Annotated in this window: 237 protein-coding genes, 2 tRNA genes and 1 pseudogene (2 of these 240 only partly in view); 86 read left to right on the top strand and 154 right to left on the bottom strand. The window is 70.0% G+C overall.

The genetic code is table 11. From position 1 onward, the window contains the following. Together QNI14_RS02230 and QNI14_RS02225 are read right to left on the bottom strand one after the other, a co-directional pair. Positions 1 to 28, bottom strand: the 5' portion of a protein-coding gene (locus tag QNI14_RS02230) for a shikimate 5-dehydrogenase (protein WP_283714557.1). It extends 788 nt beyond the left edge of the window; the window shows 28 of its 816 coding nt (coding positions 1-28); its start codon is at positions 26 to 28; the stop codon falls past the left edge of the window. A 148-nt stretch (positions 29 to 176) separates the two neighbouring features. After that, positions 177 to 1265 carry a LacI family DNA-binding transcriptional regulator gene (locus QNI14_RS02225; RefSeq protein WP_283714556.1) on the bottom strand — a complete coding sequence of 363 codons (1089 nt, stop codon included), beginning with the start codon at positions 1263 to 1265 and terminating at the stop codon, positions 177 to 179. A gap of 118 nt (positions 1266 to 1383) precedes the next feature. Here QNI14_RS02225 and QNI14_RS02220 point away from each other — a divergent pair, with 118 nt between their 5' ends. Beyond that, a complete protein-coding gene (locus QNI14_RS02220; RefSeq protein WP_283714555.1) occupies positions 1384 to 2886 on the top strand; it encodes a GMC oxidoreductase in 1503 nt (500 codons plus the stop codon). 26 nt (positions 2887 to 2912) lie between these two features. After that, positions 2913 to 3788, top strand: coding sequence for a shikimate dehydrogenase (gene aroE / locus QNI14_RS02215; protein WP_283714554.1), 876 nt, complete (start codon positions 2913 to 2915; stop codon positions 3786 to 3788). A 718-nt stretch (positions 3789 to 4506) separates the two neighbouring features. On the opposite strand, the gene QNI14_RS02210 is transcribed toward aroE, so the two are convergent. Then, positions 4507 to 4740, bottom strand: coding sequence for a DUF3263 domain-containing protein (locus QNI14_RS02210; RefSeq protein ID WP_283714553.1), 234 nt, complete (start codon positions 4738 to 4740; stop codon positions 4507 to 4509). Positions 4741 to 5057: 317 nt separating this feature from the next. On the opposite strand from QNI14_RS02210, the gene QNI14_RS02205 reads away from it, so the two are divergent. Continuing rightward, on the top strand, positions 5058 to 5444 hold the full coding sequence (locus QNI14_RS02205; RefSeq protein WP_283714552.1) for a hypothetical protein: 387 nt from the start codon (positions 5058 to 5060) through the stop codon (positions 5442 to 5444). Positions 5445 to 5633: 189 nt separating this feature from the next. Here the strand turns inward: QNI14_RS02205 and QNI14_RS02200 are convergent, their stop codons facing one another. Further along, the gene (locus QNI14_RS02200) at positions 5634 to 6233 is read right to left on the bottom strand and encodes a hypothetical protein (protein WP_283714551.1); all 600 of its coding nucleotides are present in this window, start codon (positions 6231 to 6233) and stop codon (positions 5634 to 5636) included. Between the two features lie 74 nt (positions 6234 to 6307). On the opposite strand from QNI14_RS02200, the gene QNI14_RS02195 reads away from it, so the two are divergent. Continuing rightward, entirely contained in the window at positions 6308 to 6616 is a 309-nt protein-coding gene (locus tag QNI14_RS02195; protein ID WP_283714550.1) for a hypothetical protein, read from the top strand. A 50-nt stretch (positions 6617 to 6666) separates the two neighbouring features. Here QNI14_RS02195 and QNI14_RS02190 read toward each other — a convergent pair whose 3' ends face one another. From QNI14_RS02190 to QNI14_RS02180, 3 genes are all read right to left on the bottom strand, one after another. Further along, entirely contained in the window at positions 6667 to 7569 is a 903-nt protein-coding gene (locus QNI14_RS02190) for a DNA adenine methylase (RefSeq protein WP_283714549.1), read from the bottom strand. After that, positions 7566 to 8921: a ParB/Srx family N-terminal domain-containing protein gene (locus QNI14_RS02185; RefSeq protein WP_283714548.1), complete on the bottom strand. Its 1356-nt coding sequence runs from the start codon at positions 8919 to 8921 to the stop codon at positions 7566 to 7568. Before QNI14_RS02185 ends, QNI14_RS02190 begins: the two co-directional genes overlap by 4 nt. A 103-nt stretch (positions 8922 to 9024) precedes the next feature. Continuing rightward, positions 9025 to 9963, bottom strand: coding sequence for a tyrosine-type recombinase/integrase (locus QNI14_RS02180; protein ID WP_283714547.1), 939 nt, complete (start codon positions 9961 to 9963; stop codon positions 9025 to 9027). 206 nt (positions 9964 to 10169) lie between these two features. On the opposite strand from QNI14_RS02180, the gene QNI14_RS02175 reads away from it, so the two are divergent. Then, entirely contained in the window at positions 10170 to 11090 is a 921-nt protein-coding gene (locus QNI14_RS02175; protein WP_283714546.1) for an SGNH/GDSL hydrolase family protein, read from the top strand. A 577-nt stretch (positions 11091 to 11667) separates the two neighbouring features. Here the strand turns inward: QNI14_RS02175 and QNI14_RS02170 are convergent. From QNI14_RS02170 to QNI14_RS02130, 9 genes are read right to left on the bottom strand one after another with little or no spacing between them, the layout of a single operon-like run. After that, positions 11668 to 13134, bottom strand: a complete 1467-nt coding sequence (locus tag QNI14_RS02170; RefSeq protein WP_283714545.1) for an SGNH/GDSL hydrolase family protein — start codon at positions 13132 to 13134, stop codon at positions 11668 to 11670. Next, the gene (locus QNI14_RS02165) at positions 13131 to 13772 is read right to left on the bottom strand and encodes a hypothetical protein (RefSeq protein WP_283714544.1); all 642 of its coding nucleotides are present in this window, start codon (positions 13770 to 13772) and stop codon (positions 13131 to 13133) included. The genes QNI14_RS02170 and QNI14_RS02165 overlap by 4 nt, the downstream gene beginning before the upstream one ends. A gap of 12 nt (positions 13773 to 13784) precedes the next feature. After that, a complete protein-coding gene (locus tag QNI14_RS02160; RefSeq protein ID WP_283714543.1) occupies positions 13785 to 14456 on the bottom strand; it encodes a hypothetical protein in 672 nt (223 codons plus the stop codon). Continuing rightward, the gene (locus tag QNI14_RS02155) at positions 14453 to 15892 is read right to left on the bottom strand and encodes an SGNH/GDSL hydrolase family protein (protein ID WP_283714542.1); all 1440 of its coding nucleotides are present in this window, start codon (positions 15890 to 15892) and stop codon (positions 14453 to 14455) included. The genes QNI14_RS02160 and QNI14_RS02155 overlap by 4 nt, the downstream gene beginning before the upstream one ends. Further along, positions 15892 to 16353, bottom strand: coding sequence for a hypothetical protein (locus QNI14_RS02150; protein WP_283714541.1), 462 nt, complete (start codon positions 16351 to 16353; stop codon positions 15892 to 15894). Before QNI14_RS02150 ends, QNI14_RS02155 begins: the two co-directional genes overlap by 1 nt. A gap of 3 nt (positions 16354 to 16356) precedes the next feature. Next, on the bottom strand, positions 16357 to 16659 hold the full coding sequence (locus QNI14_RS02145) for a hypothetical protein (protein WP_283714540.1): 303 nt from the start codon (positions 16657 to 16659) through the stop codon (positions 16357 to 16359). A gap of 13 nt (positions 16660 to 16672) precedes the next feature. Continuing rightward, positions 16673 to 17041 (bottom strand): hypothetical protein, encoded by a 369-nt coding sequence (locus tag QNI14_RS02140; RefSeq protein ID WP_283714539.1) that lies wholly within the window; start codon positions 17039 to 17041, stop codon positions 16673 to 16675. Beyond that, positions 17038 to 17508: a hypothetical protein gene (locus QNI14_RS02135; protein ID WP_283714538.1), complete on the bottom strand. Its 471-nt coding sequence runs from the start codon at positions 17506 to 17508 to the stop codon at positions 17038 to 17040. The genes QNI14_RS02140 and QNI14_RS02135 overlap by 4 nt, the downstream gene beginning before the upstream one ends. Beyond that, positions 17505 to 18335 (bottom strand): M23 family metallopeptidase, encoded by an 831-nt coding sequence (locus QNI14_RS02130; RefSeq protein WP_283714537.1) that lies wholly within the window; start codon positions 18333 to 18335, stop codon positions 17505 to 17507. The genes QNI14_RS02135 and QNI14_RS02130 overlap by 4 nt, the downstream gene beginning before the upstream one ends. Positions 18336 to 18393: 58 nt before the next feature. Between QNI14_RS02130 and QNI14_RS02125 the strand changes: the two genes are divergently transcribed. Both QNI14_RS02125 and QNI14_RS02120 read left to right on the top strand, forming a co-directional pair. Continuing rightward, the gene (locus QNI14_RS02125; protein WP_283714536.1) at positions 18394 to 18582 is read left to right on the top strand and encodes a hypothetical protein; all 189 of its coding nucleotides are present in this window, start codon (positions 18394 to 18396) and stop codon (positions 18580 to 18582) included. Further along, positions 18579 to 18971, top strand: a complete 393-nt coding sequence (locus tag QNI14_RS02120) for a DUF732 domain-containing protein (RefSeq protein ID WP_283714535.1) — start codon at positions 18579 to 18581, stop codon at positions 18969 to 18971. The genes QNI14_RS02125 and QNI14_RS02120 overlap by 4 nt, the downstream gene beginning before the upstream one ends. Here the strand turns inward: QNI14_RS02120 and QNI14_RS02115 are convergent. The 36 genes from QNI14_RS02115 to QNI14_RS01940 all read right to left on the bottom strand — a co-directional run bounded on the left by QNI14_RS02115 (position 18968) and on the right by QNI14_RS01940 (position 43934). Then, complete coding sequence (locus tag QNI14_RS02115; RefSeq protein ID WP_283714534.1) at positions 18968 to 19630, bottom strand: hypothetical protein; 663 nt, start codon at positions 19628 to 19630, stop codon at positions 18968 to 18970. The genes QNI14_RS02120 and QNI14_RS02115 overlap by 4 nt on opposite strands. 1 nt (position 19631) lies before the next feature. Further along, positions 19632 to 20705, bottom strand: a complete 1074-nt coding sequence (locus QNI14_RS02110) for a hypothetical protein (RefSeq protein ID WP_283714533.1) — start codon at positions 20703 to 20705, stop codon at positions 19632 to 19634. Between the two features lie 8 nt (positions 20706 to 20713). Beyond that, the gene (locus tag QNI14_RS02105) at positions 20714 to 21505 is read right to left on the bottom strand and encodes a hypothetical protein (protein ID WP_283714532.1); all 792 of its coding nucleotides are present in this window, start codon (positions 21503 to 21505) and stop codon (positions 20714 to 20716) included. A gap of 12 nt (positions 21506 to 21517) precedes the next feature. After that, positions 21518 to 24199, bottom strand: coding sequence for a phage tail tape measure protein (locus QNI14_RS02100; protein WP_283714531.1), 2682 nt, complete (start codon positions 24197 to 24199; stop codon positions 21518 to 21520). A gap of 3 nt (positions 24200 to 24202) precedes the next feature. Further along, positions 24203 to 24346, bottom strand: coding sequence for a hypothetical protein (locus QNI14_RS02095; RefSeq protein ID WP_283714530.1), 144 nt, complete (start codon positions 24344 to 24346; stop codon positions 24203 to 24205). Positions 24347 to 24528: 182 nt separating this feature from the next. Continuing rightward, complete coding sequence (locus QNI14_RS02090; RefSeq protein WP_283714529.1) at positions 24529 to 24939, bottom strand: DUF7426 family protein; 411 nt, start codon at positions 24937 to 24939, stop codon at positions 24529 to 24531. Next, a complete protein-coding gene (locus tag QNI14_RS02085; RefSeq protein WP_283714528.1) occupies positions 24936 to 25694 on the bottom strand; it encodes a phage tail tube protein in 759 nt (252 codons plus the stop codon). The genes QNI14_RS02090 and QNI14_RS02085 overlap by 4 nt, the downstream gene beginning before the upstream one ends. Next, positions 25691 to 26113 carry a phage tail terminator protein gene (locus QNI14_RS02080; RefSeq protein ID WP_283714527.1) on the bottom strand — a complete coding sequence of 141 codons (423 nt, stop codon included), beginning with the start codon at positions 26111 to 26113 and terminating at the stop codon, positions 25691 to 25693. The genes QNI14_RS02085 and QNI14_RS02080 overlap by 4 nt, the downstream gene beginning before the upstream one ends. Next, complete coding sequence (locus QNI14_RS02075; protein ID WP_283714526.1) at positions 26106 to 26426, bottom strand: hypothetical protein; 321 nt, start codon at positions 26424 to 26426, stop codon at positions 26106 to 26108. Before QNI14_RS02075 ends, QNI14_RS02080 begins: the two co-directional genes overlap by 8 nt. A gap of 10 nt (positions 26427 to 26436) precedes the next feature. Next, positions 26437 to 26763, bottom strand: coding sequence for a hypothetical protein (locus QNI14_RS02070; protein WP_283714525.1), 327 nt, complete (start codon positions 26761 to 26763; stop codon positions 26437 to 26439). Further along, positions 26760 to 27128, bottom strand: a complete 369-nt coding sequence (locus QNI14_RS02065; RefSeq protein WP_283714524.1) for a hypothetical protein — start codon at positions 27126 to 27128, stop codon at positions 26760 to 26762. Before QNI14_RS02065 ends, QNI14_RS02070 begins: the two co-directional genes overlap by 4 nt. 33 nt (positions 27129 to 27161) lie before the next feature. Beyond that, positions 27162 to 27416 carry a hypothetical protein gene (locus QNI14_RS02060; protein WP_283714523.1) on the bottom strand — a complete coding sequence of 85 codons (255 nt, stop codon included), beginning with the start codon at positions 27414 to 27416 and terminating at the stop codon, positions 27162 to 27164. After that, a complete protein-coding gene (locus tag QNI14_RS02055) occupies positions 27416 to 28339 on the bottom strand; it encodes a phage major capsid protein (protein ID WP_283714522.1) in 924 nt (307 codons plus the stop codon). Before QNI14_RS02055 ends, QNI14_RS02060 begins: the two co-directional genes overlap by 1 nt. 10 nt (positions 28340 to 28349) lie before the next feature. Then, the gene (locus QNI14_RS02050; protein WP_283714521.1) at positions 28350 to 28712 is read right to left on the bottom strand and encodes a capsid cement protein; all 363 of its coding nucleotides are present in this window, start codon (positions 28710 to 28712) and stop codon (positions 28350 to 28352) included. A gap of 1 nt (position 28713) precedes the next feature. Further along, positions 28714 to 29988: a head maturation protease, ClpP-related gene (locus tag QNI14_RS02045; RefSeq protein ID WP_283714520.1), complete on the bottom strand. Its 1275-nt coding sequence runs from the start codon at positions 29986 to 29988 to the stop codon at positions 28714 to 28716. Continuing rightward, positions 29985 to 31274, bottom strand: coding sequence for a phage portal protein family protein (locus tag QNI14_RS02040; RefSeq protein WP_283714519.1), 1290 nt, complete (start codon positions 31272 to 31274; stop codon positions 29985 to 29987). The genes QNI14_RS02045 and QNI14_RS02040 overlap by 4 nt, the downstream gene beginning before the upstream one ends. A gap of 13 nt (positions 31275 to 31287) precedes the next feature. After that, complete coding sequence (locus QNI14_RS02035; RefSeq protein ID WP_283714518.1) at positions 31288 to 33132, bottom strand: terminase large subunit domain-containing protein; 1845 nt, start codon at positions 33130 to 33132, stop codon at positions 31288 to 31290. Then, positions 33071 to 33694 carry a P27 family phage terminase small subunit gene (locus QNI14_RS02030; RefSeq protein WP_283714517.1) on the bottom strand — a complete coding sequence of 208 codons (624 nt, stop codon included), beginning with the start codon at positions 33692 to 33694 and terminating at the stop codon, positions 33071 to 33073. Before QNI14_RS02030 ends, QNI14_RS02035 begins: the two co-directional genes overlap by 62 nt. After that, positions 33657 to 34088 (bottom strand): hypothetical protein, encoded by a 432-nt coding sequence (locus QNI14_RS02025; protein ID WP_283714516.1) that lies wholly within the window; start codon positions 34086 to 34088, stop codon positions 33657 to 33659. Before QNI14_RS02025 ends, QNI14_RS02030 begins: the two co-directional genes overlap by 38 nt. Before the next feature lie 4 nt (positions 34089 to 34092). Beyond that, on the bottom strand, positions 34093 to 34458 hold the full coding sequence (locus QNI14_RS02020) for a hypothetical protein (protein WP_283714515.1): 366 nt from the start codon (positions 34456 to 34458) through the stop codon (positions 34093 to 34095). 251 nt (positions 34459 to 34709) lie between these two features. Then, the gene (locus QNI14_RS02015) at positions 34710 to 35000 is read right to left on the bottom strand and encodes a hypothetical protein (RefSeq protein WP_283714514.1); all 291 of its coding nucleotides are present in this window, start codon (positions 34998 to 35000) and stop codon (positions 34710 to 34712) included. A 448-nt stretch (positions 35001 to 35448) separates the two neighbouring features. Further along, a complete protein-coding gene (locus QNI14_RS02010; protein ID WP_283714513.1) occupies positions 35449 to 35655 on the bottom strand; it encodes a helix-turn-helix domain-containing protein in 207 nt (68 codons plus the stop codon). Then, positions 35652 to 36269 (bottom strand): hypothetical protein, encoded by a 618-nt coding sequence (locus tag QNI14_RS02005; protein ID WP_283714512.1) that lies wholly within the window; start codon positions 36267 to 36269, stop codon positions 35652 to 35654. Before QNI14_RS02005 ends, QNI14_RS02010 begins: the two co-directional genes overlap by 4 nt. A gap of 157 nt (positions 36270 to 36426) precedes the next feature. Next, positions 36427 to 37059 (bottom strand): hypothetical protein, encoded by a 633-nt coding sequence (locus QNI14_RS02000; RefSeq protein WP_283714511.1) that lies wholly within the window; start codon positions 37057 to 37059, stop codon positions 36427 to 36429. Between the two features lie 609 nt (positions 37060 to 37668). Next, positions 37669 to 37953, bottom strand: a complete 285-nt coding sequence (locus tag QNI14_RS01995; protein WP_283714510.1) for a hypothetical protein — start codon at positions 37951 to 37953, stop codon at positions 37669 to 37671. Further along, positions 37950 to 38090, bottom strand: a complete 141-nt coding sequence (locus QNI14_RS01990) for a hypothetical protein (protein ID WP_283714509.1) — start codon at positions 38088 to 38090, stop codon at positions 37950 to 37952. The genes QNI14_RS01995 and QNI14_RS01990 overlap by 4 nt, the downstream gene beginning before the upstream one ends. Further along, entirely contained in the window at positions 38087 to 38215 is a 129-nt protein-coding gene (locus tag QNI14_RS01985) for a hypothetical protein (RefSeq protein WP_283714508.1), read from the bottom strand. The genes QNI14_RS01990 and QNI14_RS01985 overlap by 4 nt, the downstream gene beginning before the upstream one ends. Next, complete coding sequence (locus tag QNI14_RS01980; protein ID WP_283714507.1) at positions 38212 to 38925, bottom strand: MazG-like family protein; 714 nt, start codon at positions 38923 to 38925, stop codon at positions 38212 to 38214. Before QNI14_RS01980 ends, QNI14_RS01985 begins: the two co-directional genes overlap by 4 nt. Continuing rightward, positions 38922 to 40199 carry an Lsr2 family DNA-binding protein gene (locus QNI14_RS01975; RefSeq protein ID WP_283714506.1) on the bottom strand — a complete coding sequence of 426 codons (1278 nt, stop codon included), beginning with the start codon at positions 40197 to 40199 and terminating at the stop codon, positions 38922 to 38924. The genes QNI14_RS01980 and QNI14_RS01975 overlap by 4 nt, the downstream gene beginning before the upstream one ends. After that, positions 40196 to 41683 carry a ParB/RepB/Spo0J family partition protein gene (locus QNI14_RS01970; protein WP_283714505.1) on the bottom strand — a complete coding sequence of 496 codons (1488 nt, stop codon included), beginning with the start codon at positions 41681 to 41683 and terminating at the stop codon, positions 40196 to 40198. The genes QNI14_RS01975 and QNI14_RS01970 overlap by 4 nt, the downstream gene beginning before the upstream one ends. Before the next feature lie 31 nt (positions 41684 to 41714). Then, on the bottom strand, positions 41715 to 41981 hold the full coding sequence (locus tag QNI14_RS01965) for a hypothetical protein (protein ID WP_283714504.1): 267 nt from the start codon (positions 41979 to 41981) through the stop codon (positions 41715 to 41717). Next, positions 41981 to 42556, bottom strand: a complete 576-nt coding sequence (locus QNI14_RS01960; protein WP_283714503.1) for a hypothetical protein — start codon at positions 42554 to 42556, stop codon at positions 41981 to 41983. Before QNI14_RS01960 ends, QNI14_RS01965 begins: the two co-directional genes overlap by 1 nt. Next, a complete protein-coding gene (locus tag QNI14_RS01955) occupies positions 42553 to 42729 on the bottom strand; it encodes a hypothetical protein (protein WP_283714502.1) in 177 nt (58 codons plus the stop codon). The genes QNI14_RS01960 and QNI14_RS01955 overlap by 4 nt, the downstream gene beginning before the upstream one ends. A 16-nt stretch (positions 42730 to 42745) precedes the next feature. Beyond that, positions 42746 to 43435 carry a phage antirepressor KilAC domain-containing protein gene (locus QNI14_RS01950; protein WP_283714501.1) on the bottom strand — a complete coding sequence of 230 codons (690 nt, stop codon included), beginning with the start codon at positions 43433 to 43435 and terminating at the stop codon, positions 42746 to 42748. Further along, positions 43432 to 43731 carry a hypothetical protein gene (locus tag QNI14_RS01945; RefSeq protein ID WP_283714500.1) on the bottom strand — a complete coding sequence of 100 codons (300 nt, stop codon included), beginning with the start codon at positions 43729 to 43731 and terminating at the stop codon, positions 43432 to 43434. Before QNI14_RS01945 ends, QNI14_RS01950 begins: the two co-directional genes overlap by 4 nt. Beyond that, positions 43728 to 43934: a hypothetical protein gene (locus QNI14_RS01940; RefSeq protein ID WP_283714499.1), complete on the bottom strand. Its 207-nt coding sequence runs from the start codon at positions 43932 to 43934 to the stop codon at positions 43728 to 43730. The genes QNI14_RS01945 and QNI14_RS01940 overlap by 4 nt, the downstream gene beginning before the upstream one ends. Before the next feature lie 40 nt (positions 43935 to 43974). On the opposite strand from QNI14_RS01940, the gene QNI14_RS01935 reads away from it, so the two are divergent. Beyond that, on the top strand, positions 43975 to 44496 hold the full coding sequence (locus tag QNI14_RS01935) for a hypothetical protein (RefSeq protein ID WP_283714498.1): 522 nt from the start codon (positions 43975 to 43977) through the stop codon (positions 44494 to 44496). A 117-nt stretch (positions 44497 to 44613) separates the two neighbouring features. Here the strand turns inward: QNI14_RS01935 and QNI14_RS01930 are convergent, their stop codons facing one another. The 4 genes from QNI14_RS01930 to QNI14_RS01915 are packed head-to-tail and all read right to left on the bottom strand — an operon-like array spanning position 44614 to position 45858. After that, positions 44614 to 44862 carry a hypothetical protein gene (locus tag QNI14_RS01930; protein ID WP_283714497.1) on the bottom strand — a complete coding sequence of 83 codons (249 nt, stop codon included), beginning with the start codon at positions 44860 to 44862 and terminating at the stop codon, positions 44614 to 44616. Continuing rightward, a complete protein-coding gene (locus QNI14_RS01925) occupies positions 44859 to 45113 on the bottom strand; it encodes a helix-turn-helix transcriptional regulator (protein WP_283714496.1) in 255 nt (84 codons plus the stop codon). Before QNI14_RS01925 ends, QNI14_RS01930 begins: the two co-directional genes overlap by 4 nt. Next, positions 45110 to 45571 carry a hypothetical protein gene (locus QNI14_RS01920; RefSeq protein WP_283714495.1) on the bottom strand — a complete coding sequence of 154 codons (462 nt, stop codon included), beginning with the start codon at positions 45569 to 45571 and terminating at the stop codon, positions 45110 to 45112. Before QNI14_RS01920 ends, QNI14_RS01925 begins: the two co-directional genes overlap by 4 nt. Before the next feature lie 11 nt (positions 45572 to 45582). Continuing rightward, the gene (locus tag QNI14_RS01915; protein WP_283714494.1) at positions 45583 to 45858 is read right to left on the bottom strand and encodes a hypothetical protein; all 276 of its coding nucleotides are present in this window, start codon (positions 45856 to 45858) and stop codon (positions 45583 to 45585) included. A 143-nt stretch (positions 45859 to 46001) separates the two neighbouring features. Here QNI14_RS01915 and QNI14_RS01910 point away from each other — a divergent pair, with 143 nt between their 5' ends. From QNI14_RS01910 to QNI14_RS01900, 3 genes are read left to right on the top strand one after another with little or no spacing between them, the layout of a single operon-like run. Further along, entirely contained in the window at positions 46002 to 46454 is a 453-nt protein-coding gene (locus QNI14_RS01910) for a hypothetical protein (RefSeq protein ID WP_283714493.1), read from the top strand. A gap of 34 nt (positions 46455 to 46488) precedes the next feature. After that, positions 46489 to 46911, top strand: coding sequence for an ImmA/IrrE family metallo-endopeptidase (locus QNI14_RS01905; protein WP_283714492.1), 423 nt, complete (start codon positions 46489 to 46491; stop codon positions 46909 to 46911). Between the two features lie 30 nt (positions 46912 to 46941). Further along, positions 46942 to 48033 (top strand): site-specific integrase, encoded by a 1092-nt coding sequence (locus QNI14_RS01900; RefSeq protein ID WP_283714491.1) that lies wholly within the window; start codon positions 46942 to 46944, stop codon positions 48031 to 48033. Positions 48034 to 48146: 113 nt separating this feature from the next. Here QNI14_RS01900 and nrdF read toward each other — a convergent pair whose 3' ends face one another. Genes nrdF through nrdH form a run of 4 tightly spaced genes read right to left on the bottom strand, consistent with a single transcriptional unit; the run spans position 48147 to position 51965 of the window. Continuing rightward, complete coding sequence (nrdF, locus tag QNI14_RS01895; RefSeq protein ID WP_283714490.1) at positions 48147 to 49124, bottom strand: class 1b ribonucleoside-diphosphate reductase subunit beta; 978 nt, start codon at positions 49122 to 49124, stop codon at positions 48147 to 48149. A 28-nt stretch (positions 49125 to 49152) separates the two neighbouring features. Next, positions 49153 to 51285: a class 1b ribonucleoside-diphosphate reductase subunit alpha gene (gene nrdE / locus QNI14_RS01890; RefSeq protein ID WP_283714489.1), complete on the bottom strand. Its 2133-nt coding sequence runs from the start codon at positions 51283 to 51285 to the stop codon at positions 49153 to 49155. 5 nt (positions 51286 to 51290) lie between these two features. After that, positions 51291 to 51728 (bottom strand): class Ib ribonucleoside-diphosphate reductase assembly flavoprotein NrdI, encoded by a 438-nt coding sequence (nrdI, locus tag QNI14_RS01885; protein WP_283714488.1) that lies wholly within the window; start codon positions 51726 to 51728, stop codon positions 51291 to 51293. A gap of 3 nt (positions 51729 to 51731) precedes the next feature. Further along, entirely contained in the window at positions 51732 to 51965 is a 234-nt protein-coding gene (gene nrdH / locus QNI14_RS01880; RefSeq protein ID WP_283714487.1) for a glutaredoxin-like protein NrdH, read from the bottom strand. A gap of 406 nt (positions 51966 to 52371) precedes the next feature. Between nrdH and QNI14_RS01875 the strand changes: the two genes are divergently transcribed. The 9 genes from QNI14_RS01875 (at position 52372) to QNI14_RS01835 (ending at position 59571) form a co-directional block, all read left to right on the top strand. Beyond that, positions 52372 to 53577, top strand: a complete 1206-nt coding sequence (locus QNI14_RS01875) for an MFS transporter (RefSeq protein WP_283714486.1) — start codon at positions 52372 to 52374, stop codon at positions 53575 to 53577. Positions 53578 to 53632: 55 nt separating this feature from the next. Beyond that, entirely contained in the window at positions 53633 to 54040 is a 408-nt protein-coding gene (locus QNI14_RS01870; RefSeq protein WP_283714485.1) for a DUF4260 family protein, read from the top strand. Then, complete coding sequence (locus QNI14_RS01865) at positions 54037 to 54591, top strand: TetR/AcrR family transcriptional regulator (RefSeq protein ID WP_283714484.1); 555 nt, start codon at positions 54037 to 54039, stop codon at positions 54589 to 54591. The genes QNI14_RS01870 and QNI14_RS01865 overlap by 4 nt, the downstream gene beginning before the upstream one ends. A gap of 9 nt (positions 54592 to 54600) precedes the next feature. After that, complete coding sequence (locus tag QNI14_RS01860; RefSeq protein WP_283714483.1) at positions 54601 to 55365, top strand: alpha/beta fold hydrolase; 765 nt, start codon at positions 54601 to 54603, stop codon at positions 55363 to 55365. Beyond that, positions 55362 to 56519 carry an acyl-CoA dehydrogenase family protein gene (locus QNI14_RS01855; RefSeq protein WP_283714482.1) on the top strand — a complete coding sequence of 386 codons (1158 nt, stop codon included), beginning with the start codon at positions 55362 to 55364 and terminating at the stop codon, positions 56517 to 56519. The genes QNI14_RS01860 and QNI14_RS01855 overlap by 4 nt, the downstream gene beginning before the upstream one ends. Before the next feature lie 63 nt (positions 56520 to 56582). Next, positions 56583 to 57854, top strand: coding sequence for a DUF445 domain-containing protein (locus QNI14_RS01850; protein ID WP_283714481.1), 1272 nt, complete (start codon positions 56583 to 56585; stop codon positions 57852 to 57854). Between the two features lie 27 nt (positions 57855 to 57881). Next, positions 57882 to 58229: a gamma-glutamylcyclotransferase family protein gene (locus QNI14_RS01845; protein ID WP_283714480.1), complete on the top strand. Its 348-nt coding sequence runs from the start codon at positions 57882 to 57884 to the stop codon at positions 58227 to 58229. After that, positions 58229 to 59104 (top strand): agmatinase family protein, encoded by an 876-nt coding sequence (locus QNI14_RS01840; protein ID WP_283714479.1) that lies wholly within the window; start codon positions 58229 to 58231, stop codon positions 59102 to 59104. Before QNI14_RS01845 ends, QNI14_RS01840 begins: the two co-directional genes overlap by 1 nt. Beyond that, on the top strand, positions 59101 to 59571 hold the full coding sequence (locus QNI14_RS01835; protein WP_283714478.1) for a SixA phosphatase family protein: 471 nt from the start codon (positions 59101 to 59103) through the stop codon (positions 59569 to 59571). The genes QNI14_RS01840 and QNI14_RS01835 overlap by 4 nt, the downstream gene beginning before the upstream one ends. A gap of 2 nt (positions 59572 to 59573) precedes the next feature. Here the strand turns inward: QNI14_RS01835 and hutI are convergent, their stop codons facing one another. Genes hutI through hutH form a run of 3 tightly spaced genes read right to left on the bottom strand, consistent with a single transcriptional unit; the run spans position 59574 to position 64026 of the window. Beyond that, positions 59574 to 60839, bottom strand: a complete 1266-nt coding sequence (hutI, locus tag QNI14_RS01830) for an imidazolonepropionase (protein ID WP_283714477.1) — start codon at positions 60837 to 60839, stop codon at positions 59574 to 59576. Continuing rightward, the gene (gene hutU / locus QNI14_RS01825; RefSeq protein ID WP_283714476.1) at positions 60839 to 62488 is read right to left on the bottom strand and encodes a urocanate hydratase; all 1650 of its coding nucleotides are present in this window, start codon (positions 62486 to 62488) and stop codon (positions 60839 to 60841) included. The genes hutI and hutU overlap by 1 nt, the downstream gene beginning before the upstream one ends. Next, positions 62485 to 64026, bottom strand: a complete 1542-nt coding sequence (hutH, locus tag QNI14_RS01820; protein ID WP_283714475.1) for a histidine ammonia-lyase — start codon at positions 64024 to 64026, stop codon at positions 62485 to 62487. The genes hutU and hutH overlap by 4 nt, the downstream gene beginning before the upstream one ends. Positions 64027 to 64165: 139 nt before the next feature. Here hutH and QNI14_RS01815 point away from each other — a divergent pair, with 139 nt between their 5' ends. Continuing rightward, complete coding sequence (locus QNI14_RS01815; RefSeq protein WP_283714859.1) at positions 64166 to 64942, top strand: IclR family transcriptional regulator; 777 nt, start codon at positions 64166 to 64168, stop codon at positions 64940 to 64942. A 376-nt stretch (positions 64943 to 65318) separates the two neighbouring features. Here QNI14_RS01815 and QNI14_RS01810 read toward each other — a convergent pair whose 3' ends face one another. Together QNI14_RS01810 and QNI14_RS01805 are read right to left on the bottom strand one after the other, a co-directional pair. Beyond that, entirely contained in the window at positions 65319 to 65795 is a 477-nt protein-coding gene (locus QNI14_RS01810; protein WP_283714474.1) for a YbaK/EbsC family protein, read from the bottom strand. Beyond that, entirely contained in the window at positions 65792 to 66595 is an 804-nt protein-coding gene (locus tag QNI14_RS01805) for a methyltransferase domain-containing protein (RefSeq protein ID WP_283714473.1), read from the bottom strand. Before QNI14_RS01805 ends, QNI14_RS01810 begins: the two co-directional genes overlap by 4 nt. A gap of 109 nt (positions 66596 to 66704) precedes the next feature. Between QNI14_RS01805 and QNI14_RS01800 the strand changes: the two genes are divergently transcribed. Further along, positions 66705 to 67778 carry a Glu/Leu/Phe/Val dehydrogenase family protein gene (locus QNI14_RS01800; RefSeq protein ID WP_283714472.1) on the top strand — a complete coding sequence of 358 codons (1074 nt, stop codon included), beginning with the start codon at positions 66705 to 66707 and terminating at the stop codon, positions 67776 to 67778. 88 nt (positions 67779 to 67866) lie between these two features. Here the strand turns inward: QNI14_RS01800 and QNI14_RS01795 are convergent, their stop codons facing one another. Next, positions 67867 to 69255 carry a hypothetical protein gene (locus QNI14_RS01795; protein ID WP_283714471.1) on the bottom strand — a complete coding sequence of 463 codons (1389 nt, stop codon included), beginning with the start codon at positions 69253 to 69255 and terminating at the stop codon, positions 67867 to 67869. After that, positions 69252 to 69614: a PadR family transcriptional regulator gene (locus tag QNI14_RS01790; RefSeq protein ID WP_283714470.1), complete on the bottom strand. Its 363-nt coding sequence runs from the start codon at positions 69612 to 69614 to the stop codon at positions 69252 to 69254. The genes QNI14_RS01795 and QNI14_RS01790 overlap by 4 nt, the downstream gene beginning before the upstream one ends. Before the next feature lie 106 nt (positions 69615 to 69720). Between QNI14_RS01790 and QNI14_RS01785 the strand changes: the two genes are divergently transcribed. Genes QNI14_RS01785 through QNI14_RS01760 form a run of 6 tightly spaced genes read left to right on the top strand, consistent with a single transcriptional unit; the run spans position 69721 to position 76583 of the window. Then, complete coding sequence (locus QNI14_RS01785; RefSeq protein ID WP_283714469.1) at positions 69721 to 70488, top strand: SDR family NAD(P)-dependent oxidoreductase; 768 nt, start codon at positions 69721 to 69723, stop codon at positions 70486 to 70488. An 8-nt stretch (positions 70489 to 70496) separates the two neighbouring features. Continuing rightward, positions 70497 to 71114, top strand: coding sequence for a TetR/AcrR family transcriptional regulator (locus QNI14_RS01780; RefSeq protein WP_283714468.1), 618 nt, complete (start codon positions 70497 to 70499; stop codon positions 71112 to 71114). Beyond that, positions 71104 to 71880 (top strand): hypothetical protein, encoded by a 777-nt coding sequence (locus QNI14_RS01775; protein WP_283714467.1) that lies wholly within the window; start codon positions 71104 to 71106, stop codon positions 71878 to 71880. Before QNI14_RS01780 ends, QNI14_RS01775 begins: the two co-directional genes overlap by 11 nt. An 8-nt stretch (positions 71881 to 71888) precedes the next feature. Beyond that, entirely contained in the window at positions 71889 to 73151 is a 1263-nt protein-coding gene (locus tag QNI14_RS01770) for an aminotransferase class III-fold pyridoxal phosphate-dependent enzyme (protein ID WP_283714466.1), read from the top strand. A 1-nt stretch (position 73152) separates the two neighbouring features. After that, a complete protein-coding gene (locus QNI14_RS01765) occupies positions 73153 to 74280 on the top strand; it encodes an MFS transporter (RefSeq protein ID WP_283714465.1) in 1128 nt (375 codons plus the stop codon). After that, entirely contained in the window at positions 74259 to 76583 is a 2325-nt protein-coding gene (locus tag QNI14_RS01760; RefSeq protein ID WP_283714464.1) for a glycoside hydrolase family 3 protein, read from the top strand. Before QNI14_RS01765 ends, QNI14_RS01760 begins: the two co-directional genes overlap by 22 nt. Here the strand turns inward: QNI14_RS01760 and QNI14_RS01755 are convergent. Then, positions 76580 to 77203: a TetR/AcrR family transcriptional regulator gene (locus QNI14_RS01755; protein ID WP_283714463.1), complete on the bottom strand. Its 624-nt coding sequence runs from the start codon at positions 77201 to 77203 to the stop codon at positions 76580 to 76582. The two genes, QNI14_RS01760 and QNI14_RS01755, sit on opposite strands and share 4 nt — an antisense overlap. 54 nt (positions 77204 to 77257) lie before the next feature. Here QNI14_RS01755 and QNI14_RS01750 point away from each other — a divergent pair, with 54 nt between their 5' ends. The 3 genes from QNI14_RS01750 to QNI14_RS01740 are packed head-to-tail and all read left to right on the top strand — an operon-like array spanning position 77258 to position 80327. Then, positions 77258 to 77932 carry a class II aldolase/adducin family protein gene (locus tag QNI14_RS01750; RefSeq protein ID WP_283714462.1) on the top strand — a complete coding sequence of 225 codons (675 nt, stop codon included), beginning with the start codon at positions 77258 to 77260 and terminating at the stop codon, positions 77930 to 77932. Then, positions 77929 to 78759, top strand: a complete 831-nt coding sequence (locus QNI14_RS01745) for an aminoglycoside phosphotransferase family protein (RefSeq protein WP_283714461.1) — start codon at positions 77929 to 77931, stop codon at positions 78757 to 78759. The genes QNI14_RS01750 and QNI14_RS01745 overlap by 4 nt, the downstream gene beginning before the upstream one ends. Beyond that, positions 78756 to 80327 carry a glycerol-3-phosphate dehydrogenase/oxidase gene (locus QNI14_RS01740; protein WP_283714460.1) on the top strand — a complete coding sequence of 524 codons (1572 nt, stop codon included), beginning with the start codon at positions 78756 to 78758 and terminating at the stop codon, positions 80325 to 80327. Before QNI14_RS01745 ends, QNI14_RS01740 begins: the two co-directional genes overlap by 4 nt. 49 nt (positions 80328 to 80376) lie before the next feature. Here the strand turns inward: QNI14_RS01740 and QNI14_RS01735 are convergent. The 4 genes from QNI14_RS01735 to galU form a co-directional block, all read right to left on the bottom strand. Further along, positions 80377 to 80449, bottom strand: a tRNA-Ala gene (locus QNI14_RS01735). Between the two features lie 51 nt (positions 80450 to 80500). Then, a complete protein-coding gene (locus QNI14_RS01730) occupies positions 80501 to 81529 on the bottom strand; it encodes a large exoprotein (protein ID WP_283714459.1) in 1029 nt (342 codons plus the stop codon). A gap of 54 nt (positions 81530 to 81583) precedes the next feature. Continuing rightward, positions 81584 to 82207, bottom strand: a complete 624-nt coding sequence (locus QNI14_RS01725) for a GNAT family N-acetyltransferase (RefSeq protein ID WP_283714458.1) — start codon at positions 82205 to 82207, stop codon at positions 81584 to 81586. A gap of 22 nt (positions 82208 to 82229) precedes the next feature. After that, positions 82230 to 83105: a UTP--glucose-1-phosphate uridylyltransferase GalU gene (galU, locus tag QNI14_RS01720; RefSeq protein WP_283714457.1), complete on the bottom strand. Its 876-nt coding sequence runs from the start codon at positions 83103 to 83105 to the stop codon at positions 82230 to 82232. Between the two features lie 57 nt (positions 83106 to 83162). Between galU and QNI14_RS01715 the strand changes: the two genes are divergently transcribed. The 3 genes from QNI14_RS01715 to mscL are packed head-to-tail and all read left to right on the top strand — an operon-like array spanning position 83163 to position 84535. Next, positions 83163 to 83750 (top strand): 5-formyltetrahydrofolate cyclo-ligase, encoded by a 588-nt coding sequence (locus QNI14_RS01715; RefSeq protein WP_283714456.1) that lies wholly within the window; start codon positions 83163 to 83165, stop codon positions 83748 to 83750. A gap of 24 nt (positions 83751 to 83774) precedes the next feature. Then, on the top strand, positions 83775 to 84056 hold the full coding sequence (locus QNI14_RS01710) for an FmdB family zinc ribbon protein (RefSeq protein ID WP_283714455.1): 282 nt from the start codon (positions 83775 to 83777) through the stop codon (positions 84054 to 84056). Between the two features lie 35 nt (positions 84057 to 84091). Continuing rightward, positions 84092 to 84535 (top strand): large conductance mechanosensitive channel protein MscL, encoded by a 444-nt coding sequence (gene mscL / locus QNI14_RS01705; RefSeq protein ID WP_283714454.1) that lies wholly within the window; start codon positions 84092 to 84094, stop codon positions 84533 to 84535. 6 nt (positions 84536 to 84541) lie between these two features. Here mscL and QNI14_RS01700 read toward each other — a convergent pair whose 3' ends face one another. Both QNI14_RS01700 and QNI14_RS01695 read right to left on the bottom strand, forming a co-directional pair. After that, positions 84542 to 84727: a hypothetical protein gene (locus tag QNI14_RS01700; protein ID WP_283714453.1), complete on the bottom strand. Its 186-nt coding sequence runs from the start codon at positions 84725 to 84727 to the stop codon at positions 84542 to 84544. Further along, positions 84717 to 88409: an AAA family ATPase gene (locus QNI14_RS01695; protein ID WP_430539225.1), complete on the bottom strand. Its 3693-nt coding sequence runs from the start codon at positions 88407 to 88409 to the stop codon at positions 84717 to 84719. Before QNI14_RS01695 ends, QNI14_RS01700 begins: the two co-directional genes overlap by 11 nt. 199 nt (positions 88410 to 88608) lie before the next feature. On the opposite strand from QNI14_RS01695, the gene QNI14_RS01690 reads away from it, so the two are divergent. After that, entirely contained in the window at positions 88609 to 89118 is a 510-nt protein-coding gene (locus QNI14_RS01690; protein ID WP_283714452.1) for a methylated-DNA--[protein]-cysteine S-methyltransferase, read from the top strand. Positions 89119 to 89163: 45 nt separating this feature from the next. Here QNI14_RS01690 and QNI14_RS01685 read toward each other — a convergent pair whose 3' ends face one another. Both QNI14_RS01685 and QNI14_RS01680 read right to left on the bottom strand, forming a co-directional pair. Continuing rightward, on the bottom strand, positions 89164 to 90783 hold the full coding sequence (locus tag QNI14_RS01685; RefSeq protein ID WP_283714451.1) for a solute symporter family protein: 1620 nt from the start codon (positions 90781 to 90783) through the stop codon (positions 89164 to 89166). Then, the gene (locus QNI14_RS01680) at positions 90780 to 91127 is read right to left on the bottom strand and encodes a DUF485 domain-containing protein (RefSeq protein WP_283714450.1); all 348 of its coding nucleotides are present in this window, start codon (positions 91125 to 91127) and stop codon (positions 90780 to 90782) included. The genes QNI14_RS01685 and QNI14_RS01680 overlap by 4 nt, the downstream gene beginning before the upstream one ends. 134 nt (positions 91128 to 91261) lie before the next feature. On the opposite strand from QNI14_RS01680, the gene QNI14_RS01675 reads away from it, so the two are divergent. Further along, on the top strand, positions 91262 to 92101 hold the full coding sequence (locus QNI14_RS01675) for a LuxR C-terminal-related transcriptional regulator (RefSeq protein WP_283714449.1): 840 nt from the start codon (positions 91262 to 91264) through the stop codon (positions 92099 to 92101). A gap of 28 nt (positions 92102 to 92129) precedes the next feature. Further along, the gene (locus tag QNI14_RS01670; RefSeq protein ID WP_283714448.1) at positions 92130 to 92486 is read left to right on the top strand and encodes a histone-like nucleoid-structuring protein Lsr2; all 357 of its coding nucleotides are present in this window, start codon (positions 92130 to 92132) and stop codon (positions 92484 to 92486) included. Between the two features lie 20 nt (positions 92487 to 92506). On the opposite strand, the gene QNI14_RS01665 is transcribed toward QNI14_RS01670, so the two are convergent. After that, positions 92507 to 93208 carry a LysE/ArgO family amino acid transporter gene (locus tag QNI14_RS01665; protein WP_283714447.1) on the bottom strand — a complete coding sequence of 234 codons (702 nt, stop codon included), beginning with the start codon at positions 93206 to 93208 and terminating at the stop codon, positions 92507 to 92509. Positions 93209 to 93293: 85 nt separating this feature from the next. Here QNI14_RS01665 and QNI14_RS01660 point away from each other — a divergent pair, with 85 nt between their 5' ends. Next, positions 93294 to 94175 (top strand): LysR family transcriptional regulator ArgP, encoded by an 882-nt coding sequence (locus tag QNI14_RS01660; protein ID WP_283714446.1) that lies wholly within the window; start codon positions 93294 to 93296, stop codon positions 94173 to 94175. Between the two features lie 6 nt (positions 94176 to 94181). On the opposite strand, the gene QNI14_RS01655 is transcribed toward QNI14_RS01660, so the two are convergent. The 7 genes from QNI14_RS01655 to QNI14_RS01625 all read right to left on the bottom strand — a co-directional run bounded on the left by QNI14_RS01655 (position 94182) and on the right by QNI14_RS01625 (position 101518). Further along, entirely contained in the window at positions 94182 to 94523 is a 342-nt protein-coding gene (locus tag QNI14_RS01655) for a YciI family protein (RefSeq protein WP_283714445.1), read from the bottom strand. Between the two features lie 4 nt (positions 94524 to 94527). Then, on the bottom strand, positions 94528 to 95214 hold the full coding sequence (locus QNI14_RS01650) for a sirohydrochlorin chelatase (RefSeq protein WP_283714444.1): 687 nt from the start codon (positions 95212 to 95214) through the stop codon (positions 94528 to 94530). Then, positions 95211 to 96362, bottom strand: a complete 1152-nt coding sequence (locus QNI14_RS01645; protein ID WP_283714443.1) for a uroporphyrinogen-III synthase — start codon at positions 96360 to 96362, stop codon at positions 95211 to 95213. The genes QNI14_RS01650 and QNI14_RS01645 overlap by 4 nt, the downstream gene beginning before the upstream one ends. Beyond that, positions 96359 to 97588: a uroporphyrinogen-III C-methyltransferase gene (cobA, locus tag QNI14_RS01640; RefSeq protein ID WP_283714442.1), complete on the bottom strand. Its 1230-nt coding sequence runs from the start codon at positions 97586 to 97588 to the stop codon at positions 96359 to 96361. The genes QNI14_RS01645 and cobA overlap by 4 nt, the downstream gene beginning before the upstream one ends. Further along, positions 97585 to 97965 (bottom strand): nitrite reductase small subunit NirD, encoded by a 381-nt coding sequence (gene nirD / locus QNI14_RS01635; protein ID WP_283714441.1) that lies wholly within the window; start codon positions 97963 to 97965, stop codon positions 97585 to 97587. The genes cobA and nirD overlap by 4 nt, the downstream gene beginning before the upstream one ends. Further along, positions 97962 to 100538 (bottom strand): nitrite reductase large subunit NirB, encoded by a 2577-nt coding sequence (nirB, locus tag QNI14_RS01630; protein ID WP_283714440.1) that lies wholly within the window; start codon positions 100536 to 100538, stop codon positions 97962 to 97964. The genes nirD and nirB overlap by 4 nt, the downstream gene beginning before the upstream one ends. A gap of 74 nt (positions 100539 to 100612) precedes the next feature. Next, entirely contained in the window at positions 100613 to 101518 is a 906-nt protein-coding gene (locus QNI14_RS01625) for a formate/nitrite transporter family protein (RefSeq protein ID WP_283714439.1), read from the bottom strand. A 248-nt stretch (positions 101519 to 101766) separates the two neighbouring features. Here QNI14_RS01625 and QNI14_RS01620 point away from each other — a divergent pair, with 248 nt between their 5' ends. Continuing rightward, positions 101767 to 102069 carry a hypothetical protein gene (locus QNI14_RS01620; RefSeq protein ID WP_283714438.1) on the top strand — a complete coding sequence of 101 codons (303 nt, stop codon included), beginning with the start codon at positions 101767 to 101769 and terminating at the stop codon, positions 102067 to 102069. Here the strand turns inward: QNI14_RS01620 and QNI14_RS01615 are convergent. Next, positions 102066 to 102899, bottom strand: a complete 834-nt coding sequence (locus QNI14_RS01615; RefSeq protein ID WP_283714437.1) for a hypothetical protein — start codon at positions 102897 to 102899, stop codon at positions 102066 to 102068. The two genes, QNI14_RS01620 and QNI14_RS01615, sit on opposite strands and share 4 nt — an antisense overlap. Positions 102900 to 102906: 7 nt before the next feature. Beyond that, complete coding sequence (locus tag QNI14_RS01610) at positions 102907 to 104700, bottom strand: ParA family protein (protein WP_283714436.1); 1794 nt, start codon at positions 104698 to 104700, stop codon at positions 102907 to 102909. A gap of 155 nt (positions 104701 to 104855) precedes the next feature. Between QNI14_RS01610 and QNI14_RS01605 the strand changes: the two genes are divergently transcribed. Beyond that, entirely contained in the window at positions 104856 to 106208 is a 1353-nt protein-coding gene (locus QNI14_RS01605) for a hypothetical protein (protein WP_283714435.1), read from the top strand. 401 nt (positions 106209 to 106609) lie between these two features. Here QNI14_RS01605 and QNI14_RS01600 read toward each other — a convergent pair whose 3' ends face one another. Next, positions 106610 to 107155: a hypothetical protein gene (locus QNI14_RS01600; protein ID WP_283714434.1), complete on the bottom strand. Its 546-nt coding sequence runs from the start codon at positions 107153 to 107155 to the stop codon at positions 106610 to 106612. Then, positions 107152 to 107835 carry a hypothetical protein gene (locus QNI14_RS01595; protein ID WP_283714433.1) on the bottom strand — a complete coding sequence of 228 codons (684 nt, stop codon included), beginning with the start codon at positions 107833 to 107835 and terminating at the stop codon, positions 107152 to 107154. The genes QNI14_RS01600 and QNI14_RS01595 overlap by 4 nt, the downstream gene beginning before the upstream one ends. A gap of 101 nt (positions 107836 to 107936) precedes the next feature. Between QNI14_RS01595 and QNI14_RS01590 the strand changes: the two genes are divergently transcribed. Together QNI14_RS01590 and QNI14_RS01585 are read left to right on the top strand one after the other, a co-directional pair. Then, positions 107937 to 109664, top strand: coding sequence for an ABC transporter ATP-binding protein (locus tag QNI14_RS01590; protein ID WP_283714432.1), 1728 nt, complete (start codon positions 107937 to 107939; stop codon positions 109662 to 109664). Beyond that, on the top strand, positions 109661 to 111697 hold the full coding sequence (locus tag QNI14_RS01585) for an ABC transporter ATP-binding protein (RefSeq protein WP_283714431.1): 2037 nt from the start codon (positions 109661 to 109663) through the stop codon (positions 111695 to 111697). The genes QNI14_RS01590 and QNI14_RS01585 overlap by 4 nt, the downstream gene beginning before the upstream one ends. Here QNI14_RS01585 and QNI14_RS01580 read toward each other — a convergent pair whose 3' ends face one another. The 3 genes from QNI14_RS01580 to QNI14_RS01570 are packed head-to-tail and all read right to left on the bottom strand — an operon-like array spanning position 111698 to position 113375. Beyond that, on the bottom strand, positions 111698 to 112663 hold the full coding sequence (locus QNI14_RS01580) for an NAD(P)-dependent alcohol dehydrogenase (RefSeq protein ID WP_283714430.1): 966 nt from the start codon (positions 112661 to 112663) through the stop codon (positions 111698 to 111700). It abuts the gene before it with no gap. Next, positions 112660 to 112896, bottom strand: a complete 237-nt coding sequence (locus QNI14_RS01575) for a helix-turn-helix transcriptional regulator (protein ID WP_283714429.1) — start codon at positions 112894 to 112896, stop codon at positions 112660 to 112662. Before QNI14_RS01575 ends, QNI14_RS01580 begins: the two co-directional genes overlap by 4 nt. Then, on the bottom strand, positions 112896 to 113375 hold the full coding sequence (locus QNI14_RS01570) for a hypothetical protein (protein WP_283714428.1): 480 nt from the start codon (positions 113373 to 113375) through the stop codon (positions 112896 to 112898). The genes QNI14_RS01575 and QNI14_RS01570 overlap by 1 nt, the downstream gene beginning before the upstream one ends. Before the next feature lie 79 nt (positions 113376 to 113454). On the opposite strand from QNI14_RS01570, the gene QNI14_RS01565 reads away from it, so the two are divergent. Then, a complete protein-coding gene (locus QNI14_RS01565) occupies positions 113455 to 113748 on the top strand; it encodes a rhodanese-like domain-containing protein (RefSeq protein ID WP_283714427.1) in 294 nt (97 codons plus the stop codon). Between the two features lie 8 nt (positions 113749 to 113756). On the opposite strand, the gene QNI14_RS01560 is transcribed toward QNI14_RS01565, so the two are convergent. Continuing rightward, positions 113757 to 114446, bottom strand: coding sequence for an aspartate/glutamate racemase family protein (locus tag QNI14_RS01560; protein WP_283714426.1), 690 nt, complete (start codon positions 114444 to 114446; stop codon positions 113757 to 113759). A gap of 81 nt (positions 114447 to 114527) precedes the next feature. Here QNI14_RS01560 and QNI14_RS01555 point away from each other — a divergent pair, with 81 nt between their 5' ends. Then, entirely contained in the window at positions 114528 to 115496 is a 969-nt protein-coding gene (locus tag QNI14_RS01555) for a LysR family transcriptional regulator (RefSeq protein WP_283714425.1), read from the top strand. A 3-nt stretch (positions 115497 to 115499) separates the two neighbouring features. On the opposite strand, the pseudogene QNI14_RS01550 reads toward QNI14_RS01555, so the two are convergent. Continuing rightward, positions 115500 to 116111: pseudogene (locus QNI14_RS01550) on the bottom strand (aldo/keto reductase); the annotation flags it as partial. A gap of 11 nt (positions 116112 to 116122) precedes the next feature. Here QNI14_RS01550 and QNI14_RS01545 point away from each other — a divergent pair. Beyond that, positions 116123 to 116326, top strand: coding sequence for a TetR family transcriptional regulator C-terminal domain-containing protein (locus QNI14_RS01545; protein WP_283714424.1), 204 nt, complete (start codon positions 116123 to 116125; stop codon positions 116324 to 116326). Here QNI14_RS01545 and QNI14_RS01540 read toward each other — a convergent pair. Both QNI14_RS01540 and QNI14_RS01535 read right to left on the bottom strand, forming a co-directional pair. After that, positions 116323 to 117141 carry an SDR family NAD(P)-dependent oxidoreductase gene (locus QNI14_RS01540; protein WP_283714423.1) on the bottom strand — a complete coding sequence of 273 codons (819 nt, stop codon included), beginning with the start codon at positions 117139 to 117141 and terminating at the stop codon, positions 116323 to 116325. The two genes, QNI14_RS01545 and QNI14_RS01540, sit on opposite strands and share 4 nt — an antisense overlap. Next, positions 117138 to 118088: an alpha/beta fold hydrolase gene (locus tag QNI14_RS01535; protein WP_283714422.1), complete on the bottom strand. Its 951-nt coding sequence runs from the start codon at positions 118086 to 118088 to the stop codon at positions 117138 to 117140. Before QNI14_RS01535 ends, QNI14_RS01540 begins: the two co-directional genes overlap by 4 nt. A gap of 131 nt (positions 118089 to 118219) precedes the next feature. Between QNI14_RS01535 and QNI14_RS01530 the strand changes: the two genes are divergently transcribed. Further along, a complete protein-coding gene (locus QNI14_RS01530) occupies positions 118220 to 119206 on the top strand; it encodes an aldo/keto reductase (protein ID WP_283714421.1) in 987 nt (328 codons plus the stop codon). Positions 119207 to 119215: 9 nt separating this feature from the next. Here the strand turns inward: QNI14_RS01530 and QNI14_RS01525 are convergent, their stop codons facing one another. From QNI14_RS01525 to QNI14_RS01515, 3 genes are all read right to left on the bottom strand, one after another. Then, positions 119216 to 120544 (bottom strand): HNH endonuclease, encoded by a 1329-nt coding sequence (locus QNI14_RS01525; protein WP_283714420.1) that lies wholly within the window; start codon positions 120542 to 120544, stop codon positions 119216 to 119218. Between the two features lie 78 nt (positions 120545 to 120622). Next, positions 120623 to 121036 carry a hypothetical protein gene (locus QNI14_RS01520; RefSeq protein WP_283714419.1) on the bottom strand — a complete coding sequence of 138 codons (414 nt, stop codon included), beginning with the start codon at positions 121034 to 121036 and terminating at the stop codon, positions 120623 to 120625. Between the two features lie 79 nt (positions 121037 to 121115). After that, positions 121116 to 121907, bottom strand: a complete 792-nt coding sequence (locus tag QNI14_RS01515) for an MOSC domain-containing protein (protein ID WP_283714418.1) — start codon at positions 121905 to 121907, stop codon at positions 121116 to 121118. Positions 121908 to 122001: 94 nt separating this feature from the next. Here QNI14_RS01515 and QNI14_RS01510 point away from each other — a divergent pair. Both QNI14_RS01510 and QNI14_RS01505 read left to right on the top strand, forming a co-directional pair. Further along, positions 122002 to 122075: transfer RNA gene (locus QNI14_RS01510), tRNA-Arg, on the top strand. Between the two features lie 29 nt (positions 122076 to 122104). Further along, a complete protein-coding gene (locus QNI14_RS01505) occupies positions 122105 to 122911 on the top strand; it encodes an endo alpha-1,4 polygalactosaminidase (RefSeq protein ID WP_283714417.1) in 807 nt (268 codons plus the stop codon). Between the two features lie 3 nt (positions 122912 to 122914). On the opposite strand, the gene QNI14_RS01500 is transcribed toward QNI14_RS01505, so the two are convergent. Beyond that, positions 122915 to 123412 (bottom strand): hypothetical protein, encoded by a 498-nt coding sequence (locus QNI14_RS01500; RefSeq protein ID WP_283714416.1) that lies wholly within the window; start codon positions 123410 to 123412, stop codon positions 122915 to 122917. A gap of 88 nt (positions 123413 to 123500) precedes the next feature. On the opposite strand from QNI14_RS01500, the gene QNI14_RS01495 reads away from it, so the two are divergent. Further along, positions 123501 to 124079, top strand: a complete 579-nt coding sequence (locus QNI14_RS01495) for a TetR/AcrR family transcriptional regulator (protein ID WP_283714415.1) — start codon at positions 123501 to 123503, stop codon at positions 124077 to 124079. Next, complete coding sequence (locus tag QNI14_RS01490; RefSeq protein ID WP_283714414.1) at positions 124076 to 125215, top strand: SGNH/GDSL hydrolase family protein; 1140 nt, start codon at positions 124076 to 124078, stop codon at positions 125213 to 125215. Before QNI14_RS01495 ends, QNI14_RS01490 begins: the two co-directional genes overlap by 4 nt. Here the strand turns inward: QNI14_RS01490 and QNI14_RS01485 are convergent. Continuing rightward, positions 125200 to 126084, bottom strand: a complete 885-nt coding sequence (locus QNI14_RS01485; RefSeq protein ID WP_283714413.1) for a TolB family protein — start codon at positions 126082 to 126084, stop codon at positions 125200 to 125202. The two genes, QNI14_RS01490 and QNI14_RS01485, sit on opposite strands and share 16 nt — an antisense overlap. A 139-nt stretch (positions 126085 to 126223) precedes the next feature. Here QNI14_RS01485 and QNI14_RS01480 point away from each other — a divergent pair, with 139 nt between their 5' ends. Further along, positions 126224 to 126505: a HesB/IscA family protein gene (locus QNI14_RS01480; protein WP_283714412.1), complete on the top strand. Its 282-nt coding sequence runs from the start codon at positions 126224 to 126226 to the stop codon at positions 126503 to 126505. A gap of 62 nt (positions 126506 to 126567) precedes the next feature. On the opposite strand, the gene QNI14_RS01475 is transcribed toward QNI14_RS01480, so the two are convergent. The 4 genes from QNI14_RS01475 to QNI14_RS01460 are packed head-to-tail and all read right to left on the bottom strand — an operon-like array spanning position 126568 to position 133100. Beyond that, positions 126568 to 127371, bottom strand: a complete 804-nt coding sequence (locus tag QNI14_RS01475; RefSeq protein WP_283714411.1) for an alpha/beta fold hydrolase — start codon at positions 127369 to 127371, stop codon at positions 126568 to 126570. Between the two features lie 28 nt (positions 127372 to 127399). Continuing rightward, positions 127400 to 130861: an error-prone DNA polymerase gene (locus QNI14_RS01470; RefSeq protein WP_283714410.1), complete on the bottom strand. Its 3462-nt coding sequence runs from the start codon at positions 130859 to 130861 to the stop codon at positions 127400 to 127402. Beyond that, positions 130861 to 132462, bottom strand: coding sequence for a DNA polymerase Y family protein (locus QNI14_RS01465; protein ID WP_283714409.1), 1602 nt, complete (start codon positions 132460 to 132462; stop codon positions 130861 to 130863). The genes QNI14_RS01470 and QNI14_RS01465 overlap by 1 nt, the downstream gene beginning before the upstream one ends. After that, positions 132462 to 133100, bottom strand: a complete 639-nt coding sequence (locus tag QNI14_RS01460) for a hypothetical protein (protein ID WP_283714856.1) — start codon at positions 133098 to 133100, stop codon at positions 132462 to 132464. Before QNI14_RS01460 ends, QNI14_RS01465 begins: the two co-directional genes overlap by 1 nt. A gap of 285 nt (positions 133101 to 133385) precedes the next feature. Between QNI14_RS01460 and QNI14_RS01455 the strand changes: the two genes are divergently transcribed. Then, positions 133386 to 134729, top strand: coding sequence for an amidohydrolase family protein (locus QNI14_RS01455; RefSeq protein ID WP_283714408.1), 1344 nt, complete (start codon positions 133386 to 133388; stop codon positions 134727 to 134729). 49 nt (positions 134730 to 134778) lie between these two features. On the opposite strand, the gene QNI14_RS01450 is transcribed toward QNI14_RS01455, so the two are convergent. Next, positions 134779 to 135780, bottom strand: coding sequence for a PDR/VanB family oxidoreductase (locus QNI14_RS01450; RefSeq protein ID WP_283714407.1), 1002 nt, complete (start codon positions 135778 to 135780; stop codon positions 134779 to 134781). Positions 135781 to 135976: 196 nt separating this feature from the next. Here QNI14_RS01450 and QNI14_RS01445 point away from each other — a divergent pair, with 196 nt between their 5' ends. From QNI14_RS01445 to QNI14_RS01430, 4 genes are all read left to right on the top strand, one after another. Further along, positions 135977 to 137269, top strand: coding sequence for an amidohydrolase family protein (locus QNI14_RS01445; RefSeq protein ID WP_283714406.1), 1293 nt, complete (start codon positions 135977 to 135979; stop codon positions 137267 to 137269). Beyond that, complete coding sequence (locus tag QNI14_RS01440) at positions 137266 to 138057, top strand: ABC transporter ATP-binding protein (protein WP_283714405.1); 792 nt, start codon at positions 137266 to 137268, stop codon at positions 138055 to 138057. The genes QNI14_RS01445 and QNI14_RS01440 overlap by 4 nt, the downstream gene beginning before the upstream one ends. Further along, on the top strand, positions 138054 to 138971 hold the full coding sequence (locus QNI14_RS01435; RefSeq protein ID WP_283714404.1) for an ABC transporter permease: 918 nt from the start codon (positions 138054 to 138056) through the stop codon (positions 138969 to 138971). The genes QNI14_RS01440 and QNI14_RS01435 overlap by 4 nt, the downstream gene beginning before the upstream one ends. Positions 138972 to 139056: 85 nt before the next feature. Beyond that, a complete protein-coding gene (locus QNI14_RS01430; protein ID WP_283714403.1) occupies positions 139057 to 140262 on the top strand; it encodes a hypothetical protein in 1206 nt (401 codons plus the stop codon). 56 nt (positions 140263 to 140318) lie between these two features. Here QNI14_RS01430 and QNI14_RS01425 read toward each other — a convergent pair whose 3' ends face one another. Further along, complete coding sequence (locus QNI14_RS01425; RefSeq protein ID WP_283714402.1) at positions 140319 to 140927, bottom strand: cyclodeaminase/cyclohydrolase family protein; 609 nt, start codon at positions 140925 to 140927, stop codon at positions 140319 to 140321. A gap of 153 nt (positions 140928 to 141080) precedes the next feature. Between QNI14_RS01425 and QNI14_RS01420 the strand changes: the two genes are divergently transcribed. Both QNI14_RS01420 and QNI14_RS01415 read left to right on the top strand, forming a co-directional pair. Beyond that, positions 141081 to 142217 carry a methylenetetrahydrofolate reductase C-terminal domain-containing protein gene (locus QNI14_RS01420; RefSeq protein ID WP_283714401.1) on the top strand — a complete coding sequence of 379 codons (1137 nt, stop codon included), beginning with the start codon at positions 141081 to 141083 and terminating at the stop codon, positions 142215 to 142217. Further along, positions 142214 to 143284, top strand: a complete 1071-nt coding sequence (locus tag QNI14_RS01415; RefSeq protein WP_283714400.1) for a methylenetetrahydrofolate reductase C-terminal domain-containing protein — start codon at positions 142214 to 142216, stop codon at positions 143282 to 143284. The genes QNI14_RS01420 and QNI14_RS01415 overlap by 4 nt, the downstream gene beginning before the upstream one ends. An 8-nt stretch (positions 143285 to 143292) precedes the next feature. Here the strand turns inward: QNI14_RS01415 and QNI14_RS01410 are convergent, their stop codons facing one another. After that, positions 143293 to 143931, bottom strand: coding sequence for a helix-turn-helix domain-containing protein (locus QNI14_RS01410; protein ID WP_283714399.1), 639 nt, complete (start codon positions 143929 to 143931; stop codon positions 143293 to 143295). Between the two features lie 34 nt (positions 143932 to 143965). On the opposite strand from QNI14_RS01410, the gene QNI14_RS01405 reads away from it, so the two are divergent. The 3 genes from QNI14_RS01405 to QNI14_RS01395 are packed head-to-tail and all read left to right on the top strand — an operon-like array spanning position 143966 to position 146789. After that, complete coding sequence (locus QNI14_RS01405) at positions 143966 to 145339, top strand: FAD-binding oxidoreductase (RefSeq protein WP_283714398.1); 1374 nt, start codon at positions 143966 to 143968, stop codon at positions 145337 to 145339. Further along, on the top strand, positions 145336 to 146136 hold the full coding sequence (locus tag QNI14_RS01400; protein WP_283714397.1) for a creatininase family protein: 801 nt from the start codon (positions 145336 to 145338) through the stop codon (positions 146134 to 146136). The genes QNI14_RS01405 and QNI14_RS01400 overlap by 4 nt, the downstream gene beginning before the upstream one ends. Next, positions 146133 to 146789, top strand: coding sequence for a pyridoxamine 5'-phosphate oxidase family protein (locus tag QNI14_RS01395; RefSeq protein ID WP_121059505.1), 657 nt, complete (start codon positions 146133 to 146135; stop codon positions 146787 to 146789). The genes QNI14_RS01400 and QNI14_RS01395 overlap by 4 nt, the downstream gene beginning before the upstream one ends. A gap of 22 nt (positions 146790 to 146811) precedes the next feature. On the opposite strand, the gene QNI14_RS01390 is transcribed toward QNI14_RS01395, so the two are convergent. The 3 genes from QNI14_RS01390 to QNI14_RS01380 form a co-directional block, all read right to left on the bottom strand. Further along, the gene (locus QNI14_RS01390; RefSeq protein WP_283714396.1) at positions 146812 to 147309 is read right to left on the bottom strand and encodes an HNH endonuclease; all 498 of its coding nucleotides are present in this window, start codon (positions 147307 to 147309) and stop codon (positions 146812 to 146814) included. A gap of 305 nt (positions 147310 to 147614) precedes the next feature. Next, positions 147615 to 148463, bottom strand: coding sequence for a M23 family metallopeptidase (locus QNI14_RS01385; RefSeq protein WP_283714395.1), 849 nt, complete (start codon positions 148461 to 148463; stop codon positions 147615 to 147617). 235 nt (positions 148464 to 148698) lie between these two features. Beyond that, complete coding sequence (locus QNI14_RS01380; RefSeq protein WP_283714394.1) at positions 148699 to 149403, bottom strand: iron-dependent transcriptional repressor DtxR; 705 nt, start codon at positions 149401 to 149403, stop codon at positions 148699 to 148701. A 143-nt stretch (positions 149404 to 149546) separates the two neighbouring features. Here QNI14_RS01380 and serC point away from each other — a divergent pair, with 143 nt between their 5' ends. Then, positions 149547 to 150665, top strand: a complete 1119-nt coding sequence (gene serC, locus QNI14_RS01375; protein ID WP_283714393.1) for a phosphoserine transaminase — start codon at positions 149547 to 149549, stop codon at positions 150663 to 150665. Positions 150666 to 150732: 67 nt separating this feature from the next. Here the strand turns inward: serC and QNI14_RS01370 are convergent, their stop codons facing one another. Together QNI14_RS01370 and QNI14_RS01365 are read right to left on the bottom strand one after the other, a co-directional pair. Further along, on the bottom strand, positions 150733 to 151494 hold the full coding sequence (locus QNI14_RS01370; RefSeq protein WP_430539223.1) for a DUF3027 domain-containing protein: 762 nt from the start codon (positions 151492 to 151494) through the stop codon (positions 150733 to 150735). Then, a complete protein-coding gene (locus tag QNI14_RS01365; RefSeq protein WP_283714392.1) occupies positions 151478 to 151861 on the bottom strand; it encodes a cold-shock protein in 384 nt (127 codons plus the stop codon). The genes QNI14_RS01370 and QNI14_RS01365 overlap by 17 nt, the downstream gene beginning before the upstream one ends. 104 nt (positions 151862 to 151965) lie before the next feature. Between QNI14_RS01365 and QNI14_RS01360 the strand changes: the two genes are divergently transcribed. From QNI14_RS01360 to QNI14_RS01350, 3 genes are read left to right on the top strand one after another with little or no spacing between them, the layout of a single operon-like run. Then, the gene (locus tag QNI14_RS01360; RefSeq protein WP_283714391.1) at positions 151966 to 152244 is read left to right on the top strand and encodes a multidrug ABC transporter ATPase; all 279 of its coding nucleotides are present in this window, start codon (positions 151966 to 151968) and stop codon (positions 152242 to 152244) included. 1 nt (position 152245) lies between these two features. Continuing rightward, a complete protein-coding gene (locus tag QNI14_RS01355) occupies positions 152246 to 153940 on the top strand; it encodes a helicase-associated domain-containing protein (protein ID WP_283714390.1) in 1695 nt (564 codons plus the stop codon). Positions 153941 to 153980: 40 nt separating this feature from the next. Then, a complete protein-coding gene (locus QNI14_RS01350; protein WP_283714389.1) occupies positions 153981 to 155624 on the top strand; it encodes a DNA repair helicase XPB in 1644 nt (547 codons plus the stop codon). Between the two features lie 6 nt (positions 155625 to 155630). Here QNI14_RS01350 and QNI14_RS01345 read toward each other — a convergent pair whose 3' ends face one another. After that, the gene (locus QNI14_RS01345; protein WP_283714388.1) at positions 155631 to 156878 is read right to left on the bottom strand and encodes a CPBP family intramembrane glutamic endopeptidase; all 1248 of its coding nucleotides are present in this window, start codon (positions 156876 to 156878) and stop codon (positions 155631 to 155633) included. Positions 156879 to 156977: 99 nt separating this feature from the next. On the opposite strand from QNI14_RS01345, the gene QNI14_RS01340 reads away from it, so the two are divergent. The 3 genes from QNI14_RS01340 to QNI14_RS01330 all read left to right on the top strand — a co-directional run bounded on the left by QNI14_RS01340 (position 156978) and on the right by QNI14_RS01330 (position 159814). Further along, positions 156978 to 157670: a response regulator transcription factor gene (locus QNI14_RS01340; RefSeq protein WP_283714387.1), complete on the top strand. Its 693-nt coding sequence runs from the start codon at positions 156978 to 156980 to the stop codon at positions 157668 to 157670. A 144-nt stretch (positions 157671 to 157814) separates the two neighbouring features. Continuing rightward, on the top strand, positions 157815 to 159410 hold the full coding sequence (locus tag QNI14_RS01335) for a sensor histidine kinase (RefSeq protein WP_283714854.1): 1596 nt from the start codon (positions 157815 to 157817) through the stop codon (positions 159408 to 159410). 116 nt (positions 159411 to 159526) lie between these two features. Further along, positions 159527 to 159814, top strand: a complete 288-nt coding sequence (locus QNI14_RS01330) for a WXG100 family type VII secretion target (protein ID WP_283714386.1) — start codon at positions 159527 to 159529, stop codon at positions 159812 to 159814. A gap of 73 nt (positions 159815 to 159887) precedes the next feature. Here the strand turns inward: QNI14_RS01330 and groL are convergent, their stop codons facing one another. From groL to QNI14_RS01305, 5 genes are all read right to left on the bottom strand, one after another. Beyond that, positions 159888 to 161507, bottom strand: a complete 1620-nt coding sequence (gene groL, locus QNI14_RS01325; RefSeq protein WP_283714385.1) for a chaperonin GroEL — start codon at positions 161505 to 161507, stop codon at positions 159888 to 159890. 120 nt (positions 161508 to 161627) lie between these two features. Next, positions 161628 to 162473: a DUF3048 domain-containing protein gene (locus QNI14_RS01320; protein ID WP_283714384.1), complete on the bottom strand. Its 846-nt coding sequence runs from the start codon at positions 162471 to 162473 to the stop codon at positions 161628 to 161630. Between the two features lie 252 nt (positions 162474 to 162725). Beyond that, the gene (locus QNI14_RS01315) at positions 162726 to 162929 is read right to left on the bottom strand and encodes a cold-shock protein (RefSeq protein ID WP_283714383.1); all 204 of its coding nucleotides are present in this window, start codon (positions 162927 to 162929) and stop codon (positions 162726 to 162728) included. Positions 162930 to 163061: 132 nt separating this feature from the next. Beyond that, positions 163062 to 163685, bottom strand: a complete 624-nt coding sequence (locus QNI14_RS01310; protein WP_283714382.1) for a LytR C-terminal domain-containing protein — start codon at positions 163683 to 163685, stop codon at positions 163062 to 163064. A 9-nt stretch (positions 163686 to 163694) separates the two neighbouring features. Beyond that, a complete protein-coding gene (locus tag QNI14_RS01305; protein ID WP_283714381.1) occupies positions 163695 to 163982 on the bottom strand; it encodes a DUF3263 domain-containing protein in 288 nt (95 codons plus the stop codon). An 88-nt stretch (positions 163983 to 164070) separates the two neighbouring features. On the opposite strand from QNI14_RS01305, the gene msrB reads away from it, so the two are divergent. Further along, positions 164071 to 164475, top strand: coding sequence for a peptide-methionine (R)-S-oxide reductase MsrB (gene msrB, locus QNI14_RS01300; protein WP_283714380.1), 405 nt, complete (start codon positions 164071 to 164073; stop codon positions 164473 to 164475). Between the two features lie 4 nt (positions 164476 to 164479). On the opposite strand, the gene QNI14_RS01295 is transcribed toward msrB, so the two are convergent. The 3 genes from QNI14_RS01295 to QNI14_RS01285 all read right to left on the bottom strand — a co-directional run bounded on the left by QNI14_RS01295 (position 164480) and on the right by QNI14_RS01285 (position 168717). Next, positions 164480 to 165427 (bottom strand): DMT family transporter, encoded by a 948-nt coding sequence (locus QNI14_RS01295; protein ID WP_283714379.1) that lies wholly within the window; start codon positions 165425 to 165427, stop codon positions 164480 to 164482. Further along, complete coding sequence (locus QNI14_RS01290; RefSeq protein WP_283714378.1) at positions 165420 to 166448, bottom strand: 6-phosphofructokinase; 1029 nt, start codon at positions 166446 to 166448, stop codon at positions 165420 to 165422. Before QNI14_RS01290 ends, QNI14_RS01295 begins: the two co-directional genes overlap by 8 nt. 112 nt (positions 166449 to 166560) lie before the next feature. Then, complete coding sequence (locus QNI14_RS01285; protein WP_283714377.1) at positions 166561 to 168717, bottom strand: DEAD/DEAH box helicase; 2157 nt, start codon at positions 168715 to 168717, stop codon at positions 166561 to 166563. A 236-nt stretch (positions 168718 to 168953) separates the two neighbouring features. Here QNI14_RS01285 and deoC point away from each other — a divergent pair, with 236 nt between their 5' ends. Then, a complete protein-coding gene (deoC, locus tag QNI14_RS01280; RefSeq protein ID WP_283714376.1) occupies positions 168954 to 169664 on the top strand; it encodes a deoxyribose-phosphate aldolase in 711 nt (236 codons plus the stop codon). Positions 169665 to 169680: 16 nt separating this feature from the next. On the opposite strand, the gene QNI14_RS01275 is transcribed toward deoC, so the two are convergent. Genes QNI14_RS01275 through truB form a run of 4 tightly spaced genes read right to left on the bottom strand, consistent with a single transcriptional unit; the run spans position 169681 to position 172396 of the window. Then, complete coding sequence (locus tag QNI14_RS01275) at positions 169681 to 170646, bottom strand: bifunctional riboflavin kinase/FAD synthetase (protein WP_283714375.1); 966 nt, start codon at positions 170644 to 170646, stop codon at positions 169681 to 169683. Then, positions 170643 to 171113, bottom strand: a complete 471-nt coding sequence (locus QNI14_RS01270) for a hypothetical protein (protein ID WP_283714374.1) — start codon at positions 171111 to 171113, stop codon at positions 170643 to 170645. Before QNI14_RS01270 ends, QNI14_RS01275 begins: the two co-directional genes overlap by 4 nt. 24 nt (positions 171114 to 171137) lie before the next feature. Further along, positions 171138 to 171506: a hypothetical protein gene (locus tag QNI14_RS01265; RefSeq protein ID WP_283714373.1), complete on the bottom strand. Its 369-nt coding sequence runs from the start codon at positions 171504 to 171506 to the stop codon at positions 171138 to 171140. Further along, positions 171503 to 172396 carry a tRNA pseudouridine(55) synthase TruB gene (gene truB, locus QNI14_RS01260; protein WP_283714372.1) on the bottom strand — a complete coding sequence of 298 codons (894 nt, stop codon included), beginning with the start codon at positions 172394 to 172396 and terminating at the stop codon, positions 171503 to 171505. Before truB ends, QNI14_RS01265 begins: the two co-directional genes overlap by 4 nt. Before the next feature lie 196 nt (positions 172397 to 172592). On the opposite strand from truB, the gene QNI14_RS01255 reads away from it, so the two are divergent. Further along, positions 172593 to 173459 carry an HhH-GPD family protein gene (locus QNI14_RS01255; protein ID WP_283714371.1) on the top strand — a complete coding sequence of 289 codons (867 nt, stop codon included), beginning with the start codon at positions 172593 to 172595 and terminating at the stop codon, positions 173457 to 173459. Here the strand turns inward: QNI14_RS01255 and rbfA are convergent, their stop codons facing one another. The 4 genes from rbfA to nusA form a co-directional block, all read right to left on the bottom strand. After that, entirely contained in the window at positions 173460 to 173894 is a 435-nt protein-coding gene (rbfA, locus tag QNI14_RS01250) for a 30S ribosome-binding factor RbfA (RefSeq protein ID WP_283714370.1), read from the bottom strand. Positions 173895 to 174032: 138 nt separating this feature from the next. Next, complete coding sequence (gene infB / locus QNI14_RS01245) at positions 174033 to 176780, bottom strand: translation initiation factor IF-2 (protein WP_283714369.1); 2748 nt, start codon at positions 176778 to 176780, stop codon at positions 174033 to 174035. 94 nt (positions 176781 to 176874) lie between these two features. Then, positions 176875 to 177141 carry a YlxR family protein gene (locus QNI14_RS01240; RefSeq protein WP_283714368.1) on the bottom strand — a complete coding sequence of 89 codons (267 nt, stop codon included), beginning with the start codon at positions 177139 to 177141 and terminating at the stop codon, positions 176875 to 176877. 9 nt (positions 177142 to 177150) lie between these two features. Continuing rightward, complete coding sequence (nusA, locus tag QNI14_RS01235; RefSeq protein WP_283714367.1) at positions 177151 to 178140, bottom strand: transcription termination factor NusA; 990 nt, start codon at positions 178138 to 178140, stop codon at positions 177151 to 177153. A 121-nt stretch (positions 178141 to 178261) separates the two neighbouring features. On the opposite strand from nusA, the gene QNI14_RS01230 reads away from it, so the two are divergent. After that, positions 178262 to 179062: a DUF1206 domain-containing protein gene (locus QNI14_RS01230; protein ID WP_283714366.1), complete on the top strand. Its 801-nt coding sequence runs from the start codon at positions 178262 to 178264 to the stop codon at positions 179060 to 179062. A gap of 6 nt (positions 179063 to 179068) precedes the next feature. Here QNI14_RS01230 and QNI14_RS01225 read toward each other — a convergent pair whose 3' ends face one another. From QNI14_RS01225 to QNI14_RS01215, 3 genes are all read right to left on the bottom strand, one after another. Continuing rightward, the gene (locus QNI14_RS01225) at positions 179069 to 179878 is read right to left on the bottom strand and encodes a hypothetical protein (protein WP_283714365.1); all 810 of its coding nucleotides are present in this window, start codon (positions 179876 to 179878) and stop codon (positions 179069 to 179071) included. A 4-nt stretch (positions 179879 to 179882) separates the two neighbouring features. Further along, a complete protein-coding gene (locus tag QNI14_RS01220) occupies positions 179883 to 180962 on the bottom strand; it encodes an LOG family protein (protein ID WP_283714364.1) in 1080 nt (359 codons plus the stop codon). 94 nt (positions 180963 to 181056) lie between these two features. Further along, the gene (locus QNI14_RS01215; protein WP_283714363.1) at positions 181057 to 182853 is read right to left on the bottom strand and encodes a proline--tRNA ligase; all 1797 of its coding nucleotides are present in this window, start codon (positions 182851 to 182853) and stop codon (positions 181057 to 181059) included. Positions 182854 to 182915: 62 nt separating this feature from the next. Between QNI14_RS01215 and pcp the strand changes: the two genes are divergently transcribed. The 4 genes from pcp to QNI14_RS01195 are packed head-to-tail and all read left to right on the top strand — an operon-like array spanning position 182916 to position 186753. Further along, on the top strand, positions 182916 to 183551 hold the full coding sequence (gene pcp, locus QNI14_RS01210) for a pyroglutamyl-peptidase I (RefSeq protein ID WP_283714362.1): 636 nt from the start codon (positions 182916 to 182918) through the stop codon (positions 183549 to 183551). Positions 183552 to 183586: 35 nt separating this feature from the next. After that, a complete protein-coding gene (locus tag QNI14_RS01205) occupies positions 183587 to 185026 on the top strand; it encodes an RNB domain-containing ribonuclease (RefSeq protein WP_283714361.1) in 1440 nt (479 codons plus the stop codon). 45 nt (positions 185027 to 185071) lie between these two features. Then, complete coding sequence (locus QNI14_RS01200) at positions 185072 to 185737, top strand: GntR family transcriptional regulator (protein ID WP_283714360.1); 666 nt, start codon at positions 185072 to 185074, stop codon at positions 185735 to 185737. Next, the gene (locus tag QNI14_RS01195; protein ID WP_283714359.1) at positions 185734 to 186753 is read left to right on the top strand and encodes a 1-aminocyclopropane-1-carboxylate deaminase; all 1020 of its coding nucleotides are present in this window, start codon (positions 185734 to 185736) and stop codon (positions 186751 to 186753) included. The genes QNI14_RS01200 and QNI14_RS01195 overlap by 4 nt, the downstream gene beginning before the upstream one ends. 22 nt (positions 186754 to 186775) lie before the next feature. Here the strand turns inward: QNI14_RS01195 and ispG are convergent, their stop codons facing one another. Then, positions 186776 to 187927, bottom strand: coding sequence for a flavodoxin-dependent (E)-4-hydroxy-3-methylbut-2-enyl-diphosphate synthase (ispG, locus tag QNI14_RS01190; protein WP_283714358.1), 1152 nt, complete (start codon positions 187925 to 187927; stop codon positions 186776 to 186778). A gap of 219 nt (positions 187928 to 188146) precedes the next feature. Here ispG and QNI14_RS01185 point away from each other — a divergent pair, with 219 nt between their 5' ends. After that, positions 188147 to 190069, top strand: coding sequence for a chorismate-binding protein (locus QNI14_RS01185; RefSeq protein ID WP_283714357.1), 1923 nt, complete (start codon positions 188147 to 188149; stop codon positions 190067 to 190069). Between the two features lie 13 nt (positions 190070 to 190082). On the opposite strand, the gene QNI14_RS01180 is transcribed toward QNI14_RS01185, so the two are convergent. Continuing rightward, positions 190083 to 191384, bottom strand: a complete 1302-nt coding sequence (locus QNI14_RS01180) for a M50 family metallopeptidase (RefSeq protein WP_283714356.1) — start codon at positions 191382 to 191384, stop codon at positions 190083 to 190085. Between the two features lie 63 nt (positions 191385 to 191447). Here QNI14_RS01180 and QNI14_RS01175 point away from each other — a divergent pair, with 63 nt between their 5' ends. The 3 genes from QNI14_RS01175 to QNI14_RS01165 all read left to right on the top strand — a co-directional run bounded on the left by QNI14_RS01175 (position 191448) and on the right by QNI14_RS01165 (position 194425). Then, complete coding sequence (locus QNI14_RS01175; protein WP_283714355.1) at positions 191448 to 192023, top strand: hypothetical protein; 576 nt, start codon at positions 191448 to 191450, stop codon at positions 192021 to 192023. 106 nt (positions 192024 to 192129) lie between these two features. Beyond that, on the top strand, positions 192130 to 192804 hold the full coding sequence (locus tag QNI14_RS01170) for a DUF1775 domain-containing protein (RefSeq protein WP_283714354.1): 675 nt from the start codon (positions 192130 to 192132) through the stop codon (positions 192802 to 192804). A gap of 40 nt (positions 192805 to 192844) precedes the next feature. Continuing rightward, the gene (locus QNI14_RS01165; RefSeq protein WP_283714353.1) at positions 192845 to 194425 is read left to right on the top strand and encodes a Mur ligase family protein; all 1581 of its coding nucleotides are present in this window, start codon (positions 192845 to 192847) and stop codon (positions 194423 to 194425) included. Between the two features lie 3 nt (positions 194426 to 194428). Here the strand turns inward: QNI14_RS01165 and dxr are convergent, their stop codons facing one another. Beyond that, positions 194429 to 195511, bottom strand: coding sequence for a 1-deoxy-D-xylulose-5-phosphate reductoisomerase (gene dxr / locus QNI14_RS01160; protein ID WP_283714352.1), 1083 nt, complete (start codon positions 195509 to 195511; stop codon positions 194429 to 194431). 33 nt (positions 195512 to 195544) lie between these two features. Then, entirely contained in the window at positions 195545 to 196495 is a 951-nt protein-coding gene (locus tag QNI14_RS01155) for an FKBP-type peptidyl-prolyl cis-trans isomerase (protein WP_283714351.1), read from the bottom strand. A gap of 122 nt (positions 196496 to 196617) precedes the next feature. Between QNI14_RS01155 and QNI14_RS01150 the strand changes: the two genes are divergently transcribed. Next, positions 196618 to 197409, top strand: a complete 792-nt coding sequence (locus QNI14_RS01150) for a lysophospholipid acyltransferase family protein (RefSeq protein ID WP_283714350.1) — start codon at positions 196618 to 196620, stop codon at positions 197407 to 197409. A 12-nt stretch (positions 197410 to 197421) separates the two neighbouring features. On the opposite strand, the gene QNI14_RS01145 is transcribed toward QNI14_RS01150, so the two are convergent. Further along, positions 197422 to 197898, bottom strand: a complete 477-nt coding sequence (locus tag QNI14_RS01145) for an OsmC family protein (RefSeq protein ID WP_283714349.1) — start codon at positions 197896 to 197898, stop codon at positions 197422 to 197424. Positions 197899 to 197938: 40 nt separating this feature from the next. Here QNI14_RS01145 and QNI14_RS01140 point away from each other — a divergent pair, with 40 nt between their 5' ends. Continuing rightward, positions 197939 to 198928 (top strand): asparaginase, encoded by a 990-nt coding sequence (locus tag QNI14_RS01140; protein ID WP_283714348.1) that lies wholly within the window; start codon positions 197939 to 197941, stop codon positions 198926 to 198928. Positions 198929 to 198938: 10 nt separating this feature from the next. On the opposite strand, the gene QNI14_RS01135 is transcribed toward QNI14_RS01140, so the two are convergent. Both QNI14_RS01135 and QNI14_RS01130 read right to left on the bottom strand, forming a co-directional pair. After that, entirely contained in the window at positions 198939 to 201677 is a 2739-nt protein-coding gene (locus tag QNI14_RS01135) for an FtsK/SpoIIIE domain-containing protein (RefSeq protein WP_283714347.1), read from the bottom strand. A gap of 33 nt (positions 201678 to 201710) precedes the next feature. After that, positions 201711 to 202529, bottom strand: a complete 819-nt coding sequence (locus QNI14_RS01130) for a PP2C family protein-serine/threonine phosphatase (protein WP_283714346.1) — start codon at positions 202527 to 202529, stop codon at positions 201711 to 201713. A gap of 211 nt (positions 202530 to 202740) precedes the next feature. On the opposite strand from QNI14_RS01130, the gene QNI14_RS01125 reads away from it, so the two are divergent. Next, a complete protein-coding gene (locus QNI14_RS01125) occupies positions 202741 to 203268 on the top strand; it encodes a DUF4870 domain-containing protein (protein WP_283714345.1) in 528 nt (175 codons plus the stop codon). A gap of 65 nt (positions 203269 to 203333) precedes the next feature. On the opposite strand, the gene QNI14_RS01120 is transcribed toward QNI14_RS01125, so the two are convergent. The 13 genes from QNI14_RS01120 to prmC all read right to left on the bottom strand — a co-directional run bounded on the left by QNI14_RS01120 (position 203334) and on the right by prmC (position 214401). Next, complete coding sequence (locus QNI14_RS01120) at positions 203334 to 204083, bottom strand: YaaA family protein (RefSeq protein ID WP_283714344.1); 750 nt, start codon at positions 204081 to 204083, stop codon at positions 203334 to 203336. A gap of 61 nt (positions 204084 to 204144) precedes the next feature. After that, positions 204145 to 204405: a F0F1 ATP synthase subunit epsilon gene (locus tag QNI14_RS01115; protein ID WP_283714343.1), complete on the bottom strand. Its 261-nt coding sequence runs from the start codon at positions 204403 to 204405 to the stop codon at positions 204145 to 204147. 1 nt (position 204406) lies between these two features. Continuing rightward, positions 204407 to 205855 (bottom strand): F0F1 ATP synthase subunit beta, encoded by a 1449-nt coding sequence (gene atpD, locus QNI14_RS01110; protein WP_283714342.1) that lies wholly within the window; start codon positions 205853 to 205855, stop codon positions 204407 to 204409. A gap of 38 nt (positions 205856 to 205893) precedes the next feature. Then, complete coding sequence (locus QNI14_RS01105; RefSeq protein WP_283714341.1) at positions 205894 to 206790, bottom strand: F0F1 ATP synthase subunit gamma; 897 nt, start codon at positions 206788 to 206790, stop codon at positions 205894 to 205896. 24 nt (positions 206791 to 206814) lie between these two features. Then, positions 206815 to 208455 (bottom strand): F0F1 ATP synthase subunit alpha, encoded by a 1641-nt coding sequence (gene atpA, locus QNI14_RS01100; protein ID WP_283714340.1) that lies wholly within the window; start codon positions 208453 to 208455, stop codon positions 206815 to 206817. A 71-nt stretch (positions 208456 to 208526) separates the two neighbouring features. Beyond that, positions 208527 to 209315 (bottom strand): F0F1 ATP synthase subunit delta, encoded by a 789-nt coding sequence (locus QNI14_RS01095; protein ID WP_283714339.1) that lies wholly within the window; start codon positions 209313 to 209315, stop codon positions 208527 to 208529. Beyond that, positions 209315 to 209869 (bottom strand): F0F1 ATP synthase subunit B, encoded by a 555-nt coding sequence (locus tag QNI14_RS01090; RefSeq protein ID WP_283714338.1) that lies wholly within the window; start codon positions 209867 to 209869, stop codon positions 209315 to 209317. The genes QNI14_RS01095 and QNI14_RS01090 overlap by 1 nt, the downstream gene beginning before the upstream one ends. A gap of 28 nt (positions 209870 to 209897) precedes the next feature. Further along, a complete protein-coding gene (gene atpE / locus QNI14_RS01085; RefSeq protein ID WP_064001481.1) occupies positions 209898 to 210131 on the bottom strand; it encodes an ATP synthase F0 subunit C in 234 nt (77 codons plus the stop codon). Between the two features lie 46 nt (positions 210132 to 210177). Continuing rightward, positions 210178 to 211005, bottom strand: a complete 828-nt coding sequence (gene atpB / locus QNI14_RS01080; RefSeq protein WP_283714337.1) for a F0F1 ATP synthase subunit A — start codon at positions 211003 to 211005, stop codon at positions 210178 to 210180. 94 nt (positions 211006 to 211099) lie between these two features. After that, a complete protein-coding gene (locus QNI14_RS01075; RefSeq protein WP_283714336.1) occupies positions 211100 to 211600 on the bottom strand; it encodes a Cg1360 family ATP-synthase-associated protein in 501 nt (166 codons plus the stop codon). Then, positions 211597 to 212757: an MraY family glycosyltransferase gene (locus QNI14_RS01070; protein WP_283714335.1), complete on the bottom strand. Its 1161-nt coding sequence runs from the start codon at positions 212755 to 212757 to the stop codon at positions 211597 to 211599. The genes QNI14_RS01075 and QNI14_RS01070 overlap by 4 nt, the downstream gene beginning before the upstream one ends. Next, positions 212754 to 213440 carry an L-threonylcarbamoyladenylate synthase gene (locus tag QNI14_RS01065; protein ID WP_283714334.1) on the bottom strand — a complete coding sequence of 229 codons (687 nt, stop codon included), beginning with the start codon at positions 213438 to 213440 and terminating at the stop codon, positions 212754 to 212756. Before QNI14_RS01065 ends, QNI14_RS01070 begins: the two co-directional genes overlap by 4 nt. Before the next feature lie 70 nt (positions 213441 to 213510). Then, positions 213511 to 214401 (bottom strand): peptide chain release factor N(5)-glutamine methyltransferase, encoded by an 891-nt coding sequence (prmC, locus tag QNI14_RS01060; protein ID WP_283714853.1) that lies wholly within the window; start codon positions 214399 to 214401, stop codon positions 213511 to 213513. A 130-nt stretch (positions 214402 to 214531) separates the two neighbouring features. Between prmC and cysK (QNI14_RS01055) the strand changes: the two genes are divergently transcribed. Genes cysK (QNI14_RS01055) through epsC form a run of 3 tightly spaced genes read left to right on the top strand, consistent with a single transcriptional unit; the run spans position 214532 to position 217022 of the window. Continuing rightward, positions 214532 to 215467, top strand: a complete 936-nt coding sequence (cysK, locus tag QNI14_RS01055) for a cysteine synthase A (protein WP_283714333.1) — start codon at positions 214532 to 214534, stop codon at positions 215465 to 215467. Positions 215468 to 215499: 32 nt separating this feature from the next. Next, positions 215500 to 216447, top strand: coding sequence for a cysteine synthase A (gene cysK, locus QNI14_RS01050; RefSeq protein ID WP_283714332.1), 948 nt, complete (start codon positions 215500 to 215502; stop codon positions 216445 to 216447). Positions 216448 to 216458: 11 nt separating this feature from the next. Continuing rightward, positions 216459 to 217022 carry a serine O-acetyltransferase EpsC gene (epsC, locus tag QNI14_RS01045; protein ID WP_283714852.1) on the top strand — a complete coding sequence of 188 codons (564 nt, stop codon included), beginning with the start codon at positions 216459 to 216461 and terminating at the stop codon, positions 217020 to 217022. A 109-nt stretch (positions 217023 to 217131) separates the two neighbouring features. Here the strand turns inward: epsC and prfA are convergent, their stop codons facing one another. Further along, positions 217132 to 218205, bottom strand: a complete 1074-nt coding sequence (gene prfA / locus QNI14_RS01040) for a peptide chain release factor 1 (protein ID WP_283714331.1) — start codon at positions 218203 to 218205, stop codon at positions 217132 to 217134. 12 nt (positions 218206 to 218217) lie between these two features. Beyond that, positions 218218 to 218301, bottom strand: partial view of a transcription termination factor Rho gene (gene rho / locus QNI14_RS01035; RefSeq protein WP_283714330.1) — the end only. Its footprint extends 1815 nt past the window's final position; only the last 84 of its 1899 coding nucleotides appear in the window; the start codon falls outside the window, past its right edge; its stop codon occupies positions 218218 to 218220.

The following is a 218301-nucleotide window of genomic DNA, read 5'->3' as shown; positions in this document are numbered from 1 at the left end:
GCGACATGTCTTTGTTGAGGATCGGCATAGAGCGATTCCATCACGAGACGGCTCGAAGGGAGAGGAAACCGCCGTAGCCGTTGAATCCGAGAGCGGTACCCCGGCGCGCTTCCAGTGGGTACCGGACTCGCGGCGCGTGGCGCCATACGGTTCTGCTCCGCAGACAGCGTCGGCTGTCAGGAAGCTATCCGCCGTGGCGGCGCAGTTGTCGAGCGGACGTGCAGTGTTGTGGGGAGGGTGCGGGTCTGTGCGGGTGCACGCTTGCGGCCTGCGAGTCGCTCTTCGATCCGCGACATGAGCAGCCGGCCGGCGACGGCGCCCTTGGCCTGCAGCGGCTGCTCGATCGTGGTGAGGCCTGCCGCTTCGGCGCGTTCGATGTCATCGACGCCCACGATGCTGAGCTGACGGGGCACGTCGATTCCGAGTTCGGCGGCGCGTGCAAGTGCACCGAGCGCGAGTTCGTCCGAGAGGCAGAACACGGCGGTGAGTTCGGGGTGCCGAGACATGAGGGCTTGCAGGCCGGTGGCGCCTGCCCGCTCGCTTGAGATCGTGCGCTCCTCGATGGGGATGGCTGCTGCATGCCCGCCGTGCGGGGCGAGGGCCGCACGTAACCCCGTGATGCGTTCGCGGAGGACGGCATAGGCAGGTTCCTCGTCCGCTGGCCAGGGGCCGTTGCGGCGGGTGCGACTGAGCCTTGGGGCCAACACGCCCACCGACCGGTGCCCGAGGCGAGCGAGGTGCTCGCCAGCCACCCGCCCCACGCCGTGGTCGTCGATGCCCACCCAGTCCCACCCAGGATCGGCGTGAGGCTGGTCCACGACGACCATCGGAACCCGCCGGGCTCTTCCCGCCGTCAGAAGTGGCTCGCCGTCGGCGACAGAGTAGATGATGAGCCCGTCGATGGCCACGGCCCCCAGCGGCGGGTTCGTGGTTGCCGTGGATGCGAGCATGACAAGGCTTCGGCCGGACTCCTGGCACGACTGTGCGACGCCGGCGAGGAACCCTACTGCGGCGTGATCCTCGAAGGCGAACGGTAGCTCGTCGGTGAGCACCAGGCCGATGGCGTCCGCACGACCCCGGCGCAGCTGGCGCGCGGCCGGATCGGGGCCGGCGTATCCCTTTCGTTCGGCCTCCGCGTGGATGCGTGCGAGGGTGCCGGCGCTCACCCGTTCGGGACGGTTGAACGCGTTCGACACGGTCGCCGTCGACAGGCCGAGCGTGCGGGCGATCGAGAGCAGTGAGGCCTCCGAAGCCTGTCTCGGCATAAGCATCTCCTTCCCAGCATATTTAACCATTCACACGAAGAGATGGGCAGGATCGCTTGCTGTGTCAAGGCTGCGTGGTCAACGATTGCTTCGTTACACATTCAGCGAAGGAGCGGGTTTGAGGATCGTCGCGGATTGCGTCGTGATCGGGTCGGGCATGGGCGGTGGGGTCACCGCGCTCGCGCTGGCACGTCGCGGAGTGGATGTGCTGCTCGTCGAGCGGGGTGAGCGCATCCGGCGCGAGCCGGAGAACTGGTCTCCTGACGCCGTTTTCCGTCGCCGCCGGTACAAGCCGTCTGAGGAGTGGCTCGACGGCAGCGGCCGCCCGTACAAGCCCGGAGTGCACTACGTCGTCGGCGGCAGCACGAAGGTGTACGGCGCGAGCCTGCCGCGGTTCCGTGAGCGGGACTTCGAGGCGACCGAGCACACGGACGGGCTCTCGCCCGCGTGGCCGTTCAAGTACGCGGACCTCGAGCCGTACTACGCTCAGGCCGAGGAGTTGTTGCGAGTCCACGGGACCTCGGGCGAGGACCCGACCGAGCCATGGCGCAGCTCCGCGTTTCCCTTTCCAGCCCTGGAGCACGAGCCGTACATCGCCGACCTCGCGGACAGACTGCGGGGCCTGGGAGTGTCGCCCGCCGCCAACGCGATGGGCGTTGACCTCCGGCCTGGTGGACTGTGCATCCGATGCAGCACCTGCGACGGATTCCCCTGCCTGCTCGGCGCAAAGAGCGACGCAGAAACGTGCGCCGTCGACCCCGCCTTGGCCACAGGGAACCTGCGTCTCCTGACCGGTGTGCGCATCGATCGGCTGGAGACCGGCCCATCCGGCAGCACTGTCGTCGCGGCGGTGGGGACCGGTCCCGACGGTGAGGTGCGGATCGCGGCATCCCGTTTCGTCGTGTCCGCCGGCGCGGTCAACTCCGCCGCTCTGCTGCTCCGGTCCGCCGACGACAAGAGCCCCGCAGGTCTCGCGAACGGCTCGGGTCAGGTGGGCCGGAACTACATGATGCACAACAACGCACACATCGCCGCGTTCGACGCCACCCGCCGCAACGACGTCGTCTTTCAGAAGACTCTGTCCGTCAACGACTGGTACCACGGCGCCGGCGACGGCGAGCCGGCCGGGGTCATGCAGCTGGTCGGCAAGGTGACCGGCTCCATGATGAAGCTCGAGGTCCCATTCGCCCCAACCGGGGCGCTGGACGAGTTCGCCAAGCGCAGCGTCGAGTGGCTGGTCATGGCCGAAGATCTACCCGCCGCCGGGAACCGGGTGACCATCGACACCGCAGGCCGGATCGTCACCCATCGCCGCGCGCTCGGAATCGACAATCACCGCCGACTCATGCGGAAGGCGAAGCGTCTCCTACGCCGCGCCGGGTACCAGGTCATCGGAACGCAATGGTTCGGGATTGAGATGAACAGCCATATGTGCGGGACGACCGTGGCCGGCCACGATCCCGCGCGGTCAGTCGTGGACGGCTGGTGCCGCGCGCACGACGCCGACAATCTGTGGATCATCGACGCCGGGTTCTTCCCCTCGAGCGCGGCGATGAACCCCGCCCTCACGATCGCCGCGCAGGCCCTGCGCGTCGTCGCCGAGACCGAGATCGCCGCATGAGCACGCCGCGAGACAAGGAGACCGCGATGCCTCAGCCCACCCCTCTCAGACCGACACTTACCGGATCCTTCTCCACACCCGCCGGGGGCAACCCGACCGGCGCGATGGTCGAGGCTGCGTATGCCCACCACGGCGTCCTCGCCCGCTTCGTGAACTGCGACGTACCACCCGAACAACTCGAAGCCGCCGTGCGCGGCGCCGTCGCGATGGGATGGATCGGGTTCAACCTGTCGCTGCCGCACAAGCAGGCCGTGATCCCCTTGCTCGACGGGCTCGCCCCATCGGCGACCCTGATCGGCGCGGTCAACTGCGTCGTGGCCGGAGCGGACGGGCTTGTCGGACACAACACCGACGGCGCGGGCTTCGTCGCGGCGCTGCGCGAGATGAGAGAGCCCCGGGGACGACACGTCGTAGTCTTCGGCGCCGGCGGAGCGGCACGGGCGATCTGCGTCGAGCTGGCACTGGCAGGGGTGGCATCCCTGCGCATCGTCAACCGCCGCACCGAACGCGCCGAGGAGATCGCACGGATCGTGCGCGAGAACACCGCGACCGATGCCACCGCACGGGAATGGACCGGCCCCTATACCGTGGATACCGACGCCGACGTCGTGGTCAATGCCACCTCCGTCGGACTTGCCCCCGACAGCTCGGCCAGGGTCAATGTCGTAGCGGCCTCACTGCAGTCCGGGATGCTGGTATGCGACGTCATCCCCAACCCACCCGACACGCCGTTCCTCCGCGAAGCACGGGAACGAGGCACCGAAACCCTCGATGGGCGCGCCATGCTCGTCAACCAGGCTGCGATCAACATCGGCCTGTGGACGGGCCTGGCCCCGGACCGGGAGGTCATGCACGCCGCCCTCGACGCCGCCATCGCGGACTGGCGGCATCCCACGTCGTGATCAAACGCGGACAGGTGGGGACCGGGGCCGACGAGTCGCCGAGTTCCCCTCACCGGCATCCTCTTCGGCACCTACCCGCTGCTGCAGTACCCCGGGGCCGGGCACTCGGAGCTGTTCACCATGGCGATTGACGGAACGGATCAGCGCGCACTCACCGCCTTCGGTGCGGACGGCCCGCGTGCGACGCAGCCACGCTGGACACAGCACGGGACGGCGATCATCTACACGCGCACCGATCAAACCGGACACCCCAGACACCTCTACGCGATGGCAGCCGACGGCACGCACGACGGACCCGTGGCATCAGAAGAGGATGTCTACACCCATCCCGTGCTACAGCCCGGACATGGAGTTCTCACGCCGATGGGATGACGGACGTGCCCTCCGCCCACGCGTCGATAGTCGGTCTCGGCGATCTGCACCGTCCAGACCGCGGTCACGAGAGAGGCCCGAATCCGCAGAGTCTTGCGGTTCCGGGCCTCTCACCGGCCGTTTCGGGCCGGAGTCAGAAACTCGAGACTAGAAGTCCCAGTCGTCGTCCTCGGTGGCCACGGCCTTGCCGATGACGTAGGACGAGCCCGAGCCGCTGAAGAAGTCGTGGTTCTCAACCCGGCCGCACAGCCTCGGAGTCACCCCTGAAATTCCGCGCTTTTCGTATCCGTTCACACCCGATTGACGCCCTAGGAATCCGGGAAACTGTAGTCAAAATGTAGTCACGTCACGATGCCAGACGAGCCCGACGTCGCCCTTCCGTCTGGTCCTGCCGGCGGCGGAGCCGGTGCACGAGGACGGGGTCGTGCTTCACGGCGTCGAGGGTGTCGATGAACCGTCCGAGGCGCTGGTAGTAGCGTGCAGGCGTCATGCCGAGCTCGGTCCGGATCGTCTCTTCCTTCACACCGGTGTGGCGCTCGTGGGTGGCTTCGAAGGTGAGGAGCTCGAGGTCGGTGGGCATCCCGTGAGTCTGCCCGCGGGGTCCGACATCGACCTGCGGCTGCCGGTTCCGCTACTGTCTCGCTCATGGGGTTGATGGATGAAGGTGGGGAACTGGCGCGAACTTTGGCCGCGAAGGCGGCGGCGAGGGCCGAAGAAGAAGCACGCCGGAAGGAAGCGAGCCACCTACCGCGCGTCGCGGAGTGGAGCATCGAGCTCGCTGAAGCGCTGGAAGGGCGGGGCATTCAGAAGACGCCGATCTACCTCCAAGGCCCTGAGTCTGAGGTAACGGACCTTTCGCCTCGAGGGTTCGACCACGTCTACGATCACGTGCGCACCATGCGTCTCGAACTCATCGACTTCATGTGGCCGCTTCGCGGCTGGCACCACGTGGGCGAGCGGGGGTGGCGCTCCATTAATGTGCTCCTACAGCCCAACGGTGCGCTATGGGACGGAGAGCAGCTCCAGTACGTCTACGACGTCAGATCGCACCCGAAGGTCGGATGGGGTGCGTACTTCCGCTCAGCTTTCAGCGCGCTCCCCGACGTCCCTGCCGGGCAGGCTGACCCGTTCTTCATCACGAAGGACCGCCTCGTCAACCGGAACGTGGACGCACTGCGCGAGAACGTCGGATTGCCGATCGCCACCGCGATTCAGGACGGAGAGCCTCGCCGCGAGCTCACATGGATCATCGGTCAGAGGCTGCCGCAGCTCATCGACGACTGACAGGCAGGTGCACTCAACCTCCGCGGATGCCAGGTAGATCATCCCCGCCAGGATGCTCCACCCAGGGGACGTCGATGCGTGTCCCGTCCCACCCGCACTCGTAGCCGCCGTCGACCTCACGCATGACCGTGCCGCACGACGGGCAGGACGGCTGCGCGGCGTCGTCGAACTCGTCAGGAGGGATCGGGGTCACCTGCCGAACCACCGCCGCCGTCGGACCGGGTGGGTCGGTGGTTCCGAAGCCTCAAGAGCGGGTGAGGGTGTGGCCGAGGCTGGTGAGACACGCTCAGCTTTCTCGAGCTCGACGAGGAGATTCACGACCTGTGACCGAAGGTAGGAGCCGAAGTCGTGAGCGACGGGGTCCTCGTCGGGTACGGTCCAGTGGAGCACCGCGCCGTCTGCGGTGAAGGACCAGTCTTTAGACCCTGCTGGCGTGGGGCCGAAGTAGAGGGTCTCGTTGACCTTGCCCACAAGATTCTGGACGCGACGCCGACCGCCGCGAGAGTTTCCGTCGATCGCGACATGGAGGTCGCCCTCGACGCTGAGGAAGAACGCCGGAGCATAGCCACGACCCGTTGGGAGAAGAGGCCACCCGGTCACCCCGGATACCTGCTCTGTTGGCGTGCCACGCGCGATGAGCTCGTCCCGCGTTTCCGTGAGGAGAGGCGAGACGTGCTGAGCAAAGAGAAGGCGGCGCTGCTCCATGCCCGAAACCGCCTCGATCCTGCGGGCGTTCTCGCTACCCACGCGCCGTGCAACATCGTCATCAAGCTCATCCCACATCCCCATGCGCCGAGCGTAGCGGTGACTCGGTGTCGGCGTATCCTGGCAGTCTTTCGGCCGGAGGAAGGGGACACCGGCCGATGGGATCGAACAGGCGCTACGCGGACGCCGTCGACCGGCGCATGGACGAACGCATCCTGCAGGGCATCGCCTGCAAGGGGGCGCTGCAGTCGCTCACGGTCGCCGAGCTGCGCCTCGACGATCGCCCGCTCACGGTGGACCCGCGGCCTCGTCGGAAGGTGAAGGCGTGGGTCCGGTTCGGTGAAACCCCGGTCCGGGTCGACGCGGTCGCCGCGCGGTGGACGCCGGACGCCGTCGGGATCGTGTTCACCATCGACGACGTGCAGCACCGGTGCTGGGTGTGGGTCGGCGCGATCGATGAAACCTAAGAACGCATCGACATCGCCTGAGCGTAGGTGGAGTCTCGTCCCCCCGGCGCTCAGGCAAGCGCGCGACGTTTTGCGATGTCTACCTCTCGGCTGGTCACGCCGCCGGGCAGAAGTTCCGGGATCACAAGGTCCTCGGAGAAGAACATGATCTCGGCCCCCTTGGAGCGCTTCGCAGCTGCCGAGTACGTGAGGCCGTACCGGATCGCGGCGGCGTCCGGGTATAGAGCAGTGATCTCCGGGCGCGCGTCGTAGGAGACGATCCAGGGGTGCGCGAGCGCTGAAACCGCTGTCGCGATCTCGGCGTGGTCAGCGGCGTCGTAGAAGTTGTCGTACAGCCCCTCGCCCTTTTCGAAGTAAGGCGGGTCGAGGTACAGGAAAGCGGCATCGACGTCCGGATCGTTCCATCGCTTCACGTACTCAACGGCATCCTCATTGCTGAGAGTAACGCGCCCCCGGTGCCGACCCAGCTTCCGGATCCGGTCGATGAGAGCGGGCTTGTTGTAGCGAGCGTCAATCTTCCAGGGGCCGGACTGGTCGGATCCACCGATCGCACCCCCTCCGATGATGCCTGAGCGGTTAGTGCGATTCAGGAAGAAGGTGGCGAAGCCGAGCTCGATCCCACTGGCCGTCGATGAGTTGAGAATCACACGTTGTTCGTGCCACACGTCCATCGTCACAGGAGTGTTCTCGATCAGAGCGCAGAGCTCGTCGGTTCGCGTGAGTGCGCTGGACCAGAACGCGTGGATCCCGGGGTTCAGATCGTTGATGAATGCACGATCGGCGTAACCCTCATACAACAACGTGAGCGCCACTGACGCCCCGCCCGCGTATGGCTCGACATAGTCGCTGCCTACGAGTTCGTTGTCGATCATGAGCATCTTGACGAAGTTCGCGATCTTCCCCTTTCCGCCCGGGTACCGTAGCGGCGACGGGTATCGAGACAGTTGAGTCATTTCCAGATCGCTTCCAAGAATGGCTGCAGCTCGTCCCAGGAGAGCCTGAGCTCGCTCGGCTTGGGGAAGGAGTAGCTGTTGTGCACGTACTGATTCAGGGTAGTCAGTCCGGCAGCGAGCCCGTGCGTTGAGTTCGCGATCTGATCGACCGTTTTGTGCAGTTGAGGGGGTATGGCAGACGCCGCCAGGAGATGCGCGTTCGCTTCCTTCAGTCGCTTGGCGAGAGGCAGATTTCGCCGAACCTCCTCGGTCATCAGCGCGTGCCGCACGATGTAGTCATCGACCGACAGCTCGACGAACACTCGGAAGAGGACCGAGCCCGCGTTGGGGGCTTGGTCAGCGTTCAACGTAACGAGCTCGTTGTAGATGCTGTTCAAACGCTGGGGGGTCGGGTTGATCTTTGCGTCACTGGCGGCCACTGAGGTCCGGGCAGGCTTGGCCTTGACGGTCTTCTTCGGCTTCGACTTCGGTGCGACCGGGGTCGTCTTCCCTTTCGGCAGGTCTGAGAGCCGGGATGCTGCCTTCAGCTTCGTTGCCGGGTCTGGTAGTTCTGCCGATGTGAAGCTCTTGAGGTACTCCTCGCGCTGCTTCTGGTCATAGAGGTCGGGCACACGCTTGCGTCGGGTGCGGAGATCATCGACGATCTTCCGAAGCCCTCTGGCGACCTGCTCGACTGGGTAATGAGAGACAAGCTCACCATCCACGACGTCGAGCCCGAGCTTGGCGCGGGTGTCGCTGGACTTGAGTAGACGCTGCAAAGTTGTGGAGATACGTGTCTTGAGCTCACTCGGCCCGTCGAGCTCGTCGATGAACTCGAGGACCTGACCCGAGTAGGACCGCGAGCCGACCGCGCCGTGTCGAGCTAGGAACCGGTCCTTCTCGTCGGAGTCCCACTCGACGAGACCAGCGCCTTCTTGCGCACCTCCATGTCGGCTGATCACGAAGGCGATCGCATCAGCCTCCTCGGCGGGCTCGTAGAGCGCGCACCCAACTTCCTCGATGGGTTTGGCCATAAACCTGGCAGACAGGCTCAGAAGCTTCTTGAAGTCACCGGTCGATAGGGCGGACTGGACAATCGTCGGTGTCTCCAACGCTTTCAGCGCGAGCGTTCGGCGATTACCCTCCAGCACGACATAGCTCTGCTTCTTGTCGCCGGTGGCCACGACAGTGAAGGGCTGAGCGATGTCCAACCCGCGATCTACGATGCTCTCGGCGAGGCGAACGAGACGGCGCCCCTGCTGCTGGGCCAGGGCGTGAATAGTTGCCTGTTGACTCGACTGCTCCTCGCCGAGGCGAGCGTTCTTCTGATCGAGCAGCAGGTCACTGACAGGAATTGGGCTCAAGCGTGGCATCGATTCAGTCCCCCCGGATTTGCTGATGCGTTTGGTCGAGACCCTACAAGACGAAGCGACCCCAGCGCCGCTCCGTGAGGAGGGACACCGGGGGCGTCGTCGTTCAGCCGGCGATCGCGAACATCGCACCGACCTGGTGGTTGGCGTGCTTCGCGAGGTTCTCACGGGTGTGGTCGTAGCCCATCGTCGTGCGAGGGTCGGCGTGGCGGAGTGCGCGCTGCATCTGTTCGAGCGTCACGTTGCCGTGCGCGAGTCCGTTCGTCGCGTACGTGTGGCGGAGGGCGTGCGGGGTGATCCGCTTCGGGAGCCCGGCGGCGCGGAGCGCGTTCGTGAGGACCGTCTGCACCGCAGCACGTGAGAGCGGCGTGCCGCCCCACTCGTACTCGCACTCGGGCTGCAGCAGCAGGTGCCCGGTCGCGCGGCCGCCGGCGGCGCGCTCCATCCGCTGCAGCGCCTCGGGTGGGATCGGCATCGTGAACGGCTTGTCGCCCTTCCCCACGCCCCGCAACACTCGCATCCCGTTTACGACGTCGCGGAAGTCCTCGACCTGCACGGCGAGGGCCTCGGAGACGCGGAGGCCCATCGTCATCATCATGTGGATCACCGCGGCCGCGGCGGGGTGCTGCTCGTCGACGGCGCGGAGGACGAGCATCGCCTCGACGAGGGTGAGGTACTTCGTGCGGGCGCCGTCGCGCCACGACTTCGGGAGCTTGATGTGCGCTGCCGGCGACCGGCGGATTCTCTCGTCAATCTCGGCGAGTTTGTAGAAGCCGCGCACGATGGTGAGGCGCTGCGAGACCGTCGCGGGCGAGTTGCCGCGAACCTCTTCGAGGTGCCGGCCGTACGCCTCCACGTCCATGCGCGTGACGTCGCGGAGCGGTTCGAGGCCCTCCTCGGCGCACCAGTCGAAGAAGAGGCGCAGGGCGAGGTCGTAGAGCTCGCGGGTGCGTCCCGTGTAGCGGATGAGGAACCCGCGGGCGGCGAGGCGGGTCTCGGCGGAGATCTCCACCGGGCGGGCAGGGGTCAGCGGTACAGTGCTCATGGTCGTTCCAGCTCTCTTCTGGTTCGGCTTAGCCCTCGTCGAGTTGCAGCTCGGCGGGGGCGCTCCCATCTTCGGGAGCCTTGAGCGTACGACGCACCAACGACAAAAGCACCCCCTCCCCAGCCGTGAGATGGCTGAGAAGGGGGTGCTTCATCGTTCCGAGATAACCGGGCTAGACGTGCGATTGCCGGTAACACGGTGCCCATATGATCGAGCGCATGGGGAAACGCCGCCGCCGCCGGTACGGCGGACCGAATCAAGGAGCGCGCCTGACCGCGCTTATTGCGGTAGCTGTTGTCGGGGTTCTCGTCGTCGTCCTGGCCGCGATGGCGCTGAACCGTGAAACCGACGTTCCGACCGCCGCTGGCTACACACCGAAGCCTCAACCCACGCCTGTCGATCGCAGCTGGCCTACGGCGGTGTTCATCGGCGACTCCTACACGGTCGGGGCCGGCGGGGCTAAGGGGGGCTTCGTGAAGACGGTGGCCCGATCTCAGAAGTGGGCCGCGGTCAATCTGGGGCGAGGTGGCACCGGCTACACGGACAACCCCACGCAGACCCAGGAGAACGCGAAGAACGCTTGTGGCCGCGACTACTGCGAGTCCTTCCGCGAAATCATCCCTCTAGCGCTCAAAGAATCACCCGACATCGTCGTTGTCAGCGGAGGACGAGTGAACTCCAAGACAACCCCGGCGACCGTCGACAGCGCAGTGCAGGATGTCTTCGCGTCGATTCGTGAGGCGTTACCTAACGCACGCATCATCGCCATCTCGCCTTTGTGGGACAGCCGCGAACCGCCCGAAGGGCTGCAGGCCGTCGCGCGTAGCGTCAAGGAGCACGTCGAGGCGGTCGGCGGCGAGTACCTCGACGTCGGTCAACCCTTGGGCGGGCACCCCGAGATGGTCGCCGCCGACCTCGTCCATCCGAATGACGACGGCTACAGCGCGATCGCGAGCGCTGTAGTCGCCGCCCTCGGGGGCCGAGGATTAAGCCGGCAGCATCGCCCAGGCCGCCTTCATGGCGGCGATATGCGCCGTCCGCTCGCTCTCGGTGAGCACCTTTGGCCAGACGTTGACCTCCGCGATGTCGGCCGTTCCGGACTGGGCGCTGCCAGATCCGATCTGTAGCGCGCTCGCGTAACTGGAGTTGATCGCGCCGATGGTTCCCGCGTCCGCCGTGATCGTGCTGTTGATGGCGAGGCGCGAGGCGGTCGCGGTCGGGTCGAGCAGCATGAACGCGACGACGTAATCGTCGATGTACGTGCGCGTGACCTGGCCGGTCGCAGTGTCGCCTGCGTTGCGGGCGGAGAGCGAGAAGGTGCCGTCCGTGGCTCTGGCTAGCCGGTAGCCGCCGCCCTGCGCCATGATGAACGACGGGCGCGTCGCCTTCGTGACCACGGCGACCGTGGTCGGCTGACCAAGCGTGACCGAACCAGAGAGTGAGCGGTCGGTGGACGGACCCCACCGAAGCACCTTCTCACCGGACACTTCTGCGATCGTCGGCGACACGGTGTTCGCGCCAGCGACGAGATCAAGCGACCCGATCAGGTCGGGAACGGCCGTCACGGTGTCACCGATGGTCGCGCCGTAGCCGGGCACATAGCGGTGCGTTGCCCCGGCGACGCCGTTGTCGTGCACCGGGTCGGGGATCACGGGGCCGGTTCCGGGGCCGGTGCTCGGGATGAGGATGCGAAGTCCGGGCATGTCAGATTCCTCTCGCGGTGCGGACGAGTTCGATGAAGCGGTTCGCGGCGGCGTACCCGGCCGCGTTCGGGTGAAGACCGTCACCGGTGAACGATGTTGGCGTAAGTGCATTGTCGATGTCGGCGATGTCCTGGCTCGTCTTCGTCACGCCAGCGGCGGTGAACGCCGCATCCGATTGGAGCCACGCATTCCAGTCCGCCCAGTCCTGCGGCGCGAGATCTCGGAGTGCGTTGTTCAGGATGACGAGGTTCGCCTTCCCGTCTGCTGTGGCGTCCGCACGCGGTACAACAGGCAGAAGGATGACCTTCCCTCCGTCGCGCTTCGCGCGGTCGATCATCTTCGAGTAGCGGGCCAGGATCTTCTCCAGTGGCTGCCGAAAGGCGTCGGCGCTCGACGGCCCGAGATCGTTGCGGGGGCCGAGCAAGATCGTCAGGGCACGGGAGGGGCGGTCGCGCGGCACCATCGGCGTGCCGGGAGCGCACGGGATCGCGCCCGTTCCGTTCTGCTGGGCGAGCGTGTATGTCGTGCTGCCGCTCACCGTCACTCCCGTCAGCGTGCACAGCGCGCCGCCGATCACGACGGTTCGGGTGCGGGTGCTGTCGTTCACGGTGAGCAGCGGGTTCAGGGCGGTGCCGTCCGGCTCTGTGATCGAGGTGACAACGACGGTGCCTGACGCGGGAATGCTGTTGCCCGTCACGGTCACGTAGGCGGGCACTCCGCCCTGTCGTGCTGCGATGGCCGGGGATCGCTGCCCTCCGATGCCCTCGAATGACACCGTGCGCGCCGTTGCCGCGCTCAATCCGGCTGCGTACGCACCCCAGTTCTCTGCCACGGAGTCGCCGACCACCTGGCTGGCGAGCGTCTCGGCGGGAGCTTCGCCGAGATCCGGGTAGAACGAGCCATCCGCGCGTTGCCCGAACGCGACCTCGCCGTCTCGGTACGCGAACGCCCACCGCCAGCCGGTGCTCAGGTCGAGAGTCGAGAACGAAACGATCGGGGTCTCCGGGTCATCCTCGACGGCGAACTCGACAGCATCGGCTTCGATCCACTCTGACCGGACCAGGCCAGCGTCGGACTGCGCGAGGTCGGCGGCTGCTTGGGCAACAGTGGGGTCATCAGCAATCACGGCCGCGACCTGACCAGGCACCCGCTCGTCGACGATCTGCTCTGTCGTGGCCTCTAGTGCAGGCGGCGTGAGGTGCGCCGGGGTCTGCGATTCCGACAGCTTCCCGTCCTCGTCGAGCTGCGCGGTCCCGCCCGGCTCGCCCGGTGCGACGGATGCCGCGGCCTCGACCGCTTCGGTGCGTGCCTGCTCGGCTTCGCCCTTCGCGGTGTTCACATCGGTGACCGCCTGCTCGACCGTGCCGACGGCGTCGAGGACGGCCTGCGGGGTGTACTTGTCGGGGAACCGGCGGGTGTCAGGGTCGAGCAGCGGGACGCCACCAGACACAGGGGTCGGGTCGCTCATGCGATACCTCCAATGGGCAGGTCGATCGAGGTGCCGTCCGCGTTGAGCATGAAGGCGGGGAACGTGAGGATGAGGGCGTCGGGGTCGTCGGGGTCGATGGTCGCGGTGAGGGTGCGGGTACGGATCTCCGTCAGCGCGTCGGTCGCCTCGGTGGCGGCATCCGTCGCGGTGCCCGCAGCGGCCGTCGCGGTTCCCGCCGCCCCGACTGCGTCGGCCTTCGCCTTGAGCGTGTCCTGGTAGACCCGCTCGTTCACCACGAACTCGACGTCCGGGGCCGGGGTGAGGGGCACCACCGTTGACAAGTCGAGGGGGTGGTCGGCGTCGTGCTCGGCGGTGACGACCGCGGTGAACGCGTGCTTGTGGATGAACTTGATGCCGTCGATCTTCGGCGTCACCCGGTAGTGACCCGCCACAACCCGCACCGGCCCAGCAGGGTCACCCTCACGGACGAGCTCGCCGTTGACGAGGCGGAGTTCTTCGCCGGCGTCAGCGACCGTGCGGGACGGGTTCGACACCGGACGCACCGGGCGGACCGGGACGATCAGCACCGTCCCCGACGCGGGCACCTCGGCCTCGCCGTCCCCGCCGATCGCGCGGACGAACGACCACGTCACGTAGCCGTACAGCAGATCAGCCATACCCGCCCCCGATCAGTCGGTGATGACGCGCTCGACGAAGAACTTCGTCAGCGCGAACGTGGACCCGGTGCCGGGCTCGAAGCCGACGAACCCGCCCGACGGGTGCGCGGCATCCGAGATCTCCTCGACGTCGTAGTCGTTCACAAACAAGGTGAGCGTCGAGCCGATCGCGCGGATCGAGACACGGTCCCCGAGCTGCACCGCGTGCGACGCGCCGAGGGTGGTGTTGGTGCCGGATCGGCGCACGAGCTGCACCCGCAGGACACCGCCCGTGCGGGTCAGCTGCAGGCGGTACCCGTTGCGGGTGCCGGACGCGCCGGCGGCGAGGTTGCCGCGCACGTCGAGGTACACGGACGACCCGTCGGCGGGGCCGGCGAGGATCGTGAACCCGGCCTCCACGTCCTCGTTCGCGACCGCGATCGTCGCGCGCCCGGACCCAGCTTCCGCGCCCTTGACCATCGCGCCGCCGGCGACGGCGATCGCGTTGGCGACGTTCGCGACCCACTGCAGGTCCGCCGCGCCGCCCCACCCGGCGTCGAGGACGCGACCGTTGATGTCGGCCGCGTTCGACCCGGTGAACAGGTCCGACGCGAGCGGTTCGACCACGGCGGGTGCGAGAGGGCGTGCGCCGGGGTTGTCGAGCGGGAGCGCGGAGTCGATGAGGGTCCAGTCGGCGGTGCTCATGAGGCGAACCTTTCAGAGAGGGTCGAGTAGCGGCGGAGGTGACGGCCCATGAACCGGGCCTGCAGGCGGTGGCCGAGCGCGTTCAGGTGCACCGACGTCGGCGAGGAACGGAACGACGGCGGCACACGCCCCGCAGCCACCGCGGCGTTGTCGTCGCTGGTGGGAGTGAACCCGGGCTGGAACATCACCGCGTCCGCGAGCGCCTGTGTGGAGGCGAGGTACTTGCGGACGGGGATGAAGCGGACGCCGAGCTGGGCGTGCAGCCACTCCTCCATCTCGTCGATGTAGTCGTAGATGATCCCGGCCGCTGCGGGGTTCCCCGTGTACTGAGAGCTGGTGCCCTCGGTGAGGCCCCGGTCGAGGAGCCCCCACGAGAACACCTCGCCCGCCTGTGCGGTGAAGTACTCGAGGTACCGGTCCTTCACGTCCTGGATGACGGTGGTGCCCGCGACGATCCCGGGTTCGTCGTTCACGCCGGCGGAGATGAGGCGGATGCCTCGGCGGAACGGTTTCCCGATCGTGACTTGCACCTCGACCGTGGTCGCGGCGACCGCGCCGGAGAGTCCGGTCGGGGTGAACGCGACCGTGGTCTGCCCGGTGCGGGTGATGGTGCCGGGAATGATCCCACCACCGGGCACGTATACGTCCACGCTTGCGGGGGCGGGCACGTCGTTCCCGGTTCCGTAGTACGGGGACGCGTCGAGCGTGAGGGTGACGCTGCCGGTCGCGGGGATGCTGCCACCGGTGACCGTGGCGGTCGCGATGAACGTGCCCGCCATCGCACCGATGTCGGCGGCACGGTTCCCCGAGACGCCGTGGTTCGTGACCGGGATGCCGAGGTCCGTCTGCAGCCAGGTTGTCCACCGCTCCTCGACCTGGTTTGCCAGGTCGGCGCCCTGCGTTGTCGAGTCACCGTCGCCGAGGATCTCCGCGAGGACCGTGTCCGTCCCGCCGCCGACGAGCTGCCCGTCCCAGTACTTCAGGAGACCGTCCGCACGGTCGATGTACATCAGCACCCGACCGCCCGCAGCCCACAGGTGCGTCCACGGGTAACGTGCGCCAGCACGCCGCGACGCACCCACCGAGCCGACGTCGGAGATCCGCTTCCCGAACGCCCGAGCCGTGTCGGTGTCGAGCATGCCGTCCGAACGGCGCCACGCCGCCAGCACACGGCGACGGGCAGCGAGGATCAGCGCCTTCCCATTGCGGGGCGACACAGGGTACGCGCCGACGAGGAGATCCTTCTCGTCGATCTGGTCGTCGACAGCGGCGGATGCCGCAGCGATCACCGTCGGGTTGGACGAGATGATCCCGGCTGCGACGGGCGTGATGACCTCGACGACCGCTTCGCGGGAGTGCGAGCTCTCCTCGCGGATGTTGTCCGCGGTGGTCTCGTCGGCGGCGCCGTCGAACTCCGCAACCTTCTTCAGGACCATCAGGTCAGCGCCCCTTCCGGCATCCAAACCTCAAGCTTCTTGCCCGAGGTGTCGATGTAGATCACGTTGTCCAGCCACGCCGGCGGCGGACCGTAGCCGCGGAGGATGACGCCCGACAGCTCCGGCCGCTCGAGGAGCTCACCGACAGAACCACCCGCGGCTGGGACGCGGAGCTTCCCCGGGACCTCCGCGCGCCCCGCGATGCGCTCCCCCAGGACCGGGTGCGTGTCGAACCACTCGATCCGGATCCGGTACCACGCGTCGCCGAGGACGTTCGTGGTCTGCGCGAGGTTCGCCGAGATCTCACCCTCAGCATCAGGCGTCTCAGATACCGCGCGCTCCGGGTAGAGCCGGTCGGGCCCCACGAACGACCCGGACGGCACGAACCAGATCAGTAGCTGCGCCGACGCGGGGATCGTCGTGCCGAGGATCGTGCGGACGTTCGCCGTGACGACCGGCATGCGTCAGCCCTTGAGTTCGGAGCGCGGCACCGAGCCGAGCCCGAAGCGCGCGAGGAACGCGTTCACCCCAGGCACCGCCATCACGCGGGCGACGAGACCCATCGCGACCGCGGTGACCGCGACGACGCCGTTGAGGATCAGGAACACGACCGGCGACACGGTGATGCTGGTCTGCTCGGTGAGGTAGCCGGCGACGGCCGCGGCGACGCCGTTGGCGAGCGGGATCAGGACTACGAGGGCCTGCACGATCGTGCGGAGCACGCGCTGCGTCTTGTGCCAGATCGGGGGGACGGTGACTTCGTTCATGGTGACCTCCGGGTCAAGTTGTGGGATTCTGCGGGCGCCGCAGCCACGTCGGCGGGATGGTGTCTTCGATCAAGGCGATGTCGGAAGGGTCGAGATCGGGGCCGTGGTCGGAGGGCCACTGACGGGCGATCGCACGGAGAATGCGCGCGAACGCGGACGACTTGAGTCGGTCCTTCTCGGTGAGTTCCCGCACCGTCGTCTTCAGCGTCTCGATCTCGGTCCACGCGCCCTCGAGCTGTTTCGCCACGCGGGCGTCGATCCGCGCATCGAGCGCGGTCTTCGCGTCTGCCCGGGTCTTCCCCCGTGTGGCGATCACGGTCAGGACGGTTCCGGCGAACACGAGGATGATTCCGACGAGGCCGATCATCTCCTGGGGCGTCATGCCGCGCCCTCCTCGGGGTCGCTCTCACCGCGGCGTTCCTTGATCTCCTCACCGAGGAGAGTCAGACGGAACAGCGGCAGTGGGATGCCGAGCGCGATGACAAACGCGACGAAGCCGGCGGCCGGGTCGGGATTTGTTCGGAAGACGGCCACAGCGAACGCGTAAGCGCCGAGGAGCGCCATCAGCGTGACCTTGCCCCCGATCTCAACCTTCCACAGTCCGGGGAACGCCACCCCGAGGAAGCACACGGTCGCGACTGCGGCGAGCAAGATGCCCATCACGTCGATGACCTGTTCCTCGAGCAGCGAGTGCAAGAGCGGGGACCCGAACGCCGCCGCCCACAGCCCCGCGCCCACCGCTATGCCGTCGTAGATGGGCAGCCACACTCGTTTGAGGGAGCGGTACTTGAACTCGTCGGGCGGGATCGCGTCAGGATGCCAGATCGACGCACGCCACAGACGCTTCACGACGCGAGCCGCTTCGCGAGTTCCTTCGCGACCGCCGCCGGGAGGCTCGCCTTCAGCTCGTCAGCGAGCTCATCGAGCTGCTCCCCGGTCGGCGCCGCCCCGAGCTCGAGCGCGCCGACACGGCGCTGCACGGCGAGGAGGACGGCGTACATCTTCCCGTGATGCCAACTCCCGGTCTTCCCGATCCGGACGGACTCCCAGACACCGTTGAGCATGCCGCCGAACGACCGTTTACTGGCGTTGTTCTTCGAACCCCAGACGGCGTCGCCCGCTTCGGCCTTCACTCCGGCCGCCACAGCGTCCGCGATGAACTTCTTGTCGGCGTCGTTCAGTGGCATGTCGTCCTCCTCGTTGGAGCCCGCGCTCGCGGGCGTGCCTGGCAGGTGCTTCTTGCGGTAGATGTCGGGGTCGACGCGGACGCCGTTGATCCATAGCTCCTCGTGGAGGTGGACCTGCCCGCCCGTCTCGCCGGTCGCGCCCATCTGGCCGATGTAGTCGCCGGCCTCCACGGTCTGGCCGACCTTCACGGCGATCGACCCGGTGAGCAGGTGATTCAGCGCGGCGACGATCTTCACGCCCGTCGCAGGCACCGTGATCTCGACGCGGTTGCCCCAGCCTCTGTTGTTCCCGCCGGAGGAGTAGATCCGTGTGACCTTGCCTCCGGCCGGGGCAACGACGCGGCGCGACCGAGTGACATCGCTCACCCGCCACTTCCAGTCCTTCCCCTGGTGAGGGCGGGACGGGCTGTACGGGTAGGTCGTCGTGTTCCCGAACTCGAGGCCGGGGTCAGTGCTCGCGAACGGTGCCGGGGAGATCAGCAGGGTCATCGAATCTCCTCAGATTGGGTGTATCGCGAGATACAGGCGGTGGTGTATCGTCCGATACATGACGGAGCGAGACGAGCTGGACGTGATCGCGAAGCGCCTGCAGCGCGCACGAGCGAACGTCGACGCCGTCACCGCAGAAGCTCGCGAAGCAGCACTGCGTGCGCTCGCGGCGGGGACCTCCGAAGTCCTTGTGTCGCAGAAGCTCGGCGTCACACGGATGACGGTTCGACGATGGGTGGGGAAATGATGAAGCGTTCAGCAGCCGTTCTGGGGACGGTGCTCCTGGCCGTGATGCTCGCGGGATGCGCGGGACCGGTCGAAGGTACGGCTCCCGAGGGCGACGTCGAGATCAGCGCGGAAGCGACCGAGGGGCTTGTCGCCGAGACGCCCGAGGTTGAGACCGGCGAGCAGGCCTTCCTCGACGAGGTGCGCGCCAACCTGCGCCCCGAAAACGTGATCCCCAACGCGACTGACGAGCAGCTGCTCGATGCTGGCGAGCAGGCTTGCGAAGCGATCGCGAATGGCGCGGACACCTCGACCTTGTCGCTGATCGATGGTGAGTCGACCGACGTGTCGGGCTACTACCCCGACAGCGCGACGATCATCGTCGCCGCTCGTCAGGCGCTCTGCGACTAGGGGATCACCTTCCGGAGCACGTTGCTCGCATCCCAGAACGCGGCTCCCAGGAACGACCCGCCTGGCGCATCCCCGATTGGTGTGGTCGGGAGATTCGTGAAACGGGCGGGCCCGTCGACAATCACCTCGCCATCGCGCGTCGCGACCTTCACGCCGGGCGCGGAGAGCGATGCCTCGACGCCGTTCACGATGACGCGGAACGAGCCGAGCTCAAGGATCGCGCCGAACTCACCCTCCGCCGTGAGCGTCGCGCCGCCGACGGTGATGCGCGCCTGACCACCGACGGACTCGATGACGATCGGGGATGCCCCGCCGATGGTGATCTTGTTCTCTTCGATCGTGACGTTCGCCGCGTTCAGGGCGCCGTCCTGGATCGTGATGCTGCCGCCGGCGCGGACGATCATGCTGCCGAACAGGTCGATGAGGTTCTGCACCTCGAGGATGCCGAGACCCGCGATCCGGACGCGGCCGATCACGTCGAGCAGGCCGACGATCAGCTCCGATCCAAAGACTCGGAGCCCCTCGTCCGACATGATGTCGAAGTTGCCCTCGGTGACCGTGGAGTACCCGATGGGCGCCTGCGTGAGGAGCTGGTGGACGAGGTCCTTGAGCTCAGCGAGCCTCTCCCAGACGAGGTCGTAACGAGGATCGTTCGCCACGTCAGGCCTCCACAGTCTCGATGGTGTACGTCTCCCCCATGCCGCCAGAGAACCCCACGACACGAACGCTCGAGGTGGTGTCCTCCCAGAGCTGGTCTTCGGAGTGGATATTGATGATCGAACCGACCCGGAGGTCGGCCGGACTGAGAAGGCTCGCCTTGACCGTGAGCGGCCGGCGAGTCATGGTGCGGAGCGCGTTGAGGCGTCCGCGCGCCTGCGCGGAAAGACGGCCGACGTCCGGCTCGGTCTTGTTCCAGAAGATCGTGTCGCGGGCGAGACCGGCCGATACCGGATTCGCTGCCGACCCGACCCGCATGCCTTCGTCGGAACCCTTGCCCGGCAGGTGAACGCCGGTTGCGGTGGCTTTGCCATGCATCCCGAACCCTGCGTCGTCCGCGGCGGACTCGTCGGCGTCCAGGAACACGTCGAACGTCGGTCCGGTGAGCGTCCCGACGCGCTGAACGCGGGTGAGCTTCCCAGCCTGCAGCATCGGGCGGAGGTCCATCTGAGGACCGTCGTCGCGCACGGTGAGGTCCTTGATGATCGCCGCGGCGGTCTGGAACTGGTGGAACTTCCACCGCTTCGAGAACGACCCCGAACCGACGGCCGGGAGCTGAACCGGGATCGGCCATGCCGCCGAGATCGGATCGAGGTACGCGCGCTGCAGCACCTCGACGACCGCACCCGCGATCGAGACACCCGAGACCGCGAACTCGCCGCTCGGGACGTAACCGCCGCCGCCTGTCGACGGACCGACGCCGTGCATCCAGCGACGGTCGAGGATCGTCGGGATCCACGAGTGCGTCACCGTGACGATGTGCCGGCGCCGATCGTACGTCGGAGCGTCGGTGATGAAGCCCTCAGCGATCGGGACCCCGTCCCACAGGAACAGCAGGATCCGGTCGTACCAGCGGGTCAGGAGGTCACGCCACTGGGAGCGCGAGTACTTGTCGTGCAGGATGATCCCCGCGCGCCGCTCCCCGCCGTCCCCGTGCCCCCACGAGGATCCGGGTGCGAGCTCCACTTCGGCGAGGCGGTCACCGGACTGCGTCTCACGAACCTCAGCAGTGAGCACGGCGCCTCCTAGATGTACGTGTCGAACTCCACGGCGGAGATCTGCCCGGACCCAGAGACCGGGTCGAGGGTGATTGTGCGGAGATGGCCGGCGGGGATGGCGATGCGTTCGGCCTTGCTGACCGCGCCGGGCTGCGCGACGCCGTTGCGGAGCAGGATCCGGTCGCGCATGTCGACGGTGTGCGTCTGCCCTGGTGCGAGCGCCTGCTCGACGACGTACTCGAAGCCGGCGGCGGTGAGCTGGTACCCGCCGGGCATGTTCCCAGTGATCGTGATGATGGGGAGGGTGTGGAAGTTGCCACGGTTCTCGAGGGTGATCGCGGATGCCGGTCCGATAAGTCCGCGAGACGCGCCGTACACACGCTGCGATGGTGCGCGGAACCGGATCGTGAAGTCGGCGAACCCGGTTGACCCGCGCCGTCGTGCGGGCGCGTTCGTGCCGCGCCGGACGAGGGTACTGAATCGCTCACCGAACTCGAGCCAGTCGAACGGCCCCACATCGTTCCGCTCGGCGAGCGCGCCGGACAGTGCGATGAGGAGTCGTCCGAGTTCCCACATCGTGCGGCCGTAGGCGAAACCGGTGAGGGTGATGATTCGGGGGCCGGTGCGGTCGTTGGGGAGGTCAAGTTCCCCGTCGCTGTACCGGCCCCCAGACGCGAGCTGCTCGTAGCTGGTCGAACCGCCGAGGATCAGTCCCTCGACGCCGGTCACGTAGTAGCCCGGCTGGTGGTCGAAGTCGCGGCCAACGAAAGTGAGGCCGGCGACGTCGGCAACGAACGAGCTATCCGGGGGGACGAGCATCGGCGTGACCTCCTACAGTGCGGACCCGTAGGTCTGCTCGAAGTACTCCCGGATGAGCGAGATGATCTCCTGCGCGGAGATCCCCGGTGGCAGCTGGAACACGTTCCGGATGTCGGTGCGCCCACCCGGTGCCTGCGGTGCCGCGACGGTCATGCCGCCATCCGCCATCATCTGGAACCCGGGCATCCGCCGGATCGTCTCCGCGAGGAGCGCGATGGAGCGTGCGGAACCGTCGAGCGGGATGAACGCCTCGGGAACGTCGCCGCGGTCGCCGACGACCCGCCAGGAGCTCGGCGGGACCATCTGCGCTACAGGGTCCATCCCGCGAAGCCCGCCCTGGGCCATGAACTCGACGATCGCGCCGTTGGCGAACGTGCCGCCACCTTTCCGCGACCGGTTGCTGTCCCCGCCGCTGGAGGTGGGGAACGCGTCCGCGATCGTGCTGGCCGCCTTGATCGCGTCGAGCGCGGCACGCAACGCGGTGATCTTCGCCCACGCGGCATCCGTGTCGACGTCGACCTCAGTCGTCACGATGCCGGGGAGCTCCGCGTACTTCTCGACGAGCCGCGCCGCTTCCTCCTTGGTGAGACCGGCCTGCACCGCCTGGTCGTACAGCGCGGTCGTGGCATCCGAGATCCGCGATCGCATCGCATCCGTCGACTCGCCGGCAGCGAGCGCCGCGTCGTACTCCTCGCGGAGTGCTCGTGCCGCGTCGCGGACCTGCTCGTTGACGGTGCCCTGTTCGGAGCCGATGCGTTCGATGTTCTCGGCGAGGCGGAGTGATGCGTCGTTGAGGAACGCGTCCGCGACGAGCGGGTCCGCGAACTCGCGGAGTCGGTCGCGGGCTTCGGCGATCTTGTCGGAGACCTTGTCGGTGGAGCTGTCGACGTCGCGGAACGCGTTGGCGACGTCGAGGAGCCCGTCGGCAGCGTCGCCCTGCTGCATCCAGCGTGCGACTTCGGAGAAGCCCTGGATGATGTCGGCAAGCGGGCCGGACACGAACACGCCGAACCCGTCGGACATGGTCTCCGCGGAGTCCAGTGCGCCGGCGGCGAGGTCGACGAAGAACTGCAGCAGCGGGCCGCGGTTCGCGGACACCCAGTCAGCGAAGTCACCGATGGGCTCGGCGAGCGCGGTGGCGAGTGCGCCTTGGATGCCGGCGGCGGCGACGTCGATGTTGCGCTGGGCCTGCTCGATCTTGGTCTGGTCATTGCTGGCCAGGGTGTCAAACATGCGCTGCGCGGATCCGGTGACACCGTCGAGCTGCTTGACCGCGGTGGTCAGGTCCATCGCGAACAGGGCGTCGCCGAGGTCCTCAGCCTTGGTGCCGAAGAGCTCGACGGCGGCCGCGTTGCGGACCACGGGGTCCTCGGTCTCGCGGAGCTTGTCAAGGACGAGCTGCAGCCCCTCACGGGCGGAGTCACCGCCCCGTGCGATGCGGGCGGTCATGTCCTCGGCGTCCAGGCCGAGCCGCTTGTAGCCGTTCGCGGATGCCTCGGAGGCGTCCGTCGCGCGGATCTGGAACTCCTTGAGCGCGTCGGCGGCGACGTCGCTGTTGCGGGCGCCGGCGGCGAGGCTCTGGTTCAGGAGGCCGAGCATCTGCGGCCCGTCGAGGCCGAGCTTGCGGAGCACGGACGGGTATTCGGTGAAGGTGTCGAGGAGGTCTTCGCCACGGTTCACACCGTTGCGGGCGCCGGCGGCGATGATGTCGAACGCGTCCTGCGCGGAGCGCGCCATGTCGGTGCGGAGCAGCGTGGTGACGGCGGTCGCGACGGGGCGGACGTCCTCTTCGAGGATGTCGGCGATGCCGGCGAGTCCCTGGATCGTGGCCTGCGCGTCGCGGGTCGTGGCGTCCCGGTCGATGATCCCGAACTGCACGCCGATGCGGGCGGTGTTCATGTTCGCTTCGATCGACTCGCCGAACACGTTCGTGTACGCCTCGCCGGCGGCGCGGCCGATCCGACCCGCCTGGTCCGGGCTGAGACCGGTGAGCGCCTCAAGGCGGTCGCTGCGCCCCTCGACGGCGAGGCCAGCTTCCACGGCGCCGCTGATCGCCTTGCCGATCGCGACACCGGCGAGCACGATGCCACCCGCGATCGGGATCGCGGCGAGCGCGGAGACGAGGGTCTGCTCGACCTCTCCCCCGACGACCTGCCCGACCTTCTCCCCCGCGCCGCGGGTCGCGGAGTCCAGGCCCTGCGAGAGCGACCGACCACCCTGCGTGCCGGCGTCCTCGGTCTCCCGGCGGAACAGCGACACGAACCGCTTCAGGGCGGACTCCGCCGGGGTCGGGTCGACGTCCACCTCGACCTGCTCGCGTGCGGCGGTCAGGCCGGAGAGGTGGCGCTCGAGCTTCTGCAGCGCCGCCTCGGCGCGCTTCACGTCGGCGCCGACGTCGAGACCACCGAGCGCCCGGACCTGCAGGTTCTCGAGCCGCGCCTTCGTGCGCTCGATGCCCTTCTCGGCGCGGGTGATGTCCGCGTCGAGCTGCAGCTTCGCGGCCTGCGAAACGAGCTTCTTCGCAGCACCCTCGACTCGGTCCATCGACGCGAGCGCACCCTTGGCGTCCGCGTCGACCTTGAACGGGTTCTTCTCGATCCGCTCGCCGGTGCCCTTGATGGTGCGCTCGGCCTTGGCGACCTGGTCGGTGTTGGCGGTGACGAGGACCTCGACCTCAGCGGCGCGAAGAGCCATCGGTCACCTCCGGGTCAGGACCGCCCTCAGCCGTGTCGGGCTGTCGAGGAGCGAGAAGATCATGGTGCGGATGCCCGGCCAGGGTCGGGCGAGGATCGCGGGGTCCCACAGATCGACGCCGTACTCCTTGGCCAGGTCGGCCTCCACGAGCCGCCAGTGCGTGAGGAGATCGAGGATCGAGACGTTGAGCGTCTCCCCCTGCTCCTTCGGTGCCGAGGTCGCAGCGGCTGGCGCGGCGGGGCGGAGGTCTGCGGGGATCCGGTAGTCCGGATACCACCCGTCAGCGTCGGGGGTGCCGATGCCGTACGGTGCGTAGTCCTCCGCCGTCGTCAGGCTTTTGGGGCCTCCCCCTCACCCGCCTCAGCCGCGCCGCTCCCGAGGTCGCGGATGCCCCAGAGCAGCTGGGCGAGCGCTCCCGCGTAGTCGGCCCCGCGCGCCCAGTAGAACGTCGCGTAGTACGACAGCCGGTCGATCGTCTCGACGGGCACTTCGTCGGCCGCCATCTGCTCGAAGACCTTATCGCCGAGGGCCGGGTGGGACGTGCCGATCGCGTCGAGAATCTCGTCGAGCTCGGCGGGCAGAGGCCCAGGGGTGAGCCCGAGGTTGACCTCTGCCCGCGCGGCCGCGGCGAAGATCATCTTCGCCCGCTCGACGCTGGGCGGCTGGACCGTGTAGGCCTGGTCGCCCAGCGTCAGAACGAGCGGTGGGATGACCCACGCCGTGAAGTCGACCGTGCTCACGCGCCGCGCGTGTAGACCAGCGCGGTCGAGGGACCGGCCGGGGTCGTCACGATCACGGGCACCGCGCCGGCGTCACCGGTGGGCAGGGTCGCGATGATCGTCGACGCGTTCACGACGACGAACTCCGGGACGGGGTCGCCGTCGACCGTGACCGCCGTCGCGCCGAGGAACCCGGCGCCGGTGATGGTGACCATCTCGCCGTCACCCGCGGTCGGCGGGGTCACGGACGAGAGGACCGGGATCGTCTCGCCCCACCCGGTGAACGGGTTCGCGATCGGCTCGAACGATCCCTTGCCGGTGAGGGTGACCGAGTAGACCTCGTTCTCCGCGTTGCCGGTGTTCTGACGGGACGCCTCGACCCGTACGTACGCGCGGCCGGCGTCGTTCGGGTTCGGGGTGCCGTTCTCGGGCTTGTGGTACCAGCGGACGTCGAGGATCGCGCCCTCGCCCTTGGCCTTCGCCGCGGCGAGAATCTTCTCGAGCTCGGGCAGGTAGAGCCCGGTGCTGAGGAGACGGTTGCCCTGGACAGTGAACGCGGTCGCGAAGCCGCGGCCGGAGACGTCCTCGTTGGGGCTGCCGAGGTCGTCGTAGGTGGCGACGTCGGTCGTGACGGGCGGGTACGTCGGCGCCCAGCCGGAGATCCGGCGGATCGGCTGCCAGACGGGCGCGCCGTAGGTGCCGAGGTTGACGTCGAGGCCGTGCTCGAAGCTCTTGCCGAGCGTCGCGCCGGCGGGGAGCGAAACGGGGTTGGTCATGAGAATGCCTCCAGGTTGTCGAGGATGACGGTGAAGTTGTCGGTGCGCTCCTGACGACCGTTGCCGTCGTCGCCGAGCAGGGAGAAGGAGGGATCGGTGATCGAGCTGATCCCGTTCCGCCGGACGATGCCGGTGAGGAATGTGCGAGCGGTCGACGCGATCTGGTCGGCGTCGTTCTTGCTGCCGCGGCGGCCTCGGGTGCGCAGTTGCGCACGGCGTCCGCGGACGGTGTTCTCGTTGTCGCTGCTGATGCCGTAGACCCGGACGCCGATCGCTCGATCAGCCTCGGGCGGGATCGCGCCGTAGAAGATCTCGACCGAGCCGGGCGGGATCACCGCGTCAGGGTCGGTCTCCCACACGAACGTGGGCACCAGGCCGAGAAGCTCACAGAGCCGGTCGGTCAGCTGGTCATCATTCACGGAGCGCCTCCGCGATGCCCGCGGCGATCATCGCCTCGACGTCGACCTGCAGCGCGGCCGTCTCGAGGAACTTCGCCTGCCCGCCGTCGGCGTGCTCGTAGTCGAGGTTCTCGTGCTGCCACAGCGCGTGCGGCGCCGTGTAGGACGCCTGCCCGGTGAGATCGTCCATGCGGATGCCGCCCGACTTCACGAGGTCCTCGTCGTCCTTCGGTGCGAGGTCGTTCGACCGCTTCAGGATCTCCCGCACCGCCTTGCGGACACCGTCGCGAGCACCCTGCTCCGCGGCCGACAGGATCGGCACGTGCATCTTCATGAGCGCCCCCTCACTCGAGGTAGAGGATCTGATGCGACGGGAGCGGCGGAGGGTTCTCCTCGCGCGCGACCCGCAGCACGGTCGCCTCCCGCTGCGCCGGCGTCCCCGGCCACACGGTGACGAGCGACTTGTGCGGCGCAAGGACGTCGAGCCCCACGGTCACGCGACTCGACGAGACGACCTCGGATCCCTCTGGCGTGCGGATGAGCTCCGCCTCGTCCCGCACCTCGGCGGCGACCGTCTTCGCGGCCGCGTGGTTCTCGCCGTGCCCGCGGGTGTTGCGGTACGCGCGGATGCTCACCTTGTGCGGGAAGAAGACCGCATCGAACCAGCTCACGAGTAGCGCCCCTCGGGCCACAGCCCCGCGATCGGCGAGGTCGCAGGGAACGACCCGCGCGGCTGGGCGCCGCCGTTTGTCACGGCACCGCAGATCGCACGGAGGCTCGCCTCGGCGTCCCCCTCGAAGGCGGACGCGATCGCGGCGAGCGTGATCGCCGTCCCGTTCCGACTCAGCGACCGCATCCGGGACTGACCCGTCGCGGGAAGCTCCGCGACCACGCCGCGGAGGATCGCGATCGCGTCCCGCCCCGGCTCTGTGTCCGGGTCGAGTGAGTCGAGACAGGGAGCGATGAGCCGAGCACGAGAGAGGACCCTTCGGCCCAGCTCCTCGTCCTCGGAGATCTCAGCGAATGTGATCGCCATCATCGCCCCCTGTCTCGTCGGTGTTGCGGTGCGTCAGGACGCCGGCGGCGTCTGCTGAGCGGGCGTACCCGCAGCTGCCTGAGCAGCGGCGGCCGCGGCCTGGTCCGGCTGGTCCTCGACCTTCACGGTCTCGATGAGGCCGAGCCCCTTGAGGCGCTTGACCTCGTCGTTGGTGACCGAGTCGGGCAGGAAGCGGCCTCGGCGGAAGTACGCCTCACCGCCCTGCGCGCCCGGCACCTTCGCGACGATCATCACGGCGGTGACGCGGTGGCGGTTCTTCGCAGCCATCAGAGCCCCGTTCCCGTGATCGTGACGCCCGCGGTGGCGTCGGTCACGATGGGAACCGTGACGCGGCGGGACCGCAGCAGGTAGCTGTCGGTCTTCTCCTCGCGGATGGACTTGGTCTCGACGCCCGGGAGGGACTTCGAGTAACCGGGACCACCGAGGTCCTCGTCGGCCATGCCGCCGAGCTCGTCGCTGTTCACCAGCAGCGGTGCCGTGGTGGGCACGTGCGGCGAGCGCAGCCAGATGAGGTCGAGGACGGTCGGCCACGCGCCGGTGATGAGCGGGTTGGCGGCCTCGCGCGGGAGGAGGCCCGCCTTGAGGAACTGCGCCATGACCTTCGCGTAGGCGGTGGGTGTGAGGACGATCGTGTCGAGGGTGTGACCCTCGCCCGATTCCTCGGCCTGCGCCTTGGCGAGCTCGACCGACAGCACGATGTTCGCGACGTCCGCGGTCCACTGACCGGGCGACGTGACCGTCGCGGTGATCTTCGATGCGATCACGCCGAGGGAGGCGGAGTCGACGAACTTCACCATGCGGTTGACGAGCTGCAGGAGCGCGCGGTTGACGACGTCGATGCCGCGGCGCTTGATCGACTCGTCGGTGACCGGGGAGTCGCGGCCCCACTTGTCGACCTTCGCGGCGGCGAGGTCGCCGGCGGTGACCTGCGAGCGCGGGTACTCGCCGCCGGGCTGGATCGACTCGGGGTCGTCCGGCGCGAACAGCGGGTCACCGTTCTCGTAGAGCACGGATCCGCCGATGCTGCGGAAGCGGCCCTTGAGCAGCGCGTCGGAGATGAAGCGCTGTGCGGCGAGGGTGCGGACGCGTCGAGCGATCGCGGACTGGGAGCGGAGCAGCTGGTGGATCTGCTCGGTGCTGAGGTCCTCGGTGTTGTCGATCGCGGGCACCGGGTAGGTGAGGGAACTCATCTCGATGTCCTTACTGGTCGAGCGCGACCTGGACCAGCTGGTCCGCCGCGGTGGAGGTGGTCAGGGTGATGCCGATGCCGTTCTCGCCGGCGCCGACGGCCTGGATCTTGCCGGCCGCGGCCGCCTTGATCCGGGTGCCGACCGCGATCGCGGCGGAGGCGACGAGGTTCTGGATGCCGCCGCGCAGCACGAGGACGTCTTCGCCGTCCTTCGTGTCGCGTGCCGCGGCTCCGACGACCTTGACGCTATTCGCGGCGGCGTGGGCGACCTCGCGGTTTCCGGTCACCTCGACGAGGCGGCCTCCGGTGATCTCGTCGCTGGCGGTGAAGGTGACCTTCGCGCCGGGCTCGAAGAGGTGGATGTGGTCGGCCATGTCAGGCCTCCTTCGTGTCGTCGTTGCCCCACGCCTTCGCGTAGAGCGCGTCGTCGGCGCTGTTGACGGTGTCGGAGAAGCCGAGCTCCACGACCGGCAGCGCGGTGTTCTTCGGGAGGCTGTTGAGCGCCTCCGTGGTGCCCGTCTCGTTGGTCTCGAGCAGGGCCGCCCAGGTCGCACGCGATGCCGCGGTGATGCGGCCCTCGGCGAGTGCCTGATCGAGGACGCGGGTGCGGCGTTCCTCGGTCTGGGTCGCGAGCGCCTGGGCGCCCTGCGATGCCTGGTTCTGGATCTGCTCCAGCACGGTGGAGTCGATCAGCTGGGTGCCGGCGGGGATGCTCGGCGGGGTGGTGACGGCTGCGCGGACCGAGAGCTCCTCGACGGCGGCGAGCAGCTGCTCGTCGGTCGAGTCGGCGGGGATGCCGAGCCGCTCGCGGATGTCAGCCAGGGGGGTGTCGCTCATGTCGAGCGTCTCCTTCCGGTTGGGGGTACCCGGCTCGGTCGATACCGGGGGCATGGTGGCCGCGGTGCGCGCGGCGAACAGCATGGGGCGCGTCGGGGTGGCGTCCTCGACGGGGACGGTGACGATGACGAGGTCGTCGTCTTCGTCCTCGTCGTCCGCGCCGACGGTCTGGGTCTCGCCGGCGTTCGGGATGGTGGCGACACGATCCGCGAGGCCCTGCGTGACCGCCTTCTCGGCGGTGTACCAGGTCTCGTCTGCGAGCAGCTGCGCCCAGTCGGTGGCGGCCGCCTTCTCCCCTGCCTTCGCCGCGTAGATCTCGATGATCGAGTCCTGGATGCCGTCGAGGATCTGCGCGTCCTTCCGCAGCTCCTCGGCGTTCCCGTAGGTGAAGACCAGCGGCGAGTGGATCATCATCTGCGTGCCCGGCGACATCACCGTGTCGTCACAGCCCGCGGCGATGAACGACGCCGCAGAGGCGGCGAGCGCATCGACGACCGCTGTGACGTTGGCCTTGTGGGCTCGGAGCATATTGAGGATCGTCATCGCCTCGAACACCTCGCCTCCGGGCGAGTTGATGCGGAGAATGATGCGGTCGACGGTGTCGGGGAGCGCGTCGAGCACTTCGCCCATGTCCTTCGCGGAGATCCCCCACCAACCGCCCCAGCTGTCGATCGGTCCGTACATGCGGATGGTGGCGACCGTGCTGCCGTCCGCAGCGGGCGGTGAGGTGACGGCGTTGAAGAAGTCCCGCTTGGACTGGGGCGGCGTCGCCGCGCCCCAGTACCGGTTCGGTGCCTTGACGTTGATGGTCATGCGTCCTCCCTCGAGGTCGTCTCGGAGCGCCGGGGCAGCTCACGTCTGGTCGCGGTGTCTTTCACCGGGAGGTTGTACGACGCGCGCACGTCGGCCTCGAGCGCTTCGTCCGGCTCGATCGCGCCGCTGTCGAGGAGCTGCTTGATCGACTCTGCGACCGCGGGGTGCTTCGCGCCGATCTTGGCCGGCACGATCCGGGGTGCCGGCATCGTCGGGCCCCAGTTCGCGTCGACGAGGTCCTCGATGACGTGGGCCTGCGTGATCGCTGCGATGTGCTGCGCGACCGCGTTGAGCGAATTGGTGAAGAAGTCCGCGAACGTCGAGCCCAGCGCCCACGAGCCGGTCTCGGTCCCGAGGTTCAGGAAGTGCGCGAGCACGGCGCGCGCGATCTGCTCGTCGTGGTACCGGATCGGCTTGTCCATGTCGGGGACGGTTCCCTCGACACCCTTGAACGTGAACTTCGCACCGTTGGGGATGGAGACGCCGGACTCGATGCCCGACTTCGCCTGCTTCGCGACGGTCAGGCCTGACGTGCGCTCCGCCTCGAGCCAGGCTCGCGCCTCGTCGGGCGTCATCGACACACCGGAGGGCAGCGGAGCGCCCTCGTACAGCGGCATGCCGAGGCCGTTCCGCTCCCCGGCGATGACCTGCACGCGCAGGTACCGGTCCTTCAGTAGCCAGTTCTTGTACGCGTTGCGCAGCAGGGACCGGCCGAGCCAGTTCGCGCCCTCGCGCTCGTTGACGTATGCGACGAGCCGGCGCACGGGGATTCGGACGTTCTTGCCGCCTACGGGTGCCCGCTGCTCGATCCACTCGAGGCCGCCGTCCTTCGCGACGTGGACATCCGCGATCGTGCGCGGCGGACGCCATGCCAGCTTCGACAGGTGGGCGAGGCCCGTGCCGTCGGTGCGGTACACCTGCTCGAAGAAGGAGTGACCGAAGACGAGCTCGAGCAGCGCGAGCCGAAGGTGATCGCTCCACGAGAACCGATCCTTGGTGCGCAGCGGGGCCTCGAACGCCTGCCCCTTGATCGGCAGCCCAAAGTCGGTCGCGATGTGCTGAGCGTGCTCGGGGTGCGCGCCTGCACGGTCGATGACCCACTCCGTGGAGAGGATCGGCTGCACGACCGCGCGGAGCACCGACCCGACCTGCGAGTCCTCGGACCGCATGCGATCGAAGATGTCGATCGAGTGCGGCCACATCAGATCCGGGTTCGACTCGTGCGTCTCCTCGACCAGCGAAGACCATCCGGGGATTGCGCCTGTCTGGTAGCCGAGCTCGGTCACAGGCACCTCCTGATCAGAAATGGACGCTGGTGAAGTCGACGTCGTCACCGCGGTCGCTGTCGTCTCCGGAGAGATCGATCACGCGCGCCGGCGGTGGTGGCGGCGGTGCCTTTACCGGCTGATGCATGAGCAGCCAGTAGGCCGCGATCCATGCGCGCAGCGCGGTCGGGTCGGTCGGGGATTCCTTGACGTCGATGACGCGTGCGCCACCGGCGAGGGTCTTCCACTCGGCGGTGCCGGCGGCGAGGTCGAGGGAAGCCCAGGGCGTGTGCCAGACCCGCTTCTCGCGGATCCCGTCATCGGCGTCTGCGTAAGCGTCGAGCAGGTCGCTGCCGTTCATCTCGACGACCGGCATCCGGAACTTCGGGTCGGCCTTGAGCTTCTTGAGCACGGTGCCTTCGGGCACGCCGGAGGTCTGTCCGCCGACCGCTCTGATACGACCCCTGCGGTCCTTGTGTGTGAGCCAGCCGCTCGCCCAGTCGGAGCCGTGACTGACGGTGACGACCTCGACCTGTGGGAGCCCGTCGGGTCGGAACCCGGCGAGCGCGATGTAGGTCTTGGATCGTCCGGTCTGCTGGGCGAGCCCCGCAACGACGGGACCGACGATCTTGTCGACGTCGGGGCGTGCGAGGCGTCGGCGCCCGTTCTCGTCGATGACGACCGGGGTCTTGGTCGCGTCCCATGCGCCGGGGGCGAAGGGGCCGGAGGTGGCGCCGTCGTTCCACTGGCAGAGGACCTCGGTGCGGAACACCCACTCGGGGTCGGTGTTGCATGCCGCGGCGATCGTCTTGGTGGAGATGGTGTAGCCGCGGGACGGGTTGGCCCAGGACCAGCCGGTCCGGTCGCGCTTGTCGCATCCGGGAGGGGCGGACCACTCGAGGATGCAGAGGGTCTCTTCGTCCTGCTCGAGGTCGTCGAGCTCGAGGTCGGTGGCGTCCTCGTCGTCGAACTCGTCGAGGTCGATCTCGTCGGTGTCGAGCAGTTCCTCGAGGTCGTCCTCGCTGGGGCCGGCGCCGTCCTCGAGCGCGGCGATGCCGTCGGGATCGCCGAGCGCCCGGTGAGCCATGAGGCGCAGGTAGCGGAGTACCCGACTGGTGACGTCGCCGGCGTTGGAGAGCGCGAGGATGAGCGCCTCAGCGCGGGCCATGGTGGTCTTGGTGATCGCGCCCCACGCGTCCCAGGTCTGGTGCTCGCGGAGCTCGTCGAGGAGGACGAGGTTTCCGGAGAGGCCACGGCCGGCGCGACGGTTCGCGGCCTTGACCTTGTACTTCGCGCCGGTGGTGAGGTTGAGGCTCTTCTTGCCGTTGACCTTGGTGACGCCGTCCTTGAGGGCGTTGAGCTCCTCGTTGGATTCGACGAGGTCGACGACCTCTTCCCACAGCGACTCGGCGACGTCGAGGTCCTGCGCGGTGCCGAGCACCAGCGGCCAACCCCAGACGAACAGCAGCCAGATCGTGAGGACCTGCGCGAGCGTCGACTTCCCGTTCTGGCGGGCGACGAGCACCACTGCGGTGCGGAACCGGAGCGTGCCGTCCTCGTTGAGCTCGAGCATCCGGATCAGCGCGGCACGCTGCCACGGCAGCAGGACGACGCCGAGGACCTCGTACGCGAAGTCGATGACCTCGAAGCCGAGCGACGTCTCCGGGGTGAGCTCGCGCAGCGGCGGTGTGCTGATGCGCGGCTCGGCGGATCCGAACAGGTGCGCCGTCTCCGGCGTCGCCTTGTCGCGCTCGTGGACCTTGTCGACGTAGACCTGGCCGCAGCCCTTCGGGACCGGCCAGCGCAGCGGGAGCGGGTTAGCCTGCCGCCCTCGCGCGGCGCTCCGCGGCCGCGTCTGCGAACTTCGTGACCTTGCCACCTGGCTGCCCCTTCTTGGGTACGCCCGCGGGCAGCGACGCCGGCGTGATCTGCAGCTCGGCGCACCCCTTCACGTAGGACGGGATCAGGTTGTACGTCGCCTTTTGCAGCGCCTCGAGCCCCTCGCGCTGCGCCTCGTCGATCAGCCACGCGAGCGTCAGCACGGCGAGGCAGATGCCCTCGTACTCCGTCTTCTTGTCGAGCTCGGCCGCCTCGATCGAGTGGCGAGTCGCGTTGACCATCGGGCCGGGCCGGCGTGCTGCCGCGGTGCGGTTGAACAGCGGCGACCACTTGCGGACCTGCTCAGCGAGCTCACGCTCAGCGGCGAGCGCCGGGTGGACGACAGCGCCGCGCTTGTCCCCGCCGTCGACGACGAGGCCCTCGGACTCGACCTTCGCGGATGCCGCGCGCCAGCGGACGACGAGCGAGCAGTACGTCTCCAGCGTCTCGGGGGTCACCGTCGGGGACATGCGGCCGCGGCGGGTCATCTCGACCCAGACCTCGCGCTCCGCGTCGGTGAGCCGATCAGGCGGATCGAAGTTGAGCTTCTTCGGGGCCGGCATGGATGCTCCCCACGTTCATGCGGCCGATCGTCATCGGGCCGAAGGTGATGCTGCCGACGGCGATCGCGCCGAGTGCGGGACAGTTCAGGTCTTCGAGCTCACGCTCGAGGGCGGCTGGCCGCAGATCTCCGACGAGGTCCGAGAGCGCTCGACGGGAACCCGGCCACTCGACGAGCTCGCCGACCTGCGTGACGGTGATGCGCGGATAGTCGTGCAGGACCTCGACGACCGCGTCACGGTACTCATCCGCCATCGACGGCCGCGAGTACTTGAGCGCAGCATCCGGGTCCAGAGCACGGCGCACCGCGTTGCGTGAAGCGCCCGTCTCGCGCGCGATCGCGCGGATGCCGGCGCCACCCTCGCGGCGAGCGCGGATGTCGCGGCGATCGCGCATGATGTCAGGCGCGGATGATCCTGGCGCCCGCTCGGGTCACCGTCATTTTCCGCGCGGTGTCGTAGAGCTCTTCCAGCTCGCCAATCGCCGCGCTGGTCTCGACGTCCCAGTCGACGAAGACCACGTCGGCCGAGATGCCGCGAAGCTCACCGTGCTGCCGGTGCCCGACGAACCGCACCGAGCCACTCGACACGAAGTCGATGCGAGGCCGGCCATTCGCTCGAGTGACGTGCGACACGGTGGGGCGACCGAGCGCCTCGAACTCCTCGAATGCGTCCCGGGCGTGGTCGACCGTCGCCGACACGACCACGACCTTCTTGCCGCGAAGCTCCGCCTCGTCCGCGAGGCCGCGGGCCGTGATCGAGTTCATGACGCCTCCAGAAGTGATCGGGTGGAATGTCGGGGATTGCCCCGGTCAGGGTCCGTTTTCGTTGCCAAGCAACGCCGGAAAAGGGTAGGGGGTCCGGATCCGGGGGGAGAGGAAGCCCTCCGGCGCGGTTTCCGCCCTCCACGCCTCGCTGGATTTTTTGAGCATCGGGCGTCGGAGGGGCCGCTTATTCGCTCACGCGGGCTCAGCGGCCGAAGCCTCGATAGCCGACACGCCGCTCGGCGCGCGGTCGATCACCAGTCCGATGAGGTGACGCCTTCGTCTTCGGCGTCGCTTCCGTCGCCGGCCGACTCGTTGCAACCCTTGTGCGCGGGACCCCAGTTACTTGGCGACCAGGTGAGTTGCGGGAAGAGCTTGCGCGACTTGAGGTGCTGCACTGTGCAGCCTCGCGGGTCGGTCGACGCGAGGCTGTAGTCGATCGGCTGATGACAGATGCAGCACGGCGCGCGGCGGCGGCGCCCCTCCGCCTTGACCTGGTTCAGCGCGGCGACCGCTCGGCGACCGCCCCACTTCGGGATGCTCATGCCGTCGATGCCCATCGCGCTCCCCCGCTCACAGGATGAAGCCGGCCGTCGGCGCGCAACAGACGACGACCGGCTCCCCCGTTCACTCGCGCTACCCGAGACGTCACGATCACCGAGCTGCGAGGAGTCGACGCCCCGCCGCCCAACACCGCTCAGTGTGCGCATCGATCCGACCGGAGACGAATGCCGCTCACTCCGGGCCCGAACAGCGGACACGAGGGAGGTCGTAGCGGCGCCGGTCGCTCCTGCAGAGAAGTGAGAGCGTGTGGCGGGCGGGGCGAAGTCTGACAGTGGGGCCGGCCTCACGGAGCCCGAGCGCTACCCGAAAGCGCGTCTCCGGGCCGGCCCCCGAGAACGACGAAAGCCCCACCGGATCGGTGAGGCTTCGGTCATAGTTCTCGTGCACGCACAGCGTAGCACGCAAAGCGGACGAGGGTGGACAAGGGTTTCACGGCGGGTCGCGCCGTTTTCCAGAGTGCATCCGCTCTCGGCGCGCTTTCTCGACCTGGAGCAGCTGAGCCTCGGAGACGACGATGAGCCCGGCAACGCGACGCTGGTCGAGATCCCCGTCAGCGACCCAGCGACGCAGGGTTCGAGGATCCTTGCGCACGCGCTTCGCAGCATCCGCCATCGTCAGCCACCTCGCCGAGCTCATGCAGGAACCGCCGGCACGGACTCCGCGAAGGCGATCGCCCACAGTCCGCCGTCATCGAGGTCGTTGGCTTCCCATCCGCATTCGTTGCACACGTAGCGAGTGCGGCCGCCTCGGCGATGCGAGGGTTGGACTCGCACTGTCATCAGGTCACACTCCGGGCACGGCGCCTCCGCCCACCGAGGCTTGTCATCGATCGCCCACCGAGCAGCCACGTCCGCCAGCGACCAGAAGTCCGGCGACGAGGATCCCGACCGAGCCAGAAGAGCATCGCCGAGGGCGAGCACCTGCCGCTTATCATTCGCGATGAGGTCGAGCCCCGCCAGGACCACATCGGCGTCCCATCGAGCAGAGTCAGCCGCGACGTCGCCTTCGATGCCAGCACGCAGGTGATACGCACGAGTCTCGGCTTCGGGATGCAAGACCCTCGCCTCCCAGATCCGCAGCGTGACCGCGATGTCGTTCGACGCGTCGAGGATGCTGGCGTCGACCGGAGCGGGCAGCTCGGGCTGAGACGACTGGACGAGGACACGGTCGTAGACGCGGGCCTTGGTCGGGTCGGCGACCGAACGGAGGTGAGCGATCAAGTCGGGGGCATCGTCGATCAGCCGGCGCATCGACCGATAGCACCGCTCGCAGATCAGCACGCCGTCACGGGCCGTGGCCGGCACGCACCCCTTGCACGAGGCGTCATCGGATGCCCCGAAGCTCGGACAGGTGGCGAAGTGCGCATCGCGGACGGTGCACCCTCGGATGCAGTATCGCTCCGTGGTGTCAGAACGGCTCATCGTCGTCCACCCCATTCGTCTCCTCGAAGATCGCGAGCTGCTCGACGTACTTCTCCCGAGCGAGCCACTGCCTGCGATACTCCGCTGCGGTGCCGCAAGGTCCGCAGGGCGTGCTGGTGCCGTTGGGGTGTTCGTGACATCCGATGGGCGGGGCGTTCAGCAGGCGAGGCCGTTCCGGACGCGAGGCGGGGCGTTGAGCATGATCGGCCCAGCGGGCCTCCCACGCACGCTCCTCCGCCTGCGCTTGCGCTCTCGCCCGCTCGCGCGCTCCCGCTCTCTTCTCTCTTTCCTTCTCTCTCTCCCCAGCCGATGAAAATGGATCGGCGAGCGGGGCGCTGAAGGCGTCCCGGAAGGCTGTCGAGGTGACGTGCGGGGCGGCCGGCGCAGTCGCGTCGAGCAACTGCAGCCACTCCGTCCCCTCCTCCACCCACGTCCGCAGATAGCCGGCCTCCTCGAGCATCACGACGTGCAGGACGACGCGCTCCGTCGAGGACAGCCGCGACTCCGAGGGGTAGAGCTGCGCGGCGACTCTCGCAGGGTCGAGGAGCATCGGTGACGCCCCCGCCAGCCTCAGCAGCCCCAACGCGGTCGGCGCCGCCTCGACGGGCAGCCCGAGCACGCTGGACCCTGGTGAGGGCACGCCGCCAGGAGGCGGTGGCTGGGGGGTTTTGTCCAAAGTCGTTCCCTTCTCGTGCGAACGCTCGCATGCAGGTATCGAATGCGAGCTGAAGGTCGGCGGGCTCCACGGTGAAGCACTCCGACCAGCCGCGGCCCTTGTAGAGGATCCGATCGGCGCGGCGAGGACCCTCAGCGGTCGGGCCCTCGAAAGCGGGGTCGAACAGGCGCCGCAACGCCCGGAGACCAGCGGCCTCCCACGACCCGTCCGTGTCGCGAGCATCGAGCAGCACCACGGCGCCGCTCTGCCGCATCATCTCGAGACGCGAGCCACGGAACGCGCGCCCAATCTTGAGGACGTTCAGCCCCGGCCAGTACACGAGGTACGTCGTCCCGAACTTGAGCATCCGCGACGGATCACGCACGCACTGCCGGCACGACAGCGCCCGGTCAGCACGCAGCGCACGCCCCTGCTCCACGGTGCGCCGGCCACAATCGCACACGCACCCCCACGCCGGCTGGCGCGTTCCACCAGCGGTGAGCGCGTCGGCGAGCCGGCGCACGACAGTGAGCCGCCCGAAGCGGCGGCCGGTGAGATCGATCAGCGCTCCCATCAGGCGACGTAGGTGCGGAGCGGAACGAGGTCGAGGTATTCGTCGTCGATGCCGAGCTCGACAGCATGGTCCTGGTAGTCGCGCCAAATGCCGAGGTCGATCCCCCGGTCGAGCGCGATCGAGTACTCGCATGTGCGGAGATCTCGCCCGGTGTCGACGCAGGCCTGCGAGTGCAGGACGTAGACGCGCTGCTCGGCGGATACGGCGCGGCCGAGGTGCTTGTCCTGGTGGCGGGACGCGCCGACCTTCGCTTCGATCATGTCAGCGGGCTCGAGACGGCTCATCGCCGCTCCCCCTTGGCCATGAGCGCGCCGAACAGGTAGTCGTCGCCCTCGCTCTCGGCGGTGAATCGTGGTGTGTCACCGGTTCGTGAGCCGAACGCTCGGTTGAGGGCCTCGATCTTGTCCTCCGATTCGGTCATCGCCGGCTCCTCACGATCGCGGAGATGCACCACACGGCGCCGACGACAGCGACCGCGGCGAGCGCGATTGCGGTGATTGCGGCAGCGAGCGCGGCGGCCCAGGTGAGGAGTTCTTCGGGGCTCACAGTTCCGCCCCTACGTGGCCGTGCTCTGGCCAGATTCGGCGGGCGGCGTCGATGACAGGCGCGCCGACTCCGGGGCCGGCGAGGTTGTCGTAGATGGGTTGGAAGCCGATGCCGGCGGTGAAGTGGTCGGATGCGCGGACCTCGCACACGATGTTCGTGCGGCCCTGCATGTCGACGATCCAGATCTCGCCGACCTTCGCGTTGCGTCGGTCGATCGGCTGTGGCGTCGGCGTGAGCGCCGCGATCCGCTGCTCGTAGTCTTGGTCCGTGCGACCCTCGATTGAGCGTCGCTCGTAATCGGCCTCTCGAGCACGCACCTCCGCCTCGGCACTCTCTGCGCGGTCGGCGAACCCGTACTCCCAGGTCTCGACGGTGGGGTCGACGACGCCGGCGCGTTCGGCGACACGGATGATCTTGCTCGCGAGCTCGTCATAGGCGCGGCCCTGGTGGGCGTCGATGTGCTCGTATGCGCCGAGCGCGGCGACCGCGACGTCGAGCAGCTCCTCGAGGACGTTCTCCATCGTGCCCTCGACGCCCTTGCGCGGGTTCGCGCCAAGCGCGCCGATGAGTGCGGTGACGGTCTCCCCTACCTCCTCGGCGACCTTGATCACACGGTGGAGGGTGAGGGCTTCGGGGTCGCGGTGCGCATTGCCGGCTTCGACCCAGCGGCTCAGCGCGACCAGGTGCTCGGCGACGATCTCGGTGCTCATCGGGCGCCCCCGAACTGCCACCAGCGGCGAGCGCTGAGCCGGTCGACTTCGTTGACGAGGTCGGTGATGCGCTGCCCATCGTCCTCAGCGGCCGCGTTGAGTCGCTCGATCGTGGTGTCCGCGGCGCCGAGCTGCGCGGTGAGCGCCTGGATCTTCTCGAGGAGATGCCTGTTCGAGCTGCTGCGGAGCCGCGACGCGACCGCTGACCGGCGCTGCTCCTCCGCGAGCCTCTCGGTAGCGGTTGCCCACGCGCGGAGCGCGGTCTCGAGCGCTGTGCCAATCGTGTCGAGCTGGCTGACGTAGACCGCGTTCTCGGCCTCGAGGTGGGCGGCGAGCGCGCGTGCACGTTCGACGTCCTCGGAGATGGCGACGTCCGCCCACGCCGGGCGCACCCCTCGGGGCACCTTCAGGTGAGCGAGTACCGAATCGATCACGGGTGCCGGATCGTCGATCGTGGCGCCGCCAGTGATCGACGTCATCGAGATGCCGGCGCGTTCGCGGGTCTCGTCGAGCTTGTCGGATGCGGCCGCGTAGTCGTACTCCCCGATCTCGGCTCCGTCGGTCTCGTCGACGACATCCGCCTCCTCGAGCGGCGTGTCCGTTCCCGGGTGGGTGAAGGATCCGTCGCCGTTGTCCATGGATCCGGGGATCGGCTCGAAGTCTGCAGCGGCTTCCGCGGCGACAGGCTGGGGCTCGGGCTTGACGGGCGAGTGAGCGGCGTCGTAGGCCTCGATGACCTTCACCGGGACTCGACCGTGGGAGGCGACGTCGTAGCCGTTCGAGCGGGCCCAGAGCCGGATATCGGCGAGCTCCTCACGGGAGCGACCCGACGGCGGTGTCGGCGCCGGCGGGGTCCGTTTCGGCGGGGTCGGCGGGGTCGGCTTGATCGTCGGAGTCGACGTCGGCTCTTCGCTGGTGGGCATCTCGTGCTCCTCGGGGGTCGGGGTGTTCTCGGGCGCCGGCGACGGCGCGACCGCCGTCTTGGACTGGTTCGTGACGGGACGCTGACGGCGGGGCCGCTTTGCGTCGGCTTCGGCCAACTTCGCGGTGTCGGCAGCTGCAGGCGGAGTGATGCCGAGCGCGCGCGCTATCGCGGCGGGTCGGGGGTCGCGCGCCTTCGCTTTGAAGTAGCGGAAGTCGGTCTGGGCTCGCACGTGCGCGTACACGCACGCCAGCCCGTGCTCGCGGAGCGCTGGGCAGTCCGTGTCCTTCTTGCACCCAGCAGCGAATCCCTCGGGTGTGCCGTGTTCGACGTCGGCTGGAAGGTCGATCATTCGTCGTCAGCCCCGCCGTCGAGCTCGGCGTCCGCGGAGAGCGCCTGCTTCGCACGTTCGATGTGCTCGCGGTCGGTGTCGGTCAGCGTGTATCCGAGCGCAACGAGAGCGTCGAAGTACGCGATCCCCTCCCCCGCCTCGACGATGTCCTCGAGCACCGCGAACGCGGCGGCGAGCGCGACGCGGAGCGAGGGGGCGCTGCGGGTGGTGACGATCGTGACGAGCTCGTCACGGTTGGGGTGGGCGGACCAGGTGTCAGGCGATCGGACGTCGCCGGCGAGCAGCTCCATGGTGACGTCCGCGTCTTGCCCCTCCTCGCGGTACACCTGCACACCGACAGCGGCGGCGAGGATGTCGAAGTGGGCGGCGGCGGGGCGGAGCCGGCCCGTGGTGAGATGATCGTGGATCCAGGTGCGGCGTGCGCGAGTGTTCGCGTTGAAGATCGCCTGAGCCTTCTGTCGCTCCGCGGCGGCGCGCTCCCACTCCTCGTTGGCGCGCTGGCGCTCGGCCTCTCGCTCGAGCTCTTCCGGTGTCTTCTCGGCCGCGGCCCGCTCCCACTTGATGTGGCCGTGTTCGGCCCAGTCGGTGCAGACGTAGCCGACCTCGAAGCCGTCATCGTTCGTCAGGTAGTGCGGGGACGCGCGGTGGATGTAGGCGCCGCGACCGGGGCAGTCTGCGTGGTCCGTGGGCGTGAGTTGCACGCCCGGGGTCGCGGGGTCTGCGAGCTTCGAGACCTCGGCGCCCGGGCCGCCGTACATGCCGCCCTTCTTCGTCCACCCGTACTGGCTGTAGGTGAAGGACTCGATGAACGGGATGCCCGCGGCCGCGAGGACGGCTTTGATCTCGGCGATCTTCTCGACCACGGCACGTTCGTCGCGGGCGGCCTCGACGTCGCGGGCGAAGTTCTCGGGGCGGGTGGTGGCGGTCTCGACGAGGCGCTTCTGGATCTTCGGGTGCTCGTCGAAGTCGGCGATCGCCGCGGCCTGCGCGAAGTCGATCGAGGGCTGCTCGTCGACGAGCTCGCTGGCGGTCTTCGAGGTCTTGATCTTGAGGCCGGCGCGGATGCGTTCGGGCTTCTCGCCGAGTCCGGCGGCGATGTCCTCCGGGCGGAGACCAAAGAGGCTGAGCTTCTCGTAACCGGCGGCGAGGTCCTTCGCGTTCAGCCCCTCGCGACGCTCGTTCTCCACGATCTGCCGCTCGAGGTCACCGGCCTCGTCGATGGGGGCGTTGTCGCGGACGATGACGTAGATGCGTTCGAGACCTGCGGCGATCGCGGCACCGACACGGCGGTGGCCGATCGCGATGACGTACCGGTTCTCGGTCGCGTCCCAGACGACGGTCGGCGGCTGCTGGATGCCGTGTCGGCGCACTGATGCGATCAATGCCTCGTCGGGGGTGGCGTCACCGCGGACCTGGTCGCGGACGCCGAGCGTCGCGGGGTTGACGGCGAGAAGAGTGAGCTCTTCGAGGGTGGTCTCGGGCATGGCGGGTATTCCTTCGGGGTGTCGTGGGTGGTCAGCGGACGCGGGTGTCTGGGATGTCACGGAATCTGAGGGCACGCGGAGTCAAGTGCTCAGCGCGGTGGATGATCGACCGTCCGGTTGCCCATCGGTGCGCCTCCGAGAGCCGGTTGAACTCGACCAGCGGCTCGGAGAGCTTGCGCTCCTCAGGCGGTGTCCCCCGGGTGCCGAGGTACGTCCGGACGACCCACGCGTAGAAGGTGGCCGTGTGCGCGCCGAACGGGGCGCTGCGGACCGGTTCGCGACGGATGAGCCAGCGCATCAGGCGGCGTCCTCGGCTCGGACGGTCGACCACCGCGTCAGGTTCAGTGGCAGTCCCTGTGCCTTGCGGTCCTTCCGGATCGTGTTCCCGTCGACGTGGAGGCGGCGCGCCATCTCCATGTCGCAGTGGCCGCCGGCGTGGAGTCGTGCGACAGCGATCCGGCGCTCCGCCTGGGTGAGAGCGGGGGCGGGCTCTCCGCGGAGGGTGAGCTCGATTGCGACGTGGTCGATGTACGCGGCCGCGGCATCCGGGTCTTCCGTCCCGGTGAACGGTGCGTCGTCGGTGTCGATGTCGTCCCACGCCATGGGCGGCGCCCACCCGTTCGCGGTGGCACGCGCGATCGCCTGTTGGCGAACCGCCGGCGGCGATGGGGGTGCCTGGTTCCAGAGCACCTCGTACGCGGCCGCGATGATGTCGTGGGTGCGCTGCGGGACCGTGGACTGCCAGAGCAGCATTCCGAGGGTCTCGTCGGGGATGCCGAGCTGCTGCTCGAGTTCGGTCGCGGTCCACCCGCGGGCGTGCAGCGCCTGCAGGCGGCGGCGGACACCGCGGGCCGGCACCATCACGCCGGTCACGGGGACACCAACGCGAGGAGGATCCCGAGCGCGCCGACGGCGACAAGCGCCGTGATCGCGAGGGATGCCGCGAGTGCCGCGCGGTCGTCGGTGCGGACGAGGGGTCCGGTCGCGGTCGCCCGGGGTGCGGGCACCGGCGTGTGGGCGTGGTCAGTGAGGGTGTCGTCGTTCATCGGGTAGTCCTCGGGTTCAGTCGAAGAGGGTCGGGGTGGGTTCGGGAGTGGGGGCCGGCTGCGGCTGCTGCAGGCGGAGGATGCGGGCGAGCTCGACGAGCCCGGCCTGCGTGACGTGGATCTGCAGGTACTGCTGGCCGGCGGCGTGAGTGCGGCGCGGGCCGATCGTGATGGCGCGAAGGGCGAGCCAGTCCTTGTTGTGCGGGAGAGCGGTGACCATCCAGTTCGACGTCTCGCTGTTGCGCTCGATCCAGCCGAGGGAGTCCATGAGCTCGAACAGGCGATCGCGGCCGAGCTTGATGCCGAGCTCGTCGGCGAGCGCTTTCGCGGCGCCAGCGACGGTGTACGCGGACGCGAAGGATGCGGGCTGGTGGGCGAGCTCGAGGATGTCGGGGTTCGTGAAGGTTGGCCGCTGCTCTTCAACCCAGGCGATGAACGCGTGAGCCTTGACGCGGTCCTTGGCGTCGTCACGGACACGGTTCAGGGCGACGTCGATGGGGACGTACGCGACACCAGAGATCTCGATCGTGTGCTCGTCGGCCTCGGTGAGGAGGGTGTCACCGGTCCCCCACGGCGGGACGGTCGCGATCGTCTCGACGTCGTCACGGGCGAAGTAGATGTAGGGACGGTCGACGAGGACGCGGAGGTCGCGGCCGTCGACACGGTGGATGAGGGTGCGGGGCTGCTGCAGCTCGACCATGGTCATGCCCTCTCACCCCGGGCGAGGGAGGATGCGGCGTCGTCGTCGCACGAGGAGCAGAGGTCGGGGCTGACCCACCAGCAGCCGGCCAGGATCACGGCGTCGTCTGTCGCCTGGCAGACACGGCAGCTCTGCGCGATCGCGAAGAGCGGGATGACGTTGGTGCGGCGGTCGAGCTCCTTCGTGAGCTCGACCACGCGGGCGCGGAGCAGCTCGAGGCGGATGCCGCCCCAGATCACCGAGACGCCAAGACCGAGGACGGCGAGCGCGAGGACGAAGAGCGTGGCGTCTGCGAGGTTCACCGGGGCACCTCCGTATCGGCAGCGGCGAGGCGTGCGGACTCCTCGTCGTCAGCGATCCAGAACTCCCGGGTGAGGGCGCCGTAGAGGTGCGCGGCGATCGCCATGAGGGCGACACCGGCGAGCGCGAGACCCGTGATGTTCAGTCGGGCGACGTCGACCGCGAGGAGGACGAGCCCCATTAGGAGCAGGAGGCGGCGGATCATGGGGACCTCGAATGCGGTGGGCGTCGGTAGGCTCCGGCGCATGGACGAAATCTGGGGTGAGGTTCCGGGCTGGGCCGGGCTCGTGTTGTCGATCGCTGCAGGGTGGATCGGGTGGCTCGCACATCGACGGGCGGGGCGGGCCGAAGCGCGAGAACGTGAGGCGCTGGACATCGCGCGCCGTGCGCAGGAGATCGCGGAACGTGCTGAGGCTCGTGCGACCGAGGCACACAACCGGTCACGGGTGTCGTTCGAGTACGAAGACAGCCAGGTGCGGAAGGGGCTGTATGCCGGCGACGTCAAGATCCGGCTTCGCCACACAGAAGCGGTGATGGTCGATTCGGTGCAGTTCGACAACGACCGCCTCAAGGGGTGGGCTGTGAGCGTCTCCGGATTCAACATTCAGATCCAACCGGGCGGTCGCGCAGAGGTGCAGATGGCGCGGAATCGGTTCGGGGAGCTCCCTGAGTCGCTCCTCCTCCACTGGTGGATCGGTGAGGAGACTGGGAGCCAAGAAGTGCCTCTGCCCGCTGAGCTGACGCAAGCGCCGAAGCCGACACCCTGATTGCCTCGGCCCGCAGTGCGTCTGCTCTACGGATCCGACGCTCGGTCGCGATGGTGAGGCACACCACGACGACGAGGGCGATCCACGTGAATGACAGGATGAGGATGTCGACCACGGTCACGCACCTCGCAGACGCCGCTTGATGCGGCCGTTGATCGATGCGCGGATCCGCTCGGCGTCGGCCGGGTCGGAGGTTCGGATGACGGGCTCGCCGGCTGCAGTGCAGATGACGTACTCGCCACGCTCGAGAGCCCTACGCGCGGTCGCCCCGAGGGGGGAATGGGGCGACCGCGCGGCACCGGTCAGATCGGTGCGGGGGACCTCCGCCTGGGGGCGCGGAGGGTTCTGAGAGATGGGAGCGGTCATGACTGCTCCCTCGTGCTGACGAGGTTGTTCGCCACCCACGCGTCGACATCGACCTCGCGGTAGACCACCGACTTGCCGAGCTTCGCGTAGCGGGGGCCCTTCCCCTCGTCGCGCCAGCGCTGCAGCTGACGCTTCGACACGCCTGGGAGTCGCTCGGTCAACTGCTCGGGCGAGAGGTAGCGCGGCGCGTCCGCGCTCGAGGCGGCGAGCGCGCCCGTGCCACGGATCGGGGTGACGTTCGACGCGGTCACAGCGCTGCCTCCGCCCGCGCGATCAGCACATGCGGCGCGACCTGGAGCCACTCGCACGCCGCGCCGAAGTCGGCAACGTTCATCGGCGTCACCCCGTCGAGGCGACGAATGGCGGTGGCCACGGAAACGCCAAGGACTTCGGCCAGATCAGCGGGTGTGCGACGCTGACGCACCATCTCCGCTCGAAGCTCGAGGAGAGACGAGTTGGCGACGGCTGCGCAGCCAGCACACTGATCGTCGTCGGCGGCATCGAACGCGATGCCTCCGAATCTCTGCAGGATGCCGCGGACCTCAGTCTCGGCGAGCGCGAAGTGCTCGGCGCGCCGCTCGTCGACGAGCGGTAGAAGAATTCGGTCGGCACTGTCGCCAAGCAGTCGGGCGAACCATCCCGGTCGTGTCGGGTCGGACTGCGCATCGGCGCGAAGCAACGCGATCGACACGATCTCGGCCGGCGACATCTGACCCCAGCTCACGATGCGACCGCCAGTTCATCGGTTACGACGGCCTCACCGGCCGCGTTGGCATCGTCCTCGCCGACGACGGTGAACACGTCCTCGAACTTCACGGGGAACGTCAGCAGCACCGATGAGATGAAGCGCGGGCCAGGCGCCGCCTTGCCGGTCAGCACCCGGGACGCCGTGCCCTTGTCGACATGGAGCGCCGAAGCGAGGCTCTGCACCGTGTCCAGCCCGTGCTCGTCGCGGAGCTCCTGAAATCGCTTGGAGTCGATGGTCAGTGTCGCCATGAGCAGATCCTCGGGTTCTGGTACTGCAACCGCCAGTTGCGGATGTGCAACCGATCGTAAGTGAGGTGATGCTGTTGTGCAACTCCAAGTTTGGTTGCTGCACTCACTTGCGCTGTTGCGTTCGCGCAACTACTCTGAGAGCCGTGACTGAGACCAGATGGTGGAACTACGTGCAGCTCGTTGCCGGCGTCGTCCAGGCGAAGGACATCGCCGACGTGGTGGGCATCGACAAGTCGAACGTGACGCGGTGGAAGCAGGGCAGCCGGCCCGCCGTCGAGTTCGTGCTCAAGTTCGCTCGCTCGTACGGGCGGCCCGTCGTTGAAGCCCTTGCCGAGGCAGGCTTCATCACCGACGCGGAGGCCGGCGTCCGCGAGGTCAAGATCGGAGTGGCCGAGCTCACCGATCTCGAGCTCGCGCGAGAGCTGCTCGCCCGCGTGGAGCGATCCGCCAGCAGCAGCAACGTAGTGCGCGGGCAGTTCGGCGGTGTCGGTAGCTCTGCCGATGATGAGCCTGGTGTGAAGCAGCCGCCGGCGAAGCAGCGCACCGCGGCCCGCAAGGGCGTCCGCAAGGCGGACGCTGCACCGCACGCCGAGTAGACGAGACAGTCGGGGGGACTGAATGAGAGAGCTAGTGCGGTTCGCCGCATCGAAGGGGATCGCCGTGCACCTCGCGCACCTCGAGCCGGGCGTGCTCGGCGAGTGGTACGAAGACGAGCGCGAGATCTTCGTCAGCCTCGCCCTCTCCCCCGACGAACAGACGTTCACGATCGCGCACGAGCTCGGCCACGCACACCACGCTCACCAGTGCGAGGGCGATCGGGACGCCGAGGACGAGGCTGACCTGTACGCCGCGCAGCTGCTCATCGATCCCGAGATCTACGCGCAGCTCGAGCAACAGGGCCACCACCAGCACGACATCGCCGAGCACTTCGGCGTGACCATCGACGCGCTCAACCTCTGGATGCAGCGCTGCCTCACCAAGCTCCGCGGCGTCACCTACGTCCGAGCGAAGATGGGGACCCGCCAGTGGTCCCACCGCACCCAGGTCGCATAGCGGCCGCTCCGACCCGAAGGAGCATCACCGATGTCAGGGACAATCTCGAAGTACGAGACGAAGGACGGCCCGCGGTACCGCGTGCAGTACCGGAAACCAGATAAGTCGGTCACCGGCAAGCGCGGCTTCAAGACGAAGAAGGAGGCCAGCCTCTACCTCGCGTCGGTCACCATCACCAAGGCGACCGGAGAGTACGTCGACCCGTCCCTCGGCCGGCGCACCGTTTCGGTGTTCGCGACCCAGTGGGAGCGCAGTCACCTGCCGACCCTCAAGCCCTCGTCGCAGGAAGGGATGCGGTCCTCGTACCGCACGCACGTCGAGCCGAAGTGGGGCGGGCGCAGCGTCGCTGGCATCCGACCGTCCGAGCTCGAGGACTGGGTCGGTGAGCTCTCCGGGCAGCGCGCCGCACAGACGGTCCGCCGGGCCGCGTTCGTGCTGAACCAGATCCTCGCGATCGCGGAGCGCGACAGGGTGATCCCACGCAACCCGATGGCCGGCGTGAAGCTGCCGAAGAAGAAGCGGAAGCCCCAGCGGTATCTCACCCACGACCAGGTCGAGACGATCGCAGCCGGAGCCGCGCATCCCAACCTCGTCCGCTTCCTCGCCTACACCGGGCTCCGGTGGGGTGAGGCCGTCGAGCTGCAGGTCGGCGACCTGAATATGCTTCGCCGCCGGCTAACGGTGGAACGCAACGCGGTCTACGTCCGCGGTCAGTACGTCGTCGGCACGCCCAAGACCGGCGAGCGCCGTGAGGTCGCGATGCCGCACTTCCTCGTCGGAGATCTCGCTCGAGCGTGTGAGGGGAAGCCGCGGTCGGGATTCGTGTTCGGCGATGGTGGCGCGCAGCTCCCCTACCCGCATGCGACGTCGGGGTGGTTCCAAGCTGCGGTGAAGGCGGCGCAGCTGATCGATGCGACGATCCCTCGGGTGACTCCGCACGATCTGCGGCACACCGCAGCATCGCTCGCGATCCAGGCCGGCGCGAACGTGAAGGCCGTGCAGCGGATGCTTGGCCACTCGTCCGCGGCCATGACGCTCGATGTCTACGCTGACCTCTTCGACGAGGACCTCGACACAGTTGCCGAGGCGATGAGCGCGGCCCGCGCGAAGTCGGTTTCGTGACGAGATGTAGTCAAAATGTAGTCACGACACGGAGGAGGCCCCCGGCGAGCGCTCATGCGAGCAGCTCACCGGGGGCCTCTTCGTTGGTCGAGATCCGCGGAATTACGCGGGTTTCAGAAGTCCCAGTCGTCGTCTTCGGTGGCCACGGCCTTGCCGATGACGTACGAGGAGCCCGACCCTGAGAAGAAGTCGTGGTTCTCGTCGGCGTTGGGCGACAGCGCGGACAGGATCGCCGGGTTCACGTTCGTGACCGTCGACGGGAACATGGCCTCGTAGCCGAGGTTCATGAGCGCTTTGTTCGCGTTGTAGTGCAGGAACTTCTTGACGTCCTCGGTCAGGCCGATGCCGTCGTAGAGGTCCTGCGTGTACTGGATCTCGTTGTCGTAGAGCTCGTAGAGCAGCGAGAAGGTGTAGTCCTTCAGCTCGTCGCGCTCGGCCTGGCCGAGGGTCTCGAGTCCGCGCTGGAACTTGTAGCCGATGTAGTAGCCGTGCACGGCCTCGTCGCGGATGATGAGGCGGATGATGTCGGCCGTGTTCGTCAGCTTCGCTTTCGACGACCAGTACAGCGGCAGGTAGAACCCCGAGTAGAAGAGGAACGACTCGAGCAGGGTGGATGCCACCTTGCGCTTGAGCGGCTCGTCGCCACGGTAGTAGTCCATGACGATCCGAGCCTTCTTCTGAAGGTTCTCGTTCTCGACCGACCAGCGGAACGCGTCGTCGATCTCGGGCGTCGAGGCGAGCGTCGAGAAGATCGACGAGTAGCTCTTCGCGTGCACCGACTCCATGAACGCGATGTTCGTGTAGACCGCTTCCTCGTGCGGGGTGATCGCATCGGGGATGAGCGAGACGGCGCCGACGGTGCCCTGGATGGTGTCCAGGAGCGTCAGGCCGGTGAACACGCGCATCGTGGTCTGCTGCTCCTCGGGGGTGAGCGTCGCCCACGACTGGATGTCGTTGGACAGCGGCACCTTCTCGGGCAGCCAGAAGTTGTTCACGAGACGGTTCCAGACTTCGAGGTCCTTGTCGTCCTGGATGCGGTTCCAGTTGATCGCCTGGACCGAGCCCAGCAGCTTCAACGGTTCGGGGGTCATGTCGTTTCTCTTTCGAATCTCAACCGGCTCAGAGCATGCAGGAGACGCACTCGGTCATGTCGGTGCCCTCGAGCGCCATCTGACGGAGACGGATGTAGTAGATCGTCTTGATGCCCTTGCGCCACGCGTAGATCTGCGCCTTGTTGATGTCGCGCGTGGTGGCGGTGTCCTTGAAGAACAGCGTCAGCGAGAGGCCCTGGTCGACGTGCTGCGTCGCCGCGGCGTACGTGTCGATGACCTTCTCGTAGCCGATCTCGTACGCGTCTTCGTAGAACTCCAGGTTCTCGTTCGTCATGAACGGAGCCGGGTAGTAGACGCGGCCGATCTTGCCTTCCTTGCGGATCTCGATCTTCGACGCGATCGGGTGGATCGAGCTCGTCGAGTTGTTGATGTACGAGATCGAGCCGGTCGGCGGGACCGCCTGCAGGTTCTGGTTGTAGATACCGTGCTGCTGGATCGACGCCTTCAGCGCGAGCCAGTCCTCCTGCGTCGGGATGTGGATGCCTTCGAAGAGCTCCTCGACGCGGGCCGTCGCCGGCTTCCACTCCTTTTCGGTGTACTTGTCGAAGAACTCACCCGACGCGTACTTCGAGTCCCAGAACCCGTCGAAGACCTGGCCGCGCTCGATGGCGATCTTGTTGGATGCCTCGAGGGCGTGGAACAGCACGGTGTAGAAGTAGATGTTCGTGAAGTCGATACCCTCCTCCGAACCGTAGTGCACGTGCTCGCGGGCGAGGTACCCGTGCAAGTTCATCTGTCCGAGGCCGATCGCGTGCGACTTGTCGTTGCCGTCCTCGATCGAACGCACCGAGCGGATGTGGCTCTGGTCGCTGACCGCGCTGAGCGCACGGATGCTGGTTGCCACGGTGCCGGCCAGGTCGCGGCCGTCCATCGCGAGGGCGATGTTCATCGACCCGAGGTTGCAGGAGATGTCCTTGCCGATCTGGTCGTACGAGAGGTCCTCGTTGAACGTCGTCGGCGTGTTGACCTGGAGGATCTCCGAGCACAGGTTCGACATGTTGATCCGGCCCTTGATCGGGTTCTCCCGGTTCACCGTGTCCTCGAACATGATGTACGGGTAGCCCGACTCGAACTGGATCTCGGCAAGGGTCTGGAAGAACTCGCGCGCGTTGATCTTCGTCTTCTTGATGCGCGAGTCGTCGACCATCTCGCGGTACTTCTCGGTGACCGAGATGTCGCCGAACGGGACGCCGTAGACCTTTTCGACGTCGTACGGCGAGAAGAGGTACATGTCCTCGTCGTTGCGGGCGAGCTCGAACGTGATGTCGGGCACGACGACGCCGAGCGAGAGCGTCTTGATGCGGATCTTCTCGTCGGCGTTCTCGCGCTTGGTGTCGAGGAACTTCATGATGTCGGGGTGGTGTGCCGACAGGTAGACGGCACCGGCACCCTGACGCGCACCGAGCTGGTTCGCGTAGCTGAAGCTGTCTTCGAGCAGCTTCATGACGGGGATGATTCCCGAGGACTGGTTCTCGATCTGCTTGATCGGGGCGCCCGCCTCACGGATGTTCGAGAGGAGCAGCGCCACGCCGCCGCCTCGCTTGGACAGCTGCAGCGACGAGTTGATGCCGCGCGAGATCGACTCCATGTTGTCTTCGATGCGCAGCAGGAAGCACGACACGAGTTCGCCGCGCTGCGCCTTGCCGGCGTTGAGGAACGTCGGCGTCGCGGGCTGGAAACGGCCCGAGAGGATCTCGTCCACCAGGTTGTTCGCGAGGTCCTGGTCGCCGGCCGCGAGCGCGAGGGCCGTCATGACAACGCGGTCCTCGAAGCGCTCGAGGTAGCGCTTGCCGTCGAAGGTCTTCAGCGTGTAGCTCGTGTAGTACTTGAACGCGCCGAGGAAGGTGTCGAAACGGAACTTCTTCGCGTAGGCGCGGTCGTTGAGCTGCTGGATGAACTCGAACGGGTAGGCGTCGATGACGGCGCCCTCGTAGTACTCCTTCTCGACCAGGTAGTCGAGCTTCTCCTTGAGGGAGTGGAAGAACACCGTGTTCTGGTTCACGTGCTGCAGGAAGTACTCCCGCGCCGCGCGCCGGTCGGCGTCGAATTGGATCTTCCCGTCCGCACCGTAGAGGTTCAACATCGCGTTGAGGGCGTGGTAGTCCATGCCCTCGAACCGTGCCTCCGTCTTGAAGGCCATGTCGGTCACTGCAGTTTCCACCAGTCTTCCAATCCGCCGCTCACGCGGTCGACGTCTTCGGGCGTGCCGAATACTTCTAGCCGGTACAAGTGCGGCACCTGACACTTGCGGCTGATGATCTCGCCGGCGAGGCAGAAGTGCTCGCCGAAGTTGCTGTTCCCCGCGGAGATGACCCCCCGGATCAGGGAACGGTTGCGCTCGTCGTTCAGGAAGCGGATCACTTGCTTGGGGACCGCCCCCTTCTCTTCTCCACGACCCTGGCCACCCCCGTACGTGGGGGTGACCAGCACATATGGCTCCTCCATCTGCAGGAGGGGCTCGGTGGCGTGGAGCGGGATGCGACGTGCCGGCATCCCGAGCTTCTCGACGAATCGTGCCGTGTTCCCGGACACGCTCGAGAAGAAGACGAGCGGCGGCACGTGCGTCGCAACGGCCGCGCTCATCGGTCAGACCAGTCGCGAAGCGAGCTCGTCGATCTTGTCGGGACGGAAGCCCGACCAGTGGTCCTCGTCGGTGACGACGACCGGAGCCTGCAGGTAGCCGAGCGACTTCACACGCTCGAGCGCTGCCGGGTCCTCGGAGAGGTCCAGGACCTCGTATTCGATGCCCTTCGAGTCCAGTGCGCGGTACGTCGCGTTGCACTGCACGCAGGACGGCTTCGTGTAAACGGTGATCGCCATGATGTTCGGCCCTCTCTCCCCTCGATGTCCCTGTGTTCCCAGCGGCTGACCGCCGGTGTTTCCAGCGATTGCCCGCCGGAATTCCCGTGGTTGCCCGCCGGGAGCTCAATACTACATATGGGTACGGACACTGGCGAGCACCACAAGGGCTAGTAGTTACATCCGTGTAGTTTTCCCACCGTCCTCCACAGGTACAACACAACTTGTCCACCGTTTCATCCACAGATCCGGGTCTGGATCGCCCGGTCGAAAAGTCCTGGAATCCGCGGAAAACGAAGCGCCTGCGGGGCCGTCATCCACAGTTGCGACGGTAGGTGGGACCTCCGACATCGGATTCGGGCAGCACCGGCGTGTCGGGCGTGTCGCGGCGTGTCGGCACGACCCGCTCCGCGAGTACGGTTGACGGGTGGCGGGATACCAGGAACTGCTGCGTGCACCGGGCGTCGCACGCATCATCGCGGCACAGCTGACGGCACGCTTCCCGAGCGGGATGACCAGCCTCGCGGTGCTCCTGCACGTGGAGCAGACGACCGGCTCGTATGGGGCCGCGGGTCTCGTGCTGGCCGCGGCATCCGTCGGTCAGGCGATCTCGGGACCGGTCACGAGCCGCTGGATGGGCATCTGGGGTATGCGCCGCGTGCTCACGCTGACGGCGGCGGTGTGCGCGGCGGCGATCCTCGTGCTCGCGGTCGTGCCGTTGGGACTCCCCGGCTTCATCCTCTTCGGCTTCCTCGCCGGTATCTCGAACCCGCCGGTGCAGCCCGCCGTCCGCACGATCTACCCGAAGATCGTCACCTCGCGCCAGCTCACCCCACTGTTCTCGCTCGACGCGAGCCTGCAGGAGATCATCTGGATCATCGCGCCGGTCGTCACGACCCTCGTCGCGACCCAGGTCGGGACAGTGCAGGCGCTGCTGCTCATCGTCGCCATCCTCATCGGCGGGTGCGCGTGGTTCATCCTCTCCCCCGAGGTCGGGCGCGTGCGCATCCCCCGCAGCCGCCGCGGGTTCGGCAAGGTGCTCGGCAAGCCGGTCGTCCTGCTCGGCACCGTCATCGGCTTCCTCCTCATCGGCGCGTGCGCCGCGGTCGAGGCGGGCGTCGTCGCCGCGTTCGGGCATGACGGCCTCGAGGCGGGCCTTGTCCTCGCCGTGTTCGCGGTCGGCAGTCTCGCCGGCGGTCTGTCATTCGGGCATGTGCCGATCGGACCGTGGGCGATGGCGCGACGCCTCGCCGTCGTCACGGTCGGTGTCACCGCGATCGTCGTGTCGCTCGACGTCTGGTGGATGGGCGCCTCGCTGTTCGTCGCCGGCATCGGCATCGCCCCCGCCCTCGCCGCCATGTTCGCGATGACGAGTGCGAGCGTGAAGTTCAGCGAGACCGCCGAAGCGTACGGCTGGATGGGCACCGGACAGCTCATCGGCGCGGCCGCGGGTTCCGCGGTCGCCGGGTTCCTCATCGACGGGGTCGGCCCGACCGGCGCGTTCTGGGCGGCCGCCGGCTTCGGCGTGCTCGGCACGCTCGTCGCAGTGGTGTTCGTCCGTGGCTTCCCCGATCTGCGCGGCCGCGACGCGAGCCCGATTCCCGACACCGAGCCCGTCCCCGTCATCACCTGACCGGCCGACCCCGAACCCGCCCCATTCGGCCACGAAGGCTAATAGTATTAGCCACATGCATCCGATCCGCCTCCTCTGGCTTGCGCTCGCCCTCACCCTCCTCGGCTTCAGCATCTTCGAAGGCGTCAAGCACGGGTGGGGAGCCACCGCAGTGCTCATCGCCGCGGGGCTCGCTCCCGACCTGCCGCTCATCGGCGGCTTCGCCGGAGGCGGGCGGCTCCGTCGTGAGCGGGTGCGCGCATACAACCTGCTGCACCATCCCCTCCTCCCCCTCGCTGTCGCGGCGGCCGGCGTCGCGGTGTCGTTCGTCACGCCGGACGCCGTCTGGCTCCCGGTGTTCCTCGTCGGCCTCGCGTGGTTGACGCACATCGCCGTCGATCGCGCCGCCGGCTACGGCCTGCGGGCGGCGGATGGCACGATCCGTCCGGTCGGCGTCGCCGCGCGCACGCCCTGCAGCGCATGAGCAGGCGCGACGACCTCCTCGGACTCGCGGCACGGGTGCTCGAGACGGAAGGACTGGAAGGCTTCGGCATCGGATCACTCGCCCGCGCGGCGGGCGTGCGCCCTCCCAGCCTCTACAAGCACTTCGAGGGGCTCCCCGATCTGCACGCGGCACTGGTCTCTCGGTCGTTCGCATCCTTCGCGGATGCCGTCAGCGCGGCGTTGGCCGAGCTCCCCGCGCGGGCCGAGGCTCACGATCGTGTCATGGCGTTCGCCCGCACCTATCGACGCGAAGCGCTCGCGAATCCACAGCACTACCGGCTCATGACCGAACGTCCGCTCGACCGCGACCGCCTCGAGCCCGGTGCCGAGCACGACGCGATGAGCGACCTCCTGGTGCTCTTCGGTGAGACTCCCGACGAGTATCACGTCGCGCGGGCCGCGTGGGCGTGGGCGCACGGCCTCGTGTCCCTCGAGATCGCGGGCCGCTACCCCCCAGGAGCCGACATCGAGGCCGCGTGGGACGTCCTCATCTCCGCCCTCTCCGACCGCGCAGCCGAGGCCCGGTCGTAGGCTGTGCGCATGCCCGCACCCGTCGCCCTCCCCCGACTCACCTGGGGCGCACCAGGTTCGTCACGCCATGCGCTCCTCGTCCACGGACTCGGCTCGAATGGCGCACTCATGTGGCGGTACGCGGTCGCCCTCGCCGACGCCGGGTGGCGGGTCGACGCGGTCGACCTGCGCGGGCACGGCACGGCGCCGCGCACCCTCGACTACTCGATCGCGGCGTACGCGGAAGACCTCCGGCAGACCGGGCCGTCGGACGACGAGCCGTGGGACCTCGTCGTCGGGCATTCCCTCGGCGGCGCGGCATCCACCCTCGCGAGCGCGACGTCTCCGGCATGGACCCGTCGGCTCGCGCTCATCGACCCCGCGATCCACCTCGAGGACCGCGACCGGCAGACCGTCCGCGCGAGCCAGGAGCGCGCGTTCGCCGACACGTCCGAGGCGGCGGTGCGCGCCGAGCATCCCGACTGGCACGATCTCGACATCGAGTTGAAGGCGATCGCGGCGCAGCAGGCGAGCCGCTGGGCCGTCGAGCAGACCAGCGTGCAGAACACCCCGTGGGACGTCCGTGAGGCCGCCGCCCGACTCACCGTCCCCACGCACGTGATCGCCGGCGACCCGTCCGTGTACTCGATCTTCGAGGGCGCCCTCGCGGCCGAGGTGCTGCGGAACCCCGTCGTCTCGATGACCGTCGTGCCCGGCACCGGCCACTCCCCCCATCGCGACGACCCGGATGCCGCGGCCGCAGCGCTCCTCGCCTTCTCGGAGGGCGGCGCATGAGCGTCGACGCCTTCCTGCCCGACGACCTGCTCGAGCGGATCCGGTCGCGAGCGGCATCCGTCGACGCCGAGAACCGCTTCCCCGATGAGGATCTCGCCGAGCTCCGGGATGCCGGGTACCTCGCACTCTTCGTGCCGCCCGAGCTCGGGGGCGCGGGCCTCGGGCTCGCTGAGGTCGCAGCGCTGCAGCAACGGCTCGCGACCGCCGCCCCCGCCACGGCGCTTGCCGTGAACATGCACCTCGTGTGGACGGGCGTCGCATCGGTGCTCGCCGCGCGCGACGACGACGCGCTGCGGTTCGTGCACGAGGGCGCGGCATCCGGCGAGGTCTTCGCGTTCGGCATCAGCGAGGCCGGCAACGACCTCGTGCTCTTCGGCAGCGACACGCAAGCCGCACCCCAGCCGGACGGCTCGTACGCGTTCACCGGCACGAAGATCTTCACGTCGCTCGGTCCGGTCTGGACCCAGCTCGGCCTGCACGGAGTGGATGCCACCGACACCGCCGACCCGCGCATCGTCTACGCCTTCGTCCCCCGCTCCGATGCGGTCGTGACGCGCGACGACTGGGACACGCTCGGCATGCGCGGCACCCAGTCGCGCACCACCGAGCTGCACGGTGCCGTCGCTCCCGCCGACCGCGTGGTGCGGAGCCTGCCACCGGGGCCGAACCCCGATCCGCTCGTGTTCGGCATCTTCAGCGTGTTCGAGGTGCTGCTGGCCGCGGTCTACACCGGCATCGCGCGACGCGCGCTCGACCTCGCCGTCGAGACCGCGAAGACGCGCACATCGAAGAAGACCGGCACGACGTACAGCCAGGACCCCGACATCCGGCGGCGCGTCGCCGACATGGCGATCGCCTACGACGCGCTGCCGGTGCAGATCGCGCAGCTCGCGCGCGACGTCGACGGTCTCGCCGACCACGGCGCGATGTGGTTCCCGCGCCTCAGCGCCCTGAAGCACCGCGCGGTGACGATGGCGAAGGAGGTGGTCGACGAGGCGATGCTCGTCGCCGGTGGGTCGTCGTACTTCACCCGCAACGAGCTGAGCCGGCTGTACCGCGACGTGCTCGCGGGCATGTTCCACCCGTCCGACCCGGAGTCTGTGCGCAGCGCCGTCGCGAACGCGTGGCTCGGTCCGGTCGGCGCTCAGCGCTGACCGAAGCACTGAACCGCAGCGCTGAACCGGGGCGCAGAACAGCCCGCGTGGCAGGATGGCCGAATGGCCAGACTCCCCTTCGCCTCGCTGAGCGCCGCCGATCAGCAGCGGGCCCGCGGCCTGCGCGCCATGAAGGCGGTCGCACTGGGGGCGCTCCTGTGCATGGCGATCGTCTTCGTCATCGCGTTCATCCTCGAGCAGGACGTCCCGACGTGGGGCTACCTGCGCGCGGCCGCCGAGGGCGGCATGGTCGGCGCACTGGCCGACTGGTTCGCGGTCACGGCACTGTTCCGGCATCCGCTCGGCATCCCGATCCCGCACACCGCGATCATCCCGCGCCGCAAGGACGAGATCGGGCGCACGCTGGGCGAGTTCGTCGAGACGAACTTCCTCGAAGCGGAGGTCGTCCGCCAGAAGCTCGACTCCACCGCCATCGCCCGCACCGCCGGCACTTGGTTGCAAGACCCCGAGCACGCCGAGAAGGTCGCCGCCGAGGCGTCGACGATGGCGGTCGGCGTGCTCACCGCGCTCAGCGACGACGAGGTGCAGGAGCTCATCAGCGACCTCGCGCACGAACACCTGCTGAGCCCCGCCTGGGGACCGTCGATCGGCGGCTGGCTCGCCCGTGTCGTCGATGCTGACGCGCACCGCGGCGCGGTCGACCTCGGGGTCGACAGCATCGCCCGCTGGCTCGAGGCGAACCGCGAGTCGTTCGACGGCCTCGTCTCGCGGCGCCTGCCGTCGTGGGTGCCGTCGGTGGCGATGCGGCTCGTCGACGACACCGTGTACCACGAGGCCACGAAGTTCGTCGCGGCCGTGCAGCGCGACCCCGACCACCCGGCCCGCCGGGCGCTCGACGGGTATCTCGGCCGACTCGCCGAGAACCTGCAGCACGACGGCGAGACGATCGCCCGCCTCGAGAGCGCGAAGAGCACGGTCTTCGACAGCCCGCGACTGCGCACCCTCGCGGCCGACGCGTGGAACACCGCGAAGGCGGGGCTGCTGCGATCGCTCGAGGACGAGCAGAGCGGCCTGCGGCGACGCATCACCGCGGCGCTGCGCGACCTGGGCGAGCGCCTGGCGACGGATGCCGCGCTGCAGGCTCGGGTCGACGGACGCATCGCGGATGCCGCCGTGTTCCTGGTGGGTCGCTACCGCCACGACATCGCGTCGATCATCACCGACACGGTGGAGCGCTGGGACGCCGACGAGACCAGCCAGAAGATCGAGCTCATGGTCGGTCGCGACCTGCAGTACATCCGCCTCAACGGCACGATCGTCGGTGCGCTCGCGGGCCTTGCGATCTTCACGGTCGCGCACGCACTGCTGGGCTGACCGGCCGCCCGTCGGTAGCCTGGAATCGTGACGGTGGAGCCCGCGGACCAGTTGCTGTTCACCTACGACACGCTGCAGCACGCCGAGGTGCAGCTCGATACGTTCGGGCGGATCCCCGAGAGCGAACCCGACATCCTCCCCGGGTACACCGTCGACTACGCCGAGATCGAGGACCCCCGCGTCGTGGAGCGCTCCGGGCTCGGCTCCCACCCCATCCTCCGCGCCACCGGGAACCCGGTCGACAAGGTCGTGGGCCGGGTCCTTCGCGTGACCGCCGCTGAGATCGACGCCGCCGACGAGTACGAGGTCGCGCTGTACCACCGCGTCGCCGTCGTGCTCACGAGCGGTCGCACCGCGTGGGTGTACGTCGGCTGATGGCGCTCTCGACTGATCCGCTGTGGCCGCGCGCCGGTGCCTGGGTGGTGCCTTCGGGACCGACGGATGCCACGCTGCTCGGCCTGCCCGCGCACCGCACGTCGCTCTCGCCGACCGGCGCCCATGCGACGCCGGCCGCGATCCGCGAGGCGCTGCGCCGGTTCAGTCCGACGCTGCTCGGTCCTCCCCCGATCGACCTCGCCGAGGCGCTCCGGATCGCGGATGCCGGCGACGTGGCCGACCCCGACGGCCCCGAGGGCGAAGCGCGCGTGCGCGAGCGAGTGCAGGAGCTCTCGACCGGGCTGCTCATCGCGCTCGGCGGCGACAACTCCGTCACCTACGCCACCGCACAAGGGGCGGGCGCGACAGGACTCATCACCCTCGACGCGCACTTCGACCTGCGCGACGGCGTCTCGAACGGCTCCCCCGTCCGACGGCTCGTCGAAGACGGCCTCGACCCGCGCCGCATCGTCCAGATCGGCATCGCCGACTTCGCGAACTCCGTCGCGTATGCGCAGCGTGCCGCCGATCTCGGCGTCACCGTGATCAGCCTCGACGAGGTACGCCGGCGCGGTGCCGACGACGTCATGATCCAGGCGCTCGAGATCGCCGGGTCCGGCGGTGGTGCCGTGCACCTCGACATCGACGTCGACGTCTGCGACCGGTCGGTCGCGCCAGGGTGCCCGGCGTCAGTGCCGGGCGGGCTCGAGGCGTGGGAGCTGCGGGCGCTCGTGCGGGTCGCGGCATCCGATCGGCGGGTGCGGAGCGCAGACATCGTCGAGGTCGACGCGACCGCCGACACCCCCGACGGCCGGACGGTGCGCCTCGCCGCGCTGTGCGTGCTGGAACTGCTGGCAGGAAGGGCACTGGCATGATCACCCTCGTCATCGCGCGGCACGCGAAGAGCGATTGGGGCTCGCCGGGCCTCGACGATCACGATCGTCCGCTGAACGACCGCGGACAGCGCGATGCGCCCGTCATGGCGCGGCGGCTCGCCGACACCGGGTTCCGGCCGGGTGGCATCCTCTCGTCGACGGCACTGCGTGCGCGGACGACCGCCGCGGTGTTCGCCGACGTGCTGGACGCGCCGCTGACCCTCGACGAGGGACTCTACGGCGCGCCGGCCGCGACGCTGCTGGCTGCCGCGGCTGCGAGCGGCCACGACGCCGTGATGGTCGTCGCGCACGACCCAGGGATGACGGTGCTCGCCGACCGACTCTCGGGCGGTGGGATCGGACACATGCCGACCTGCGCCGTCGCGACCTTCACGTGGGACACCGACGACTGGGACGTCGCGACGGCGACCGATCCGACGACCTGGAGTGTCGACACTCCGCGCTGAGTTCAGCTGAGGCGGATGCCGCGTCGGTACACGTCCCTCACGAGCGGAACACCCGGCCGGTAGGCCAGGTGCCGCCGCGAGGGCGCGTCGAGCACGACGAGGTCGGCCGATGCGCCCACCCCCAGGTGCCCGACGTCTCGTCGGCGGAGCGCACGGGCGCCGCCCGCGGTCGCGGCCCACACCGCCTCGCCGACGGTCATGCCCATCTCGCGCACCGCGAGCGCGATCATGAGCGGCATCGAGCTCGTGAAGCTCGACCCCGGATTGCAGTCGCTCGCGAGCGCGACCGTCACGCCGGCGTCGATGAGCCGCCGCGCGTCGGGGTATGGCTGCCGCGTCGAGAACTCGACCCCCGGCAGGAGCGTCGCGACAGTTTCCGACCCGGCGAGGGCGGTGACGTCGTCGTCGGAGAGATACGTGCAGTGGTCGACGGATGCCGCGCCGAGGCGCGCCGCGAGCTGCACGCCTGGCCCCTCGCCGAGCTGGTTGCCGTGCACGCGGATGCCGAGCCCTTGGTCGGCGCCGGCTCGCAGGATGCGCTCACTCTCGTCAGCGGTGAACGCGCCGCGCTCGCAGAAGACATCGACCCAGCGGACGTGCGGGTGGGCGGCATCCAACATCGCGGCGCAGACGAGGTCGACGTACGCCTCACGCTCCGCGCCCTCTGGAACCACATGCGCTCCCAGGTACGTGACCTCGTCGGTCACCTCAGCCGCGAGGCGCGCGAGCCGCGCTTCGCCGTCGACAGTGAGGTCGTAGCCGGTCTTCACCTCGAACGTGGTGGTGCCCTGCGCGTGCAGTTCGGCGACGAGCTTCTGGAGTCGGGCGCGCAACTCGTCGTCGGTCGCGGCGCGCGTCGCCGCGACCGTCCGCCGGATACCGCCAGCCGCATACGGCGTCCCCGTCATCCGCGCCTCGAACTCGTCGGCCCGGTCGCCCGCGAACACGAGGTGCGTGTGGCTGTCGACGAACCCGGGGATGACGGCGCGCCCGCCGACGTCGACGATCTCGACCGCCGCCGAGGCCCCATCCCCCGCGCCATTCGGCGAGAGAACATCTCCGCGCCAAGAGAACGGGTGCGCACTGTTCTCTCGGCCGCCATGTGTGCTCTCGCGGTCGGTGAGCATGGCCGGCACGTCGGCGGCCGCGCCGACCCACGCGACGCGGCCGTCCTCGATGAGCAGGGCGGCGTCGGCGAGCGTCGCGGTACGGTCGGCGGCATCCGCGTTCGTGGTGAGCTCGCCGATGCCGGTCAGCAGCAGCGACATCAGGCGTCCAGCATCGGGACGGTCAGGCCGCGCTCGCGCGCGACGTCCTTCGCCCGGTCATAGCCGGCATCGACGTGGCGCATGACCCCCGTGCCCGGATCGTTCACGAGCACGCGGGCGAGCTTCTCGGCGGCGAGCGCCGACCCGTCGGCGACGGTCACCTGCCCGGCGTGGATCGACCGGCCGATGCCGACGCCGCCGCCGTGGTGGATCGACACCCAGGCGGCGCCCGACGCGGTGTTGAGCAGCGCGTTCAGCAGCGGCCAGTCGGCGATCGCGTCCGAGCCGTCGGCCATGGCCTCGGTCTCGCGGTACGGACTCGCAACCGACCCGGCATCCAAGTGGTCACGACCGATGACGATGGGTCCGGACAGTTCACCGGATGCCACCATCTCGTTGAACTTCAGTCCGGCGAGGTGCCGCTCTTTGTACCCGAGCCAGCAGATGCGCGCAGGCAGGCCCTCGAAGTGCACTTGCTCCCCCGCTTTCTCGAGCCAGCGGTGCAGCGCCGTGTCCTCGGGGAAGAGCTCGGCGACGGCGCGGTCGGTCTTCGCGATGTCCTCCGGGTCTCCCGACAGCGCCACCCAGCGGAACGGTCCCTTGCCTTCGGCGAACAGCGGCCGGATGTACGCGGGCACGAACCCCGGGAAGGCGAACGCGCGCTCGCACCCGCCGAGCTCCGCCTCGCGGCGAAGGGAGTTGCCGTAGTCGAAGACCGCGGCGCCGGCGTCCTGGAAGCCGACCATCGCGTCGACGTGCCGGGCCATAGAGGCGCGCGCCCGCTCGGTGAAGCCGTCCGGGTCGGCCGCGGCCTCGTCCTTCCACCGGTCGAACGGCACGTCGATGGGCAGGTACGCGAGCGGGTCGTGCGCGCTCGTCTGATCGGTGACGATGTCGATCGGGATGCCGCGGGCGAGCAGCTCCGGGAACACCTCGGCCGCGTTGCCGACGACGCCCACCGACAGCGCCTCGCCCGCATCCTTGGCGGCGAGCGCCCGTGCGACCGCGGCATCCAGGTCGGCCGTGTACTCGTCGAGATAGCCGTGCGCGACGCGTCGTGCGAGCCGCGACTCGTCGACGTCGACGACGATGACCGCGCCGCCGTTCATCGTGACCGCGAGCGGCTGCGCGCCGCCCATACCGCCCGCGCCGCCTGTGAGGGTGAGGGTGCCGGCGAGGTCGTCGCGACCGATCGAGCGGGCGACCGCCGCGAAGGTCTCGTACGTGCCCTGGAGGATGCCCTGCGTGCCGATGTAGATCCACGAGCCGGCGGTCATCTGGCCGTACATCGTGAGGCCGAGGTGCTCGAGCCGCCGGAACTCGGGCCACGTCGCCCAGTCGCCGACGAGATTGGAGTTCGCGATGAGCACGCGCGGCGCCCACTCGTGCGTACGGAACACGCCCACCGGCTTGCCCGACTGCACGAGCAGCGTCTCGTCGGGCTCGAGCTCGTCGAGGGTGCGGACGATCGCGTCGAACGCCTCCCACGAGCGCGCCGCCCGCCCCGTGCCGCCGTAGACGACCAGGTCGTCGGGGTGCTCGGCAACCTCGGGGTCAAGGTTGTTCATCAACATGCGCTTGGCGGCCTCGGCACCCCAGCTTTTCGCGGTCTTCTCAGCGCCTCGCGCGGCGCGGATCGTGCGGGTCATGCGTGTGCTCCTTCGAACGCGGTGCGGGAGATGTCCCCCGCGAGGACGAGGCGGGTGACGGCTTCGAGGTCGGGCGCGACGAACCGGTCGGGGCCGGGACCGGGGACGACGGTGCGGACGAGGTCGCGGACGGCGCCCGTCACCGCGGCGGGCTCGAGCGGGGCGCGCAGGTCGAGCGCGCGGCATCCCGTCACGACCTCGATCGCGAGCACCCGGGCGAGGCCGTCGATCGCGCGGCGCAGCTTGCGAGCGGCGGCCCAGCCCATCGACACGTGGTCCTCCTGCATCGCCGACGAGGGGATCGAGTCGACGGATGCCGGCACCGCGAGGCGCTTCAGCTCCGAGACGATCCCGGCGGCCGCGTACTGCGCGATCATGAGGCCGGAGTCGACACCGACCTCGTCGGCGAGGAACGGCGGCAGCCCGTTGCTGCGGTTGCGGTCGAGCGCACGGTCGGTGCGCCGTTCCGAGATGGATGCCACGTCGGCCACCGCGATCGCGAGGAAGTCGAGCACGTACGCGACCGGCGCCCCGTGGAAGTTCCCGTTCGACTCCACCCGCCCGTCGGGGGTCACGATCGGGTTGTCGACGGCGGAGGCGAGTTCGCGCTCGGCGACCAGCGTCGCGTGGCCGGCGGTGTCGCGCGCCGCGCCGTGCACCTGCGGCGAGCAGCGGAGCGAGTAGGCATCCTGCACGCGCGTGCAGACGGCCGGGTCGCGGTGGCTCGCGACGACACCGGACCCCGCGAGGGCCCGACGCAGGTTCGCCGCCGAGACCGCCTGCCCGGACTGCGGACGCAGCGCCATGAGGTCGGCCGCGAACACGGCATCCGTCCCGAGCTGGCTCTCCACCGACAGCGCCGCGGCGAGGTCGGCGGTGTCGAAGAGGACACGCAGATCGGCGAGCGCGAGAGCGAGCATGCCGAGCATGCCATCGGTGCCGTTGATGAGGGCGAGGCCCTCCTTCTCCTCGAGGACGAGGGGACGGATGCCGGCCGCTTCGAGCGCCGCCGCGGCGTCCACGACCTCGCCGTCGGCGTTCCGGACCGGGCCCTCGCCGAGGGCCGCGAGCGCGACGTGCGACAGCGGTGCGAGATCGCCCGAACAGCCGAGCGAGCCGTACTCGTGGACGATCGGGGTGATGCCCGCGTTCAGCATTGCGGCGTACGTCTCGGCGACGACCGCGCGGACGCCGGTGCGCCCGGTCGCGAGGGTCTGCAGACGCAGGAGCTGCAGGGCACGGACCACCTCGCGCTCGACCTCGGGACCGGTGCCGGCGGCGTGCGAGCGGATGAGACTCGCCTGCAGCTGGCGGCGGCGATCCGGCGCGATGAACGTCGTCGCGAGCGCACCGAAGCCCGTCGAGATCCCGTAATGCGGCTCGGGGTCATCGGCGAGCTGCTCGATGAGCGCCCGCGTCTCGGCCACGCGGGCGAGGGACGCTGCGGACAGTTCGACGCGCGCATCGTGGCGCGCGACGGCGACGACCTGGTCGGGAGTGAGCGGGGCGTCACCGAGGACGACGGGAAGGTGGGGCATGGTCCGATTCCACCGCTCCGGAGGCGCGGCGGCGATGGGGTCGTGGCATCCTGTGTCTGTGTTTCCAGACAAGCCGCAGGCGCCGATCTCAGACAAGCTGCAGGCGCCGATCGGTCGCGATGACGCAGCCAGACCGCAGGTGCCGGCGGCCGACCAGACCCTGCGGATCCTCGCGTTCCTGTCGCACCAGCGCGGACCGGTCGCGGCGCAGACGATCGCCACGCAGCTGTCCATTCCGCGCTCGAGCGTCTACCACCTGCTCGCCGCGATGGCGGCACACGGCTTCGTCGTGCACCTCGAGTCGGACCGCCGGTGGGGTCTCGGTACCGCGGCGTTCGAGCTCGCGGGTGGGTATGCCAGGCAGCAGCCGCTCGCGCGCCTCGGCCGCCCGATCGTCGCGCAGCTCGCCGACCGCGCCGGCGAGAGCGCGCACCTCGCCGTCATGACGGGCCGCGACGTCCTCTACATCGTCGAGGAGCGCGCGCCACGACGCCCGGCCCTCGTCACCGACGTCGGCGTCCGCTTGCCCGCACACCTCACCGCGACCGGCCGCGCGATGCTCGCGGCGCTCCCCCGCGAGCAGGTGCGCGCGCTCTACCCGGATGCCGCAGCCTTCACCGCCCGCACCGGCCGCGGCCCGCAGCGGCCGGGCGACCTGCGCGAGCTCCTCCGCGAGACGCGCCGCACCGGCGTCGCGACCGAGGACGGCGAAGTGACAGCGGGCTTCCGGTCCGTCGCCGTCGCGGTGCTCGACCACGCCGGCTGGCCCGCCGCGGCCGTCGCCGTCACCTGGCAGGACGACCCCGACGCCCGCGCGGCGGATGCCGACCCCGCGGCATCCGCCCGCATCGGCGAGCTCAGCACCCTGGCATCCGCCGCCGCGGCCGAGCTCGCGCGCCGCATCGGCGGCCACTGAGCAGGCCGCCGCGTTCACAACTCCTCAGAGACTGACGCCGCGGGCCGATGTCACCGGTTACATCCCCGCCACGACCAATCCTTGAGGAGTTGTGCACACGCGGATGCCGCGCCGCCGGCAGCACTCCGGTCGGAGTTTCTGCGCGTCGCAGCCCAAAACCAGGCGGGTTCAGCCCCCGCGCAACCGAGTCTCCGGAGTTATTGCCGGGCCGCCGCGTCGCCGCGCCGCGGCCCCAGCCCCCGGAATGCCCGCCGCATCGGCGCCCCCGCACCCCGGAATGCCCGCCGCACCCGCCACGTTCCGATACTGGCGCGACCTGATTCATCGCTGACGGCTTCGCCGGGGCCAACGCTGACGATCGCCCGCCCGCGGGTGTTCAGTCGACGGCGACGACGCGGCCCCCAGTGAGCGCGACGAGCTGGTCGTAGGTCATCGGGAAGACGGTGTGCGGCGTGCCGCCGGCCGCCCAGATCTCCGGATAGGTCGCGAGGTGCTCATCCACGAGGGTCTCGAGCGGCGCCGGATGCCCCGTGGGCGCGACGCCGCCGATTGCCTGACCGGTCGCCTCGCGCACCTGCTCGGGCGTCGCGCGGGTGATCTTGCCGCGGCCGATCCGGGCGGCGAGCGCGGCGGTGTCGACGCGGTGGGCACCGCTCGTCATCACGAGCAGCGGCGCGCCGTCGCACTGGAACACGAGGCTGTTAGCGATCGCGCCGACCTCGACGCCGAGCGCCTGCGCGGCGAGGACGGCGGTGGATGCCGCATCCGGCAGCACCACGATGTCACCCTCGATCCCGGCGGCGCGGATCGCGTCGTGGACGAGCCTGCTGCGGGCGGGCAGGTGCGCGGTCATCCGCGGGCCAGGATCTCGCCGTGGGGCATGAGCATCCACCCGTCGGGCGCGGCAGTCCATTCACGCCAGCCGGCCGAGATGCGCTCGAGGGTCGCCTGATCGGCGACGCCCTGCTCGAGCGCGTGCTCGGCGTAGGTCGAGTGCAAGGCGCGATCGGCCCACGACCCGCCCCACCAGGCGCGCTGCTCGTCGGATTCGAACAGCCAGGTCGACGCACTCACCGTGACGTCGGCGAACCCGGCCTCGCGCGCCCACTGCTTGAGGCGGCGGCCCGCGGCGGGCTCACCGGCGTTGTTCCGCCCGACCTGCAGCAAGATGGCGAGCCATTCGTCGAGCGCGGGGATGTGCGGGTGGATGAGCACGCCGGCGTAGTCGACTTCGCGCGCGGCCACGAGGCCGCCCGGGCCCGCGACGCGGCGGAACTCCCGGAGCGCGTCGACAGGGCGCGCGAGGTGCTGCAGCAGCTGGTGCGTGTGGACGACGTCGAACGCGCCGTCCGCGACGTCGAGGGCATAGGCGTTCGCAACGGCGAACTCGACGTTCGTCACGCCTTCGGCAGCAGCGTGGGCCGTCGCCTGCGCGATCACGTCGGCCGAGGCATCCACGCCGAGCACCCGGCCGGGCGCGACACGGCGCGCGAGATCGACGGTGATCGTGCCGGGCCCGCAGCCGATGTCGAGCAGCGACTGCCCGGCCTGGAGGTGCGGGAGGAGGTAGCCGACCGAGTTCTCCGCGGTCCGCCAGGTGTGCGCCCGGAGCACACTCTCGTGGTGCCCGTGGGAGTAGCGCTCCGTGATCATGCGCTCAGCCTAGGCGCGCGGGCTCGGGCGAGGCAGAATGATGACGGATGCCGCACAGCCGCGGCATCCGATCACGCAGAGCCCACAAGGCCCGTCGAGAAGGACCGCGATGACGCACACCCTGCCCCTGCCCGATTTCCGCCACGAACGCGTGGAGGTGACGACGGGCCGCCGCAGCGGGCTCGTGATCACCGTCGCGCTCCACTCGTCGACACTCGGCTCCGCCCTCGGCGGCGCGCGCCTGTGGCGGTACCCGCACTGGTCCGACGCGATGGGCGATGCCCTGCGCCTGTCGGCCGCGATGACGCTGAAGAACGCGGCCGCGGGCCTCGACGCCGGCGGCGGCAAGTCGGTGATCGCGCTCGGACCCGAGGAGACCCTCGACGCCGACCAGCGCCGTGCTGCGTTCCTCGACCTCGGCGACGCGGTGAGCGCCTTCGACGGCCTGTACCGGACGGCTGAGGACGTCGGCTCGACGACAGACGACATGCTCGTCGTCAGCGAGCGCACGCCCCACGTGGTCGGACTGCCGAGCTCCGTCGGCGGGTCGGGTGAGCCCGCAGGCCCAACCAGCCGCGGCGTCTACGCGGCGCTCCGTGCGACCCTCGAACGCGCAACCGGCTCGGGTGACGTCGCCGGGCGTCGCATCACGATCTCGGGGCTCGGTCAGGTCGGGAGTCGCCTCGCCGTGCGGCTGTCCGACGAGGGCGCTGTCCTCACCGTCACCGACGTGAACCCGGCGAAGCTGTCGCTCGCCGCCGAACTCGGCGCGACCTGGGTCGAGCCCGGCACCGAGCACCTCGTCCCCGCCGACGTCTTCGTGCCCGCCGGCATCGGTGGCGTCCTCACCGACGAGGTCATCGACGTCCTCGCCGCGGGCGCCGTGTGCGGCCCGGCCAACAACCCGCTCGCCGACCGGTCGGGCGCGGAGCGGCTCGCGGGGCGCGGCATCCTCTACACGCCCGACTTCGTCGCGAACGCGGGTGGTGTGATCTACCTCGACATCGAGGCGAAGCACCCCGGCCACGGCGATGAGATCGCCCGCCGCATCGACGGCATCGGCGACACCGTGCGTCGCCTGTTCGACGAGGCATCCGCTCGTGGCATCACGCCGCTCGAGGCCGCCGAGGCGTACGCCGCGGAGCGGCTCTCGGCGGGCACCCGCGTTCCAGCGAGCGTCTGACGTGTGCGCCCGGGGCCCGCTGCGGCGGGTCCCGGGTCTCTCAGACCGCGAACACCGGCATACCTCGCCGCATGGCGCGGCGGGTCATCTACGCCACCTGACTCACGGCGAACCCGCCCGCTGAGCTCCGACGCCACGGCAGCACGAGGACGACGAGCGCGAGCACGGGGGTCGCGAAGGCAAGCATCGGCGTGAGCGCCAGGCCCAGGACGAGCGTGTAGGCGAGCGCGATGGCGAGACCGACACCGACGCGGATGCCGGCGGCGGAGCCGTATCCGGTGCCCAGCGGCATCCGCACGACGATCCACCAGGCGAGCGCGAGACCGATCGCCGCTGCCGCGCTCACCCACCCGATCGTGATGTCGCCGCTGCCGGACGTGACCAGATACTCCGTCGCGATGATGACGAAGCCGGTCGCGGCGGCGACCACCGGGATCCAGACATCGCGACCGGGACGCCTGCGCGAGCGGCGGAGCACGACACCGAGCGCGACCAGTGCAGGGATCATGCTGACGGCGAGGATGACGATGCCCTCCCGCATCGCCACCGTGTCGTCCCCCCGCGCCGTGGGCGACCACGCCGCGCCGGCGAACGCCCAGGCCATCCCCACCGCACCACCGGCGAACGCGATCCCGGCGAGGACGCGGCTGAGGGCCGCCCCGCCCACCGAGGAGTGCGATGCGACGGGCACCGGCGCGGGCGCCGCCGGCGCGATGGCATGAGGTACGTCACGACGGACGCCTCGCACGCGGGGCAAGGCCGCGACGACGAGGACGACGATCGCCACGACCGCGGTGGTCCCGGGCGAGAAGAAGACGAACGCCCCCGTGACCGGGGCGGCGATGATCGCCACGACGATCGCGAGGAGCCGTGCCGCACGCCCGAGACCCACGCGTCGAAGCGCGGGGGCGATGAGCAGGGCGAACGCGATCGTCGTCAGCAGGACGCCGGCGCCCGCGAGTGGCACCGTCATCCCGGCCAGCCCCGTCTGGGGCAGGCCGGCGTCCGCAGCATCGAATCCCTGACTCCACCCGATCCCGGCGAGCCCGCTGCACACGCCGGCGAAAGCGAGGAACACGATCGCGATCAGCGCCGCACCGTCGCGGAGAAGGGCGACGGCGCGCAGCAGCGCGACGAGGGCGATTCCGGTCGCCGCAGGCGCGACACCTGTCATCGCGAACAGCATCGGCTCATGGAAGACCTGCCCGCCGCCGGTGATGAACAGGATGCCGATCTGTCCCGCGGCGGTCGCGAGGATCGCGAAGGATGCCGCGACGATCGCTGCCGTCGCACCCAGACGAGCGCCCAGGCCGTGGACGATCGCGGAACGCGTCTCGGCGCCGGTGGGTCCCGCGCGTCCGGTGCGCTCGGCCTCGTCGAGCATCATGGCGACCAGTACGTCGCCGTGAGCACGGCGCCACGAGCGGGGGTACCAGGCCAGCAGGCGACGGAACCGTCGCTCGTCTGCCCCGCTCATGCGGTCGCCGTCCGGCCGAAGCCGGGCTGGACCGCGGGACGACCCACGGCGCGCAGCCGCTCGCGCGCCACGCGGGCCTGGTGCTCGAGCGCGGTGATCTCCACCTCGAGGGCCGCGCTCCCAGCATCCTCGATCGCGAAGTACCGCCGCGCGCGACCGCCGACGACCTCTTCGCCGTCGGCCCGGATCAGTCCCTCCCGCTCGAGCCGCTCGAGCGCGGCGTAGAGGGTCGTGACCTTCATCGCCGCGCGCCCGGACGAGGCGGCATCCACCTCTCGCAGGATGTCGTAGCCGTGCCGTCGTCCGCCGGCGAGCGCCGTGAGGATCCAGAAGCCCGTCGGGCCGAGAGTCGATGCCATGCGTCCTTCATACTCCATTGACGGGCATATTTCAACGATTGATTCTTTACGGGCCACGGGGGCCTGGCCATACTGAGTTGGTCAGTTGAACAACTCGGAGGTGGGCATGGCGGTCGTCATCACGGGAGCGAGCTCCGGCATCGGTGCGGGCTTCGCGAGGAGGTTCGCCGAGCGGGGTCACGACCTCGTCCTCACCGCCCGGCGCGCCGAACGGCTCGAGGCCCTCGCGACCGACCTGCGCGCGACGCGCGGCGTCGACGTGACCGTCATCCCCGCCGACCTCACCGACCCGGCGGCGCCCGCTGCGCTCGCGGCGGCCGTCGCGGAGCGCGGCATCCGCGTCACGGGACTCGTCAACAGCGCCGGCTTCGGGACGGCCGCCCGGTTCGCCGATGAGGACGACGCCCGTATTGCCGCGGAGCTGCAGGTCAACGTCGTCGCGCTGACGCTGCTGAGCCGCGTCTTCCTGCCCCAACTCATCGAGACGCGCGGCGTGCTCGTGAACATCTCGAGCACCGCGGGGCATCAGCCGCTCCCCGGCCTCGCGGTGTACGGCGCGTCGAAGACGTACGTCACGACGCTCACCGAGGCGATCTGGCAGGAGACCCGCAGCACCGGGCTTCGCGTCCTCGCGCTGTGCCCAGGGCCCACCGAGACCGAGTTCTTCGAGGTCGCCGGCTCCGAGACGTTCAAGGTCGGCCGCAGCGTCGGTGTCGACGTCGTCCTCGACGAGGCGTTCGCGGCACTCGACCGCCGCGACCCCGGACCGGTGCACACCGTCGGTGCGGGAAACCGCGCGCAGGGACTCTTCGGCCGCATCTCGCCCAGGCGCCTTCGCCTGTGGGTGGCGGCACGGGCCGTCGGGGGGCACTGATGCGCCGGATGCCGCCTGAGCAGCGCCGCGACGAACTCATCGCAGCGGCGATCCGCGTGATCGCCCGTCGCGGCGTCGCCGGCGCCACGACCCGCGCAGTCACCGCCGAAGCGGACATGCCGCTCGGTGCGTTCAGCTACATCTTCGGCACCCAGGACGAACTGATGACGGCGGTGGTCGACACCGTCACCGAGCAGGAACGCTTCGCCGCGCAGGTGCGGGCGATCGACGGCACCTCGATGGTGACCGCACTCCGCAGCGGCCTCGACGGGTACATCGACCTGCTGAAGGCGCGACCCGACGACGAGCTCGCGCTGTTCGAGCTCGCGATCTGGGCGCGCCGGCGAGACCCCGACGGGCAGATGCGCGCACAGTGGGCGACGTACTTCCGCGCTGCCGAAGACCTGCTGCGGTTCGCGGCCGAGGTCACGGCGCACGAGTGGCAGACCCCGGTATCGGAGCTCGCGCGCGTGCTGGTGTCGTTCGCCGACGGCATCACGCTCGCGTGGCTCGCCGATCACGACACGGATGCCGCGCGCCGCACCGCCGCGTTCGCCGCCGAGGCCCTCGCCCGCCACGCCGCACCTCGAACCTCGCAGGAGAAGGAGTCCCGCCGTGCTGACTGAGACCGATGACCGCGTCCTCGCCGCGGTCAACCTGCACGCCGTCCTCGGCGCGCTCCCCCGCCTCGCGGAGCTCGCGCCCGAGGCGGCACCGCTGCTCGCCGGGCTCCCCGGGCCCGTGACGCTCACCGCGCGGATCGTGGGAGGAGACAGCGCCCGGTACGTGTTCCGTCCTGACGGCATCACAGCCGGCGGCGAGCCGACGGGCATGCGCGCCACGCTCGTCTTCACGTCGGCAGCCCACGCGAACCGGGTGCTCTCCGGTGCCGGGTCGTCGCCGATCCCGGTCGCCGGGCCCGGCGGCATCCGCTTCCTCACCTCGGTATTCACCCCGTTGACCGATCTCCTCAGCAGGTACCTGCAGCCGAGCGACGCCGATCTCGACGACCGGGCGTTCGCCGACGTGAGCCGGATGCTGCTGCTGGACGTGGCGGTCTCGGCGATCGCCGTCGTCGCGAACGAAGACCGTTCCGGGCGGTTCAGCGCGAGTCAGATGCCCGACGGGGAGCTCGACATCGCCGTCGGCGACGCACTCCGGCACCGGCTGCGGGTGAAGGGCCACCGGCTCGCCCGTGTGCCGGTCACCGACGCGGCACCGCGCGCGGTGTTCGGGTTCATCGACCTCGCCACTGCGGGCGACGTGCTCGCGGGCCGAGAGAGCGCACTCGCGTGCGTCGGAGACGGCCGCATCGCGATCCGCGGCTACATCCCGCTCGTCGACAACGCCAGCCGCATCCTCGACCGCGTCGGCCACTACCTCGGAAAGTGAACCTCCCGATGACCACGCCATACGTTTTCACCCGTAGCCTCGAGCAGTTCACCCGCGCGCAGCGGGTGATCCCCGCCGGCATCCCCGGGCACCTCGGTCCGACCGAAGGTCTGCACCTGCCCTACGACGGCTTCCCGAAGTTCGCCGCCCGCGCCGAGGGCACCCGGTTCTGGGACGTCGACGGCAACGAGTTCATCGACTGGATGTGCGCGTACGGGCCGAACGTCCTCGGCTACGGCGATCCCGACGTCGCCGCGGCTGCCGCCGAGCAGGCGAAGCGCGAGGACGTCACTTCGCTCCCGTCGACGGTGATGATCGACTTCGCCGAGCTGCTTGTCGACCAGGTGGCATCCGCCGATTGGGCGATCTTCGCGAAGAACGGCGGCGACACCACCACCCTCGCGATCATGACCGCGCGTGCGGCGACGCTGCGCAAGAAGGTCGTGTTCATCAAGGGCTTCTACCACGGGGTCGCGCCGTGGACGCAGAAACTCGACTACCCCGGCGTCCTCGAGGAGGACGTCGCGAACAACCTGTACGTCCCGTGGAACGACCTGGACGCCCTCCGTGCGTTGCTCGGTGCGCACCGCGGGCAGATCGCCGCACTGATCGCGACGCCGTACATGCACGGCAACTTCGTCGACAACGCGCTCCCCGCAGACGGGTACTGGCAGGCGGTGCGCAAGCTCTGCGACGAGCACGGCATCGTGCTGATCATCGACGACGTGCGGGCGGGGTTCCGGCTCGATCTCGCCGGCAGCGACCACTTCTTCGGCTTCGAGGCCGACCTCATCTGCTTCTGCAAGGCGCTCGCGAACGGCTACAACGTCTCGGCGCTCATGGGACGCGACTCGCTGCGCGAGGCGGTCAGCAGCATCACGTACACCGGCAGCTACTGGATGAGCGCAGTGCCGTTCGCCGCCGGCATCGCGACGCAGCAGAAGTTGCGCGAGCTCGACGCGCCGGCGCTGTTCGACCGGCTCGGCACCCGGCTCGTCGACGGCCTCGTCGCTGCCGGCGCCGATGCCGGGTTCGACCTCGTCGCCTCGGGTGCGCCGGCGCTGTTCTACCTGCGGGTCGCCGACCCCGCCGACTCGTTGATGCTGCATCAGGAGTGGGTGGCGGAGTGCGTGCGGCGGGGCGTGTACCTCACGTCGCACCACAACCACTTCCTCAACGCCGCGGTCACCGACGCCGACATCGACCGCACGGTCGAGGTCGCGGCCGAGGCGTTCGCAGTGCTGCGGCAGCGGCACCCGGAAGCGGCCTGACGTGGCCTCCCGCGGCACGATCCTCGCCGTCGCGACGACGTACGGCCTGCAGGGCATCGGCTATGCCGTCGTCGTGACGGCGCTGCCGGCGTTCCAGTCACGGACCGGATTGGATGCCACGGGCCTGTCGCTCGTGCTGCTCGGCGTGTGCGTGACCGCGGCGCTCGGCTCGCTCCTCGCCGATGTCGTCGCGCTGCGCGCGAGCAGCCGGCACGGGGTGCTGCTCGGGTTCGCGGTGCAGGCGGTGGGGTTGTGCGCCACGGCATTCGCACCGGACACGGTCTCGATCGCCGCAGCCGTCCTCCTCTACGGGCTCGGGCTGGGACTCATCGACGCCTCCTGCAACATGCAGGGCGTCCTCGTGCAGCGCGGGCGAGCGACGCCGCTGCTCGGCCGGTTCTACGCGACGGCGACCGGCGGCTCGATCGTCGGGGCGCTCGCGATGGCCGGGGTCATCGCGTCGGGGGCACCCGCCTTCGCGGCACTCGTGCTGGCGGCGGCACTGCAGGTCGTCTTCATCGTCGCGTTCGGGCGACTCCTGAGCCGCGAGCGCGCCGCCCGCACCGCGCGACGCGAGCGGACGACCCGCCTCGACGGGCGGGCGATCACGGTCGTCGGGCTGGTGATTCTGGCGGCGTTCACGGTCGATTCCGCGGCGAGTTCATGGAGCTCGGTGCATCTCACCGCCGTCGGCGCCGCGGCCGCCCTCGCCCCGGTCGGGTTCGCCGTCTATCAGGGCGGCGTGTTCGTCGCACGGCTCGTTGCCGACCCGGTGACGCGGCGCATCGGGCGACGGATGCTGCTCGGCACGGCGATCGTCATGGGCATCGCGGGCGGGCTCGTCGTCGCGTTCGTGCCGGTCCCCGCCGGCGCCATCGCCGGCTTCGCGATCAGCGGGCTCGCCGTCGGGGCGCTCGTGCCGCTCGCGTTCGGGCTGGCGGGCGCGGTCGACCCCGCGCGCAGCGACGAGGTGGTCGCCCGGGTGAACCTCTTCAACTACGCGGGCGCCGTGCTCGGCGCGGTCGGCGTCGGCGTGTTGACCGACGTCACCGGGTCGGGCCTCGCGTTTCTTCTGCCCGCCGTGCTCCTGCTCGCCGCAGTGCCGGCGTGGCAGCGCGCGACGCGATGACGCCCGACCTCGGGAGCGTGCTCACGCTGACAGCCTCCCTCACGCTGACGGAAAAGGCCGGGCTGCTGAGCGGCGCGGACGTCTGGCAGACGCGGGCCGTCCCGCGGCTCGGCATCCGTTCCCTCTGGATGGCCGACGGACCGCACGGCCTGCGCAAGCAGCGCGGTGACGCCGACCATCTGGGCATCGGCGAGAGCGAGCCGGCGACCTGCTTCCCGACGGCCGCGACGCTCGCCTGCGGCTGGGACCTGGAGCTCGCGGAGCAGATCGGCGCTGCGCTCGGGCGCGAAGCGGCGGCATCCGGTGTCGACGTCCTCCTCGGCCCCGGCGTGAACCTCGTGCGCGATCCTCGCGGCGGGCGGAGCTTCGAGTACTTCTCCGAGGACCCTGAGCTCGCCGGCAGGCTCGGTGCCGCCTACGTCCGAGGCGTGCAGGCACAGGGGGTCGCTGCGACGCCGAAGCACTTCGCGGTCAACAGCCAGGAGACCCGGCGTCTCACCAGCGACTCGGTCGTCGACGAGCAGACCCTCCGCGAGCTGTACCTCACGGCATTCGAAATCGTCGTGCGCGAGGCGGCGCCGTGGGCACTGATGACGGCGTACAACCGCGTGAACGGCGTGTACGCGCACGAGCACCGCGACCTGCTGACCCGCATCCTCCGCGAGGAGTGGGGCTTCGACGGCGCGGTCGTCTCGGACTGGGGCGGTACCGACGACCCGGTCGCCTCGGTCCGCGCCGGCGGCACGGTGCAGATGCCCTCGCCGGGCTGGGAGTCCGTGCGGCGGATCGTCGAGGCGGTGCAGCGGGGCGAACTGTCCGAGGCGGACCTCGACGCACGGGTGACCGAGGTGCTGCGACTGATCGATCGGACGTCGAACCGAGGCGCCGCGCCGATCGTCGACCTCGACGCGCACCACCAACTGGCCCGCCACGCCGCAGCGACGTGCGCCGTGCTGCTGCGGAACGAGGGCGGCATCCTCCCCCTCTCACCCGACGCGCGGGTGGCCCTCGTCGGAGCGTACGCCGAGACGCCGCGATACCAGGGTGCCGGCTCGTCGATCGTCACGCCGACACGGCTGACGTCCCTCCGGAGCGCCGCCGAGGGCGTCACCGCGTTCGCGCCGGGCTACCGGATCGACGGGACGACCGATGCGGCGCTCCTGGCGGCCGTGACGGATGCCGCCGCGTCGGCCGACGTCGTCGTCGTTGCCCTCGCCGTCCCCGCGGCGCACGAGTCCGAGGGGATCGACCGCCCGCACCTGCGACTTCCGGACGGACAGCTCGCGGCGCTGCGAGCGGCGGCCGCGACGGGCACCCCGGTGGTCGCCGTCCTCGCCGGCGGCGGCCCGGTCGAGACGCCGTGGCGTCACGAGGTCGCCGCGCTCGTCCACGGCCATCTCGGCGGACAGGCGGGCGGCGAGGCGATCTGGGACGTCCTCACTGGGCGCGTGCACCCGACGGGCAGACTGGCGGTCACGATGCCAGCCGGTGAGCTGTCGCCGGGCTTCCCCGCGACCGGCCGGGTCGCCCGGTACGACGAACGCCTCGGGGTGGGGTATCGGAGCGGCCGCGCGGCGGCGTTCCCGTTCGGGTTCGGGCTGGGGTACACGTCGTTCGAGCTGTCGGACCTCGAGGTGACACCCGACGGCGCCGCCGTCACCGTGCGCAATGTCGGCGCGGCCGCCGGCACCGAAGTGGTGCAGTTGTACATCGCGCGCGAGGGTCGCGCGACGCCCGAGCTCAAGGGCTTCGCACGCGTGAGGGTCGAACCCGGCGCCGCCGAGCGGGTCGAACTCCCGTTCACCGCTCGCACGTTCCGCCGGTTCGAGCGCGGTGCGTGGCGCAGCCTCGGCGGGGAGTGGGAGGTGCGCGTCGGGCGGCACAGCGCCGACCTGCCGCTGCGGGCCGTACTCGCGATCGACGGCGAGGACACGCCCGGCGGCGACACGGTCACGCGCGCGGCATCCGAGGAGGGCTGGCGTCCGCCGTTCGACCGGAACACGCCGCTCGATCAGCTCGTGCACTCCCCGAGCCCCCTCGTGCGACTGCTCGTCCGGGCGGTGCTGCGGCGCAAGGCACGTGCCGATCTCGCGACCGAGCCCGATCTCGACATCCAGTTCATCGCCTCGGCACCGCTCCGGACGATCCACACGATGACCGCCGCAACGAGCGAGGTCACCAACGCGGTCGTCCGCATCGCGAACGGCGCCGGCCTGCCCGCCTGGGGTGCGCTGCTCGTCGCGCTCGCACGGGGGCCGCTCCTCGAACGCCGCACCCGCCGCGCATTCGGGGCGGCTCGCTAGGCGCCGAGCGCGGCGCGCAGCACGCGCTCGATCTCGGCCAGCAGCGCTTCGCGCTCCGGCTCGGATGCCGCGAACGCGTCGCGCAGCACCGCGTCGGTCGCGGTAAATGCGACCCGCGCGACGGTTGCGACCCGCTCCGGGGGCGCGCCCTCGAGCAGCGCGAGGCGTCCGATGAGCACCTCGACCTTGGCCGCCATTCGGTGCCGGTGCGCGGCGCGCGCGGCATCCGCTTCGGCACCCGTGCTGACGGTGCCGAGCGAGCGCGCCGGCTGCTCTTCGAGGTACACCCCGGCGACGGCGCGGAGCACGCGCCCGACGGGATCGGGGCCGAGGTCGGCGCCCGCCATCTCGTCGATGACCGCGTCGAGGAGGGTTTCGAGCCGCGCGTGATACCGCGCGACGATGGCCGCCGTGATCGCCGCTCGGTCGGGCAGGTATTGATACAGCGCGCCCACGCTGACCCCCGCCTCGGATGCCACCCGTGGCAGGCTGATCGCCTCGACGCCCTCGCGCCGCACGAGGTCCTCGGCCGCCGCGATCGCCCGTGCCACCTTGTCGCGCGAGCGCGTCTGCGTGGGCACGCGTCGCAGCGCGACAGTGACGGCATCCGACTCGGGCATCTCGCTCCAAAATCAAACTTGACTTTGCTTACAGGTGGCCGCAACGCTAGCACCATGTCGACGACGTCACCGCACCTCCATCTGCGCCTCGCAGTCGCGGATGCCGCTCGCAGACTCGGTGAGGGCGGTCTCGTCGTCGGAACGGCCGGAAACGTCAGTGCGCGCAGCGGCGACGTCGTCGCGGTCACCGCGACCGGCGCAGTCCTCGCCGAGCTCACCGCCGAACAGGTGACCGTCGTCACCATGGGCGGTGACGTCGTCGAGGGCACGCTCGCGCCGACGTCGGAGCTCGGGCTGCACCTCGGCGTCTACCGCGCCGCGCTGCCCGAGCGCGTGAGCGCGGTCGTCCACAGCCATTCGCCCGCTGCGACGGCGCTCTCGCTCGTCCTCGACGAGTTGCCCGTTATCCACTACCAGCAGCTCGTCCTGGGTGGCGCGCTCCGAGTCGCGCCGTTCCACGCATTCGGCACCGCCGAGCTCGCGGCAGCGGTGGGGGCCGCCCTCGACGGCCGCCTCGCCGCGTTGATGGCCCACCACGGCGCCGTCGCGCTCGGTCCGAACCTGGCTGCCGCCGTCGAGCACGCTGTCCTGGTCGAGTGGCTGAGCGATCTCTATCTGCGCGCACAGGCGGCGGGCACGCCGCGATCGCTCGACGAGGCGCAACAGCTCGCGGTCATCGCCCACGCAACGCTGCTCGGCTACGGCTCGACGAAGCCGGTCCCGGCATGATCGCGCAGCTCGGGGCGCTCGTCGCGAACGGCCGCACGGCGGACGTCTACGCGCTGAAGGGCGGCCGCGTCGCGAAGCGGTACCACGACGACTGGCCCGATCACCTCATCGACCGCGAGATCGGTGACTCGCAGACCGCGTACGACCTCGCGCTCACCCCGATCCGCTGTCACGGCCGCGTCGAGGTCGAGGGCGGCCGCGCGGTCGCCTTCGACCGCATCGACGGACTTGCACTGACGACCGTCGCCGAGAAGAACGTGCTGCGCATGGGTCGCGTCGCCCGGGCTCTCGCCGCCGAGCACGCCCGCATCCACCGCGCCCGCACCGACGCCTTCGTCGACGTGCGCACGGTCGCCGCCGACCTCATCGACACGCCGCCGCTGGCGCCGCTCACCCCCGCTGAGAAGGCCGCCCTGCGCGACCACCTCGCGTCGCTCCCCCGCGGCGACCGCCCGCTGCACCTCGACTTCCACCCGATGAACGTCTTCGAGCACGCCGGCGGCCGCGCGACGATCGACTGGCAGTCGACCGCGGTCGGCGACCCTGCCGCCGACGTCGCGATGACCCGGCTGCTGTTCACCGAGGCCGAGCTCTTCCCCGGCGCCTCGAAACTGCAGCAGCTCGTCTACGGTGCCGCGCGCGGCGCGATGGGCCGCGGGTACCTCCGGGAGTACCAGACACTCACCGGCATGACGACCGCGGCGATCGACCGGTGGGCGACGACGGCGCGCGTGCTGCGACTGGGACTGCTCGACATCGCGAGCGAGCGCGAGACGCTCCTGCGCGGCATCCGCAATGGCCTCCACGTCGAGGAGCCCGCCCGGTGACGACCACGATCACCCGCGACGCGCTGACGGATGCCGGTGTCGTCGACGTCCTCGTCGTGGGCGGCGGCATCACGGGCGCGGCGATCGCCCACGAGGCGGCGAGCCGCGGACTGTCGGTGCACCTCGTCGAGCGGGGCGACTTCGGCGCGGCGACCTCCGCCGCGACCGGCAAGCTCATCCACGGCGGGTTGCGGTATCTGCGGAACCTCGAGGTCGGGCTCGTGCGCGAGTCGCTCGCGGAGCGGCGGATCCTCTCGACGATCGCGCCGGGGCTCGTCTCCCCCATCGGCATGGTGCTCCCCGATCCGGGGCTCGTCGAGAAGCTCGGGTTGACCGTCTACGACCTGCTCTCATTCGACCGGAACCGCGTCGCCGCGAGCCACCGGATTCCTGCGCACCGGTCGCTGTCCGCCGACGACCTCGACGACCGAGGGCTCGGGCACCTGCGCCGCGGCATCCTGTTCCACGATGCCATGATGCTCTCGCCCGAGCGGCTCACCCTCGCCTTCGTGCGCTCGGCGGTCGCCGCGGGCGCCCGGGTCGCGAACTACGTCCGCGCGGACGAGCTGCTCGTCCGCCGCGGGCAGGTCGTCGGCGCCGCGGTCACAGACCTCGTGTCGGGTGCGAGCACGCACGTGCGGGCCCGCGTGACGGTGAACGCGAGCGGCCCGTGGGCGCGGGACCTCCTCGCCGCGCAGGCGGGGACGAAGCGCGCTGCGGGTGATGCACCGCCGGTGCGCTCGGAGGGGATCTACCTGGTCACCCGCCCGCTCACCGAGACGATGGTGCTCACCGTCTCTTCGGGCTCGCACTTCAGTTTCGCGCCGTGGCGCGGCCGCACCCTCATCGGCCCGACCGAGACGCCGTACACCGGCGAAGTGGACGAGTGGCGTCTCACCCGCGCATCGATCGAGCGGTTCGTCGCCGATATCAACGCGACGAGCAAGATGCCCGTTCGACTCTCGATGGACGACGTCCTGGCGGCGTACGGCGGCCTGCGACCGCTCACCGAGTCCGGCACCGGGTCCGGTACCGACACGTATCGCGCCTCGCGATCGTCAGAGCTCGTCGACCACACGCGTGAAGGCGCACGGGGGCTCGTCACCGCGACCGGCGGCAAGTACACGACCGCACGCGCCTTCGCGCAGCGGGTCGTCTCGCATCTCGGCCGCACCCTGGGCACGCGGATCGCGCCGAGCCGGACCGCGCACTCACCGCTCGACGCGTCGGCTCCGGTGGACGCGTCGACGTCGACCCTGCTCGACCGGCTGTACGGGACGGATGCCGCCGCCGTGCGCGCCATCGCGGCCGAGGGCGGCCGGCTCGCGGCATCCGCCACCGACGACGGCGAGGTGCTCGCGCAGGTCGCGTTCGCGGCCCGCCACGAGGCGGTCGTGCACCTCACCGACATCCTGCTGAACCGCACCGGCATCGGCCGCCGCGGCGACCCCGGCACGCACGTCCTCACCGCCGCCGCCGACATCGCGGCCGCCGAGCTCGACTGGTCGTCCATCCGCCGCGCCGCCGAACTCGACGCCGCGATCGCCGCCGTCCGCCTCCCCGACTGAGCACACGGGGCGCACGAAAAAGCCCCCGCATCGCGGAGGCTTTTCACCGTGGACCTGAGGGGATTCGAACCCCTGACCTCTTCATTGCGAACGAAGCGCGCTACCAACTGCGCCACAGGCCCAAGAGCATCAACACTATCACGCACGGACTCTGCCGAACGACGTCGGCAGGGTCACTCACCGACGGCGCGACGCTCCAGCAGACGGCGCACGTGCGCCTCGATGTTCTCATCGCTGGCGGGTCCGCTGAAGGCGGTCTCGGCCGTCCGAGTGCGGCGCGCCGTGTCGATCGACGGCGGCGCGGCCTGGGCGACGCGCTCGCGCATCGCCTCCTCCACGCCGGCCCGGCGGAGCGCCTCACGCGCTGCGGCTCCGTCGAGGACGGCGGCGGCACGCGACCCCGCGGCGGCGGTCAGCGGCTGCGGCAGGGAGCGCGGCATCCAGCCGATCTCCTCGGCGACGAGTTCGACGTCCTGCACGTCGCGGGCGACCCGGACGACCGGCTCGGCGACAGTCGCGACAGCCGCACGCCGCGCGACCGCGCGCATCTGACCGAGCATCGCGAGGCTGGCGACGAAGACGACGGATGCCGCGACGAGCACCGTCCAGCTCACGGCCGTGACGGCGAGGTACACACCCCAGCCGGCGGCGGCCAGCGACGCGAACGCGACGATCGTCGCGACGAAACGGACGCGACGACGCGCGCGGGCGCGACGGGCAGCCGGTGCGGCCTTCGCGGCGGCAGCTTCGGCGAGCACGCGCTCGCGGGCGACGGCGGCTTCGGCACGGGCGCGGGACTGCGCGGCGGCGGCTTCGGCACGAGCCTGCTGCGCGGCGGCGGCGGCGGTCTCGGCGGCGCTCCGGCGTTCGGCGCGGGCGAGGTCGCGATCGAGGGCGGCCTGGGCCTTCGCCGCGGCCAGTTCGGCGCGGGCGGCCTCGAGGCCGACGCTCTCCTGCTCGGCCTGCACGCGGCGCGCGAGACGCTGCTGGGCGAGGGCCGTGCGAGCGTTGAGCTCGAGGCGGACCTCATCGGGGGTCTCGCTGGTCTGGGCGAGGACGCGCAGCGCCTGATTGAGGCGGACGGCGTTGCGCTCAGCCGCTTCGTACTGGTGACGTCCATGCCACGACGGCAGCAGATAGACGAGCCACAGGAGCACGGCGACGAGCACGACCACGCCGCCGCCGAAGACCTGCTCACCCATGCCGCCAACGGTACGGTTCGCGGCCCGCGCGGCGCGGCATCCGTCCCGCGTGTCTCAGGTTCTGGTTGAAGGTGAAGAAGGTGACGGGTCCGTCGGGACCCCGCCGGTGATCCAGCGGTGCAGCACGCCCTGCGGCACGTCTTCGCGCACGAGTGCGAACGCGTAGTGGTCGCGCCAGTCACCGTCGATGTGGATGTACCGTCGGCGAAGCCCTTCGTACCGGAACCCGAGCTTCTCGACGACCCGCAGGCTCTTCGCGTTCTCGGGCCGGATGCAGATCTCCATGCGGTGCAGGCGCAGCTCGTCGAAGCACAGGTCGGTCGCGAGCGCGACCGAGGTGGGGGTGATCCCCCGCCCCGCGAACCGCTCCCCGACCCAGTACCCGATGGTCGCCGACGACAGCGACCCGCGCGCGATGCCCCACACGTTCAGCTGCCCGGCGACCTCGCCGTCGTATTCCATGACGAGCGGGATGCCGGTGCCGTCACGATGCTGCTGCAGCAGGCGCCGCACCCCGGCCCGCATGTCGAGCGACACCGGGCCGTCGGGGCTCGTCGCCTCCCACTGCTGCAGCCACGGTCGGTTCTGCAGCAGCTCCGTCTGCAGTGGCTTCGCATCGCGCGTGCGGATGAGCCGGATCGAGATCGGACCGTGGGCCCGCACGACGGACCCGTCCATCGTCACCCGCGCACGCCGGACCTCACAGGTCGGCGGCGAAGTCCTTGATCCAGGGGCGCAGTTCCTTGCCGAGGTCGTCGCGGTCGACGGCCAACTGCACGATCGCCTTGATGTAGTCGGCGCGGTCGCCGGTGTCGTAGCGACGGCCGCGGAAGACGACACCCAGCACGCCCTCGCCAGCGGCGAGCTCCTGCAGTGCGTCGGTCAGCTGGATCTCGCCGCCCTTGCCGGGCTCGGTGCGCTCGAGGATGTCGAAGATGCCCGGGTTCAGCACGTAGCGGCCGATGACGGCGAAGTTGGACGGGGCGTCCTCCTTCTTGGGCTTCTCGACGAGGCCGGTCACCTTGACGACGTCGGGGTCGTCGGTCGCCTCGACGGCCGCGCAGCCGTAGAGGTGGATGCTGTCGGGGTCGACCTCCATGAGCGCGATGACCGTGAGACCGGATGCCTCGTTCTCGGCGAGCATCTTCTCGAGCAGCACGTCGCGGGCGTCGATCAGGTCGTCGCCGAGGAGCACCGCGAAGCGGCTATCGCCGACGTGCGACTTGGCGCGGTATACGGCGTGGCCGAGGCCCTTCGGCTCGCCCTGACGGACGAAGTGGATGTCGGCGAGGTCGGTCGAGTGCTTGACACGGTCGAGCTTCTCGAGGTCGCCCTTCTTCGCGAGGTTCGACTCGAGCTCGGGCACCGAGTCGAAGTGGTTCGAGATGTTGTTCTTGTTGCGCCCCAGGATGATGAGCACATCGTCGATCCCGGCGGCCACGGCCTCTTCGACGACGTACTGGATCGCCGGCTTATCGACGACAGGCAGCATCTCCTTCGGCATCGCTTTGGTGGCAGGCAGGAACCGGGTCCCCAGACCCGCGGCAGGAATAACGGCCTTGATGCGCTCAGACATGTTGCACACCCTACCGATTAGATGAGTCCTCCATGTGACGCGACCTAGAATCGGACTATGGACGGCATAGTCGACAACGAGAAGCGTGCACTGCGCGCCGAGTTGCGAGAGCGCCGTCAGCAACGATCCGCTGCCGCGCTCGACACTGCGGCGGCTGGCGTCCGCGAGCAACTCGACCGCCTGGTGGCCGAGCACGCCGTCCGGTCGATGTCGTGCTTCCTGTCCACGACGACGGAGCCCGGCACCCGTGAATTCATCGCCGCCGCCGTCGCGCGGGGCATCCGCGTCCTCCTTCCCATCACCCGCGCCGACGGCCTGCTCGATTGGGCCGTCGCCGAACAGGAGGGCGCGACCGCTGAAGGAATGTTCGGGATGCCGGAGCCCGTCGGCGAGCTGCTGAGCCCCGATGCGGTGAACGACGTCGACCTGCTCGTGATCCCTGCCGCGGCCGTCGACCGCAGCGGCATGCGGCTCGGGTGGGGCCGTGGCTACTTCGACAAGACGATCGGGTCGATGGAGAAGTGCCCGCCGGTCTACGCCGTGATCTTCGACTCCGAACTCCTCGACGAGGTGCCCAGCGAGGTGCACGACCAGCCGGTGACCGGCGTCGTGACGCCCACGCGGACGCTCGTCCTTCATCACTGATCCCGCTCGCACACAGAGGTCCTCATGCCCACCTACGCCTACGCCTGCACGCAGTGCGGCCACCGCTTCGACGCCGTGCAGTCCTTCTCGGATGCGTCCCTCACCGAGTGCCCCGAATGCGGCGGCGCGCTGCGCAAGCAGTACGGCTCCATCGGCGTGACTTTCAACGGCGGCGGCTTCTACCGCACCGATTCGCGCGCGTCGACATCGACGGGCGGCTCCGGCGAGTCCGGTGGCGGCGCTTCGAGTTCTTCGACATCATCGAAGTCCGGGGCATCCGCCTCGCCCGCCCCCGCGGGTTCGTAGTCCTCGGCCGACGGCCGATTTCGGGAAGGAACGCCATGCTCCAGGGCTTCAAAGACTTCATCATGCGCGGCAACGTCATCGACCTCGCCGTCGCGGTCGTCATCGGCGGTGCGTTCACCGCGATCGTGACCGCGATCGTCGACAGCATCATCAACCCGCTGGTCGCCCTGTTCTACCAGCCGAACGCGAGTGGCGAGGTCGGACCGGAGATCATCGGTATCTACGGCCAGAAGGTCGTCTTCCCGCTCGGTGACCTGATCACGGCTGTCATCAGCTTCTTCGCTGTCGCCCTCGTGGTCTACTTCGCGTTCGTCATGCCGATGAACAAGTGGAAGGAGCGCCAGGCCGCCAAGGCCGGCGTCGCAGACGAGGTCGTCCCGGCACCGACTGAGACCGAGCTGCTCATCCAGATCCGCGACCTCCTCGAGGCGCAGAAGGGCTCCACGCCCGCGAGGACTACGACGCCGCCGACCGCGTAACGCGCGTCAGTAGTGCGGCGGGACGTCGTTCCGCATGCGTTCGTCGTTCGGCCCGGACGCCCCTGTCTCCCCCGCGGGAGCGGGGGCGTCCGTCGTTTGCACGTCGGGCGTGGCATCCGTTCCGGGCACCGCCGTCAGCCGCGCGCGGCGGCTGCCGGGCACCCGCTCGATGCGCTGACGGTCAGTCGACATCGAGCGGCTGAGTCGACCCGTGCTCCGTCGGCGTCTCGGGCCGCACGCCGAGCATGCCGGCGACCCGCTGCGCGACCTGGGCGGGGTCATTGTAGATCTCGAACGGGTGTACGCGAACGTAGTGCCACCCCAATCTGCGAAGGATCTGCGGGCGGCGACGCAACGCCTCGCGCAGACTCTCGTGACGACTCTCCGGGTCGCAGTCCACCACGATCGCCTTGCCCTTGTACTGGGCGACGAGCGGCAGCTGCCCACCGCGGTAGTGCACGTCCACCGAGATCGCAAGGCTGCGCAGGTGCTGCGCGAGACTCAGCGTGAGTGGGTCTGCGAGATCTTCGAGTCGTGCCTCGCGGCCCCGGGCGGCGACGCTGCCGAGGATCGACATCAGCGTCGCGGCACCGTGGGTCAACCGTCCCTCGTCGAATGCGGACGGACGGATGGACGACACGATCACCATCGAGCGGCGCGCGCGGGTCATGCCGACGGTGAGCAGCCGCTCGCCGTCCGGCGTCGACAGGTCGCCGAAGTCGCTCAGCACCCGGCCGTGCTTGGTGAGGCCGAACCCGAGCGAGAAGATCACCCGGTCGCGGCTTTCGGCGACGGACTCTTCCAGGCCGAGCACCGCGAAGGGTTCCGCGGTCTCGCGGCCCACGAAGTCGGCGACATCGGAACGGCCGGCGAACGCGGCCGCGACGGCCGCACGAACCCGCTCGGCGTGTCTCTGCGAGGCGGTGACCACCATGAGCGACTCAGCGGGCCGGTTGATCGCGTGCTCGACGACGAGCGTGACGACGCGGGCCACCTCGGCGTCAGGGCTTTCGACCGCGCCGGTGTCGGGGTCGGGGGCGCCGGTGCCGCCTTCGACATAGTCGACGCTGAGACTCCCGCGGCCGAGGTACGAACCGGCCCACGGCAGCGAATCGATCCTGCCGTCGTAGAACGCGTCGTTCACGAGTGCCGCGAGATCTTCGCCGCCGGCGCGGTAGCTGCGGGTGAGAGTCTCAACCGGCAGCAGCTCCGACAGCCGCTCGAACAAGCTCACGTCGTCGAAGGGGACCTCGGGGTCTTCGAGGTCGTCGCCCCGCCCAGACCAGAGCCGGAACGGCGTCGGCTTCTGCGTCACGGGGTCGCCGAAGACGACGACCTGGCGGGCACGACGCAGCGCGGGCGCGGCTTCAGCGACGCACAGGGCTGCGGCATCCGCGATCACGACGACGTCGAACTCCGGGTGGTCGGGCACATGGGGAACCTCGTACGGCGAGGCGAGCCACACCGGCGCGAGCACGCGCATGAGAGTGGGAGCGGATGCCACGAGCTCGGCGGCCGACGCGGTGCCGCCACGGAGCGCGCGCTTGAGCGCCGACGCTTCGTGCGGCTCGTCGACGATGGCGATGCGCCACCGCTTCGCGAGCTCGGACGCGAGCAGCGGTCCGGATGAGCCGGCGTGCGCCTCGTCGACGAGGCGGAAGTCGCGTTCGAGGCGTTCCAGCACACCGACGTTCGCCCCGAGCAGTGCGCGGTCGGAGCGGAGCATCGCCTCGAGCGCGGAACGCCACCAGGCGAACTCGAACTCGGCCGCGACGTCCTGCTCGGGCACGTGCCGCGTGGACAGCTCGGTGAGCAGCGGCTCGAGGCCGAGCTGGGCGAGCTCGCCGCGCAGTGTCGCGCGCTCGACGAGGTTGTCGAAGACATCGGATGCCGCGGCGAGACCGGCGAGGGTTCGCAGCAGCTGCGGGATCGGGAGCAAGGCGAGCGGCTCGGTGCGGCCGAGCGCAGCGTCGAGTTCGGCGAGGTCGGCGTTCGCGCGCTGCCAGGCAGCCGCGACATCGTCGAGGCCGAGCGGCACCTCGGGGCTGACGCCCGCTTCGACGAGTCGCTGCCACTGCGTCCGCTGGTGCTGGACCTTGACGAGCGCCTCGTGCATGTCGGTGACGTGCATGCCGGGCCGCACGTACTCCTTCGACAGGCGGCGGAGCCGGCGGCGGTTGGCGCTCGTCATCGTGCTGGATTCGCGACGCGTCGAGTGGGCGGCGATGAGGTCGACAAGGGGTCGCTCGAAGACGGTGAGGCTGAAGCGGTCGAGCGACGCGCGGATGCCCTGCAGCAGTTGCACGTAGGAACCGAGCTCGGCGATCGAACCGAACGGCCGCATGCGCGTCTGCCCAATGAGCTCGTACCCGCGTTCGAGGATGCCGGGCACCTCGCTCCGGTGCAGCCGGCCGGCCAGTGCGTGCGCCGCGCGCGCCTGCTCGGTCGTCGAGAACGCGACGCCGTACCAGGGCGAGTCGTCGGGACCGAAGCGGAACTCCCCCAGCCGTGCCGCGGCGGACAGCGTCTGGGCCGCTTCGGCGCGACGGGTCGCGAGCCGCTGCACCGTCGCCAGATCGAACCGGGTTGTGGCGGTCGGCTGCGGCTCGTGCGCCGCGATGTCGGTCAACTGGCGGAGCGCCTCGAGCGGCGAGACGCCGACCGACCCGTGACGCTGCGTGAGCGCGGCGCGGTAGTCGCGCAGCACGGTGCGCAGGCGCACCAGTGCGTCGTCGACTTCGGAGACCTTGGGAGGCTCCGCCTTCTCGTTCCGGGCGATCGCGCGGATGAGGTCGCGGTGCAGGCGCGTCGGCGACACCGCGAGCCCGGGCAGGCCGACCCCGCCGAGCCGGTGCCGCACACCGTCGAGGGTGGACCGCCGCGCGCTCACGACGAGCACGCGCTTGCCGGCGCGGACGAGCTCGCCGACCGCGTTGATGACCGTCTGCGTGCCACCCGTCCCGGGCAGCGTGTGCACGGCGAGCGACTGGCCCTCGGTGATGCGCGCGAGCACCGCCTCCTGCTCCGCGTCCGCGTCGAGCAGGAGTCGATCGGATGCCGGCGAGCGGTCGTCCGAGCTGACCGTCCTCGGCTGCGGCCGGACGAACGAGAGCCGCTCGCGGTCGGCCGGGTGGCCGGCGAGCGCGTTCAGGACGGGGTGGTCGAGGTTTGCGGCATCCCGTTCCATATCGGATGCCACGTCCGCGAACGTCGACACGACGAGGCGCGGCAGCACCGTGAACGTCGGGATGTGCGAGGTCAGCGCACGCAGGTGGTCGATGACCGGCTGCGGCTGGAAGACACCGCCGTCGTAGGCGAGCGCGGCGAGCGCGGCACCATCGATCGAGATGCCGAAGTGGGTGCGCGCGGCCTGGACGAGCTCACGGTTGATGACGAAGCCACCGTGCAGGCGAAGGTCGAAATCGTTGTGGTGGCGGCGGATGGCGAGGGGGCGCAGCAGCACGGGCGCCGTGCAGACGACGCCGCCGATGCGCCACGACGCCATGCCGATCGCGAGGTGCACGGTGTCGAGACCGCGGGCGGTGCGGAGCTCGACGTCTTTGGAGGTGATCCGCTCGGCGGCGCGCCGCGCGGTGAGGAGGGCGACCTCGTCGCGGAACATGTTGGAGAGCAGGGTGGGGCGGCCGGTGATGAACTGCGGCAGGCTCCCGGGGTGCGCCTTGGTGATGTCGATGCCGGCGTCGCCCTCGTCGCGGTAGTGCAGCAGCGTCGACTCGCCACCGAGCTGTGCGGCTTCTTCGCGCAGGCGACGCTGCTCGGGCACGGCGGCGTGCATGACGACCACACCCGGGTCGGACAGGCGCACGTCCGCCGGGGTCACATCGGACGCGTCTTCGGCGCGCTCATCGCGCACAGCGTCACTCTCTGCTCGCCACACACGAGAACCCTACGCGCGCGGGGCCCGGGATTCCGGGAACGACCGCCGAGTTTCGCGGATCCTCGCGCGCCCGCGTTCGAGTGAGGGTTTCTCCCCAACGCCCGGAGCCGTCGCGTTCTCCCCTGCTCCCCGCGGCGGGACTGCGCGCGCCGTCGCAGCCGGTCATGATGAAGCCATGACCTCCGCAGCCTATGCCGTGCACCCGACGCCGATCGGCGACGCGCTCCTCGTCGCCACCGACGACGGGCTCGTCGCGCTCACGGTGCTCGATGGGCCCGTGTACGCAGAGATCGCCCGGTTGAGCCTGGTGCTGCACGCCGTGCCGGTGCCCGATCCGGATGCCGCGGCCGAGGTCGCCCGTCAGCTCGACGAGTACTTCGCCGGGACCCGGAGGGGCTTCGACGTCGAGCTGGACTGGCGACTCGTGTCGGGGTTCACCCGCCGGGCGCTCGAGGCGATCATCGACGTCCCGTACGGCGTGACCGCGTCGTACGCCGAGATCGCGATCGCCGCCGGCGCCCCCGGTGCGAACCGCGCGGTCGGCACTGCGTGCGCGCGGACCCCGTGGTCGATCGTCGTCCCCGCGCACCGGATCGTCCGCAGCGACGGGTCGATCGGCGAGTACGGCGGGCACCCGGAGCGGAAGCGGTTCCTCCTCGAACTCGAGGCGGGAGCGGACGAGTAGGCCGTCCGCTCCCGCCTCGATCCTGGGGGAGGATTCGTTCGCCGACTAGTGGTCGACCGCCTTCTCGGCGCCGTAGCCGGTGAGCGAGCGGACCTCCATCTCGGCGGCCTTCTTCGCGTCCTCCGCCTTGCGCGAGGTCACCGACCCGAGCCAGCCGAGGAAGAAGCCCACCGGGATCGACACGATGCCGGGGTTGTTGAGCGGCCAGATCGCGGTGCCGACGTCCTTGAAGACGCTGGTGGGCATGCCCCAGAACACCGGCGAGAGCACGATCAGGACGATGGCGGTCACGAGGCCGCCGTACATGCTCCACACCGCACCGCGCGTGGTGAACTTCCGCCAGAACAGCGAGAACAGGATCGTCGGAAGGTTCGCGGATGCCGCGACGGCGAAGGCGAGCGCGACGAGGAACGCCACGTTCTGCCCCTGCACCCCGATGCCGCCGAGGATCGCGAGCACGCCGATCACGATGACCGTGCGTCGGGCGACCTTGACCTCGCCGTCCGGCGGCACGTTCCCCTTCTTCACGACGTTCGCGTAGATGTCGTGTGCGAACGAGGCGGCCGCCGTGATCGTGAGTCCTGCGACGACCGCGAGGATCGTCGCGAACGCGACCGCCGAGATGAAGCCGAGCAACACGGGTCCACCGAGCGCCGCCGCGAGCAGCGGTGCGGCGGAGTTCACGCCGCCGGGGGCGGCGGCGATCGTCGCCGGCCCCACAATCGCACCGGCGCCGTAGCCGAGCACGAGGGTGAGCAGGTAGAAGAGGCCGATCAGCCAGATCGCCCACACCACCGAGCGACGTGCCTCCTTGGCAGTCGGCACGGTGTAGAAGCGCATCAGCACGTGCGGGAGGCCCGCGGTACCGAGGACGAGCGCGATCGCGAGGGAGAGGAAGTCCCACGGGTTCGCGCCGTACTGCAGGCCGGGCCCCAGGATCGCCTCCTGCGGGTCGCGGTTCGACGCCTCGACCGCGGCACCGAGCAGAGTGTCGAGGCTGAAGCCGTTGATCGCAAGCACCCAGATGGTCATGACGACGGCGCCGCCGATGAGCAGGAACGCCTTCACGATCTGCACCCAGGTGGTGCCCTTCATGCCGCCGATCAGGACGTACACGATCATCAGCACGCCGACGACGGCGACGACGACCGACTGGCCGACCGATTCGGTGATGCCGAGCAGCAGCGACACGAGCCCGCCGGCGCCCGCCATCTGCGCGAGCAGGTAGAAGAAGCAGACCGCGAGGGTCGTGATCGCGGCCGCGAGTCGCACCGGCCGCTGCTTCAGTCGGAACGACAGCACATCGGCCATCGTGAACTTGCCGGTGTTGCGCATGAGTTCGGCGACCAGCAGGAGCGCGACGAGCCACGCCACCAGGAACCCGATCGAGTAGAGGAACCCGTCGTATCCGTTGATGGCGATGGCACCGACGATGCCGAGGAAGGATGCCGCGGACAGGTAGTCACCGGCGATCGCGAATCCGTTCTGCGGGCCCGTGAACGAGCGGCCGGCCGCGTAGTAATCGGCGGCCGTCTTGTTGTTGCGGCTGGCCCGGATGACGATGAACAGCGTCACCGCGACGAACGCGCCGAAGATCGAGATGTTGAGGACGGGGTTGTTCTCGGCGTTCGCGGCGGGGGCCGCGGCCACGAGGATCGAGCTCATCGGGTCTCCTGCCGCTCGAGGTCGGTGCGGATCTCGGACGAGATGGGGTCGAGCTTGCGGTTCGCGAACGAGACGTAGCCCATCGTGATCGCGAACGTCGTCACGAACTGGCCGAGCCCGAGCAGCAGGCCGATCGTGATGTGGCCCCACACCTGCTGCGCCATGAAGTCGGGCGCGAACGAGGAGAGCAGGACGTAGACGAAGTACCAGACGAGGAACAGCACGGCGAGCGGGAAGACCACGCTCCGATGCTTTCGCTTCAGCTCGACGAACCGCGGGGACTCCTCCACCGCGATGTAGTCGATGGCACTCCCTCCGGCGCCATCGGGGGACGGGTGCGACATGTGGCCTCCTTGCCTCATGGGGTGAGCGACGATGCTCGTTCACGGCTGTTTCTCAGAAACGGCCGCGTGGTACGTTCGACCGTACGAAGGCGGCGCAGGTGCCGTCACCCCCGGAAGTAGGTAAGGGATTGCCGGTGGAGAGCGACTCGGAGACGCAGCTCGTCTCCCGCGCTGTCTCGGACCTTGCCCGCCACACCCGGTTCCCCGTCGTCTTCGGCGGACTCGAGCACGACGGTGCCGTCCACGTCAGCGCGATCGCCGGCACTCGCACCCGCAGCATCGAGGGCCTCGTCGTCCACACGGGTCGCGGCCTCGGCGGCGCAGCCATGGTCGAGAAGCGGCCGCGGCTCGCGCTGGACTACCGCACCGCCCGCACGATCACGCACGACTACGACCGCGCCATCCTCGGCGAGGGCATCTCGACGCTGCTCGCCGTCCCGATCGTCGTCGCCGGACGCCCGCGCGGCATCCTGTACTGCGGCTCGTGGACCCCCGGTCCCGTCGGCGACCTCGTGAGCCGGCCCGCGTTCCGCGCCGCCGACCTCGTCGCCAATGAACTCCGCGTGCGCGAGGAGGTCGACCGTCGGGTCACCGCGCTGACGCCGCCGCAGCACGCGCTGCCCGCCGCCGCGCAGGAGGACCTCCGCGAGAGCTACGCGGAACTGCGCAGCATCGCGGCATCCGTCACCGACACCGCTCTCCGCGATCGCATCGCCGCGGTGGAGCGCCGGCTTGCGGGCATCTCGGGTGAACGTGTCCAGCCGGCGCTCACCCTCGACGTCACGCTCTCGCCGCGTGAGATCGATGTGCTCGCGTGTTGCGCGCTGGGCGCGACGAACGCCGAGATCGCGGCGTCGCTGTCGCTGCGCGAAGGCACCGTGAAGTCGTACCTGCAGGCGGCGATGGCCAAGCTCGATGCGTCCACCCGCCACGCGGCGGTGGCCAAGGCGCGCCGGGCGGGACTTCTCCCGTAATTCCGCGGGTCGCCACTAGGCTCTGGCCATGGCTCGCAAAATCGTGCATCAGCTCGTCGATGACCTGGACGGCACCGTCCTCGAGATCGGGCAGGGCGAAACGGTGCTGTTCTCCCTCGACGGCACCGCATACGAGATCGACCTCACGACCGAGAACGCCGCAGCGCTGCGCGACGCGATCGCCCCGTTCGTCGACGCCGCACGTTCGGTGTCGACCCGCTCCGCCAGCCCGCGCGCCGCATCGGGCTCGGGTCGCAAGCAGAAGCGCGCCGGACAGCGCGACTACGCACCGATCCGCGAGTGGGCCGCGAAGAACGGGTACACCGTCTCGGAGCGCGGCCGCGTTCCCGCAGCGGTGCTCGAGGCGTACGACGCCGCGAACTGACCTCCGGGGTCAGCCGCTGATCACCCGAGGACGAGAGTGATCGCGATCCCGATCATGACGACGGCGATGCCGGCGTCGAGGATGCGCCATGCCCGCTCCGTGCGCAGGAGCGGCGCCAGGTAGCGCGCGCCGTATCCGAACACGACGAACCACAGTGTGCTCGCGGCGATGCCGCCGGCGAGGAACCACCACCGGTCGGGGCCGTGCGTCGCCGCGACGGAACCGAGGACGACCGTCGTCTCGACGAGTGCATGCGGGTTGAGCCACGTCATCGCGAGGATCGTCAGCAGCGTCGCCGTGCGAGTGGACCGGGTGCGGACGACCGGCAGCGTCGCGGTCGCGACGGACGAACCGGATGCCGGGGACTGGGGTTCCGCCGGGGGCTGGGGTTCCGCCGGGGCCTCGTCGGCCGCCGCTTCGAGCGTCCCTCCCCCGCGCCACGCGCGACGGGCACTCACGAACGCGTAGCCCGCGATGAAGAGCGCGCCCGCCCACCGCGCGGCCGTCTCGAGCCAGGGCTGCGAAGTGACGAGCGTCGCGAATCCGGCGACACCGATCGTCTGCAGGATCGCGTCGCTGACGACGCAGACGAGCACGACCATGCCGACGTGTTCACGGCGGAGTCCCTGGCGGAGGACGACGGCGTTCTGGGCGCCGATCGAGACGATCAGTCCCAGGCAGAGGCCGAGGCCGGACAGCAGAGCGACGAGTTCGGGGGTCACATCAACGACGGTACGGATGCCGCAAGGTGCAGTCCAGCGCAGGATTCTTCACGATCTGAAGCAGCGCTTCATCTACGCTGAGCCCATGGAACTTCCCCTCGAGCAGCTTCGCACCCTTGCCGCGGTGGTCGACGCGGGCACCCTCGACAAGGCGGCATCCGAGCTCGGGATCACACCGAGCGCCGTGAGCCAGCGCATCCGGGCGATCGAGCAGCGGATCGGGCGGGTCGTGCTCCGGCGGACGAAGCCGGTCACCGCGACCGAGGCCGGGGAACCGCTCGTCCGGCTCGCGCGGCAGCTCGCGCTCCTCGAGCACGACGCGCGGGTCGCCCTCGGCGACGAGGTCGCGGCGCCCCACGTGCCGCTCGCGGTCAATGCCGACTCGCTGATCACCTGGTTCCTGCCGGCGCTGACCGCGGTGACATCCGCGCACGAGGTGACGTTCGAGATCCACCGGGAAGACCAGGAGCGCACCGCACAGCTGCTCGCGGCGGGGACCGTCATGGGGGCCGTCACGTCGCAGCGCGAGCCGGTGTCGGGTTGCGTGGCGTCGCCGCTCGGCCGCATGCCCTACACCGCGATCGCGACCCGCGCGTTCGCGGACCGCTGGTTCCCGGACGGGATCGACCGCGCATCGCTCGAGCGTGCGCCGATCGTCGACTTCGACCGCAACGACACGCTGCAGTCCGGGTTCGCGCGCCGCCACGGTGCCCGCAGCGCCGCGCCACGCCACGTGATCAGCGCGTCCGCGGAGTTCGCACAGGTGATCGTCGCGGGGCTCGGGTGGGGCATGCTCCTGCCGGGCCAGTACGAGGCGGGCGTCGCCGACGGGTCGCTGGTGCGCCTCGGTGGCGATGCGATCGAGGTGCCCCTCTACTGGCAGCGCTGGAACCTGTCGTCACCCCTGCTCGACACGGTGACCGCTGCGGTGCAGCGCGCCGCGGCGGCCTCCCCCGCCCTGGTGTGAGCTGAGTCAGGATTCCGGGTCGTACATGAACTCCCGGAGTTCCTGCGCGCAGCGGCATGCGGCGGCGATCTTGCGCGCCCACTCCAGCGCTTCCTCGCGCGTCGCGACCTCGAGCACGGTGAACCCGCCATCGAACTCCGCGGTCTGCGGGTAGGTGTCATCGGTCGCCGTGCCGTCTGCCGACACCATGACCGACGGGACGTCCTCGGCGATACCGCCGCCGAAGACGTAGACGCCCGCCGCCTTCGCCTCGCGGATCACCTCGCGGGACTCGATTCCCGCGAGCCGGAACTCCTCGGGGGTGAGATCCATCGCGGCGCCGGGGAACGAGACGAGGTACTTGGTCATGCGCTCAGAGTAGGGCTCCGACCGCAGCTCGATACCGATCGACCACAACGGCCGCGACCGCGTCGTCCGGGGCGAGCGGTTCGGTGACGATGTCCGCGCCGGCGGACGCGATGAGGTCTGCGAAGAAGCCGGGGGCGAGCACGTAGCTCGCAGCGATCACCCGCTGGGCTCCGCCCGCGCGCGCCTGCTCGACGGCGTCCCCGATTCGCACGCCTGCACCGGCGGCGAACCCCGTGGAGACCGGTACTCGGATCCGCTCCGAGAGCAACTCGGCCATCGCCGCGACGTCGACGGCTGCCGCCGGATTCGTCGATCCCGCGGCCGCCAGGACCACCGCGTCTCCCTCCCGCGGCGAAAACGACTCGATCCGTCGCGCAAGGAGATCGGCCAACAACGGATGCGGGCCGAGCGCGGGCGTCGCGACGCACGTCCCCCGGGCCTCGCGGACTGCACGCGCGATGTCGACGTTCGTGTGGAAGCCCGTCGACAGCAGAAGGGGTACGACGACGGATGCCGCATCGCCGAGCGACTGCACGACATCGTCGACCTCCGGCGTCTGCACGTCGACGAAAGCCGGCTCGACTCGGACGCCACCCAGCAGGACTCGGACGCGGTCGACGACGGCGGAGATCGCGGCGCGTCCGTCGGGCGAACTCGTGCCGTGGGAGCACGCGACGAGGACCGGGGTCATGCGGGCACCTCGACGGGATCGACATCCAGGCGATAGCCACGCTTGACGACGGTCCGGATCACGGTCGGGACACCGAGCGCCTCCCGGGTGCGCGCGATCGCGACGTCGACGGCATGGGCGCTGTCCGAGCCACCGGAGCGGGGCAGCACGGCCTGCAGATCCCCGCGGGCGACGACGGCCCCGCCTGCCGCGAAGAGCATCCTGAGAATCTGCATCGAGGCCGGCGGGAGCGGGATCAACGCGCCGTCCAGGACGGCGGCACCGCTGCGGAGTTCGAGCCGACCCGCAGAGGTCTCGAGTGCGGGCGCATGGCCACCGCCGAAGTAGGTCACGACGGCGCGGACCAGAGAGCCGAGCCGCCCGCGCTCCGCGATGAGGGGCGCGAGCCCTGCGTCGACCAGGGGGCCGGCGGTGATCGGGCCGACCGCTGCGAACAACACCCGACCGCGCTCCGCGCAGGCGACGATGCCGTCGAGGACCCCCTCCCGGCGTGCGGTGGCGACCCACTCGGCCGCGCCGGGCGCCGAGGTGAAGAGCACCGCGTCGACGTCACCCTGCGCGGTGGCGAGGGTGGAGCGCGCGACGACGGCGGGATCCGCCGGCGGCCCCCACCGGTAGACAGTGAGGCTCACGACGTCGGCGCCGGCATCGGCGAACAGTTCGTCCAACCCGTCCGCGCCGGACCCGTGATGCTGCACGGCGATGCGGCGTCCCCCGACGCCCTCTGCGAGCAGGAACTCGCCGAGCTCACCGGATGTCTCGGACTCGGCGACCCAATCAGCAGTGAACCCGGCCTGCTGAATCGCACCACGCGCCTTCGGGCCGCGCGCGACGATCTGCGCCTGTCCGATCGCCGCGTGGAGCTCGTCGAGGAGCCCCGCCTCTTCCGCCGCCTCCATCCAGCCTCGGAACCCGACACCGGTGGTCGCGACCACGACATCCGGCGGCGCCGCGATGAGCGCACGGGTCGCCGTGATCAAGGCGTCGTCATCGATGTGCGGGACGATCGTGAGCGCCGGTGCCCGACGCACGACAGCACCGTGCCGCTCGAGCGCCGACGCGAGCTCGCTCGATCGACGATCGACGGCGATGACGATCGTGCAACCGGCGAGCGTCGCGGAGAGCGCAGGGCGGGCGGAGTCTGTCACCGGCGTGGGTCACCCACTTCCTGAGTCGTCGGCAAAAGGAGATCGGCGCGCGCCACGTCACCGAACACGAGCACCGCAGGGTTGCTCACGCCCACCGCCGCGGCGTCGGCGACCACGGCTCCGAGCGTCGAACGGGTCGTCCGCTGCTCACGAGTGTGACCGCGCTCCACGATAGCGACCGGACGACTGTCCGGCGCGCCCGCCGCCGTGGCGGCGGCCACGATGCGAGCGAGGGAGGCGACCCCCATCAGGAACACCGTCGTGACACTGTCGTCCGCGAGCGCGGCGAGCGTACTCGGGGACGGCTCGCCGTGACCGCTGGCGAGATGCAGTCCCGACGAGACGCCGCGGTGCGTCACCGGGATGCCGGCGGCCTCCGGGACCGACACCGCACTGGTCAGCCCGGGGACGACCTCGACGGGCACCCCGGCCGCCAGACACGCCGCGACCTCCTCCCCGCCTCGGCCGTACACGAACGGGTCCCCGCCCTTGAGCCGCACGACCCGCTTGCCGGCACGGGCATGCGCCACGAGCAGCGCGTTGATCTCCTCCTGCGGCACGGGGTGGTGGTGCGGCTGCTTCCCCACATCGATGATCTCGACGTCAGGGTCGAGTTCCGTAAGCACGTCGGTCGGTCCGAGGCGGTCGGCGATGACGACGTCCGCTTCGGCGAGCAGGCGCCTGCCGCGCACGGTCATCAGATCTGCAGGGCCGGGGCCGCCGCCGACGAGATCGACACGTCCGGCAGCCTTCCGGCGTCGTCGCAGTGGCAGTGCGCCGCTGCGCAGCGCCGCGCCGATCGCGTCGCGCAGTCGGGCCGAACGGCGGGGATCGACCCCCGCGTCGGATGCCACGCCGACGACCACGTCACCCACCCGGGTCTCGGCAGTCAGGCGTGCAGAGCCGTGCGCGCCGTCCGAGGTGTTGACGCAGAAGACTCGCGCCCGCTCGCACCATGCGGCGACGGCCGCGTCGATAGACGGGACGGCAGTCGCGGTGTGCACGAACCACGCGCCGTCGATGTCGGTCTCGACTGCGGTCCGCGCGACCCACTCGACGCGACCGGCGTCGACGAGCGCCTGCACGTGTGCACCGAGGTCCGGTGCGACGACGGTGACGAGCGCCCCCTCGTCGAGGAATCGGCCGATACGCCGTGCCGCGACGGCGCCGCCGCCGACGAAGACGACGCGGCGGCCGGTCAGCGAGAGTCCGAGCATGGTGGTCATGGTTGCTCCTGTCGGATGCACACGATGCCGTTCTGGACCGCGGCCGGCCAGACGCGGAGCGTGTGCGGCTCCTTGCCCTGGGTGTCGAGGCAGACCCCGGTACGGAGATCGAACACCTGCTTGTACATCGGCGACGCCACCGTCGGTGCATCCTGGCGGCTGCCGACGATCCCGCGGGAGATGACGTGGGCGCCGCTGTACGGGTCGAGGTTCTGGACGGCATGCACGCGCCCGCTGTGCAGCAGGAACAGCGCGATCTGCGTCTCCCCGAGCAGCGCCGCCCTCCCCCGTTCGACCTCGAGGTCGCTGACCCGGCAGATGGCCGCCCACCCGACCGGGAGCGCCGGGGCATCCGCTTCGTGCGCGACCATCGTCATCGCCGCACCTCCAGCGTCGTGCCCGCGATGAGGACACCGCCGGCCTCACGCTCCTCGGTCGTCGCGGGGCGCGGCTGACCGCGCTCGGCGGTGTACGCGAGCGACGGGTCGGGGGTCGTCGGTGCGTTCACGAAGGACGCGAACCGGCGGAGCTTCTCGGGGTCGTCGAGCGTCGCTTTCCACTCGTCCTCGTACGCGTCGAGGTGGTGTGCCATCGCGGCATCCAGGTCATCGCAGATGCCGAGCGAGTCGTCGAAGATGACGCGGCGGAGTTCATCGATGCCGCCCTCGAGGTCCTCGAACCACGGGGCGGTGCGCTGAAGTCGATCGGCGGTGAAGATGTAGTACATCAAGAACCGGTCGATGGCGCGGAGGAGGCCCTCGTCGTCGAGGCCCTCTGCCAGGAGCACCGCGTGGCGGGGGGTGAATCCGCCGTTGCCGCCGACGTACATGTTCCAGCCCGCCTCCGTCGCGATCACGCCGACGTCCTTGCCGCGGGCCTCTGCGCACTCCCGGGCGCACCCCGAGACGCCCAGCTTGATCTTGTGCGGCGAGCGGAGCCCTCGGTACCGCAGCTCGAGCTGCACCGCCATGCCCACCGAGTCCTGCACGCCGTAGCGGCACCACGTGGAGCCGACGCAGGACTTCACCGTGCGAAGCGACTTGCCGTAGGCGTGGCCGGACTCGAATCCGGCATCCACGAGGCGGCGCCAGATGTCGGGGAGCTGTTCGAGCCGCGCGCCGAACATGTCGATGCGCTGGCCACCGGTGATCTTCGTGTACAGCCCGAAGTCCTGCGCCACCTGGCCGATGACGAGGAGCCCTTCCGGGGTGATCTCGCCGCCGGGGATGCGCGGCACGACCGAGTAGCTGCCGTCCTTCTGCAGGTTCGCCATCACGTGGTCGTTGGTGTCCTGGAGCGTCGCGTTCTCACCGTCGAGCACGTGGCGGCCGGTGAGTGTCGAGAGGATGCTCGCCAGCGCAGGCTTGCAGATGTCACAGCCGCGGCCGGTCCCGAAGCGGTCGATGACGCCGCTGAAGGTCTGCAGACCAGAGACGCGTACGGCGTCGAACAGCTGGCGACGAGACATCGAGAAGTGCTCGCACAGTGCGTTGCTGAGCGCCACGCCCGTCTTCGCGAGCTCGGCGCCGACGATCTTCTTCATCGTCATGACGCACGAGCCGCACGCGGCGCCGGCCTTCGTGCACGCCTTGACCGCTGCGACGTCGGTGCACCCCTCGTCGTGCACGGCCGACCGGATCGTCCCGGCCGTCACGCTGTTGCACGAGCAGACGAGCGCGTCGTCGGGCAGGTCGCCGGTCGGCGCCGCGACGCCGTCCTGCGGCATCAGGTACGCGACCGGGTCGCCGCCGAGCGCGCGGCCGACGAGCGGCCGAAGCGACCCGTACGCGGACGCATCGCCGACGAGGATGCCGCCGAGGAGCGTCTTCGCATCGTCAGAGACGACGAGCTTCTTGTAGACGCCCGCGATCGGGTCGGCGTACACGACGTCGAGCGCGCCGGGCGTCTCGGCGAACGCATCGCCGAAGCTCGCGACCTCGACGCCGGACAGCTTCAACTTGGTCGACAGGTCGAAGCCCGGGAACGCGGCATCCTGTCCGAGCAGCCGGGTCGCGGCGACCTCTGCCATCGCGTAGCCGGGCGCGACGAGACCGACGCACTGCGCGCCGAAACTCGCGACCTCGCCGATCGCGAGGATGCGGTCGTCCGAGGTGCGGCATCCGTCGTCGATGACGATGCCACCGCGCGGGTCGACGTCCAGTCCCGCTTGGCGTGCGAGTTCGTCGCGCGGCCTGACACCGACGGTGAAGACGACGACGTCCGTCCGCTCCCAGGCGCCGTCGCGGAGTTCCAGCCCGACGACGTGGCGGTCGCGGTCGGCGTCGAGTCGGGTGGTCACCGCCGAGGTGCGGACACGGATGCCGCGGTCCTCGATGAGTCGCCGCAGCGCATCACCGGCAGGCAGGTCGAGCTGGGCCGACATGAGTCGGTCCGACGACTGGACGACGGTGCACTCGACGCCGAGCCCCTGGAGCGCGCCGGCGGCCTCGAGCCCGAGGAGGCCGCCGCCGATCACGGTCCCGACGAGCGGTCGTCCAAGTTCCGTGGACCGCTCCTGCACGTACCGCTCGAGCCGCTCGACATCGTCGAGGGTCCGGTACACGAAGCATCCGTCGTGGTCGTACCCGTCGACCGCGAGCCGTGCGGCGTACGAGCCGGTCGCGAGGACGAGCCGGTCGTACTCGATGTGCTCGCCGCGATCCGTGACGACCGCCGCGTCCTCGCGGTCGATGCGGGCCACCGTCGTGCCACGGAGGAAGCGGACCCGCTCGTCCGCCAACGGTGACGGATCGAGCTCGAGGTCGGTCGCCGACGCGCCCGCGAAGAACGAGGTGAGCCCGACCCGGTCGTACGGGTGCCGCGGCTCTTCGCCGACAACGGTGACCCGCCACTGCTCGTCGGTTCGACTGAGGAGGCTCTCGACGAAGCGGTGGGCGACCATCCCCGCACCGACCACCACGACGTGCGGTGTGGTGCCGGTGGAGCTCATGTCGAGACCGTACGCCGGAGACGTTACCCCGCCGTCAGCGCGGTGTTTCGGACTCTTTACGGGCCGCGACATCGTCAGGCGCCCGCGCGGATGGGCTCGTCGACACCCTGCGCATCAGCACTGTCACCCGACGCTGCACGCTGCATCAGTGCCCGTTCGCGACGCGAGGGGCGGAGCGTGCGGGCCGCCGCCGGGCGTCCGTAGGTCACGTAGAGCGGGATGCCGACGAAGAGCAGGCCGCCGACGAGGTTGCCGAGCACGGTCGGGATCTCGTTCCAGATCAGGTAGTCGACGATCGTGAAGTCGCCGCCGAGCAGCAGGCCGGACGGGAAGAGGAACATGTTCACGATCGAGTGCTCGAAGCCCATGAAGAAGAAGAGCATGATCGGCATCCACATCGCGAAGATCTTTCCGATGACGTTCGTCGACACCATCGCGAGCACGACGCCGGTCGCGACCATCGCGTTGCAGAGCACCGCTCGCACGAACAGCGTCAGCATCCCCGAAGCGCCGAACTCGGCGTACCCGACGGTGCGCCCCTCGCCGATGTGGCCGATCGCCTCGCCGACGGCGTTCGGTGCCGTCGCGAACCCGTTCGTGAAGACGATCGCCATGAGCACGGCGATCGCGAACGCGCCGATGAAGTTCCCGAGGAAGACGAGTCCCCAGTTTCGGAGGATGCCGCCCAGCGTGACGCCCGGACGCTTGTCGAGCCACGCGAGCGGCGCCAGCACGAACACGCCGGTGAGGAGGTCGTATCCGAGGAGGTACAACATGATGAAGCCGATGGGGAAGAGCACCGCGCCGAGCAGCGGGCTGCCCGTCGTCACGCTGATCGTCACGGCGAACGCCGCGGCGATCGTGAGGATGGCACCGCCCATGATCGCCCGGATGAGGGTGTCGCGAGCAGAGAGCATCACCTTCGATGCGCCGGCGTCGATGACGCCGCGGACGAGGTCGGTGGGCTTGACGTAGGACATCTGGGATCTCTTTCAGTCGTGGAGCCTGGTGGTTGTGAGGCTCGACGCTATGAGTCCCGTGTTTCGCGACGCCGCATCGGGCGCGTTGATTTCGTTACCTCTTCCTCTCATCACCGATCGGCCCATTGTGAGATCGGGCGGCAGTGCATACGCCTCGCCCGACGTCAATCCCCTGCTGCCATCCGACTGCGCGCGAGAGGGTGTCTGCACATGGGGTCGAATCTGGGCTGATCGGGACGAGGTGCGGGATGTACACGGAACCGGACGACATCGCGCCCCACACGACGATCACCGTCGACGGCGACGCCCTCCGCGCTCTCCCGTCGCGCCGGCCGGCCGATCCGCCCGCGCGCGCCTCGCGCATCGCGTGGGAGCTCGTCGACGTCGACCGATACCGCGTCACCGTGGCCGGCGAGGTCGCGGGCTACATCGACGTCGTCGGTGCCCTGTTCATCGTGCTCGCGGGAGACCGGTACGCTCGCGCCGTCGAGATCGCACAGACCCTCGTCTGGTCGTCCGCGATCGCAGCGCTCGACCACGCACGCCGCTAGTCGAGGCTCGCGCGCTCCGCGGCCGCCCGTGCACGACCCGCGGCCGTCCGCGCATCGCGGTGGGCGGCGTCTGCGGCATCCGCTGCATCTCGAGCGTCCTGCACCGCTCCGCGGATGCGCTCGCGCTCCGCGTCGAGATCCTCGAGACGTTCCTCGAGTCGGGCGACGGCCGCGCGCGCCGTGGCACGACGCTCCTCGGCTCGGGCGAGATCGCGGTCGGCGGCATCCGCCACCCGAGCGGCCTCGCGGGCGGCGCGCTCGGCTTCGCGGGCGGCGCGGCGCTCGGCGAGCTCGTCGGACGGTGGTGCGGATGCCGCGGGTGCGAACGGCCCTGCGACGGCGTCGGTCAGGTCGGGCGCCTCCATGCCGGACGCCTCGAGCGGGCGCAGTAGTCGCCCGGTACTGACCGCCGCCGCGGCATCCGGATCGCGGAGTGCAGCATCCAGGGTGCGCTCGACGCCGCCCCGGGCTGCCGCGCTCACCGCGACATCGTGCGACGACGCGACGTCGACCGCGGCGTCGACGAGGGCGCGCAGCGTCGCGCGGCGCTGCGCGGTGAGGGCCTTCAGCTCGGCGGCATCCCCCGCCTCGAGCGCCTCGCGCAACTGCTCGGCGATCCCGAGGACGGATGCCAGCAGGTCGCCGCGCTCGCGCGCCAGGACGTTCACGACCCACGCGGCGAGGACGGGCTTGCGCAGCTTGGCGACCGCCGCCGCGACGCCGCGGTCGCTCGTGTCGGAAGCGGCTGCGGTCCGCGCCGCGGTGAAGTCGGCGGGCGGGACCGCGCACAGCTGCTCCGCGATCCGGACCAGCTCGGCGTCGTCGCTCACGCGCGGATCAGAGCCCGTCGGCAACCGCCGCGGCGGCGCGCATCCACGCGTCCCGCGTCTTGGGCTGCAGCGCGTCGTATCGGATGCGGCCCGCCTTCAGCGCGTCATCGAAGGGGATGATCTGCACCGCACGGACGTGCCCCTCGAACCCTGCGGCGATCTCCTGCACGGCGGCCGCGCTGGACTTCTCGGACTGCCCGACGATCACGACAGCGCCTTCGGCGAGGCGCCGCGAGTGGGCGTCGCGCTTGCGGAGTGCGTCGAGCAGGAGCGCCGCCGACTCGGCCGATTCGGGAGCGGCGAGCGTCGGCACGACGAGCTGATGTGCCGAGTCGATCATCCGCAGCCAGCGGTCCGCCGACTCGTCGTTGCCGGAATCGAAGATGACCATGCGGTAGTACCGGGCAGCGACCTGCGCGAGCAGATCGAAGTCCGCAGTGGTGATGCGCTGATCAGCCGCGAGCAGCTCGGGGTTGGATCGGAGCACGTCGTAGCGGTCGATCGACTGGTGGTGCACGAAGCGGGAGATGTCCGACACGGATGCCGTGGCTTCGAGCAGCTGCCGGGCGTGCGGCAGCAGGTCGCGGATGGTTGAGTCGTAATCGCCCTGCTCGGTGCGCCAGCCCAGCGTGCCGCGGGTGTCGTTGTTGTCCCAGGCGAGGACGTTGCCGCCGCCATGGCGCGCGAAGACCGCGGAGAGGACGGCCGTGGTCATCGTCTTGCCGACGCCGCCCTTGCCGTTGGCGACGGCGATCGCGCGGCATCCGGCCCACTGCCGCGACACCGCCTTCTCGCGCGCTGCTCGCTCGAGCTCGGCCTGCGACGGCCCGACCGGGAAGCCGAGCTTCGCGAAGAACGCGCGCCACCCGGTGACGGTGGCGGGGTGCTCGGGGGCGGGCTCGATGAAACGGGGACGAACGATCGCGTCGGCGGCGATCGCCGTCGACGCGGTCATCGGCACGTCGGGGAGCGAGTCGCCGATGCCGGAGTTCATCGGAGAGTGCGAGGGAGCCGCGTCGATCGTATCGGCGGTGGGCGCCTCGTCTCCGGGGACGTCCGGCGCGAACGCCGCGACCGTCGATGGTGCGGCACGGTCGGCAGCGACCTCGACGGACTCGTCGTCCTGGACCTCGACGGGACCGTCGGCGGGGATCTCGGTGACACGCGGCGCCGCCCAGTCGTCCGACGCTTCCGCCGCGGTGTCCGGCTCGGGTTCGGCCTCGGCGGCGGGCTCGGAATCGGACTCTGCGGCGGGCGGGTCGACGCGGGCGAGGTTCACTGGCGCAGGCAGGAAGAACTGCGGGACGCTCACCGACGACGTGCTCACCGATGTGAAGGTGTCCTCGTCGATGTCGTCGTCGTCGCCCGGATCGAACCCCGAACGAGCGGGTGCCTCGACAGCGGACGCCGCGCGGTCCAATTGCGTCGCATCACCCGCGACCTCGGCGTCGCGTGCATCGTCGTCGTCCACATCGTCATCCTCGGTGACGACGGGGTCGGTCGTCCACCACACGTGCTGGCGAACCTCGGCTCGCGTGAGGGTGCGGTCGTCGTAGATCGCGATGAGCTCACCGTCGGGGCCGACGAGCAGTTCGTGGGCTCCACGATCCCCGGACGTGTGCAGTTCGATCGTCGTGTTGGAGGTCGCGGCATCCGTCCGGACCCGATCGACGATGAGCCGGCGGAGGCCGTCGACGTCGTCGGCGGTGAAGGTCTCGTCGTGCCCGTCGACGCCGGTGAAGGTCGCGGTCTCGCCGGAGACGTGCGCGCGCACGTGCGGCGCTTCGCTGGCAGTACTCATGGGGTCCTTTCGTCGTACCCGACCGACCTCGGCCGGGGGACGCACCCCCACGCTATCGCGAGCACCCCGGAATTCCGGTGTTCACGGCGCTTGTGCCGCCCGTGCCGCGGCTCCGAGCGGATGCCGCGCGGCACCCACCCCGCTACGGTGAGAGCGTGCGCGCGGTGATCGTGATGGCGGGGCGGCTCCTGGTCGCGCACTGGCCTGCGCTCGTCGCGTGGTTCCTCATCGGCACGCTCGGCCGGTACGTCGGGCTCGAGGTCGCCGGATTCGTCGGAGGGTACAGCGCGCTCGGCGGCATCCTGATCCTGCCGCTCGCAATCCTCGCGAAGCTCGTCAGCGTCGTCGCGATGTTCCTCGTCCTCCGGGACGGCATGGTTCGGCTCGGCGTCATCGCACCCGCACCGACCGAACGGGCCGAGCGTCGTCGGGCCTTCCGAGACGCGATGCTCTCGTCGGTCCTCCCCTTCATCGCCGTCTATGCGGCGCTCGGCTTCCTTCGCGAGGACGTCGCCGCCTACCTGGACACCGCGCTCCAGGTGAAGATCGGCCGCGAATTCACGGAGATCGTCACCGGTGTCGATGCCGACACCGCCGGAACGGTCGACGCGCTGGAGTGGGAGCCGTGGACGATCGCCGTCGTCGTGCTCGCGTTCGCCGGCCGGTGGGCGTGGACCCGCTGGCACGCGAGACTCCCCCGCTGGACTGCGCTGGCGGCCACATACCTCGAAGGCCTCTGGGTGTTCCTCGCCGCGTACTTCGTGGGCGAGGCGATCGGGCAGGTGACCGGGTGGGTCGACTCGAGGCAGGCGATCAGCTGGCTCGGCGACGCGCGCGCGTGGGTCGGCGATCTGTTCGCCCCGCTCGGGTGGGCCTGGGACGGCATCGGATGGCTGCTCGGAGAGCTGGGCGGACTCCTGGGCGTGCCGCTCGCGTGGCTCGCCATCGCGGGCATCGTGTACGGCCAAGCCGTCGCGCCACAGGGCGTGCAGTGGCGCGGTGAGCTCGTCGAGCGCGCGCGAGAGCGCTACGGCACGGTCCCGCAGCGGCTGCGGCGACGCCTGAACGACCTCGGCGCCCGCGCCGGATCGCGGTTCGTCCCGGTGTGGCGGGCGATGGTCCTCATGTGGCGGAGCGGGCCGATCCTCATCGGCGGCTACGTCCTCGCGTACTGGCTCGTGATCCTCGGGGAGCAATGGCTGCGGTTCGGGCTGATCCGGCTTATCGGCCCGCAGGACTTCTACGAGTTCTGGCGGGTGTTCGGCGTCGCGGTGCTCATGCTCGTCCCAATCGTGATCGAGCCGATCCGCACCGTGGTCATCGCGAGCGCGTACGACGCGACGGTCGGTGCACTGATCGGCGCGCCGGCCGCACCGTCAGGGAACGACCTCGAGTCGCAGGACGCGCGGCAGCTCGTCGAGGAGCACGACCTCGACGACGAACGGACCGGCGGCATCGGCGGGGACGATGAACGGCACCTCGATGCGGAACGCTCCGGCGGGGTATGACTCGTCGGTCGGGTCGACCGGGCAAATCGTCCGCTTGCGGTAGTCCCAATCCGCATCCGAAGCGTCCGTGCTCCACTCGCGCTCGGCCCCGCCCACTTCCTTCAATGCGGTGATCGAGCACCCGGTGTTCTGGCCGTGGCGGTCGACCGGGATGTCGACTTCGACGAGTCTCGCTCCCGACGGGACGTTCGCGTCGGCGGACGGCGTGAGGACGTTCGCGACCGCCGGCCCCCAGGTGATGCCGCCGAACTCGATCGCCTCACCTTCGGCCGCAGTCACCGGGACGACCGGCCTCCCGTAGTTCGCAGACCACCAGTCCCACCCCCCGATCCCGAGAAGAGTGACCGGGAGGAGGAGCACCACGGCGGAGGCGGCGACCCGATTGCGCCGCCACCACCCGCTCATCGCGCCCACTCCGTCGGTGCCAACTCCACGGTCTGCTGACGCTCGAGCGCGCCGAAGTCGACCGGGAGCGTCACGATCGCGTCGAGACGCGTCTCGGTGACGGTCGCGAGCTCGATCACACCCTTCGCATCGGCAATGTCGCCGGGGAGCTCGAAGGCGAGGGTCCCCGACTTCGGCAGCCCGACCGCCAGCGCCGTACCGAGGAAGGACTGCGGGCGCTCGCTGGCGCGGTACCGGATGCCGTCGAGCTCGAGCCACGCGGAGCGCAGTGCGACACGGGCTTCTTCGCGTCGGGCCTCCGCCTCGATATCTACGAGCAGCCACGTCCCCTCTGCCGTCCACCCACGCGGGTCGGTCGCGGCTGCGCCGAGCCGCATATTCGAGAGCGTCACGGTGAACGTCCGCGCCGTCGCGGGCTCGTCGACGGATGCCGCGACCGCGAACGGTCGCTCCGCATCCGCCTCCACCGGAGTGATCGCGACGACGATCCACGCCACGGCGAGCAGACCCACGCCGATCGACCAGACGAGCCGCGGCTTCATCCGTCCGCCTCCGCATCCGCGCCCGCACCGACGTCGGTGACGGGGACCGCGAGCGTCGCTCCGAGGACCGGATATCCCCAGTCCTCGCCGGCGGTGATGAATTGCCCCACGGACAGGGTGAAGTCGCGGATCTCGAGCGCGATCTCGTCGCCGTCCGTATACGCACCGGCATCCACCACCCACGTGACGATGAGTTCAACCGGCATCCCCGGCTGCAAGAACGGCGAACCCGTCGCATCGTCGAGGCGCGCGACCGCGACCGGTGCAGCACCCTCGCCGAGTGCCGGGATCGCCAACGCACCGGTCACGCCGTTCGTCGCGTACGAGCCGAACGCCCGGTCCCAGGTGTTCTCGGCGGTGACGACGAGCGCCAGGACGCGCTGCCCCTCCTCGGGGGAGGCACCCGATCCCTGGAGCTCGTCGATGAGCACCGCACGCTCGACGGTCAGGTCGAACGGACCGCTGTCATGCGTGTCGCCCGGCGAGATCTCCGGGATCGCGGGCGCGGCGACCGCGTTCAGTCCGCCGAACGCCGCGGTGATCGCGAGGAATGGGACGAGCAGGATGCCGGTGAGCCAGCCGGTCGGCACCTTGTCGGTGATCGTCCCGACCCACGCTCCGCGCTTCCGGGGCGCCGGCGCCGCGGGCGGCTGCTCGGCAGGAGGCTCGGGCGCGGTCACGGCCACATCCTAGGGCGAGGCCGCTACGCCGTCAGCGGACACCGCCCGAATCCACCCCCAGGGGGAGGCGGATGTCGGAGCCCGGTGGCACGCTGATTCCTATGCTCTGGACCCTCCTCGTGCGGTATCTGTCCCGGTACCGCTGGCTGCTCATCGGCGTCCTCGTCTTCCAGTTCGCGTCGGCCATGGCCGCGCTCTACCTCCCCCGTCTCAACGCGGACATCATCGACAACGGTGTGACCGCCGGCGACATCGACTACATCTGGTCGCACGGCGTGCTCATGCTCGTCATCGCGCTCGGGCAGATCGTGGCATCCGTCATCGCGACCTTCTTCGCGGCGCGCGCCGCGATGGCCGTGGGCCGCGACATCCGCGGCGACGTCTTCGAGAAGGTCAGCGGCTTCTCCGAACGAGAAGTCACGCAGTTCGGCGCGGGCTCGCTCATCACCCGCAACACCAACGACGTGCAGCAGGTGCAGATGCTCGCGATGATGGGCGCGACGATGCTCGTCACCGCTCCGCTGCTCGCCATCGGCGGCATCATCATGGCGCTGCAGCAGGACGTCGGGCTCAGCTGGCTCATCGGCGTCTCGGTGCCGGCCCTGCTCATCATCGGCATCGTCATCATCAGCCGCATGGTGCCGCTGTTCCGCAGCTACCAGGTGAAGCTCGACAACGTGAACCGCATCATGCGCGAGCAGCTCACCGGCGTCCGCGTGGTGCGCGCGTTCGTCCGCGAGCGCATCGAGGAGGAGCGCTTCCGCGGCGCCAACACCGACATCATGATCGTCGGCCGCAAAGTCGGGTCGCTGTTCGTCCTCATGTTCCCGCTCGCGATGCTGGTGCTGAACGTCACGGTTGTCGGCGTCATCTGGTTCGGCGGCATCCAGGTCGACGAGGGGAACGTCGAGATCGGCACCCTCTTCGCCTTCATGCAGTACATCGGACAGATCCTCATGGGTGTGCTCATGGCCACCTTCATGACGATCATGATCCCGCGCGCGGCCGTGTCGGCCGACCGCATCGGCGAGGTCCTGGACGTCGAAGGGTCGCTGCCGCGACCCGCGAACCCGGTGTCCGCCTTCCCCGCCCCCGGTGCGGTCGTGTTCGACGACGTCGAGTTCACCTACCCGGGTGCGGACGCCCCCGTGCTGCAGGGCATCAGCTTCCGTGCCGACCCGGGCGAGACGGTCGCCATCGTCGGATCGACGGGGTCGGGCAAGACGACGCTCGTGTCGCTCATCCCCCGACTGTTCGACGTCACCGGCGGCTCGGTGCAGGTCGCCGGCGTCGACGTGCGCGATGCCGACCTCGACGAACTGTGGAAGGGCCTCGGGCTCGTGCCGCAGCGCCCCTTCCTGTTCACCGGCACCGTCGCCTCGAACCTCCGGTTCGGCCGTGAGGATGCCACCGACGACGACCTCTGGCACGCCCTCGAGATCGCGCAGGGCCGCGACTTCGTCGAAGAGATGGACCACCAGCTCGGCGGACGCATCGCGCAGGGTGGCACGAACGTCTCGGGCGGCCAGCGCCAGCGACTCTCGATCGCCCGCGCGATCGTCCACCAGCCGCAAGTGCTCATCTTCGACGACTCGTTCTCGGCACTCGATCTGACGACGGATGCCAGGTTGCGGCAAGCCCTCTGGCGGGAGCTCCCCCACGTCACCAAGATCGTCGTCGCGCAGCGCATCTCGACGATTACCGACGCCGATCGGATCGTCGTTCTCGAGGACGGCAAGATGGTCGGCCTCGGCACCCATGACGAACTCCTCGCCACGAGCGAGACCTACCGCGAGATCGTCGAGTCGCAGTTGGGAGTGGACGCGTGAGCGCCAAGGAGACCGCGGTGGCACCCGAGCTCACCGAAGACGAGCTGTACGAACAGGAGCTCGCTGAACAGGCTCGTCTGAACAGCGGCGACTGGGATTCCGTCGCGCCTGGTAAGGCCTCGAAGTTCGGGCCGAGCTTCGCGCGGATGATCGGTCTGCTCGCGCCGTACAAGTGGATCTTCGCCCTCGTCTCGCTCGGTGGCGCGATCAGCGTCGTGCTCGCCGTCATCGCACCGAAGGTGCTCGGCGAGGCCACGAACCTCATCTTCGAGGGCGTGGTCTCGCTCGCGATCGGCGGGCAACCCGCGTTCCGGGGGCTGTCGCAGGACCAGACGGTCGAGGCGCTCCGCGACGCCGGGCAGGACGAGTTCGCGAACATCGTCTCGGCGATGCAGAACTACGCGCCCGGGGTCGGCGTCGACTTCGACGCCCTCCGCGTCGTCATCATGTGGGTGCTCATCATCTATGTGGCATCCGCTGTGCTCGGCTGGCTGCAGGGCTACGTCATCAACGTGATCATGGTCCGCACGATGTGGCGCCTCCGTGAAGAGGTCGAGGCGAAGCTCAACCGCCTGCCGCTGTCGCACTTCGACAAGGTGCAGCGCGGCGAGCTGATCTCGCGCGTCACGAATGACATCGACAACATCACCCAGACGATGCAGCAGTCGCTCTCCGGCGCGCTCACCGCGATGCTCACGGTGGTCGGCGTCCTCATCATGATGTTCTCGATCTCGTGGCAGCTCGCGATCGTCGCACTCATCGCGCTGCCGCTCATGGCCGTGATCTTCGGCATCATCGGTCCGCAGTCGCAGAAGGCCTTCGGCGTGCAGTGGCGCAAGGTCGGCCGCCTCAACGCCCGCGTCGAGGAGTCGTTCTCGGGCCACTCGCTCGTGCGCGTGTTCGGCCGCGAGGCCGACGCCCGCGAGAAGTTCGAGGCCGAGAACGAGGAGCTCTACCAGGCGGCGTTCAAGGCGCAGTTCCTGTCGGGCATGATCATGCCGAGCATGACCTTCGTCGGCAGCCTCACCTACGTCGGCATCGCCGTGCTCGGTGGCCTCATGGTCGCGAGCGGGCAGCTCCGTCTCGGTGACGTGCAGGCCTTCATCCAGTACTCGCAGCAGTTCACGCAGCCGCTGTCGGAGCTCGGCGGCATGGCCGCCGTCGTCCAGTCGGGCACGGCGTCGGCCGAGCGTGTCTTCGAGCTGCTCGACGCCGACGAGCAGGACCCCGACGCGGACGACGCGCCGGCGCTGCAGGGCGGGCAGGGCGTCATCGAGTTCGAGCACGTCAAGTTCTCGTACACGCCCGAGCACCCGCTCATCTCCGACCTGTCGTTCCGGGTCGAGCCCGGGCAGACGGTCGCCATCGTGGGGCCGACCGGCGCCGGCAAGACGACGCTGGTCAACCTGCTGATGCGGTTCTACGAGCTCGACGGCGGGCGCATCCTGCTCGACGGGCAGGACATCTCCCGGCTCACCCGCGACGACGTCCGCTCGCGCACCGGCATGGTGCTGCAGGACCCGTGGCTGTTCGCCGGCACGATCCGCGAGAACATCCGGTACGGCCGGGCGACGGCGACCGACGACGAGATCGTGGATGCCGCCGTCGCGACGCGCGTCGACCGGTTCGTGCACTCGCTGCCCGACGGCTACGACACGCTGCTCGACGAGGACGCGTCGAACGTGTCGGCGGGCGAGAAGCAGCTCATCACGATCGCGCGCGCCTTCGTGGCGCAGCCGGCGGTGCTGATCCTCGACGAGGCGACCTCGTCGGTCGACACCCGCACCGAGCTGCTGCTGCAGCACGCGATGGCAGCGCTCCGCGAGGGACGTACGTCGTTCGTGATCGCGCACCGGCTGTCGACCATCCGCGACGCGGACCTCATCCTCGTCATGGAGCACGGCGACATCGTCGAGCAGGGCACCCACGACGAACTGATCGCTCGCGAAGGGGCCTACTTCCGGCTCTACCGTTCGCAGTTCGAGCAGGCGCACGACGACGGTGTCGAAACGGAGGAACCTCCCACCGCCTGATCAGCCCCACACGACGCAGACCTTCCCGACCGTCCGACCGGATTCCACCGCGGCAAGCGCGGCACCGGCTTCGGCGAACGGGAAGGTCTGCGACACGTGCGGAGTGAGGACGCCGGATGCCACGTCCTCCAGCAACTTCGCGGTGGTCGAGGTCCGTACGAGCGAGGTCACCTGGCGGAAGCGTCCGCGCGCGAACATGGATCGCGTCGCGCGCGCGAGCGGTCCGAACACCGGGCCTCCGTCACCGCCGACGAAGGCGACGGTGCCGCGCGGCGCGAGCAGGCCACTCAGCACGTCGAGTGGCGGCTCACCGGCGATGTCGATGATCGCGTCGAACGAAGCGGGCGGGAGGGTCGCCAGGTCGGTGACGCGGTAGTCGAACGCGTGCGCAGCGCCGAGCGCGCGGACGAGATCCACGGCTCGGGCACCGCACGTCGCCCAGACCTCGGCGCCCCGCGCCGCGGCGAGCTGGACGGTCATCGTGCCGACCCCTCCCCCGGCGCCGACGACGAGCACGCGCGACCCGTTGCGGACGCGCGCGGTGTCGAGCGCGTCAACGGCGGTATTCCCCGCGACGGGCAGCGTCGACGCGGTGACCGTGCTCACGCCGTCGGGGATCCGGGTGAGCCGCTTCGTCGGGACGGCGACCGCACCGGCGAGCGTCTCGCGCCAGGCGCCGACGACGCGGTCGCCGAGCGCGAACCCCTCGGCATCCTGCCCGAGCGCGGTGACCGTGCCGGCGAGGTCCATCCCGCGCCCGGCGACCCGTGGACGCCCGAACCCGGCGAACGGACGGACGAGTAGCGGCTCCCCCCGCATGAGGTGGATGTCGCCGGCGTTCAGCGACGCGGCATCCACATGGACGAGCACCTCGCCCCGGCCGGGGATCGGCAGCGGCACGGTCTCGGGGCGGACGACTGCCGCCGATCCGTACGTGCGCTGGCGCCAGACGGTCATCGTGGTCATGCGAGATCCTCGGGGATTGTGGAGTTCGGGTACTGGAAGACGGTGTCGAACGGCGCATCGAGCGCCCGCGCGATCTGGAAGGCGACCTCGAGCGAGGGCGAGTACTTACCCTGCTCGATGGCGTTCAGGGTCTGCCGGGTGACACCGACGTCGGCGGCGAGCTCGGCCTGGGTCACGCCGCGATCGCCGCGGAGGTCGCGGATGGCATTGGTCACGCGGGTGGGCTTCACCATCAGGCGAGTCCGCGACGGTAGGCGATGACGCGAGCCACACTGCCGATGATCGACGAGAGTGCGAAGCCTGCAAAGACCGAATGGGCGATCCAGAACGGTGCGGCGTCCGCGGCGCAGAGGAAGATGGCGCCGAGGCCGCCCAAGACGAGGAACGCCTGCCCCACGCGATCGCCCATGCGGGCGATGTCGCGATCGCGTTCGTCGCTCGTCAGCAGACCTCTCGGCCACCCGGCTTCGGCGATCATCGCCCACGCGGCCGTGAGCATAAGGGACACCACCAGCGAGATGCCGAGGGTCCACCCCATGAGCGGGAACCAGTTGATCTGCTCGATCGGCGTCGATCGGAGGAGCGCCGACATGATGACGCCGTAGACGATCATCGCGACGACCGAGACGACGAGTCCCACCCACACGCTGCGCTCTTCGCGGACCACGATGCCCTCCGATGCCCGATCCTGAATGTCCAAAATGTTTGACATCCGAAGCATGGCACGAGGCGATCAGGGTGTCAAGAATCTTTTACACGCCGGGTCCCTCCCGGTGCGCGAGAATGGGCACATGCACTCCATCACGACCGCGCAGTTGGCCGACGCCGCACCCGCGAACCTGATCGACGTCCGCGAGCCGGACGAGTTCGCGTCGGGCCACGTGCCGGGCGCACGCAACATCCCGCTGTCGACCGTGCCCAATTACGTCGACGAGCTGCGGGACCTCGACGACCTGCACGTCATCTGCCAGGCGGGCGTCCGCAGCGGTCGCGCTGTCGCCTTCCTCGAGCAGCAGGGCGTCGAGGCGACGAACGTCGACGGCGGGACCGGCGCCTGGATCGCAGAGGGCCGCCCGGTCGAGTAACGCCGCACTCAGGCGAGCGCGAGGTCGACTGCCGCCGCGACGTGGATCGCCGCCGTCGGGAACACGGGCACATCGATTTCGTCCTGCCCGATGAGCAGCTCGATCTCGGTGCACCCGAGGATGACGCCGTCTGCGCCCGCCGCGACGAGGCGGTCCACGATCTCGGCGAACGCACGCCGTGAGTCCGGGTCGACGACGCCATGGACGAGCTCGTCGAAGATCACCCGATGGACGAGCGCACGGTCCGCGGCATCCGGCACGACGACCTCGATCCCGTGGGTGGCCATGCGCTCGCGATAGAACGGCTGCTCCATCGTGAAGGCCGTGCCCAGCAGGCCGACCCGACGGATGCCGCGGGCGGCGATCGCCGCAGCGGTGGCATCCGCGATATGGACGACCGGCACGTCGACCGCACGCTCGATGTCGTCGATGACCTTATGCATGGTGTTGGTACACAGCACGATGAGGTCGGCGCCGCCCGCCGCGAGCCGCTCGGCACGGCCCGCGAGGAGTCGTCCGGCCGCGTCCCAATCCCCAGCCCGCTGCAGCCCGGCGACCTCGGCGAAATCGACGGAGTCGAGCAAGATCGGGGCCGAATGCAGCCCGCCGACGCGTTCACGCACGTGCTGGTTCGCGAGGCGGTAGTAGAGCTCCGTCGATTCCCAGCTCATCCCGCCGAGCATGCCGATTGTCTTCATACTCCGATTCTCGAGATGCGATGATGTCAGGTCTACGCCAGAGTTCTTGGACGAAACCGAATCACAGCTTTGAGGTCAGCGATGAGTCACGCCGACGACACTCGGTTCGCAGTCGAACCCGACGCGGAGCCGCGAACCGACCCAAGGTCGCTGCTGGTGTTCCGCGCCGTCGGGCGTCACGGCTCGATGAGCGCTGCCGCCGACGCCCTGGGCTGGACGCAGCCCGCAGTGAGTCAGCACGTGCGACGACTCGAGCGCGTGCACGGCGTGCCGCTGATCGCCCGCCGCGGTCGCGGCATCGAGCTCACGCCAGCGGGGATCGACTTGCTCCGGCACGGCGATGCCGTCGCGGCGGTGCTCCGCGACGCCGACCGGTCGCTGCGAGCGCACGCCGACGCGGAGTCGGGGGTCGTTCGGGTCGCGGCGTTCCCCTCGGCGATGGCGACTCTGGTGTCGCCCGCCGTCCGCGCTCTCGCCGCTGACCGGGCCGGGCTCGAGCTCGAACTCACCCAACTCGAACCGCCAGAGGCACTGCGGACACTCGCCCGCGGCGACTGCGACATCGCCATCGTCTTCCAGTACGTCGAGGAGCAGCTCGATCGCGACGGCTTCGTCGCCGTCCCGCTCGGCGACGATCCGATGCTGGCGGTCCTCCCCCGGTCGCACCCCGGCGCGGATGCCACGGCGATCGACCTGCACGACCTCGCCGACGCCCGTTGGGTCGCCGGATGTGTGAACTGCCGACGGCACCTGCTCCACGCCGCGGCGCGGCACGGCTTCGCTCCCGGCATCCGGCACAGCACCGATGACTATGTGGTCGTGCAGGCGCTGGTGGCCGACGACCTCGCGGTCGCCGTCCTTCCCGCGCTCGCGCTGGCCGCGAGCCGGAACCCTGCCGTAGCGGCGGTCCCGTTGGCGGGCGAGCCGCCGCGACGGGTGGTCGCACTCACCCGCCCGGGCGCGGCGCTGCCGGCGCTGCACGCGGTGGTCGATGCGCTGCGCGATGCCGCCGCCGTGGCGACGGCACCCGGGTTCCGAAGTGCACCCTGACGATCAGGGGACGCGGTAGCCGGCGGCGCGGAACAGATCGTACCACTCGGCACGTGTGAGGTGCAGGTCGGAGCCCTGTGCGGCGGCGCGCACCCGGTCGGGGTTCGTCGTGCCCAGCACGACCTGCATGCCGGCCGGATGCCGCGTGATCCATGCGGTGGCGATCGCGATCGTCGGCACGTCGTACGCGGCGGCGAGGCGGTCGATCACGGCGTTGAGCTCCGGGTACTCCGGCGAACCGAGGAAAACCCCGTTGAAGAAGCCGGCTTGGAACGGCGACCATGCCTGGAGGGTGATCTTCTCGACTCGCGAGTAGTCGATGACGCCACCGGCATCCAACGTCTGCGCCTGCGTCTCACCCGCCATGTTCATCGCGACGCCCTGCGCGACGGTGGGCGCATGGGTGATCGAGAGCTGGATCTGGTTGGCGACGATGGGCTGTCGGACCGCGGTGCGGAGCACGTCGATCTGACGCGGCGTGTGGTTGGAGACGCCGAACGCGCGGACCTTGCCCGCCGCCTCGAGCTCGTCGAACGCGGCCGCGACCTCGTCGGGCTCCACGAGCGCGTCGGGTCGGTGCAGGAGGAGGACGTCGATGTAGTCGGTGCTCCGAGCGCTACGCGCGGGTGCGGGCCGAGTTCACCACCGCGTTCGCCGCGATGGCTGCCGCCGGACTCCTGCGGCCGGGCGTCGACGCCGAGTTCGCGGCGGTCACCACCCTCGCGGTGTGGGACGGCGCGCAGCTGCAGTGGATGCACGACCACGACGCGATCGATGTGACGGAGACCCTCCGGCGTCAGCTCCGGCTCCTGACCACCGTCGACGTCTAGATGCCGACGAGGTCGGCGCTGCGCCGCCAGAGCTCCGCTGCGACCTCCTCGTCGGTCGCGAGTCGGTGCGACCGCGTCAACAGGTCGCGCTCGTAATACCCGCCCGGCAACCAATCGACACCGGGACTCCCGTCGGCGAGGAACACGAGTCGCGCGCCGCCCTCGTCGGTGGTCGAAAGCAGTCGGCGCGCGAGCGGATTGTGGTACAGGAACCGAAACGGACCGGGAACGTCGGCGGCGAACCGCGTTGCGACGACGCCCGGGTGGAAGGCGACCGCGGCGACGCCGTCGCTCCCCCACCTGTGCTGCAGCTCTCGGGTGAAGAGGATATTGGCGAGCTTCGCGTTGCCGTAGGCACGCTGCCCGGAATACCGCCGTTCACCCTGCAGGTCGTCGAGGTCGAACCGTGAGAACAGGCGCGCTGCCGCGCTGGAGGTCTGCACGACGGATGCCGCACTCTCGACGAGTCGCTCGCGGAGCAGGTTCGTCAGCAGGAACGGCGCGAGGTGGTTCACTTGCAACGTCTGCTCGTTCCCGTCGACCGTGAGCCGGCGCGGACCGAAGATCCCGCCGGCATTGTTCGCGAGCACGTCGATCCGTGGGTAGGCGGTCAGCAGCTCGTCAGCCAGCCTGCGGACCTGCGTGAAGTCGGCGAAGTCGGCGACGTGGTGCGGCATCCGCAGCTCGGCGGCGAGCGCCGCAGTCTTCTCAGCAGACCGACCGACGAGGACGACGCGGTGTCCGCGTTCGACGAGACGACGGGATGCCGCGGCGCCGATGCCATCGCTTGCACCGGTGATCACGATCGTCTTCATACGGGCAGCCCTTCGATGAGGATGCGGAGTTCGTGCAGCACGAGCTCGGGGCGTTCGACGGCGGCGAAGTGTCCGGCGTCCGGAAGGGTCGTGTGCGTGAAGTCGGGGATCAGCTCGGCGAGGGCGGCGGCGTCGCTGTCCGCGACGAACACGTCGCGCTCGCCCGAGACGGCTCTGACCGGACAGCCGATTCGGCGCCAACGCTCGAGGTCGTACGACGCCGCGGCATCCGCTCCACCGGCGAACGACGCGGGCCGGATCTCGCCGGCGAGCGCGTCGACGACGGAGCGGTGCACTCTGGCGGGGTGCGCGAACAGGGGCGCACTCAGCGGTCGGAGGAATCCTCCCCTCCCGAGGGCGCGCACGAACGCGGTTCCCGTTGCACCGATCACGGCGAGGCCGCGCATGACGAGCAGCATTCCAGCGAAGCCGGGCAGTCGCAGTCCCCCGCGCACCGGGCGCCGGATTGCGTCGATCACGGCGGGTCCCGAGGCGGAGACGAGCAACGCACCCCTGGTGCGATTCGGTTCGCCGGCCGCGATGTCGAGCGCGAGGAACCCTCCGAGCGAGTGGCCGACGACGATGTGCTGTTCGTAGCCGAGGGCCTGCACGACCTCACCGACGATGGCGCTCATCGTCGGCACGTCGATCGGGTTCCGCGTCGGCGCCGACTCGCCCCATCCGGGCAGGTCGAGTGCGATGACGCCGGTGAGCGGCGTGCCGGCGCGTTCCGCGACGCGAAGGAGCGGGGTCCAGGTCGTCCATGATCCCGCGGCGCCGTGCAGCAGCACCAGCGCGGTGTCGCCCGTGACGGGACTGATCCTCGCGACGACGCGTCCGTACGAGGTGGCCACCACTCGCCGGCGCAGGCCGAGCATGCGTTCGTCTGCGACGAGCGCAGCCCCGCGTCGCCCGTCACGAGGGCGCATCGAGATCGCTGTGGTCACACATGCTGTTCGTCACCGCCGGGAGTTCGGATCGGGCGGCGCGCGTGGGAGGTTGCACCGGTACCGGTCTGACGCACCCTCCCATTGTGGCCCGGCCCGGCCTTACCGTGGCAGCGAGGAAAGGAACCATCATGCACACCAGGACACTCGGGCAGGGACTGCAGGTCTCGGCGATCGGACTCGGCGCGATGGGGATGTCGATGAGCTACGGCCCGAACCCCGGTTCGCGCGACGACATGATCGCCGTACTCCGCGGCGCAGTCGAGCGCGGCATCACGTTCATCGACACGGCGGAGGTGTACGGACCCTACGTCAACGAGGAGCTCGTCGGCGAGGCACTCGCCCCCGTTCGCAGCGACGTCGTCATCGCGACGAAGTTCGGGTGGCGCATCGAGAACGGTGCGATGGCCGGCTTGGATTCGACGCCGGCGCAGATCCGCAGGGTCGCCGACGCGTCGCTCGCCCGGTTGCGGACCGACGTGATCGACCTGTTCTATCAGCACCGCGTCGACCCGGATGTGCCGATCGAGGACGTCGCCGGGACGGTCGGGGAACTGATCGCCGAGGGCAAGGTTCGGCACTTCGGGCTGTCGGAGGCGGGCGCCTCGACGATCCGTCGCGCGCACGCCGTGCAGCCGGTGACCGCGGTGCAGAGCGAGTACTCGCTGTGGACGCGAGACCCCGAGGCTGAGGTGCTCCCGACGTTGGCGGAGCTCGGGATCGGCTTCGTGCCGTTCAGCCCGCTCGGCAAGGGGTTCTTGACGGGCACGGTCGACACGTCGACGGTGTTCAGCGACGGCGACATCCGGAATCGGGTGCCGCGGTTCGAACCGGACAACCTCGCCGCGAACCAGCGCCTGCTAGGCACCGTTCGCGATCTCGCGGCGGCGAAGGATGCCACGCCGGGCCAGATCGCGCTGGCATGGCTGCTCGCGCAGCAGCCATGGATCGCCCCGATCCCGGGGACGCGCCGGATCGAGCGTGTCGAGGAGAACGCCGCGGCCGCAACGGTGGCTCTTTCGGCGGACGAGGTCGCGCTCTTGAACGCACTGACCGAGCAGGTTCCCGTGAGCGGGAATCGCTACAACGACGCCGGAATGGCGATGGTCGGTCGCTGAGAAGGGTCGTCAGAACGGTGCGGATGCCGCGGAGCCAGCGGGCACGGCAGGGGTGAAGGCGACGGCCGGAGTCGGTGCGTCTTCTCTGTAGATCCTGCCGAGGGGTGAGGTCCATACGAGGACACCACCCGACAGTTGTCGGACCCTCCAACAGGTGAACTGCTTCATCGAGTGATGTCGCTGACAGAGATGACAGAGGTTGCAGGTCGCGGTCTTGCCGCCGAGGGCGTGATCTTCGTTGTGATCGATCTCGCAGCGGACCGCGGCTTGGCGGCATCCCGGGAACCGGCAGTGCTGGTCACGTGCCTGGAGATAGCGCCGCATCGCTGACGGCACCCGGTAGGAGTCGACGGCGAGCACCGTCCCGGTCACGGGATGGGTGACGAGCCGTTCCCACATCGCGTTGCCGCCCGCGAGGACGCGGGCCGTCTCAGCGTCGATCGGCGACCGTCCGACGAGGTCGCACGGCTCTTCCGACCCCGCGAACACGGATGCGGGGATCACGACCTGGATCCGCGCCCGAATCTTCCCGAGCGGCCCGGCAGAGGTGTCGCGGGTGTCATCCATCGCGGGCGTTCCGGCGAGGAGGAGATCTGCGAGCAGATCGGCACGGACCTGGTCCATCGTGCGGGCATCAGTGGCGACCACGTCGCCCCGGCTACCGGCGGCATCCGCTCGCTCGGTTCGCGTGTCGATGATCGCGCGACCCTGTCGGGTGAGACGGTCGTGGATGCCTTCCGCGAGCGCGGTTGGCAGGGTCGCGACGAGGTCGGACATGCCGTCGCGGCCGGGAATGAGGCGTACGCATCGACCCGCCGCCGCATCCTGGTGTCGCTCAGTGAACGACCGCGGGTGCATGCGGTACGCGAGGATCTCGAGTTCGGCCCGCACACGGTTCGGCGTCCGCCCCTCGCACCGCTCGAGCGCCGCGAGCTCGAACGAAGGGCGCGTCTCAGCGGGCAGCGCCGTGCCGGCGGCGACGATCGCGTCGACGTGGCCGCGCGTGATCTTGCCCCGTTCCCAGGCCTTCAGCGAGATCGGGAAGTCTTCGACGATCGTGCGGGCGGCGGCGATGCGGCGCTGCATCGTGCGATCGGGGACGCGCAGCGCGCCGCCGAGTTCCGCCGCGATCGAGCGGAGTGCCATGTCGTGGTCGCGCACGTTCGCGGACGACCCCGCGGCCTGCGCCTCGGCGAGGCGGCCGGCATGCGCGAGCAGCCGCAACTGCGCGATCTGGATCGCCGCGAGGTGGCGTTCGAAGCTCGCCGCGTCATGGACGAGGTCGGCGAGCGCGGCGAGATGCACCTCGAGTTCGCGCGGGTCGCCGGTCGTCGTCATACCCTCAATTGTGGTGAGAGCCTCCGACATTGACGGCGCCCGAACGGACGCTTTCAGCCCAGATCAGATGAGACTCTCTCACGAGAGTCCGGAGATCGTCGCGGGTGTCGCGAGCTCACCGGACCCCACCGCAATGAGGAACGACAGCACCGCGAGCACGAGCGTGACGGGCACCATCACGACGCGCTCGGGCACGCTCCGCGAGATCGCGTTCATCACGATGCCGAGCACGAAGTACGCGAACACGACCCACGCGGCAACGGCTGCGACGCCATCTGGGAACACGTCGATCGCGCCTACTCGATCCCAGGCGATCGTCGCAATGAGGGCGTAGATGATCACGGAAACCGCACTGCCGATGCGGAGCCCCGTCGGGAGCACGCGGTGTTGCCCGCCCCACGCGAAGCGTCCGAGCGGCGCACCGAGCGCCAGGGCGATCTGGAAAACGGCGAGGAGGGCGAGGATCACGGTGAGCGCGAGAGCGAAGGGCACGGGGCTCAGGCTAGCTGCCACACGGATGCGAATCGTCGCTCGGTCCACCGCTGCAACCCCGGCCCGAGGTCGCACCGGCTCACGTCTCGATGACGACCTCGTCGCCCACACGCACGACTCCCCCGCCATGTGACGGCAGCAGGAGAATGCCGAGCGTCGGCTCGTCCTGATCGAACTCGGTCGTCAGCACCCGCAGCAGCCGCGCGTCGCGCCGGCCGGTGTCGGGGTTCGCGGTGATGGCGGCGCACCGACCGATCGGGCGCTGCACATCGAAGGCGACCTCGCCGATGCGAACACGGCCCGACCAGCCGAGCTCTTCCCAGGGTGTCGTGCCGGAGACGACGATGTTCGAACGAAAGCGCCGGTCGTCGACGGGGGCAGAGACGGCGGCATCCACTGCCTCGACCGAGGCCGCGCCGTGCAGGGAGACGTACCCGCGGGCACGGTCCTGGAATCGCGACGTGCGCCCGTCGCCGATGAGGCGCAGCGGCAGCACACCCGGGCGCTGCAGCAGCTTCACATCGGCGGTCCGCTCGATGAACGCTGTGATCGCCGCCTCGAGCTGCGCCCGGCCCGCGTCGTCCAGTTCTGCTTCGGCCAACGTCCGCCCGCCTTCGCGCAGCCGTACGACGCCGGCGTCGAAGATGACATCGACCTGGGCGATCGAGGGGAAGTCCATGAGCGCGAGGCCTCGACTCTTCGGCCACGAGTCGAGACCCGAGGCATCCTCCGGCTCCGTCGCATCAGCGAACCGGAATGCCAGCACGCGGTCGCCGGCGACCCGACCGTCGTCTTGCACGACGAGCTCGGAGCGAGGCTCGGGCGTGAAGCCCTTGATCGGATACCGGAACAGTGCAGAGACGTGGGCCACCTCCCCACTGTGCCCTGCCGTTCGGCTTCGACGGTGCACGCGCACCGAGTTGCGCGCAGATCCCCGGCGCCGATGCGGCATATCCTGGAGGCACGCCCCCGTAGCTCAGCAGGATAGAGCGGCCCTCTCCTAAAGGGCAGGTCGCAGGTTCGAATCCTGTCGGGGGCACCCTCGCCACCGGCCGTTCGGACCCCCACATGTCCCGTCGCACCGTTGCGGCGCTGGCCGCCGTCGCACTCCTGCTCACCGGCTGTGCCGCCCAGCCGCCGCACGATCCACCGGGCGGGATCCCGCTCCCGCCCGTCGGCGGCGACCTCGATTACCAGCTCGGCGGCGCGTACAACCCACCCGAGGGCGTCGAAATCGTCGGACGCGACCGCGCCGCGGCATCCGTCGACGACGTCTATTCGGTCTGCTACGTGAACGGCTTCCAGACGCAACCCGGCGAGCTCGACGCGTGGCCCGAGGAACTGCTCCTCCACGATGCCGACGGCGAGATCGTGTTCGACCCGGACTGGCCCGACGAGGCGATTCTCGACACTCGGCAGGTCGACGAGATCGCCGCGATCGTCGGCCCGTGGATCCGCGACTGCGCCTCCGACGGGTTCGACGCCGTCGAGTTCGACAACCTCGACACGTACACGCGCACCGACGGCGCGCTCAGCCGAGACGACGCCGTCGCACTCGCCACTCGCTTCGTCGAGACCGCGCACGACGTCGGGCTCGCCGCCGGGCAGAAGAACGCTGCAGAGGATGCCGCGACGCTGCACGCCCGCGCCGGATTCGACTTCGCCGTCGTCGAGGAGTGCGCGGCGTACCAGGAATGCGGCGCCTACACCGAGGTGTACGGCGACCACGTGCTCGCGATCGAGTACCCGGACAACGCGCCGCGGAGCCTCGAGGAGGTCTGCGCCGACCCCGAGACACCGGCATCCGTCGTCTTCCGAGACCGCGACCTCGTCACGCCAGACGACCCCGCCTACCTCTTCGAGCGCTGCGACTGAGGCTCAGAACTCTTCATTGGTGGAGCGCTGGCGCTCGATGTAGGCGTCGTCCACCTCGTCGGCGCTGACATTGGCGACCGACTGCCAGACGGGGGCATCAACGGTTCCGCCGAGAACGCACAGCTGGACGAGTGGTCCGAACTCGTTCTCCGCGGGGACGGTGACGAACCAGTGCGGCTCGACGTATCGCTCGTAGGCGGTCGGGTCACCGATCTGGGTGATGCCTTCTTCGATGGGCTCGTCGCGGTGCTTCGCGACGCACAGCGCGCCCGCCTGCCCCGCAGTCATCTCGGTGTCGACCGGCGGCTCCGCCGTCGGCGATGGCGATGGCGCCGACGACTCCGATGCCGTCGGCGACGGTGACGGTGACGCCGAGGGCGACGGCACGGCGGACTCGGACGGCGTGACCGTCGGGGTCGACCCCGGCTCTGGCGCGCATGCCGCGAGTAGGAGCACCGACGCCACAGCGACCGCCGCAGCGGTCGAGCGAATACGGTTCATGAGCCCTCCGATCGATCTCGGTTTCAGCATCTCACCCAGATCGCACGGCGACGCGCATTGACAAACCTAAAGGGTGTAGGTTTGCAGGATGCCACGCGCCAACCTCTCCCCCGACACGGTGATCCACGCCGCGCGCGACCTCGTCGACGCCGGCGGCGCCGACGCACTCTCGATGTCTGCGCTCGCTCGCCGACTCGGCGTGCGGACCGCGAGTCTCTACGGCCACGTCCGCGACCTCGGCGCACTCCGCGGCGCTGTGCAGGCACTCATCCTCGACGAGCTTGCCGACGCCGTCGACACCGCGATCGACGCGAGGACCGGCCCGGCGGCACTCGAGGCCCTCGCCGACGCGCAGCGCGAGTACGCGTTCGCCCGGCCCGCGCGCTGGTCGCTCATCCAGCAACCCGTCAGCCCGGACGAGCGCACCACTGCGGCGGCATCCCGCATGGCGAGCCACCTGCTCGACGTCGTCGATGCGTACGGCATCTCGGCCGGCCAGCGTGTCCACGCCGTCCGGTTCGTCAGCGGCGCGCTCGCAGGTTCCCTCGCACTGGAAGCGGCCGACGCCTTCGCACACCGCAACGAGTCGACAGACGCCTCGTGGCGACACACCATCGCGGCCCTCGACCGCGCACTCGACACGTGGCCCTCGGAGCTCCCCGCATGATCACGATCCCCATCGACACGACCCTCGTCCGCGGCCTCGCCGAACTCGAACCGACCGCTCGTGGGGTCCGGATGCACCGGCTCCCCGCCTGGGTGCGCACACAGTTCCCAGACCCGCAGCTGCTCGGGGCGCAGTCGCAGCCCGCCGGCGTGCGCATCGCACTGCAGACAGCGGCCACCGTCATCGAACTCGACCTGCACGCGACGCGATCGACGCTACTCAGCGTGGGACGCCCCCGAGGCCGCGTCGACGTGCTCGTCGACGGCGAGTTGTTCGCGCACATCGACCTCGTCGGCGGCGACACGATCGACACCGACCCGCGCACCGGCGAGCGCACGCTCGTTGCGGGTCCCGCGCAGACGGTGCACGTCAGCGGACTCCCGCCGCGCGACAAGGTCGTGGAACTGTGGTTGCCGCACAACGAGGCGATCGAGCTCACCGCCCTCCGCGCCGACGCACCGGTCTCGCCCGACGAGGCCGAGCGGCCGCGCTGGGTGCACCATGGCAGCTCCATCAGCCACGGCTCGAACGCGACCGACCCGAGCGCGACGTGGCCGGTCATCGCGGCCCGCCGCGCGGGACTCGACCTTCGCAACCTCGGGTTCGGAGGCAGCGCGCAGGTCGACCCGTTCATGGCCCGCGTCATCCGCGACACCCCGGCCGACGTCATCAGCGTGAAGCTCGGCATCAACGTGGTGAACGCCGACGCGATGCGGCTCCGCGCGTTCGTCCCCGCCGTGCACGGCTTCCTCGACACGATCCGCGACGGCCACCCCGAGACCCCGCTCCACCTGGTCACCCCGATCTGGTGCGGCATCCACGAACGAACGCCCGGCCCCGGCAGCATCGACCCCGCGTCGTTCGCCGAGGGGCGCCTGCGCTTCGTCGCCACCGGCACCGAGGGCGACACCGTGATGGGCCGACTCACCCTCGAGGTCATCCGCGACGCCCTCGCCGAGGTCGCCGCGCTACGCGATGACCCGAACCTGCACCTCGTCGACGGGCTCGGCCTCTACGGCGAAGCCGATGCCGAGCGGATGCCGCTCCCCGACGCGCTCCACCCGGGTCCGGACGCGCACGCCCTCATCGGCGAGCGCTTCGCGGCGAGGGTCTTCGGGGTTCAGCCGAACGGGTAGTCCACGTACGCGAAGCGGGCGCCTTCGGGCGACCAGCTGTGCACGTTGATCGTGCCCTGCCCGCCGGGGAGCGTCGCGACCGTCTGCGGATGCGCCCAGTCGTCGCCCCGAACGACGCGCAGCTCGACGGTGAGGTCGGCCGGGTGCCCCTGCGTCCCCGGCGGATAGCTGAGATACACGGTCGCCTCTCCGCCGGGGGCAAGGTGCGGGAACCAGTTCACCCGTTCGTCGAACGTCAGTTGCTCGAGCTCGCTGCCGTCCTCGCGCATCCGTGCGATCTGCGCGTGCCCTGGCGAGAACACCTCGGTGTTCAGGTAAACCCACTCGCCGTCCGGCGACCACTCGCTGCCGTCGGCGACCTGTCCGGGCGTGATCGCGCGGTCGTCACTGCCGTCGATGTTCGCCACACGGATGCCACCCTGCACCGCGCGACCGTCGGCGAGCTCGAGCGCGGTGTACGCGATGCGACCCGCGTCCGGGCGCACACCGTGGAGGAAGTGCCAGTGCGGGTCGTCGGGGTCGGTGATCCGCACGGCCGTGCCGCCCGCACGCGGAGCGCGGTAGATCTGGCCGTCGTTCGCCGAGAGCAGGATGTCGTCGGTGCCGGGCACGAGCACGTGGTCGTTGTTGAGCGTCGGGACGCCGGGCAGCTCCACCTGGATGAGGGTCGCGTCCGCGGCATCCGGATCGAGCGACCACAGCAGTCCGCCACCGTTGAGGAGAAGTCCCTCGGCCGCCCAGTTCGGCGCCTCGAGCAGCACGTTGGCGTGCTCGAAGACGATGCGGTCATCGCCGGTGGCGAGGTCGTACACGTGGACGCGGCAACGCTGGCCGTCCGAGAATCCACGCGCGGGAGGGATGCGCGTCATTCGATCACGCTATCGGCCCGGGCTCGGTGCCGGTGAACCTCCGTAAACCGTGTGAGAGCGGCGACACGGCGTGTCTGCGGTTGCACCGGGCGCCGATTCTCGGCATCGTGGCCGGTCCATCCACGGAAGGAGAGCACCCATGCTCACACTCACCGAGAACGCCACCAGCGCAGTCAAGAACCTCGCGTCGCAGATCCCGACCGACACCGGCGGGCTCCGCATCAGCGAAGCGACCGCACCCGACAGCGGCTACGCGCTGTCCCTCGCCCCCGCTCCCGAGCAGGGCGACACCGTCGTCGAGAACGACGGCGCACGCGTCTTCGTCGACGAGGCGACCACCATCGCACTCGACGACCGCGTCCTCGACGCCCGCGTCGCAGAGGACGGTTCCGTCGGCTTCGCGCTCGCGCAGCAGGTCTGACGCCACAGCTTTCGAGAGCCCCGGCCCATCGCGGGTCGGGGCTCTCGCGCGTCCGGCAACGGTCAACCGCGCGACCACCCGCCAAGCGTGTCGAGCAGACGAACCGACGTCGCCTCCGGGGCATCCCACGTGACGATGTGCCCTGCGCCCGGAACAACCTGTTCGGCGATGCCTTCGCGTGCTGCCCAGCGCGGCATCGCCGACGCGATGTTGCCGGTACGATCCTGTGCGCCACGGATCAGCGCGAGAGGCACGGGCGATCGATCGAGCGAGTCGCCCGGCTCGACGAGCGACGTCGTGGCGCGCCACACATCGAGGAACCTCCGCTTCGGCATCCGCTCGAAGAGCGCTTGCGTGCGAGCGATGGCGTCGGGGGTGACCGCGGATGCTCGAGCCATGAGTCCTGGGAGCGTCCGGGCCGGGATCAGCGCTAGGGCCGGCGCAGCGATCCGCAGGGCCACGCGCTCGATGGCAGAGAGCGGACCGCGATTCGGCGTCGCGTCCATCACGACCAGGCCGACCGCCCGTTCGGGATATCGGTGCGCGATCGCCTGGATCAGGTTGCCTCCGAGAGAGTGCCCGACCAGGACTGCACGGGCGACACCGCACGTGTCGAGGAGCGCGAGAAGGTCCTCGATCGCGTCTGCGGCGGTGAACCGCACGTCGCCGGCGATCGACGACGCGCCGTGGCCGCGAAGGTCCGGGGCGATGACGCGGTACCCCTCCTGCGTGAGATCGTCGATCTGCCGGTCGAACATCGTGGCATCCATGCCTGCCCCATGCACGAGCAGCACGACCGCACCGGTGTCGCCTCCGGTGTCGATGTACGAGATCCCCGCAGTGGGTCGTTCGAGCCGTCGATCCATCGCACCCATCCTCCGATACGGGTTCGGTCTACTGGAAGTCGCGGGAGCGATGCCGCACGCCGACCCGCAGGTCGTCGAACGCGTCGGCGAGCAGGTTCGTCACACCTTCGGGCGAGCGTTCCAGGATGCCGCGGGCGATGAGCGCCGGACTGTCCCGCAGGATGCGGCGGTAGCGGTTCCAGACCCCGACCGAACAGATCACGTTCATGACGCCGTGCTCGTCCTCGAGGTTCAGGAACGTCACCCCCGACGCGGTCGCCGGCCGTTGTCGATGGGTGACGAGGCCCGCGACCTCGATCCGGCGCCCCACCTCGTGGGTGCGGATGCCCCTCGAAGTGAGCACACCGCGGGCGTCGAGCTGCGAGCGATAGTGCGTGAGCGGGTGGTCGTCGGTCGAGACGCCCGTCGCCCACAGGTCGGCGGCGAGCACGTCGTAGCTCGTCTGGTCGGGGAACAGCGGCGGCTGCACCGACACGAGCGACCCCTCGAGGAACTCGAGCCGGTCCTGCGCGGCGTCCCCCGCCAGCCAGATCCCCTCGCGGCGGCTGATCCCGAGGCTCTCGAACGCGCCCGCGGTCGAGAGCGCCTCGAGGTGCTGCGTCGTCGCACCCGTCCGTCGAACCAGGTCGCGGAGGTCCCGGAACGGACCGGATGCCGCGCGTTCCGCGACGATCTTCGTCGCCATCGCCGTCCCGATGCCGGTCACCGATGCGAGCCCCAACCGCACCGCGAAGTTCCCGTCGCGGCGGTGCGCCTCGGATTCGTCGGGCAGCGACGCGTCGAAGTCGGGGATGGGTGGCTGCACTCGGTGGGTGCAGACGTCGAGCCCGGTGGCCCCGGCGGCGGCATCCCCCACCGGCTCGATCGCGGCATCCACCGCCGAGGCGTGTAGGTCGGGGCGGCGTACCTCGACGCCGTGCCGACGCGCGTCTGCCGTGAGGGTCGCGGGCGAATAGAACCCCATCGGCTGCGCGCGCAGCAGCGCGGCGAGGAACGCGGCCGGGTAGTGCAGTTTCAACCACGACGACGCGTACACGAGCAGCCCGAACGACAGCGAGTGGCTCTCGGCGAACCCGAAGTTCGCGAACGCCTGGATCTTCGCGTAGATGTCGTCGGCGGCATCGCCGACGAGCCCGTTCTCGGCCATGCCGTCGTAGAGCTTCTGCTTCAGCGAGTCGATCCGCTCGATGCCGCGCTTGGACCCCATCGCCCGGCGCAGCAGGTCGGCGTCCTCGCCGGTGAGCCCGCCGACCGCCATGCCCATCTGCATGAGCTGCTCCTGGAACACCGGGATGCCGAGCGTCCGCTCGAGCACCGGCTGCAACTTCGGGTGCGCATACGTGACCGGATCCTGGCCGAGCTTGCGCCGCACGAACGGATGCACGGCGCCACCCTGGATGGGACCGGGACGGATCAGCGCGATCTCGACGACCAGGTCGTAGAACTTCCGCGGCTGCAGGCGGGGCAACAGTCCCATCTGCGCACGTGACTCGACCTGGAACACCCCGATCGAATCGGCCCGGCACAGCATGTCGTAGACCGCCGCCTCCTCCTTCGGCATGGCGTCGAGCGACCACCGCTCCCCCGTGGCCGCCTCGATCATGTCGAAGCAGTACTGGAGGGCTGCGAGCATGCCGAGCCCGAGCAAGTCGAACTTCACGAGCCCCATCCACGCGGCGTCGTCCTTGTCCCACTGGATGACGGTGCGGTTCTCCATGCGTGCGTGTTCGATCGGCACCACCTCGCCGACGGGGCGGTCGGTGAGCACCATCCCGCCCGAGTGGATGCCGAGGTGTCGGGGCGCTTTCAACAGTTCGGAGGCATACGCGACAACCCGCTCCGGGATGTCGTGGCCCCCTGGCGTGTCCACAACCCCTCCCCTCCCCACGCCTTCTCCACGCATCGCTGTCGCGCTGCGCGGAGCCTCCGGGCGCGTGGGCCCACGCTCGACCTGCTTGGACCAGGCGTCCTGCTGTCCCGGTGAATGGCCGAGCGCCCGCGCCATGTCGCGGACGGCGTTCTTCGGCCGGTACTGGATGACGTTCGCGACCTGCGCGGCCCGATCGCGCCCGTAGGTCTCGTAGACCCACTGAATGATCTCCTCACGCCGGTCGGAGTCGAAGTCGACGTCGATGTCGGGCTCCTCGTCGCGCAGCGCCGACAGAAAGCGCTCGAACGGGAGGTCGTAGAAGATCGAGTCGATCGCAGTGATGTCGAGCAGGTAGCAGACGGCACTGTTCGCCGCCGATCCCCGACCCTGACACAAGATGCCGCGGCGCCTCGCCTCCTGCACGATGCCGTGCACGATCAGGAAGTACCCCGGGAAGTCCTTCTGCTCGATGACCCCGAGCTCGCGTTCGATGCGCGCCCGATTCTCGTCGGTGGCATCCGGGTACTTCCGGGGCACCGCCTCCCACACCAGGTGCCGCAGCCACGTCATCGGCGTGTGTCCCTCGGGCACCTGCATCTTCGGGAGTGCCGGCTTCGCCCGCCGCAGCGGGAACGCCAGCTCGTCGGCGAGCGCCACCGTGCGCGCCACCGCCCCCGGGTATCGCCGGAACCGCCTCGCCATCTCGGCGCCGGAGCGCAGGTGCGCGCTCGCGTGCGACGGCAGCCACCCGTCCAGCTCGTCGAGCCCGCGGTTCGCGCGCACCGCCGCGACGGCCGCCGCGAGGTGCACCTTTTCGGGCACTGCGTAGTGCACGTTGTTCGAGGCGAGCACCGGCAGTCCGCGCGCGGCGGCGAGCGCGGCGAGCGCGTCGTTGTCGCGGGAGTCGGTCGGGGCGCCCTGGTCGATGAGCTCGACCTCGACCCGGTCCCGCCCGAACAACGCCACCAGCCGGTCGATTTCCTCCCCTGCTGCCACGGTGCCGCCGGATGCCAGCGCCTGCCGCACCGCACCCTTGCGGCATCCGGTGAGGACGGTCCAGTGCCCCGCCGCCTGTGCGGCCAGCTCGTCGAGGTCGTAGACCGGCCGCCCCTTCTCGCCGCCGGCGAGCTGTGCGTGCGTGATGGCAGACGCGAGCCGGTGATAGCCCTCTTCACCGCGGGCGAGCACCAGCAGGTGCGATCCGTGCGGGTCGGGCTCGCCGTTCTGCGGCCCCGGCAGCCCGAGCGACAGCTCCGCGCCGAACACGGTCTGCACGCCGAGGTACTCGGCGGCCTCGGCGAAACGGACGATGCCGTAGAACCCGTCGTGGTCGGTGATCGCGAGGGCGTGGAGCCCCAGTCGCTCTGCCTCCTCGGCGAGCTCCTCGGGCGACGAGGCCCCGTCGAGGAACGAGAACGACGAGTGCGCGTGCAGCTCGGCATACGGCACGGCGTCGGTCGGCCGCTCGATCCCCGGAGCCCGGTACTTCCCGCGCTTGTGCGACCACGCCGGGCTGTCGCCGCCGTCCGCCCCCGCGGGAGCGCCCTCCGGTCGGCGCCGGTCGCTGAGCAGCCGCTCCATTTCGGACCACGTCACCGACGGATTGTTGCCCCAGCCCATCAGTCGTACCTCCCCTCGGCGTGCCAAACCCCCTCCTCGCAGACCAGCAGCCACGCAGTCTGCGCCTCGTCGACCACCTGGAACCGGTGCGCACGGCGCGCACGCGCGGCATCCCATCCCCGTTCCATCACCGGCCACGGCCCCGCCCAGGATTCGAGTCGTCGCGGATGCCGCGGTTTGCGTGCACCGGATGCGTCGGGCGCCCCCGGCAGGATGAGCGCCACCGGCTCAGCGGTCAGCTCGCCGCGGGCGTCCACGGCCACCATGTCGGCGTCGGCGTCGAGCACCGCGACCGGGATCGGCTCGGGGAACACCGTCGCGGGCAGCGGGTCGGGCAGACTCCCCGGCCATGGCCGCGACCGTTCCGCGATAACCGCGCGGTCACCCCGACTGCCACCGTCGCCCCACGGCACGAGCACCTGCCGTTCGGCGAGCCACCTGCCGCCGCCCACCTGCGGTTGCACGACGCCGGTGTGCCCGAGCATCGCCTGCACGCGCGAGAGCGCCGAGTGCACGCGCTCCTCGGGGCCAGAGCCGAACAGCCCCTTCACGTGGTGCACGGCGGCGTCGACCCGCTCGGGTTCGATGCGCACCTTCGCGACGGCGCTGCGGAGCCCCCGTTCGGCGAGCTGCCAGCGCACCCGGTCGACGACGGATGCCGCGTCGAACGCGCCGGGATGCAGCCACACCCGCTCGCTGTGGTCGCCACGGTCGCCGGTCAGCGCGACGCGCAGCTCGGTGCACACGAGGTCGACGGCGCCGAGCCCCGCGATGAACTGCTCCGACGCGACGCGGATGCCGAACGCGACCTGGTCGGCGATCTCGAGCGGCGGCTCGAAGCTCACCTCGCGCGCGAGCTCGGGCGGTGGCGTGCGCGGTTGCACCGGCTGCGAGTCGAGTCCCGCCGCCAGCGCGTGCAGCCGGGCGCCGCGCGGCCCCAACCGTTCGACGAGCCGAGACGGCGGAAGCGCAGCGAGCTGCCCCAGCGTGTGGATGCCGAGTCGCGCGAACAGGCTCGCGACCTCCTCGTCACCCATCGCCGTCACCGGCAACGGCGCGAGGAACGCGGCGGCACCGCCTGCGGGCACGATGCGCAGCGGCGCTCCCGCGCCGGTCGCCCGTGCCGCCTGCTCGGCGGTGAACGGCCCGTCACCCACGCCCGCGCGGACGTCGTCGACGCCGAGCTCGGCGAGCGCGCCGGTCAACGCGGTCGCCGCCCCTGCCTCACCGCCGTAGAACCGCGCAGGGCCCCGCACCCGCAGTGCGCACAGCCCGGGTTCGCGCAACTGCACCCCGGGTGCGATCTCTTCGAGCCGGGCGATCAGCGGCGCAAACGTGCGATGGTCGCGCGCGTCGTCGGCGTCGACGACCACGAGGTGCGGGCACCGCGCTTGGGCATCGCGACGCCGCATCCCCACCCGCACACCGTCTGCACGCGCCGCGGCCGAGCAGGCCGCGACCATCCCCTTCGCGAACACGGCGATCGGACGGGCGGGGTCGGCGAGGCCTTCACGACCGAGCGCCACGACGGGCCAGTCCGGCACCCACACCACGAGGCTGCGCACCGGCTCCGCACCGGTGTCGACGAGGGCGGCATCCATCAGCCCACCGCCCGCATGGGCAGATCGACCACCGGCGCGACCGGCGCCTGCGCCGGAACGAGTCCGCCAGTCGGGGCGGGCAGCAGCATCCGCGACGACCGCGGCACCGGGAAGCGCCGACTCGACACCGTGACGGTGAGCTCGCGGCCCTCGAGCAGCCCGTACCCGTCGCCGAGGCCCGACCACCTGGCATCCGTCACGTCGATCATCGCCTCGGTCTGCGGCCACGGCCCCTGCACGAGCAGCACCACGCCGCGCTCGCGCATGCGGGCGGCGAGCCGCGAGATGTCGGCGTCCTTCGCCCGCGCCGACGGGCGAACCGCCACCACCGGTAGCACGTCGGCGATCGTCGCGGTGACCGCGAGCCAGCGCGGCCCCGGCTCCGGGATCAGCACGAGATGCGACAGGTCGACGCCCGCCTTCTCGGCCGCCTCGGCACCGAACCCGGGCACGCCCACGACCCCGCACCAGCTGCCGGTCTGCGACGGCTGGGCGAGGAGTGCGAACAGCAGCGAGGTCGATCCACCGATCGAGTACGACGCTCCCGGCCGCAGCCCACCGCCCGGGAGCAGGTCGGCCAGCGCCGGATGCGTCGGCAGCGGCGGCGCATCGAGTTTGCGTCCCTCGATGCGCGCCATCTGCGCGCGCAGCCGCTGCACGTCCTGTGCAGTCGCGGAGGTGCGTGTGATCGATCTCACCTCGACATGGTAGAAGCTTTGTTCGAATGACTCAAGATGTCGAGATCGAAGATACGCACGGGTTCCGACATTGCCCGAAGACGGATGCCACTCCCCGCACGACCCGCGCGAACGCGGTGTCAGACGGTGTCAGGCTGCGAGCGCCAGGTACGGCTCCCAGGCCGGGTCGGTGCGCTCGGTACCGCGCACATCTACCCGAAACATGCGGCTGATAGGACGGACAGCATGACCGGCTCGCTCACCCTCACCGGCGCCTCGCGCATCGTGGAACGCTTCGACGATCCGACGGGGGACCGCGGCGGCGACCTCCTGATCCGCGACGGACGGGTCGTCACCAACGCCGACGACGCGGGCTCCCCCACGATCCTCGACGCGGAGGGCGGCATCGTCACCCCCGGCCTCGTCAACGCACACCACCACCTGCTGCAGTCAGGGTTCCGCACGCTGCCGGGAACCCGTGGCGTACCGATGCGCGAATGGCTGCCCGCGATGGCGACCGCGTACGCCGCCGCCCGCATCGAGGCCTCGCTGGCCGGCGCGACCGCAGGGGTCGGCATCGCCGAGTCGCTGCTCTGCGGGGTGACCACGGTCGCCGATCACCAGCTCAACTGGCCCGACCCGACGACCAGCGACGATCCGATCGGCGACACCGTGGCCATCGCGCGCGCGGTCGCCGCTGCCTCATTCACCCTCGGCGCCCGACTCGTGTTCGTGCGCGGCTCGGCACGCGACGCCCCGGATGTCGCGGCGGCGAGCGCGGAGGAGATCGTGCGCGCTCTGCTGCCCGACGCGGCGTCTTCACCCGGAGGCACGAGCGCCGACGGCATGCTGCAGCTGGCCGTCGGCCCTGCGGGCGTGCACTCCGATACGGAGGAGACCTTCCGCGCCCTCGCCGAGGTAGCCCGGCGCTACGGTCTGCGACGGCGCACTCAGGCGAACGAGCAGGTCGACACCGAAATAGCCCTGTCCCGTTACGGCCGCCGCCCCCTGGACCTCCTCGCAGAATGGGGCTGGCTCGAGCCCGGTGTGACGATCGCGCACCTCTGCGACGTCACCGACGAGGAGGTCATGCGACTCGCCGACGCCGGCGTCACCGCGACCCATGCCCCGGGCTGCGACGTGCCGATGGGGTGGGGCATCGCACCGGTGCGCCGACTGCAGGAGGCCGGCATCGACGTGGGCCTCGGCACCTCCGGCGGCGGCTCCAACGACGCCGGTCACCTCCTCGCCGACGCGCGCCTGGCGATGCAGGTGTCGGGCCTGGTCGGAGCCGCCCTCCCCGCACGCGACGTGCTCGCCATGGCCACCTCCGGAGGGAGTGCCGGGCTCGGCCGCGCGGACCTCGGCATCCTGTCGCCGGGAAGCGCGGGCGATTTCTGCGTCTGGGACGTCTCCGGAGTCGCCGACGCCGGCGTCGCCGACCCGGTCGCCGGGCTGCTGTGGGCCCATCCGGGGCGCCGTCCCCGGCACGTGGTGGTCGCCGGGCGCGTCGTCGTCCGTGACTACCGGCTCATCACCGCCGACGAGGCCGCCCTCACCGCCGCCCTCCGGGAGCGCGTCGGCCGCTGATCGCACGCCCACTCCACCCGCGGTCGACGCCATACCGCGACGACGACGGTCAGGCGTCGATCACGATGCGCGCGCACGCCGCGCGCGACACGCACACCATCATGCTCGCGCTCTGCTCGCGCTCGAGGGGGGTGAGCACGGAGTCGCGGTGCTCGATCTGCCCCTCGAGGACCGGCACCTCACAGGTGCCGCAGGTGCCGCGACGGCAACTGGAGAGCACCATGGTCGCCGGGCTCTGCTCCTCGATCGCCTCGAGCACCGACTGTCCGGGCTGCACGGTGACGACGTCTCCGGACAGGGCGAGCTCGACCTCGAACGGATCCGGCCAGACCGGTTCTCCGTATTCAATCGCCTCGAACCGTTCGACCCGCAGCGCCTCGGTGCGGCCGGCGTCCGCGAAACCCTCTTCGAGCGCGGCGATCAGGCGGGCGGGCCCGCACGCGTAGACGAGGTCACCCTCACCGGCGGCATCCACCACCCCAGCCACATCGAGGCGCGCACCGGTGTCGGCGGGATACAGGCGCACTCGCCCCTGGCCGGCATCGAGGGCGCGCAGCTCATCGACGAACGCCATCGTCGACAGCGACCGCCCGGCGTAGTCGAGTGTCCAGTCCACGCCCGCGTGTGCGGCGGCGCGGACCATGCCGAGAATCGGCGTGATCCCGATGCCGCCCGCGACGAATCGATGCGTCTTTCCCGGGACGATCTCGCAGCTGAAGTGATTGCGGGGTCCGCGCACGCGCAGCCGCTGCCCGACCTGCACCTCGTCGTGCACGCGCACCGAACCGCCGCGCCCCTCGTCCTCGCGCAACACCGCGACGCGCCACGTCGAGCGGTCGGCGGCATCACCGCAGAGCGAATACTGACGTTCCACACGCTCGGCCGCCGGCGTGCGCGCGTCGGAGAAGATCAGATCGACGTGCGATCCAGGCTCCCAGGCGGGCAAGTCGCGACCGTTGTGCGCGACGAGGTCCAGTGCCACGACGCCGTGGGCCAATTCGGTACGGGCAGCGACCACGAGGTCGCGTTCGACGTCACTGAAGTAGCTCATAGATCCCACTCTCTCCGCTCGCAGGGCGCCCTCGTGCGCGGGGGCGCCGGTCGGCCGCACTCGTTGCGCGGATTTAACACGGCCGCAATCCCGACAGGCCTGCCAGGAAACACGTCGAGCGTTTACTGATTCTCACCCGATGTTGGCCATACCAACAACACCCCGCGACACGACAGAGCACGAGGAGGACGACCCGATGGATGCCGAACTCCTCAAGCCCGGCCAGCGCATCGCCGCCCTGACGGGCCTCACCCCGAGCGGCGAGATCGGCGAGAGCCTGGCCTTCGAAGAAGGCTTCGTCGTCGATGCGGCCGCGTCGGAGTCCACCGGCGACGTTCTCGGCGAGACCGTCGACGCGTCCGGTTGGATCGCGTTGCCACCGCTCGCGGATCTGCACGCGCACCTGGACAAGGGCTATACCTGGACCTCGTTCGGCCAGCCCGAGGGATCCCTCGACGACGCGATCGCCTGCTGGATCGATCACGGTGAGAACCACTCCTCCGACGACATCAAGGTCGGCGCCCGACGACACCTGATCGCTGCGCTGCATGCCGGGGTCACGGCCGTCCGCTCGCACACCAACTACCACCTGGGCGACGATCCCCTCCGCGGCGTACGCGCGCTCGTCGAGCTGCGCGCCGAGTTCGCCGGCGTCGTCGACCTGCAGATCGTCGCGAGCCCCGGCGCGTCCGACGGCCCCGACGACCTCGGGCGCGCAGCGGTGGCCCTCGGCGTCGATCTCATCGGAGGCTTCCCCCACCTCGCCGACGATCCGAGTGCCGACCTCGAGCGCGCCGCCGCGTTCGCCGAGGAGTTCGGTCTCGGCATCGACCTCCACACCGACGAGACGCTCGATCCGACATCCATGGGCCTCGCCGAACTCGCCGCCCGCACGCGCCACTGGCCCGCCGGGGTGATCCGCTCCGCCGGGCACTGCGTGAGCCTGTCGACGCAGGATGCCGACACCCGCCGCCGCACGCTCGCCGCCGTCGCCGACGCAGGCATCTCGATCATCACCAACCCGCTGACCAACCTGTATCTGCAGGGCTGGCAGCACCCGGTCGCCACCCCCCGCGGCATCCCTCCCCTGCGCGAGATCATCGCAGCCGGCGTCACGCTCGCCGCCGGGGGCGACAACGTGCAGGACCCGTTCAACCCGCTCGGCAACGCCGACATGGTCGACGTCGCCTCCGCACTCGTCATCGCCGGTCACCTCACCCCCGCCGAGGCATGGCACGTCAGCTCCAGCGGGGGACGCGCCGCCTTCGGCCTGCCGCCCGCACGGGGTCGTGTCGGCGATGTCGCCGATGTCGTGCTCGTCCGCGCCGCCCACGTCGCCGAGGCGCTCGCCGAGCGGGCACCGGACCGCATCGTGATCCGCGACGGGCGCGTCGTCGCCGTTCGCCGCCGCGTGGTCGACAGCGTGCTCGACCTTTCCGCCCTGCCCACCCCGCCCTCCACCCCGACCACCGAGGGAGCACTGATATGAACACCACGATCGACACCACCGCGCCGGCCACGGCGTCGACATCGGTCGGCGCCACCCCGGCGCCGACCCTCGCCTTCACCGACGTGGCCAAGGTGTTCGCCACCGGCACACGCGCGCTGGAGGACATCTCGTTCGGTGTCCGTCCGGGCGAGTTCGTGTCCGTCGTCGGTCCATCCGGCTGCGGCAAGTCGACGCTGCTCCGGCTGGCCGCCGGGCTCGACGATGCCACCGAGGGCGTGGTCGACGTTCACGCCGACACGACGAGCTTCGTCTTCCAGGAGGCGACCCTGCTCGAGTGGCGGACGGCCCAGCGCAACGTCGAACTGGTCGGAGAGCTCGCCGGCGTCGGGGCGGCGGAGCGACGCCGACGCGCCTCTGAGGCCCTCGACCTCGTCGGGCTGAAGGGCTTCGAGGATCAACACCCTCGCGCGCTGTCCGGCGGCATGCGCATGCGCGTCTCGATCGCACGTGCTCTCGTGGCGGAGCCGCAGCTCGCCCTCTTCGACGAGCCCTTCGGCGCGCTCGACGAGATCACCCGTCTGAAGATGCAGACGGAACTGCAGCGCCTCTTCCAGCTCAAGGGGTTCGCCGCCATGTTCATCACGCACTCGATCTCCGAGGCCGTGTACCTCTCCAGCCGCGTTCTGGTGATGAGCGGACGGCCCGGCCGCATCGTCGACGACATCGAGCTCCCCTGGTCCTACCCCCGATCACCCGAGCTGCGCTACGAACCCGAGTTCGGGCGCATCGTCGGACACCTCTCGCACGCTTTGGAGGCCCACTCGTGAGTCAGAACCTCGCCCTGAAAGCCCCCGCGGCGCTCGCCGACACGCCCTCGTCCGAGACGGTGAACACCGCGGCATCCACCGAGACGATGGCCGCGCGACGCCCTCGCACCCGCAGTGCCGGGTCGGTCGCCCGCAGCGCCTGGGCGCGGGCCATGCCGATCCTGGCGGCGCTCGTCGGCATCATCGCGATCTGGTATGCCGTGTCGTATCTGCTGCTCAGCGAGAGTCGCCGGTTCCTGCTGCCGCCGCCGCACCAGATGCTGGCGGAGACGATCGGCAACGACAAGGTGATCGGACCGATGATCGCCGCGCTCGGTCAGACCATCACGGTCGCCCTCATCGGCCTCGCGATCGCCGTCGTCATCGGCATGGGGTGGGCGATCGTCATGTCGCAGTGGGCCCTCGCCGAGAAGATCCTCTACCCGTATGCGGTCATTCTGCAGACCATCCCGATCCTCGCCCTCACGCCGCTGATCGGCATCTGGATGGGCTACGGACTGCCCGCTCGCATCGTGGTCTGCGTCATCATCGCGGTGTTCCCGATGATCTCCAACACGCTGTTCGGCCTGCAATCGGCCACCCCCGCCGCCCACGATCTGTTCACGCTGCAGAAGGCGACCAAGTGGCAACGGATGACCAAGCTCATGCTGCCGGCCGCCATCCCGTCGATCTTCACCGGTCTGCGTCAGTCGGCGGGCCTCGCCGTCATCGGAGCGATCGTCGGCGACTTCTTCTTCCAGCAGGGCAGCCAGGGCATCGGCGGACTGCTGCGTACCTACACGCTGCGTCTGAACATGGAGCCGCTGTTCCTCGCGATCATCTTCACCGCGCTGTTCGGTGTGATCGTCTTCTCGATCTTCGCCACGCTCGACCGTGTCGTGGTCGGTCGCCTGTTCGGCGTCGCCACACGCTGAGCGACCGCTTCTTCCCCGCCCGCACCACACAACACGCACTACCCGTTTGTCCCGTATCGCACCCGAAGCCCTCAAGGAGGACACCGTGTCACAGCCCGCTTCCCTCTCCCGCCGGATGATCGCACGAGCCGTCGCGGTCGGCGCGCTCACCGCGACCGTCGCCGCCGTTGCGGGATGCTCCAGCTCCGACGCCGCGGCGCCGGAGACCACCTCGACAGCCGCCGTGGCAGAGAAGGGTGGTCCGCTCGACCTTGCGAGCGTCTGCCCGGCGACGATCGTCATGCAGCAGGACTGGCAGCCCGAATCGGAGCACGGCGCCATGTACAACCTCGTCGGCGACGGTTACACCGTCGACACAGACAAGAAGACCGTGACCGGCCCGCTCGTCGTCGACGGCACGGATACCGGGGTGAAGATCGAGGTCCGCTCCGGCGGGCCCGCCGTCAACTTCCAGCCGGTGCCGGCATTGATGTACCTCGACCCCGACATCCTCATCGGCGCCGTGAACACCGACGCGGCGATCGTGGCGAATGCCGATCAACCGACCGTCGCGGTGACCTCGCAGATGACCTACAGCCCACAGATCCTCATGTGGGATCCGGCAAGCCACGACGGCGCGACGACGATCAAAGCGGCTGCGGCCGGCGGCGCCCCGATCGTCACCTCGGGCGACGTCATCCCAAACCTGCTGCTGTCGCAGGGCATCATCACGGCGTCGCAGATCGACATGAGCTACGAAGGCACTCCCCAGCGCTTCGTCTCCGACCCGAAGATCCTGCAGCAGGGCTTCGCCACCGCCGAGCCTTACATCTACAAGAACGAGATCTCGCAGTGGGGCAAGGACGTCGGCTACCAGCTGCTCTCCGAGCTCGGCTACAGCGTCTACCCCGAGCCGCTCGCGGTGCGCAAGGCCGACGTCACCGACAAGGCGGATTGCCTGAAGAAGCTCGTTCCGATCATGCAGCAGTCGCAGATCGACTTCCTCGACTCCCCCGAGCACGGCAACTCCGTGATCCTCGACCTGGTCGAGCAGTACGACACCGGCTGGACCTACTCCGAGGGCGTGGCGCAGTTCTCCGTCGAGCAGCAGAAGAAGCTCGGCATCGTCGCCAACGACGAGGCGTCGGGTGTGTTCGGTCAGTTCGACCCCGACCGCATGTCATCGATCGTGTCGGACTTCGCGCCGATCCTCGTCAGCGCCGGCAGCATCACGCAGGATGCGGCATCGGCGATCGACCCGTCCGAGCTCTACACGAACCAGTTCATCGACACCTCCATCAAGATGAACTGACTCACGGTCCCGGCGATGCCCTGACTCCTCGCGGGAGTCGGGGCATCGCTACGTCGTCACAAGGAAGCGGTGACGCGCTCGGCCAGCGCGTCGAGGCGCGCAGCGGCATCTTGCGCGTCGCCGATCGCATCGCGCAGGCGATGCACCGTGAGGGCGTCGGCGCCCGCTTCGGCGGCGCTCGCGGTGTTGCCCCGGAGGTTGACGGCGGTCGAACGGATGCCGCAGGCGAGCATGCGCCCGGCGACGGCAACATCCGGGGCCAGGCGAGGTTCGCCGAACCTCTCCAGCCAGCGGAGGTGACCGTCGAGGGATGCCGCGAGCGCGACCAGGACGACGCCGGCCTCGGCCGCCTGGACGGTCGCCGCGCGCAACGCGGCTCCGCGGCCCGGGTCAGCGAGGGGGCGCCGGAAGGCGGCGACGAGCAAGCCGGACATACGACCGTCGTGCTCCGCTGCCGCCAGCGCGTCGTCGCGAACCCGTGTCGCCGCGGCGACGACGTCGGCCGAACCCTCCGCCTGCGCGTAGCCGGCGGCCATGGCGACCAGCGCCGCGCCCGTGGCCACCACGACCCCGGCGGCCATTCCGCCACCCGGGTCCGGCACGGGCGCCGAGAGCCGCTGCAGCCAGTCATCGAGTGGGGCGAGGGCGAAATCGGGCGTCGGCATGGCCCCACTTTAGGGTCGCGCCCGCCGTAGATTTCCACGGCGACATCGACGCACACGCGACCGTAACACTGACGAAACGGTGGCCTCCTACAGTGGCATTGTTGGTGAGACCAACAATGCCCGACGGTCCTGATGAGCGCGAGAGGAATACCCATGACCGCTCCTCTCCCCCTGCGGGACGCGACGCAGCGCTGTCCGAAGAGTATGGTGTACGGTCCGTGCGGCGGCGTAACGCTCGACGGCGGATGTGAAGTCCCCGGCATCCGCTGCTCGTTCGTCGACCATGCCGCCGCCCTGAACGGCCTCGCGTTCTCGCCGGACGACGTGCAGGCCCCGGCTGCCGCCTATGACAGCGGAGACATGCTCCATGCCCGGCCACGCACCGCCGCGGCTGACGAGTTCGCGGTGCTCGTCGAGGCGGGCGGAGTGATCACCGCCGATCTGCCGATCCGGTCGGCCGACCCCGCAGTGATCACCGAGGCCGGCGCTCGCCTGCGGGAGCTGACCGCCGTCATCGCGGGAGAGCCGCCGGGTCTCCGCGACGCCCTCAGCCCCACGCACAAGGCGCTTCTGCTCACGACCGCCGGGTCGCGCGTGCTCGCCGGCCTGACGTGCCGCGATCGCAACCGGGTCGCACTCGAAGGCGAGCTCGCCGCCCTCGCCGATCTGGGCGTCTCCGGCGTGCTCGCGGTCACGGGCGACCATCCCGCATCGACCGCGCTGCCGCAGGCCCGCCCGGTGTTCGACCTCGACGCGACCCGCCTGGCCGCCCTCGCCCGTCGCGCCGGCCTCTTCGTCGCCGTCGCCGAGCAACCGACCGCGCCGCCGGTCGAGTACCGGCCGACCCGCCTCGCGGTGAAGGCGCGCGCCGGCGCAGAGCTCGGCATCCTCAACCTGTGCGGAGACATCTCCGCGATCACGCGATTCACCGCCGCCGTCGCCGCGACCGCAGCACCGATACATGTCTTGGCATCGGTGCCCGTGGTCATCTCTGCGGCCGCCGCGCGGCGGCTCGCCGCCCTTCCGGGCGCCGCTCTTCCAGCCGACATCGTCGCGGCGGTGACGAGTGCGGACGATCCGGTCGAGGCCGGCATCCGCTCCGCCGTCGCCTGGGCACGGCGGGCACTCACGATCCCGGGCGTCGCGGGCATCCACCTCTCGGCGATCTCCGATCACGGCACGGCCGGGGCGGACGCCTCGGGACTCGCGGCCGTCGACGCGGTGGCCACCACGGCCGCCCGTCTGCGCGCCGGGATCGCGTCGCGCGCCGACGAGGCGGGGGCAGCATGAGCGTGCACACCCAGGAGAGGACGCCCTCGCTCCCCGCGACACGCATCGCCGGGTGCCCCAAGTCGATGACCTACGGCCCCTGCGGCGGCGTCAACGGAGACGGCACGTGCGAAGTCGACCCGACCCCCTGTGTCTTCCTGCACCGGAACCTCCCCATCCGCTGGTCCGCCGAGCCCCCCGCCGGCGGCCCGGCCGAGGTGGCGACGACGGCGGGACGCGAGCTGTCGGCGATCGCGGCCAAGCGCCCGCTCGTCTTCACCGGCTTTCCCGTTCGCGCTCTGCGATCCGATGCCGTCGGGCCGTCGGCCGAGGCGCTGACCGGAAGCACCGACGCCGTCCTGTCCGGCGACGCCGGACGCGCGCGTGTGCAGTTCCCGCCGTCGTACCGCGCAGCGCTGATCGGCGCGACCGGTCTGCGCCTGTGGATGGGCTTCAACGCCCGTGACCGCAACCGCACGGCGCTGGAGCGCGAGCTTCGGTCGCTGCGCGCGCTGGGGGTCGCCGGCGTGCACTGCGTCACGGGCGATCACACCCAGACGGGCGATCGACCCGACGCCCGCCCCGTATTCGACCTCGAGTCCACCACGACGCTCCCGCGCGCCGGCGCCCTGGGGATTCTGACCTCGTTCGCCGAGTCCCCCGCGGCTCCCCCGCTCGCCGAGCGCGGCGCCCGAGTCGCCGAGAAACAGCGCGCCGGTGGCCGGATGTGCCTCACGCAGTACGCCGGGGATGCCGAGGAGGTCGCCGCCTTCGTCGAGCTGTGCCGCCGAGCCGGCGCAACCGCGCCGGTCCTTCCGGGCGTGCCCCTGGTCGTCGACCGAGATGGCGCTCGGCTGCTCGCCTCGTTCCACGCCGCGAAGCTCCCTTCCGGGTTCATCGATCGACTCTTCGCCGCGCGGGACGTGCGGGCGGAGGGCATTCGGCTCGCTGTCGAATACGGCAGGTCCCTGATCGAGACCGGCGTCGTCGGAGGGGTGGTCATCGCCGGCGGCGCGCGTCCAGGCGGCGAAGCGGCCTATGCCGCCGACCTCGCCACGGTCGCGCGCGCGCTCGGAGGCGGATCGTGAGCGGCCGTTCAGTGGCCCCCCGCACGACCTTCCTTCACGGTGAGCACCTGGACGGGCCGATCCGGGTCGGTCCGCCAGCGATGACGTATGCCTCCCTGGTAATACACGGCGTCGCCGGCGTCGAGAACGAACTCCTCGGCATCCAACACAACGGTCAGGCGCCCCTCGAGCACGTAGACGAACTCCTCCTCGTCGTGCACCCACCACAGGTCCTCCGTGAAGCTCCCCGACATCACCATGGGCACGAACCGAGGGTGGTCGCGGGCCAGCACTCTCAGAGGGCTTCCGCCGGCATCGAGCGGCGTCGCCTCGCTCGCCCGGAAGACGTGGAACGTGCCAGCCCCCCGCGGCTCGGTGTCGGCGTCGTCGGTGAGAAGAGCCTGTTGCGTGGTCCCGAGCGCCTGCGCGACGCGGAACAGCGACGTCATGCTCATCCGCTCCAACCCGCGCTCGACCTGGCTGAGGAACGAGTGGGACAGCTCTGCCTGCGTCGCGACCTGGGTGAGCGTGAGCCGTTGACTCTGCCGCAGCGCCCGGATCCTCGCCCCCAGCGCACGCGACGCCGAGGCCGGCCCATCGTCCGCCCGCTCGACCCCTGATGCGCTCGCCGCCGCGCCACCACGGCGCGAAGAGACGGCATCGGACATGACTGAAGACTATGACACACGAAAGGAAACCGAGATGACCGGCGCGACTCCCACCGACATCCTCGAGCCCACGGCATCCGATGCCGCACCGGACCCTGACTACGCCGCCCTCGAAGCCGCGCTGTCCGCGGCGTTGGGCCCCCGCGGCGTCTCCTCCGATCCGCGTCAGCGCGAGAAGGCGTCGGTCGACGGCGCGCGCATGTCGCCCATCATCGCCGAGCAGCTCCCGCTCGGTGTCGCCGATCTCGTCGCGTTTCCCGCGGATGCCGAGCAGATCGCCGAGACGGTACGCATCGCCGTCGCCCACGGCGCGTCGGTCACGCCGCGCGGCAAGGGCACCGGGAACTACGGCCAGGCGATCCCCATGCCCGGCGGTCTCGTGCTCGACACCTCACGCGCCCGGGCTGTCGTCGAGGTCGGCGACGGCTGGATCACCGCCGAGGCGGGGGCGCCGATGGCGACGCTCGAGCTCGCCGCGCGCCAGCACGGCCAGCAACTGTGGATGTACCCCTCCACCGTCCACTCGACCCTCGGCGGGTTCCTGTCCGGCGGATCCGGCGGCACGGGATCCATCGCGCACGGCTCGAACCACGAGGGCTTCGTCCTGGCCCTCGATGTCGTGACCCCGGCATCCGAGGGCGCGCTCCTGCACGTCGAGGGCGATGATGCGCTCGGGTACGTCCACAACTACGGCACCGCGGGCATCATCGCCCGGGCGACTGTGCGGCTCGAGCCGGCGAACGACTGGCGGGGCCTCTACGCGTCGTTCGAGGACTTCGCGGGCTCGATGTCGGTCCTGCAGCGCCTCGCGGCCCTGAGCCCGACGCCACGCCTCGTCTCCGCCGACGACCCGCACGTGTCGGCCCAGCTCCCGCCGGACCCCGCCTTCCCCGAGGGTCGCAGCTCTCTGCGCACCATCATCGACGCGAGCCTCATCGCGGAAGCGTCGCAGATCATCACCGCCGCCGGCGGGCGCGTCGAGGACGTCCGCGAAGGGCCCCAGGTGTCGGCCGCGATCTCGGTACTCAGCTACAACCACCCGATCGAGTGGCTGCAGAAGTCGGAACCGGGCGTGTATTTCCACGTCGAGGTGGGCGGCGACGCCCTCATCGATCGCCACGACGAGGTCATGGCCGTCTACCCGGGCGCGCACCTGCACATCGAGGCGACCCGGCTTCGCCCCATCGGCATGCTCGCCGGTGTCTACGAGAGCCCGGAACGCGTCGCCGCCGGCATCGCGGCACTCACCGACCTCGGCGTGGGAGTGCACAGCCCCCACCAGTGGAACGTGGACTTCCGCCTGCCCGAGACGATCGAGCTCGCCCGCCGCACCGATCCTCGGGGTCTTCTGAACCCCGGCAAGCTCAACCCGGACTACGCCGGTCCGGTGAAGGGAGCGATCCGATGACCACGGCGCCGCTCACGCCCCGGTCCCGTCAGTGGGCCGACCTGTCCGGACCCGCGCTCACGGCGGCCCTCACGGAACGCTCGATCGCCATCGTACCCATCGGTGCGATCGAGCACCACGGCCCCCATCTGCCGCTGCGCACGGACGCCCTCGTCGCAGAGGCGATCGCCACCGCGGCGGTGGAAAGGGTCGCCGCCGAGGGGATCGATGCCTGGGTGCTGCCGACGATCAGCTACGCCAAGTCGGACGAACACCATTGGGCACCGGGCACCGTGTGGCTCGAGGGCACCACGGTGCTCGACACGCTCGTCGACATCGGTCAGTCCATCGCGGCGACCCCCGCGCGAACGGTCGTCTTCGTCAACGGTCACGGGGGCAACGTCATGCTGCTGGGGTGGGCCAACCGGGAGCTCCGCCGCAGATTCGGCCTGCGCACGTTCTCGATGCCGGCCACGGCCTCCGGCGCCGGCGACGGTCGGGACGGACGCCCCGACGAGATGGGGCAGGGCATCCACGGCGGCTTCGCCGAGACTTCGCTGGTGATGCACCTGGCGCCGCACCTGGTCGCGCCCGACATGCCGGCCAGGAACATCCCCGAGCACATCGCCGGTCTCACCCACGTCGGCTTCAACCGCAAACCCGTCATGTTCGGCTGGACCAGCGACGACTTCGGCCCCGAGGGCGTGATCGGCGACGCGACCGGCGCCAACGCCGTCCACGGCGAGACGCTCTACGAGCGAGGCGTGGACTTCGTGTGCGAGGCGCTGGCCGAGATCGACGGGTTCGTGTTCGGGTGACCGCCTCGTACTCCCCCGGCATTCCGCCCACCGCCGTCGTGATCGATCACGACACCGATCCTGTGCAGTCCGACACACCGGCGGCCGACCCCCTCGCCCTCGCCGCGGCGTGGCTGCCCGGGCCCGGCGAGGACCGCATGCTGATGACGGTGTCGACCGTGGGCCTCGACGGCCTGCCCGACGCTCGGACCACGATGCTCAGCGATTACGACGGCGAGCGCTTCTTCTTCCACACCGATGCGAACAGCCGCAAGGTCGCCGAGCTCGCCGCCTCACCCGGGGTCGCTCTCACCATCCTGTGGCCCGGTGTCACGCGCCAACTCATCGTCCAGGGAACGGCGCGGCGCTCGCCTCGCACCGAATCCGACGCGGCCTACCGGCACCGCTCTCCGTATCTGCAGCAGCTCGCCTGGCAGAACACGGCGGAGTTCGCGCAGCGGCCACTCGCCGAGCGGCGCGCGCGGTGGCGGAACTTCCTAAGCGCGCACGGCGGTGCCGAGCAGCCCGTGTTCACGCCCCCGGAGGAATGGGTGGGATTCGCCGTCACGCCCCACCGGCTGGTGTTCTGGGTGTCTAACCCGGATGCCGCGAGCCGCCGCATCGCGTACACGCGCGAAGAGGCGGGTTGGGCACGCACGACCCTCCCCGGGTGAACGCGCTCCGGCCGGCTGACGCCTAGGCTGCGAGCGCCAGGTACGGCTCCCAGGCCGGGTCGGTGCGCTCGGTGCCGCGCACCCGCCACTGTGCGCCGTGCGGCGGCATCGGCAGCCACCGCAGCTCCCAGCGCATCTCCTGCGGGGTGCGGTCGCCCTTCATGTTGTTGCAGCGCAGGCACGCCGCGACGAGGTTCTCCCACGAGTCCGCCCCGCCGCGCGAACGCGGCAGGACGTGGTCGATCGTGGTCGCGCCCTTGCCGCAGTAGGCGCAGCGGTGTCCGTCACGGCGCAGGACGCCGCGTCGGGTGACCGGCACGCGTCTGCTCCCCGGGATGCGCACGTAGCGGGTGAGGAGGATCACGGCCGGTCGGTCGTACACGTCGTGTGCAGCCCAGACCGGGTCGTCCTCCACCCGCTCGATGATGGTGGCCTTATCGGTCATGACGAGCACGAGCGCTCGTTTGAACGACACGACGGCCAGGGGTTCGTATCCAGCGTTCAGCACCAGGGTGCGCATAGGGGTGTCCTCTCGAACGGCCGTGACGGCTTCAGCGGTTGTCCGGTTCGCGACGCGCATGCGTGCTGAGGGTGCGCAGGGACGAAAAAAGGCGCTGTCATGAGACAGCGCCTTCGTTCACACGACCGAGGTCGTGGCAGTGGTGCACGTGATGCCGCAGGACATAACGACCTAGCGCATTCCGGTTGCGAATGCGGGGTTGAGTGTCCATCGGCTTCCCCTCGGCTCGAACGAGCGTCGGGGTCAGGGTATTACACCCCGCTGTACCGCGGGGCGAACAGGAAGCGAACGGATGCCGCGTGTCGTCAGCCGGCGTTGGCCTGCAGCCAGGACTCGGCGTTGACGTAGCCGTTGTTCACCCGGATCTCGAGGTGCAGGTGCGATCCGTTGGCACGACCGGTGGCACCGACCTGGCCGATCAGCTGCCCGGCCGAGACGGTGTCGCCGACAGCGACGCGGCGAGTGCCGTAGGACATGTGCGCGTACAGCGAGGTGACGCTCTTGCCGCCGATGTTGTGGGCGACCTTCACGTAGACACCCCAACCGGGGCCCGCCTCGGACGATGCGACGACGGTGCCGTCGGCGACGGAGTAGATGCCCTCGCCGGAGCCGACCATGTAGTCGGTGCCCTTGTGCCCGGCGTACGGGGTGCCGAAGTTGTTGAAGTGCGCGAGCGGTCGGCGGACGATGCCGGACCCCGGGGCGACGAGCGGGACCGCGGACGAGAACGAGGTGGTCGATCCGGACGACAGGCGGGCGGCGAGCGCAGCCTTGGCCGCGGCTTCGGCGGCTTCCTTGTCCTTCTTCTCCTGGATCTCCTCGGGCGTCGTGGCGGAGTAGCCACCGCGCTCGAGGGCCTCAGGGGTGGCCTCGGAGGCGACGACGAGTGACTGCGCGCCGTCTGCGGAGATCTGCTGCAATGTGCGGGCCTCTGCGACGTCACCGGATTCGGCGGCGACGAATGCGGGAATCGCGACGGTCGCGACCATGCCGGCGACGGCGGCGAGGGTGACGAAGCTGCGGACGGGGTGCGGGCGGTTCGACGCGGCACGGTTCGCGGGCGCCTTCGCGGCGCGGCGGCGAAGCAGACGCGAGCTTCGTGAGGGGGTCGACGTCTCAGAGACTTCCGTCGACGGGTGGAACTGTTCAGCCAAGCTATCCTCCGGCGCCTTCGCATCGCAGGGGGGGCGCGATGCTGGCTCGTCGGCACTCAGTGTCGGGCACAGATGTACGGGTGTCACCGCGCGAATGACGAGCCGGAAAGGCAACTCGCGAAGCGGTCCGTGGCGGGCTTCTCGCCGTTGGACTCTCCGAGGCTACCCGAAGGTAACGAATAAGTCACGCTTCGGGCATGTCAGCGCCGCGACCTCCCAGGATCGCGGCGCGCGATCAGACGGTGCGTGCGTCGACGATGAAGAGGTGCGAGGCGACTTCGACGGGCAGCTCGAGCGCCTCGGCGGCACCGTCCATTTCGACGAGGACGTACCCCTCGCTGTACCGGAACGAGCCGGTTGCGCCCGGCACGACGCCGGCGTCGCGGAGCTGGGTCAGCAGCTCCGGGTCGACCTGCACGGGCTCCGCGAGGCGGCGGATGCTGCCGGTGATCGGTCCGCCCGCTTCGTCGAGGCGACGTACGAGACCGACGACGCCGGACTCGAAGGTGGCCGCCGCGACATCGCCGAGCTGGTCCAGCCCCGGGATCGGGTTGCCGTAGGGCGACTCGGTCGGGTGATCGAGCAGCTCGATGAGTCGGCGCTCGACGAGCTCGCTCATCACGTGCTCCCACCGGCAGGCCTCTTCGTGGACGTACGCCCAGTCCAAACCGATGACATCGCTCAGCAGTCGCTCCGCCAACCGGTGCTTGCGCATCACGTCGACGGCCTTCTGCCGGCCGGTGTCGGTGAGTTCGAGCTTGCGGACCTCGGTCACGACGACGAGTCCGTCGCGCTCCATGCGGCCGATCGTCTGGGAGACGGTGGGGCCGGAGTGGCCGAGACGCTCCGAGATCCGGGCACGCAGGGGCATGATGCCCTCTTCCTCGAGCTCGAGGATCGTCCGCAGATACATCTCGGTGGTGTCGATGAGGTCGGTCATCACATGCCTTCTCGCGCGGGGGTCGATCGACGTCCAGCCTATCCGGTCGCGTCTCGGTGAAGGCCGCCGCGAGGCGGTACGGGCGACTGTCGCGGAGCGTCACGAGCGCGGGACCGCCGAGGCCCGCGCCCTAGAATCAGGGCATGCCCACTGTGACACTCCCTCGCGAGATCCTGCCCGTCGACGGACGTTTCGGCTGCGGCCCGTCCAAAATCCGCGCCGAGCAGCTCGAGCAGCTCGTCACCCGCGGCGCGAGCCTGTTCGGCACGTCGCACCGGCAGGCACCGGTGAAGGACCTCGTGGGCCGCACCCGCCAGGGGCTGGCCGATCTGCTCCGTCTGCCGGAGGGCTACGAGATCATCCTCGGCAACGGCGGCTCCACCGCGTTCTGGGATGCGGCGGCGTTCGGCCTCATCGAGCGGCGCGCGCAGAACCTCGTCTTCGGCGAGTTCGGTGGCAAGTTCGCCGGTTCCGCTGCAGCACCGTGGCTCGAAGCGCCCGACGTGCGCAAGGCCGCCCCCGGCACGAGCATCACCGCCGAGGCCGTCGAGGGCGTCGACGTCTACGCCTGGCCGCACAACGAGACCTCGACCGGCGTCGCGACCGCGATCACCCGCGTGTCGGGCGATGACGGCGCGCTCACGGTCATCGACGCGACGAGCGCGGCCGGCGGCATCGACTTCGACGTGACCGAGACCGACGTCTACTACTTCGCACCGCAGAAGAACCTCGGTTCCGACGGCGGCCTCTGGTACGCCGCCGTGTCGCCGGCTGCGATCGAGCGGATCGAGCGGATCGCGGCATCCGGCCGATACATTCCCGAGTTCCTGAGCCTCAAGAACGCGCTCGACAACTCGCGCCTCAACCAGACCCTCAACACGCCTGCCGTCGCGACGCTGCAGCTGCTCGATTCGCAGCTCGAGTGGATCAACGGCAACGGCGGTCTCGCGTGGGCGGGCGCCCGCACCGCCGAATCGTCGTCGGCGCTGTACGAGTGGGCGGATGCCGCGTCGTTCGCGACGCCGTTCGTCGCCTCGCCCGCCGACCGCTCCCCCGTGGTCGTCACGATCGACTTCGACGAGTCGGTGGATGCCGCGGCCGTCGCGAAGAGCCTCCGCGCGAACGGCATCGTCGACACCGAGCCGTACCGCAAGCTCGGCCGCAACCAGCTCCGCGTCGCGACCTTCGTGTCGATCGACCCCGACGATGTGCACACGCTCATCAAGGCGATCGACTACACGGTCGAGCGCCTCGCAGACTGACCACAGCGAAACAACGGACGCCCCCGAAGCCGAAGCTCGGGGGCGTCCGTCATTCGAGGGGCTCGGTTCAATACTCGCGCAGCTCTTCCTCGTCGTCGGAGTCGTCCTCGTCGGCGTCATCGTCATCGTCAGAGTCGTCGTCCTCTTCGGAGTCTTCCTCGTCCGCTTCGTCATCGAGTTCGTCGATGTCGACGCCGTCGACGTCACCGGCGTGGAGGATCGGGGATCCGTCGCTCTCGAAGTCGGCGGCATCCTCGTCGTCGTCCGCGTCGTCCACGTCCTCATCGGCGTCATCGTCCTCGGCTGCTGCAGCTGCCTGCGCCGCCTGGTACTCCGCGAGGCGCTCCGCCCAGGGCAGCCACTCCGGCGCGAGGAGTGCACCGTCGCCGGGAAGCAGTTCGACTTCGAGCACGGTCGGCTCGGCGCCCTCGACCACTGCGACGCTCACGGTCCAGTACCAACCGGGGTAGCCCGCCAGTCGGTTCGCGAAGCGCAGCGAGACGACCCCGCCGTCCTCGATGGCGTAGCCCGCAGGGTCGCCGATCGACGTCGCGGGGGTGACCTCGGCGAGCGCGGCGCGCGCCAGGTCGTACGCCTCGAACAGGCGCGGGTCGGGATCGACCGGCTCGATCGACGACGTCGGCTCCGCGTCGACCGGCGCGGCATCCGCGCCATCGGAGGCCGGCGCGGCATCCGCGTCGTCGGAGACCACGGGGGCGACGGTTTCGACGTCGGTCACCGTGATCGATTCGATCACCGCGTCCGTCTCGGCGGCAGCAACCTCGGGCGCGTCCGACGCCTCGGCGTCGAACTCAGGCGTCGAGGTCATCAGCGACCTTGCGCAGGATCGCGGCGACCTTCTTGCCGTGCGACGCGCTCGGGTAGCGGCCATGGCGCAGATCGCCGCCGATACCGTCGAGCAGCTTCACGACGTCCTCGACGATGACCGCCATGTCGTCGGCCTTGGGGCGGTTGCGCTTGCTGAGGCTGACCGGCGCGTCGAGCACCCGCACCGCGAGTGCCTGCAGGCCGCGACGGCCGTCCGCGACGCCGAACTCGAGGCGAGTCCCCGTCTTCATCGTCTCGGTCCCGGCGGGAAGCGCCGTCGCGTGCAGGAAGACGTCCTGGCCGTCATCGGTGGTGATGAAGCCGAACCCCTTCGCCTCGTCGTAGAACCTGACCTTGCCGGTGGGCATGTCGCAACCTCGCAGCTCGAGCCCGCACGCGGGCATGGAAAAATCGGACCCTCTCAGCCCGGCCACCAGCCTACGGCACCTCGACGAGCCGCTACTCTGATCGGATGAGCACATCTCCCTCGCCCGGCGATCTGCCGGTCCGCCGGATCGACCGCGTCCTGGCGTTCATGTCGCTGGGGCTACTGGTGCTCTCGATCGCGTGCTTCCTCGCGATCATCATCGGCACGTCCGCGGGCGGCATGCAGCAGGCCGATTTCGCGACGGGGGCCTGGCCGGTCGTCGCGATGGTCGTCTACGTCGCTCCGCCGGTCGCGTTCGCGCTCCTGGTCGCGCTGCTCATCATGACGTTCGTCAGAAGGGCGCGCGCGAACAAGGGCCGCTGACGTGACGGCCACGGACGCTCGGACGCTCGCGACGCACCTCGCGCAGCTCGACACCGATGCGCTCGCGGGCCTCTTCACCGCCCGACAGGTGTCGCCGACCGCCACGTGGGCGGACTTCTTCGACGTCGCTGAAGCGCTCCTCGACCCGACCCACGTGACGCGCGCGGTCTCGGCACTGAGTGATGCCGAGCTGTGCGCGCTCCGCGCACCCGACGCCGCGACGCCGGCACTGTTGGCGTCCCTGACCGCGCTCGCACTCGTCGACGACGGCGGTCGCCCGTTCGAAGCCGTGGCGACGGCGCTGGATCAGGTGTCCCCGGTCGAGCCCGCCGTCCTGTTCGACGGCGCACCCGAGAGCGACGAAGCCGCGGCGGAGCGGGCTTTCGAAGCCGCGGCATCCCTCGCCGACATCCTGCACAGCGCCACCGTCAGCCCGCTGGGGAGGATCGGCACGGGTGCACTCAGCGCCACCGACCGCCGCCGTCTCGTCGAGATCGGCGCGGCTCGGACCGGCACCGACGCGGATGAACTCGTCGCGATCGCCGTGACCGCGGGTCTGCTGGTCGACCGCGAGCGCACCTGGCTCATCACCGACGACGGCGCCGAATGGCTCCGGACACGGACGGTGCACCGCTGGGAGCTCGTCGCCGAGCGCCTGCGCGACGCATTGCCACCCGCACTCCGCGGTATGGACGGCGGCTGGCGCGCACCCGCCGAATGGCCGGGTGCCGTCCCGTTCGACGCGTCTTGGCCAGAACGCGTGACCAGGCTGGCCGCGGAGTGGCGGCAGTGGGCACTGCTGAGCGCCGACGGCTCGTCTCCCTCGTGGGCCTCCGGGCTCGCGACAGGCGGCGACGCCGACATCGATGCGCTCCAGGCGCTGCTCCCCCACGAGGTCGACAAGGTCTACCTGCAGAACGATCTCACCGCCATCTCGCCCGGGCCGCTCGAGCCGCGGCTCGACCTGCGCCTGCGGACGATGGCGCGGCGCGAGTCCCGCGCACAGGCATCGTCCTACCGCTTCACCGCCGACACGATCGGCGCCGCGCTCGCCGCCGGCGAGACGGCGGCATCCCTCACCGAGTTCATCGGTGGGCTCTCGCTCACCGGCGTACCGCAGCCGCTCGCGTACGAGATCGAACGTGCCGCAGCGCGACACGGTGCGCTCCGCGTCGGCCCGAACTGGCAGGGGCACACCCGCATCACCGGTGACCGCGACCTGCTCGACGCCCTCGCGGTCGATCAGGCACTCCGGCCCCTGGGCCTCATTCCCGAGGGCGACCACCTCCTCAGCCGCACCGGTGTCGACACGACCTTCTGGATGCTCGCGGACGCCCGGTATCCGGTGCTCGCAGTCGACGCGGACGGCAATCCGCGCGCGCTCGACCGGCATCACGCGGGCGGCGAGGGGGCGCCCGCTCCCACTCCCGTCGAACGCTACGCACCGTTGCTCGAACGCCTCCGAGCGAGCACCTCGGACGATGCGGATGCCGCATGGCTCGAGCGTGAACTCGAGCACGCCGTGCGCACCCGCTCCGTCGTCGTCATCGTGGTGCAGCTGCCCGACGGATCGACCCGCGAGGTCACCGTGGAGGCAGCCGGACTCGGCGGCGGACGTCTGCGGGGGCGCGACCGCGCAGCCGACGTCGAACGCACGCTCCCGCTGGCGAGCATCGTCAGCGTGCGACCGGCCTGACGGCCCGGCCGTTCACCGAAGGCCGTTAGACTGACCCGTTATGGCTGACGGCCCCCTCATCGTCCAGAGCGACCGCACCGTGCTGCTCGAAGTGGCGCACCCCGACGCGGAGAACGCGCGCCACGAGCTCGCGATCTTCGCCGAGCTGGAGCGGGCGCCAGAGCACATCCACACCTACCGGATCACCCGGCTGGGGCTGTGGAACGCGCGCGCCGCGGGACACGACGCCGAAGACATGCTCGCAACGCTCGAACGGTGGGCGAAGTTCCCGGTGCCACCGTCGGTGTCGATCGACATCCGCGAGACCGTGCACCGCTACGGCCGTCTCGTCATCGAGCGCGACGACGAGGGCACGCTGATTCTCCGGTCGACGGATGCCGCCGTCCTCGCCGAGATCGCGCGGAACCGACGCATCCAGCCGCTCCTCATCGCGCACCCGTCGCAGGACACCTACGTCATCGACGCGTGGGCGCGCGGACAGATCAAGCAGGAGCTGCTGAAGATCGGATGGCCGGCAGAGGACCACGCGGGCTTCACTCCCGGCACGCCGCACGAGATCGACCTCACCGAGGACGGGTGGACGCTGCGCCCATACCAGCGGAAGGCCGTCGACATCTTCAGCGAAGGCGGCTCCGGCGTCGTCGTCCTCCCGTGCGGTGCCGGCAAGACGCTCGTGGGTGCCGCAGCCATGGCCGACACCAAGACGACGACGCTCATCCTCGTGACGAACACGGTGAGCGCGCGGCAGTGGCGCGACGAGCTCCTCAAGCGCACGTCGCTCACGCCGGAGGAGATCGGCGAGTACTCGGGACAGGCCAAAGAGGTCAAGCCGGTCACGATCGCGACCTACCAGATCCTCACCGCCAAGCGGAAAGGCGAGTACGCCCACCTCGCGCTCCTCGATGCGCTCGACTGGGGCCTCATCGTCTACGACGAGGTGCACCTGCTGCCCGCCCCGGTGTTCAAGCTGACCGCCGATCTGCAGGCGCGCCGCCGCCTCGGCCTGACCGCGACGCTGGTGCGCGAAGACGGCCGCGAGGGCGACGTGTTCAGCCTCATCGGGCCGAAGCGGTTCGACGCGCCCTGGAAGGAGATCGAGGCACAGGGCTTCATCTCCCCCGCCGTCTGCTACGAGGTGCGCATCGACCTACCCGCGTCGGATCGCCTCGAGTACGCGGCATCCGCCGACGACGAGCGCTACCGGCTCGCGGCGACCGCGCACGCGAAGATCGATGTCGTGCGGGACCTCGTCGCGAAGCACGAGGGCGAGCAGATCCTCGTGATCGGGCAGTATCTCGACCAGATCGACGTGCTTTCCGACGCGCTCGGCGCACCGAAGATCACCGGATCGACGGCCGTGGACGAGCGCGAGGAGCTGTTCGACGCGTTCCGCACCGCGAAGATCCCGGTGCTCGTCGTCTCGAAGGTCGCAAACTTCTCCATCGACCTGCCCGATGCGTCGGTTGCCATCCAGGTGTCCGGCTCGTTCGGTTCGCGGCAGGAAGAGGCACAGCGCCTGGGCCGTCTACTGCGCCCGAAGTCGAACGGCCACAAGGCGAGCTTCTACACGCTGATCGCGCGCGACACGGTCGACCAGGACTTCGCCCAGAATCGGCAGCGGTTCCTCGCCGAGCAGGGGTACAGCTACACGATCCTCGACGCCGACGGCCTGCACGCCGCCTGAGCACACTCAGTCGCGGCGGGGTTCCTCGGACGTGTCCGCCGGCTCGTACCCGGGTGCGTATTCACCCCACCGCGGCGCCGGCGTGCCCGCCTGCGCGGGCGGTGCGGCGACCGTCTGCTGCGCGGGCGGCGGCGCGACCGGCGGCTGCCCGTACACGGGAGGCTGGCCATACACCGGCGGCTGGCCATACACCGGCGGCTGGCCATACACCGGCGGCTGGCCATACACCGGCGGCTGGTACCCGCCGGGATACCCGGGGTACTGCGGCGGCGTCGGTGCGACGTACACCGGTTCCGGAGCCGGCGTGACGCGGAGCGTGCGCCGAGTGTCGCCGCGCCGACGCCAGAGGAGTTCCACGACAGCGCAGTAGATCCCGATCATCACGATCGACGAGGCGAGGCTCAAGATGCTCGTGTCCTTCGCGTTCGCGTCACTCAGACCGAAGGCCGAGAAGCCGAACGCGACGACGTTGTTGACCACGTGCAGCGAGATCGCGGCCTCCAGACCGCCGGTACGCCACGTGAGCCACCCCGCGGCGATCGCGAACACCGCCACGCTCGCCTGACCCATCCAGTCGTAGAGGTGGCCGAGCACGAACAGCGGCACGGGGAGCAGAATCGCCCACGCGGGATGCTTCAGCCATCGGCCCACGGTCTGCATGAGGTAGCCGCGGAAGACATACTCCTCCGCTGCTGCCTGGAACGGTACGACCAGCAGGATCACGAGCAGCGTCGCGACGAACGCAGGGTTGTCCTCCGGCGCGACGAGGTTCGCCCCGGATGACTCCTCGGCGGGCAGCAGCGCGGAGAGCGCGGAGATCACGAGGTACACGGCGATAGCGGCCGCCGCGCACAGCAGCATCCATCGCCACCGGAGCCGCCCCGCCACCGACGACATGAAGCCGATACGGGAGCCGTTCACGACGAACGAGGCGAGCAGGTAGCAGGGCCACATCACGATGATCGAACCGAGGATGAGGGCGAGCATCCCGGGATTGCGCATGTCGAACGTCGTGAGCTGGTCGACGAGCACGAACGGGCTGCTGTACGGGTCGGACGAGATGGAGACGATCGCCATCACGACGCTGATGAGCGTCGTGGCGATGAGGAAGAGGACGACGCCGAAGACACCCGTCACGAGCGGCGTCCACCACCCGGAACGGCGCCGCGCGAAGACGAGGCGGTGAAACGCGAGCCCCGGTCCGGTGGCGTCGGCGGGCAGCGGGCGAGGAGCGGGCGGCGGCGCGTAAGTCACTCGTCCATCCTGACCCACGATCGAGCGGGATGGTACCGCGCGCCGATACACCCGCGGAATGTCCAGCAAACCGATGGATTCCGGTGCCAGGATGAACCTATGACTGCAGCGCGCATCCTCGTCGTCGACGACGAGCCGAACATCCGGGACCTGCTGGTCACCAGCCTCCGGTTCGCCGGGTACCAGGTCCGGGCCGTCGCCAACGGTGCACAGACCATCTCGGCGGTCCTCGAAGAGGAGCCCGACCTCATCATCCTCGACGTGATGCTCCCGGACATGAACGGGTTCAGCGTCACCAAGCGCCTCCGCGGTGCCGGGTACACCGCGCCGATCCTCTTCCTCACCGCGAAGGACGAGACCGAAGACAAGATCGAGGGCCTGAACGCCGGTGGCGACGACTACGTCACCAAGCCCTTCAGCCTCGACGAAATCGTCGCCCGCATCCAGGCGATCCTGCGTCGCACGATGCAGGCCGATGAGGAGTCGATCATCAAGGCCGGCGAGCTGACGATGGATCAGGACACACACGACGTGCAGGTCGGCGACGCGTCGATCGACCTGTCCCCCACGGAGTTCAAGCTCCTGCGCTATCTGATGCTCAATCCGAACCGGGTGCTGAGCAAGGCGCAGATCCTCGACCACGTCTGGGAGTACGACTTCAATGGCGACGCCGGCATCGTGGAGAGTTACATCTCCTACCTCCGCCGCAAGATCGATCCGCACTCCTCCGAACCCCTCATCCAGACCAAGCGCGGCTTCGGATACATGCTGAAAGCCGATCGCGCGTCCTGACGCGAGCTCCCCCTGCACACCGCGCCCGCCGAACCCCACGACCGCGTCACACGCTGGTGGCGCGGCCTCAGCCTGCGCGCGAAGGTGACCGGCGTCACAGTAAGCGTCCTCGCTTTCGGGCTCGTGGGCGCCGGCGTCGGCACGATGATCTTCCTGCGCAACGCGCAGCTGGCGGCCGTCGATCAGTCCCTCACGCAGACGGTGAGCACCGACCTCGTCAGCAGCCTGTTCGATGTCGGCGTCGACGACGGCGAGGCCGTCTTCGAGCCGACCGGTGCGCCGACCGACTTCTTCATCGCCGTGTACACCGCCGACGGCGACCTCGTCGCGACGGGCGGCGGCGACGGCAACTCGCCGGCGCCCGACTTCCCGGACGACTTCCCGATCGACCGCAGCTACATCTACGGCACGACCCCGTTCGATCTCACGTCGTCGGACGGCGCCGCCAAGTTCCGGGTCAGCGTCGACGTCGCTGAGATCGCAGGCGCGCGCGAGTACTACTCCCAGATGATCGCGCTCCCGCTCGCCGAGGTGAATCGGACCGTGACGAACTACATCGGCATCTACACGGTGCTCGCGCTGTTCGTCATCCTCTGTTCCGCGGTCCTCACGCGCGGTCTCGTGACGCTCGCGTTCCGTGGCCTCGGGCAGGTCGAGAGCACGGCGATGACGATCGCGCAGGGCGACTTCAGCCAGCGCATGGGCGATATCGCCCCCGGCACCGAGGTCGGCCGGTTGAAGACTGCGATCAACGTGATGCTCGACCGCATCGACAACGCGATGGGGCAACGGGATGCCACCGTGCAGCAGATGCGCCGCTTCATCGGTGACGCGAGTCATGAGCTGCGGACGCCGCTCGTGACGGTACGAGGCTACGCGGAGCTCTATCGGATGGGCGCGATCGATGGCTCCGAGGCGACCGCGCAAGCCATGGAACGCATCGAGAAGGAAGCGATCCGGATGGGCGCGCTCGTCGAGGATCTGCTCGCGCTCGCCCGCCTCGACGAGAAGCGCGACATCGCCGTCGGTCCCGTCGACCTGCGTCCGATCGCGCGTGACGCCGCGCTCGACGCGCGCGCGGCGGCCCCGGACCGCCCCGTCACGTTCCTCGGGCAGTCGCCGACCGCTGCGATCCCGATCGCGACGATCGCGGCCGACGCGCCCGCGCCGAAGCGCCGTGGTGCGTCGATCGCGGGCGCGACGCGGTCGCTGCTGCGCCGCCGTCAACGCCCCGCCGAGAAGCAGACGGCTCAGACGCCGGCGCTGTTCACCGAACCGATCCCGACGCAGCTCCCTCCGGATCCGGTCCCGATCGTGCTCGCGGACGAGAACCGCGTCCGTCAGGTCGTCGCGAACCTGCTCGGCAATGCGCGCCGATACACCCCCGAGGCTTCGCCGATCGAGCTCGCCGTCGGTGTGGAGGTCGCGGCGGAGCGAGGCTGGATCGCCGTCATCGACCACGGCGAGGGCATTCCGGAGCAGATCAGGGGCAAGATCTTCCAGCGCTTCTGGCGTGCGGACTCGTCGCGCACCCGCGAGACGGGTGGCTCCGGCCTCGGGCTGTCGATCGTGGCATCCGTCGTCAGCGCCCTCGACGGATCGATCGCTGTGACCGACACCCCCGGCGGCGGTGCGACCTTCACGGTGTCGTTCCCGCTCGCGGTCGACCGCGCGTTCGCCGGCCCGTACCTCGACCTGGCGACGCAGCCACTCCCCCGCACACCGGCGCCTGACGCCTGACGCGACTTCCTCCACACTCGACGCATCACGCCCACTGTGCACCGCGCAGGGGCCGGCACGCTGCCCCTCGGCGAGGCTTCCTACGCTGGCGGCATCCCCCTCGAAAGGAGCACAACATGGGCAGTTTCACCGTCGACAGCGACTCGCTGCTGGCCGCGACCGCCACCATCAGGGCGACCGGCGACCGGGTGCAGAGCGAGACAGGCGCGATGCTCGGGCAGCTCACCCAGTTGCAGGGCTCGTGGACCGGGACCGCGTCGATCGCCTTCCAATCCGTCATCGAACGCTGGCGGGCGGCACAGCGCGAAGTGGATGCCGCGCTCGGCGACATCAGCACGGCGCTCGGCGCCGTCGGTCAGCAGTACGCGCAGACCGAGCTCTCGGCGACGAGCCTGTTCCGCTGACATCCCGCGAACGACGAAGGGCCCCTCCTCGCGGAGGGGCCCTTCGTTTCGATCAGGTGCGATCAGCGCTGGATCAGAAGTCCATGCCGCCGGTCGGGTCGCCTGCCGGCGCCGCGACCTTCTCGGGCTTGTCGGCGACGACGGCCTCGGTGGTCAGGAACAGACCAGCGATCGACGCAGCGTTCTGCAGCGCCGAGCGCGTGACCTTGGCCGGGTCGATGATGCCCGCGGCGAACATGTCGACGTACTCGCCCGTGGCTGCGTTGAGGCCCTGACCCGCGGGGAGCTCGGCGACCTTGTTCGAGACGACACCGGGCTCGAGACCGGCGTTCAGCGCGATCTGCTTCAGCGGAGCCTGGATGGCGACCTTGACGATGTTCGCGCCGGTCGCCTCGTCACCATCGAGCTCGAGGGCCGCGAAGGCCTTCTCGCCGGCCTGGATCAGTGCGACGCCACCACCGGGGACGATGCCCTCTTCGACGGCTGCCTTCGCGTTGCGGACGGCGTCCTCGATGCGGTGCTTGCGCTCCTTGAGCTCGACCTCGGTGGCCGCGCCCGCCTTGATGACGGCGACGCCACCGGCGAGCTTCGCGAGGCGCTCCTGGAGCTTCTCGCGGTCGTAGTCGCTGTCGGTGTTGTCGATCTCGCGGCGGATCTGGGTCACGCGACCCTCGATCTGCTCGGCGTCACCGGCACCCTCGACGATGGTGGTCTCGTCCTTGGTGATGATGACCTTGCGCGCACGACCGAGCAGGTCGAGCGTGGCGTTCTCGAGCTTGAGGCCGACCTCTTCGGTGATGACCTGGCCGCCGGTGAGGATCGCGATGTCCTGCAGCTGCGCCTTGCGACGGTCGCCGAAGCCGGGGGCCTTGACGGCTGCCGACTTGAAGATGCCGCGGATCTTGTTCAGCACGAGGGTCGCGAGGGCTTCACCCTCGACGTCCTCGGCGATGATGAGGAGCTCCTTGCCGTCCTGGATCACCTTGTCGACGACGGGCAGAAGATCCTTGATGTTCGAGATCTTCTGGTTGGCGATCAGGATGTAGGGGTCCTCGAAGACCGCTTCCTGACGCTCGGCGTCGGTGACGAAGTAGGGATTGATGTAGCCCTTGTCGAAGCGCATGCCCTCGGTGAGCTCGAGCTCGGTGCCGAAGGTGTTCGACTCCTCGACGGTGACGACGCCTTCCTTGCCCACCTTGTCGATGGCCTCGGCGATGAGCGCGCCGATTTCGGCGTCAGCAGCCGAGATCGAAGCGGTCGCGGCGATCTCGTCCTTGGTCTCGATCTCCTTGGCGCCGGCGAGCAGCTCGTCGGAGAGCGCCTTGACGGCCTTCTCGATGCCCTTCTTGAGCGAGATGGGGTCGGCACCGGCGGCGACGTTGCGCAGGCCCTCGCGCACGAGCGCCTGGGCGAGCACGGTCGCGGTGGTCGTTCCGTCACCGGCGACGTCGTCGGTCTTCTTTGCGACCTCCTTGACGAGCTCCGCACCGATCTTCTCGTACGGGTCGTCGAGCTCGATCTCCTTGGCGATCGACACACCGTCGTTCGTGATCGTGGGGGCGCCCCACTTCTTCTCGAGCACGACGTTGCGGCCACGCGGGCCGAGCGTCACCTTGACGGCGTCGGCCAGGGTGTTGAGGCCGCGCTCGAGGCCGCGACGGGCCTCCTCGTCGAAAGCGATGATCTTTGCCATAACTGTGTCGTCCCTCCCGGACGTAGGCGATGTCTTTAGCACTCAGGATGAGTGAGTGCTAAATCATTCTGGCACTCGGGCATGGGGAGTGCAAGCCGCGGGGAGTCCTTCACGACAGCGTCAGAGGACGTCGATGGATCCAGACTTCGGCATGAGTTCGACCCACGTGTTCCCGGGGGTCAGACGGACCTCGGACCCGGCGGCATTGCGGAGGACGATACGGGCGTCGCGGGACGTCTTCTCCCAGGTGACCTTCATCACCGACCCTCCCGTCGATACCCAGCCCTGACCTTCGTCGACCATGACGGTCTTCGGGATGTGACCGTATCGACCGTCGATGTCGACTTCGAGGACGACCACGTTCTCGGCAGTGATCCGCGTCCCGTCGTCGACGCGATCTGCGACACCGGCCTGCGATCGTGCATAGACCCCGGCATCCGCGCTCCACCTCCAGTTTCGCTCGGATGCCTGGGAGAAGACGATGTCGACGCCGTCGGATGCACGACCGAACAGCGGCGCCCATCCCTCGGGCGAGTAGCGGAACTGCGCCGACGGCGCGTCGAGGCTGTCGTAGTTCGTGACGACGTCATCCGCCTGAAGGATGACGTTGTGCGGAGCGCGTCGTTTGTCGGTGCGGAACATGAAACGGTCGTCCTTGCCACCATGAATCGCGTTGTGGAGTTCCGTCTTCTTCATCATCGCGACGAAGCGGCTCTGGCCGCCGGAATAGGCGATGATGCCGCCGAGCGGACCGGCGATGTCGGGGTCCATCGGTCGGATGCTCCGGACCGGCCCCACACGCGCGGGAACGTCGGAGTGCCAGACGGCGACGTAGCGAGTCAGCCCGCCCTCGACGAGCTCTTCGAAAACGATGTCCGCACGATCGATGCCGAATTGGGGTCGCGCGTCGATCTGGTTGTCGATCTTGACCGACAGTGCCGGACGGTCGGCGTCGGCGGTCGCCATCTGTGTGCCACGCAACGGCGCGGCGACCCTCGCCGGAACGGGCTTCGGCGTCGGAGTGAACTCCGACACGGAGCGCGTGGGCGTCGGACTCGCGGTCGGGCTCGCTGTTCCTTCGGCCTGCGAGGTGCAGCCGGCCAAGAAGACAGCCGACAGCACGACGGGAACGATGAACCGCCGCCCTCGAGTGCGACGGACAGGCGAACGGAACTGCGTCTTGGTTCGAGTCACCCGGGCAGGATACGCGCCAACCGGTTACGCGACGACGCGAACGGCCTCGGCCTGCGGCCCCTTCTGCCCAGAGCCGACGGTGAACTCCACCGTCTGCCCCTCTTCGAGCACCCGGAAGCCGGACATCTCGATGTTCGAGTAGTGGACGAAGACGTCCTGGCCGTCGACCTGCGTGATGAATCCAAAGCCCTTCTCGGCGTTGAACCACTTGACGGTTCCCTGGGTCATGCGAATCTCCTGAAGCTGTGGGACGTCGCCAGATTAGCTACGCCGCACTGCACGGAATCGCGGTTTTCGCACTTGTTGACGCGCGCGCATCGAAGTGTTTACGGCGCCGAAACACGGCGGCGCCGCACGGCGTCATTCCGTCCGGTGATCGAGTCCGACCACGATGACGAGTTGCGCGCCGAGCTCGCCGTCGACGCCCGGGGTGCTCGGATCACCGACGACCTGATACGTGTCGTCGAGCGAGACCTCGGCGCCGCCGATCACATCGGCGAGCCCGCGCGCAGCGGCTTCGTCGGCTTCGCTCGGGTAGTAGACGGTGGTCGTCTCGAAGTCGGTCGAGCTCGCGTTGCTCTCCTGCACGTCGCCCTCGGCCCACCCGGCCTCGACGACGACGTCGCGGAGCTCGGCCGCGAGACCCGCCTGATCGGTCGCGTTGAGGATCAGGACCGGATACGACGTGTCGACCATCGGCGCGACCGGGCCGGCGCCTTCGGTTGCGGCGGGTGCCGGTGCGAAATCGAGCCGACCGGTGGCGAGCATCGTCCCGAAGACCCCCGCGAGGATGAGGACGACCGTCGCGACCGCGGACCACACCACGATCGCACCCACCCGGAGACGCGGGTGCTCTGCTCGGTGCGCGCCGCTTCGACCGTGTCCGCGCTCGAGGCCATCGAATCGATCCTTCGGGAAGCCGTGACCTGACTCGCGGTCGGCGGAGGCATCCGCGCGGGTCTGCGCGGGAGAGGGTGACGTCACACGTGGATTCTATCGAGACGCATTCGGTGCAACCTGTGCGTGAGGCGCACCGCTGAGAGGCCGGGCACGCTCATACCGCATCCGCTCCTGCGCGTCGCTGATCCGCCGCAACCGATGGACGAGGATCGGGTCGTAGGCGACGGCATCCGCCGTCTCCACAAGGCGTGCCAGCAGTTGGTAATAGCGGGCGGGGGTCAGCGAGAGCTCGGTCCGGATCGCCTCCTCCTTGGCACCCGAGTGCGCGGTCCAGCGACCCTCGAAGTCGAGAAGCGCACGATCGCGGTCGGAGAGAGACACAGCTTCACGGTATCCGGCGGGGCCACTCGAGCCTCGGAACACACGGGCGGTTCGTCGGGTTGAATAGGACGAGCGGAAGGAAAGACTCATGAGCTATCGCGTGGAGAAGACCGACGAGCAGTGGCGCTCGGAGCTGAGCCCGGAGCAGTACGCCGTGCTGCGGCAGTCCGGAACCGAGCGCGCCTGGACCGGCGAACTGCTCGACGAGAGCCGCGCCGGCCTGTACGCGTGCGCCGCCTGTGGTGCGGAACTGTTCCAGAGCGGCACGAAGTTCGATTCGCACTGCGGGTGGCCGAGCTTCTACGAGTCGGTGCGCCCCGAAGCAGTCGAGCTCATCGAGGACAACAGTCACGGCATGGTCCGCACCGAGGTTCGCTGCGCGAACTGCGGGTCCCACCTCGGGCACGTGTTCCCCGATGGGTTCGGCACGCCGACCGGCGACCGCTACTGCATGAACTCGCTGTCGCTGTCGTTCACTCCCGAAGCGGACTGACTCGTCAGCGTCGGACTCGCCACACCCCGGCGATGACGACGGCGACGAGCGCCACAGCGACCGTGACGACCTCGACGAGGATGCCGGGGCTCCGGGGCGCCGGCCATGCGGCATCCATGATCAGCGACGCCACGAGTTGGCCGGACACCGCCGACAGCCCGAACAGCAGGACGCCGGTGTGCACGACGAGCGCAGCCGTCAGCATGATGTAGCCGACACCGATCGCGCCACCCAGGTACAGCCACGGGTCGCTCGGGAACGCACTGGGCGGGCCGATGAGGACGACCGCGACGACGGCACCGATGAGGAGCGCGGCCGTGCCGCCGAAGAAGTTGACGAAGGTGGCGGTCACCGCGCTGCCCACGTGAGCACGCAACCGACCGTTGGTCGCCTGCTGCCAGGCCAGTCCGAGCCCCGCGAGGACGGGAAGGATGAGCACCACCACCGGCACGTCACCCAAGCCGTCGGTGTTCGACAGCATGATGCCTGCGGCGAGCACCGCGAGGGCGGCCCCGACCACGCGCGGGAGCGTGACCGGCACGACCCCACCCGGGCCGTATCCCGCACGGTCGAGCACGAGCCCGCCACCGAGTTGCCCGGCGACCAGACCGACGGTGAAGAGCGAGACGCCGACGATCCCGACGGCGACGCTCTGCGTCGCCACGTTGAGCGCGCCCGCGATGCCACCCGCCAGCATCCACCACGGAATGCTGCGGGCGCGCACGCCGGCGCCGAGCGCACTGAGCCCCCGGCGCCCGGAAGGCAGCGCGAGACTCACGAGCGCGACGAGCAGCAGTCCGCTTCCGAAGGAGATCACCGCGGCGGTCATCGGATGCTCGAGCCGAAGGCCCAGCTGCCCGTTGATTCGCGCCTGGACCGCCGTCAGCACGCCGACGAAGACCGACCCCGTCAGCGCAAGCCACAGGGGCGGCCCCGCGGAGCGTTCAGCCAAAGAGCGCGGCGGCTTCTTCGTACCGGTACAGCGGCACGGTGTGCAGCTCGCCGAGCGCCTCTTCGAACGGCACGCGCACGATGTCGGTGCCCTTCATCGCGACCATCTGGCCCCATGCGCCGTCGACGACCGCATCGGCGGCGTGTAGCCCGAGGCGCGTCGCGAGGACGCGGTCGAACGCGGAGGGCGACCCACCGCGCTGGATGTGACCGAGGACCGTGGCGCGGGTCTCGACACCGGTGATGCGCTCGATCTCGGGCGCCAGGATCTCGCTGATGCCACCGAGGCGCGGGCGGTTGAACGCGTCGAGGCCCTTGTCGCTGAACGCCTCGTCCATGCCGGCGAGCTTGAAACCCTCCGAGACGACGACGAGCGGCGCGCGGCCACGGTCGTGCGCCTTCGTGACCTGCTCGGCGATCTCCTCGATCGTCATTGGGACCTCGGGGATGCAGATCACGTGCGCACCGGCGGCGATGCCGGAGTGCAGGGCGATCCACCCGACGTGGCGTCCCATGACCTCGGCGACCATGCAGCGCTGGTGGGAATCACCGGTCGTGCGCAGGCGGTCCATCGCCTCACTGGCGATGTTGACGGCCGTGTCGAACCCGAACGAGTAGTCGGTGGCCTGGAGGTCGTTGTCGATCGTCTTCGGCACGCCGAGGACGTTGATGCCGTCCTTGTGCAGGCGGTCGGCCGCGGCGAGGGTGCCCTCGCCGCCGATCGCGATGATGCCGTCGAGGCGGTGCCCGTACAGGGTCTTCGCAATGTTCTCGGCGCCGCCGCGCTCACCCTCGTAGGGGTTGGTGCGGCTCGTTCCGAGGATCGTGCCCCCCACCTTCGACAGGCCCTTCACCTCGTGGCGCGTGAGCGGGAAGAAGTCGCCGTCGACGACGCCGCGCCAACCGTCGCGGATGCCGACGAACTCGATGTCGTAGGCCGTCGTGCCCTTCAGCACGACGCCGCGGATGACCGCGTTCAGGCCCGGGCAATCGCCGCCGCTGGTGAGGATGCCGATCTTCATGGGAGATCCTTTGTGGTTCGGGAAATGCTGTCGGCGACGCTGCCGCATCCGACCCTATCGCCGGACGCGGTGGCCTGCCAGCCGAGCGGATGTCACTCGGCCGGCGGCGACCTCAGGCTGCGCCGAGCGCCTGTCGCAGCAGGTGCATGAGCGCCGAGAGCTGCACCGAGTCGCTCGAGGTCGGGTCGACCGCGTCGCCGTCGAGCGCGCGCTGCGCGAGCCCCTGCTTGCTGTCGATGAGCTCGGCGATCTTGGTGTCGATCGTGTGCGCGGCGATGATGCGCCACGCGGTGACCGGCTCTTCCTGACCGATGCGGTGCACGCGGTCGATCGCCTGCGTCTGCTCGGCGGCCGTCCACGAGAGCTCGGCGAGCACGACGTTCGACGCCGCCTGCATGTTCAGGCCGACGCCGGCTGCCGTGAGGGAACAGACCGCGATCGCGACGTCGGGGTCGCCGTTGAACGCGTCGATCGCCTCCTGGCGGGCGGGCGTCGACTGGTCGCCTCGGATCGAGACCGTCCGAAGCCCGGCGGCGGCGAAGTGCGCCTCTGCGGCATCCATCACGTCGATGTGCTTCGCGAAGAACACGACCTTGCCGACCGAACGCTGCAGCTGGGCGGCGTAGTCCGCCGCGAGCTGGGCCTTGGCCTGACCGATCCGGCGGACCATCGTGAAGACGTTCTCCGAGCCCGACCCCGACGCCTTCGACTCCTCGAGCTCGCCGTGCGCGACGAGGCGCACGATGTCGTCGTCCGCCTCACCGGGGATGACGCGGTCGCCGCGAGCCTCGATGATGCGGCGGTACTTGGCCGCGAGCCGCTCGCCGAGTTCGCGCTCGGCGGCGCGGATCGAACGACCATATTCGTCGTCCAGTTCGACCGGCAGGTCGGCGACGAGCTTGTCGGGCAGGTCCGCCGCGACGTCCTTCTTCTTGCGCCGGACGATGCCCATCGAGATGACGGCGTCGCGCGCTTCGGGGTAGAACGCCTTGTCTGCGGGCGTGTAGCCGGTGGCATCCAAACGTTCCATGAGGACCGGACCGGGCTTCTCGCCGTTCGTCCAGCCCAGGAACCGCCAGATCGCGTCGAAGTCCTCGACGTCGTTGATGAGCGGCGTGCCGGTGAGGGCGAGCAGCAGCGGATCGCGGACCTGCTCGCGGATGCGCGAAGCGAGGGCGAGCACGTTCTGCGAGCGCTGCGACGTGAGGTTCTTGATGAAGTGCGCCTCGTCGACGACCATGCCCTTCAGCCCGATCGAGCTGAGCCAGGACAGGTGCCGGTCGAGGATCTCGTAGTTCACGATGAAGACGTCCGCGAACGCGTCCATCGTCTCGCCGTCACCCTGGATGACGGTGGCGCGACGCTGCGGCGTCCACCGCTCGACCTCGCGGGCCCAGTTCATCTTCACGACGTTCGGGACGACGACCAGCAGCGGGTACGCGTCGGCGACGGATGCCGCGAGCACCGACTGCGCCGTCTTGCCAAGGCCCGGCTCGTCGGCGAGGAGGAAGCTGCGATGCCCATCGCGGACCGCCTCGAGGAACCGCGACTGATGCGGCATGACCTCGAGGCCCTTCGGCGACAGCCGGTCGAACTCGGGCACCTCGGGGAGCTCCATCGACGCGGCGCCACCACCGGCGCCGGTCTCGAACGCCTTGTAGAGCGGCCCCATGAGCTCCCAGCCGTCGAGCCGACGACGAGCGGTTGACACGGGTGCGCGCAGCGCGACGTCGGGGGCGAGGAACGGGTTCGACTCGCGGCGAGCCTCGATCTGCGGCGGCTGCACCTGACGTCCCTCGAGCGCCGCCGGGACGACCGTGACCTGGGGCGGCTTCACGTCGGTGATGATGAGCTCGTCTTCGGGCAGCTCGGCACCGGACTCGAGCAGCCAGTCGCGCCGCATACGGCGGGCGACCGGGGAGGTCGCCTGGTCGACCTCGAGCAACTGGATGAGCGACGTGTCGCGGGCGGCGGTCTTGGCGAGGATCGTCGCGACGCCGTCGAGCCGCTTGAGCAGCTCGGCGCGGGCGCCGTCGGCGATCTCGCTGTCGGCCTTGACGCGGGCGCGCTCCTCGCGGACGAGGAAGGCGATGACCTGGAACTTGACGCGGTTCGTGGGCCCGAGCTTTCCGCGCTGCGCCTTGGCCTCGACCTCGCGCACCTTGCGGGCGAGGATCGGGATGAGCGGGGCGTCGTCGTCGCGGCGCGACGATGATGTGCGGCGTCGACGGTTGGTCGACTTCGGGGCGGTGGCTGCCGTGGTCGGCATGCTCCTCCTGAGCGTGACACCGGTCGGAACCGGTGGGCCCGGCCGCGCGCGGCGGGCGGATGGACCACGGCGATACGCCGCGGCGAGGGGATGTACCCGGGTCGTCTCGGCTGCGGGCACTCGCTTCTGCGAGCAGCGGCGACGGGACGGACCCTTGCGGCCATTCTAGCGCGTTCCCGCAGTCCGCACCGTCGCCTGCCGGAAGGAGGGGGGCCTCGGACGCGTACCCTGGAGTCATGCCCACCGAACGCGAACTCGCCGCCACCATCGACCACGCGATCCTGAAGCCGGAGCTCACGCGCGCCGACGTCGACGCCGAGCTCGACATCGCCGCCGAATGGGGCGTCTTCAGCGTCTGCGTCCGCCCGAGCGACATCGCGTACGCCGTCTCGCGCCTCGCGGGCACCGGCGTGGCCGTCGGCACCGTCATCGGCTTCCCGCACGGCACCACGTCGACCGCCGCGAAGGTCGCGGAGACCCGCCAGGCCCTCGCCGACGGCGCCGCAGAGGTCGACATGGTCGTCAACATCGGCGCCCTCCGTTCGGGCTTCGACGACGTCGTCGCAGATGACATCCGCGCCGTGGTCGAGGCGGCATCCGGCCACATCGTCAAGGTCATCCTCGAGACCGCGTTGCTCGACGACGAGCAGATCGAACGCGGCAGCCGGCTCACCGAGCAGGGCGGCGCCGATTTCGTCAAGACCTCGACGGGCTTCGCCGGGGGCGGCGCGACGATCCCCCACGTGAGCCTGATGCGCGCCAACGTCGGTGAGGGCGTGCAGGTCAAGGCCTCGGGCGGCGTCCGCAGCTACGCCGACGCGCTCGCGATGCTCGAGGCCGGTGCGACGCGCCTGGGCACGAGCGGCAGCGCGGTCATCCTCGGAGAGGCGCGCCGCGTCGACGCCGGCGAGGAGAGCACCGGCGCGATCGACTCGGTCTCGTACTGACGCTCGACTGAGGGATTCAGCGTCCGGGTTGCAGCGCGACCCGGACGCTTTCCACGTCACCGCGCATGGTCTCGATGAGGGCCTCGATCCCCTCGAACTTCACCATGCCGCGGATGCGCTTCACGAGCTGCACGTGCACGGTGTGCCCGTAGAGATCGAGCTCGGTCTCGTCGAGCACGTAGGCCTCGACCTGCCGCACCGGCACGTCGTCGAACGTCGGGTTCGTCCCGATCGAGATCGCGGCCGGGTACCGGGTCGCGGCCGACAGGCCACCGGCATCCGATCCCTCGTCGATCAGCCAGCCTGCGTACACGCCGTCTGCGGGGACGAACCCCTCGGGACCGACCTCGAGGTTCGCCGTGGGGAAGCCGAGCTCGCGGCCCCGCTTGAGACCGTGCACGATCTCGCCGCGGATCGCGTGCGGCCTGCCGAGCAGGCGCGCCGCGCCCTCGACGTTGCCGTCGGCGAGGAGTTCGCGGACCCACGTCGACGAGACGCGCCGACCGCCACCCTGCACGTCCGACACGACGTCGACCGTGAAGCCCGCGCGGGCGCCCAGCTCGGTCAACACGGCAGGGTTGCCCGCGCCACCCCGTCCGAAGCGGAAGTCGTCGCCGACCATGACGCACACCGCGCCGAGCGCGTCGACGAGCACCAGCTGCGCGAACTCCTCCGCCGTGAGGGCGGCGAACGCCTCGTCGAAGCGGAGCACCAGCGTGGCATCCACACCGGCGTCGGCGAGGAGCGCGATCTTCTGGTCGACGCTCACGAGCGACTCCGGGCACAACTCGGGATGCAGCAGGCTGAGCGGATTGCGGTCGAACGTGACCGCGACGACACTCGCCGCGGCATCCGTCGCCGTCACCCGCGCACGGTCGATGACCGCACGGTGACCGGAGTGCACCCCGTCGAACTTGCCGATCGCCACGACGCTCGGGCCGAAGCCGGCGGGCACCTCCGCCGGATCGAAGAAGACCTTCACCAGGACGACCTCTCCATGGTCTCGGGAACCGGCACGGCGTTCCGGTGCGTGATGAGCCACCACAACCCGATGAGCGGGAGGATCAGCGGAACCCAGATATAGCCGTACCCGAAGCCCGACCAGACAGTCGCATCGTGCGCGAACAGCTCGGGCAAGACGAGGCTGAGCGTGCCGACGACGAGGACGCCGACGAGTTCGAAGACGATGGCGATCCACGCGATGACGAACCAACCGGTAGACGCCGACTTCACGAGCGCGACCGTCGCGAGGATGTAGACCACCGCGGCGAGCGCAGACAGCGAGTACGCGACCGGCGCCTCGTCGAACTCGCGCACGATCTGGACGAACGATCGACCCGTCGCTGCGAGCGCCATGATCGCGTACACGACGACGAGCACCCGGGCGACGCCGGTCATGCGGCGCGTGGCAGGGGGTGCGGTCGCGGGCGACGGGGCGGTGTCAGGCATGGCACCTCAATCCTACGTTCGCGCTCACGCCACCTGGATCGTCCAGATCACGTGCATCCGCCACACCATGACGGCGATCGCGAACGACGCGACGCCCATCACCACGGTGCTCCAGCGGCCCCGCTCGATGAGCGCCCACACCACCGCGGCGGGCGGGATGAGGACCGCCGAGACGAGATACACCCAGTACTCGAGCAGGTCGCCCGTCGGAGGGTTCCCCGCGAACGGTGAGACGATCGCGATGACCACCTGCGCCAGCAGAAGCAGCAGCACGAGCCCCTGCGAACCGACGCTGAGATCGCTCGGTCGACGCCCGGCGAGGCCGAGGACCGTGCAGAGCAGCCCTGCCGCGCACGCGACGGAGACCTGCGTGATCGTGAACCAGAAGATCACGGCTGTTCCTCCGGCATGTTCATGACGCTCTTGACGTCGTCGCCGCGGCGCCCGACGACACCGACGAGCTCGCCATCCGGGTCGATCGCCGCCGGCGTCTCGCCGTGCAGGCGTGACGCGGCGCCGAGGAGTCGCTTGCCGTGCCGCAGGTCGCGCGCTTCGTCGGCGGTCACCGGGAAGGCTCCCAGGACGGATGCCGCCACGTCCGCGGGCCGCTGCAGCGCCGCATCCGGTGCGATCTCCACGACCGCGTCCACCACGTCGAACGTGCCGATCCGGGTGCGGCGCAGTGCCGTGAGATGCCCGCCGACGCCGAGCCCGGCGCCGAGGTCGCGGGCGAGGGCCCGGATGTAGGTGCCGCTCGTGCAGTCGACGACCACGTCGAGGTCGATGACGCCGTCGCCGCGACGGGTCTCGAGGACGTCGAACCGCGAGACGGTCACGGCGCGGGCCTTCAGCTCGACCTGCTCCCCCGCCCGGGCGAGGTCGTAGGCGCGCTTGCCGCCGACCTTGATCGCCGACACCGTGCTCGGCACCTGCTCGATTTCGCCCGTCAGCGCCGCGATGCCGTTCCGGATCGCGTCGTCGGTCACGGCCGTGGCATCCGCCGTGCCGGTGACCGTGCCGTCCGCGTCATCGGAGTCAGTGGTCACGCCGAGGCGGATCGTCGCCTCGTAAGTCTTGTCGAGGCCGACGATGTAGGTGAGCAGTCGCGTCGCAGGGCCGACGCCGAGGATCAGGAGGCCGGTCGCCATCGGGTCGAGCGTGCCCGCGTGGCCGATCTTGCGGGTCTGCAGCGCGCGGCGTGCGCGTGCGACCACGTCGTGGCTGGTGATGCCGCCGGGCTTGTCGACGAGCAGGACCCCGCTCGGGCTCGGCGTCTGATGCATGCCTCCAGCCTAGTTCGACGCCTGCGTCGGGCCCGCGCGTCGCGCTGCACCGCAGGAACGGAGGAGATCGCACGAACGGAGGAAGAGCTCAGCGCATTCGCCCCTCCGAACGCGCGATCTCCTCCCGTTCGAACGGGGAATGCGCCGCGACTTCGGCGCGCGATGCGGAGGCGCGCGAGGCACGTACGCTGGGTCGGTGCCCGACCTCGACCCACCGCTCATCGCGTGGTACCGCGCGAACGCCCGGGACCTCCCGTGGCGGGCGGAAGGCTTCGGCGCGTGGGGCGTGCTCGTGAGCGAGTTCATGCTGCAGCAGACCCAGGTCTCGCGCGTGATCCCCCGGCTCGAGGAGTGGCTCGAGCGCTGGCCCACCCCGGCCGACCTCGCGGCCGCTCCCCCGGCCGATGCGGTGCGCCTCTGGGCGAACCTCGGGTACCCGCGCCGCGCACTGTGGCTGCACCGCGCGGCGACCGAGATCCGCGACCGCCACGACGGCGTCGTCCCCCGCGACGTCGACGCGCTGCTCGCCCTCACCGGGATCGGCGACTACACGGCCCGGGCAGTCGCAGTGTTCGCGTATGGCGACCGGCATCCGGTGGTCGACACGAACACCCGACGCGTGCTCGCCCGGGCCGTCGACGGCAAGTCGCAGCCGGGGGCTCCCTCGAAGGTCGACCTCGCGTCCATGTCAGCGATCCTGCCGACGGACGACGCGGATGCCGCGATCCTCAACGCGGCCGCGATGGAGCTCGGTGCGGTCGTCTGCACCTCCCGGTCACCGCAGTGCGACGCCTGTCCGATCTCGCATGCGTGCGCGTGGCGCGCCGCGGGATACCCCGACACCGGCGACGACCGCCGGAAGCAGGCGCGCTACGAGGGCAGCGACCGGCAAGCGCGCGGTGCGGTGCTCCAGGTGCTCCGAGCGGCATCCGACCATTCGGCGCCGTTCGATGCCGTCCTCGCGGAGTGGCCGGACGCGCTCCAGCGGGCGCGCGCGATCGACTCGCTCGTGCGGGACGGCCTCGTCGAGGTCACGGACGGCAGGCTGCACCTGCCGCGGTGATCAGTCCTCGTCGTCCGCGTCGCGCGGCTTGAGGTAGGGGTCGGCTTCGCCGGCGTAGGTGCCGGATGCCGCGATCCCTGCGACCGCCGCGTCGCGCTCGCGGGCCTCGCGGAGCAGGTCTTCGATGTGCCCCGCGTTCTCGGGGAGGCCGTCGAGGATGAACTCGAGGGTCGGGGTGAGGCGGACGCCGAGCTTGCGCCCGACCTCGCTGCGCAGCATCCCCGTGGCAGCCTTCAGCGCGGCGGCACTGTCGGCGCGCGCCGCGTCGTCGCCGTAGACGGTGTAGAACACCGAGGCGTGCTGCAGATCACCGGTCACCCGGACGTCGGTGATCGTGACGAATCCGAGGCGCGGGTCGCGCAGCCCCTTCTCGAGCCGCTCTGCGATGAGCACCCGGATCCGGTCGGCCAGTCGAGCCTGTCGTTCTCCAGCCATGTCCTTCTCCTTCTCCACCTCGAGCCCACGTGTGCGGGTCGAGGAATTGCGGAGGCGATGGATGCCATCGGGATAGTCGGGGTCTTGGGGGTCCCGTTATCCCGATGGCATCCATCGCCGTAGCAACAGACGAACAGATCAGCCGCGCGGCTTCTCCACCATCTCCGTCGTCTCGATCTCGTCACCGATCTGGATGTCGTTGTACTTGCCGAGGCCGATACCGGCTTCGAAGTCGGTACGGACCTCGGTGACGTCGTCCTTGAAGCGACGCAGCGACTCGATGGCCAGGCCATCGGCGATGACGACGCCGTCGCGGATGACGCGCGCCTTCGCGTTGCGCGTGATCGTGCCCGAGCGGACGATGACACCGGCGATGTTGCCGAACTTCGAGGAGCGGAAGACCTCGCGGATCTCGGCGACGCCCGACTGGACCTCTTCGAACTCCGGCTTCAGCATGCCCGTGAGCGACTGCTCGACATCGTCGATCGCGTTGTAGATGACCGAGTAGAACCGGACGTCGACACCCTCGCGCGCAGCGCGCTCGCGGGCCTTCGTGTCGGGACGGACGTTGAAGCCGATGACGATCGCGTTGTCGATCGTCGCCAGGTTGATGTCCGACTCGGTGATCGCACCGACACCGCGGTGGATGATGCGCAGCTGCACCGACTCGTCGACCTCGATCTTGAGCAGCGACTCCTCGAGTGCCTCGACGGCACCGGAGACGTCACCCTTGATGATGAGGTTGAGCGACTCGACCTTGCCCTCTTCGAGCGCACGGGTGAAGTCTTCGAGCGAGATGCGCTTGCGGGCCTTGGCCAGCTGGGCGTTGCGCTCGACAGCTTCACGCTTCTCGGCGATCTGGCGGGCCATGCGGTCTTCTTCGGTGACGATGAACACGTCACCGGCGCGGGGCACGGAGTTGAGACCCTGCACCTGGACCGGACGCGACGGGTATGCCTCGTCGACCGTCTCGCCGTTCTCGTCGATCATGGCGCGCACGCGGCCGTAGGCCGTGCCCGCCACGATCGCGTCGCCGACCCGGAGCGTTCCGGACTGGATCAGCACCGTGGCGACCGAGCCGCGACCCTTGTCGAGCTTCGCTTCGATCGCGACACCGCGCGCCGCCTTGTTCGGGTTGGCCGTGAGGTCGAGGCCCGCGTCGGCGGTGAGGAGGACTGCGTCGAGCAGCGCCTGGATGTTGGTGCCCTGGCGAGCCGAGACGTCGACGAACATGACGTCGCCGCCGTACTCCTCTGCGACCAGGCCGTACTCGGTGAGCTGCTGGCGCACCTTGGCCGGGTTGGCGTCGGGCTTGTCGACCTTGTTGACCGCAACCACGATCGGCACGTTCGCCGCCTGTGCGTGGTTCAGCGCCTCGACCGTCTGCGGCATGATGCCGTCGTCGGCGGCGACCACGAGGATCGCGAGGTCGGTCACCTGCGCACCACGCGCACGCATGGCGGTGAACGCCTCGTGACCCGGGGTGTCGATGAAGGTGATCGCACGCTCGATGCCCTCGTGCTCGGTCCACACCTGGTACGCACCGATGTGCTGGGTGATGCCACCCGCCTCACCGGCGACCACATTGGTCTGGCGGATCGCGTCGAGGAGGCGCGTCTTACCGTGGTCGACGTGACCCATGACGGTGACCACGGGAGGACGGATCTCGAGGTCGTCCTCGCTCTCCGCCTCCAGCTCTGCATCCAGGTCGAGACCGAAGCCCTCGAGGAGCTCTTTGTCCTCATCCTCGGGCGAGACCATCTGGATCTTGTAGCCGAGCTCCTCACCGAGGATCTCGAACGTGGCCTCGTCCAGCGACTCGGTAGCCGTGGCCATCTCGCCGAGGTTGAAGAGGATCGTCACCAGGGTGCCCGGCTGCACGGTATAGCCGCGCAGCGCCTCGAGCTTGTCCGCGAAGTCCGAGATCGACGCACCACGACGCAGGCGGATCGTCTCGCCGTTGCCCTTCGAGACGTTGACGCCGCCGACGACCGGCGCCGACCGCATCTCGAACTCTTGCCGCTTCGCCCGACGCGACTTGCGCTGCTTCGACTTGCCGCCGCCCTTACCGAAGGCACCCGCGGTGCCACCGCCGGGACCACGGCCGCGGCCACCGCCGCCACCGGGACGACCCGCGAAACCACCGCCGGGAGCGCCGCCGGGACGCGCGGCACCGAAGCCGCCGCCACCGGGACGACCGGGGCCGCCGGGCCGCTGCTGGAAGGGTGCGCCGGGACGACCGCCGCCACCGGGACGACCTGCGCCACCGGGACGCGGAGCGCCGGGGCGCGGGGCACCGGGACGCGGCGCCTGCGGACGCGGGATGTTGCCGGGCGAAGGACGCTGGCCCATGCCCTGCGCCGACGCGAACGGGTTGTTGCCCGGCCGGGGGCCGGCGGGACGCTGGCCCATGCCCTGCGACGACGCGAACGGGTTGTTGCCCGGGCGCGGTGCGCCACCGGACGCGCCGCCGGGGCGGGGTGCGCCGGGCTTGGCGGGTGCGGGCGCCGCGCCACCGGGCTTGGGAGCCGAGTCGGACTTCGGTGCACTGTCGGCCGCGGGTGCTGCCGGAGCGGATGCCGCCGGCTCAGCGGCGGGCGCCGCCTTGGGGGCAGGTGCGGGGGTGGGCGCTGCGGGCTTGGGTGCGCCGGGACGCGGCCCCTGACCCTGGGCCTTCTGGCCCTGTGCCGCCGGCTTCGCGGGCGCGGCGGCGGGGGCCGTCGCGCCGTCAGCCTCGAGGGCGGCGCGGAGCTTGCGCGCCACCGGGGGCGCGATGGTGGACGAAGGGCTCTTGACGTATTCGCCGAGCTCCTTCAGCTTCGCGAGGGCGACCTTGCTGTCGACACCGATCTCGGAAGCGATCTCGTGTACGCGTGGGTTTGCCACAATTCTCCTGTCTGGGGGCCCGCCCCAGGACAGGGCGGACCATCATTTGCGGACGGGTCTCATTTCGAGCCGTTCACTTTGTGTCCATTGCCGTTCAGCCTTTTCGCTGGTGGGTATCTGATGTGCTGCGCGATGCCACGTCCGCTGTCTCCAGCGCGCCGTTGCTGCGCAGTGCTCGTCCGAAGGCCCGGCGCCGCAGCGCGGCATCCAAGCAGGTGTCCGTGTCATGCACCCACGCACCGCGACCCGGCAGAACGGCTTTCTCGTCGGGGACGAGGGCGCCGTCCCTGGCCACGACGCGGAGCATCGAGGACCGGGGGGCACGCGCGCGGCACCCCACGCACGTTCGAACAGGTTCCATCCTACCGCGTCAAGACTCGTCGAGAATGCTGTCGGGCTGGATGTCGATCTTCGCGCCGGTCAGCTTGGCGGCGAGTCGGGCGTTCTGCCCCTCCTTGCCGATGGCGAGCGAGAGCTGGTAGTCGGGCACGAGTGCGCGGACGGCCTTGCTGGTCTGGTCGAGCACGAAGCTCGAAGTGACCTTCGCGGGCGACAGCGCATTGGCGACGAAGGTGGCGAGCGTCTCGTCGTAGTCGACGATGTCGATCTTCTCGCCGCCGAGCTCCTCGGTGACCGCGCGGACGCGGCGGCCGAGTTCGCCGATGCAGGCGCCCTTGGCGTTGATGGAGGGTTCGTTCGCCTTCACCGCGATCTTCGTGCGGTGCCCTGCCTCGCGGGCGAGGGAGACGATCTCGACGACGCCGGACGCGATCTCGGGGACCTCGAGCGCGAACAGCTTGCGGACGAGGCCCGGGTGCGTGCGCGACACGGTGATCTGCGGACCCTTGAGGCCCTTCGAGACGGAGGTCACGTAGACGCGCAGTCGCGAGCCGTGAGCGTACTCCTCGCCGGGAACCTGCTCTTCGGGCGGGAGGATCGCCTCGACCGTGCCGAGGTCGACGTGCACCATGCGCGGGTTCGGACCCTGCTGCACGACGCCGGCGACGATGTCGCCTTCCTTGCCCTTGAACTCGCCGAGGACGGCGTCGTCGGCGATGTCGCGCAGGCGCTGGCTGATGACCTGCTTCGCGGCGAACGCGGCGATGCGACCGAAGTCGTCGGGGGTGGACTCCTCCTCGCCGATCACGACGCCCTCGTCATCGCGCAGCGGGACGAAGACGGCGACATGGCCGGTCTTGCGGTCGAGGTGGGCACGCGCACCGTCGGGGAGTTCGCCGTCGGGCGAAGTGTGCTTCGCGTAGGCGGTGAGGATGGCCTGCTCGATGATCCGGATCAGTTCCTCGAACGGAATCTCCCGCTCGCGCTCGACAGTCCGCAGCAGCCCCAGGTCGATGTCCATCGGTGCCTCCCTCTTCAGTTGATGTGCTCATGTGCCGCCGCCCGCGCGTTCGCGCTGCGGCCCGCGGCATCCCATCAACGTTACCCGATCGCGCGTGGCCCCACCCTGAGAAGATCGTCGGGTGACGGATGCCGCGAGAGACGCCGCGCGCAGCGTGCGCCGCTCCCCTGTCGCGCGCATCCTGGCACGCGGAGGCTACGCGGCGAACGGCGTCGTCCACCTCGTCTTCGGCGTCGTCGTGATCGTGATCTCCTTCGGAGGCCGGGGAGAGTCGGACCAGATCGGCGTCTTCACTGCGCTCCTGGCTGCGCCCGCGGGCCTGGTGCTCGTCTGGGTCCTAGGACTCCTCCTCGCCGCCCTCGGAGTGTTCCAGGCGTTGCGGTCGATGCTCGTGAAGGGGACGGATGCCGCGGCGTGGGGGCGCCGCGGCTCCGCGGTGGGCCAGGCGGTCGTCTACCTCGCCCTGGCCGCGATCGCCGTGTCGGTCGCCCTCGGCGCACGCCCCGACGGCGATCGGAGCGCGCAGCAGATCACGGGGACGCTGTTCGCGACACCAGGCGGTGTCTTCGTGGTCGCCGCCGCCGGCGGTGGACTTGTGATCGGCGGACTCGTGTTCGCGTCGATCGGTGCGCGGAGGTCGTTCGACACGCAGGTGCGCATCCCTCACGGTCGAATGGGCGCGGCCGTCTCCGCGTCGGGTGTCATCGGGTACCTCGGGAAAGGTGTCTCCGTGGTGATCCTCGGCGTGCTGCTGATCGTCGCAACGGTCAAGCAGGAACCCGAAGCCGCTGGTGGCTTCGACGCGGCGATCAAGGCACTCCTGGACCAGACGATCGGTCCTGCGCTCGTCTTCCTGATCGGGCTCGGCCTCATCGTGTACGCGGTGTTCTGCTTCCTGCGGACGCGCTACGCCAAGCTCTGACGCGCGCTAGCCCCCGAAGCCGCACCAGTCGGCGACCCATGTCAGGATGCGCGCCTTCGTCGCGGCATCCGCTGCGAGCTCGATCGCGCCGGGCACGCCGTCGACCTCGACGTCGAGCGCAAAGATCGTGCCGCGCTTGTCCTCCTGCACGACGTGGGGATCGCATCGCTGCGGCACGAGCGGGACGCGCACATCCAGGGCACCCGTCGGCAGGTCGTAGGCGAGCACCCCGTCGCCGAACTGGAGGAGCGGCGTCGACTGCACCGAGCGGACGCGCACACCGTCGGCGACGCCTCCGACGAGTCGGAGGGATCCGGGCTCCCCCGCCACACCCGGTGAGAAGTCGGACCACGCGAGCGACAGCGCTTTCTGGACTCGCTCCGCGAGACACTCGCGATCGTGCAGCCGGCCCAGGAAACCGAGCGGATCGCGGAGCGGCAGCGCTTCCTCACCGTCGTCGAGGACGAGCACGATGGTGCCCGCCGCGGCAGCCTGGTCGCACGCGACCGGCGGAAGTTCGACGGTCAGGTCGATCGATTCGCCGGCCGGCAGCGGGGGCGCATCGCGCTCGATGGGGTCAGCCAGGAGCGGGCTCTCGACGCGGATACCGCGCAAGGCGAGCTCGGTGCCGGCGTCGTTCACGACCCGGACGCGCGCGCGACGGTCACCCTCGTCGGCGCGCTCCTGATGCAGCCACGCATCGAGCGCCGCCTCGGTCGCACCCGGGGTCGGGGCCGTGCCGGGCGCTCCGCACGCCGCGATCGTCAGAGTGAGCGCACCCGCGACGAGCGCGGCGAGGAGCCGGCCGCCGAACATGGGCTCAGCGTACGGGCCGGGGCTCCTCGGGCGGCGTCGCCGCGGGAGCAGAGGAAAACGCACCGACTGCCCGGATGAGTCGGTGGAGATCGCCGACGCGATACCGATCGAACGTCATCACGAGTCGCGGGAGGTCGAGGCGGTCACCGTCACGGATCTCTTCCGGCAGGGGCGCGGTGCGTTCGATCCGGCCCTCGGTGACGAGCCCGGAGAACTGCTCGGCGAGTCCGTCGACCTCTGCGTCCGTCGGCTCGGCGCACAGTCGCAGCACCAGTTGCGATCCGACCCAGCGGAGCGAGTCGTAGTTGCGCCAGAATCCCGTGATCTCGGATGCCGCGGCCTCGACGGAGTCCGTCACGAGGACACGGTCGAGGTCGTCGGGAGAGATGACACCGCCGGGGATCAGGTGCTCGTCGGCGAACTGCTGGAGCCCCTGCCAGAACGACCCGCCGGGGGCGTCAAGCAGCACGATCGGCGTGGGATCCGCCTTCCCGGTCTGCTGTAGGGTGAGCAGCTCGAACAGCTCGTCGAGCGTCCCGAATCCACCAGGAACGCAGACGAACCCCCGCGACTCCTTGACGAGCATGAGCTTGCGCGTGAAGAAGTACTTCATCGCGACGACCCGGTCGGCCTCGGCGATGATGGCGTTCGGCTTGTCCTCGAACGGCAGCCTGATCGACACGCCCAGTGAGCGGTCGGGTCCCGCCCCCTCGGCGGCGGCCTGCATGATGCCGGGCCCGGCCCCCGTGACGACCATCCAGCCGCGCGCGGCAAGCGCGGCGGCGACGTCGGCAGCGGCGCGGTAGAGCGGGTCCGCGGGCCGCGTGCGCGCGGATCCGAAGATCGTGACCTTCGGCACACCCTCATACGGTGCGAACAACCGGAACGCCGATCGCATCTCGGTGAGCGCGGACGACGCGATCTTCAGGTCGAGGCGACCGGTCTCGTCGAGGCCGAGCCCGATGCCGGTCGCGAGGATCCGGGCGATGAGGTCGGCGTTCGCGGTGACGCCCGCCTCCTCGATGACGGCGCGGATGTGGTCGGTGACCTCACCGCCGATCGGATTCGTGGAGCTCGTCGACATACCCCCAGGCTGTCACGACGAGGCATCCGATGGGTGAACGCGAAACGCCGCCCGTCCCCCGCTCGGGGAACGGACGGCGTTCGGAGCGTTCGAATCAGCCGGCGGCGAGCGCGGCGACCGCCTCGGCGACGGAGACGTTGGTCCGCTCACCGGAGCGGCGGTCCCACAGCTCGACCTGGCCATCGGCGGCGCCGCGGCCGACGATCACGATCTGCGGCACGCCGATGAGCTCGGCGTCGCCGAACTTCACGCCCGGCGACACCTTGGGGCGGTCGTCGAAGAGCACGTCCTTGCCGGATGCTTCGAGCTCGGCAACGAGCTGCTCGGCGACCTCGAACGCGACGGCGTCGCGGCCGGTCGCGACGACGTGCACGTCGAACGGCGCGATCGACGCAGGCCACACGAGCCCGCGGTCGTCATTGTTGAGCTCGGCGAGGATCGCGAGGATGCGCGTCACGCCGATGCCGTACGAGCCCATCGTGACCGTGACGAGCTTGCCGTTCTCATCGAGCACCTTGAGCCCGAGCTTCTCGGCGAAGAAGCGGCCGAGCTGGAAGACGTGGCCGATCTCCATGCCGCGGGCGAGTTCGACGGGGCCCGAGCCGTCCGGCGCGGGGTCGCCCGCACGGACGGTGGCGACGTCGACGACGCCGTCGGCGGTGAAGTCGCGCCCGGCGACGAGCGAGTGGACGTGCTGCTCGTGGACGTTCGCACCCGTCACCCAGGCGGTGCCGGTGACGACGCGGGGGTCGAGGAGGTAGCGGATGCCGGTGGTCGACTCCTCACCGAGCACTGCACCGGCCTCGGACCAGGGCCCGATGTAGCCCTTGACAAGACCCTTGTGCTTTGCGAAGTCCGCCTCGGTGGCCGCTTCGACCTCGGCCGGGGCGAATGCGACCTCGACGCGCTTGTCGTCGACGTCGCGGTCGCCGGGCAGGCCGATGACGACGAGTTCGCGGGTGCCGTCGGGCTGCGTGAGCGCGAGCACGACGTTCTTCAGCGTGTGCGCAGCGGTCCAGGTCGTGGCACCGTCGGTCGCGGGACCCGCGACGCCGGGGGCCGGCGCGTCGAGGTGCGCATTGCTGTGCGCGACGAGCGTCTCGATCGTGGGGGTCGCGGGCGAGTCGAACACGACGGGGGTGCCCTCGGCGACGGGCAACGCGTCGGGCACGACGGTCGTGAAGGCCTCGACGTTCGCCGCGTACCCGCCCGCCGAGCGGACGAACGTGTCCTCACCGACGGCGATGGGGTGCAGGAACTCCTCGCTGCGCGCACCGCCCATGAGGCCGTTGTCGGCCGCGACGATCACGTACTCCATGTTCAGGCGCTGGAAGATGCGCTCGTAGGCGTCGCGCTGCGACTGGTACGAGGCATCCTGTCCGGCATCCGTCGCGTCGAACGAGTACGCGTCCTTCATCGTGAACTCGCGGCCGCGCAGGAGCCCTGCGCGGGGACGCGCCTCATCGCGGTACTTGTCCTGGATCTGGTAGATCGTCAGCGGCAGATCCTTGTACGACGCGTACAGGTCCTTCACGAGCAGCGTGAACATCTCCTCGTGCGTGGGCGCGAGGAGGTAGTCGGCGCCTTTGCGGTCCTGCAGACGGAAGATGCCATCGCCGTAGGAGGTCCAGCGGCCCGACTCCTCGTAGGGCTCACGGGGCAGCAGCGCCGGGAAGTGCACCTCGAAAGCGCCGGCGGCCGCCATCTCCTCGCGGATGATCGTCTCGAGCTTCGCCTTGACCCGCAGGCCCAGCGGCAGCCAGGTGAAGATGCCCGGGGCGGCGCGGCGGATGTAGCCGGCGCGCACCAGTAGGCGGTGACTGGTGACCTCGGCGTCGGCCGGGTCTTCGCGGAGCGTGCGGAGGAAGTATGTCGAGAGACGGGTGACCACGAGGCACAAGTCTAGGCGGGCACGCTCGATCCTCGTGGCGGCGGTCCGCCTAGCCTGGAGTGATGCGCACCGTGCTCCTGACCGGATTCGAGCCCTTCGCGGGCGACGCCGCCAATCCCTCGGGAGACGCGGTCCGCCTCGTCCAAGACCGGTGGACGGGACCGGAACGGCTCGTCGTGGAGGTGTTGCCCGTTGCCTTCGAGGCGACGACCGCCCGTCTGGCCGAACTCCTCGCCGCGCATCGCCCCGACGTCGTGATCGCGACGGGGCTGGCCGGCGGGCGCGACGCCGTCACCCCGGAGCGCGTCGCGATCAACCTCGCCGACGCCCGCATCCCCGACAACGCAGGCCACCGACCGCAGGACGCTCCGGTGATCGCCGGGGGCCCCGCCGCCTACTTCGCCACGCTCCCCGTGAAGGCGATCAGCGCCGCCGTGGCGACGAGCGGCATCCCTTCGACCGTCTCGCACACGGCGGGAACCTTCGTGTGCAACGCCACGATGTACGCCGCACTGCACGCCACATCGCAGTCGTCGGTACGGGCGGGGTTCGTCCATGTGCCCTGGGCCGACGGCGCCGCCCCGGTCGGCTCACCCTCCCTCCCGATCGAGCGGATCGCCGACGCCCTCGAGATCGCCGTGCGCGTCTCCCTCGACGCCGAATCCGACCTGGCGGTCGCAGGCGGCGCGGTGTCCTGAGACCCCGCGACGTCTCCACTCCATACACTGGCGGCGTGCCCCGACGTCGTGCTCGACTCGTCTCCCCCGCCCAGACCGAACTCCGCGCCTCGCTTGCGGCGCTCCGCGACGAGCTCGACCTGCCGAGCGGATTCCCGCCGGAGGTGGAGGCCGAGGCGGCGAGCGCCGCGATCGGCGTGGCCACCGACCCGACCGTCGCAGGCCTCGCCGACCTCCGCGGCATCCCGTTCCTGACGATCGATCCGGAGGGGTCCACCGACCTCGACCAGGCGATGCACATCGACCGCGCCGACGACGGTGGCGCCGTGCTCCACTACGCGATCGCCGACGTGCCGGCGTACGTCGCGTTCGGCGGCGCCGTCGACGCCGAAGCCCGACGGCGTGGCCAGACGCTCTACGCGCCGGACGGCCGCATCCCGCTGCACCCCACCGTGCTCAGCGAGGACGCCGCATCACTCCTGCCGGATCGTGATCGCCGCGCGTTCGTCTGGCGCTTCGTGATGGATGCCGCCGCCCGCCCGACCGAGACGACACTCACTCGCGCCGTCATCCGATCCCGCGCGCAGTGGTCGTATGTCGAGGCGCAGCGGGCGGTCGATGCGGGCACCGCACCCGACACCCTCCGGCACCTCGTCTGGTTCGGCGAGGAACGCTCGCGGCGGGAGAGCGAGCGGGGCGGTGCGAGTCTGAACCTGCCCGAGACCCGCGTCGTGGCCACGGACGAGGGATATGCACTCGAGGTCGATGAGGGCGTCCCCCTTGAGGACGCCAATGCACAGGTCTCACTCCTGACCGGGATGGCCGCGGCCGAGCTGATGATCTCGGGACGGGTCGGGATCCTCCGGACGATGCCCCCCGCCTCCCCCGAGGACATCGCCGCGTTCCGCGCGCAGACCGTCGGTTTCGGGCACCCATGGACGACGGGGGTGGCATACGGCGATTACCTTCGCGACCTGCCGCGGACGCCGCTCGGGCGGGTCGTCCGCGAGCACGCCGCCGGCCTGTTCCGCGGCGCGGGATACACCGTCTTCGACGGAGAGGTGCCCGCGGCCACGATGCAGTCGGCCATCGCTGCACCGTACGCGCACGTGACCGCACCCCTGCGCCGGCTCGTCGATCGATGGGTGCTCCTGATCTGCGAAGCTCTCGCGAACGGACGCGAGGTACCCGCTGACGTGCGGTCCTCTCTCGACGAGCTGCCCTCCATCATGGGCCGCTCCTCTCAGATCGCGACACGACTCGACGCGGGCACCGTCGACCGTGTGGCCGCCGCCCTCCTCCACGGGCGGGAGGGGCAGGTTTTCGACGCGGTCATCTTGCGGCGTCGCGAGGAGGACGCTCAGGTCGCGCTGACGGAGCCGCCGGTTGAAGCTCGGGTGCGCGACGTGGTCGGGGGGCCCGGGGCGACCCTCCGTGTCCGCCTGGTCCGTGCCGACATCCGCACCGGCACGACGGAGTTCGTCGCCCAGGCATGACGGAGGAGGTTGCGGTAGCGCTGCCGATCGTGTGCAATATATTGCATGCCGGTTCCATCGTCTCCGTTGCCGCCCCGCCCGCTGCTCCGCGACGAGGTGCGCGGTCGGCTGCGCGACGCGATCGTCGACGGAACGTTCGCCCCGGGTGAGCAGCTCCGCGATGGCGAGCTGGCGACATGGCTGGGCGTGTCACGGACACCCGTGCGCGAAGCCCTGCTCGATCTGGCTCGCTCCGGGCTCGTTCAGACTCTGCCCGGGCGCTCGACCGTGGTCGCGCCCGTCGACGGCGCCGAACTGAGCGACGCGCGCGCCGTCGTCGCCGCCATGCACCGCGTCGCGGTGAGCGAGGCGACCCCCCTCCTCACCGATGAGGACCTGGGCCGGATGCGACAGGCGAACGATGCCTTCGTCGCGGCACACGAGGCGGGTGACACGGATGCCGCTGCGGCCGCGGATCACGCCTTCCACGCCGTCACGGTCGAGCGCGCGGGCAACGTCGCCGTCCGCACCGTGCTCGCCCTCTACAGCCCCGTCCTGGAGCGCGCGGAACGGCTTCGGTTCGCCTCGCACGACGCCGCCCTCTCGGCCTCGCGGCATGCGGACCTCATCCGCCTGTGCGAAGAGCGGGACGTGCACGCCGCGGCATCCGTGGCCGAACGCATCTGGCTCGACTTGCCCACCGACCCGAACCCGACACAGGAGACCGCATGATCCTCGACCAGTTCCCTCGCCACCCGCTGACCTTCGGGCCGAGCCCGCTGCAGCACCTCAAGCGCCTGACGCAGCACCTCGGCGGCGCGCAGGTGTGGGCGAAGCGCGAGGACGTCTCGAGTGGCCTCGCCTACGGCGGCAACAAGGTCCGCAAGCTCGAGTACATCGTCCCCGACGTGCTCGCCTCGGGCGCCGACACGCTCGTGTCGATCGGCGGCTACCAGTCCAACCACACCCGCCAGGTGGCCGCCGTCGCGGCGCACCTCGGCCTCAAGGCTCGCCTCGTGCAGGAGAAGTGGGTGCCGTGGGAGGACCCGACCAACGACAAGGTCGGCAACATCCTCCTCTCGCGCATGATGGGCGCGGACTCCCGCCTCGACGAATCCGGCTTCGACATCGGCATCCGCGATTCCTGGAAGCAAGCGTTGCAGGAGGTGACGGATGCCGGTGGTACGCCCTACCCGATCCCCGCGGGCGCCAGCGAACACCGCCTCGGCGGGCTCGGCTTCGCGAACTGGGCGTTCGAGGTCGCCGAACAGGAGCGCGAACTCGGCGTCTTCTTCGACACGATCGTCGTCTGCACCGTCACCGGCTCGACCCACGCCGGCATGATCGCCGGATTCGCGGCGCTCGAAGACCTCACCGGAGTGAAGCGACGCGTGATCGGCATCGACGCATCCGCGACGCTCGAGAAGACCCGCGACCAGGTCGCGCGCATCGCCCGCAACACGGCGGCGCTCATCGAACTCGGCCGCGATCTGCGCGACGACGAGATCCAGGTGCTCGAAGGCTGGGCTGGTGAGCTCTACGGCGTGCCGGTGCAGTCGACGATGGACGCCATGGCGCTGGGCGCTCAGCTCGAAGCGATGATCACCGACCCGGTGTACGAGGGCAAGTCGCTCGCGGGCCTCATCGACCTCGTGCAGTCCGGCGACATCCCGAAGGACTCGACGGTGCTCTACGCGCACCTCGGCGGGCAGCCGGCGATCAACGCCTACCACTCGCTCTGGAGCTGATCGCCCCGGGGCATCGCGCGGGTCAGGAAGTGACGACCTGCGCGGTGCCGACGGGCGCGTCGGGCCCCATTTCGTCGGCGATGCGGTTCGCCTCTTCGATGAGCGTCGCGACGATGTCCGCCTCGGGGACGGTCTTGATGACCTCGCCCTTCACGAAGATCTGGCCCTTGCCGTTGCCGGATGCCACGCCGAGGTCGGCCTCGCGCGCCTCGCCCGGCCCGTTGACGACGCAGCCCATGACGGCGACGCGCAGCGGCACGGTCATGTCCTTGAGGCCCTCGGTGACGTTGTCGGCGAGCGTGTAGACGTCGACCTGCGCGCGACCGCAGGAGGGGCACGAGACGATCTCGAGCTTGCGCTCGCGAAGGTTCAGCGACTGCAGGATCTGGTGACCGACCTTGACCTCTTCGGCCGGCGGCGCCGACAGCGAGACGCGGATCGTGTCACCGATGCCCTCGGAGAGCAGGATGCCGAATGCGGTCGCGGACTTGATCGTGCCCTGGAACGCCGGGCCGGCCTCGGTCACGCCGAGGTGCAGCGGCCAGTCGCCCCGCTCGGCGAGCATGCGGTAGGCCTTCACCATGACGACCGGGTCGTTGTGCTTGACCGAGATCTTGAAGTCGTGGAAGTCGTGCTCCTCGAACAGCGACGCCTCCCAAACCGCGCTCTCCACGAGCGCCTCGGCGGTCGCCTTGCCGTGCTTCTCGAGCAGACGCTTGTCGAGCGATCCCGCGTTCACACCGATGCGGAGCGAGACGCCGGCCGCCTTCGCCGCCGCGGCGATCTGCCCGACATTGCCGTCGAACTCGCGGATGTTGCCGGGGTTCACGCGGACGGCGCCGCAGCCAGCGTCGATCGCCGTGTAGATGTAGCGGGGTTGGAAGTGGATGTCGGCGATCACCGGGATCTGGCTCTTCGCCGCGATGATGTGCAACACATCGGCATCCGCCTGATGCGGCACTGCGACGCGGACGATCTCGCAACCGGATGCCGTGAGTTCGGCGATCTGCTGGAGCGTGGCGTTGATGTTCGTAGTGGGCGTCGTCGTCATCGACTGCACGGTGACGGGGGCGTCGCCGCCGACGAGCACCTTGCCGACCTTGATCTGACGGCTCTTGCGGCGGGGGGCGAGGACCTCCGGCACGCGGGGCATCCCGATGTTCACAGCTGGCACGCTCCCAGCCTAGGCCGCGCGGCTGAGGTCGGGCTGAACAGTCGGTGCCGTGCCTCTCCGCTCGCAGCGCTGTGGTAGTTTCGCCCCATGTCCGCGAACCGTTCCTGGTGGCGCTCCGCCTGAGGCGGACGCATCGCGCATCCCGACGACCGCCTGAGCTTCCAGCCCGGCGGTCTTTTCGTTGAGACGGCGACCGCCCCGAACGAAAGAACCTTCTCGATGTCCGGCTCCACCCCGTTCTCCCTCGCCGACCTCGCGGCCTCCGGTGTCCCCTTCGCACTCCTCGCCCGTGACGGCGAGACTGTCGAGGTCCTCACCGGCGACGTGGTCGACGTCCCGCTGCTCGCCGACATTCCGCTGACGGACGCCGACGGCACGCCCCGCGAGGTGCTGGCGCTGGTGCCGTTCCGCCAGGTCGTGGAGCGCGGGTTCGAGTGCCACGACGACGAGGCACCGTTGCGCTGCCTCGTCATCGATGAGCGGCGCGTGCTGCCGCTCGACACCGCAATGGCGCAGCTGCCCACCGAGCCGGTGCCACTCGGTGAGCCCGGGTTCGACATCGACGACGAGGCGTACGCCGATATCGTCCGACGGGTCATCGCCGAGGAGATCGGCCGCGGCGAGGGCGCGAACTTCGTCATCCGCCGCGACTACACCGCCGTCGTCGACACCGATCCGGTGACCGCCGGCCTCACCTGGTTCCGCGCCCTGCTCGAGCACGAGCGCGGCGCGTATTGGACGTTCCTCGTCTCGACGCCCGGCCACCTCGCCGTGGGCGCGAGCCCCGAGGCGCACGTGAGCGCGCAGCAGGATGCCGCCTCCCCCGCCGGCCACAGCACCGTGACGATGAACCCCATCTCGGGCACCTTCCGCCACCCCGCCGGCGGCGCGACGCCCGAAACCCTCGCCGAGTTCCTCTCCTCCACGAAGGAGACCGAGGAACTCTTCATGGTCGTCGACGAAGAGCTGAAGATGATGTCGGCGGTGTGCAGCGACGGCGGCCGCATCACGGGCCCGCATCTCAAGGAGATGTCGCGGCTCACACACACCGAGTACATGCTGCGCGGCACGAGCACGATGGACCCGCGCGACATCCTCCGCGAGACGATGTTCGCGCCGACGGTGACCGGCTCCCCCATGCAGAATGCGTGCACGGTGATCACCCGGCACGAGCGCGCGCCCCGCGGCTATTACTCCGGCGTCGCGGCGCTGTTCACGCCGCGCGCGACCGGCGGACACGACCTCGACGCGCCGATCCTCATCCGCACCGCGTACCTGGTGGACGGTCGCCTGCGCGTGCCGGTCGGCGCGACGCTCGTGCGCCACTCCGACCCGTACGGCGAGGTCGGCGAGACCCACGGCAAGGCCGCCGGTGTGCTCGGCGCGATCGGCGCCATCGAACGCGACCGTGCCGCCGAGGCCGTCGACGAGGACGCCCCCGCGGGCGCTCCGCGCCGCCTCGCGGACGACCCCGAGATCGCAGCGCTGCTCGAGTCACGGAACGCTCGCCTCGCGCCGTTCTGGCTCGACCCGCAAGCGTCGGCCGGCGGTCCCTTCGACGGCCACACCGCGCTCGTCGTCGACGCCGAGGACCGCTTCACCACGATGCTCGCCCACCAGCTGCGCCACCTCGGGTTCGACGTGACGATCGCGGACTGGAGCGATGCGACGGCCGAGCGCGTCGCCGCCGCCGACCTCGTGGTGTCGGGCCCCGGCCCCGGCGATCCGCGCGACGACGCCAGCCCGCGGATCACACGTATGCGCGAGGTCGTGTCCGCACGCCTCGATGCCGGTGCGCCCCTCCTCGCGGTGTGCCTCAGCCACCAGGTGCTCGCCGACCGCCTCGGCGTCGGACTCGCCCCGCTCGCGAGCCCGCACCAGGGGCTGCAGAAATCGGTGGACGTCTTCGGGACCGCGGCATCCATCGGCTTCTACAACACCTTCACCGCCCGGGTCGACCCAGGGACGACCGAGATCGGCGAGACCGAACTCGCAGTGGATGCCGCCACCGGCGACGTCTACGCGATGCGCGGCCCCGGGTATGCGTCGGTGCAGGGCCACCTCGAGTCGATCCTGTCCCGCGACGGGCTCGTCACCCTCGAGCGGCTCGTCACCCACGCCCTCGCACCGGTCGACGCCTGACACGCCGGCCGGGTCAGCCGAACAGCTGCACCGGGTTGACGATGTCGGCGAGGATCAGCGTCCCGCCCATGAGGATCAGCGCGATCACGACGACATAGGTCACCGGCACGAGCTTGGTCGCGTCCACGGGACGCGGCGCGCGACGCCGGAAGAGCTTCGCCCACGCACGCTTCAGGCCGTCCCACAGGGCGACGACGACGTGGCCACCGTCGAGCGGCAGCAGCGGGATGAGGTTGAAGACGAACAGCGCGATGTTCAGCGAGCCGAGGAGCGCGAGCATGCCGGAGATCCGGTTCGCGATCGGCTGGTCGGTCGCAGCGACCTCGCCTGCGAGGCGACCTGCGCCCACGACCGACAGCGGGCCGTTGGGGTCACGGCCGGCACCCGTGAAGGTGTCGACCGCCGTCTCGTAGACGCGAACGGGAAGCTGCCCCATGATCGCGACGACCTGCCCGACCTGCTCGAACGCGGCCTGCGGTCCCTCCCAGATCGGCGCCGGAACGTACGCGGTCTGCGCCGTCATGCCGACGAAGCCGACCTCCGCCACGGTGATGTCACCGTCTTCGCCCTGCACCTCGCGCTCGGCGAGCACCGGCGTCACCTGGAGCGTCTGCTCGGCGCCGTCCCGCCGCACGACGACGTCGACCTGCTCGCCCGGCGAGCGCTGGATGATCGCGGATGCCTCGGCGAACGTCGCCACCGCCGTGCCGTCGACCGAGACGATCTCGTCCCCCGGCAGGATGCCGCCCGCGGCCGCCGGGGACGCCTCGTCACCGGCCTCGCACGTGGTGCGGTCGGTGCCCGCAGGGAGGACGCATTCGTTCACGGTCGCGACCGTCGTCGTCGCGGTCTGAATGCCGATGCCCGAGAACATGATCGCGAAGAGCACGACCGCCAGCACGAGGTTCATGACCGGCCCACCGAGCATGATGATCACGCGCTTGTAGACCGGGAGTTGATAGAACGCCCGGCCTTCACCCGCGTCCGCGAGCGTCTCATCGTTCACGGCCCGCGCGTCCTGGATGAGCGTGTCGAACATCCGCGCACGGCGCGTCGGCTTCGACGTCGCCTCGGACGAAGGCGGGTACATCCCCGCCATCGAGATGTAGCCGCCGAGCGGCAGCGCCTTGAAGCCGTACTCCGTCTCGCCGAAGCGGCGCGACCACAGCGTCGGGCCGAACCCGATCATGTACTGCCCGACCCGCACGCCGAACGCCTTCGCCGGCGCCAGGTGGCCGATCTCATGGAGCGCGATCGAGACGGCGAGGCCGACGACCAGGACGAGGACGCCGATGACGAAAGCGAGGACGGTCACGAGCGGCCACGCTACTCCGCGCGGCTATGAAACCGCCGGTCGAGACGCCGGTAAACTCGACCCGTGGATCCCCGCCCCGCCGACACGCGCTCCGTGCGCGTCGTCCGCGCGGGCGCGGCGTCGATGGTGGCGACCCTCGTCGCGGCCGTCGCCCACACGTTCTCGGGCGGCGAGGCGCCGCCCGCATGGCTGATGCTCGCGGTCGCGACGCTCGCGTGGCCGATCGCGCTCGTCCTCGTCGGCCGCCGTCCGTCCCTCCTCCGCACGGCCGCCGCCGTCGCCGCCGCACAGGCGCTGCTCCACACCGCCTTCGCGATGGTCGGCACTCGGGCACCGGACGGCTTCACCGCGCACGTCCACCACGGCGCGCCGCTCGTCCTCGGACCCGGCGGTGCCATCGACGTCGATACGGCGATGGTCATCGGGCACGTCGCGGCGGCGGCCGTCACGACCGTGCTCCTGTGCCACGGCGAACGGATGCTGCGCGCCATCGGCCGTGGCATCCGATCGGCCCTGCCGGTCACCACGCACGCGGTGCTCGCGCCCGTCGCACTGCCCCGCCTCGCGAACGTCACGGCGGAGCCCACTCCGCTCCCGGCGCTCCGTTCCGGTCTCTCCCGCCGCGGCCCGCCGCGCTGAACGGGCCGCGTCCACGCGGCATCCGTTCCCTTTTTCACCGCCTGGCGGCGCCGTCGTACCCGCCGGCAGCGGCGCGTTGCCGCACATCCAGAGAGACCTGATCGACATGACCACCACCTCCTCGCGCCGCACGGCGCTCACCTTCACCGGCATCGCCCTCGGCGGCGCCCTCGCGATCGGCGTGCCGATGGCCGCGTCGGCGCACGTCCACGCGCACGCGGACGGGGCCGCCGCCGGTGCGACCAGCCGCGTCGAACTGTCGTTCTCACACGGCTGCGACGGATCGCCCACCACCGCACTCGTCATCGACGTCCCCGAAGGCGCCGACAACGTCACCCCCGTGCTCGACGGCGCATGGACCATCAGCCGCGAGGTCGGCGACGACGGCATCCCGACGCAGATCACCTACACGGCGGTGACGCCCGTCGACGACGCCGTGGCGGCCTCCGTCGCGCTCGACGTGCTGTTCGGAGCCGACACCGGCGGCACCGAGGTCGCGTTCCCCGTCACCCAGCTGTGCGAGACGGGCGAGACCGCCTGGGTCGAGCTTGCCGAAGAGGGGCAGGACCCGCACGACCTCGAGGCACCCGCGCCGACCGTCGCGGTGGCCGAAGCCGACGCGGCACCCGCCGACGAGCACGGCGAGCACGGCGACGGCGAGACGAGGGATGCCGCGGCCGAAACCACCTCGCCCGACGTCGCACCGTACTGGCTCGCCGGCGGTGCGCTCGTGCTGAGTGCCGCCGCGCTCGTCGTCTCGCTGCTGCGCCGCCGCGCCTGACCCGCGTCCGCCGGAGGGCGGGTGAGATGATGGGAGCACCATGGTTCCCGCTGCGTCTGCCCCGTTGCCGCCCGTCCTCCGGCCCTCGGACCCGCCGCGGCGCTCACTCGCCGAGCTGACGGCCGCGTTCGGCGCCGTGACCGCCGCCGACCTGCAGGGCATCGAGGTGCGGGGCATCACGCTCGCGACCGCCGACCTGCGCGCCGGCGAGCTCTTCGTCGCCGTCCAGGGCGCCAACCGGCACGGCGCAGAGGTCGCTCCCGACGCGATCACGAAGGGCGCGGTCGCGGTATTGACGGATGCCGCGGGCGCCGCGATCATCGGCGACACCGACGTTCCCGTGCTCGTCGTCCCCGACCCGCGCGCGATCCTCGGAGACGTCTCGGCGTGGGTGTACGGCACCGGCGGCGACGGCGACCTGCCGCCCCTGCTCGCCGTGACCGGCACGAACGGCAAGACGAGCGTCACCCACCTGATGCAAGGGATTCTGCACGGGCTCGGTGTCGTCACCGGCCTGTCATCCACGGCGGAGCGGCACATCGCCGGGCAGATCGTCCCGTCGCGTCTGACGACGCCCGAGGCATCCGAGATCCATGCCCTCCTCGGGCTCATGCGCGAACGCGCGGTCGAGGCGATCCTCGTCGAGGTGAGCGCCCAGGCGCTCACGAGACATCGCGTCGACGGCATCCGGTTCGACGTCGCGGGCTTCACGAACCTCACCCACGACCACCTCGACGACTACGGCGACATGGCGACGTACCTCGAGGCGAAGCTCGGCCTGTTCCAGCCCGAGCGTTCCCGACGGGCGGTCGTGTGCATCGACCAGCCCGAGGGCATCGAGGTCGCCCGACGCGCCGGCATCCCGGTGACGACGGTCCTGACACCCGAGATCGCGACCGATCCGGGCGTCGCCGCAGACTGGCGCGTCGACCTCGTGGCCGAGGTGCCCGACGGGGTGACCTTCACCCTCACCGGTCCCGCCGGCGCGCTGACGACGACGGTGCCGGTGATCGGTCCGCACATGGCCTCGAACGCGGCGCTCGCGATCGTCATGCTGCTCGAAGCCGGGTGGAGCTGGGACCGCCTGTCGTCGCTGCTGTCCGGCTCGCGGATCGACGCACACCTCCCCGGCCGCATCCAACGGCTGTCGGGCGACCGCGGACCCGCCCTCTACCTCGACTTCGGCCACTCCCCCGACGCGTTCGAGAAGACCCTCGCCGCGGTGCGCCGCGTGACGAGCGGGAAGGTCGTGATGGTCTGCGGCGCGAACGGCGATCGCGACACGACGAAGCGCGCCGACATGGGACGCACCGCCGCCGTCGGCAGCGACGTCGTGGTGTTCACCGACCAGCATCCGCGTTCAGAAGACCCTGCCACCATCCGTGCCGCGCTCGTAGCAGGGGCGCTCGCGGCACGTCCCGACGCCGTCATCCACGAGGTCACCCCGCCCGAGGATGCGATCGCGTTCGCGGTGCAGGTGACCGACGAGGGCGACGCCATTCTGTGGGCCGGTCCCGGTCACCAGCACTACCGCGAGATCGCCGGCGTACGCACCCCGTTCGACGCCGAGGACGTCGCGCGGAACGCGCTGCGTGCCGGCGGGTGGCCCGTCGCGGACTGACGGTCAGGACGCGGCGATCAGGCGGTCGGCTTCGGCGCGCGCCCAGCGCTCGGCCTCGGCGAGCGACTCGCGGGTGAGCTCGCCGGGGGCCGCGTGCGCGTCGACGACGCGCGCGACCGTCTCGACGATGCCGAGGAACGGGAGCGCGCCCTCGTGGAACGCGTCGACGGCCTGCTCGTTCGCGGCATTGAACACCGCGGGATAGGTTCCCCCGGCGCGGCCGACCTGCTTCGCGAGCTCGACGCTCGGGAACGCGTCCGCGTCGAGCGGCTCGAACGTCCACGACGAGGCGGTCGCCCAGTCGAGCGGCGCGCCGACGCCTGCGACCCGGCGCGGCCAGTCGAGTGCGAGTGAGATCGGCAACCGCATGTCAGGCGGCGATGCCTGCGCGATGGTCGACCCGTCGATGAACTCCACCATCGAGTGGACGATGGACTGCGGGTGGACGGTGACCTCGATGCGCTCGTACGGGACATCGAAGAGCAGATGCGCCTCGATGACCTCGAGGCCTTTGTTCACGAGGGTCGCGGAGTTGGTCGTGACGACGCGTCCCATGTCCCAGGTGGGGTGCGCGAGCGCCTGCGCCGGGGTGACATCGACGAGTTCTGCCCGACTGCGGCCGCGGAACGGCCCACCCGACGCGGTGAGAACCAGGCGGTCGACCTCGTCGGGTGCGCCGGCACGGAGCGCCTGCGCGAGCGCCGAGTGCTCGGAGTCGACCGGCACGATCTGGCCGGGCGCGGCGAGCGCGGTCACGAGGTCGCCGCCGACGATGAGGGACTCCTTGTTCGCGAGCGCGAGCGTGCGCCCCGTCTCAAGCGCAGCCAGCGTCGGCCCCAAACCGACCGACCCGGTGATGCCGTTGACCACGACGTCGGCGTCGACCGCGCGCACGAGCCGCTCGGCGTCGTCCGCGCCGAGGGCGGTCTCAGTCACGCCGAAGGCCGCCGCCTGCGCGGCGAGCCCGTCCCGGTCACGGCCGGCGGCGAGGCCGACGACCTCGAAGCGATCACGGTTCGCCGCGATGACGTCGAGCGCCTGCGTCCCGATGGAGCCGGTGGAGCCGAGGATGAGGACGCGCCGCATCCCGTCAGCCTATCGGCGGGGCCGCGAGGACCGTCACTGGGTGGCGGGCGCCGTCTGACCGCCGAGGATGTCGACGACGAACACGATCGTGTCGCCCTTCAGGTCTTCCTCGTTGATCTCGCCCTCACCGTAGCCGTCGGCGGGTGGGATCACCACGAGCACCTGCGAGCCGACCTTCTGGCCCTCGAGGGCCTTCTGGAATCCGGGCACGTACTGCGTGGTCGGGTAGGCGATCGGCGCCCCGTCCTCCCACGTCGTGTCGAAGGTCTCGCCGTTCGACCAGCGGACGCCGGTGTACTGGATGAGCGCGTAGTCGCCCTTCTGGATCTCGTAGCCGTCGCCCTGCTTGAGGACGGAGACCTCGGTCTCGGTGGGGGCGTCGCCCTCGGGGATGGTGATGCTCGGGGCGCCGTCGTCGGCGAGGGTCACCTCAGGTGCGCCCTCGACGGGCTCCTGCTCCTCGCCCCACGCCGCGGTCGGGACTGTGCCGAGCAGGTCGAGGACGTAGACCTCTGACGTGGCCGTCTCGCTCGCCGGGAAGACCGCGACGACGCGCTTGCCGACGTTGCCGCAGCCGAAGACCTGGCCCTGGATCGTCTCGGGCGACAGCTGCGAGGGCAGCAGTTCACCGGGCTTGTAACCGACGCTCGCGAGCTGCTCGCCGGTGTCGCCGCTGTACGCGGTCATCGCGTAGCTGATGAACTGGCCCGCCTCGACGGCCTCGCCGTCACCCTCGTCGACGACCGACACCTCGAGGGCGGTCGGGTCGATCGGGGTCTCGAACGTCGCCTCGGAGGCACTGCCGATCTCGCCGTCGACGGTGACCGAGTCGGATGCCGCACCGGATGCCGCGGCCGCGTCGCACAGGTTCGCCGGCGTGGTGCTCGACGGCTCGGGCGCCGCGGTGTCTCCCGACGCGCAACCTGCGAGCAGAAGTGCGGAGACGGCGGCGGCGGACAGGGCGGCGATGGGGCGCAGGCGCACGGAAGACCTCTCGACGGGTATGGGGGAACCGTCCCATCCTGCCCCATCTTCTTTTGACCCCGGTGTGAGTGCCGCGCTCCACGATTCCGGGGTGCGCATGCATTTGGCAGTACCCTCGTCTGGTGACCGACGCGACTCAGCCCGAAGAGCCTTCCGCCGACGCACCCGCCCCGTCCACCGACGACGAGCTGGCGCGCGCCGGTGTGCTCTACTACGTCGTGCGCTGGGGGCTGGGACCGCTTGCCCGACTCATCTACCGGCCTCGCATCGAGGGCAGCCGGAACATCCCCCGCTCGGGGCCGATCATCCTGGCGAGCAACCACCTGAGCTTCATCGACTCGTTCCTGCTGCCGCAGTTCGCGCCGCGGCCGGTGTATTTCCTCGCGAAGTCGAACTACTTCGAGGGCTCGGGCGTGAAGGGCTGGTTCAGCAACCGGTTCTTCCGCGCGCTCGGCGCCACTCCGGTGCGCCGAGGTGCCGGGCAGGCGGCGCTCGATGCGCTCGACCAGCAGCGGAAGATCCTCGAGGCCGGCCGCGCGATCGCGCTGTACCCCGAGGGGACCCGGTCGCTCGACGGCCGCCTGTACAAGGGCCGCACCGGTGTCGCGTTCCTGGCCCTCGAAACCGGCGCGAAGGTGGTGCCGGTGGGCATCGTGGGCACCAACGAGGCGATGCCGGTCGGCGCGAGCTGGCCGAAGCTCTCCCCACGGGTCACGCTGCGCTACGGCGAGCCGATCGACCTGGCGCACCACGGCCCCGCCTCATCCGGACGGGCGCGCCGGGCGGCGACCGACGAGATCATGTCGGCGATCCACGCCCTGTCGGGGCAAGAGCTCGCGAACGCCTACAACGAGTCGCCGGCGCAGAACCCGGTCGAGCGCCTCAAGCAGGTGCTCCCGCACGAGCGGCGCTGACCGAGGCCCGATTCACTGCAGGGCGGCGACGATCGTCGCCTCGTGGCGAACCGGGAAGTTCACCGAGTTCGCGATGAAGCACCAGGCGTTCGCCTGCGCGTGCGCGGCCTCGGCCGCCTCGATCATCGAGGCATCCGCCACCGTCACCCGGGGTCGGAGCACGACCTCACGGAACGCGCCGCCGCCGTTGCCGTCGAGCACCATGGTGCCGGTCGCGTCGTCCTCGTACGCGGTGACGACGACCCCGACGGTCACGCAGGCGTGCAGGTACGACAGCAGGTGGCACTCCGAGAGGGCCGCGAGCAGCAGGTCTTCGGGGTTCCAACGCTCCGGATCGCCGCGGAAGGGTCGATCGGCGGATGCCGCGAGGTCGGGCTTGCCGGCCACCTGCAGCGTCACCGCACGGTCGTAGTCGCGGTACCCGCTCGTGCCGGTGCCGCGGTTGCCGGTCCAGGTGCTCGTCAGGCGGTAGTGGTGTTCGCCGTTCACGGCGCCAGTCTGCCACGCGGCCGCTCGGTAGGCTGGTGCGGTGCCTGAAACGTTCTCCGTGACCGATGCCGTCGAACTCGCCGTCGTCGAGCGGAGCGGCTTCGTCGAGTCCCGCCACAGCGGGTCGGCGATCGTGCTCGACCGGGACGGCGCCGTCGTCACCTCGCTCGGCGCGGTCGACGAGCCGATCCTCCCCCGCTCCACCCTGAAGCCGCTGCAGGCGCTGGCGAGCGTGACGGCGGGCGCGACGCTCGAGGGCGCGCACCTCGCGGTGTCGACGGCGAGTCACACGGGCACCGACCGCCACGTCGCCCTCGTGACCGACATCCTCTCCGCCGCCGGTGCGGTGGAGGACGACCTGCAGTGCCCGCCGTCGTGGCCGGGTGACGCGGCGACGCGCGACGACCTCACCCGCGAGCTGATCGGGCCGCAACGGGTCCGGATGAACTGCTCGGGCAAGCACGCCGCGATGCTCCTCGCCTGCTCCGCGAGCGGCTGGGAGCGGGACACCTACCTCGACCTGCAGCATCCGCTGCAGGTGCACACGCGCGAGGTGATCGAGCGCCTCACCGGCACGAAGATCACCGCGACCGCGATCGACGGCTGCGGTGCCCCGGTGTACGGCATGAGCCTGCACGCCCTTGCCCGTGCGGTGCACCGCATCGGCGCCTCGTCGGAGCGGTCGCCCTTCGCGCTCCATCGCTCGGCGGGCGCGCTTGTTCGCGCGGTGCGCGAGCACCCGTGGGTCGTGCAGGGTCCGGGGGAGCCCGACTCGATCGTGACCGAACGGCTCGGCGTGTTCGCGAAGCACGGCGCCGAGGGCGTCATGACGATGATCGCCCCCGACGGCACGACCGTCGCACTGAAGATGCTCGACGGTAGCAGCCGCGCCTCCGCCGTGACCGCCCTCACCCTCCTCGTCCGCGCCGGTGCACTCTCGGGCGCCGACGTCGCCCGCACCCTCGGCGACCTCCCTCTCACCGTGTCCGGCGGCGGACGCGACGTCGGGGTCATCCGCCCGACGGTCTGACCCGCACCCCTCAGGACGGATCGAGCCGAACGCGCCGTACCGGCCGATCGGGTGCGTGCACCCACGCGCGCCCCTGGCCGGGGTGTGCGAACGGAGGGAGATCGCGGAGCCCTGTGAGCGCGCGGTACTCCCCCGCACATGACGCGTCGACCACGAGATCCGCGTCGGCGCGAGCATCGGCGAGCAGCCGCCACTGCGCGAGCCAGGCGTCCGGCGCGCCGATCGCCACGGCGCCGCGGCGCAGCCGGGTCCCGCCCTCCACGGACTGCACCTCGATGCCCATCCGTTCCCACGCTGCGACGAGTCGACGCGTGGGCGGCCCTGCGGGGGCCACGACAGCGGCGGGGCGACGGCCGGGGTGCCACGGTGGCGCCGTCTCGACGCCCACTTCGACGAGCAGGGGCTCCGAGGTGAGCGCGACCTGCAGGAGGGTGCGCCCGATGCGACCGCGCCCGGCTGGCAGATCCGGCGCGTGGTCGTCGAGGTGACCGCCGGCCGCGACGTGATCGGTGCGGGACGGCAGCGCGAGCACCACCCGCCGAGGCATCAGCTCCACGAGTCGCGCGACGCCCCCGCTCATCCGCTGCGTCGTCACCACGAGACGGATGCCGCGGGCACGGGCCCCGCGAAGGGCTCCCTCGAGCCGCTCGAGGGCTCCGGCCGCGTACTCCGCGGGGAGCCCGGCCAACACCGCGTCGAGGTCGTCGACGGCGACGACCGCGCCGCGCGGCACCTCGTCCAGCCGCGCGAGCGCATCCCATGCGGCTTCCGCGTCGACGCCGACGTGCACCGTCGGCGCCTGCGCTGCGATCGCCGCCACGAGCGAGCTGCGACCGCTGCCCGAGCCGCCGATGACGGCGAGGCCGACGTCGCCTTCGTCCCACACCACGGGCTCCTGGCGCTGCCGCTCGGGCTCGTCCTCGAGCCCGAGCACCACCGCACCCGGCCGGCGCACCGCGTCGAGGGGCACCACCGTCGGCAGCGCGGGGAGCCACGGCCGGCGCGCGGGCGCGCCGGCCGTGTGCGCGACGACCCGTTCGAGGGAGTCCCGGTCGCAGCGCGCGACGCGCGCGGCGACCGGGGCGGCGTCGCCGGCGCGGCGGACGAGCGCGAGTCCGCGCGCGTCCGCGCGCCCCGGTAGGCGGGCCGCGTCGTCGACGCCGAGGACGGCGCGCGAGTCGGCGGCATCCGTCACCCGGAGGGAGATGCGAAGGGGCGCGTTGGCGAGGACGGCGTCGCGGAAGACGCCGGTCGCGCGTTGGGTCGCGAGGATGAGGTGGATGCCGAGGGCGCGACCGCGCGCCGCCAGGTCGCCGAACAGGTCGTGGAGCTCGGGGTGCGCGACGACGAGCGCGGCGTACTCGTCGACGACGATGACGAGGCGCCCGAGCGCCGGAGCCTCGGCGATGTCCCTCGAACCGGCGTCGGCGAGCTGCTGCTCACGGTGGCGTACCTCGGCGCGGAGGCTCCGGATCGCGCGGATCGCGGTCGTCTCGTCGAGGTCGGTCAGGACCCCGGTGACATGCGGCAGCGCCGTGAGGTGGTCGAAGGTCCGCCCGCCCTTGAAGTCGACGAGGAGGAACGCGAGCTCGCTCGGCGTGTGCGCGGCGCAGAGCGCGACCACCCACGACGTGAGCAGCTCGCTCTTCCCGGCGCCGGTGACACCGGTGACGATCGCGTGGGGCCCGTCGCCCACGAGATCGACGAGGAGCGGCTGCGACGACGACGATGCGAACGCCGCGACGGCGGCATCCGGCGAGGCGATCGGTTGCGCTGCGACGAGATCGTCGAAGGCCACCGTTTCGTGCGCGCTGCGACCGAGTGCGCGCGTGGCGCGGTCGGCGAGGTGCGCCGCGACGGCGGCGGCGTGCGCCGTCGAGATCGGTTCGACGGCGACGTCGATCGTGCTCCCTTCCAGGTCCAGGCGTGCCGTCGCGGGCCCCGTGAGGCGGAGCACCGCGCCGCATCGCGGTGGGGCGGGTGCACCCTCGGGGACGACGATGATCGGCACGTCGACGTCGGCGCCGACGAGCCCGCCGGTCTCGCGCAGCTGCAGGAGGAGTCCGATGGCCGCGTCGCGGTGCGGCATCCCCGTCGTCCATCCGGGCCCGTCCTCGACGAGACGGAGCCGCCCCGGCGGGAGCGACAGGCACACCTGGAGGGCGAGCCCCCGCGCGACAGCCGCAGCAAGCACGGGCGGACCGATCACCGCGATTCCCGTCGTCAGGGGCACGAGGACGGGCGCCTCGGTCAGCTGTGCAGCACCGCGTCGCACCTCGTCGGCGTCGCCGTCACCCTCACCCCCGGTCACACGGAGCTCGCTCTCCCCCGCGCCGGCACCGACGACGAGGACGCCGTCGCGGGCCGCCACCGTCCGCCACACCGCGTCGGGCTGCTCGAGGAAGTGTGCGACGTCGGGATGCCGCGTCCACCGCTCCGCGCGCTCCGCGTCATGCCGGCGGTCGACCTCCGCACGGGCCGCTACGAGCGCTATCCGTGACTGCGCCACGTGCCGCCGTCTGCTCCGGCGGGATCCGCGGGCGGCGTCGGCGACGGATGCCACCGCGATCAGCGGCCCGAGGAGTGCGAACCACAGGGCGAACGGCGACCCGGTCACCGCCCAGAGCACAAGGGCGCCCGCGACCGGGACGCTCGCCGCGAGGATCGGAATCGGCGGTCGCTGCGGGCTCTCGGGGCCGCGCGGCAGTGAGATCGGTTCGCCGCGGAGGAGTGGGGTCGAGGTGGTCACCACTCCACCGTGGGCCGCGGCGCGGGGCTCCGGTCAGTCGACCGCGCGGGTTGTGGAGATCACCGCGGTATCGGTGTCCGGGGAGGAACCCGTGCGCGTCACGTTGACGACGATGATCGTCACATTGTCGCGGCCGCCGTTCTCGAGCGCCGCCTCGAGCATGGCATCGACCGCCTCGGTGGGGTCGTCGTGCTGCAGCAGGAAGTGCAGGATGCCGTAGTCGGTGAGCTCCTTCGTCAGCCCGTCGCTGCAGACGACGAACCGGTCGCCGTCGAGCACCTCGAGTCGCACGTAGTCGGGCACGACGCCGTCGCTCGGGCCGACGGCGCGGGTGATCACATTGCCGTAGGGGTGGTTCTCGGCCTCTTCGGGCGTCAAGCGGCCCGCAGAGATGAGTTCCTGGACGACGGAGTGGTCGGTGGTGACCTGTGCGAGCGCACCGTCGCGGAAGAGGTACACACGCGAGTCGCCGATGTTGAGTGTGACCCAGGTGGGTTCGTCGCCCGACAGGTCGAGATACACGCCGGTGACCGTCGTGCCGGTCCCGTCGTCGGTCGTCTCGGTGTGCGAGGCGATGTCGGAGACGGCCTGCTCGAGCGCGCGCTCGATCGATTCCGGCGAGATGTCGCCGTCACCGACGGCGGCCGAGAGCCGTTCGATCGCACGCGAACTGGCGATCTCCCCGCCGATGTGGCCACCCATGCCGTCGGCGACGACGAACAGCGGGAATGCCGACAGGACGGCATCCTGGTTGTTCTCGCGGCGACGGCCGCGATGGGTCACATCGGACCATCGCAACTCGATCGTCCCGGTCGCGAGGGAGACGACACGGGACTCGGTGGCTTCGGGCACGCCTTCACCCTTCCGTGATCGTGCAGCGTCCTCACACTCTAGTGGACACGCTCCCGCGGAACGCCGCGCCGCGTCGACCATTGCCCACGCGGGCACGGCGGCGCTACGGTGACGCTGTGACGACGCATGTGCGTCGCCACCCACGCGAGCGCGTCGAACCGCAGACCGTGACGACGACCGGCCACGACGCACAAGAGAAGGGCACGAGCACATGACCGACCCGAACACGCCGCCGCCGCAGGGCGAGCCGACACCGCCTCCGGCTGCCCCCACTCCCCCGCCGGCGGGACACACGCCGCCTCCCGGGTACGCCGCCCCGCCCGCGGGGTATCAGGCGCCGCCCGCGGGGTATCAGGCACCGCCGCCCGGGTACGCACCCGCCGCGGCACCGCTTCCGCCCGACCAGGACAAGCAGTGGGCGATGTGGGCGCACATCGGCGGCGTGCTCTTCCTGCTGCCGTCCCTCATCATCTGGCTCGTGTTCAAGGACCGCGGACCCCGCACCAACGTCGAGGGCAAAGAGGCGCTGAACTGGCAGATCACCTTCACGATCGTGTACGTCGGCGCAGCGATCGTCCTCTCGATCCTGTCGTTCGTGCTCTGGTTCCTCGGCTTCCTCACCGGACTCGTGCTCTTCGCGATCTGGGTGCTCAACGTGGTCTTCTCGATCCAGGGCGGCATGAAGGTGAACGCGGGCGGCAGCTACCGGTACCCGTTCAACTTCCGCTTCATCAAGTGACGCGCACCGCGCACTGAACGCACGGAGGGTCGGATGCCGTTCGCATCCGACCCTCCGTCGTCGCATCAGACGACGAGGTCGACGATCCCGTCGCCCGCATCCCGGATCGTCCAACCGTGGGTACCGCCCCACGCGATGAGCTCCGCGAGCGACGAGACGTCCGGACGCGACTGCGCGAACGCGCGCACGAGGTCGCCCTTCGCGTGCTTGTTGAAGTGATTGAGCGCCCGCACCACGCCGTCACCGGCGTCCGTCACGACCCGCACGTACGCTTGCGCCACGCCGGCGGGCACCGGCCCCAGCGCGACGTACGCCTCCGAGCGGAGGTCGAGCACGAACGACGGCTCGGATGCCGCGATCGCCGCGCCCGCGGCATCCGCCCACAACCGCCGCAGCGGCGGCAGTCCGGGCACCGACGTGCCAGCCGCGAGCCGATAGGCCGGGATCAGATCGAGCGCGCCGACGGGGCCGAACGGCGCCGACTGGATCGCGACGTGGGCACCGAGCCACTCGCGCGCATCGGCATCGAGCGAGGCGGCGTCGAGCGCGTCGAAGAGCACGCCGGTGTACCGATCGACCGCAGGCATGGTCGGGGATCTCCGCAGCGCTGCGTTCGCGGCGATGTCGCCGCGTTGCCGCTCCGACAACTTGAGGACGCGTGCCGCGGTGTCTGCGTCGGCGCTCAGCTCGAGGAGTGCGCGCACCACCTGCGCGCGCACCCGCCGCAGCGACGGGAACGAGGGCGACGTCTTGGGCCACGGCGCACCGTCGCCGCCGGGACGCTTCGTCTCGGACGGTGGGAGGAGGATCAGCATGCGCGCTCCGGGAACAGCGCAGCGCCGCCCGGGAGAACCGGACGGCGCTGCGACAGAGATGTCAGGACTGGAGGGCTGCGTTCCCCGCCACGATGGTGAGCTCGTCGCCCTCCATCGAGAGGAAGCCGTCCTCAGCAGTGGCGATGACCTTCGAGCCGTCGGCCTGCGTGATGCGGACCTGGCCCTCCGCGAGGATCGCGAGGACGGGCTCGTGACCGGCCATGAAGCCGATCTCGCCCTCGACCGTCTTGGCCACGACGAGGGAGGCCTCGCCGTGCCAGACTTCCGCCTCGGCGGAGACGAGGGTGACGGTCAGCGCCATGTCAGCTGTTCTCCTTCTGGATCTGCGCCCACTTCTCTTCGACGTCGGAGATGCCACCGACGTTGAAGAACGCCTGCTCGGCGACGTGGTCGAAGTCACCCTTGACGATCGCGTCGAACGACTCGATGGTCTCCTTGATCGGGACCGTGGAGCCCTCGACACCGGTGAACTTCTTCGCCATGTAGGTGTTCTGCGAGAGGAACTGCTGGATGCGGCGTGCACGCGACACGACGATCTTGTCCTCTTCGGAGAGCTCGTCGACACCGAGGATCGCGATGATCTCCTGCAGTTCCTTGTTCTTCTGGAGGATCTGCTTGACAGCGGTCGCGACACGGTAGTGGTCGTCACCGATGTACCGCGGGTCGAGGATGCGGCTCGTCGAGGTGAGCGGGTCGATGGCCGGGTACAGACCCTTCGACGCGATCTCACGCGAAAGCTCGGTGGTGGCGTCGAGGTGCGCGAACGTGGTCGCCGGTGCCGGGTCGGTGTAGTCGTCGGCGGGGACGTAGATCGCCTGGAGCGAGGTGATCGAGTGACCACGCGTCGAGGTGATGCGCTCCTGGAGCACGCCCATCTCGTCGGCGAGGTTCGGCTGGTAACCGACGGCGGAGGGCATACGGCCCAGCAGCGTCGAGACCTCGGAACCGGCCTGCGTGAAGCGGAAGATGTTGTCGATGAACAGGAGGACGTCCTGCTTCTGCACGTCGCGGAAGTACTCCGCCATCGTCAGGGCCGACAGCGCGACGCGAAGACGCGTCCCCGGCGGCTCGTCCATCTGACCGAAGACGAGGGCGGTCTTGTCGAAGACACCCGCCTCTTCCATCTCGCCGATGAGGTCGTTGCCCTCACGGGTGCGCTCGCCGACACCGGCGAAAACCGACACACCGCCGTGGTCCTGCGCGACGCGCTGGATCATCTCCTGGATGAGGACGGTCTTGCCGACACCGGCACCACCGAACAGACCGATCTTTCCACCCTGCACGTACGGGGTGAGGAGGTCGATCGACTTGATGCCGGTCTCGAACATCTCGGTCTTCGACTCGAGCTGGTCGAAGTTCGGCGCGGAGCGGTGGATGCCCCAGCGCTCGGTGACCTCGATCGTCTCGCCCTCGGCGGCGTTGAGCACGTCGCCGGTCACGTTGAAGACCTTGCCCTTCGTGACGTCGCCGACGGGCACCGTGATGGGGCCGCCGGTGTCGCGCACTTCCTGGCCGCGGACCATGCCGTCGGTCGGCTTCAGGGAGATGGCGCGGACGAGGTCGTCACCGAGGTGCTGGGCGACCTCGAGGGTGATCTCGGTCGACTCGCCGGCGATCGTGATCGTCGTCTTCAGCGCGTTGTAGATCTCGGGGATCGAGTCGTGCGGGAACTCGATGTCGACGACCGGCCCGGTGACGCGCGCGACGCGGCCGACGACGGGGGTTTCCGTCTTCTCAGCTGTGAGGCTCATGGCTTCTCTTCTTTCGTGTGGTCTGGAGACAGATCGGCTTACTTGCCGGACGCCAGTGCGTCGGCGCCGCCGACGATCTCGGCGATCTGCTGCGTGATCTCAGCCTGACGCGCGTTGTTGCGCAGGCGGGTGTAGTCGGTGATGAGCTTGTCGGCGTTGTCGCTCGCCGACTTCATCGCCTTCTGCGTGGCGGCCTGCTTCGCGGCGGACGACTGCAGGAGCGCGTTGAACACGCGGCTCTGCACGTACACCGGGAGCAGTGCGTCGAGCACCGTCTCCGCGTCCGGCTCGAACTCGTAGAGCGGGTAGATCTGGCTGGATGCCTCGTCCTCCGCCTCGACGACCTCGAGCGGCAGCAGACGGACCGTCTCCGGCGTCTGCGTCATCATGCTGACGAAGCGGTTGTACACGAGGTGGATCTCGTCCACGCCCGCCTCGGCACCGCCGAGCTCGTACGCCTCGATCAGCGCGGCCGCGATCTCTTCCGCCGTCGAGAACTGCGGGGTGTCGGTGTCACCGATCCACTCGGCAGCCGTGGCGATGCGACGGAACTGGAAGAAACCGACGGGCTTGCGACCGACGAGGTAGTACACCGGCTCGCGACCCTCGGAGCGCAGCAGCTCACCGAGCTGCAGCGCCTCGCGGATCACCTGCGAGTTGAACGCGCCGGCGAGACCGCGGTCCGAACCGAACACGACGACCGCCGAACGGCGGATCTCGTCGCGCTCGGTCGTCAGCGGGTGCTGCACGTTCGAGTGCGTCGCCACGGCGGAGACAGCCCGCGTCACGGCCCGCGCGAAGGGGTTGGACGCGCGGACGCGCGCCATCGCCTTCTGGATGCGCGAGGCCGCGATGAGTTCCATCGCCTTCGTGATCTTCTTGGTCGTCTGAGCAGAAGAGATCTTCTGCTTGTACTCCCGGAGTTGTGCGCCCATAGGTGTGTGAGTCTCCCGTCGGCGTCAGCCGCGGCGGCCCTTGACGATCTTCTCCTGGTTCACGTCGTCGACGTCCGCAGCAGCGACCTCTTCGTGACCGGGCTTGTTGATGGCCTGGCCCTTCCCGCCCTGGAACTCGAGCACGAAGGCGTCGGTCGCCTTGTCGAGCTCGGCGAGCGTCGCGTCGTCCAGGACGTTCGTCTCGCGCAGGGTGTCGAGGATCGACGAGTTGCGCTTCAGGTGGTCGAGCAGCTCGCGCTCGAACCGCAGCACATCCTCCACCGCGATGGTGTCGAGCTTGCCGTTGGTACCTGCCCAGATCGAGACGACCTGCTCCTCGACGGGGTACGGCGAGTACTGCGGCTGCTTGAGCAGCTCGGTCAGACGTGCACCACGCTCGAGCTGGCGACGCGACGCGGCATCCAGGTCGGAGGCGAACATCGCGAACGCCTCGAGCGAGCGGTACTGGGCGAGCTCGAGCTTGAGCGTGCCGGACACCTTCTTGATCGACTTGACCTGAGCGTCACCACCGACTCGCGAGACCGAGATACCCACGTCGACCGCAGGACGCTGGTTGGCGTTGAAGAGGTCGGACTGGAGGAAGATCTGGCCGTCGGTGATCGAGATCACGTTGGTCGGGATGTACGCCGAGACGTCGTTGGCCTTGGTCTCGATGATGGGCAGACCCGTCATCGAACCGGCGCCGAGCTCGTCGGACAGCTTCGCGCAACGCTCGAGCAGACGCGAGTGCAGGTAGAAGACGTCACCGGGGTACGCCTCGCGGCCCGGCGGGCGGCGCAGGAGCAGCGACACGGCACGGTAGGCCTCGGCCTGCTTCGACAGGTCGTCGAAGATGATCAGGACGTGCTTGCCCTCGTACATCCACTGCTGACCGATGGCCGAGCCGGTGTAGGGGGCGAGGTACTTGAAGCCAGCGGGGTCGGATGCCGGAGCCGCGACGATCGTCGTGTAGTCCATGGCACCGGCGTCCTCGAGCGCGCCCTTCACCGAAGCGATGGTCGAGCCCTTCTGGCCGATCGCGACGTAGATGCAGCGGACCTGCTTGGTGACGTCGCCCGACTCCCAGTTGGCCTTCTGGTTGATGATCGTGTCGATCGCGATGGCTGTCTTGCCGGTCTGGCGGTCGCCGATGATGAGCTGACGCTGGCCGCGGCCGACGGGGATCATCGCGTCGATGGCCTTGATGCCGGTCTGCATCGGCTCGTGCACCGACTTGCGCTGCATGACGCCGGGAGCCTGGAGTTCGAGCGCACGACGTCCGGTCGTGGCGATCTCGCCGAGGCCGTCGATCGGGTTGCCGAGCGGGTCGACGACGCGGCCGAGGTAGCCCTCGCCGACACCGACCGAGAGGACCTCGCCGGTGCGGGTGACCTTCTGACCGGCCTCGATGCCGGCGAAGTCGCCGAGGATGACGACACCGATCTCGTGCTCGTCGAGGTTCTGCGCGAGGCCCTCGACACCGTTCTCGAAGCGGACGAGCTCGTTCGCCATGACGCCGGGGAGACCCTCGACGTGGGCGATGCCGTCTGCAGCGTCGACGACCGTGCCGACCTCGGTCGCCGCTGCGCCGGTGGGCTCGTACGCGGCGACGAAGTCTTTCAGCGCGTCCCGGATGACATCGGGGCTGATGGACAGTTCTGCCATGGTCTTCCTTCTTGTGAGGTCTGGTGGCGGGCGCTCGGCCCGCCGGGTCCGCTCCGGTGGAGCGGGAAAAGTCAGCCCGCCAGGCGCTGGCGGAGATCGCCCAATCGGGACGACACGGTGGCGTCGATGACGTCGTCACCGATCTCGATGCGGACACCGCCGACGACCGACGGCTCGACCACGACGTTCACCGAGACCTCGGTGCCGTAGCGGCCGGCGAGCGTGCGCTGCAGACGCGCCGTCTGCTCTGCGCTCAGCGCCGACGCGGCGTACACCGTGGCGACGGTGCGGCCGCGCTGGTCGGCGACCAGGCGCAGGGCACGGCTGAGCATCGAACGCACCCGACGCTCACGCGGGAGCTGCACGAGCGACGACGTGATCAGCACGGTCGCCGCGGAGGCGCGGCCACCGAGCAGCTTCTCGATGAGCGCGCCCTTGGCGGACGCGTCACCGAGGCGGCTGCCGAGTGCGAGCTCGAGCTCGGGGTTCGCCGCGATCGTGCGGACGACACCGAACAGCTCGGCCTCGATGTCGACCTTCGGGTCGGCGATGGCGGCGGCGCGGATGGCGGCCTCCTCGATGCCCGACAGCAGGTCACCCGAGGACGACCAGCGCTCAGCGGCGGCAGCCTGCAGGACGGCGACAGCGCCGGCGGACGACCCGCCGAACACCTTCGCGACGACCTGCTGCCGCGCCGCGGCGGGCGCCGACGCATCGGACAGCGCGCCGCTCAGCTGCGACGAGCCGGCCAGGACGCGGACCGCGGCGAACAGCTCGCGGGCCACGTCGAGGTCGACGCTCGGCGCGGCCTCGAGGGCCGACGTCGTCGCCGCAAGGGCCTGAGTGGTCGCGCTGCCCATTACTGGGCCGCCTTCTCGGATGCCTCGAGGTCGGCGAGGAAGCGGTCGACCACGGCCTGTGCCTTGGCGTCGTCCGACAGGGTCTCACCGATCACGCCGCCCGCGAGGTCGAGGGCGAGCGTGCCCACCTCGCTGCGGAGCGAGACGAGCGCGGTCTGGCGCTCGGCCTCGATCTGGGTGTGCGCGGCTGCCGTGAGGCGGGAGGCCTCGGCCGAAGCCGTGTCCCTCGCCTCGGCGACGATCTTCTTGCCGTCCTCGCGGGCGGCATCGCGGATCTCGCCGGCTTCCTTGCGCGCCTCGGCCAGCTGCGAGGTGTACTCCTCGAGCGCGGCCTCTGCCTTGCGCTGCGCCTCGTCGGCCTTCGCGATGTTGCCCTCGATGGCGGCAGCGCGCTGGTCGAGGAGCACCTGCATCTTCGGAAGGGCGACCTTCCAGAAGACGGCCAGGATCACGATGAAGCAGACGCCCGACCAGATGATGTCGTACCACGCCGGGATGAGGGGGTTGTAGGTCTCCCCCTCCTCCGCCGCGTACGCGACAAGAGCGTTCAGCATCCTGTCTCCTTAGGAATCTGTGTCTGGATCAGACGAAGATGAAGTAGGTCGCGATACCGATGAAGGCGAGCGCCTCGGTGAAGGCGATACCGATGAACATCAGGACCTGGAGGCGACCGGCCAGCTCAGGCTGACGGGCCACACCCTCGATCGTCTTGCCGACGACGATGCCCACGCCGATGGCGGGGCCGATGGCGGCGAGGCCGTAACCCATCGTCGCGACGTTGCCCTCGAGGGCGGCGAGAACCGTAGTTGCGTCCACGGAGGTGTTTCCTTTCGGTTGGATGGCTCGGCGTGCGCCGGACCGCTTAGTGCTCTTCTGCCACCGCGAGCTGGATGTAGACCGCGGTGAGGATGGCGAAGACGTATGCCTGGAGGAAGGCGACGAAGATCTCGAACAGCGTGAAGGCGAACCCGAAGGCGAGCGTGCCTGCAGCGAGGGCCGAGTACCAGCCGCCGATGTCGAGGAGGAAGAACTGCGTCGCCGCGAAGAAGAGGACGAGCATGAGGTGCCCGACGATCATGTTCATCAGCAGTCGCAGGGTGAGCGTCACCGGACGGATGATGAACGTCGACAGGAACTCGAGCGGGATGATGATGATGTAGAGCGGCCACGGCACGCCCGACGGCATCAGCGAGTTCTTGAAGAAGGCACCCGGGTTGTGCTTGATGCCCGCGTAGATGAACGTCACGTAGGCGACGATCGCGAGCAGCAACGGCACGGCGACGATCGAGGAACCGGCGATGTTCAGGAACGGGATGACACCCGTGATGTTCATGAACAAGACCATGAAGAAGATGGTCGTCAGGATCGGCAGGAATCGCTTGCCGTCCTTCTTGCCGAGCAGGTCCTCCGCGATGTTGACGCGGACGAAGTCCAGGCCCATCTCGACGATGCTCTGGAACCGACCGGGGACGACCGTCATGCGACGGGTGCCGAGCCAGAAGATGAGCACGATGGCGATCGTCGCGAGGAACTGGATCAGGTGGATCCGGTTGATGACGAGGTCGCCGATCTGGAAGACCGCCTCGGGGAAGAACTCCGAAATCGAGGGCCCATGGAATTCAGGGGCGTGCTCTTCGGCGGCAGTAGCGATCAGGGTCGCAGCTTGAGTAAACAGCGCTAGCTCCAGCATTGGGGCGTCGGTTTGCGAAACCGAGGCGACGATGGTCGGTGAGCTTACTCCGCAGATGTTCCCGTCGGGATCAGGCGGGCTCGAGAACAGCCTATCAGTCCCGCGGCTGCGGCGAGTCCCCCTTCGGAGCCTCTTCGGGGTCGATGTCGGCCGCGGTGGGCAGCGTGACGTCGCTCGCGTGCGGGATCCGCATCTTCAACATGACGACGACGTCGATGGCGAGCGAGGCGAGGATGCTGACCACCAGCGCGACCAAGAAGATGAGCGGCACGAGCCACGGCTGGTCGCGGACCACGAACAGGACAACGAGGAAGAGCACGAACTTCAGGATCCACGCACCCATGACCGATCCGAAGAAGATCGGGACGAACAGTGCATCCCCGTACCAGCGGTTCGCGAGCAGGATCGAGCCGGCCGTCATCGCGAGGAAGACCGCGGCGGTCAGGACCGCGACGAGTGCGCTCCACAGTCCCGGGACGCCGGCGATGAGGAGACCCACGACCGCGCCGACGACGACGAGAGCGCCGGTTGCTGCGGCCGACCACAGGAGGGTGCGCCGGAGCACCAGCGTCGACGAGAGGGAGGGAGCACTCATGAGGAGACCTTCGAGTCGGATGCCGCGGGGACGGCACGGCGGGAGGGCGGGAGGGTGACCAGGACGCAGGCGATCGCGCCGAGGAAGAAGAAGCCGACGCCGGGCAGGTAGAGCCCGGGCCAGCCGGAAGTGGTGCCGATGTACATCAGCAGCACCGACAGCGAGATGATCGCGGTCCACGCGTAGAACACGAAGACCGCATTGCGGTCGGTGTGGCCCATGTCGAGCATGCGGTGGTGCATGTGCTGACGGTCGGGCGAGAACGGCGACTTGCCGCGCGCCGTGCGTCTGATCACCGCAAGCCCGAAATCGAGCAGCGGCAGCAGGACGACGACGATGGGGAGAATCACCGGGATGAAGGCACCGATGAGCTGGGAGCGACCGAAGAGGTCGTTGTCGGCGAGGAGCTGGGGCGGCAGATTGCCTGTGACGACGATCGCGGACGACGCCATCATCAGCCCGAGCAGCAGCGCACCGGCATCCCCCATGAACATCTTCGCGGGGTTCCAGTTGAACGGCAGGAAACCGGCGCAGACACCGAGGAGCACCACCGTGATGAAGACGGCGGTGTTCGTCTGGGCGCTGTTGTCGAAGTCCCGCGCGAGCAGCGCCGAGTACGCGAAGAACACGGCGTTCGCGATGAGGCAGACGCCGGCGACGAGACCGTCGAGGCCGTCGATGAAGTTGACGGCGTTCATGACGACGACGATCGCGAGGATCGAGATCGTCGCGCTCGGCCAGCCGGACGCGATCACCTGACTCCCGAAGGGCAGGTAGTAGATCTGGATGCCGCCGACCCCGACGACGATCCACGCGGCGGCGAACTGCGCGCCGAGCTTGATCATCCAGTCGAGGTCCCAGAGGTCGTCGGCGACGCCGACGAGGACCATCAGCGTCGCGGCCCCCAGTAGCGCCCACATGCGGGTCGGGTTCTCCCAGACGATGGCGAACGCCGGCATCTGCGAGGAGATGAGGAACATCGCGACGAGACCCAGGAACATCGCGATGCCGCCGAGGCGGGGCGTGGGCCGCTTGTGGACGTCGCGCTCACGGATCGCCGGGTGCAACCGGTAGCGGATCGCGACCTTCCAGACGACCCACGAGAGTGCGAAGGTGATCGCCGCGGTGATGAGGAAGGCGATCAGGTAGTCCTTCACGCGTCGTCGGCTTCGTCGGGGTCAGGCTCCAACAGGTCGCCGAGCACCTCGCGCAGCTGGGCCCGCGAGATCGCGCCCTCGCGGAGCACGGCAACCGGCCGCTGCGTATCGCCGACGAGCCCCGTCGCGTCGACGATCGTCGATGAGACGCCCGTCGAGACGATGCCGCCGTCGAGGTAGACCGCGACGCTGTCGCCGAGCATGTCGACCGCGGCATCCGCATCGAGTGCCGCCGGCTTGCCGGTCTTGTTCGCACTCGACACGGCGAGCGGCCCGCACTCCTCGAGGAGCTCGAGTGCGAACTTGTCGTCCGGCATGCGGACCGCGACGGTGCCGTGGGTCTCCCCCAGGTCCCACGTCAGCGACGGCTGGGCCGGCAGGACGATCGTGAGTCCCCCCGGCCAGAACCGCTCGACCAGCCGCTCGACGGCCTCGGGAACCTCGGCGACGAGTGCGCGCATGGTGGCTGCGCCCGACACCAGCACGGGCGGCGGCGACTGACGTCCGCGCCCCTTGGCGGCGAGGAGACGCGCCACCGCGGCGGCGTTGAACGCGTCGGCGGCCACGCCGTAGACGGTGTCGGTGGGCATGACGATGAGCTCGCCGCGGCCGATGGCCTGGCGTGCACGCCGCACCGCGGAGATCAACTGGTCCGGGTCGCGGCAATCGAGCACAGGAGACATGTCGACTCCAGTCTACGGTGGCGGCGCGCCGGCACTCTGGCCGTCGACTTCGAGCGGCGACGAGCCGGGATCAGGGGCGCAGTGCGGTGGTGGCCCGGTCGCGGAGGGTGAGGTCGCGGTGGGTGGCGGTGGCCAGCCACCCGTCGGCGGTGAGGAGATCGCGGATCGGTTCGCCCTGCCACTCGCCGTGCTCGATCACGAGCGTGCCGCCCGCATGCAGCAGGCGCATCGCGACACCCGACAGCACACGGACGACATCGAGCCCGTCGGCGCCGCCGTAGAGCGCGGCCGGCGGGTCCCAGAACCGCACCTCCGGGTCGCGCGGGATCGCCTCGTCCGGCACGTAGGGCGGGTTCGAGACCACGACCGACACCGTGCCGTCGAGCTCCGGGAAGGCGTCGGCGAGATCGATGAATGCGAGTCGCGCGTGCGGCGCGTTCGCGGCGAAGTTCTCCTTCGCCCAGATGAACGCCTCGACCGAATTCTCAGCCGCGTGCACCCGGGCGTGCGGGACCTCGGTCGCCATCGCGAGCGCGAGGGCGCCGCTGCCGGTGCCGAGATCGACGCCGATCGGCGTCTCGGACGCCGTGGCGCGGAGCGCGTCGATCGCGAGCTGCGCGACCATCTCGGTCTCCGGGCGAGGCACGAACACCCCGGGGCCGACGCGCAGCTCGAGGTGGCGGAACGGCGCCGAGCCGGTGAGGTGCTGCAGCGGCTCGCGGGCGGCCCGACGCACGACGAGCGCTTCGAAGACATCGGCGACGTGCTCCGGCATCCGATCGCCTCGGACCGACGCGGCGGCGAGCTCGCCCCGGCCGATGCCCAGGACGTGGGCCGCGAGGAGTTCGGCGTCGACGTCGGGCGTCGTGACGCCGGCGTTCGCGAGGCGCACGGCAGCGGCCCGCACGGCGCGACCGAGGTCGTGCTCGACGGGCGAATCGGGTGTCGGCGTGGTGAGCATGGGCATCCCTACGATACCGGCGCAGACACCGAGGCTTCCCGCGGCGTCACACTCGGCCCACCCGACGCTTCGCGCCCGTAGGCTTGACGCGCACCGACGACCGTTGCCCGCCCGCACGAAAGGCCCCCTCATGACCGGCATCCACTCCGACATCACGAGCGCATTCGGAAACACCCCCCTCGTCCGACTCAACCGCGTGTCCGAGGGTCTCCCCGGCACCGTGCTCGCGAAGCTCGAGTTCTACAACCCGGCGTCGTCGGTCAAGGACCGTCTCGGCATCGCCATCGTGGATGCTGCTGAAGCCTCGGGCGAGCTGCAGCCCGGCGGCACCATCGTCGAGGGAACGAGCGGCAACACCGGCATCGCGCTCGCGATGGTCGGCGCCGCCCGCGGGTACAAGGTCATCCTGACGATGCCGTCGTCGATGTCGATCGAGCGTCGGATGCTGCTGAAGGCATACGGCGCCGAGCTCGTCCTCACCGACCCGTCGCTCGGCATGAAGGGCGCCGTCGCCGAGGCCGAGAAGATCGCCGGCGAGACGCCCGGCGCCGTCCTCGCGAAGCAGTTCGCGAACCAGGCGAACGTCGAGATCCACAAGAAGACCACCGCCGAGGAGATCCTCCGCGACACCGACGGCGAGATAGGCTACTTCGTCGCCGGCATCGGGACCGGCGGCACGATCACCGGCGTCGGCCAGGTGCTCAAGGAGCGCGCACCCGAGGCGAAGGTCGTAGCCGTCGAGCCCAAGGACTCGCCGCTGCTCACCGAGGGCAAGCCCGGGCCGCACAAGATCCAGGGCATCGGCCCGAACTTCATCCCGCCGATCCTCGACCAGGGCGTCATCGACGAGGTGCAGGACGTCACGTTCGACGACGCGATCGCCACCGCCCGTGAGGTCGCGACGAAGGAAGGCATCCTCGTCGGGATCTCCTCCGGTGCCGCTGTCTGGGCCGCGCTCCAGGTCGCCGCGCGTCCCGAGGCCGCCGGCAAGAACATCGTCGTGATCATCCCCTCGTTCGGCGAGCGGTACCTCTCGACCGCGCTCTACGAGCACCTCCGCGACTGACCCGCACTCCCCCGACGATCGAAAGCGCAGCAGTGCCCGGCATTCTCCCCGACATCACCCACGCCTTCGGCGACACTCCCCTGGTGCGGCTGAACGCGCTCACCGAGGGGCTCCACGCCGAGGTGCTCGCCAAGCTCGAGTTCTACAACCCGGGCGCGAGCGTCAAGGACCGCCTCGGCTACGCGCTCGTCGAAGCGGCCGAGGCCGCGGGCGAGCTCGAGCCGGGCGGGACGATCGTCGAGTCCACGAGCGGCAACACGGGCATCGCCCTCGCGCTCATCGGTGCGACACGCGGCTACAAGGTGATCCTCACGATGCCGGCATCCATGTCGAAGGAGCGGCGCACGCTGCTGAAGGCCTATGGAGCCGAACTCGTCCTCACCGATCCGTACAAGGGCATGACCGAGGCCGTCGACACCGCGAAGCGGATCGTCGACGAGACGCCGGGCGCGATCCTGGCGCGCCAGTTCGAGCACGAGGCGAACGCCGCGATCCACCGCCGCACGACGGCGGAGGAGATCTGGCGCGACACCGACGGGCGCATCGACTGGTTCGTCGCCGGCTCGGGCACCGGCGGCACCGTCACCGGCGTCGGGCAGGCACTGAAGGCGAAGGATGCCGCGGTCAAGGTGGCGCTCGTCGAACCGAAGGACTCCCCCGTGCTCACCGAGGGTCGCGCGGGCGGCCACCGGATCCAGGGCATCGGGCCGAACTTCGTCCCCGACGTGCTCGACCGATCGGTCGTCGACGAGATCTTCGACGCCGAGTTCGACGACGCGATCGCCGTGGCGCGCGACTTGGCGACGCGGGAGGGCATCCTCGCCGGGATGTCGGCGGGCGCGGCGGTCTGGGCGGCGCTCGAGATCGCGAAGCGTCCCGAGTCGGCGGGGCAGCGCATCGTCGTCATCATCCCCGACGCGGGCGAACGCTATCTGTCGACCGCCCTCTACGCGCACCTCCGCGAGGAGGAGCCGGCGTGAGTGCCGGCGACATGCTGCACGCGGTCCGCGAAGACATCGCGGCCGCGAAGCTCCGCGACCCCGCCGCCCGTGGCGCCCTCGAGATCGCCGTCCTGTATCCCGGTCTGCACGCCGTGTGGAGTCATCGTATCTCGCACGCGCTCTGGCAGCGCGGCCTGCGCTTCCCCGCGCGCGCCATCTCGCAGGTGACGCGGTGGCTGACCGGCATCGAGATCCACCCCGGTGCGGTCATCGGCCGCCGGTTCTTCATCGACCACGGCATGGGTGTCGTGATCGGTGAGACCGCCGAGGTCGGCGACGACGTCATGCTGTACCACGGTGTGACGCTCGGTGGCCGGACGCGGGACGGCGGCAAGCGGCATCCCACCCTCGAGGACGGCGTCGCGGTCGGCGCCGGCGCGAAGATCCTCGGCCCCGTCGTGATCGGGGCGCACTCGGTCGTCGGCGCGAACGCCGTCGTCACGAAGGACGCGCCCGCAGACTCGGTCCTCGTCGGTGTGCCGGCACGGGCGCGTCGCCGCACCGCGAGCGAGGACACCCGCGCACTGCTGACGGCTCCCGAGTACCACATCTGAGCCGCCGCGCTCCGCGGGCTACTCACGGAGCACCCGCGAGAAACCACGCTACGCGCGAGACACACCCCCGCGGGTGGTTTCTCGCGCCGGAGTGGTTTCTCGACGCGCGTCAGGAGCCGAGCGCGGCCAGGCGAGCCTCTTCGTCGGCGGTGATCGCCGACTCCACGATGGGGGCGAGCGCGCCGTCCATCACCTGGTCGAGGTTGTAGGCCTTGTAACCCGTACGGTGATCCGCTATCCGGTTCTCCGGGAAGTTGTACGTGCGGATGCGCTCCGAGCGGTCCATGCCGCGGATCTGCGAACGACGGGCATCGGATGCCGCGGCATCCAGCTCCTCCTGCTGCTTCGCGAGCAACCGGGCGCGCAGCACGCGCATGCCGGCCTCGCGGTTCTGCAGCTGGCTCTTCTCGTTCTGCATCGACACGACGATCCCGGTCGGCACGTGCGTGATGCGCACGGCCGAGTCCGTCGTGTTGACGGATTGCCCGCCGGGGCCGGAAGAGCGGAAGACGTCGATCTTCAGGTCGTTCGGGTCGATCGCGATCTCTTCGGGTTCGTCGACCTCGGGGAACACCAGCACACCGGTGGTGGAGGTGTGGATGCGGCCCTGCGACTCGGTCGCGGGAACCCGCTGCACGCGGTGCACACCGCCCTCGTACTTGAGGTGCGCCCACACGCCCTGCGCCGGATCGGAGCTCGACCCCTTGATCGCGACCTGGACGTCCTTGTAGCCGCCCAGGTCGGACTCGTTGCGTTCGAGGAGTTCGGTCTTCCATCCCATGGATGCCGCGTACTGCACGTACATCCGCAAGAGGTCGGCGGCGAACAGGGCCGATTCGGCGCCACCCTCCCCCGCCTTGATCTCCATGATCACGTCGCGGGCGTCGTCGGGGTCGCGCGGGATCAGCAGGCGACGCAGCTTCTCCTGCGCCGCCGCCAGCTGCTCCTCGAGCGCGGGGACCTCGTCGGCGAACGCGGCGTCCTCACGGGCGAGCTCACGCGCTGCCTCGAGATCGTCGGATGCCGCCGCCCAGGCGTCGTGCGCCGCGACGATGCGCGACAGCTCGGCGTAGCGCCGGTTGACGCGCTTCGCGCGGGGCGCGTCGGCGTGCACCGCGGGGTCGGAGAGTTCCTCCTGGACCGCGCGGTGCTCGTCGATCAGCGCCTGGACGGACTCGAACATCGAGCGGACGACTCAGCGGATGCTGTTGTCGTGCCCGTTGCTGTGGCCGCCGGCGGCGGGAGCCGGGATCGACTTCTGCATCTGCACGAGGAACTC

The sequence above is a fragment of the Microbacterium dauci genome (genome assembly GCF_030065535.1).
In the GTDB taxonomy this organism is placed as follows: domain Bacteria; phylum Actinomycetota; class Actinomycetes; order Actinomycetales; family Microbacteriaceae; genus Microbacterium; species Microbacterium dauci.
This window is presented reverse-complemented; position numbering and strand designations above follow the sequence as displayed.

What these genes read in the sequence shown, in the direction of transcription:
- QNI14_RS01565 (WP_283714427.1), top strand. Translation starts at nt 113,455, where the DNA reads ATGCACTCCATCACGACCGCGCAGTTGGCCGACGCCGCACCCGCGAAC.
- QNI14_RS01555 (WP_283714425.1), top strand. Translation starts at nt 114,528, where the DNA reads ATGAGTCACGCCGACGACACTCGGTTCGCAGTCGAACCCGACGCGGAG.
- QNI14_RS02165 (WP_283714544.1), bottom strand. Translation starts at nt 13,772, where the DNA reads ATGGCTGATCTGCTGTACGGCTACGTGACGTGGTCGTTCGTCCGCGCG.
- QNI14_RS01860 (WP_283714483.1), top strand. Translation starts at nt 54,601, where the DNA reads ATGCCCGCACCCGTCGCCCTCCCCCGACTCACCTGGGGCGCACCAGGT.
- QNI14_RS01495 (WP_283714415.1), top strand. Translation starts at nt 123,501, where the DNA reads ATGCCACGCGCCAACCTCTCCCCCGACACGGTGATCCACGCCGCGCGC.
- QNI14_RS01410 (WP_283714399.1), bottom strand. Translation starts at nt 143,931, where the DNA reads ATGTCCGATGCCGTCTCTTCGCGCCGTGGTGGCGCGGCGGCGAGCGCA.
- QNI14_RS01505 (WP_283714417.1), top strand. Translation starts at nt 122,105, where the DNA reads ATGTCCCGTCGCACCGTTGCGGCGCTGGCCGCCGTCGCACTCCTGCTC.
- atpB (WP_283714337.1), bottom strand. Translation starts at nt 211,005, where the DNA reads ATGCTGGAGCTAGCGCTGTTTACTCAAGCTGCGACCCTGATCGCTACT.
- QNI14_RS01770 (WP_283714466.1), top strand. Translation starts at nt 71,889, where the DNA reads ATGACCACGCCATACGTTTTCACCCGTAGCCTCGAGCAGTTCACCCGC.
- QNI14_RS02065 (WP_283714524.1), bottom strand. Translation starts at nt 27,128, where the DNA reads ATGGCGATCACATTCGCTGAGATCTCCGAGGACGAGGAGCTGGGCCGA.
- QNI14_RS01655 (WP_283714445.1), bottom strand. Translation starts at nt 94,523, where the DNA reads ATGACCAAGTACCTCGTCTCGTTCCCCGGCGCCGCGATGGATCTCACC.
- QNI14_RS01125 (WP_283714345.1), top strand. Translation starts at nt 202,741, where the DNA reads ATGACCGACCCGAACACGCCGCCGCCGCAGGGCGAGCCGACACCGCCT.
- QNI14_RS01480 (WP_283714412.1), top strand. Translation starts at nt 126,224, where the DNA reads ATGCTCACACTCACCGAGAACGCCACCAGCGCAGTCAAGAACCTCGCG.
- QNI14_RS02025 (WP_283714516.1), bottom strand. Translation starts at nt 34,088, where the DNA reads ATGCGCGATCGCCGCGACATCCGCGCTCGCCGCGAGGGTGGCGCCGGC.
- QNI14_RS01685 (WP_283714451.1), bottom strand. Translation starts at nt 90,783, where the DNA reads ATGAGCTCGATCCTCGTGGCCGCGGCCCCCGCCGCGAACGCCGAGAAC.
- QNI14_RS01935 (WP_283714498.1), top strand. Translation starts at nt 43,975, where the DNA reads ATGGACGAAATCTGGGGTGAGGTTCCGGGCTGGGCCGGGCTCGTGTTG.
- QNI14_RS01660 (WP_283714446.1), top strand. Translation starts at nt 93,294, where the DNA reads ATGGAACTTCCCCTCGAGCAGCTTCGCACCCTTGCCGCGGTGGTCGAC.
- QNI14_RS01955 (WP_283714502.1), bottom strand. Translation starts at nt 42,729, where the DNA reads ATGAACGACGACACCCTCACTGACCACGCCCACACGCCGGTGCCCGCA.
- QNI14_RS01450 (WP_283714407.1), bottom strand. Translation starts at nt 135,780, where the DNA reads ATGAGCTACTTCAGTGACGTCGAACGCGACCTCGTGGTCGCTGCCCGT.
- QNI14_RS02045 (WP_283714520.1), bottom strand. Translation starts at nt 29,988, where the DNA reads ATGACCATCAACGTCAAGGCACCGAACCGGTACTGGGGCGCGGCGACG.
- QNI14_RS01415 (WP_283714400.1), top strand. Translation starts at nt 142,214, where the DNA reads ATGAGCGTGCACACCCAGGAGAGGACGCCCTCGCTCCCCGCGACACGC.
- QNI14_RS02205 (WP_283714552.1), top strand. Translation starts at nt 5,058, where the DNA reads ATGCGTCTCGAACTCATCGACTTCATGTGGCCGCTTCGCGGCTGGCAC.
- nirD (WP_283714441.1), bottom strand. Translation starts at nt 97,965, where the DNA reads ATGACGATGGTCGCGCACGAAGCGGATGCCCCGGCGCTCCCGGTCGGG.
- QNI14_RS01725 (WP_283714458.1), bottom strand. Translation starts at nt 82,207, where the DNA reads ATGGACGGGTCCGTCGTGCGGGCCCACGGTCCGATCTCGATCCGGCTC.
- QNI14_RS01335 (WP_283714854.1), top strand. Translation starts at nt 157,815, where the DNA reads ATGATCTTCCTGCGCAACGCGCAGCTGGCGGCCGTCGATCAGTCCCTC.
- QNI14_RS02170 (WP_283714545.1), bottom strand. Translation starts at nt 13,134, where the DNA reads ATGAGCGACCCGACCCCTGTGTCTGGTGGCGTCCCGCTGCTCGACCCT.
- QNI14_RS02175 (WP_283714546.1), top strand. Translation starts at nt 10,170, where the DNA reads ATGATCGAGCGCATGGGGAAACGCCGCCGCCGCCGGTACGGCGGACCG.
- QNI14_RS02075 (WP_283714526.1), bottom strand. Translation starts at nt 26,426, where the DNA reads ATGAAGATGCACGTGCCGATCCTGTCGGCCGCGGAGCAGGGTGCTCGC.
- QNI14_RS02180 (WP_283714547.1), bottom strand. Translation starts at nt 9,963, where the DNA reads ATGAGCACTGTACCGCTGACCCCTGCCCGCCCGGTGGAGATCTCCGCC.
- QNI14_RS01730 (WP_283714459.1), bottom strand. Translation starts at nt 81,529, where the DNA reads ATGGGTGAGCAGGTCTTCGGCGGCGGCGTGGTCGTGCTCGTCGCCGTG.
- QNI14_RS01990 (WP_283714509.1), bottom strand. Translation starts at nt 38,090, where the DNA reads ATGACCGAATCGGAGGACAAGATCGAGGCCCTCAACCGAGCGTTCGGC.
- QNI14_RS02140 (WP_283714539.1), bottom strand. Translation starts at nt 17,041, where the DNA reads ATGACGCCCCAGGAGATGATCGGCCTCGTCGGAATCATCCTCGTGTTC.
- QNI14_RS01105 (WP_283714341.1), bottom strand. Translation starts at nt 206,790, where the DNA reads ATGGGCGCACAACTCCGGGAGTACAAGCAGAAGATCTCTTCTGCTCAG.
- nrdF (WP_283714490.1), bottom strand. Translation starts at nt 49,124, where the DNA reads ATGACCCCCGAACCGTTGAAGCTGCTGGGCTCGGTCCAGGCGATCAAC.
- QNI14_RS02085 (WP_283714528.1), bottom strand. Translation starts at nt 25,694, where the DNA reads ATGACCAACCCCGTTTCGCTCCCCGCCGGCGCGACGCTCGGCAAGAGC.
- QNI14_RS01455 (WP_283714408.1), top strand. Translation starts at nt 133,386, where the DNA reads ATGACCGGCTCGCTCACCCTCACCGGCGCCTCGCGCATCGTGGAACGC.
- QNI14_RS01115 (WP_283714343.1), bottom strand. Translation starts at nt 204,405, where the DNA reads ATGGCGCTGACCGTCACCCTCGTCTCCGCCGAGGCGGAAGTCTGGCAC.
- aroE (WP_283714554.1), top strand. Translation starts at nt 2,913, where the DNA reads ATGCCTCAGCCCACCCCTCTCAGACCGACACTTACCGGATCCTTCTCC.
- QNI14_RS02010 (WP_283714513.1), bottom strand. Translation starts at nt 35,655, where the DNA reads ATGAGCTCGGCGAGGTGGCTGACGATGGCGGATGCTGCGAAGCGCGTG.
- QNI14_RS01995 (WP_283714510.1), bottom strand. Translation starts at nt 37,953, where the DNA reads ATGAGCCGTCTCGAGCCCGCTGACATGATCGAAGCGAAGGTCGGCGCG.
- epsC (WP_283714852.1), top strand. Translation starts at nt 216,459, where the DNA reads ATGCTGCACGCGGTCCGCGAAGACATCGCGGCCGCGAAGCTCCGCGAC.
- QNI14_RS01525 (WP_283714420.1), bottom strand. Translation starts at nt 120,544, where the DNA reads ATGACGACGACCGGCGACCCGCGCGAACTCGAGGTGCATCTCGCCGCG.
- QNI14_RS01785 (WP_283714469.1), top strand. Translation starts at nt 69,721, where the DNA reads ATGGCGGTCGTCATCACGGGAGCGAGCTCCGGCATCGGTGCGGGCTTC.
- QNI14_RS01165 (WP_283714353.1), top strand. Translation starts at nt 192,845, where the DNA reads ATGGTTCCCGCTGCGTCTGCCCCGTTGCCGCCCGTCCTCCGGCCCTCG.
- groL (WP_283714385.1), bottom strand. Translation starts at nt 161,507, where the DNA reads ATGGCAAAGATCATCGCTTTCGACGAGGAGGCCCGTCGCGGCCTCGAG.
- QNI14_RS01700 (WP_283714453.1), bottom strand. Translation starts at nt 84,727, where the DNA reads ATGTCGACTGACCGTCAGCGCATCGAGCGGGTGCCCGGCAGCCGCCGC.
- QNI14_RS01915 (WP_283714494.1), bottom strand. Translation starts at nt 45,858, where the DNA reads ATGGCGACACTGACCATCGACTCCAAGCGATTTCAGGAGCTCCGCGAC.
- QNI14_RS01560 (WP_283714426.1), bottom strand. Translation starts at nt 114,446, where the DNA reads ATGAAGACAATCGGCATGCTCGGCGGGATGAGCTGGGAATCGACGGAG.
- hutU (WP_283714476.1), bottom strand. Translation starts at nt 62,488, where the DNA reads ATGACCCGCACGATCCGCGCCGCGCGAGGCGCTGAGAAGACCGCGAAA.
- QNI14_RS02125 (WP_283714536.1), top strand. Translation starts at nt 18,394, where the DNA reads ATGACGGAGCGAGACGAGCTGGACGTGATCGCGAAGCGCCTGCAGCGC.
- QNI14_RS01350 (WP_283714389.1), top strand. Translation starts at nt 153,981, where the DNA reads ATGGCTGACGGCCCCCTCATCGTCCAGAGCGACCGCACCGTGCTGCTC.
- serC (WP_283714393.1), top strand. Translation starts at nt 149,547, where the DNA reads ATGCCCACTGTGACACTCCCTCGCGAGATCCTGCCCGTCGACGGACGT.
- QNI14_RS01745 (WP_283714461.1), top strand. Translation starts at nt 77,929, where the DNA reads ATGATCGCGCAGCTCGGGGCGCTCGTCGCGAACGGCCGCACGGCGGAC.
- QNI14_RS01475 (WP_283714411.1), bottom strand. Translation starts at nt 127,371, where the DNA reads ATGGATCGACGGCTCGAACGACCCACTGCGGGGATCTCGTACATCGAC.
- QNI14_RS01485 (WP_283714413.1), bottom strand. Translation starts at nt 126,084, where the DNA reads ATGACGCGCATCCCTCCCGCGCGTGGATTCTCGGACGGCCAGCGTTGC.
- QNI14_RS01865 (WP_283714484.1), top strand. Translation starts at nt 54,037, where the DNA reads ATGAGCAGGCGCGACGACCTCCTCGGACTCGCGGCACGGGTGCTCGAG.
- QNI14_RS01530 (WP_283714421.1), top strand. Translation starts at nt 118,220, where the DNA reads ATGCACACCAGGACACTCGGGCAGGGACTGCAGGTCTCGGCGATCGGA.
- QNI14_RS01650 (WP_283714444.1), bottom strand. Translation starts at nt 95,214, where the DNA reads ATGACCCCGGTCCTCGTCGCGTGCTCCCACGGCACGAGTTCGCCCGAC.
- QNI14_RS01930 (WP_283714497.1), bottom strand. Translation starts at nt 44,862, where the DNA reads ATGACCGCTCCCATCTCTCAGAACCCTCCGCGCCCCCAGGCGGAGGTC.
- QNI14_RS01975 (WP_283714506.1), bottom strand. Translation starts at nt 40,199, where the DNA reads ATGATCGACCTTCCAGCCGACGTCGAACACGGCACACCCGAGGGATTC.
- nrdH (WP_283714487.1), bottom strand. Translation starts at nt 51,965, where the DNA reads ATGGCGATCACCGTTTACACGAAGCCGTCCTGCGTGCAGTGCAACGCG.
- QNI14_RS01225 (WP_283714365.1), bottom strand. Translation starts at nt 179,878, where the DNA reads ATGTTCGGCGGCCGGCTCCTCGCCGCGCTCGTCGCGGGTGCGCTCACT.
- QNI14_RS01580 (WP_283714430.1), bottom strand. Translation starts at nt 112,663, where the DNA reads ATGACCACGATGACCGTCTGGCGCCAGCGCACGTACGGATCGGCGGCA.
- rbfA (WP_283714370.1), bottom strand. Translation starts at nt 173,894, where the DNA reads ATGGCTGGAGAACGACAGGCTCGACTGGCCGACCGGATCCGGGTGCTC.
- galU (WP_283714457.1), bottom strand. Translation starts at nt 83,105, where the DNA reads ATGTCTGAGCGCATCAAGGCCGTTATTCCTGCCGCGGGTCTGGGGACC.
- QNI14_RS01405 (WP_283714398.1), top strand. Translation starts at nt 143,966, where the DNA reads ATGACCGGCGCGACTCCCACCGACATCCTCGAGCCCACGGCATCCGAT.
- QNI14_RS01370 (WP_430539223.1), bottom strand. Translation starts at nt 151,494, where the DNA reads ATGACCTCGACGCCTGAGTTCGACGCCGAGGCGTCGGACGCGCCCGAG.
- QNI14_RS01500 (WP_283714416.1), bottom strand. Translation starts at nt 123,412, where the DNA reads ATGAACCGTATTCGCTCGACCGCTGCGGCGGTCGCTGTGGCGTCGGTG.
- QNI14_RS02015 (WP_283714514.1), bottom strand. Translation starts at nt 35,000, where the DNA reads ATGAGCATCCCGAAGTGGGGCGGTCGCCGAGCGGTCGCCGCGCTGAAC.
- atpD (WP_283714342.1), bottom strand. Translation starts at nt 205,855, where the DNA reads ATGAGCCTCACAGCTGAGAAGACGGAAACCCCCGTCGTCGGCCGCGTC.
- QNI14_RS01440 (WP_283714405.1), top strand. Translation starts at nt 137,266, where the DNA reads ATGAACACCACGATCGACACCACCGCGCCGGCCACGGCGTCGACATCG.
- QNI14_RS02130 (WP_283714537.1), bottom strand. Translation starts at nt 18,335, where the DNA reads ATGACCCTGCTGATCTCCCCGGCACCGTTCGCGAGCACTGACCCCGGC.
- QNI14_RS01185 (WP_283714357.1), top strand. Translation starts at nt 188,147, where the DNA reads ATGTCCGGCTCCACCCCGTTCTCCCTCGCCGACCTCGCGGCCTCCGGT.
- QNI14_RS01950 (WP_283714501.1), bottom strand. Translation starts at nt 43,435, where the DNA reads ATGACCATGGTCGAGCTGCAGCAGCCCCGCACCCTCATCCACCGTGTC.
- QNI14_RS01095 (WP_283714339.1), bottom strand. Translation starts at nt 209,315, where the DNA reads ATGGGCAGCGCGACCACTCAGGCCCTTGCGGCGACGACGTCGGCCCTC.
- nirB (WP_283714440.1), bottom strand. Translation starts at nt 100,538, where the DNA reads ATGAGCTCCACCGGCACCACACCGCACGTCGTGGTGGTCGGTGCGGGG.
- QNI14_RS01090 (WP_283714338.1), bottom strand. Translation starts at nt 209,869, where the DNA reads ATGCTGAACGCTCTTGTCGCGTACGCGGCGGAGGAGGGGGAGACCTAC.
- QNI14_RS01755 (WP_283714463.1), bottom strand. Translation starts at nt 77,203, where the DNA reads ATGCCCGAGTCGGATGCCGTCACTGTCGCGCTGCGACGCGTGCCCACG.
- cobA (WP_283714442.1), bottom strand. Translation starts at nt 97,588, where the DNA reads ATGACCACCATGCTCGGACTCTCGCTGACCGGCCGCCGCGTCGTCTTC.
- QNI14_RS02105 (WP_283714532.1), bottom strand. Translation starts at nt 21,505, where the DNA reads ATGCTCGTCCCCCCGGATAGCTCGTTCGTTGCCGACGTCGCCGGCCTC.
- QNI14_RS01360 (WP_283714391.1), top strand. Translation starts at nt 151,966, where the DNA reads ATGAGCACATCTCCCTCGCCCGGCGATCTGCCGGTCCGCCGGATCGAC.
- deoC (WP_283714376.1), top strand. Translation starts at nt 168,954, where the DNA reads ATGCCCACCGAACGCGAACTCGCCGCCACCATCGACCACGCGATCCTG.
- QNI14_RS01800 (WP_283714472.1), top strand. Translation starts at nt 66,705, where the DNA reads ATGACGCACACCCTGCCCCTGCCCGATTTCCGCCACGAACGCGTGGAG.
- QNI14_RS01805 (WP_283714473.1), bottom strand. Translation starts at nt 66,595, where the DNA reads ATGATCACGGAGCGCTACTCCCACGGGCACCACGAGAGTGTGCTCCGG.
- nrdI (WP_283714488.1), bottom strand. Translation starts at nt 51,728, where the DNA reads ATGAGCGCGGCCGTTGCGACGCACGTGCCGCCGCTCGTCTTCTTCTCG.
- QNI14_RS01270 (WP_283714374.1), bottom strand. Translation starts at nt 171,113, where the DNA reads ATGCCTGACACCGCCCCGTCGCCCGCGACCGCACCCCCTGCCACGCGC.
- QNI14_RS01590 (WP_283714432.1), top strand. Translation starts at nt 107,937, where the DNA reads ATGCTCTGGACCCTCCTCGTGCGGTATCTGTCCCGGTACCGCTGGCTG.
- QNI14_RS01835 (WP_283714478.1), top strand. Translation starts at nt 59,101, where the DNA reads ATGATCACCCTCGTCATCGCGCGGCACGCGAAGAGCGATTGGGGCTCG.
- pcp (WP_283714362.1), top strand. Translation starts at nt 182,916, where the DNA reads ATGCGCACCGTGCTCCTGACCGGATTCGAGCCCTTCGCGGGCGACGCC.
- QNI14_RS01855 (WP_283714482.1), top strand. Translation starts at nt 55,362, where the DNA reads ATGAGCGTCGACGCCTTCCTGCCCGACGACCTGCTCGAGCGGATCCGG.
- QNI14_RS02160 (WP_283714543.1), bottom strand. Translation starts at nt 14,456, where the DNA reads ATGAGCACCGCCGACTGGACCCTCATCGACTCCGCGCTCCCGCTCGAC.
- QNI14_RS02060 (WP_283714523.1), bottom strand. Translation starts at nt 27,416, where the DNA reads ATGGCTGCGAAGAACCGCCACCGCGTCACCGCCGTGATGATCGTCGCG.
- QNI14_RS01445 (WP_283714406.1), top strand. Translation starts at nt 135,977, where the DNA reads ATGGATGCCGAACTCCTCAAGCCCGGCCAGCGCATCGCCGCCCTGACG.
- QNI14_RS02210 (WP_283714553.1), bottom strand. Translation starts at nt 4,740, where the DNA reads ATGCCCACCGACCTCGAGCTCCTCACCTTCGAAGCCACCCACGAGCGC.
- prmC (WP_283714853.1), bottom strand. Translation starts at nt 214,401, where the DNA reads ATGCTCACCACGCCGACACCCGATTCGCCCGTCGAGCACGACCTCGGT.
- QNI14_RS01320 (WP_283714384.1), bottom strand. Translation starts at nt 162,473, where the DNA reads ATGGCGACCGCCGACGCCGACCGTCCGGCACTGTCGGTCAAGATCGAC.
- QNI14_RS01170 (WP_283714354.1), top strand. Translation starts at nt 192,130, where the DNA reads ATGACCACCACCTCCTCGCGCCGCACGGCGCTCACCTTCACCGGCATC.
- QNI14_RS01575 (WP_283714429.1), bottom strand. Translation starts at nt 112,896, where the DNA reads ATGGTGAAGCCCACCCGCGTGACCAATGCCATCCGCGACCTCCGCGGC.
- atpA (WP_283714340.1), bottom strand. Translation starts at nt 208,455, where the DNA reads ATGGCAGAACTGTCCATCAGCCCCGATGTCATCCGGGACGCGCTGAAA.
- QNI14_RS02195 (WP_283714550.1), top strand. Translation starts at nt 6,308, where the DNA reads ATGGGATCGAACAGGCGCTACGCGGACGCCGTCGACCGGCGCATGGAC.
- QNI14_RS01870 (WP_283714485.1), top strand. Translation starts at nt 53,633, where the DNA reads ATGCATCCGATCCGCCTCCTCTGGCTTGCGCTCGCCCTCACCCTCCTC.
- QNI14_RS01750 (WP_283714462.1), top strand. Translation starts at nt 77,258, where the DNA reads ATGTCGACGACGTCACCGCACCTCCATCTGCGCCTCGCAGTCGCGGAT.
- QNI14_RS02005 (WP_283714512.1), bottom strand. Translation starts at nt 36,269, where the DNA reads ATGCGCCGGCTGATCGACGATGCCCCCGACTTGATCGCTCACCTCCGT.
- QNI14_RS01425 (WP_283714402.1), bottom strand. Translation starts at nt 140,927, where the DNA reads ATGCCGACGCCCGATTTCGCCCTCGCCCCACTCGATGACTGGCTGCAG.
- QNI14_RS01465 (WP_283714409.1), bottom strand. Translation starts at nt 132,462, where the DNA reads ATGGATGCCGCCCTCGTCGACACCGGTGCGGAGCCGGTGCGCAGCCTC.
- QNI14_RS01840 (WP_283714479.1), top strand. Translation starts at nt 58,229, where the DNA reads ATGGCGCTCTCGACTGATCCGCTGTGGCCGCGCGCCGGTGCCTGGGTG.
- QNI14_RS01390 (WP_283714396.1), bottom strand. Translation starts at nt 147,309, where the DNA reads ATGCGCACCCTGGTGCTGAACGCTGGATACGAACCCCTGGCCGTCGTG.
- QNI14_RS01570 (WP_283714428.1), bottom strand. Translation starts at nt 113,375, where the DNA reads ATGTCAAACATTTTGGACATTCAGGATCGGGCATCGGAGGGCATCGTG.
- QNI14_RS01290 (WP_283714378.1), bottom strand. Translation starts at nt 166,448, where the DNA reads ATGAAGATCGGCATCCTCACCAGCGGCGGCGATTGCCCGGGCCTGAAC.
- QNI14_RS01220 (WP_283714364.1), bottom strand. Translation starts at nt 180,962, where the DNA reads ATGTCGACGAGCTCCACGAATCCGATCGGCGGTGAGGTCACCGACCAC.
- nrdE (WP_283714489.1), bottom strand. Translation starts at nt 51,285, where the DNA reads ATGGCCTTCAAGACGGAGGCACGGTTCGAGGGCATGGACTACCACGCC.
- msrB (WP_283714380.1), top strand. Translation starts at nt 164,071, where the DNA reads ATGAGCTATCGCGTGGAGAAGACCGACGAGCAGTGGCGCTCGGAGCTG.
- QNI14_RS01400 (WP_283714397.1), top strand. Translation starts at nt 145,336, where the DNA reads ATGACCACGGCGCCGCTCACGCCCCGGTCCCGTCAGTGGGCCGACCTG.
- QNI14_RS01540 (WP_283714423.1), bottom strand. Translation starts at nt 117,141, where the DNA reads ATGAAGACGATCGTGATCACCGGTGCAAGCGATGGCATCGGCGCCGCG.
- QNI14_RS01710 (WP_283714455.1), top strand. Translation starts at nt 83,775, where the DNA reads ATGCCCACCTACGCCTACGCCTGCACGCAGTGCGGCCACCGCTTCGAC.
- QNI14_RS01470 (WP_283714410.1), bottom strand. Translation starts at nt 130,861, where the DNA reads ATGGGCTGGGGCAACAATCCGTCGGTGACGTGGTCCGAAATGGAGCGG.
- QNI14_RS01330 (WP_283714386.1), top strand. Translation starts at nt 159,527, where the DNA reads ATGGGCAGTTTCACCGTCGACAGCGACTCGCTGCTGGCCGCGACCGCC.
- mscL (WP_283714454.1), top strand. Translation starts at nt 84,092, where the DNA reads ATGCTCCAGGGCTTCAAAGACTTCATCATGCGCGGCAACGTCATCGAC.
- QNI14_RS01810 (WP_283714474.1), bottom strand. Translation starts at nt 65,795, where the DNA reads ATGACCGCGCACCTGCCCGCCCGCAGCAGGCTCGTCCACGACGCGATC.
- QNI14_RS01460 (WP_283714856.1), bottom strand. Translation starts at nt 133,100, where the DNA reads ATGGCGCGCATCGAGGGACGCAAACTCGATGCGCCGCCGCTGCCGACG.
- QNI14_RS01980 (WP_283714507.1), bottom strand. Translation starts at nt 38,925, where the DNA reads ATGAGCACCGAGATCGTCGCCGAGCACCTGGTCGCGCTGAGCCGCTGG.
- QNI14_RS02020 (WP_283714515.1), bottom strand. Translation starts at nt 34,458, where the DNA reads ATGAACTCGATCACGGCCCGCGGCCTCGCGGACGAGGCGGAGCTTCGC.
- QNI14_RS01075 (WP_283714336.1), bottom strand. Translation starts at nt 211,600, where the DNA reads ATGAGTGCTCCCTCCCTCTCGTCGACGCTGGTGCTCCGGCGCACCCTC.
- QNI14_RS02145 (WP_283714540.1), bottom strand. Translation starts at nt 16,659, where the DNA reads ATGAACGAAGTCACCGTCCCCCCGATCTGGCACAAGACGCAGCGCGTG.
- QNI14_RS01780 (WP_283714468.1), top strand. Translation starts at nt 70,497, where the DNA reads ATGCCGCCTGAGCAGCGCCGCGACGAACTCATCGCAGCGGCGATCCGC.
- QNI14_RS01715 (WP_283714456.1), top strand. Translation starts at nt 83,163, where the DNA reads ATGGACGGCATAGTCGACAACGAGAAGCGTGCACTGCGCGCCGAGTTG.
- QNI14_RS02190 (WP_283714549.1), bottom strand. Translation starts at nt 7,569, where the DNA reads ATGACTCAACTGTCTCGATACCCGTCGCCGCTACGGTACCCGGGCGGA.
- QNI14_RS01965 (WP_283714504.1), bottom strand. Translation starts at nt 41,981, where the DNA reads ATGCGCTGGCTCATCCGTCGCGAACCGGTCCGCAGCGCCCCGTTCGGC.
- QNI14_RS02200 (WP_283714551.1), bottom strand. Translation starts at nt 6,233, where the DNA reads ATGGGGATGTGGGATGAGCTTGATGACGATGTTGCACGGCGCGTGGGT.
- QNI14_RS01380 (WP_283714394.1), bottom strand. Translation starts at nt 149,403, where the DNA reads ATGACCGACCTCATCGACACCACCGAGATGTATCTGCGGACGATCCTC.
- QNI14_RS01670 (WP_283714448.1), top strand. Translation starts at nt 92,130, where the DNA reads ATGGCTCGCAAAATCGTGCATCAGCTCGTCGATGACCTGGACGGCACC.
- QNI14_RS01920 (WP_283714495.1), bottom strand. Translation starts at nt 45,571, where the DNA reads ATGTCGCCGGCCGAGATCGTGTCGATCGCGTTGCTTCGCGCCGATGCG.
- QNI14_RS02150 (WP_283714541.1), bottom strand. Translation starts at nt 16,353, where the DNA reads ATGCCGGTCGTCACGGCGAACGTCCGCACGATCCTCGGCACGACGATC.
- QNI14_RS01315 (WP_283714383.1), bottom strand. Translation starts at nt 162,929, where the DNA reads ATGACCCAGGGAACCGTCAAGTGGTTCAACGCCGAGAAGGGCTTTGGA.
- QNI14_RS02155 (WP_283714542.1), bottom strand. Translation starts at nt 15,892, where the DNA reads ATGGTCCTGAAGAAGGTTGCGGAGTTCGACGGCGCCGCCGACGAGACC.
- QNI14_RS01200 (WP_283714360.1), top strand. Translation starts at nt 185,072, where the DNA reads ATGCCGGTTCCATCGTCTCCGTTGCCGCCCCGCCCGCTGCTCCGCGAC.
- nusA (WP_283714367.1), bottom strand. Translation starts at nt 178,140, where the DNA reads ATGGACATCGACCTGGGGCTGCTGCGGACTGTCGAGCGCGAGCGGGAG.
- QNI14_RS01285 (WP_283714377.1), bottom strand. Translation starts at nt 168,717, where the DNA reads ATGCCGACCACGGCAGCCACCGCCCCGAAGTCGACCAACCGTCGACGC.
- QNI14_RS01600 (WP_283714434.1), bottom strand. Translation starts at nt 107,155, where the DNA reads ATGAAGCCGCGGCTCGTCTGGTCGATCGGCGTGGGTCTGCTCGCCGTG.
- QNI14_RS01680 (WP_283714450.1), bottom strand. Translation starts at nt 91,127, where the DNA reads ATGTCGCACCCGTCCCCCGATGGCGCCGGAGGGAGTGCCATCGACTAC.
- cysK (WP_283714333.1), top strand. Translation starts at nt 214,532, where the DNA reads ATGACCGGCATCCACTCCGACATCACGAGCGCATTCGGAAACACCCCC.
- QNI14_RS02055 (WP_283714522.1), bottom strand. Translation starts at nt 28,339, where the DNA reads ATGAGTTCCCTCACCTACCCGGTGCCCGCGATCGACAACACCGAGGAC.
- dxr (WP_283714352.1), bottom strand. Translation starts at nt 195,511, where the DNA reads ATGCGGCGCGTCCTCATCCTCGGCTCCACCGGCTCCATCGGGACGCAG.
- QNI14_RS01490 (WP_283714414.1), top strand. Translation starts at nt 124,076, where the DNA reads ATGATCACGATCCCCATCGACACGACCCTCGTCCGCGGCCTCGCCGAA.
- hutI (WP_283714477.1), bottom strand. Translation starts at nt 60,839, where the DNA reads ATGTCGCTGCTGCTGACCGGCATCGGCGAGCTCACCACGAACGCGGAT.
- QNI14_RS01970 (WP_283714505.1), bottom strand. Translation starts at nt 41,683, where the DNA reads ATGCCCGAGACCACCCTCGAAGAGCTCACTCTTCTCGCCGTCAACCCC.
- QNI14_RS01120 (WP_283714344.1), bottom strand. Translation starts at nt 204,083, where the DNA reads ATGCTGATCCTCCTCCCACCGTCCGAGACGAAGCGTCCCGGCGGCGAC.
- QNI14_RS02100 (WP_283714531.1), bottom strand. Translation starts at nt 24,199, where the DNA reads ATGGCTCTTCGCGCCGCTGAGGTCGAGGTCCTCGTCACCGCCAACACC.
- QNI14_RS01795 (WP_283714471.1), bottom strand. Translation starts at nt 69,255, where the DNA reads ATGAGCGGGGCAGACGAGCGACGGTTCCGTCGCCTGCTGGCCTGGTAC.
- QNI14_RS01690 (WP_283714452.1), top strand. Translation starts at nt 88,609, where the DNA reads ATGACCTCCGCAGCCTATGCCGTGCACCCGACGCCGATCGGCGACGCG.
- QNI14_RS01850 (WP_283714481.1), top strand. Translation starts at nt 56,583, where the DNA reads ATGGCCAGACTCCCCTTCGCCTCGCTGAGCGCCGCCGATCAGCAGCGG.
- hutH (WP_283714475.1), bottom strand. Translation starts at nt 64,026, where the DNA reads ATGCCCCACCTTCCCGTCGTCCTCGGTGACGCCCCGCTCACTCCCGAC.
- QNI14_RS01340 (WP_283714387.1), top strand. Translation starts at nt 156,978, where the DNA reads ATGACTGCAGCGCGCATCCTCGTCGTCGACGACGAGCCGAACATCCGG.
- QNI14_RS01790 (WP_283714470.1), bottom strand. Translation starts at nt 69,614, where the DNA reads ATGGCATCGACTCTCGGCCCGACGGGCTTCTGGATCCTCACGGCGCTC.
- QNI14_RS01365 (WP_283714392.1), bottom strand. Translation starts at nt 151,861, where the DNA reads ATGCCCACCGGCAAGGTCAGGTTCTACGACGAGGCGAAGGGGTTCGGC.
- QNI14_RS01195 (WP_283714359.1), top strand. Translation starts at nt 185,734, where the DNA reads ATGATCCTCGACCAGTTCCCTCGCCACCCGCTGACCTTCGGGCCGAGC.
- QNI14_RS02120 (WP_283714535.1), top strand. Translation starts at nt 18,579, where the DNA reads ATGATGAAGCGTTCAGCAGCCGTTCTGGGGACGGTGCTCCTGGCCGTG.
- QNI14_RS01610 (WP_283714436.1), bottom strand. Translation starts at nt 104,700, where the DNA reads ATGAGTACTGCCAGCGAAGCGCCGCACGTGCGCGCGCACGTCTCCGGC.
- QNI14_RS01625 (WP_283714439.1), bottom strand. Translation starts at nt 101,518, where the DNA reads ATGTCCTACGTCAAGCCCACCGACCTCGTCCGCGGCGTCATCGACGCC.
- QNI14_RS02050 (WP_283714521.1), bottom strand. Translation starts at nt 28,712, where the DNA reads ATGGCCGACCACATCCACCTCTTCGAGCCCGGCGCGAAGGTCACCTTC.
- QNI14_RS01065 (WP_283714334.1), bottom strand. Translation starts at nt 213,440, where the DNA reads ATGTCTCCTGTGCTCGATTGCCGCGACCCGGACCAGTTGATCTCCGCG.
- QNI14_RS01940 (WP_283714499.1), bottom strand. Translation starts at nt 43,934, where the DNA reads ATGATCCGCCGCCTCCTGCTCCTAATGGGGCTCGTCCTCCTCGCGGTC.
- QNI14_RS02225 (WP_283714556.1), bottom strand. Translation starts at nt 1,265, where the DNA reads ATGCCGAGACAGGCTTCGGAGGCCTCACTGCTCTCGATCGCCCGCACG.
- QNI14_RS01240 (WP_283714368.1), bottom strand. Translation starts at nt 177,141, where the DNA reads ATGGAACCTGTTCGAACGTGCGTGGGGTGCCGCGCGCGTGCCCCCCGG.
- QNI14_RS02185 (WP_283714548.1), bottom strand. Translation starts at nt 8,921, where the DNA reads ATGCCACGCTTGAGCCCAATTCCTGTCAGTGACCTGCTGCTCGATCAG.
- truB (WP_283714372.1), bottom strand. Translation starts at nt 172,396, where the DNA reads ATGCATCAGACGCCGAGCCCGAGCGGGGTCCTGCTCGTCGACAAGCCC.
- prfA (WP_283714331.1), bottom strand. Translation starts at nt 218,205, where the DNA reads ATGTTCGAGTCCGTCCAGGCGCTGATCGACGAGCACCGCGCGGTCCAG.
- QNI14_RS01420 (WP_283714401.1), top strand. Translation starts at nt 141,081, where the DNA reads ATGACCGCTCCTCTCCCCCTGCGGGACGCGACGCAGCGCTGTCCGAAG.
- QNI14_RS01900 (WP_283714491.1), top strand. Translation starts at nt 46,942, where the DNA reads ATGTCAGGGACAATCTCGAAGTACGAGACGAAGGACGGCCCGCGGTAC.
- QNI14_RS02030 (WP_283714517.1), bottom strand. Translation starts at nt 33,694, where the DNA reads ATGCCGGCCCCGAAGAAGCTCAACTTCGATCCGCCTGATCGGCTCACC.
- QNI14_RS01620 (WP_283714438.1), top strand. Translation starts at nt 101,767, where the DNA reads ATGTACACGGAACCGGACGACATCGCGCCCCACACGACGATCACCGTC.